Annotated in this window: 178 protein-coding genes and 2 pseudogenes (1 of these 180 cut by a window edge); 102 read left to right on the forward strand and 78 right to left on the reverse strand. The window is 64.3% G+C overall.

What is annotated here, in order from left to right; translation table 11 throughout:
• Window positions 1-446: the start of an outer membrane beta-barrel protein gene (locus tag G404_RS17600; RefSeq protein WP_051280002.1), read on the reverse strand. 754 nt of this gene lie to the left of the window's left edge; 446 of the gene's 1200 nt are visible here — the first part of the coding sequence; the start codon lies at window positions 444-446; the stop codon falls past the left edge of the window.
• Between the two features lie 283 nt (window positions 447-729).
• On the opposite strand from G404_RS17600, the gene G404_RS0100625 reads away from it, so the two are divergent.
• Window positions 730-1212, forward strand: coding sequence for a hypothetical protein (locus G404_RS0100625; RefSeq protein ID WP_156906141.1), 483 nt, complete (start codon window positions 730-732; stop codon window positions 1210-1212).
• Here G404_RS0100625 and G404_RS0100630 read toward each other — a convergent pair.
• The 11 genes from G404_RS0100630 to G404_RS0100680 all read right to left on the reverse strand — a co-directional run bounded on the left by G404_RS0100630 (window position 1155) and on the right by G404_RS0100680 (window position 14108).
• A complete protein-coding gene (locus tag G404_RS0100630; RefSeq protein WP_028639360.1) occupies window positions 1155-2435 on the reverse strand; it encodes a glycosyltransferase family 4 protein in 1281 nt (426 codons plus the stop codon). The genes G404_RS0100625 and G404_RS0100630 overlap by 58 nt on opposite strands.
• The gene (locus G404_RS0100635; RefSeq protein ID WP_028639361.1) at window positions 2432-3649 is read right to left on the reverse strand and encodes a polysaccharide pyruvyl transferase family protein; all 1218 of its coding nucleotides are present in this window, start codon (window positions 3647-3649) and stop codon (window positions 2432-2434) included. Before G404_RS0100635 ends, G404_RS0100630 begins: the two co-directional genes overlap by 4 nt.
• A gap of 165 nt (window positions 3650-3814) precedes the next feature.
• On the reverse strand, window positions 3815-5245 hold the full coding sequence (locus G404_RS0100640) for an efflux transporter outer membrane subunit (protein WP_028639362.1): 1431 nt from the start codon (window positions 5243-5245) through the stop codon (window positions 3815-3817).
• The gene (locus tag G404_RS0100645; RefSeq protein WP_028639363.1) at window positions 5242-8400 is read right to left on the reverse strand and encodes an efflux RND transporter permease subunit; all 3159 of its coding nucleotides are present in this window, start codon (window positions 8398-8400) and stop codon (window positions 5242-5244) included. The genes G404_RS0100640 and G404_RS0100645 overlap by 4 nt, the downstream gene beginning before the upstream one ends.
• 6 nt (window positions 8401-8406) lie before the next feature.
• Window positions 8407-9558: an efflux RND transporter periplasmic adaptor subunit gene (locus G404_RS0100650; protein WP_245584324.1), complete on the reverse strand. Its 1152-nt coding sequence runs from the start codon at window positions 9556-9558 to the stop codon at window positions 8407-8409.
• A gap of 140 nt (window positions 9559-9698) precedes the next feature.
• Window positions 9699-10373 carry a murein L,D-transpeptidase catalytic domain family protein gene (locus G404_RS0100655; protein WP_028639365.1) on the reverse strand — a complete coding sequence of 225 codons (675 nt, stop codon included), beginning with the start codon at window positions 10371-10373 and terminating at the stop codon, window positions 9699-9701.
• Between the two features lie 154 nt (window positions 10374-10527).
• Complete coding sequence (locus tag G404_RS0100660; protein WP_028639366.1) at window positions 10528-11700, reverse strand: glycosyltransferase; 1173 nt, start codon at window positions 11698-11700, stop codon at window positions 10528-10530.
• The gene (locus G404_RS0100665) at window positions 11697-12227 is read right to left on the reverse strand and encodes a DUF2141 domain-containing protein (protein ID WP_036519827.1); all 531 of its coding nucleotides are present in this window, start codon (window positions 12225-12227) and stop codon (window positions 11697-11699) included. Before G404_RS0100665 ends, G404_RS0100660 begins: the two co-directional genes overlap by 4 nt.
• Window positions 12224-13144, reverse strand: coding sequence for a hypothetical protein (locus tag G404_RS0100670; RefSeq protein WP_028639368.1), 921 nt, complete (start codon window positions 13142-13144; stop codon window positions 12224-12226). Before G404_RS0100670 ends, G404_RS0100665 begins: the two co-directional genes overlap by 4 nt.
• Complete coding sequence (locus tag G404_RS0100675) at window positions 13144-13323, reverse strand: hypothetical protein (RefSeq protein ID WP_028639369.1); 180 nt, start codon at window positions 13321-13323, stop codon at window positions 13144-13146. The genes G404_RS0100670 and G404_RS0100675 overlap by 1 nt, the downstream gene beginning before the upstream one ends.
• The gene (locus G404_RS0100680; RefSeq protein ID WP_425411611.1) at window positions 13320-14108 is read right to left on the reverse strand and encodes a DUF2334 domain-containing protein; all 789 of its coding nucleotides are present in this window, start codon (window positions 14106-14108) and stop codon (window positions 13320-13322) included. Before G404_RS0100680 ends, G404_RS0100675 begins: the two co-directional genes overlap by 4 nt.
• Window positions 14109-14314: 206 nt before the next feature.
• Between G404_RS0100680 and G404_RS17605 the strand changes: the two genes are divergently transcribed.
• A complete protein-coding gene (locus G404_RS17605) occupies window positions 14315-15037 on the forward strand; it encodes an RBBP9/YdeN family alpha/beta hydrolase (protein WP_245584325.1) in 723 nt (240 codons plus the stop codon).
• On the opposite strand, the gene glgX is transcribed toward G404_RS17605, so the two are convergent.
• The 7 genes from glgX to G404_RS0100720 form a co-directional block, all read right to left on the reverse strand.
• Window positions 14994-16787, reverse strand: a complete 1794-nt coding sequence (gene glgX / locus G404_RS0100690; RefSeq protein ID WP_028639371.1) for a glycogen debranching protein GlgX — start codon at window positions 16785-16787, stop codon at window positions 14994-14996. The genes G404_RS17605 and glgX overlap by 44 nt on opposite strands.
• Window positions 16784-18412 (reverse strand): alpha-D-glucose phosphate-specific phosphoglucomutase, encoded by a 1629-nt coding sequence (locus G404_RS0100695; protein WP_028639372.1) that lies wholly within the window; start codon window positions 18410-18412, stop codon window positions 16784-16786. Before G404_RS0100695 ends, glgX begins: the two co-directional genes overlap by 4 nt.
• On the reverse strand, window positions 18409-19857 hold the full coding sequence (gene glgA / locus G404_RS0100700; RefSeq protein ID WP_028639373.1) for a glycogen synthase GlgA: 1449 nt from the start codon (window positions 19855-19857) through the stop codon (window positions 18409-18411). The genes G404_RS0100695 and glgA overlap by 4 nt, the downstream gene beginning before the upstream one ends.
• A gap of 34 nt (window positions 19858-19891) precedes the next feature.
• The gene (gene glgC / locus G404_RS0100705) at window positions 19892-21163 is read right to left on the reverse strand and encodes a glucose-1-phosphate adenylyltransferase (RefSeq protein WP_028639374.1); all 1272 of its coding nucleotides are present in this window, start codon (window positions 21161-21163) and stop codon (window positions 19892-19894) included.
• 19 nt (window positions 21164-21182) lie between these two features.
• Window positions 21183-23342, reverse strand: a complete 2160-nt coding sequence (glgB, locus tag G404_RS0100710; protein WP_028639375.1) for a 1,4-alpha-glucan branching protein GlgB — start codon at window positions 23340-23342, stop codon at window positions 21183-21185.
• A 29-nt stretch (window positions 23343-23371) separates the two neighbouring features.
• The gene (locus G404_RS0100715; protein ID WP_028639376.1) at window positions 23372-25795 is read right to left on the reverse strand and encodes a glycogen/starch/alpha-glucan phosphorylase; all 2424 of its coding nucleotides are present in this window, start codon (window positions 25793-25795) and stop codon (window positions 23372-23374) included.
• Window positions 25796-26023: 228 nt separating this feature from the next.
• The gene (locus G404_RS0100720) at window positions 26024-28012 is read right to left on the reverse strand and encodes a TonB-dependent receptor (protein ID WP_028639377.1); all 1989 of its coding nucleotides are present in this window, start codon (window positions 28010-28012) and stop codon (window positions 26024-26026) included.
• Window positions 28013-28253: 241 nt separating this feature from the next.
• Here G404_RS0100720 and G404_RS0100725 point away from each other — a divergent pair, with 241 nt between their 5' ends.
• The 3 genes from G404_RS0100725 to G404_RS0100735 all read left to right on the forward strand — a co-directional run bounded on the left by G404_RS0100725 (window position 28254) and on the right by G404_RS0100735 (window position 31297).
• Entirely contained in the window at window positions 28254-28457 is a 204-nt protein-coding gene (locus tag G404_RS0100725) for a hypothetical protein (RefSeq protein WP_028639378.1), read from the forward strand.
• A gap of 318 nt (window positions 28458-28775) precedes the next feature.
• Window positions 28776-30362 (forward strand): ATP-binding response regulator, encoded by a 1587-nt coding sequence (locus tag G404_RS17610; RefSeq protein ID WP_084600911.1) that lies wholly within the window; start codon window positions 28776-28778, stop codon window positions 30360-30362.
• A 2-nt stretch (window positions 30363-30364) separates the two neighbouring features.
• Complete coding sequence (locus G404_RS0100735) at window positions 30365-31297, forward strand: response regulator transcription factor (RefSeq protein WP_028639379.1); 933 nt, start codon at window positions 30365-30367, stop codon at window positions 31295-31297.
• 32 nt (window positions 31298-31329) lie between these two features.
• Here the strand turns inward: G404_RS0100735 and G404_RS0100740 are convergent, their stop codons facing one another.
• On the reverse strand, window positions 31330-31839 hold the full coding sequence (locus tag G404_RS0100740; RefSeq protein WP_028639380.1) for a Rid family hydrolase: 510 nt from the start codon (window positions 31837-31839) through the stop codon (window positions 31330-31332).
• A 297-nt stretch (window positions 31840-32136) separates the two neighbouring features.
• Here G404_RS0100740 and G404_RS0100745 point away from each other — a divergent pair, with 297 nt between their 5' ends.
• From G404_RS0100745 to G404_RS0100760, 4 genes are all read left to right on the forward strand, one after another.
• Complete coding sequence (locus G404_RS0100745) at window positions 32137-32583, forward strand: c-type cytochrome (protein ID WP_036519835.1); 447 nt, start codon at window positions 32137-32139, stop codon at window positions 32581-32583.
• A gap of 27 nt (window positions 32584-32610) precedes the next feature.
• Complete coding sequence (locus tag G404_RS0100750) at window positions 32611-34215, forward strand: flavin monoamine oxidase family protein (protein ID WP_245584326.1); 1605 nt, start codon at window positions 32611-32613, stop codon at window positions 34213-34215.
• An 85-nt stretch (window positions 34216-34300) separates the two neighbouring features.
• Window positions 34301-35341: an NADPH:quinone oxidoreductase family protein gene (locus tag G404_RS17615; protein ID WP_245584337.1), complete on the forward strand. Its 1041-nt coding sequence runs from the start codon at window positions 34301-34303 to the stop codon at window positions 35339-35341.
• A 403-nt stretch (window positions 35342-35744) separates the two neighbouring features.
• Complete coding sequence (locus tag G404_RS0100760) at window positions 35745-37169, forward strand: M20/M25/M40 family metallo-hydrolase (RefSeq protein ID WP_342663682.1); 1425 nt, start codon at window positions 35745-35747, stop codon at window positions 37167-37169.
• 39 nt (window positions 37170-37208) lie between these two features.
• On the opposite strand, the gene G404_RS0100765 is transcribed toward G404_RS0100760, so the two are convergent.
• Together G404_RS0100765 and G404_RS0100770 are read right to left on the reverse strand one after the other, a co-directional pair.
• Entirely contained in the window at window positions 37209-37871 is a 663-nt protein-coding gene (locus tag G404_RS0100765; RefSeq protein ID WP_028639384.1) for a nitroreductase, read from the reverse strand.
• Window positions 37872-37950: 79 nt separating this feature from the next.
• Window positions 37951-38556 (reverse strand): TetR family transcriptional regulator C-terminal domain-containing protein, encoded by a 606-nt coding sequence (locus tag G404_RS0100770; RefSeq protein WP_028639385.1) that lies wholly within the window; start codon window positions 38554-38556, stop codon window positions 37951-37953.
• Window positions 38557-38616: 60 nt separating this feature from the next.
• Here G404_RS0100770 and G404_RS0100775 point away from each other — a divergent pair, with 60 nt between their 5' ends.
• Window positions 38617-39798 (forward strand): aromatic ring-hydroxylating oxygenase subunit alpha, encoded by a 1182-nt coding sequence (locus tag G404_RS0100775; protein ID WP_028639386.1) that lies wholly within the window; start codon window positions 38617-38619, stop codon window positions 39796-39798.
• 46 nt (window positions 39799-39844) lie between these two features.
• Entirely contained in the window at window positions 39845-41461 is a 1617-nt protein-coding gene (locus G404_RS0100780) for a phytoene desaturase family protein (protein ID WP_028639387.1), read from the forward strand.
• Between the two features lie 3 nt (window positions 41462-41464).
• Here the strand turns inward: G404_RS0100780 and G404_RS0100785 are convergent, their stop codons facing one another.
• The 4 genes from G404_RS0100785 to G404_RS0100800 are packed head-to-tail and all read right to left on the reverse strand — an operon-like array spanning window position 41465 to window position 45325.
• Window positions 41465-42769, reverse strand: a complete 1305-nt coding sequence (locus G404_RS0100785) for an amino acid permease (RefSeq protein WP_028639388.1) — start codon at window positions 42767-42769, stop codon at window positions 41465-41467.
• 58 nt (window positions 42770-42827) lie between these two features.
• Window positions 42828-43838 carry a DUF1176 domain-containing protein gene (locus tag G404_RS17620; protein WP_051280003.1) on the reverse strand — a complete coding sequence of 337 codons (1011 nt, stop codon included), beginning with the start codon at window positions 43836-43838 and terminating at the stop codon, window positions 42828-42830.
• A gap of 12 nt (window positions 43839-43850) precedes the next feature.
• The gene (locus tag G404_RS0100795; RefSeq protein ID WP_028639389.1) at window positions 43851-44639 is read right to left on the reverse strand and encodes a glycosyltransferase family 2 protein; all 789 of its coding nucleotides are present in this window, start codon (window positions 44637-44639) and stop codon (window positions 43851-43853) included.
• A gap of 14 nt (window positions 44640-44653) precedes the next feature.
• Window positions 44654-45325: a response regulator transcription factor gene (locus G404_RS0100800; protein WP_028639390.1), complete on the reverse strand. Its 672-nt coding sequence runs from the start codon at window positions 45323-45325 to the stop codon at window positions 44654-44656.
• 174 nt (window positions 45326-45499) lie between these two features.
• On the opposite strand from G404_RS0100800, the gene G404_RS0100805 reads away from it, so the two are divergent.
• Window positions 45500-46225, forward strand: coding sequence for an MIP/aquaporin family protein (locus tag G404_RS0100805; protein ID WP_028639391.1), 726 nt, complete (start codon window positions 45500-45502; stop codon window positions 46223-46225).
• An 85-nt stretch (window positions 46226-46310) separates the two neighbouring features.
• Here the strand turns inward: G404_RS0100805 and G404_RS0100810 are convergent, their stop codons facing one another.
• From G404_RS0100810 to G404_RS0100835, 6 genes are all read right to left on the reverse strand, one after another.
• Entirely contained in the window at window positions 46311-46565 is a 255-nt protein-coding gene (locus G404_RS0100810; protein ID WP_028639392.1) for an ATP synthase F1 subunit epsilon, read from the reverse strand.
• Between the two features lie 51 nt (window positions 46566-46616).
• On the reverse strand, window positions 46617-48062 hold the full coding sequence (gene atpD / locus G404_RS0100815; protein ID WP_028639393.1) for a F0F1 ATP synthase subunit beta: 1446 nt from the start codon (window positions 48060-48062) through the stop codon (window positions 46617-46619).
• Window positions 48063-48160: 98 nt separating this feature from the next.
• Complete coding sequence (locus tag G404_RS0100820) at window positions 48161-49033, reverse strand: F0F1 ATP synthase subunit gamma (RefSeq protein ID WP_028639394.1); 873 nt, start codon at window positions 49031-49033, stop codon at window positions 48161-48163.
• A 98-nt stretch (window positions 49034-49131) separates the two neighbouring features.
• Window positions 49132-50661, reverse strand: coding sequence for a F0F1 ATP synthase subunit alpha (gene atpA / locus G404_RS0100825; RefSeq protein ID WP_028639395.1), 1530 nt, complete (start codon window positions 50659-50661; stop codon window positions 49132-49134).
• Window positions 50662-50697: 36 nt separating this feature from the next.
• A complete protein-coding gene (locus G404_RS0100830) occupies window positions 50698-51252 on the reverse strand; it encodes a F0F1 ATP synthase subunit delta (protein ID WP_028639396.1) in 555 nt (184 codons plus the stop codon).
• A 203-nt stretch (window positions 51253-51455) separates the two neighbouring features.
• On the reverse strand, window positions 51456-53051 hold the full coding sequence (locus G404_RS0100835) for a S1C family serine protease (RefSeq protein WP_051280004.1): 1596 nt from the start codon (window positions 53049-53051) through the stop codon (window positions 51456-51458).
• 107 nt (window positions 53052-53158) lie between these two features.
• Here G404_RS0100835 and G404_RS0100840 point away from each other — a divergent pair, with 107 nt between their 5' ends.
• The 7 genes from G404_RS0100840 (at window position 53159) to G404_RS0100870 (ending at window position 57748) form a co-directional block, all read left to right on the forward strand.
• Window positions 53159-54199, forward strand: a complete 1041-nt coding sequence (locus G404_RS0100840) for a bifunctional transcriptional activator/DNA repair enzyme AdaA (protein ID WP_028639398.1) — start codon at window positions 53159-53161, stop codon at window positions 54197-54199.
• Window positions 54196-55140 carry a DMT family transporter gene (locus G404_RS0100845; protein WP_028639399.1) on the forward strand — a complete coding sequence of 315 codons (945 nt, stop codon included), beginning with the start codon at window positions 54196-54198 and terminating at the stop codon, window positions 55138-55140. The genes G404_RS0100840 and G404_RS0100845 overlap by 4 nt, the downstream gene beginning before the upstream one ends.
• 55 nt (window positions 55141-55195) lie before the next feature.
• Window positions 55196-55420, forward strand: a complete 225-nt coding sequence (locus G404_RS0100850) for a hypothetical protein (protein ID WP_028639400.1) — start codon at window positions 55196-55198, stop codon at window positions 55418-55420.
• A gap of 149 nt (window positions 55421-55569) precedes the next feature.
• A complete protein-coding gene (locus G404_RS0100855) occupies window positions 55570-55863 on the forward strand; it encodes a hypothetical protein (protein WP_028639401.1) in 294 nt (97 codons plus the stop codon).
• Between the two features lie 4 nt (window positions 55864-55867).
• The gene (locus G404_RS0100860) at window positions 55868-56089 is read left to right on the forward strand and encodes a helix-turn-helix transcriptional regulator (protein ID WP_028639402.1); all 222 of its coding nucleotides are present in this window, start codon (window positions 55868-55870) and stop codon (window positions 56087-56089) included.
• Between the two features lie 64 nt (window positions 56090-56153).
• Window positions 56154-56825 (forward strand): hypothetical protein, encoded by a 672-nt coding sequence (locus G404_RS17625; RefSeq protein ID WP_051280005.1) that lies wholly within the window; start codon window positions 56154-56156, stop codon window positions 56823-56825.
• A 32-nt stretch (window positions 56826-56857) separates the two neighbouring features.
• A complete protein-coding gene (locus G404_RS0100870; RefSeq protein ID WP_036519922.1) occupies window positions 56858-57748 on the forward strand; it encodes a TraB/GumN family protein in 891 nt (296 codons plus the stop codon).
• A gap of 9 nt (window positions 57749-57757) precedes the next feature.
• Here G404_RS0100870 and G404_RS0100875 read toward each other — a convergent pair whose 3' ends face one another.
• From G404_RS0100875 to G404_RS0100895, 5 genes are read right to left on the reverse strand one after another with little or no spacing between them, the layout of a single operon-like run.
• The gene (locus tag G404_RS0100875; RefSeq protein WP_028639404.1) at window positions 57758-59290 is read right to left on the reverse strand and encodes a cryptochrome/photolyase family protein; all 1533 of its coding nucleotides are present in this window, start codon (window positions 59288-59290) and stop codon (window positions 57758-57760) included.
• A 50-nt stretch (window positions 59291-59340) separates the two neighbouring features.
• A complete protein-coding gene (locus tag G404_RS0100880; protein ID WP_028639405.1) occupies window positions 59341-60528 on the reverse strand; it encodes a serine hydrolase domain-containing protein in 1188 nt (395 codons plus the stop codon).
• Window positions 60529-60562: 34 nt separating this feature from the next.
• Complete coding sequence (locus G404_RS0100885; RefSeq protein WP_028639406.1) at window positions 60563-62668, reverse strand: prolyl oligopeptidase family serine peptidase; 2106 nt, start codon at window positions 62666-62668, stop codon at window positions 60563-60565.
• Window positions 62669-62721: 53 nt separating this feature from the next.
• On the reverse strand, window positions 62722-63126 hold the full coding sequence (locus tag G404_RS0100890) for a DUF4174 domain-containing protein (protein WP_051280006.1): 405 nt from the start codon (window positions 63124-63126) through the stop codon (window positions 62722-62724).
• Complete coding sequence (locus tag G404_RS0100895; RefSeq protein WP_028639408.1) at window positions 63123-65312, reverse strand: primosomal protein N'; 2190 nt, start codon at window positions 65310-65312, stop codon at window positions 63123-63125. Before G404_RS0100895 ends, G404_RS0100890 begins: the two co-directional genes overlap by 4 nt.
• Before the next feature lie 104 nt (window positions 65313-65416).
• Here G404_RS0100895 and G404_RS0100900 point away from each other — a divergent pair, with 104 nt between their 5' ends.
• The 7 genes from G404_RS0100900 (at window position 65417) to G404_RS0100930 (ending at window position 72737) form a co-directional block, all read left to right on the forward strand.
• On the forward strand, window positions 65417-66037 hold the full coding sequence (locus G404_RS0100900; protein WP_245584338.1) for a DUF4197 family protein: 621 nt from the start codon (window positions 65417-65419) through the stop codon (window positions 66035-66037).
• 79 nt (window positions 66038-66116) lie between these two features.
• The gene (fsa, locus tag G404_RS0100905) at window positions 66117-66770 is read left to right on the forward strand and encodes a fructose-6-phosphate aldolase (RefSeq protein ID WP_028639410.1); all 654 of its coding nucleotides are present in this window, start codon (window positions 66117-66119) and stop codon (window positions 66768-66770) included.
• A gap of 31 nt (window positions 66771-66801) precedes the next feature.
• Complete coding sequence (gene cobT / locus G404_RS0100910) at window positions 66802-68616, forward strand: cobaltochelatase subunit CobT (protein ID WP_028639411.1); 1815 nt, start codon at window positions 66802-66804, stop codon at window positions 68614-68616.
• A 66-nt stretch (window positions 68617-68682) separates the two neighbouring features.
• Window positions 68683-69465, forward strand: a complete 783-nt coding sequence (locus G404_RS0100915) for an SIMPL domain-containing protein (protein WP_169719664.1) — start codon at window positions 68683-68685, stop codon at window positions 69463-69465.
• A gap of 88 nt (window positions 69466-69553) precedes the next feature.
• A complete protein-coding gene (locus G404_RS0100920; protein WP_245584327.1) occupies window positions 69554-70210 on the forward strand; it encodes a nitroreductase in 657 nt (218 codons plus the stop codon).
• An 86-nt stretch (window positions 70211-70296) separates the two neighbouring features.
• On the forward strand, window positions 70297-71784 hold the full coding sequence (gene cysS / locus G404_RS17630; protein WP_051280007.1) for a cysteine--tRNA ligase: 1488 nt from the start codon (window positions 70297-70299) through the stop codon (window positions 71782-71784).
• Window positions 71781-72737, forward strand: coding sequence for a D-2-hydroxyacid dehydrogenase (locus G404_RS0100930; RefSeq protein ID WP_028639414.1), 957 nt, complete (start codon window positions 71781-71783; stop codon window positions 72735-72737). The genes cysS and G404_RS0100930 overlap by 4 nt, the downstream gene beginning before the upstream one ends.
• On the opposite strand, the gene G404_RS19710 is transcribed toward G404_RS0100930, so the two are convergent.
• Complete coding sequence (locus G404_RS19710) at window positions 72731-73126, reverse strand: hypothetical protein (protein WP_156906143.1); 396 nt, start codon at window positions 73124-73126, stop codon at window positions 72731-72733. The two genes, G404_RS0100930 and G404_RS19710, sit on opposite strands and share 7 nt — an antisense overlap.
• A 253-nt stretch (window positions 73127-73379) precedes the next feature.
• Here G404_RS19710 and G404_RS0100940 point away from each other — a divergent pair, with 253 nt between their 5' ends.
• The gene (locus tag G404_RS0100940; RefSeq protein ID WP_028639415.1) at window positions 73380-74054 is read left to right on the forward strand and encodes a S24 family peptidase; all 675 of its coding nucleotides are present in this window, start codon (window positions 73380-73382) and stop codon (window positions 74052-74054) included.
• 40 nt (window positions 74055-74094) lie between these two features.
• Entirely contained in the window at window positions 74095-74769 is a 675-nt protein-coding gene (locus G404_RS0100945) for an MBL fold metallo-hydrolase (RefSeq protein ID WP_028639416.1), read from the forward strand.
• 35 nt (window positions 74770-74804) lie between these two features.
• Here G404_RS0100945 and G404_RS0100950 read toward each other — a convergent pair whose 3' ends face one another.
• Window positions 74805-75194 (reverse strand): MAPEG family protein, encoded by a 390-nt coding sequence (locus G404_RS0100950; RefSeq protein ID WP_028639417.1) that lies wholly within the window; start codon window positions 75192-75194, stop codon window positions 74805-74807.
• Window positions 75195-75454: 260 nt separating this feature from the next.
• Between G404_RS0100950 and rpmF the strand changes: the two genes are divergently transcribed.
• The 5 genes from rpmF to G404_RS17640 all read left to right on the forward strand — a co-directional run bounded on the left by rpmF (window position 75455) and on the right by G404_RS17640 (window position 78860).
• Window positions 75455-75634 carry a 50S ribosomal protein L32 gene (rpmF, locus tag G404_RS19990; protein WP_084600913.1) on the forward strand — a complete coding sequence of 60 codons (180 nt, stop codon included), beginning with the start codon at window positions 75455-75457 and terminating at the stop codon, window positions 75632-75634.
• A 160-nt stretch (window positions 75635-75794) separates the two neighbouring features.
• On the forward strand, window positions 75795-76886 hold the full coding sequence (gene plsX, locus G404_RS0100955) for a phosphate acyltransferase PlsX (RefSeq protein WP_028639418.1): 1092 nt from the start codon (window positions 75795-75797) through the stop codon (window positions 76884-76886).
• Window positions 76883-77869, forward strand: a complete 987-nt coding sequence (locus tag G404_RS0100960) for a beta-ketoacyl-ACP synthase III (RefSeq protein ID WP_036519841.1) — start codon at window positions 76883-76885, stop codon at window positions 77867-77869. The genes plsX and G404_RS0100960 overlap by 4 nt, the downstream gene beginning before the upstream one ends.
• A gap of 132 nt (window positions 77870-78001) precedes the next feature.
• Entirely contained in the window at window positions 78002-78301 is a 300-nt protein-coding gene (locus G404_RS0100965; protein ID WP_028639420.1) for an integration host factor subunit alpha, read from the forward strand.
• A 10-nt stretch (window positions 78302-78311) separates the two neighbouring features.
• Entirely contained in the window at window positions 78312-78860 is a 549-nt protein-coding gene (locus G404_RS17640; protein ID WP_084600915.1) for a MerR family transcriptional regulator, read from the forward strand.
• A 44-nt stretch (window positions 78861-78904) separates the two neighbouring features.
• Here the strand turns inward: G404_RS17640 and G404_RS0100975 are convergent, their stop codons facing one another.
• Window positions 78905-79450: a SixA phosphatase family protein gene (locus G404_RS0100975; protein ID WP_028639421.1), complete on the reverse strand. Its 546-nt coding sequence runs from the start codon at window positions 79448-79450 to the stop codon at window positions 78905-78907.
• Window positions 79447-82218 (reverse strand): ATP-dependent DNA helicase, encoded by a 2772-nt coding sequence (locus tag G404_RS0100980; RefSeq protein ID WP_028639422.1) that lies wholly within the window; start codon window positions 82216-82218, stop codon window positions 79447-79449. Before G404_RS0100980 ends, G404_RS0100975 begins: the two co-directional genes overlap by 4 nt.
• A 188-nt stretch (window positions 82219-82406) precedes the next feature.
• Between G404_RS0100980 and G404_RS0100985 the strand changes: the two genes are divergently transcribed.
• The 8 genes from G404_RS0100985 (at window position 82407) to G404_RS0101020 (ending at window position 91657) form a co-directional block, all read left to right on the forward strand.
• On the forward strand, window positions 82407-83309 hold the full coding sequence (locus G404_RS0100985) for a flagellin N-terminal helical domain-containing protein (RefSeq protein ID WP_028639423.1): 903 nt from the start codon (window positions 82407-82409) through the stop codon (window positions 83307-83309).
• A 100-nt stretch (window positions 83310-83409) separates the two neighbouring features.
• Window positions 83410-83982 carry a phosphoribosyltransferase gene (locus tag G404_RS0100990; protein ID WP_028639424.1) on the forward strand — a complete coding sequence of 191 codons (573 nt, stop codon included), beginning with the start codon at window positions 83410-83412 and terminating at the stop codon, window positions 83980-83982.
• A 268-nt stretch (window positions 83983-84250) separates the two neighbouring features.
• Window positions 84251-85066 (forward strand): class I SAM-dependent methyltransferase, encoded by an 816-nt coding sequence (locus tag G404_RS0100995; RefSeq protein WP_169719665.1) that lies wholly within the window; start codon window positions 84251-84253, stop codon window positions 85064-85066.
• A 6-nt stretch (window positions 85067-85072) separates the two neighbouring features.
• The gene (locus tag G404_RS0101000) at window positions 85073-85309 is read left to right on the forward strand and encodes an acyl carrier protein (protein ID WP_169719666.1); all 237 of its coding nucleotides are present in this window, start codon (window positions 85073-85075) and stop codon (window positions 85307-85309) included.
• Window positions 85310-85330: 21 nt separating this feature from the next.
• Window positions 85331-87238 carry an HAD-IIIC family phosphatase gene (locus G404_RS17645; RefSeq protein ID WP_084600916.1) on the forward strand — a complete coding sequence of 636 codons (1908 nt, stop codon included), beginning with the start codon at window positions 85331-85333 and terminating at the stop codon, window positions 87236-87238.
• Window positions 87235-88797 (forward strand): MBOAT family O-acyltransferase, encoded by a 1563-nt coding sequence (locus tag G404_RS0101010; RefSeq protein ID WP_028639427.1) that lies wholly within the window; start codon window positions 87235-87237, stop codon window positions 88795-88797. Before G404_RS17645 ends, G404_RS0101010 begins: the two co-directional genes overlap by 4 nt.
• 19 nt (window positions 88798-88816) lie before the next feature.
• Window positions 88817-89965 (forward strand): hypothetical protein, encoded by a 1149-nt coding sequence (locus tag G404_RS0101015; RefSeq protein ID WP_211230708.1) that lies wholly within the window; start codon window positions 88817-88819, stop codon window positions 89963-89965.
• Between the two features lie 48 nt (window positions 89966-90013).
• A complete protein-coding gene (locus tag G404_RS0101020) occupies window positions 90014-91657 on the forward strand; it encodes a lysine--tRNA ligase (protein WP_036519844.1) in 1644 nt (547 codons plus the stop codon).
• Here the strand turns inward: G404_RS0101020 and G404_RS17650 are convergent.
• Both G404_RS17650 and G404_RS0101030 read right to left on the reverse strand, forming a co-directional pair.
• On the reverse strand, window positions 91603-93564 hold the full coding sequence (locus tag G404_RS17650; protein ID WP_245584328.1) for a DUF885 domain-containing protein: 1962 nt from the start codon (window positions 93562-93564) through the stop codon (window positions 91603-91605). The genes G404_RS0101020 and G404_RS17650 overlap by 55 nt on opposite strands.
• Window positions 93565-93566: 2 nt before the next feature.
• Complete coding sequence (locus tag G404_RS0101030) at window positions 93567-94244, reverse strand: 2OG-Fe(II) oxygenase (RefSeq protein WP_028639430.1); 678 nt, start codon at window positions 94242-94244, stop codon at window positions 93567-93569.
• A 348-nt stretch (window positions 94245-94592) separates the two neighbouring features.
• On the opposite strand from G404_RS0101030, the gene G404_RS0101035 reads away from it, so the two are divergent.
• On the forward strand, window positions 94593-94922 hold the full coding sequence (locus tag G404_RS0101035) for a helix-turn-helix domain-containing protein (RefSeq protein WP_245584329.1): 330 nt from the start codon (window positions 94593-94595) through the stop codon (window positions 94920-94922).
• A gap of 21 nt (window positions 94923-94943) precedes the next feature.
• Here G404_RS0101035 and G404_RS19995 read toward each other — a convergent pair whose 3' ends face one another.
• Window positions 94944-95615: an RcnB family protein gene (locus G404_RS19995; protein WP_245584330.1), complete on the reverse strand. Its 672-nt coding sequence runs from the start codon at window positions 95613-95615 to the stop codon at window positions 94944-94946.
• A gap of 143 nt (window positions 95616-95758) precedes the next feature.
• Here G404_RS19995 and G404_RS0101045 point away from each other — a divergent pair, with 143 nt between their 5' ends.
• Window positions 95759-96358 (forward strand): PNPOx family protein, encoded by a 600-nt coding sequence (locus G404_RS0101045; RefSeq protein WP_028639432.1) that lies wholly within the window; start codon window positions 95759-95761, stop codon window positions 96356-96358.
• Window positions 96359-96364: 6 nt separating this feature from the next.
• On the opposite strand, the gene ettA is transcribed toward G404_RS0101045, so the two are convergent.
• The 3 genes from ettA to G404_RS0101060 all read right to left on the reverse strand — a co-directional run bounded on the left by ettA (window position 96365) and on the right by G404_RS0101060 (window position 100265).
• A complete protein-coding gene (gene ettA / locus G404_RS0101050) occupies window positions 96365-98044 on the reverse strand; it encodes an energy-dependent translational throttle protein EttA (protein ID WP_028639433.1) in 1680 nt (559 codons plus the stop codon).
• A 42-nt stretch (window positions 98045-98086) separates the two neighbouring features.
• On the reverse strand, window positions 98087-98902 hold the full coding sequence (locus G404_RS0101055) for a dienelactone hydrolase family protein (protein WP_028639434.1): 816 nt from the start codon (window positions 98900-98902) through the stop codon (window positions 98087-98089).
• Window positions 98903-99017: 115 nt separating this feature from the next.
• On the reverse strand, window positions 99018-100265 hold the full coding sequence (locus G404_RS0101060; RefSeq protein ID WP_028639435.1) for an acetyl-CoA C-acetyltransferase: 1248 nt from the start codon (window positions 100263-100265) through the stop codon (window positions 99018-99020).
• 92 nt (window positions 100266-100357) lie between these two features.
• Here G404_RS0101060 and G404_RS0101065 point away from each other — a divergent pair, with 92 nt between their 5' ends.
• From G404_RS0101065 to trxB, 3 genes are all read left to right on the forward strand, one after another.
• Complete coding sequence (locus G404_RS0101065; RefSeq protein ID WP_028639436.1) at window positions 100358-101563, forward strand: M20 metallopeptidase family protein; 1206 nt, start codon at window positions 100358-100360, stop codon at window positions 101561-101563.
• A gap of 6 nt (window positions 101564-101569) precedes the next feature.
• Window positions 101570-102370 (forward strand): tyrosine-protein phosphatase, encoded by an 801-nt coding sequence (locus tag G404_RS0101070; protein WP_245584331.1) that lies wholly within the window; start codon window positions 101570-101572, stop codon window positions 102368-102370.
• A 106-nt stretch (window positions 102371-102476) separates the two neighbouring features.
• Complete coding sequence (gene trxB / locus G404_RS0101075; RefSeq protein WP_028639438.1) at window positions 102477-103442, forward strand: thioredoxin-disulfide reductase; 966 nt, start codon at window positions 102477-102479, stop codon at window positions 103440-103442.
• A gap of 19 nt (window positions 103443-103461) precedes the next feature.
• On the opposite strand, the gene G404_RS0101080 is transcribed toward trxB, so the two are convergent.
• From G404_RS0101080 to G404_RS17660, 4 genes are read right to left on the reverse strand one after another with little or no spacing between them, the layout of a single operon-like run.
• Window positions 103462-104262 carry a hydrolase 1, exosortase A system-associated gene (locus G404_RS0101080; protein ID WP_028639439.1) on the reverse strand — a complete coding sequence of 267 codons (801 nt, stop codon included), beginning with the start codon at window positions 104260-104262 and terminating at the stop codon, window positions 103462-103464.
• Window positions 104259-104918 (reverse strand): alpha/beta hydrolase family protein, encoded by a 660-nt coding sequence (locus G404_RS0101085; RefSeq protein ID WP_028639440.1) that lies wholly within the window; start codon window positions 104916-104918, stop codon window positions 104259-104261. Before G404_RS0101085 ends, G404_RS0101080 begins: the two co-directional genes overlap by 4 nt.
• On the reverse strand, window positions 104915-105175 hold the full coding sequence (locus tag G404_RS0101090; protein WP_028639441.1) for an acyl carrier protein: 261 nt from the start codon (window positions 105173-105175) through the stop codon (window positions 104915-104917). Before G404_RS0101090 ends, G404_RS0101085 begins: the two co-directional genes overlap by 4 nt.
• Window positions 105172-106191, reverse strand: coding sequence for a GNAT family N-acetyltransferase (locus G404_RS17660; RefSeq protein WP_036519848.1), 1020 nt, complete (start codon window positions 106189-106191; stop codon window positions 105172-105174). The genes G404_RS0101090 and G404_RS17660 overlap by 4 nt, the downstream gene beginning before the upstream one ends.
• Window position 106192: 1 nt before the next feature.
• Between G404_RS17660 and G404_RS0101100 the strand changes: the two genes are divergently transcribed.
• From G404_RS0101100 to G404_RS20805, 13 genes are all read left to right on the forward strand, one after another.
• The gene (locus G404_RS0101100; protein ID WP_425411612.1) at window positions 106193-107737 is read left to right on the forward strand and encodes an acyl-CoA ligase (AMP-forming), exosortase A system-associated; all 1545 of its coding nucleotides are present in this window, start codon (window positions 106193-106195) and stop codon (window positions 107735-107737) included.
• Window positions 107734-108978, forward strand: a complete 1245-nt coding sequence (locus G404_RS0101105) for a pyridoxal-dependent decarboxylase, exosortase A system-associated (protein WP_028639443.1) — start codon at window positions 107734-107736, stop codon at window positions 108976-108978. Before G404_RS0101100 ends, G404_RS0101105 begins: the two co-directional genes overlap by 4 nt.
• A gap of 242 nt (window positions 108979-109220) precedes the next feature.
• Window positions 109221-109835, forward strand: a complete 615-nt coding sequence (locus G404_RS0101110; RefSeq protein WP_028639444.1) for an XrtA/PEP-CTERM system exopolysaccharide export protein — start codon at window positions 109221-109223, stop codon at window positions 109833-109835.
• Between the two features lie 16 nt (window positions 109836-109851).
• Entirely contained in the window at window positions 109852-111375 is a 1524-nt protein-coding gene (locus tag G404_RS0101115; RefSeq protein ID WP_028639445.1) for an XrtA system polysaccharide chain length determinant, read from the forward strand.
• A gap of 19 nt (window positions 111376-111394) precedes the next feature.
• Window positions 111395-112420: a P-loop NTPase family protein gene (locus G404_RS0101120; protein ID WP_028639446.1), complete on the forward strand. Its 1026-nt coding sequence runs from the start codon at window positions 111395-111397 to the stop codon at window positions 112418-112420.
• Window positions 112421-112426: 6 nt separating this feature from the next.
• Window positions 112427-114199: a hypothetical protein gene (locus G404_RS0101125; protein ID WP_028639447.1), complete on the forward strand. Its 1773-nt coding sequence runs from the start codon at window positions 112427-112429 to the stop codon at window positions 114197-114199.
• Window positions 114200-114212: 13 nt separating this feature from the next.
• On the forward strand, window positions 114213-115406 hold the full coding sequence (locus tag G404_RS0101130) for an XrtA/PEP-CTERM system-associated ATPase (protein WP_028639448.1): 1194 nt from the start codon (window positions 114213-114215) through the stop codon (window positions 115404-115406).
• Between the two features lie 11 nt (window positions 115407-115417).
• Window positions 115418-116284 carry an XrtA system polysaccharide deacetylase gene (locus G404_RS0101135; protein ID WP_028639449.1) on the forward strand — a complete coding sequence of 289 codons (867 nt, stop codon included), beginning with the start codon at window positions 115418-115420 and terminating at the stop codon, window positions 116282-116284.
• Entirely contained in the window at window positions 116281-117336 is a 1056-nt protein-coding gene (locus tag G404_RS0101140) for a FemAB family XrtA/PEP-CTERM system-associated protein (protein WP_028639450.1), read from the forward strand. Before G404_RS0101135 ends, G404_RS0101140 begins: the two co-directional genes overlap by 4 nt.
• Before the next feature lie 6 nt (window positions 117337-117342).
• A complete protein-coding gene (locus tag G404_RS0101145) occupies window positions 117343-118575 on the forward strand; it encodes a TIGR03087 family PEP-CTERM/XrtA system glycosyltransferase (RefSeq protein WP_028639451.1) in 1233 nt (410 codons plus the stop codon).
• Window positions 118565-120133: an exosortase A gene (xrtA, locus tag G404_RS0101150; RefSeq protein WP_028639452.1), complete on the forward strand. Its 1569-nt coding sequence runs from the start codon at window positions 118565-118567 to the stop codon at window positions 120131-120133. The genes G404_RS0101145 and xrtA overlap by 11 nt, the downstream gene beginning before the upstream one ends.
• Window positions 120134-120138: 5 nt before the next feature.
• On the forward strand, window positions 120139-122034 hold the full coding sequence (locus G404_RS0101155; RefSeq protein ID WP_028639453.1) for an XrtA/PEP-CTERM system amidotransferase: 1896 nt from the start codon (window positions 120139-120141) through the stop codon (window positions 122032-122034).
• Window positions 122035-122179: 145 nt separating this feature from the next.
• Window positions 122180-124429, forward strand: coding sequence for an EAL domain-containing protein (locus G404_RS20805; RefSeq protein ID WP_245584332.1), 2250 nt, complete (start codon window positions 122180-122182; stop codon window positions 124427-124429).
• A gap of 340 nt (window positions 124430-124769) precedes the next feature.
• On the opposite strand, the gene zapE is transcribed toward G404_RS20805, so the two are convergent.
• The 5 genes from zapE to G404_RS0101185 all read right to left on the reverse strand — a co-directional run bounded on the left by zapE (window position 124770) and on the right by G404_RS0101185 (window position 131043).
• A complete protein-coding gene (gene zapE, locus G404_RS0101165) occupies window positions 124770-125897 on the reverse strand; it encodes a cell division protein ZapE (RefSeq protein WP_028639455.1) in 1128 nt (375 codons plus the stop codon).
• Window positions 125898-126368, reverse strand: a complete 471-nt coding sequence (locus tag G404_RS0101170) for a PaaI family thioesterase (RefSeq protein ID WP_028639456.1) — start codon at window positions 126366-126368, stop codon at window positions 125898-125900.
• 22 nt (window positions 126369-126390) lie between these two features.
• Window positions 126391-127173 carry a succinate dehydrogenase iron-sulfur subunit gene (locus tag G404_RS0101175; protein WP_028639457.1) on the reverse strand — a complete coding sequence of 261 codons (783 nt, stop codon included), beginning with the start codon at window positions 127171-127173 and terminating at the stop codon, window positions 126391-126393.
• 218 nt (window positions 127174-127391) lie between these two features.
• Window positions 127392-128195, reverse strand: coding sequence for a carbon-nitrogen hydrolase family protein (locus G404_RS0101180; RefSeq protein WP_028639458.1), 804 nt, complete (start codon window positions 128193-128195; stop codon window positions 127392-127394).
• 58 nt (window positions 128196-128253) lie between these two features.
• Window positions 128254-131043, reverse strand: a complete 2790-nt coding sequence (locus G404_RS0101185; protein WP_028639459.1) for an Rne/Rng family ribonuclease — start codon at window positions 131041-131043, stop codon at window positions 128254-128256.
• A 712-nt stretch (window positions 131044-131755) separates the two neighbouring features.
• Here G404_RS0101185 and G404_RS0101195 point away from each other — a divergent pair.
• The 5 genes from G404_RS0101195 (at window position 131756) to G404_RS0101215 (ending at window position 138742) form a co-directional block, all read left to right on the forward strand.
• Window positions 131756-132703, forward strand: a complete 948-nt coding sequence (locus G404_RS0101195; protein ID WP_028639460.1) for an N-acetylmuramoyl-L-alanine amidase family protein — start codon at window positions 131756-131758, stop codon at window positions 132701-132703.
• A 74-nt stretch (window positions 132704-132777) separates the two neighbouring features.
• Window positions 132778-135312, forward strand: a complete 2535-nt coding sequence (locus G404_RS0101200) for a penicillin-binding protein 1A (protein WP_028639461.1) — start codon at window positions 132778-132780, stop codon at window positions 135310-135312.
• A gap of 66 nt (window positions 135313-135378) precedes the next feature.
• Window positions 135379-135930 carry a peroxiredoxin gene (locus G404_RS0101205; RefSeq protein ID WP_028639462.1) on the forward strand — a complete coding sequence of 184 codons (552 nt, stop codon included), beginning with the start codon at window positions 135379-135381 and terminating at the stop codon, window positions 135928-135930.
• A gap of 89 nt (window positions 135931-136019) precedes the next feature.
• Window positions 136020-137147, forward strand: a complete 1128-nt coding sequence (gene prfB / locus G404_RS0101210) for a peptide chain release factor 2 (RefSeq protein ID WP_028639463.1) — start codon at window positions 136020-136022, stop codon at window positions 137145-137147.
• Window positions 137148-137332: 185 nt separating this feature from the next.
• Complete coding sequence (locus G404_RS0101215) at window positions 137333-138742, forward strand: NAD(P)H-dependent flavin oxidoreductase (RefSeq protein ID WP_028639464.1); 1410 nt, start codon at window positions 137333-137335, stop codon at window positions 138740-138742.
• Here G404_RS0101215 and G404_RS0101220 read toward each other — a convergent pair.
• The gene (locus G404_RS0101220; RefSeq protein WP_028639465.1) at window positions 138739-140046 is read right to left on the reverse strand and encodes an ammonium transporter; all 1308 of its coding nucleotides are present in this window, start codon (window positions 140044-140046) and stop codon (window positions 138739-138741) included. The two genes, G404_RS0101215 and G404_RS0101220, sit on opposite strands and share 4 nt — an antisense overlap.
• 36 nt (window positions 140047-140082) lie before the next feature.
• On the reverse strand, window positions 140083-141108 hold the full coding sequence (locus G404_RS0101225; protein ID WP_051280012.1) for a 2-hydroxyacid dehydrogenase: 1026 nt from the start codon (window positions 141106-141108) through the stop codon (window positions 140083-140085).
• 114 nt (window positions 141109-141222) lie between these two features.
• On the opposite strand from G404_RS0101225, the gene G404_RS0101230 reads away from it, so the two are divergent.
• Window positions 141223-141729 carry an SH3 domain-containing protein gene (locus G404_RS0101230; RefSeq protein ID WP_245584333.1) on the forward strand — a complete coding sequence of 169 codons (507 nt, stop codon included), beginning with the start codon at window positions 141223-141225 and terminating at the stop codon, window positions 141727-141729.
• 40 nt (window positions 141730-141769) lie between these two features.
• Here the strand turns inward: G404_RS0101230 and G404_RS0101235 are convergent, their stop codons facing one another.
• A complete protein-coding gene (locus G404_RS0101235) occupies window positions 141770-142966 on the reverse strand; it encodes an acetyl-CoA C-acyltransferase (RefSeq protein ID WP_028639468.1) in 1197 nt (398 codons plus the stop codon).
• 323 nt (window positions 142967-143289) lie between these two features.
• Here G404_RS0101235 and G404_RS0101240 point away from each other — a divergent pair, with 323 nt between their 5' ends.
• The 21 genes and pseudogenes from G404_RS0101240 to G404_RS0101340 all read left to right on the forward strand — a co-directional run bounded on the left by G404_RS0101240 (window position 143290) and on the right by G404_RS0101340 (window position 162156).
• Window positions 143290-143691, forward strand: coding sequence for an NADH-quinone oxidoreductase subunit A (locus tag G404_RS0101240; RefSeq protein ID WP_051280013.1), 402 nt, complete (start codon window positions 143290-143292; stop codon window positions 143689-143691).
• Window positions 143692-143696: 5 nt separating this feature from the next.
• Window positions 143697-144254: a NuoB/complex I 20 kDa subunit family protein gene (locus G404_RS0101245; RefSeq protein ID WP_245584334.1), complete on the forward strand. Its 558-nt coding sequence runs from the start codon at window positions 143697-143699 to the stop codon at window positions 144252-144254.
• Between the two features lie 17 nt (window positions 144255-144271).
• Window positions 144272-144886, forward strand: a pseudogene (locus G404_RS0101250) (NADH-quinone oxidoreductase subunit C); the annotation flags it as partial.
• A gap of 11 nt (window positions 144887-144897) precedes the next feature.
• Window positions 144898-146109 carry an NADH-quinone oxidoreductase subunit D gene (locus tag G404_RS0101255; protein ID WP_028639472.1) on the forward strand — a complete coding sequence of 404 codons (1212 nt, stop codon included), beginning with the start codon at window positions 144898-144900 and terminating at the stop codon, window positions 146107-146109.
• Window positions 146106-146300 (forward strand): hypothetical protein, encoded by a 195-nt coding sequence (locus G404_RS0101260; protein WP_028639473.1) that lies wholly within the window; start codon window positions 146106-146108, stop codon window positions 146298-146300. The genes G404_RS0101255 and G404_RS0101260 overlap by 4 nt, the downstream gene beginning before the upstream one ends.
• Before the next feature lie 30 nt (window positions 146301-146330).
• Entirely contained in the window at window positions 146331-146999 is a 669-nt protein-coding gene (locus tag G404_RS0101265) for a complex I 24 kDa subunit family protein (RefSeq protein ID WP_028639474.1), read from the forward strand.
• Between the two features lie 3 nt (window positions 147000-147002).
• Complete coding sequence (nuoF, locus tag G404_RS0101270; RefSeq protein WP_028639475.1) at window positions 147003-148295, forward strand: NADH-quinone oxidoreductase subunit NuoF; 1293 nt, start codon at window positions 147003-147005, stop codon at window positions 148293-148295.
• Window positions 148292-148567, forward strand: coding sequence for a hypothetical protein (locus G404_RS0101275; protein WP_028639476.1), 276 nt, complete (start codon window positions 148292-148294; stop codon window positions 148565-148567). Before nuoF ends, G404_RS0101275 begins: the two co-directional genes overlap by 4 nt.
• Window positions 148567-150573, forward strand: coding sequence for an NADH-quinone oxidoreductase subunit NuoG (gene nuoG / locus G404_RS0101280; protein ID WP_028639477.1), 2007 nt, complete (start codon window positions 148567-148569; stop codon window positions 150571-150573). Before G404_RS0101275 ends, nuoG begins: the two co-directional genes overlap by 1 nt.
• Entirely contained in the window at window positions 150570-151616 is a 1047-nt protein-coding gene (gene nuoH / locus G404_RS0101285) for an NADH-quinone oxidoreductase subunit NuoH (protein ID WP_028639478.1), read from the forward strand. The genes nuoG and nuoH overlap by 4 nt, the downstream gene beginning before the upstream one ends.
• Window positions 151613-152098 carry an NADH-quinone oxidoreductase subunit NuoI gene (nuoI, locus tag G404_RS0101290; RefSeq protein ID WP_028639479.1) on the forward strand — a complete coding sequence of 162 codons (486 nt, stop codon included), beginning with the start codon at window positions 151613-151615 and terminating at the stop codon, window positions 152096-152098. Before nuoH ends, nuoI begins: the two co-directional genes overlap by 4 nt.
• A gap of 12 nt (window positions 152099-152110) precedes the next feature.
• Window positions 152111-152728 (forward strand): NADH-quinone oxidoreductase subunit J, encoded by a 618-nt coding sequence (locus G404_RS0101295; protein WP_028639480.1) that lies wholly within the window; start codon window positions 152111-152113, stop codon window positions 152726-152728.
• A gap of 46 nt (window positions 152729-152774) precedes the next feature.
• A complete protein-coding gene (nuoK, locus tag G404_RS0101300) occupies window positions 152775-153080 on the forward strand; it encodes an NADH-quinone oxidoreductase subunit NuoK (protein WP_028639481.1) in 306 nt (101 codons plus the stop codon).
• A gap of 10 nt (window positions 153081-153090) precedes the next feature.
• Window positions 153091-155121, forward strand: a complete 2031-nt coding sequence (gene nuoL, locus G404_RS0101305) for an NADH-quinone oxidoreductase subunit L (RefSeq protein ID WP_028639482.1) — start codon at window positions 153091-153093, stop codon at window positions 155119-155121.
• Window positions 155118-156665, forward strand: coding sequence for an NADH-quinone oxidoreductase subunit M (locus G404_RS0101310; protein ID WP_028639483.1), 1548 nt, complete (start codon window positions 155118-155120; stop codon window positions 156663-156665). The genes nuoL and G404_RS0101310 overlap by 4 nt, the downstream gene beginning before the upstream one ends.
• Window positions 156665-158131 carry an NADH-quinone oxidoreductase subunit NuoN gene (nuoN, locus tag G404_RS0101315; protein WP_028639484.1) on the forward strand — a complete coding sequence of 489 codons (1467 nt, stop codon included), beginning with the start codon at window positions 156665-156667 and terminating at the stop codon, window positions 158129-158131. Before G404_RS0101310 ends, nuoN begins: the two co-directional genes overlap by 1 nt.
• A gap of 6 nt (window positions 158132-158137) precedes the next feature.
• Complete coding sequence (locus G404_RS0101320; protein ID WP_028639485.1) at window positions 158138-158854, forward strand: biotin--[acetyl-CoA-carboxylase] ligase; 717 nt, start codon at window positions 158138-158140, stop codon at window positions 158852-158854.
• Complete coding sequence (locus G404_RS0101325) at window positions 158854-159633, forward strand: type III pantothenate kinase (protein WP_028639486.1); 780 nt, start codon at window positions 158854-158856, stop codon at window positions 159631-159633. Before G404_RS0101320 ends, G404_RS0101325 begins: the two co-directional genes overlap by 1 nt.
• A 48-nt stretch (window positions 159634-159681) precedes the next feature.
• Window positions 159682-161334, forward strand: a complete 1653-nt coding sequence (locus tag G404_RS0101330) for a ribonuclease J (protein ID WP_028639487.1) — start codon at window positions 159682-159684, stop codon at window positions 161332-161334.
• Window positions 161335-161355: 21 nt separating this feature from the next.
• Window positions 161356-161634 carry a DUF1467 family protein gene (locus G404_RS0101335; RefSeq protein WP_028639488.1) on the forward strand — a complete coding sequence of 93 codons (279 nt, stop codon included), beginning with the start codon at window positions 161356-161358 and terminating at the stop codon, window positions 161632-161634.
• 54 nt (window positions 161635-161688) lie between these two features.
• A complete protein-coding gene (locus G404_RS0101340; protein WP_028639489.1) occupies window positions 161689-162156 on the forward strand; it encodes a hypothetical protein in 468 nt (155 codons plus the stop codon).
• A 78-nt stretch (window positions 162157-162234) separates the two neighbouring features.
• Here G404_RS0101340 and rpsD read toward each other — a convergent pair whose 3' ends face one another.
• From rpsD to rpiB, 5 genes are all read right to left on the reverse strand, one after another.
• Entirely contained in the window at window positions 162235-162846 is a 612-nt protein-coding gene (gene rpsD / locus G404_RS0101345) for a 30S ribosomal protein S4 (RefSeq protein WP_028639490.1), read from the reverse strand.
• A 267-nt stretch (window positions 162847-163113) separates the two neighbouring features.
• On the reverse strand, window positions 163114-163836 hold the full coding sequence (locus G404_RS0101350) for an RNA methyltransferase (protein ID WP_028639491.1): 723 nt from the start codon (window positions 163834-163836) through the stop codon (window positions 163114-163116).
• Window positions 163833-164321 carry a transcriptional regulator NrdR gene (nrdR, locus tag G404_RS0101355; protein ID WP_028639492.1) on the reverse strand — a complete coding sequence of 163 codons (489 nt, stop codon included), beginning with the start codon at window positions 164319-164321 and terminating at the stop codon, window positions 163833-163835. The genes G404_RS0101350 and nrdR overlap by 4 nt, the downstream gene beginning before the upstream one ends.
• Window positions 164321-165634, reverse strand: a complete 1314-nt coding sequence (glyA, locus tag G404_RS0101360; RefSeq protein ID WP_028639493.1) for a serine hydroxymethyltransferase — start codon at window positions 165632-165634, stop codon at window positions 164321-164323. The genes nrdR and glyA overlap by 1 nt, the downstream gene beginning before the upstream one ends.
• 22 nt (window positions 165635-165656) lie before the next feature.
• Window positions 165657-166094: a ribose 5-phosphate isomerase B gene (gene rpiB / locus G404_RS0101365; RefSeq protein WP_028639494.1), complete on the reverse strand. Its 438-nt coding sequence runs from the start codon at window positions 166092-166094 to the stop codon at window positions 165657-165659.
• A 155-nt stretch (window positions 166095-166249) separates the two neighbouring features.
• Between rpiB and G404_RS0101370 the strand changes: the two genes are divergently transcribed.
• Window positions 166250-167989 (forward strand): M20/M25/M40 family metallo-hydrolase, encoded by a 1740-nt coding sequence (locus G404_RS0101370; protein WP_028639495.1) that lies wholly within the window; start codon window positions 166250-166252, stop codon window positions 167987-167989.
• A 183-nt stretch (window positions 167990-168172) separates the two neighbouring features.
• Here the strand turns inward: G404_RS0101370 and rpoD are convergent, their stop codons facing one another.
• From rpoD to G404_RS0101385, 3 genes are all read right to left on the reverse strand, one after another.
• Window positions 168173-170179, reverse strand: a complete 2007-nt coding sequence (gene rpoD, locus G404_RS0101375; protein WP_028639496.1) for an RNA polymerase sigma factor RpoD — start codon at window positions 170177-170179, stop codon at window positions 168173-168175.
• Between the two features lie 73 nt (window positions 170180-170252).
• Window positions 170253-172142 (reverse strand): DNA primase, encoded by a 1890-nt coding sequence (gene dnaG, locus G404_RS0101380; RefSeq protein WP_028639497.1) that lies wholly within the window; start codon window positions 172140-172142, stop codon window positions 170253-170255.
• Window positions 172139-172597 carry a GatB/YqeY domain-containing protein gene (locus G404_RS0101385; RefSeq protein ID WP_028639498.1) on the reverse strand — a complete coding sequence of 153 codons (459 nt, stop codon included), beginning with the start codon at window positions 172595-172597 and terminating at the stop codon, window positions 172139-172141. The genes dnaG and G404_RS0101385 overlap by 4 nt, the downstream gene beginning before the upstream one ends.
• 156 nt (window positions 172598-172753) lie before the next feature.
• Here G404_RS0101385 and carA point away from each other — a divergent pair, with 156 nt between their 5' ends.
• From carA to greA, 3 genes are all read left to right on the forward strand, one after another.
• The gene (carA, locus tag G404_RS0101390; RefSeq protein ID WP_028639499.1) at window positions 172754-173923 is read left to right on the forward strand and encodes a glutamine-hydrolyzing carbamoyl-phosphate synthase small subunit; all 1170 of its coding nucleotides are present in this window, start codon (window positions 172754-172756) and stop codon (window positions 173921-173923) included.
• Window positions 173924-173989: 66 nt separating this feature from the next.
• Window positions 173990-177304 carry a carbamoyl-phosphate synthase large subunit gene (gene carB, locus G404_RS0101395; RefSeq protein WP_028639500.1) on the forward strand — a complete coding sequence of 1105 codons (3315 nt, stop codon included), beginning with the start codon at window positions 173990-173992 and terminating at the stop codon, window positions 177302-177304.
• Window positions 177305-177437: 133 nt separating this feature from the next.
• On the forward strand, window positions 177438-177911 hold the full coding sequence (gene greA / locus G404_RS0101400) for a transcription elongation factor GreA (RefSeq protein ID WP_028639501.1): 474 nt from the start codon (window positions 177438-177440) through the stop codon (window positions 177909-177911).
• A 68-nt stretch (window positions 177912-177979) separates the two neighbouring features.
• Here greA and G404_RS0101405 read toward each other — a convergent pair whose 3' ends face one another.
• From G404_RS0101405 to G404_RS17675, 5 genes are all read right to left on the reverse strand, one after another.
• On the reverse strand, window positions 177980-178201 hold the full coding sequence (locus G404_RS0101405) for a DUF4170 domain-containing protein (RefSeq protein ID WP_028639502.1): 222 nt from the start codon (window positions 178199-178201) through the stop codon (window positions 177980-177982).
• A 113-nt stretch (window positions 178202-178314) separates the two neighbouring features.
• Window positions 178315-178794 carry a hypothetical protein gene (locus tag G404_RS0101410; RefSeq protein WP_028639503.1) on the reverse strand — a complete coding sequence of 160 codons (480 nt, stop codon included), beginning with the start codon at window positions 178792-178794 and terminating at the stop codon, window positions 178315-178317.
• Between the two features lies 1 nt (window position 178795).
• Window positions 178796-179143, reverse strand: coding sequence for a hypothetical protein (locus tag G404_RS17665; protein ID WP_051280014.1), 348 nt, complete (start codon window positions 179141-179143; stop codon window positions 178796-178798).
• Window positions 179140-179520 carry a phage holin family protein gene (locus tag G404_RS17670; protein WP_036519973.1) on the reverse strand — a complete coding sequence of 127 codons (381 nt, stop codon included), beginning with the start codon at window positions 179518-179520 and terminating at the stop codon, window positions 179140-179142. Before G404_RS17670 ends, G404_RS17665 begins: the two co-directional genes overlap by 4 nt.
• 19 nt (window positions 179521-179539) lie before the next feature.
• Window positions 179540-180097: a hypothetical protein gene (locus G404_RS17675; protein WP_036519856.1), complete on the reverse strand. Its 558-nt coding sequence runs from the start codon at window positions 180095-180097 to the stop codon at window positions 179540-179542.
• Window positions 180098-180354: 257 nt separating this feature from the next.
• On the opposite strand from G404_RS17675, the gene eno reads away from it, so the two are divergent.
• From eno to G404_RS0101440, 3 genes are all read left to right on the forward strand, one after another.
• Window positions 180355-181641 carry a phosphopyruvate hydratase gene (gene eno, locus G404_RS0101430; protein WP_028639504.1) on the forward strand — a complete coding sequence of 429 codons (1287 nt, stop codon included), beginning with the start codon at window positions 180355-180357 and terminating at the stop codon, window positions 181639-181641.
• A gap of 131 nt (window positions 181642-181772) precedes the next feature.
• Window positions 181773-181970, forward strand: coding sequence for a hypothetical protein (locus G404_RS0101435; protein ID WP_028639505.1), 198 nt, complete (start codon window positions 181773-181775; stop codon window positions 181968-181970).
• Between the two features lie 15 nt (window positions 181971-181985).
• Window positions 181986-182297: a hypothetical protein gene (locus G404_RS0101440; protein WP_156906145.1), complete on the forward strand. Its 312-nt coding sequence runs from the start codon at window positions 181986-181988 to the stop codon at window positions 182295-182297.
• Here the strand turns inward: G404_RS0101440 and G404_RS17680 are convergent, their stop codons facing one another.
• Window positions 182298-184379, reverse strand: a complete 2082-nt coding sequence (locus G404_RS17680) for a discoidin domain-containing protein (RefSeq protein ID WP_036519859.1) — start codon at window positions 184377-184379, stop codon at window positions 182298-182300.
• A 265-nt stretch (window positions 184380-184644) separates the two neighbouring features.
• Between G404_RS17680 and G404_RS17685 the strand changes: the two genes are divergently transcribed.
• Window positions 184645-187290, forward strand: coding sequence for a DUF3857 domain-containing protein (locus G404_RS17685; RefSeq protein ID WP_245584335.1), 2646 nt, complete (start codon window positions 184645-184647; stop codon window positions 187288-187290).
• On the opposite strand, the gene G404_RS0101455 is transcribed toward G404_RS17685, so the two are convergent.
• Complete coding sequence (locus tag G404_RS0101455) at window positions 187287-188117, reverse strand: DUF6454 family protein (RefSeq protein ID WP_028639507.1); 831 nt, start codon at window positions 188115-188117, stop codon at window positions 187287-187289. The genes G404_RS17685 and G404_RS0101455 overlap by 4 nt on opposite strands.
• 173 nt (window positions 188118-188290) lie before the next feature.
• Between G404_RS0101455 and G404_RS0101460 the strand changes: the two genes are divergently transcribed.
• The 5 genes from G404_RS0101460 to G404_RS0101480 all read left to right on the forward strand — a co-directional run bounded on the left by G404_RS0101460 (window position 188291) and on the right by G404_RS0101480 (window position 193363).
• Entirely contained in the window at window positions 188291-189937 is a 1647-nt protein-coding gene (locus G404_RS0101460; RefSeq protein WP_028639508.1) for a choline dehydrogenase, read from the forward strand.
• A 95-nt stretch (window positions 189938-190032) separates the two neighbouring features.
• Window positions 190033-191136, forward strand: a complete 1104-nt coding sequence (locus G404_RS0101465) for a phosphotransferase (protein WP_028639509.1) — start codon at window positions 190033-190035, stop codon at window positions 191134-191136.
• 43 nt (window positions 191137-191179) lie between these two features.
• Entirely contained in the window at window positions 191180-192271 is a 1092-nt protein-coding gene (locus G404_RS0101470) for an Rv3169 family protein (RefSeq protein ID WP_028639510.1), read from the forward strand.
• Entirely contained in the window at window positions 192264-192845 is a 582-nt protein-coding gene (locus G404_RS0101475; RefSeq protein ID WP_036519861.1) for a DUF1214 domain-containing protein, read from the forward strand. The genes G404_RS0101470 and G404_RS0101475 overlap by 8 nt, the downstream gene beginning before the upstream one ends.
• Window positions 192842-193363 carry a DUF1254 domain-containing protein gene (locus tag G404_RS0101480; protein WP_028639512.1) on the forward strand — a complete coding sequence of 174 codons (522 nt, stop codon included), beginning with the start codon at window positions 192842-192844 and terminating at the stop codon, window positions 193361-193363. The genes G404_RS0101475 and G404_RS0101480 overlap by 4 nt, the downstream gene beginning before the upstream one ends.
• Window positions 193364-193394: 31 nt before the next feature.
• On the opposite strand, the gene ribH is transcribed toward G404_RS0101480, so the two are convergent.
• The gene (gene ribH / locus G404_RS0101485) at window positions 193395-193814 is read right to left on the reverse strand and encodes a 6,7-dimethyl-8-ribityllumazine synthase (RefSeq protein WP_028639513.1); all 420 of its coding nucleotides are present in this window, start codon (window positions 193812-193814) and stop codon (window positions 193395-193397) included.
• A gap of 6 nt (window positions 193815-193820) precedes the next feature.
• Window positions 193821-195092 (reverse strand): 3,4-dihydroxy-2-butanone-4-phosphate synthase, encoded by a 1272-nt coding sequence (ribB, locus tag G404_RS0101490; protein WP_028639514.1) that lies wholly within the window; start codon window positions 195090-195092, stop codon window positions 193821-193823.
• Window positions 195093-195382: 290 nt separating this feature from the next.
• Between ribB and G404_RS0101495 the strand changes: the two genes are divergently transcribed.
• On the forward strand, window positions 195383-198286 hold the full coding sequence (locus tag G404_RS0101495) for a TonB-dependent receptor domain-containing protein (protein WP_036519977.1): 2904 nt from the start codon (window positions 195383-195385) through the stop codon (window positions 198284-198286).
• 85 nt (window positions 198287-198371) lie between these two features.
• Here G404_RS0101495 and G404_RS0101500 read toward each other — a convergent pair whose 3' ends face one another.
• The gene (locus tag G404_RS0101500) at window positions 198372-199202 is read right to left on the reverse strand and encodes a class I SAM-dependent methyltransferase (RefSeq protein WP_028639516.1); all 831 of its coding nucleotides are present in this window, start codon (window positions 199200-199202) and stop codon (window positions 198372-198374) included.
• Between the two features lie 83 nt (window positions 199203-199285).
• Window positions 199286-200167 carry a fatty acid desaturase family protein gene (locus tag G404_RS0101505; protein WP_028639517.1) on the reverse strand — a complete coding sequence of 294 codons (882 nt, stop codon included), beginning with the start codon at window positions 200165-200167 and terminating at the stop codon, window positions 199286-199288.
• Between G404_RS0101505 and G404_RS20580 the strand changes: the two genes are divergently transcribed.
• The gene (locus G404_RS20580) at window positions 200166-200447 is read left to right on the forward strand and encodes a hypothetical protein (protein WP_169719667.1); all 282 of its coding nucleotides are present in this window, start codon (window positions 200166-200168) and stop codon (window positions 200445-200447) included. The genes G404_RS0101505 and G404_RS20580 overlap by 2 nt on opposite strands.
• 284 nt (window positions 200448-200731) lie before the next feature.
• Window positions 200732-200915: pseudogene (locus G404_RS0101515) on the forward strand (IS256 family transposase); the annotation flags it as partial.

Genomic DNA, 200915 nt, shown 5'->3' on the forward strand with positions numbered 1-200915 from the left:
GTGATCTGGCCATAGCCAACCGGCCTTGTCCCGAACAGCGTATCGCCGGTGGTGCCGCGCTGTTCGATATTGCTGGCAAACTGCAGGCGGGTGGCGACGGTCGTGTCCCGGCCCAGTTCGAACCGGCCGCGGCCAGCCACCGACCAGGTTACCACGTCTTCGCTGGCATGATGGGCATAGCGTTCGATATCGGCCTGCGACTGAAATTCCAGATCGCTGCGGCTTCCTTGCGATTTGGCTGCAATTGCGGGGCGCATCGCCAGGACTTCGTCGGCCGCTTTGATGTCGCTGCGGGCATAGATATTGTCGTTCCACGATGCTTCGGCACCCAGGGTCGCAAACACCAGAAACGTTCCAACCGGCACGCCCTGCTGGTCATATTCGGGCCGGACGCGTGATCCGGCAGTGTCGGCCTCCATCCGGGTATCGACCACCTGCTGTGCCATGGCCGCGACCGGAATGGTGCACAGGGCAATCGCCGGACCCAGCCATGGTGCCGTCCTTGATGTCACACCGCGCGCGCAAGCCATAAACCACTGCCTCCACCCCATGCCCGTCGGGAAGGCCTGTCAGCTATCATCCAAAGGCGCGGCTGTGCGGTCAGATAGCCCCGTATCCGAGGTATTACTCAGGGGGTTTCGCGTGGTTTTAATACGCAAGAATACGTGGCAACGCCGGTTAACCAGCGCGGGCAAGTTTTTCTTCGCGCGATCGCGCCACCAATCGCGCATGCGTCGCCAGGACAAGACCAGAGCTCGGCAAAACCTTGACCGCTGGGCGATCACCCCGGGAACCCTTGTGCTGGGTGCACGGATGGCGGTGCCCGCCATCGGCGCGTTGGCGGCCGGCAGCTTTCTGCGCGGACTGCTGGACGAGACCCAGGCGGTGCAAATTGCGCTGGCGCTGGGATTGCTGGTGCTGATCGCGGCACCGCGCCAACGCGGGGTGGAACTGCTGGGCATGGTGGCAATCTGGATGACCGTCTGCGAATTCCTTGCCGCCAGCCGCACCGGGCACTTTGCGCTGTGGCGCTGGGCGATGGTGCTGGCCAGCCTGGCGCTGATCCTGATGGCCATACGCGTGGCGCAGCTGCGCGCACGCGCGCGGATCAATCCGTGGCGGCCGCTGCACGAGCGCGGCGTTGACGATGGCGATCACCCTCCGGCGGCGCGCGCCGTCATCGAGGGAAGGGCCCGACCGATCGCGCGCTGATCCAGCCGTGCGCCATAGATCGCCAATAGCCGCTCAAGCCAGGCCTGCGCGGTCATGGCCAGCGACGGTGCATGGGAAAAGGCAGCCCGGCTCATCGCGGCAAGACGCCCATCATCGGCGCACAGATCGCGCAAGATCGCTGCAAAGGCCGTGATATCGCGCGGTTCGACAGTGGCCCCGGCACCGATCGCGGCCACGTCGCCGGCCAGCAGTGCGCCCGGGGGCATGACCACGGGCAGGCCGCTGGCCAGGGCCTCTATCGCAACCAGGCCGAATGGTTCGGGGTAGCGGCTGGGCATGACCAGCAACCGCGCGGCCCGTGCCAGCCGGCCGATCGCGGCGGGGGCCAAGCGCCCTGCGAAATGCGCCTCGGGGTATTGGGTGCGAAGGTCAGCCGCAAGCGAACCCTCGCCGACAATCCGGATGGGCACGCCGGCCATGCGCGCCGCCGCCAATGCCAGATCGACGCCCTTGGTTGCCTCGATCCGGCCGACGAACAGCACTTCGCGATTGCGTTCGGCGGCAATCCGCGTCGTGCTCCATGGCGCAACCGGATTGGGCACGACAGCGATTGCATCGGGCGCAATTCCGCCCCGTTCCAGCAAAGGCCGCATCGCCGGGTGAATAGCCAGAACGAGCGGACACGCATTCAACGGCATCGCGGCGCGCTGGATCGCGGCACGGCCCAGCCGCCATAGTTTGTGCAGCCGTCCGCGCCGGTCGCACCCCGACAGGCAACAGGCAATGCCCAGCGGCACATGCGGGCAAGGGGTGCCGCTGGCGAAATCGGCAAAGGCCCCGTTGGGACAGACCAGAAAGAAATCGTGCGCCGAAATCACCAGCCGCGCGCGCACCGGGACCAGTGCGCCAAGGACGGCTGGCGACAGGATTTGCGACCAGCCATGCAGGTGATAGACGGTGCCCGGCGTATCATGGGCGATCACCGCCTGCCGGATCATGCGATGCGCGGCAGGGTTCCACCATCCGGCGGCAGCAGCTGCGATCGAGCCCCGTGCCAGCAAGCGATCCTGCCCCAACCCGATCATGGCCACGCCCGGATGGCCCAGGCCGGCAGCAGGCGGGGCGTCGCCCGAAACGAACGTGACGCACAGACCCAGTTGCGCAAAGCCCAGCGCCGACTGTATCGCCAGCGCGCTGGCGCCGCCCAGCGGCCGGGACAGGTCGTTGATCACGACAATGCGTTCGGGCCGGGTCGCGGTCATGGCCGGCGCGCCGCCACCGTCGCACCGATTTGCGCAGCAAGCCGCCCGATATCGGCGCGGGTGGCAACGATCAGCCGGTCCAGTGCCGCCCGATCGACCCCGATGGCAATTGCCTTGGCGGTCAACGCGATCAGGGCGGGTGGACCGAGATCGGCGCAATCGGCAATAAACGCCTCGCGCCCGGCCAATGCGAAAAAGCTTTCCAGTTTTACATCCCATTTCAACCCGATGGCCGGAATCGCAAAGGCATGCGCGGTGATGCAGGCGTGCATGCGATGCGCGATGATCACATCGCAGCGGGTGATAAAGCCGATCAGGTCCTGGGGTGCGGCAAAGGCCGGGGCGATCGAGACCGCGTGCGCCAGGCCATCATGCGCCAATGCGGTGCACCATTGCGCACCATGATGCGCCAGAAAGGCACGGTCTTCGGGGCTGCCATTGGTGAACAGCACGACTTTCATCCCGGCCCGGGCCAGGGCGCCAGCCGCATCACGATACCATGCGCACAGATCGATCAGGGGTGGCGCGCCGCTGGCGTGATAGCGCACGGCCAATGGCGACGTGATGCAAAGGCCGACCCGTGTGCCGTCATGGGTGTGCGGTGTCGCGTCGAAATGGCGGCCCGCCAGCAACCCGGGATCGCCGGCAAGCCCCGCCGGCGGCAGGCCATGGGGTTCGAGCAGATCGCGCCACGCCTGTTGCGACCGGGTGTCGCGCACTGTCGCGCTGAACAGCGGTGCGGCGCGCAACGCACGCACAAACAGATGCTGTCCGGCGCGCGACCATTTGCGATTGACCCCCACGGCATGGACCGCCAGCGGCAGGCCCGCACGCGCCACTTCGCCCAGCGCGCCTGCCAGTTTCATCGGAAAATTCAGATCGGTATCGGTCAGCAGATTGCCGCCGCCCACCACCACCGCATCCACGTCCGCCAGCCTGTCGCGTACATGGCGGCGCAGGCGAAACCGCACCAGCAGCGCCAGCGCAACCCGCACCGCGCGGCGCCGGGCCCACCGCGGCAAGGCTTCCAGCAGCGCGATCACCCGCCCACGCCGACTGGGGCCATGGCCGCGAAAATGCCGCCGCCCGGCCAGATCGATCGACACCACTTCGGCACCCGGCAAGGCCACGGCCAGTTCGCGCTCGAGGCATTCGCACAGCAATCCGTCACCCAGATTGGGGCTGAATTTGACATTGAGCAGCGCGATTTTCATCGCCTGCGCTCCGTGCCCCGGGTGAACAGCCGTGGTTCGCAGCGCAGCAGCGGGGACTTCGGTCTGGCCATGGCACCATGCTGTGCCATCGCATTGCCCGGCGGCAAGCAGGGATAGCGCCGCTTCGGCCCGGTTATGGAGGTATGGCCCGGACCGGAGGGGCGGCTACGGTTTCAGGCCGCCGCCCAGCACTTCATACAGCGTGACCATGTTGGTGGCGCGCTCCAGCCGCGTGGCCACCAGCGACTGGCGCGCCGCATACGCGGTGCGCGCCGCATCGAGCGCCACCAGCCAGGTATCGACCCCGGTGCGATAGCGCGCGTCCGAGATTGCGGCGGCCTGTTCGGCTGCGACCAGATTGGCCTCTTGCGCGGCCATCTGTTCATCGATGGTACCGCGCCGGGCAAGCGCATTGGCCACATCGCTGAACGCGCCTTGCACGGCCTTTTCATAGATCGCCACGGCCGCGACCGTGCGCGCGCGTGCGGCGGCAAGGTTGCCGGCCCGGGCCCCGCCATCGAACAGCGTCTGCGTCGCGCTGCCCGACAACCCCCAGTTGAACGCGCCCGCCTGGTCGAACAACCCGCCCAGCGATCCACTGGCCAGACCGAGCAGCCCGGTCAGCGAAATCGTCGGAAAAAGTGCGGCACGCGCCGCGCCGATATTGGCATTGGCGGCGCGCAGCTGATGTTCGGCCGACAGCACATCAGGGCGGCGCAGCAGCACCGCGGAATCGAGCCCGACCGGCAACTGCGACAGCACCGCATCGCCGTTGCCCAGCGTGGTGGGCAGGTCGGCGGCGGCAACCGGTGCCCCCACCAGCAATTGCAGGGCATTGGTCGCCTGCGCCAGCGTGGTCTGATACGCGGCCACGTCGGACCGGGCGCTGGCCTGCAGGGTTTGCGCCTGCGCCACTTCAAGCGTGGTGCCAATGCCTTGTTGTTCGCGGCTGCGCGCCAGTGCCAGCGTCTGTTCGCGGCTTTGCAGCGTGCTGCGCGCCACGGTCAGCGCATCGGCCTGTGCGCCGACGGTCAGCCAGGCACTGGCGACTTGCGCAACCAGCGTGGTCTGTGCAGCCTTACGGCCTTCTTCGCTGGCCAGCCACGTTTCCAGTGCCGCCTGGCTCAGGCTGCGCACGCGGCCCCACAGATCCAGCTCGAATGCGGAGGTACCGCCCGACACACCAACGGCGTCGGCGGTGGCGCCTCCGGTGGAACTGCCATAGCCGTTGACATAGCCATTCGATCCGACCGAGCCATGATACCGGCTGATCGCGGGGGTAACGGCCACGGTCGGCAGCCGGGCGGCATTGGCCACGCGGAATTGCGCCCGGGCAACCGCAACATTGGCGATGGTCGCGCGCAAGTCGCGATTTTGGGCAAGCGCGGTGGCGATGACGCGTTGCAGCCGCGCATCGGGAAAGAATTCGTGCCAGCCGATCGCATCGATTGCGCCATCGCCCGTTGGCAGGGCGGGATAAGCGCCGCCCTGGGGCAGCGCCACCGGCACCGGCGCGACAGGGCGCCGATAGGCCGGTGTCATGCTGCACCCGGCCAGCAGCAGCGCGGACAGGCCGAGCATTGCGCTGCGGATCATGCCGGTTGCTCCACTGCGGCGCGCGGCTTTGGTTTGCGCGCAAACCGGGTTTTTACCACGATAAAGAACATCGGGACGAAGAACACCGCCAGCACGGTTGCCGAAATCATCCCGCCCAGCACCGCGGTGCCGATCGCCTGACGGCCGTTGGCACCCGCGCCGCTGGCCAGCACCAGCGGGATCACGCCCGCGACAAAGGCCACGCTGGTCATCACGATCGGGCGAAACCGCAGGCGTGCGGCCTCGAGCGCGGCGGCCATCGGGGTCAGGCCCCGGCCCAATGCGGATTCGGCAAATTCGACGATGAGGATCGCGTTCTTGGCGGAAAGGCCGATCGTGGTCAGCAGCGCGACCTGAAAGAAGATGTCGTTGGCAAGCCCGCGCAGCGTCGCCGCGGTGACCGCGCCGATAATCCCCAGCGGAATGACCAGCATCACCGATACCGGGACGGTCCAGCTTTCGTACAAGGCCGCCAGGCACAGAAAGATGAACAGGATCGATGCCGCAAACAGCGCCGGGGCCTGATCGGCGGCGACCTGCTGCTGATAAGAAAGACCGCTCCACGCCAGCGTGAACCCGCCGCCCAGTTGATCGGCCAGGCGGGTGATCTCGGTCATTGCCGCACCCGAGGTCACCCCGGGGCCCCCGGTGCCGACGATCTGCTGGGCGGGCAGTCCGTTGAACCGGCGCAACAGGTTTGATCCTGCAGTCCAGTGCGGCTGCGCCAGCGAGGCAAAGGGCACCATATCGCCATTCGCGCCGCGCACGTACCACTGGCCGATGGCTTCGGGTGTCATCCGGAACGCGGCATCGCCCTGCACATAGACGCGCTTGACGCGGCCGCGATCAAGGAAATCGCCGACATAGCTGCCGCCCCAGGCGCTCGACAGCGTGGCGTTGACGTCTTCGGGGTTGACCTGCAACGCGGTAATTGCGGCATCGTTCATGTCGACACGCAATTGCGGCGTGTCTTCCAGCCCGCCAAAGCGGATCTGCGACAGTTTCGGATCGGCATTGGCACGCGCCATCAGATCCTGACGCGCCGTACCAAGTGCCTGGACACCCTGGCCGCCGGCGTCCTGCAACCACATTTCAAACCCGGCCGACGTGCCCAGACCGCGCACCGCGGGTGGGGTCAGCACCACCGCCTGACCCTGATACAGCTCGCGTAAATGCGCGTTGAGCCGCTGGGCTATGGCGGCCGCGCTGTTGACGCCGCCGCCGCGTTCATCCCACGAACGCAACGCCATCCACCCCTGCGCCACGTTCTGGGCATTGCCGGCGGCCTGGTTGCGACCCAGACCCAGGAACACATGGGCAATGTTCTGCCCTTCGGTCTGGCGGATATACCGGGTAACATCTTCGGCAAAGCGGCGGGTCTGATCGATCGTCGTGCCGGCGGGCATGGTGATCGCATAGCTCAGGTTGCCCTGATCCTCTTCGGGCAGGAACCCGGTCTGCATGTGGGTATCGAGCACCAGGCTGATTGCGGCGATCCCGGCAAACACCGCAAGCCAGGGCAGGGGCCGCAAGACAAAGCGCGCCAGCCGGGTTTGAAAGGCACGCGCCGTGGCATCATAACCGCGGTTGAAGCGCGCAAAAAACCGGCGCCCGCGGCTGTCTTCGGCCGCCTGCGGGTCGCCCATCGCGCCATCGCCGTGATGCAGCAGCGTGGCGGCAAGCGCGGGGGTCAGGATCAGTGCCACCAGCACCGACAGGCCCATCGCCGATACGATGGTGATCGAAAACTGCCGATAGATCGTGCCGGTCGATCCGCCGAAGAACGCCATCGGCACGAACACCGCGGCCAGCACCAGCGTAATGCCGATCAGCGCTGGCGTGATTTCGGTCATCGACTGGATCGTCGCCTCGCGCGCGGGCAGGTTTTCTTCGCGCATCACGCGTTCGACATTTTCCACCACGACAATGGCATCATCGACCAGCAGGCCGATCGCCAGCACCAGCCCGAACATGGTCAGCGTGTTGATGGTATAGCCCACCGCCGCCAGTATGCCGAACGTGCCGAGCAAGACCACGGGTACCGCGATCGCCGGGATCAGCGTGGCGCGCCAGTTCTGCAGGAACACGAACATCACGATCACCACCAGGACGATCGCTTCGAGCAGGGTCTTGACCACTTCGATGATCGAAATCCGCACGAACACGCTGCTGTCGCGCGGATAGGTAATGCCATAGCCCGGGGGCAGATCGCGCGACAGATCGGCGATTTTCTGTTTGACCGCCAGCGCCGTGGTCATCGCATTGCCGCCAGACGCCAGGCTGATGCCCAGACCCACCGCCGGAAACCCGTCAAGCTGGTTGAGCGAGGTATAGCTTTCCTGCCCCAGTTCGACCCGCGCCACGTCCTTCAGCAACACGCGCGATCCATCGAGCTGGGTCTTGAGCACGACGGCGTTGAATTCATCGACCGTGGTCAGGCGCGATCGCGAGGTGATCGTGGCGTTCAGCCGTTGCGCGCCGGGCGAGGGCAACATGCCGACTTCGCCCGCCGAAATCTGCGCGTTTTGCGCAGTCAGAGCGGTAATGACATCCTGCGGCATCAATTTGACGGCCGCCAGCTTTACCGGATCGAGCCAGATGCGCATCGCATATTGCGTGCCCCACACGTCGGCCGAACCCACGCCGTTGATACGCGAAACCGGGTCGGCGATATGCGTCGCCACATAGTCGGCAACATCGCCGATGCTGCTTTTGCCGGTGGAATCATACAACGATGCCATCAGCAGGATATCGGCCTGCGCCTTGTTGATCTGCAGCCCCTGCGCCTGCACTTGCGCGGGCAGACGGCTGGTTGCCTTGGACAGCACGTTCTGCATCTGCACTTGCGCGGTGTCGGGGTTGATCCCCTTGTTGAAAGTCGCGGTGATCGATGACGAGCCGTTGCTGCTGCTCGAGGTGAAATAGATCAGCCCGTCGACGCCCTTGAGCTGCTGTTCGAGGATCTGGGTCACGGTGTTTTCCACCGTGCGGGCGTCGGCACCCGGATAGCTGGCGTTGACGCTGATCGTGGGCGGGGCGATGTCGGGAAACTGTTCCACCCCCATGCTGACAATCGCGATGCCGCCGCCGATCATCACCAGGATGGCCAGCACCCAGGCAAATATCGGCCGATCGACAAAATAGCGCGACAGCATTGCCGGTTATCCGCCGATGGCAGCGGCGCTGGCGGGCACCACTTTGACATGGGTACCGGGGCGTGCGGTCAATTGACCTTCGACCACGATGCGATCGCCCTGTTTCAGCCCGGCGGTGACCAGCCAGTTGGCGCCGAACGTGGCGGCGGTGGTGACCGTGCGCGGCTCGATCACGTCGCCCCGGCCCACCACTAGCACCAGCGGATTGCCGCGCTGGTCGCGCGTGACCGCGGCCTGCGGCACCAGGATGCCGTCATGCACCAGGCCTTGCGCCAGTTGCGCCTTGACGAACAGGCCGGGCAACAGATCGCCGCGGGGATTGGGCACGGTGACGCGCAGGGTAACCGTTCCGGTCGCTTCGTTGACGTCGATATCGGCAAAATCGAGCTGGCCCGGGCTGGGCCAGCGGCTGCCATCGGACAGCACGATGCGCACCGGGGCGGATCCGGTGCTGGCCAGCGTGCCGGCTTGCAGCGCGTGGCGCAGCGCGATGAAATCGGCGCTCGATTGCTGGATGTTGATCCAGATCGGGTCAAGCCGCTGGATCTTGGCCAGGGCGTTGGTCTGTCCGGCGGTCACCAGCGCGCCGCGCGTAATGGTCGACTGGCCGATCCGGCCGCTGATCGGGGCGGTGATCCGCGTGAAATCCAGGTTGATCCGTGCCGCGTCCAGTGTGGCGCGGGCTGCGGCCACCTGTGCGCGCGACTGGGCATAGGCGGCGTCGGCATCGGCCGCATCCTGTTTGCTGATCCCGCCGCCGCTGGCCAGCGTGCGATAGCGTTCGGCCTTCAGACGATTGGCATCGACCACTGCCTCGGCATTGGCCAACGCCGCGCGCGCCTGTTGCGCGATGGCGGCAAAGGGGCGGGCATCGATCTGGTACAGCGCCTGTCCCTTTTGCACCTGGCTGCCTTCGGCAAGCAGGCGCTGGGTGACGATGCCCGTCACTTGCGGGCGCACTTCGGCCACTTCCGAAGCCTGCGTGCGGCCGGTCAATTCGGTCATCAGCGGCACCGCGCGGGTCTGTGCGGTGATCACGCCCACCACCGGCGGCGGCGGAGGTGGTGCAGGCTGGCTGGTGCATCCGGCCAGAAGTGCCGCGGCGATGCCCACCGTCAGCGGGTGGATCGCGCGTGCAAAAAGGATCGAGCGGCGCAAAGTCAGGCTTTCGGAAAAAAAACAGGGGGCCCGGCCCCCCGGGGCGTACGCGCGGATCGATAGTCACCGAAGACGCGCGGTGCCAGTGCTTTCTTGTTCCAATGTGTGCAACAGCCTTGCCCACGCAAGACAGACCCGCCTCAGCGCGCGGCGAACAGCAGCCGGCCTGGCCCCAGATGATCGAGCACCGTGGCGATCTCGTTCAACCCCACTGCGAAACAGCCCTGGCTGCGCCCGATGCGGCCATAAGAATTGACAAAAGCATGATCGACGTAGCTGGCGGCGTGGATCACGATGCCGCGCACTTCGGCCTGGTCATTTTCGGGATCGAGCCCGATCAACCGGCGCGATCGGCCATGATGGCCAAAATAGGTGTCTCCGATCACGAAGCTGCCGTTGCACGACGCTTCGGAGCCCAACCGGTTGGAAAAGCGCTGGGCCCAGCCCAGATTTTCAGGGTCCGACCCGCGCCCGTGCGCCACAAGATGGCTCGACACGACGCGTCCGCCGACCAGATCGACAATATGCAGCCGGGCCGAACGCGAAGGCGCGGAAAAATCGACCAGCCCGATCACGCCCGGGTCGGTGATGCGCGCCGCATGGGCATCGCGCGCAGCCAGCGCACGCGACAGCAGGTCGGGGGCACGATCGCCCGCGGCAGGATCGGTCAGCGTGGTTTCCGGGGGCAGGACGCGGTTGATCGGCGACCAGTCGGTCGCTCCGGGCAGGATCGCGGCAAATGCGCCGCGCGGCAACAAGGCGGAGGCTGCGGTTCCGGCGATGGCGCCCAGAAACCCGCGTCTGCCGGATATCATCGTGGCTGACCCCGTGGTGATCGTATGGCCGGCACCCATTCGCGCCAGCGTTGAGCCGGGCCCGTACCATCACGTAGCGCGCCTGTGCCAGACCGGACCGCCACCCTTGCGATGAAACGTGCAGTCGACGCTGCAAGGCGTTGAATTGTGGTGATCAGGCGGCCTGCGCACTGGGCGCTATCAGGGCTTCGTACATCGCGAACAGTTCTCGGAAATGATCATCCATCGTGCGCGGATCGGGCACGTCGGTGCCAGGCCCTGCCACCCCGGTTTCGCGACCCAGGCAATACTGCGCGATCGCATCAGCCGCGGCGGCCGGATCGCCAGAGCGGTAGATCCACCCGCCAGAGGCGCGCGCCTGGTCGGCGGCGCCGCCTTCGTCGGGCGTGATCAGCGGCAATCCGCTGGCGCGTGCTTCGGCTGCAACCATGCAGAAGGTTTCTGCCTCGCAACCGTGGAGCAGAGCATCGGCGCTGGCCATGACGCGGGCCAGCTCTGCGCGCCCGTTGATCGGTGCCAGAATGCGCACGTGCGGGTTGCCGCCGATGCGCCGTTCGATGTTTTTCAAATCGCGCCCCTGGCCGACCAGCACCAGCCCGACTTCGTGCCGATGGCCCGCCACGGTCACCGCATCGATCAGCATGGGCCAGCGTTTTTCGGGCGAAAACCGTCCCACCCCGATCAGCAGCGTGGCGGTTTCGGGCAGTTCACACAGTTCGAGCAGCCCTTTGCGCAGATCGGCATCGCGCAGATGCGGCGCAAACACCCCGGGATCGACCCCCATGGGATTGGTCACCACGCGCTTCAGGCCGCCTGCGGTCAATCGCTCGGTCAGGCTGGGGCTGGCCGAGACGATCATGTCGTAGACGCTGTCCAGACGCAGCAGATGGCGCCAGTACCGGTCGAACAGTCCGTTGATGGTGTCACGCGTCGCCAGCGGATCGAACCAGCGATAGGCATAGGCCGACAAGGGATCGGCGTGCATGATCAGCGCGCGCGGCGCCTTGCCCGGCCACTCGGCAATGATACTGGCGCTGCGCCACGGCGACGATGCCTCGACAAAGTCGGGCTGTTCGCGATCGAGCGCGGCATAAAGAGCCGGCACGTCGCTGAAATAGCGGTAATTGAAATCGAGCGGGAACACCGTGGATTTCAGCCAGACGATGCGTGCGCCAGGTCCGCGTTCCTCAACCTCGTCGCGCACGCCTGGCGCAATGACCACGACTTCGTGGCCCAGCGCAGCCCCGGCCTTCAGCTTGCGATCGATATAAGTCCGCACCCCGCCGCCCTTGGGCGCGTAAAAGGCACAGACATCGACGAGCTTCACTGGACCCCCGCCAGCGGTCCGAACGACAGGATACCGGTGCGATAATTCATCACCACGCGCACCGGCGTCACCCCCGGTCCGACCGTGATGGCCACACTGCTGGCGCTCGGCTGCGACAGGCCCAGATGCGGGTTGCGCGAAAATCCGATGCCGTCGCGCTGGTAATTGAAATGGTGGTTGGAATCGCGATCGTGCAGAACCATCACCCCGACGCGTCCGGGGCCAGGCAGGCGCACGCAGATATGGGGCACGGCTTCGCCCGGTACCGGCCCTTCGATCCGGCGAAAGGTCTTTCCGGCCATCACCAGCTTGTTGTCGTCCTGCAGCCAGTCACCGTCGACGCCGGGATAAACCTCGACCTTCAGCTTGCCCACGTGGTCTTTCAGCCCGACCACCTCGATCATCAGCGCGGGGCCGGTTTCGCCAGGACGGCACTGCGCGTCTGCCGTCCCGAGCGAGGGGCTTGACGGGATAAAGGCCGCGGTCAGCAGCGGCAGGACAGCTGCCAGCAGCAGCGGACGGATCATGCGTTGCGTTCCCTTTGCGCCAGGTCGAGCAGCAACATTGCGATATAGACCACGATATGGATCGCGGTGATGAACAAGGCGATAACCGTGATCATGTTGTTGGTCTGATTGGCCGATCCGCCCAACAGCGCCAAAGCCCCGGCAAAGGCAATTTCCTGGTTGGGGATCAGCGGCAGACGGGTGACCAGCAGACGTCCGGTCGACAGCATCAACCAAGACGACAGCGGCACAGCCGGCAACATCATGCTCCACAACACGGCGGTCAGCACGGTGTTGGTGACCAGGCGGATCATATGCACCACGAGCACAAAGATCAGATCGTTGCGTGGCAGGCTGAGCAGACGATTGCGGAAAATCGTGATCGCCAACCCGATCACCAGCATCACGAAGATCGAACCGTAAAGTTCGCGCTGGTTGAAGCCAAAGGCATAGTGGTTGAAATAGGGCCACGCCACCGCCAGCATGATCAGGGTCATGGCATAGCCGGCCATGGCCGACAGAATTGCCACATCCTTTACCGCGCCGAACGGCGATCCCTCCATTTTGACATGGCGGCGTGCCCAGTCATAAAAATAGACTTCGCCGACATAGCTGAGCAGGATCTGGTTGCCGATCATCTTCTTGACCAGCGGGAAGATGCCTTCAACCGGGATCTTCCACAGTTTGCGGAAGATCACCCAGTCGCCAAATGGCCCGCTGAGGTAATTGATCGCCAGCACCAGCCAGATCCACGGCGTTGCCTGAAAAATGGTCAGCAGCTTGTGCCAGTCAAGCGCGCGGATCTGCCACAGCGCTCCGGCAAGAATGCCGGCCGATATCGCCGGGCCGACAAAGCCGCTCAGCCTGCGCCAGGTCGAAACCGGGTTCGACCGGGGCACCGCAGCCGGCATCGAATCGGCGGGGGCTGGCTCGTTCATCAACACTTGTCCTGCGCCATGGCGACACATGCGCCGCCAAGGCCTGCGCCGCCGGCCAGGGCAATTGCGCCGCAAACGTGCTGGGTGGGAAAAAGGTCGTTCACGCCAAGGCGTTTAGGCAGCTTGGAGGCGCTGGTCCAGTCGCCTTGCACAAGAACTGCATCCGGGACCGCGCTCATGCCAGCAATCCGGCATAACGCGATGGCGCATGCGTGTCGGCAAAGCGCGCCAGCGTGGCATCGATCGATGCCAGCAGGTCGGGCACGGTCACGTCGCCCGGGTGCACCGCCACGCGCAGCGTGGGCATCACCGGCAGCGCGCGGCGCGCCAGTCCTGCAAACCACAGCGACGACCGGATGCGGCCCGGGCTGCGGTTGGCCCAGGTCACCACCGGTCCGCGCGCCAGCACTTTGCCCGACAGCGGCGACCACACTTTCATGTGATCTTCGGCCAGGGCAAACCCCAGGTCGTCCAATGCGGCCAGCGCGCCGGGCCCATAAAGCCAGGCCGGGGCGATAAACCCCGCAACCGGCTGACCCAGGATATCTTCCAGCAGGGCCTTGCCATCGCGCATGCGGGCGGCTGCGGCATCGCGGGTCAGATTAAGGAATTCACCTTCGCCTGCGGTCATATGCTTGCCCTTGATGCCGGCAAGCCCGCGCGTGGCAGGGGTTTCGTCGCGATGGCACCAGCCGTGCAGGAACATTTCGATGCCTTGCCCGGCCCATTGGCGCAGCCGGGCGTGAAATGCAGCATTGCCCGCAATCGGCGCCTCGCGCCAGTGATCGGGGATGACCAGCATGGCGAAATTGGCATGGCCGAGCCGACGTTCCAGCCGTTCGGCCAGCGCATCGATGGCGCCTTCGGAACGCGGCGAGACATCGTGGATCGACACCAGCAGACGGCGCGTCGAAGCCTGCGCGCGCGGCATGCGTCCGGTGGGGGAAGGAAGGGGTGCGTTCATCGTCGGCGGTCCGGTCGGGGGACTGTCGCAACGCATCCCACTTTGCAATGAAAATCGTGAGCCGGGGGCACCGCTCGGGCTGGCTTGGTGCCAGGCCCATCCATCGCATCGCGCTTGTCTACTGCAAAAGTTGAGATACCCTGTTCAGGTGGTGCGGGCCTTGCCCCCGAGTCGTTGCCACAGGTTCGCGGCCCGCCTTGCGGAAGGTGAACTTTGCGCTTTTCCTGATGAAAGGCATTGCCATGACCAGCCCGAACCGCGTCGAAGTGCCCGGCCACCCGCATACGGACGATGCGCCCGATGTCCTGATCATTCCGGGGCTGCACAACAGTGGGGCCGGGCATTGGCAGACGATATGGGAACAGCAGCTGCCGCGTGCGCGCCGGGTCGATCTCGGGCTGTGGGATGATCCGCATCGCAACACCTGGGTGGGCAAGCTGGCGCTGGCAATCGGTCGCGCCGAACGGCCGGTGGTATTGGTGGCGCATTCGCTGGGTTGCCATGTCGTAACCTGGTGGGCCGAATACGAGGCGGCGTTCAACGCCACGGTGCGCGCAGCCGAACTGTCGAACGTGGTCGGTGCGTTGCTGGTTGCACCGCCCGATGTGGACGAAAATCCGGTGGACCGCCGGTTTACCCGGTTTGCCCCGCTGCCGACCACGATCCTGCCGTTTCCTGCAATCGTGGTATCCAGCCGCGATGATCCTTATGCCACGCCCGGACAGGTGCGACGGATCGCACGGGCCTGGGGCGCGCAATGTGTCGATGCCGGCGCGATCGGGCATGTCAATGCACGATCGGGCATCGGCGAATGGTCATTCGGGCTCGATCTTCTGCGTCAGCTGGCCCCTGCGGCCGTGCCGGCGCGGTCCGACCCGGTGCCGATCACTCCGCCGGTGTCGGTGTTTCCGTGGGCATCACCAGGCTGACCCGCGTTGCGCCACGGTCAACGATAAATCCCGCGCCGTCGGGCGCTGTCCAGACAAAGGCTTCGCGATTGTGCCAGTCCGGCGCGGTCATCGCCTGGCCTGATAGTGTCAGCCACTGGCCGTCCTCGGGAAACTGCACGCGCGCGGGATGGTGGCGGGCGCGCCACGCGGACAACCGCGCGACATGGTCTTCCAACGCAACATCGCGCGTTGCCCAGTCGATCCAGGTCAAGGCGTTGTCCTGCGCATAGGCGTTGTTGTTGCCGGCCTGGCTGCGGCCGAATTCATCGCCCGCGGTCAGCATGATCGTGCCGACAGACGCAAACAGCGTGGCCAGCATCGCGCGGGCCAAGCAATCGCGCCGCGCGCCGATCGCCGGGTCATCGCTTGGCCCTTCTGCGCCGTTGTTCCAGCTGAAATTCTCGCCATGGCCATCGCGATTGTCTTCGCCATTGGCGTGGTTGTGGCGCGCGTCATAGGCCAGCGTGTCGGCCAGCGTGAACCCGTCATGCGCCGCCAGGAAATTGACCGAACGGCAGGGGCCCTGGCCGAACACGTCTGCCGATCCGGCAATACGCGTCGCCAGCAGGCCGATCCCGGCATCGCCGCGCCAGAACCGTCGCACATCGTCGCGCCAGCGATCGTTCCATTCCAGCCACGCTTCAGGAAACCGCCCCAGTTGGTAGCCGCCCGGCCCGATATCCCACGGTTCGGCAATCAGGATGCGGTCGCACAGCAGCGGATCGGCGGCGATTTCGGCAAAAATCGGCGCGTCGGCGTCAAACCCGGGGCCGCGCGCCAGGATCGTCGCCAGATCGAAACGAAACCCGTCGACCCCGGCATGCCGCACGAAATGGCGCAACGCATCCAGCACCAGCGAACGCAGCGCGGGGTTGGCAAAGTCGAGCGTGTTGCCGCACCCGGTGTCGTTGATCAGCGTGCCGTCGCCGGCATGGGCATAGGCGGCATTGTCCAGCCCGCGCAACGCCAGAACCCCGCCGTGCGCATCACTTTCGCCGGTGTGGTTGAACACCAGATCGAGGATCACCCCGATCCCGGCGGCGCGCAACGCCGCCACCGTAGCCGCCAGTTCGGCCACCCCGCCAGGGCACAGCCGCGGATCGAGCGCCATCGGTACCACCGGGTTGTACCCCCAGGCGTTGCTCAGGCCCAATGGCGGCAGGTGGCGTTCATCGATCCACGCGACGATCGGCATCAGTTCGACCGCACCCACACCCAGCTTGTGTAGGTGCGCGATCACGGCCGGATGCGCCAGCGCCGCCACCGTGCCGCGCTGCGGTTCGGGCACGTCGGGATGGCGCAGGGTCAGCCCGCGCACATTGACCTCGTAGATCAGCCCGCCGGGGATGAACACGGGTGGGGCAGGGGGCACGACGGGCAGGGCACCGGGCACCACCGCACGCGGCACCAGATGCGCGGTATCCACGCCGAATTGTGCCAGCGCCGGGGCCTGCCCGAACGGGCGGTCGAGTTCGATCGCGTGCGGATCGACCAGCAGCTTGGCGGGATCGAACCACTGCCCGCCAGCCGGGTCCCACGCTCCGTCTGCGCGAAAGCCATAGCGCGCGCCTGCAAAGTCGCCCGGTAGCACGACAGTCCAGTCATCGCCATCGCGTGTCATCGCCACGCGGCTTTCGCCCGTGTCGTCAAACAGGCACAGCCACACGGCGGTGGCGCGGGGGCTGCGTACCAGGAACCGGGTCGATCCCGGTCCCGCGCATGCCGTCATGTGATCACGCTGGGCTGCGTGCGGCCGGTGTGCCGGACAATGCCTGCCAGGCCTTCGGCTGCGGCGACCAGATCGGCCAGCATGTCTGCGGTTTCGCGGTCAAGATCGCCCGACGCGGGTTCATAGCGTTCGAGATAGACCCGCAACGTCGCCCCTTCGGTACCGGTGCCCGACAGGCGGAACACGATACGCGATCCCCCTTCGAACAGCACGCGCAACCCCTGGTTGGCGCTGGTCGACTGATCGACCGGATCGTCGTAGGAAAAACTGTCGGCCGCAGCCACCGTCAAGGGGCCGAATGCCTTGCCCGGCAATGCGGGCAGGCTGGCGGTCAGTTCGGCGATCAGCGCATCGGCGCCAGCGTTCGCAAGCGCCTCGTAATCATGCCGCGCGTAATAGTTGCGGCCATAGGTTGCCCAATGTTCGCGGGCCAGCGCATCGACGCTGATCCGCCGCACCGCGAGGATATTGAGCCACAACAGCACCGCCCACAGCCCGTCCTTTTCGCGGACATGGTCCGATCCGGTGCCGGCGCTTTCTTCACCGCAGAGTGTCGCCATCCCGGCATCGAGCAGATTGCCGAAGAATTTCCAGCCGGTCGGGGTCTCGTACGCGGGAATGCCCAGCCGTTCGGCCACGCGGTCGGCGGCGGCGCTTGTCGGCATCGACCGGGCGATGCCTTTCAGGCCCGCGGCATAGCCCGGCGCAAGGTGCGCATTGGCCGCCAGCATCGCCAGACTGTCCGACGGGGTGATGAACCGTCCGCGCCCGACGATCAGGTTGCGATCGCCATCGCCATCGCTGGCCGCGCCGATCACCGGCGCATCGGGCGCAAACATCGTATCGAACAGCACTTTGGCATGGACCATGTTGGGATCGGGGTGATGCCCGCCGAAATCTTCGAGCGGCACGCCGTTTTTCACGGTGCCGGGGCGAAACCCCAAACGGCGTTCCAGAATTTCATGCGCATAAGGCCCGGTCACTGCGTGCATGGCGTCAAACGACATCGTCAGGCCTTCGGCCACCACGGTGCGGATTGCGGCAAAATCGAACAGCGTTTCCATCAGGTCGGCATAGTCGGCCACCGGGTCGATCACGCTGACGGTCAGGCCGCCCACTGTGGTTTCGCCCAGGCTGTCGAGATCGACATCGCCGGCGTCGACCGTCAGCCAGCGATCGATCGAGGTGGTGCGCGCGTAAATCGCCTCGGTCACGCCTTCGGGCGCGGGTCCGCCGTTGGCGATGTTGTACTTGATCCCGAAATCCTCGTCGGGGCCACCGGGGTTGTGGCTGGCCGAAAGCACCAGGCCGCCGCTTGCGCGATATTTGCGGATAACGTGGCTGGCGGCCGGGGTCGACAGGATACCACCCCGGCCGACAAGCACGCGCGCATAGCCATTGGCGGCTGCCATCCGGATTGCCGTCTGGATCACCGTGCGGTTGTGGTAGCGCCCGTCGCCGCCGATCACCAGCGTGGCGCCTGTGCCGCGTTCCACCACGTCGAACACCGACTGGATGAAATTTTCGGCGTAACCGGGCTGCGCGAACACTTTGACCTTTTTGCGCAGGCCCGAGGTGCCGGGCTTTTGCCCGGCGAACGGCGTGGTGGGAACGGTGATGATCATCGGACCTCCAGAAGCGACGCATAGAGGTCGGCATAGGCCTTGCCGCTGCGACCCCAGGAAAAATCGGCTTTCATCCCCGCGCGCTGGATGGCCTGCCACACCGGCGGCTGGCGATGCAGCGCCACGGTGCGATCGATCGCTTCGGACAGGGCATCAGGCGTAACGGCATTGAACTGGACGCCCGTGGCAACGCCGGCATTGCGCGCGGCCAGATTGGCATCAATCACCGTGTCGGCCAGCCCCCCGGTGCGCGCCACCACCGGCACGCAGCCATAGGCCAGGCCATACAACTGCGTTAGCCCGCACGGTTCGAAGCGGCTGGGCACCAGGATTGCATCGCCACCGCCCTGCATGCGGTGGGACAGCGCCTCGTCATAGCCGATGCGCACACCGATTTTGCCTGGATGGCGCACCGCGGCGGCGGCAAATCCGGCCTCCAGCGCCTTGTCGCCGGACCCCAGCACGGCCAGCCGCGCGCCGCTGGCCACCAGATGGTCGATCACGTCAAGCAGGACGTCCATGCCCTTTTGCCAGGTCAGTCGGCTGATCACCACAAACAGCGGGCCGTGTCCGGGTTCCAGACCGAATTCCGCCCCGAGCGCGGCGCGGTTCAGCGCGCGGCGGCCCAGCGTGCGCGCGCTGAACATGGCCGGCAGGTGAGGATCGGTTGCCGGATCCCAGTCGTGGGTGTCGATGCCGTTGACGATGCCATGCACCTGGCCCTGGCGCGCACGGATCAGCCCATCCAGCCCCATGCCGAATTCGGGGGTGCGGATTTCGCGCGCATAGGTCGGGCTGACCGTGGTGATCGCCCCGGCTGCTTCGAGGCCGGCCTTCAGAAAACCGACACCGCCGTGATATTCGACGCCGTCGATCGACCATGCCGCATCGGGCAGGCCCAGCGTGGCAAACAGCGCGCGCGGGAAATGGCCCTGAAATGCCATGTTGTGAATGGTCATGACCGAAGGCGGGGCCTTGCCGACAGGGGCATAGCGCAGGAATGCGCCGGTCAGCCCGGCCTGCCAGTCATGCGCATGGGCAATGTCGAAGGCATGCCCGCGCACGGCGCCGCTGGCGATATCGGCGGCGGCACGGGCAAAGGCGGCAAAACGCAGACCATTGTCGGCCCAGTCGCGCCCGGTGGCATCGCCATAAGGGCCGCCGTCGCGCAGGAACAGGGTGGGAGCGTCGACCACCAGCAGCGGATGCCCGCCGATGGTTCCCGAGATCAGCCGCGCGGGTTCGCCCAACAGCTGTGGCCAGGTATGCACCGCCCTGGATTTGGTCAGCCCGGCCATGACCGCGCGGTACCCGGGCAGCAGCGTGGTCATGGCCACATCGTGTTGCGCCACGGCTTGCGGCAAGGCGCCCACGACATCGGCCAGGCCCCCGGTCTTGATCAGCGGCACGGCTTCGGACGCGATCGACAACACTGTGATCGTCATGCTGTCAGGCCCCTTGCACTTGCAACACTTTGCATCAACTTTCGGCGGCAAGCTTTTGAATCATCGCCTTTGTAATCAGGCATACGCCGTTTTCGGTGCGGCGGAACCGTTTGGCATCCAGTTCCGGGTCCTGCCCGACGATCAGGCCTTCGGGGATGCGCACGCCTGAATCAAGGATCACCCGTTTCAGCTGCGCGCCGCGCCCGATGTTGCAATAGGGCAGGATCACGCCTTCTTCGACCGATGACCACGATCCCATCTTGACCCCGGTGAACAACAGGCTGCGCCGGGCGATCGCGCCCGACACGATGCAGTCCTGGCTGATCAACGAGGATATGGCCATGCCGCGCCGTCCTTCCAGGTCGTGGACGAACTTGGCCGGGGCGGCAACGACCTGGTCGGTCCAGATCGGCCAGTCACGGTCATACATGTTGAGCTTGGGCACGGTGTCGGTCAGATCGAGATTGGCTTCGAAATAGGCGTCCAGCGTGCCCACATCGCGCCAGTATTCCTCGATCTCGTCGGCCGCGCGGATGCAGCTGTCGGTGAATTTGTGCGCCACCGCTTTGCCGTGCATTACGATATACGGGATGATGTCGTTGCCGAAATCGCGGCTCGATCCCGGGGTGATCGCATCGCGGCGCAGCTGTTCGAACAGGAACCGGGTTTCGAACACATAGATGCCCATCGATGCCAGGCTGTGTTCGGGATCGCCCGGGATGGTCGGCGGATCGGCGGGCTTCTCGACAAAGGCGGTGATCCGGCTTTCGGTATCGACCGCCATCACGCCAAAACCGGTTGCCTCGGCCTGCTTTACCACCAGGCAGCCGATCGTCACATCCGCACCCGAATTGACGTGCTGTTGCAGCATCAGTTCGTAATCCATCTTGTAGATGTGATCGCCTGCCAGGATGACCATGTATTTGGGCGCATGGCTTTCGATGATGTCGATGTTCTGGAACACCGCGTCGGCGGTGCCTTCATACCACATCTGTTCCGACACGCGCTGCGATGCGGGCAGGATGTCAAAGCTTTCGTTGCGTTCGGGGCGCATGAAATTCCACGCCCGGTTCATGTGGCGGATCAGCGAATGCGCCTTGTACTGGGTGGCGACGCCGATGCGACGGATGCCCGAATTCAACGCGTTGGACAGGGCAAAATCGATGATCCGGCTGACACCACCGAAATAAACGGCAGGCTTGGCGCGGTTGTCGGTCAATTCTTTCAGCCGGCTGCCGCGGCCACCGGCCAGCACATAGGCCATGGCATCACGCGCCAGCGGTTGTCCTTGCGTCCTGTCCCTCATTGCCTCGCCTCCCTCTCTCTCATGCCTTTCCGGCATATTCGAACATCAGTGTCGCCAGCGGCGGCAGCACCACCAGTGCCGCGCCGTCGTGCGCCGTGATCGCGCCCATGTTGCCCTGGCCAGATCCGCCGTAGTGCGCCGCATCGCTGTTCAGCACTTCGTGCCATACGCCGTCGTGCGGCAGCGGCAGGCGGTAATGGCCGTGGACCACTGGGGTAAAATTGCTGATCACCGCCACCGGGTTGGCGCCCGGCGCCTTGCGCAGCCAGGCAAACACGCTGGCCGCGGCATCGTCGACCACCAGCCATGCAAACCCTTCGCCCTCGCAATCGCGCGCATGCAGCGCAGGCAGCCGGCGATAGGCATGGTTCAGATCGCGCACCCAGGCCTGCATGCCCGCGTGCGGGGCGTGGGCCAGCAGGCCCCAATCGAGCTCGCGCGCTTCGCTCCATTCGCGCGATTGCGCAAATTCCTGCCCCATGAACAGCAGCTTTTTGCCCGGATAGCCCCACATCAGGCCATAATAGGCGCGCAGATTGGCAAATTTCTGCCATTCGTCGCCGCTCATCTTGTTCAGCAGCGATCCCTTGCCGTGGACCACTTCGTCATGGCTCAGCGGCAGGACAAAGTTTTCGGCAAACGCATAGACCAGGCCAAACGTGATCTCGTCGTGGTGATAGCGCCGGTGCACCGCATCGCGCGCCATGTATTGCAGCGTGTCGTGCATGAAGCCCATGTTCCATTTGAACCCGAAGCCCAGCCCGTTTTCATGCGCCGGCCGGCACACACCCGGCCATGACGTGCTTTCTTCGGCAATCGTCATCACGCCGTCCTGCCGGCCATAGACCGCGCGGTTCATGCCTTGCAGGAAATGCACCGCTTCCCAGTTTTCGCGGCCGCCGTCGGCGTTGGGAATCCATTCGCCGGCTTTGCGCGAATAGTCGCGATACAGCATCGAGGCGACCGCATCGACGCGCAAGCCATCGACATGGTAGACCTCGGCCCAGAACAGCGCGTTGTTGATCAGGAACGATTCCACCTCGCGCCGCCCGAAATTGTAGATCGCGGTGTTCCAGTCGGGGTGGAAACCCTGGCGCGGGTCGGCATGTTCATACAGGCTGGTGCCATCGAACCGGGCCAGGCCATGGGCATCGGTGGGGAAATGCGCAGGCACCCAGTCGATCAGCACGCCGATCCCGGCGCGATGCGCCCCGTCGACAAACCGCGCAAAGCCATCGGGCCCGCCAAACCGCGCGGTAGGGGCATAGAGCCCGGTCGTCTGATAGCCCCAGCTCGGGTCATAAGGATGTTCGCTGACCGGCATGAATTCGATATGGGTAAAACCCAGATCGACGACATAGGCGATCAATTGGTCAGCCAGTTCATCCCAGGTCGGAAATTCGCGGTCTGGCGGGCGGCGCCACGAGCCCGGATGCACTTCGTAGATCGAAATCGGCTGGCGCCGTGCATCGACTTGCGCCCAATGCGCGCGGTGACCGGCATCGCCCCATTCGGGCTTGCCCGGCTGTGCCACGATCGAGGCGGTGGCGGGGCGCAGTTCCGAAGCAAAGGCAAACGGATCGGCTTTCAGCGGCTGAACCGTGCCATCAGGTCCGGTAATCCGGTATTTGTAGGCGCGGCCCAGACCGATGTCGGGAAGAAAGATTTCCCAGATGCCGGTGTCTGCCCTGCGGCGCATCGGGTGGCGTCGACCATCCCAATCGTTGAAATCGCCAACCACTGAAACGCGCTGGGCATTGGGTGCCCAGACCGCAAAGTGAACGCCCGTTGCCCCTTCATGATCAATGACATGCGCGCCCATCTTGTCAAACAGACGGAAGTGGGTGCCTTCGCCGATCAGGAAATCGTCGGTCGGCCCCAGCACCGGTCCGAACGAATAGGGATCGGTGATCCACCATTCGTGCCCGTCATGGGTGCAGCGATACCGCAAAGGTTGGCGCTGTGCTGCGATCGCGCCTTCGAACAGGCCGCGCGGGTCGATCTGGTGCAACGTGCCCAGTGCCGTCCCGGCCAGGCTGAACGCCTCTGCCGTGGTGGCGCCCGGCAGGATCGCGCGGGCAAAACCGCCGCCCGGCCCCTGGTGAAGGCCCAACACCGAAAACGGATCGGCGTGGCTCCCTTCGAACAGGGCTGCGATGGCGGACGGTGGCGGTTGCATGGCGTTGGTTTCCTCTCCCTTCCGGTACCCTAGACCCCCCAGATGTCTTTGGCATATTCGCGGATGGTGCGATCGGATGAAAACCATCCGACATTGGCAATGTTGCGGATCGCGCTGACCCGCCACGCGGTCTGATCGGTCCAGCGGGTGTCGATGGCGCGCTGGGCGGCATGATAAGCGTCGAAATCGGCCGCCACCATGAACCAGTCGCTGTCGTACAATCCGCCCATCAGCCCGGCATAACGGCCCGGATCGTCGGGGCTGAACACCCCGCTGGCGATCGCTTCGATCGCCTGGCGCAATTCGCGCGACCCCTCGATCACTTCGCGCGGGTTATAGCCATTGGCGCGCTTTTGCGCGACTTCGTCGGCGGTCAGGCCAAAGATCGCGATATTGTCATCGCCGACATGGTCCTTGATCTCGATATTGGCGCCATCGAGCGTGCCGATCGTCAGCGCGCCGTTCAGCGCGAATTTCATGTTGCCGGTGCCCGAAGCCTCCATCCCCGCGGTCGAGATCTGTTCCGACAGATCGGCCGCAGGGATCAGGCGTTCGGCCAGCGACACATTGTAATTGGGTACGAACACGACTTTCAGCAGCCCGCCGACCGACGGGTCGGAATTGATGCGGCGCGCGATGTCGTTGGCCAGTTTGATGATCAGCTTGGCATTGTGATAGCTTGGCGCAGCCTTGCCGCCAAAAATCTTGACCCTGGGTACCCAGTCGCGTTCGGGATGGCTGCGGATCTGGTCATACAGTGCGACCGTCTCGATCAGGTTGAGCAATTGCCGCTTGTATTCGTGGATGCGCTTGATGTGCACATCGAACAGCGCGTCGGGATCGACCCGCACCCCGGTCAATTGCTTGATCTGGGTGGCCAGCGCGACTTTGTTTGCGCGTTTGACTTCGGCGATGCGTTCGCCAAGTGCGGCGTCGGTGGCAAACGCGTTGAGATCGGTCAGCTTCAGCGCGTCGTCAAGGAATGCATCGCCGATTGCATCGCGGATCACGCTGACCAGGCCCGGATTGCATTTCAAAAGCCAGCGGCGCGGGGTTACGCCATTGGTCTTGTTGTTGATGCGCGTCGGGTACAGCGCGTGCAGATCGGCAAACACCGTGCTTTTCATCAGTTCGGTGTGCAGTGCAGCCACGCCATTGACGCTGTGCGCGCCGACAAAGGCCAGGTTGGCCATGCGCACGCGGCGTTCGCCATGTTCGTCAATCAGGCTGATGGCGGCGATCTGGTCATCGCCCAATCCGGCGCGGCGCGCTTCGCGCAAGACCCGGCTGTTGATGGCATAGATGATCTGCATGTGCCGCGGCAGCAGCCGTTCGAACAGCGGCAGCGGCCAGGATTCGAGCGCTTCGGGCAGGAGGGTGTGATTGGTATAGCCAATCGTCTTGCGCGTCAGATCCCAGGCTTCGTTGAATTCCAGGCCGTGCACATCTACCAGCAGACGCATCAGTTCGGCCACCGCCACCGAAGGGTGCGTGTCGTTGAGCTGGATCGCGGCCTTGTCGGGCAGGCTGCGCACATCGCCATGAAACTGGACATGGCGGCGCACGATGTCCTGGATCGAGGCCGAGGTGAAGAAAAACTCCTGGCGCAGGCGCAATTCCTGGCCTGCGGGGGTGTTGTCGGCGGGGTACAGCACGCGCACCAGCGATTCGGCACGCGTTTCCTCGACCAGCGCGCCGACATGATCGCCTGCGTTGAACGCATCGAGCCGGATCGGATCGAGCGCGCGCGCGGTCCACAGCCGCAGCGTGTTGACGCAGGCCCCGCGCCAGCCGACCACCGGGGTGTCATAGGCGCTGGCTTCCACCTGTTCGGCGGGCTGCCATTCAACTGCTTCGCCGCGATCGACCACTTCGCCGCCAAAACCCACGCGATAGGCGCTTTCACGCCGGGGAAATTCCCACGGGTTGCCGTGGCTCAGCCAGGTTTCGGGCAATTCGACCTGCCAGCCATCGTCGATGCGCTGGCGGAACATGCCGTTCTTGTAGCGAATGCCATAGCCGTAGGCAGGGATGCCGAGGCTGGCCAGGCTTTCCATGAAACACGCGGCCAGCCGTCCAAGTCCGCCGTTGCCCAAGGCGGCATCAGGTTCCAGATCTTCGATCGCGGCCAGGTCGAAGCCGTGTTCGCGCAAGGCCTTTTCCATTTCCCGGGTCAGGCCCAGATTGGTCAGCGCGTCGCGCAACAGGCGCCCGATCAGGAATTCCAGGCTGAGGTAATAGACCCGCTTGGCCCCGGTGTCGTACGTTTCGCGCGTGGATTCCATCCACACGTCGATGATCGCATCGCGCAGCGTATAGACCGTGGCGGTATACCAATCGTGCGGCTTGGCCGCGCGTTCGTCCTTGCCCACCCGGTGGCGCAGCACATCGACAATATGCACATCGATTTCAGCAGCTTTCGAGCCGGGGCTCATCGGGATATCAAGGCTCATCGAACGACTGCTCCTGGGTGCAAACTGGGCCGGCCGGTGGTGCACATGGCGGCCACTGGCGCGACGGGTGTTCATGGCATCTATGCGGCAATCCGTGTCATCGTTCATGGCGTCCGGGCGACAACGGCCGCGGACGCGTGCGCGCCGCTTGCCCTTTGCCCGCAGCGACAGGTATCACCGTGACAATCGGTTGCAACAATGCATTCGTATCGCACATTCGTATGACCGTCAGCGCAGCGCCACCCGCACCCCCGCCCACACCGTGCGCGGCGGCCCGATGTCGACCGTTCCACCCGAATTGCGTGTAACCACCGTGACATTGGTCAGATTTTCGCCGCGCAGCACCGCACTGAACGGTCCGGCGATCGGCGCTGTGGCAAACGCGCCAAGCGTCGTGGCGGCGGGCAGGGCGGCGGTTGCCAGGCTGTCCTCGAACGCCACGCCGACATGCCGAACGGTTACGCCCAGCGTGGTTCCCGACCGCGGTGTCCAGGTCAGATTGGCGCTGGCCGACAGGCGCGGCGTCTGCGGCGGACGCAGTCCGTCATAGGCCTGGCCGGGGGCTTCCATCCGGGCGATTGTCCAGGCCAGCGATCCGCTGAACGCCAGGGTATGCCAATGCGCATCTGCCGCAGCTTCGGTGCCATTGGCATGGATCGCGGGCACGTTTTGCCGGATCTGGGTGGTCGGGGTCAGCGTGATGTTGGCAATCGCGTTGTCGACTTTGTTGTCAAACGCGGTCAACGACAGTTTGAACGCCCTGGCCGGATGCCAGTCAAATCCGGCCTCGATCCCGCGCAGCGTTTCGTTGGTCAGCGCGGGGTTGGCCTGCGTGGTCACCGGAAACACGGTGAACGCGCGATAGAGTTCGTTGAGCGTGGGCTGGCGCATGCCGCTATAGGCCGATGCGCGCAGGTCTATGGTCGCTGCGGCCCGCACCAGCGCGCCCGCGCGGAACGACCCGGTCCAGCCCGCACGTGTCGGATAGGCAGTGTCGGTCAGTGTGGCGCCGGACAGCGCCGTCGTGGCGATTTCGCCGCCGCGGATCACCCAGCGGTCGGCGCGGGCCCCGGCGGTCAATTGGACCGGGCCAAGCGTTGCGGCGTGTTCGCCATAAAGCCCGATGTCGTCGTTGGTGCCGCCTTCGCGGCGATGGCTGGCAAGCGCGCCGCGGGTATAGAGATCCTCGTCCTCATACCCGGTCACCTCGCGGGCATCGACGCCCAGCCGCAGCGCCTGGCCATGGCCCACGGGCGGGCGCACCTCGATCTTGCCCCCCACGCCGCTCGATGGCGTGTCGCGCTGGTTGTCGACCGGCAGATAGGTGCTGGAACTGAGCGTCAGGCTGTTGAAATTGCGCAACTGGCCATAGACCAGCGCGTCAAATTGCCACGCCCCGCGCCCGATCAGGCGCAGCGAGGCATCTTCGCCGCTGATCCCGGTATTGGCCCCTGCAAAGCGCAAGGTCTGCGCATCGCCAAAGGCGGCAATGCGCCCCTGCAGTTCCACATCGGGCGCCAGTTGTGCAACCGCGCGCGTGGCCAGCGACCAGCTTTCGTAGCGCGCCCTGGCGCTGGCGCTGACGCGTTGGCCGAGGGGTGTGGTCCAGAACCCGGGGCCGCGATCCCACTGGCCCGACACCACCGCAAAGCCGTTGCCCAGGCGCGGCGCGATTCCGGCAGTCACGCTGGTGTCGCCGCGATCGTCAACCATGGCTGTGCCGTCGGCCAAGCCGCGCTCGTCGGGCCCGGCGCTGGTCATGTCGATCGTTCCGGCCACCGCGCCTGCGCCGAATGCGCCGCTGCCGCCGCCGTGGATCACGCGGATCGTGCCGATATCGCCCGGATTGAGCGCAGTCAGCGGTATCGAACCAAAAAACGGATCGGCCTGCGGCACGCCGTCTGTCAGCACCAGCGTGCGGCTGGCGGCATTGCCGCCCAGCGCACGCAAGGTAAACCCGTCTGCCGACGGGTTGGCCGACCGGCTGTCCGAGCGGCGAAACAGCTGCAACCCCGCCACATCGCCCAGCGCATCCTCGATCCGCCCCGATGGCACCTGATCGATCCGCGCCCGATCGATCGTCGACACATCATAGGCCGACGCGGTGGGCAGATCGCGCAGGGGTTGGCCGGTCACCACGATCGGTGCAGCATCGGCGGGCTGATCCGGAGCCGCTGCGGGCAGGGCAGCGGCGGCAAAAAGCAGAAAGGCGGGCATGGTTCAGGGCATTTCCATAGACGAAAGCGCGGTCACGCACGCCCTAGCCCTTGGCAGGTGGCAAGTCACCCTGCGTCAATGGTGCACAAAGACCGCAAAAGCGACGCCCCGTATCTGCGCGATCCGGCGCAAGTCCGCCGTTTTAACCGTTAATCATGCGATCCGGCATGGGTCAAAATGCGTATAGCTCATATTGCAATGCGTCATAATCTTGTCGGGCAACTGACCGAGATGAGGGACCATGCGCATTCAAAAACTGATCCATGTAGAGCCTATGGTTGTCGCCAAAATGCGCTCGATCATCCACTGCCAAAAGCCTGAAGTCATCCAAAGTCATTTTGGCATCGGGCTCAACACCTGGGTAAAGCTGCGCGAAGGCAAGGCGATCCGTCATTCGGTTGCCCAGCGCCTGTTGCAGCGCCTGCAGCGCGACGCGGTGATCTGACCTGCCGGGTCGGAATATCGGGCGACGTGTCACGCAAGATGACGATCGACAGGGCAATCGACGCAGAGCGGCGGGCGGCGGGGCCGTGTCATGTTGCGGGCGCACACGCTGATCGCCCCGGTGCCGATAAGGGTTGAAGCGCGACAGTTTGCAGTGCAAACAAACACTGCAATCGCGCGGGTGGTGCAGATCCGGCCCGTGGTTGCGCGGGGTCAGACAGAAAACCATGCATCAGTCCAGTACCGGGTGTGCGGCCGGACATGGCCACGCACCACTACGGAATAGCTGCAGGCCCGGTTTGCCAGGGGCATCCCGGCGATGAACCGCGACCGATCCGCGACCGAACCCGCACATCGCACAGGCACAGGTCTGGGGCTGGCATTGGTGGGTGCCGGGCTGATCGGTTCGGCACTGGCGCTGGTCCGCCGCGGCCGCATGGCCTTGCCCCCCGCTGCGCCGCCCTTGCCACAACCTTCGGCGGGTTATGACCTGCTGCAACGCGAACGCGATGCGGCAGAGGCGGCAAATGTGGCCAAGAGCCGTTATCTTGCCAATGTCAGCCACGAAATCCGGTCGCCGTTGAATGCGATCTACGGCTATGCGCAATTGCTTGAACGCGGCGCCAATATCGACACGGTCGAAGCGGCCCGCGTGATCCGGCGCAGCGCCGAACATCTGACCGACCTGGTCGAAGGCCTGCTTGACATCTCGCTTGTCGAAAACGGCGTGACGCGGGTGTCGACCGATACCGTGCGGCTGCCCGCGTTCATCGACCAGGTCGATCGCATGTTTCGCCCGGCGGCGGCGGCCAAAGGGCTGGCCTTTCGCACCGAAATTGCCGGCCATCTGCCCGATTATGTCCGTACCGATCAGAAACGCCTGCGCCAGGCGCTGATCAACCTGATCGCCAATGCCATCAAGTATACGCAATCGGGCGAAGTGGTGCTGGCGGTGCGCTATGCGTCGCAAATCGCGGTGTTCGAAGTGCGCGACACAGGGCCGGGAATCCCGCCCGAGGCGCACGAACGGATCTTTGCCCCGTTTGACCGCGGTGTTGAAGGCGAACGCGGCGGGGGCATCGGGCTGGGTCTGCCGATTACCCGCGCGATCATCCAGATCCTGGGGGGCGAACTGGAACTGGAAAGCACGCCGGGCAAAGGATCGTGCTTTCGCGTGCGCGTCATGCTGGGGCAGGTGGTCGGGCACCGCGATGGGCCGGGCGAGGCACCGGGGGCACCGCGCCGGATTGCCACCGGCTATGTCGGGCCGCAGCGTTCGGTGCTGGCGGCCGACGACGATCCGCGCCAGCTGGCATTTGTGCGGCAGGTGCTGGGTGATCTGGGGTTTGACGTGGTGGCCGCGCCCGATGGTGAAACCGCGCTGGCAATGGCGCGCGCGCGCCAGTTCGACCTGGCGCTGCTCGATATTGCCATGCCCGGCTGGACCGGCTGGGAAACCGCAGCGGCGCTGCGCAAACTGGGCGGAAATGCCATGCGCATTGTCATGCTGTCGGCCAATGCGCACGAACGCCACGGCCCCGCCGGCGCCACCGACAACGCCGCGCACGACCGGTTTCTGGTCAAGCCGGTCGATATCGACACGCTGGCCGACACGATCGGCGATCTGCTCGATCTGACCTGGACGTTTGCGACCGACCCGCCGCCGGCAGAGCCTGTCGCGGCCGACACGCCCGCGACCCAGCCCGCAGACTTGCCCGAAACGGCGCGGGTTCACATCGATCGCCTGCGCGAACGGGTGCAGATTGGCCATGTGCGCGGGATCGAGGCGGAAATTCGCGCGCTCGAATCGTCGGTCGGGGCCGATCATGCGCTTGTGGCCAGGCTTTATGGCTGCCTCGATCGTTTCGATCTTTCAGGGCTCGCCCGAATACTGGAAAAGGCCTGACCATGAACGATGTCCCTTTTCACCGCGATTCGGTGCTGGTGGTCGATGATCAGCCGGAATCGCTGCGCATGCTGACCGATACGCTGGAAAGCAGCGGCATTTCAGTGCTGGTGGCGACATCGGGGCAGGGCGCGCTGGATCTGATGGGGCATATCGTGCCCGATCTGGTGCTGATGGATGCGGTCATGCCCGGTATGGACGGGTTTGAGGCGACCGCACGGATCAAGGCCAATCCGGCCACGCGGCATGTGCCGGTGATCTTCATGACCGGCCTGACCGAAAGCGAACACGTGATCGAGGGGTTCGAGGTCGGCGGGGTCGATTATGTGCGCAAACCGGTCAACGTGCACGAATTGCTGGCGCGGGTGCGGGTGCATCTGGGCCATGCGCGTGCGGTGCAGGTCAGCACGATCGGACTGGATGCAACCGGCCGGATGATGCTGGCCACCGATCTGGCCGGGCGTTTCCTGTGGTGTTCACCGCTGGCCGAAAGCGTGATCGCGCGTCTTCAGCCGGGCTGGAACAGCCAAAGCGGTCAGTTGCCCGACCCGGTGCGCCAAACCATCGAACGCCTGTTGCAACGGCGTGATACGCCCGGCACCACCTTGCGCATCGACTGGCGCGAAGATGCCGGCGACTATGCGCTCGAACTCGTGCTGATTGCGCAGTACCGCGAAAACGAAGTGCTGATCCGGCTCAACCAGTTCGATCCCGAAGGCGATGCGGCCAAGTTGCAGACGCGTCTGGGACTGACCGAACGCGAGGCCGAGGTTTTGCTGTGGATCAGCTATGGCAAATCGAATGCCGATATCAGCGAAGTGCTGGCGATCTCGCCGCGCACCGTGCAGAAACATCTGGAGCGGATCTACGAAAAGCTGGGCGTGGAAACCCGCGCAGCGGCTGCGGCCATCGCGATCCGTTCGGCAGAGACCTGAATCCTCCCCGTTGCCGGGGAGGATGCGGCCGATCACTTCTTCTTGGCAGCGATCGCTTCGATTTCGATCAGATAATAGGGTCCGGCAAGTGCTGCCACCTGAAACGCCGAACGTGCGACCGTGGTCGGATTGTCGGTGGTGTTGAAGAACTGCTTGAAACCTTCGTTGGCGCCGGCGAAATCCATCTTGCCGGTCTTGGGGTCGGCCGCGACAAACAGCGTCAGCTTGACCAGGTCGGCCATCGTGTAGCCCTTGCTTTCCAGGATCGCCTTGATCTTGGTCAGCGTGCTGATCGTCTGCGTCTTGGTATCGCCCAGGTCGTCAAACGAGGTGGCCATGGTCTTTTTGGGATCAATCGGCGAGGCAAGCTGGCCCGACAGATAGAACAGATCGGTGCCGGCCTTGACCTCGGCACCTTGAAGAATCAACCCGAAGCCGGGGTTCGGGTACTTGACCACTTGCGCCATTGCGGGTGCGGCGCACAGCAGCGCGCCGGTCACGGCTGTCGTGGCCAGGGTGCGGATCAGGGACTTTGCAGACATGGTTCATCCTTCTCTTTGCTGTTGCGCCGTTCGGGCACTGTAAGGCGAAAACGCCCAAACGCCATTGCCCCGGCTGCGCAATCGCGCATGCGGCATGCGCGTTTGCCGTCGCCGCGGGGCAAAGCACAAGCCACGCCGATTGCTGTTACGCTGAACAGCGTATGGGCAAGCATGCGAACCATGCAGCAGGGGTGTCCTCAGGTAATCTTGACAGGCAGGGTCATGCGGCTTTCACTGCATACGACGGGTCCTGATTGTCTTGACCCGAACCTTCGAACAGGAACGGTCAAAGCGGTGATGAAACTGAAAGGCGGCTTCGTGGCATTGGCGGCCACGGCTCTGGTTGCGGCGGCCACGCTGTCCGATCCGGGCTATGCGCAGGATCACGGTGCGGCCGGCGGCAGTGACACGGCCATTTCCGACAGCGGCAAGGACGTGTTCGAACAGATCTGCGCCGCCTGCCACATGCCCGATGCCAAGGGCGGGGGCGAGGCGGGCGCGCGTGTGCCTGCGCTGGCGGGCAACAAAAACCTGAAGAACAAGGATTACCCGATCATCCTGCTGCTGAAAGGGCGGGGCGGCATGCCGTGGTTTACCGATATCCTGACCAAGCAGCAGATCGCTGCAGTGATCACGTACGTCCGCGGCCATTTCAACGATTACAAGGACCCGGTGACAGTGGCGGACATCGATCGCATCGGTTCGACCAATCCCCCGGTGCCCGATTGCAATTGCGGCCACTGATCCATTCCGTGCCAAGAAGGACCCCCCATGACCGATCCCGTGATGTCTGATTTTCTGGTGCCGCCAACCCGCCGCCAATTGTTGACGATGATCGGCAAAGTGGGTGGAGCCTCGGCGCTGTATCAGGCGATGACGGTGTTTGGTCATGCCGCCGAAAGCCAGTTCACCGGGCCGCCCAAGCTGTCGGGGGCCAAGCCCGGCGCAAGCGTGCTGGTGCTGGGCGCGGGTCTGGCCGGCATGCTGGCGGCCTATGAATTGACCAAGGCCGGATACAAAGTGCAGATCCTGGAGTTTCAGGGCCGCACCGGCGGGCGCAACTATACCGTGCGCGGCGGCGACACGATCACCGAGCTGGGTTCGACCCAGACCGTCGACTATGCGCCGGGCAATTATCTCAATCCCGGACCGTGGCGCATTCCGTATCACCACCGCACGGTGCTGCATTACTGCAAGGAACTGGGGGTCGAGCTTGAACACTTTGCCCAGCTCAACCACAACGCCTTTGTGCACAACAGCCACGCCTATGGCGGCAAGCCGCAGCGTTATCGCGACCTTTATGTCGATTACAAAGGCCATGTCGCCGAATTGCTGGGCAAATCGCTCAACGCCGGCGCGCTCGACACCACGGTAACCGCCGAGGACAAGGCCAAATTGCTTGAGGCGATGAAGGAATGGGGCGTGCTCGACAAGAGCATGGCCTATACCAAGAGCATGAAGGTCGGTGACCAGCGCGGCTGGGAACGGCCGCCCGGCGGCGGCGTCAACGGCGCACCGATCCCGGGCGAAGTCGGCACGCTGTCCGACACGCTGTCGACCAAAGTGTGGCAGCAGATCGGTTTCTACACCGAGCATGTGATGCAGACGACGATGTTCCAGCCCAAGGGCGGGATGGATCATATCGGCAAGGCGTTTACCGCAAAAGTCGGCAATCTGGTGCGCCCCAACACCCGCGTGACCAAAGTGGCGCAGGATGGATCGGGGGTCACCGCCTCGTGGACCGACACCAGGACCGGAACCCTTGGCGAAACGCGGGCCGACTGGCTGGTCTGCACGATCCCGGCGACCATTCTGGGTCAGCTCGATTTCCAGGTGTCGGACGCCAAAAAGGCGGCGATCCGCGCGTTGCCCTATGGCAATTCGGTCAAGATCGGGCTGGAGATGAAACGCCGTTTCTGGGAAACCGATTATGCGATCTATGGCGGCCATTCGTTCACCGATCAGGATATCGGGCTGATTTCCTATCCCACCGGCAACTGGTTCGGTGATGGCCCTGCGGTGATCCTGGGCGCGTATCCGTTTGGCATCGGGGCCTATCGCCTGGCGGGCATGACGCCCGAAAGGCGCATTGCCGCAGCACTCGATCAGGGATCGGTGTTCCACCCGGGCGAATACAAAAGCGAATTCCGTTCGGGTGCTACGGTCGCGTGGAACCGCATGCCGTGGATCCTGGGCTGCTGCGCCACCTGGACCGAGGAAAGCCGCGCCGCGCATTACCAGGATCTGGTGTCGATGGAGGGGCGCATCGTTCTGGCGGGCGAACATTGCTCGTATTACGGCTGCTGGCAGGAAGGCGCGCTGCTGTCGTCGCTCGATGCGATCAGCCGTCTGCACCAGCGCGCGTCGGCTGCCTGATTGTTCCGCCTCGGGGGGCTTGGCACCCCCCTTGGCCATGGCCTAGGTTCGCCCGCACACAAACTGCGGAGCGAAACTGGTGACCATGACGATGCGTGCGCTTGCGGTGCAGGCACTCAGCGATGATCTGTCCGGGCTGGCGCTGGTCGAGATGCCGGTGCCACAGCCTGATGCCGATCAGGCGCTGGTGCGGATCGAAGCTGCGGCGCTTGGCTTTCCTGACCTGTTGATGACCCAGGGTCTCTACCAGGCCAGGCCGGCCGTGCCGTTCGTGCCGGGCATGGAGAGCGCGGGCGTGATCGAAGCGCTGGGCGAGGGCGCGCGCGCGGCCGGCTGGCAGGTGGGTGACCGGGTGATCTGCGGCAGCACGACCGGGGGCGTGGCGCAGTACGGCTGCTTTGCCGCTGACAGCTTGCAGCCATTGCCTGACGGCCTGTCCTTTGCGCAAGCGGCGTCGTTGCGCGTCGCCTATCTGACCGCATGGGTGGGCTTGCACCGCATCGGGCGCGCGCAACCCGGCGAATGGCTGGTCGTGCACGGCGCGGCCGGCGGGGTCGGGCTGGCGGCGGTCGATCTGGCGCGCGAGCTTGGCCTGCATACGATTGCCGTGGCGTCAAGCCACGCCAAGCTTGACGCGATAAGGGCGCTTTATCCGGTCGATCATGGCCTGGTCGGACCGACGGGCGTGCGTTCCGCAGTGCTTGACCTGACCGGGGGGCGCGGCGCCGATCTGGTCTATGATCCGGTGGGTGGCGATGTGTTTGACGAGGCCTGCCGCTATACCGCGTTTGGCGGGCGCCTGCTGGTGGTGGGCTTTGCCGGTGGTCGCATCGCCACGGTCGGGTCCAACATTCCGCTGATCAAGGGGTTTTCGATCCACGGCGTGCGCGCCGGCGAATATGGGCGCCGCTTTCCCGATCGCGGCCGCGAAAACCTTGCGGCGATCCACACCATGGCGGCACAGGGGCGTATCCGGCCACAGGTTCACGCGGCGGTGCCGCTGGATCACTGGCGCGAAGCCTTTGCCGGGATGCAGAACCGCCAGGTGATTGGCCGCACCGTCATCCTGCCGCATGCGCGCGCACCGCAGACAAAAAAAGAGCCACTCGAAAGTGGCTCTGAATAGTTTGGGAGAGGATGCCTGAAAGGCGATTTTGATATGCGTGCACGGGCCGTTTTACGCAAGTGCGAAACAGGCAATTGCAATTGCGAAAAACGCAATTGTTCAATTTGGCGTGACGGAACTGACACAAATGTCAGGTTTGGTTTCAGGTAAAATGCATATATAACAATCAACTCATAGCTATGCATAAACCGCGCGGTCCGGCTGATACATGCGCGCTGCGCAATCCCCCATTTGGGCAATCCATTGCCGGTGGCGGCTTGACCGCGCCGCACCAGGCACTGGTTGACCACGTCAAACGGGATCAATCGGCCTGGAATCTGCGAATCAACCCGCCATCGCAAAGGTGGTTGCCATGCCGCGTGGCACAGGGCAGCAAGCACCGCACAAGGAGCTGATCCACGCCATGACCAAAATGACCCTGACCCTGCTTGCCTCTGCCGCGATCATCGGCACCGGTCTGTCCACCCCTGCGGCTGCGCGCGCTGTTGCCGCACCCGTGCCGACCGCCGCCGAAGAGGCTGCCGTGCTCGATCTGGCCATGAAGGAAATCGCCATACGTTCGGTGCGGGGCGAGGCCAATCGTACCCCCGAAGTCGCAGCATTGGTGCGCGACAGGCTGATTGCGGCGGGCTGGGCACCCGGTGATGTGGTGATCACCCGGCGCGGCGAGACGGCAACGCTTGTTGCCACCTGGGCCGGCACCGATCGCGCGCTCAAGCCGCTGGTGCTGTCGGGCCACATGGATGTGGTCGAGGCCAAGCGCGCCGATTGGCAGCGTGATCCGTTTGGCCCGGTCGTGGACAACGGCGTGCTGTTCGGGCGCGGTGCCACCGACATGAAATTCGACGGAGCCCTGCTGGTTTCGGCGGTGATCGATTTGCGCGCGCATGGCTATCACCCGCGCCGCGGCATCGTCATCGCGTTTTCGGGCGATGAAGAAACCGTCATGGCGACCAGCGATGCACTGGCGCACGAACTGAAGAACGCCGATCTGGTGATCAATGCCGATGGCGGTGGCGGCACGTTTGCCGACGGAACCGACACGCCGCTGTACTGGCTGTGGGACGGCAACGAAAAGGCCTATGCCGATTACCAGCTCGAGGTGACCAACCCCGGCGGACACAGTTCCGAACCGCGCCCCGACAATGCCATCGTGCAATTGGCCCAGGCGCTGGTCAAAGTCGGTGCCTATCAGTTTCCGGCCGAACAGAACGAATTGACCAAGCCCTGGTTCGAACGCGCTGCCGCATTCGAGGCCGATCCGGCCAAGGCCGCGGCGATGCGCGCCTTTGCCGCCAATCCGCATGATGCGGCTGCGGCCGCGATCGTGCGCGCCGATCCCGATCTGGTGGGTCGCGCGGGCACGACGTGCGTTGCCACGCTGCTGTCGGGTGGCCATGCCGAAAATGCCCTGCCGCAGCGCGCGCGCGCCAATATCAATTGCCGCATCTTTCCCGGCCACAGCCGTGAAGCGATCATGGCCGAACTGAAGACGGTGATCGCATCCGACGTGGTCAAGATCACCGACGTGACCGATGGATCGATCACCCCGCCGGTCACCCCGTTGCGCGCCGATTATGTGGTGGCCGCCGAAAAGGCGATCCGTGCGGCCTGGGGCAAGGATATTGCCGTGATCCCCAACCAGGCGTCGGGTGGATCGGATTCGATGTTCTATCGCGCACTGGGCGTGCCGGCCTACAACGCCAGCCCGGTGTTTACACGGCGCGACGAACGTTTCAGCCACGGGCTGAACGAGCGCGTGCGGCTGGTCAATATCAAGCCTGCACTGACGTTCTATTTCAACCTGATCCCCGATCTGACGAAATAAACGACAAGCCCCGCCCGGATGGGCGGGGCTTTACGCCGATCAGTCAAACCCGATGAACTTTACCTGCTGGTCCAGCGGCACGCGTTCGCGCTTGAAATGGTTGACCGGGGCGTCATCGTCGCGCCAACCGATGGCCAGGCCGCAGAACAGCATGGTGTCGGCCGACAGGCCCAGGTGCGCCTTGATCGTACGGCCATAGTTGCCCATGTATTCCTGCGGGCAGCTGTCCAGCCCTTCGCCGCGCAGCAACAGCATGATCGTCTGCAACCACATGCCGACATCCGACCACTGCGGTTCCTTCATGAACTTGGGGAAATGGCACAGCAGCAGCACCGGCGCGCCGAACGAGACCAGATTGGCCTGCATGAAATCGGTGCGCGCAGCCTTGTCCGCGCGTTCGATTTGCAGCGCGCCATACATCGCGGCACCCACCGCCTGAAGCCGGGCCTGGTATTCGGGATAGGCACCGGGTGCGGCCCAGTTGTATTCCAGCGGATCGTCAGCCTTGGCCGCCAGCAGCACATCCTGCAGCGCCTTGAGCGGCGCACCGGTCAGCACCACGGCCTCCCACGGCTGATAGTTGCAGCCCGACGGCGTCATGCGCGCCTGGTCGAGCACGCGTTCGATCGTTGCCAATGGCACGGGCGTGTCCAGAAATTCGCGCACCGAACGGCGCGTGGCAACAGCTTCGGCAATATTCATGGTCTCTCCGATTATGCGTGACGGCTATCGTCGCGGTCACTGATATGATGGTTGCTGAACATTGCAATGGTCTGACACGTCAGGCCCGGCGGGTCAGCAATGCATCGATGTGCGCGCGCGCGATGACGCCGGCCTCGGTTCCGGTAAAACAACCCGGTGACAGGCACAGTTCCAGCCACAGCCCGTCAACCAGCGCGGTTACCGAAATCGCTGCCAGCCGCAGGTGATCGCAGCGCACGCCGCACGCCGCCAGCAGCTCGGTCAGCCGTGCGCGATAGGCTGCATATTGATCGTCATGCTGGCGCGCGATGTCGGGCCGCGCGGTTACCAGGCTCCAGAACGCGATCCACGTCGCCAGCAGCGCGCGGTCGGCAATGGGCGGGGCAAAACTGGCGGTGACAAACGCATCGAGCCGCGCGCGGGGATCGGACCCGGCGGCGTCCACGGCTTGCGCCATCGCTGCCGCCACGGTCTGATCGACATGATCATAGGTCGCGCTGATCAGGGCATCGATCCCGGCGAAATAGTGCGTGATCAGGCCGGGCGAAATGCCTGCCTCGCGTGCGATCACGCGCACGCTGGTGCCGGCTGCGCCTTCGCGTGCCAGCACGCGGGTGCAGGCCGCAATCAGGCCCTGGCGGCGCACATCGGGTTCGGCGCGGCGGGGGAAGGGGTTTGCGGTCACTTGCCTATCCCGCAGATTGTTGTACGATCGTTCAACAAGCTTTCGTTTCCGAGGATTTCCATGGCCGATCTTGGCACCCCTGTTCAGGACATTGCGTCGCAAGCCGCAGACCCCGACGCGGATTGGAGCCTGCCCGGCTGGATCTACACCGATCCCGAATTCCACCAACTGGAAATTGAACGCATTATCCGCCCGTCGTGGCAGATCGTGTGCCATCACAGCGATCTGGCCCAGCCGGGCCAGTGGCGCAGCCTGGACATCATCGGCGAAAGCGTGATCGTGGTGCGCGGCGAAGACGGCACGATCCGGGCCTTTGCCAATGTCTGCCGGCATCGTGCGATGCGGCTGGTCGAGGGCACGGCGGGGTGCGCGCGAAAGCTGGTCTGCCCATATCACGCCTGGACTTATGAAACCGACGGTCGGCTGACCGGGGTGCCGATGAAATCGGACTATCCGACGCTGCAACTCGATCAGCACGGGCTGGCGCGCGTCGATCTGGAACTGTGGCACGGGTTCGTGTTCGTGCGGCTGGCCGATGCCGGATTTCCCTCGGTCGCCGAGATGATGGCCCCCTGCGAGGCGGAAATCGCGCCCTATCGGTTTGCCGACTTGCGCTGCATCGCCGATCTGCGCGTGCGCCCGCGCGCGCTCAACTGGAAAAACCTGGGCGACAACTATTCCGACAATCTGCACATTCCGGTGGCGCATGATGGCCTGACGCGGCTGTTTGGCAAAAGCTACGAAATCGGCGCGGCGCCGTGGGTTGACCGGCTGAAAGGCGATCTGGTCGACCGGCCGTCGTCGAATCCGTCCGAACGGTTTTACCAGACCCACCTGCCGCACGTGCCGCATTTGCCCCAGGTGGCGCAGCGACGCTGGCTCTATTACAAGCTGTGGCCGAACATGGCGTTCGATATCTATGCCGACCAGATCGATTTCATGCAGTGGATCCCGACCGGGCCGACCACCTGTGTCCTGCGCGAGATGGCCTATGCCTTGCCCGATGACCGCCGCGCGATGACACTGGCGCGCTATGCCAACGGGCGGATCAACCGCGTGGTCAACCGCGAAGACACCTGGTTGATCGAACGCGTCCAGCAGGGCATGGCCAGCCGGACCTATGGTGCCGGCCCGATCGGGCGCAGCGAAGTTTGCCTGCGCAGCTTTGCCCGCAAGATCCGCATGCTGATCCCCGAGGCACGCCTGCACCACGCTCCGCCTGCGGGCTGGAGCCAGACCTGATCCCTTTTGCACCGCGCAAGCGACTGACTGACATTTGGAGAGATTGATGACCAACCGTTATGACGCCATCATTATCGGCGGTGGCCACAACGGCCTGACGTGTGCGTTTTATCTGGCCAAGGCAGGGATGCGGGTGCGCGTGCTGGAACGCCGCCACGTGGTCGGCGGCGCGGCGGTAACCGAAGAGTTTCACCCCGGTTTTCGCAATTCGACCGCCAGCTATACCGTCAGCCTGCTGCGCCCGCAGGTGATCGCCGACATGAAGCTGCACGAACGCGGCTATCGCGTGATCGAGCGCACCATTTCCAATTTCTTCCCCTTTCCCGATACCTACATGACGCTGGGCGGCGGCGCCGAACGCACCATGGCGCAGTTTGCGCGCTTTTCGCAAAAGGATGCCGCAGCCTATCCGCGCTATGACGCGGCGCTGGAAAAGGTTGCGCAAGTGTTGCGCGATCTGGCGCTGCAAACCCCGCCCAATGCCGGCGGCGGGTTTGGTGCATTGGCGGCAGCGGCCAGGCAGGGCTGGCCGCTGGCCAAAATGGATATCGCCACGCAGCGCGATCTGCTGGACATTTTCACCAAGTCGGCGCGCGATTTCCTGGATGGCTGGTTCGAGGACGACCACGTCAAATCGGCGTTTGCGTTCGATGCGGTGGTGGGCAATTTTGCCGGGGTGTCGACGCCGGGTTCGGCCTATGTGCTGTTGCACCACGTGTTCGGCGAAGTGAATGGCAAGATGGGCGCCTGGGGCCACGCGGTGGGCGGCATGGGTGCGATCACGCAGGCGATGGCAGCGGCCTGCGCCGAATATGGCGTCGAGATCAGCCTTGAATCACCGGTCGACAAAGTGCTGGTCAACAATGGCAAGGCCCAAGGCGTCAAACTGGTCGGCGGCGAGGAGCTCTATGCCCCGATCGTCGCGGCCAATGTCGGCCCGGCGATGCTGTATCGCCAGATGGTCGATGCAAGCGATCTGGACGAGGATTTCAATCGCCGGATCAAGGGTTTCAAGACCGGATCGGGCACGTTCCGGATGAATGTGGCGCTGTCCGAACTGCCCGATTTCACGGTGTTGCCGGGCAAAGCCAAAGCCGAACATCACACCGCCGGCATCATCATCGCGCCGGGCCTTGATTACATGGACCAGGCGTTTGACGATGCCAGGACCCATGGCTGGTCAAAGCAGCCGATTGTGGAGATCAAGATCCCGTCAACCGTCGATGACAGCCTGGCGCCAGCGGGCGCGCATGTCGCCAGCCTGTTCTGCCAGCAGTTTGCGCCCGAACTGCCCAACGGGCAAAGCTGGGACGATGTGCGCGAAGACGTGGCCGACCTGATCATCAACACGATCGATGCCCATGCCCCCAATTTCAAGGCCAGCGTGATCGCACGGCAGATCCATTCGCCGCTCGATCTGGAACGCAAATTCGGCCTGATCGGCGGCGATATCTTTCATGGCAACATGGGGCTGGATCAGCTGTGGTCGGCGCGCCCGGTGCTGGGCCACGGCGATTACCGTTCGCCGATCAAAGGCCTGTACATGTGCGGATCGGGCACCCACCCGGGCGGTGGCGTGACCGGCGCGCCGGGCCACAACGCCGCGCACGAAATCATCCGCGATCGCGGCCTTTTGTGGAAGGCGCTGCACCGCGCACGGTAACGGTCATGCCGGGGCGGCGGTCCGTCGCTGCCCCAGCCGCACCACGCCATAGATCGGCAATCCGCAAGCCAGCAGACCCGCGCCATAGGCCATCGCCTCAAGCCCCAGGCCCCAGGTGGCCCACGCCGAAAAGGCCGCGCCGAACAGCGCAACCGGGATCATCAGCCGCTCGCCCGGCAGCAGGCGGATCGCGGCCAACATGGTCATCGCGTAGGTCAGCATGCCCGCCGCCAGGCTGACCGAGGCGATGAACTGGAACAGGTCGCCCATCCCGCGCCCGAAATTCAGCAGCGTGACCGCGCTCAGCAGCAGGCTTGACACCACATGCCCGCGCGCCGGGGTGCCCGCGCGGTTTTCCTTGGCGAACCACAGCGGAAACACCCCGCCGCGCGCCATCGCCCAGGGCATTTCGCCCTGCAGCAGGATAAAGCCGTTCAGCGCGCCAAACGCGCTGATCGCGGCAAACACCGCCACCACCCCGCCGACCGCGCCGCCGAATTGCCGCGCCAGAAACGCGGCGACCGGCGCGGGTGAGGCGGCAGCGGCAGCGATCGGCATATAGCCCTGAAATGCCGCCGAAATGCCCAGGAATATAAGGCCGGCCAGCACCGTGCCGACCATTGTCGCCATCGGCACCACCTGTGTGGCGTTGTCGACCTTGTCGGCGGGCACGGTGGCGGATTCGATCCCCAGAAACGCCCAGAAACACAGGCCCGCTGCCGCTGCGATATTGCCGCCGTTGATCGGCACGGGGGTCTGCGCGATCATCGGCGCGCCCGACAGCCACAGCCACAGCGCCAGCCCGATCACTGCAAACAGCGGTACCGATTTGATCAGCGTGGTCGCCACCGCCCAGTCGCCCGCGCCGCGTACACCGCGAATGTTGATCAGCGTCAGCACCCACACACAGCCCACCGCCATCACCGCGGGCAGGCCGGGCACCCGTCCGATCGCAGGAATCACCCCCGACAGCGCGCTGACCACCGCAACCGCCAGCGCACCATTGCCTGCCCACAGCAGAACCCAATAACTCCACGCAGTGATGAACCCGGCAAATGGCCCGAACGCTGCCTGGACATAGCCGTAAGGGCCGCCCGCCATCGGTGTCTTGGCGCCCAGCCGGGCAAACACCAGCGCCATCGCCAGCGCAGCTGCGCTGGTAATGACCCACCCGATCAACTGGTTTGCGCCCAACGGTGCCAGCGTTGCCGGCAGCAGATAGACGCCCGATCCGATCAGATTGCCCAGCACCAGCGCCAGCGCCATCCACGGCCCCAGCCCGCGCGGCCTATCCGGTACCTGCGTCAATGGCGTCACTCCCCCACAAAGCGGTCAGATTAGCACCGGTTTGGCGGGCGTCACGCGGTTAGTTGGCTTTGCGCGCAGTCCACACGGTGATGTAATCGATCGATCCGCGACATTCGCCCATGACATTCTGATCGATCAGGCGAAACCGTGTGCCGTCCCAGGCATAGGTTTGCGAAACGCCGCAATCGCCGATGCCGCGGCCTTTTTCATAGCTCGACAAAGTGCGGGTCTTGGCATCCCAGCCGCCATTGGTCAGGTCGGGATCATTGCCTTCACCCATGCCGGGATATGTGTCGAACCTGGCGATATGCGGCGGCCCTGCTTCATCGAGCACATAAACGCTGGTGAACAGGTTGTAGGCACCATTGCCGCAAGGGTGATCGATCAGCACCAGGCTGTGCGTTGCATCCAGCCGATGCGCCTCGGGCCGGACCGGCCCGCCATACTCACACCGCGCGTTGTCATCGCCGATCAGGCGGGCGGCCTGCGCCACGGTGATCGTACGCGGTGGCTTTGCCGAGGGCGGCGGCGTCATGATCAGCGGCGCAGGCGGGGGCGGGGGCACCGCGCTGTCAGGTTTGGGTCCGGTGGCCTTGAGCGCGCCGATCGTGCCCATGCGTCTTTGCTGGTCGTCGATATACAGCAGCGCTGCGGCAAGCCCGGACAACGAGGTATCGCTGACGTGCGCACCGTCGGCCTTGTACAGCGCGGCACGTCGGCCATTGGCAAACGCGTTCAAAAGCGTCCGTGACAGGGCAATTTGTGCCCCATCATTGGCCTGCGCCGTAAAATGCGTTGCGGCCACGCCATCGATGCGCAGTTCAAACCGCGTGCCGGGGGCCGATTTGTCGGGCAGCGGGATGTCGAGCATGGCGGGGGCATTGGGTGCGCCATCGCGGTTGATCACCAGCATCAGTGCGCCGTCTTCGCCGATGTCGGCGCCATCGGACATCAACGCATTGGCCTGGCAGCTGCGCACGTTGTCGCAGCCGACGATCCAGTCCTTGAAGGTGTGCAACGCCCCGGGCTGCGGGGTGGCGACAACGGCCGCCAGGGCAAGCAGGATCATGGGCGGCGTTCCTTATTCCCAGCTGCGGTTGCGCAGCGCCTCGCTCAGCATTTTTCTGCGTGCAAATTTACCGGCGAGGTGGCGGTAGAAAAACCACGGCATCATGCGCGCCGGCAACAGGCCATAGGCAATCTTTTCCCACGCATTCCAGCTGACTGCGGTGGAATTGGTGCGGCGGGTGGACGGGAAACAATAGTGCCGCGCGTCATAGACCGAAGGGCCCTTGTCCATCATGCGCACCATGATCTCGTGATCTTCAAGCACGTAAGGCCAGATCGCGCTGTCAAACGCGCCCGCGGCGCGAAACGGATCCAGCCGCCACGATTGCGCATACGTCCCGGCATGGCATTTTTTGGGCAACACCCGGCTGGCGAACAGCACGCGCTGCAGCCGCTTGCGCCCCAGGGCGTGGTCGGGGGTTGCATAAAGGTCGATTGCCATCACGCTGGTTGCGGCGGGATTGGCATCGAACAGCGCCAGGCACTGCGACACATAATGCGGCGGATACATCGTGTCGGCGTTCAGAAATCCGATGAATTCGCCCTGTGCCAGCGCAATGCCGCGCATCAGCGCGGGGACGACGCCGGGCGTGTCTTCTTCGACATGGGCGAAATCGATGTCGCTTGCCGCCAGAAAGGCTTCGACCAGCGCAGGCGAGGCGTCGGTCGACCGGTTGTTGACAATGATCAGCCGGAAATCGCGCGTGTCTTGCGCCGCGATCGCCTCAAGCGTGGGCGTGATAAAGTCCTGCTCGTTGTAATAGGGCAGGACCAGCGCAATGCGCTTTGGCGATAACGACACGAGGTTCCTTCGACTTACGGCTTGTCCAGCACGTAGCCGAGCGAGCGTACCGTGCGCAAGGGATAGCCTGCGCCTGCATCGCGCAGCGCGCGCCGCAGCCGGCTGACCCAGGCATCGACCGTGCGCTCGTCTATCGGCTGGCCCTGTTTGCCCAGCGCCGCGATCAGTTGCGCGCGTGAAAAAACCTGTCCGGGCTGTTCCATGAGATAGCGCAACAAACGCAGTTCGTTGGGCATCAGCGCCAGGCAGACCTCTTTCCACCGCGCCTGCAGCGCCGACAGGTCCAGGCTCAGATCGCCCAGCCGCAGCGTGCGCGTCGGCACGTCGCTGTCGCCCAGTTGCACCGACAGCACGCGGTCGAGGACGGTCGACCGGTCGATCGGCCCGATCAGGTAATCATCGGCCCCGGCACGCAGCGCGCGACGCTTGGCCTCAGCCTCGTCATCTTCCAGCACCATGGTCACATGCGCGGCCTCGGTCTGGGGATTGTGGCGCAGACGCCGGCACAGTTCCAGGCCCGACAGATCGGGCAGCACCCAGTCCACAAAGGCCCAAGGCTTGCCATCGAGCAGCGGCAGCGGCGCATCGCCCTGCCACTTGTGAAACACCACGCGCAGATCGCCGTGCGAAAAACTGTCGTTGCCGCCGTTCAAAGGGCCGGTCACCAGGATGTCAATCTGCCGCATCGGGTCCTGTCTTGTAGTTGCGCAAAAACTGCGATGTGCCGCAGGTCTTCCATGTCGCGGAAATATGACCGGTGCATGACGATCAATGCAGCCTTGCAATGTTGGGCCACTGCGGCTTTGTTTGCACCAAAGGGCGACAACCGGAATGGCTGCGTCGGTGGGGAAGGGGATGCGATGCACGGGGCGGTTTTCGGTGAATTTCTGGGAACGACGGTTTTGCTGCTGTTCGGCAACGGGGTCGTGGCCAATTGTGTGCTCGATCGATCGAAGGGCAAGGACGGCGGATGGATGGTGATCGCCACCGCCTGGGGCTTTGCCGTGTTCTGCGGCATTGTCACCAGCCTGGCGGTGGGGGGCGTTGCACACCTCAACCCGGCGGTGACGCTGGCCAGTGCGATCGTGTCTGGCGATTACACCCATGTCATGCCCTATATCGCAGCCCAGCTGGCAGGCGCGCTGGTGTCGGCCGTGCTGGTCTGGCTGGCCTATCTGCCGCACTGGGCAGGCAGCGATCCTGACAGCAAGCTGGCGGTGTTCTGCACGCAGCCGGCAATCCGCGCGCCCGCGGCCAATTTCACCAGCGAAGTGATCGGCACCGTGGTGCTGGTTGTTGTCGGCATGGGCCTTGCGTCAAGGGGTTTTGCCGCGGCCGGCCTGGCGCCGGGCATGGGCCCGTTTTTCTGGGGCATTCTGGTCTGGGCGATCGGCCTGTCGCTGGGCGGACAGACCGGGTATGCGATCAACCCGGCGCGTGATCTGGGCCCGCGCATCGCGCATGCGATCCTGCCGATCCCGGGCAAGCGCGATAGCGACTGGGGTTACGCCTGGGTTCCGGTGGTTGCCCCGATGGTCGGCGCGGCGCTGGGGGCGGCGATCGTGCTGGCAACCGGGATCGCCTGACGCGGCGCGTGCAATCGGGCGCAATAAAAAAGGGGCGGTCATCTGGCGACCGCCCCTTTTCTTAATTGGTGATGTGTCCGACGGTTCAGCCGACGTGTTCGGCCAGAACGGTCAGGCCCCGGGCGCTGACTTCGGCAAAGCCGCCCTTGACGGTGAATTCTTCCGGAGCGCCGCCGGGCGTACGCCACACGCGGATCACGCCGTCCTTTACCGTTGTCGTGAACGGCGCGTGGCCTTCCAGCACGCCGAATTCGCCTTCGGTGCCGGGCACCACGACCTGGTAGACGTTTTCCGACAGGACCAGCCGGGCAGGGGTGACGAGTTCAAACAGCAGCGACATGGTCAATTCCCGGGTGTGCCCGCCCCCGTGACAGGGGCGGTGCAGGTCTTATCAGGCTTCGGCAGCCAGCTTCTTGGCCTTTTCGACCGCTTCCTCGATGCCGCCCACCATGTAGAACGCGGCTTCGGGAAGGTGATCGTATTCGCCGTCGACCACCGCTTTGAACGATTTGACAGTGTCTTCCAACTGGACGAACTTGCCGGGAATGCCGGTGAACACTTCGGCCACGTGGAACGGCTGCGACAGGAAACGCTGGATCTTGCGCGCGCGGAACACGGTCGTCTTGTCCTCTTCGGACAGTTCGTCCATCCCCAGGATGGCGATGATGTCCTGCAGCGACTTGTACTTCTGCAAGGTTTCCTGAACGCGGCGCGCCGTCGCGTAATGTTCGTCACCGACGATGCGCGGTTCGAGCACGCGGCTGGTCGAATCGAGCGGATCGACCGCAGGATAGATCCCCAGTTCCGAGATCGCGCGGTTCAGCGTGGTGGTTGCGTCAAGGTGCGCGAACGATGCAGCCGGTGCAGGGTCGGTCAAATCGTCGGCCGGCACGTAGATTGCCTGGACCGAGGTGATCGAACCCTTGGTGGTCGAGGTGATGCGTTCCTGCAGCTGGCCCATGTCGGTGGCCAGCGTCGGCTGATAGCCCACCGCCGAAGGAATACGGCCAAGCAGCGCCGACACTTCCGAACCCGCCTGGGTAAAGCGGAAGATGTTGTCGACGAAGAACAGCACGTCCTGGCCTTCGACGTCGCGGAAATATTCCGCCATGGTCAGGCCCGACAGCGCCACGCGTGCACGCGCGCCCGGCGGTTCGTTCATCTGGCCGAACACCAGCGCCACTTTCGACCCTTCGGAGGTGGCATGGCCGTCGGCGTCCTTGGCGATGACGCCAGCGTCGAGGAATTCGTGGTACAGGTCGTTGCCTTCGCGGGTGCGTTCACCCACGCCGGCAAACACCGAAACCCCGCCATGGCCTTTGGCGATGTTGTTGATCAGTTCCTGGATCAGCACGGTCTTGCCCACGCCGGCGCCGCCGAACAGGCCGATCTTGCCGCCGCGCGCATATGGCGCCAGCAGGTCGATGACCTTGATCCCGGTGACCAGGATCGCCGATTCGGTCGACTGGTCGATGAAATCGGGGGCCTTGGCATGGATCGGCGCAAACATGTCCGAACCGACCGGACCCATTTCGTCGATCGGTTCGCCGATCACGTTCAGGATGCGGCCCAGCGTCTTGGGGCCAACGGGCACGGTGATCTGCGCACCGGTGCTGGTAACCGTCTGGCCACGGGTCAGGCCGTCGGTCGAATCCATCGCGATCGTGCGCACGGTGCCTTCGCCCAGATGCTGTGCCACTTCGAGCACAAGGCGGTTGCCGTTGTTGTCGGTTTCAAGCGCGGTCAGGATCGCGGGCAGTTCGCCGTCAAATGCCACGTCAACGACGGCGCCGATGACCTGGGCAATTTTGCCGGTAGAGGAGAGCACGGTGGCCATGGATGTTTCCTTGGTTTCTTGTCAGGTTTACAGCGCTTCCGCGCCAGCATGTTTCTGTTTTTGCTACAGCGCTTCCGCGCCAGGATTTCGTGTTTTTGCTACAGCGCTTCCGCGCCAGCAATAATTTCGATCAACTCGGTCGTGATCGCGGCCTGGCGGCTGCGGTTGTACTGGATGGTCAGCTTCTTGATCAGTTCGCCGGCGTTGCGCGTGGCGTTGTCCATCGCGGTCATCGAGGCGCCCTGTTCGCTCGCCACGTTTTCCAGCAGCGCGCCAAAGATCTGGTTGCGCAGATACCGCGGCAGAAGCTCGGCCAGGATGGTTTCCTCATCGGGTTCGTATTCGACCACGGCGCCATCGGTTACCGCGACGGTGGGGGTGGGCACGGGCACGATCTGCTGTTCGGTCGGTTCCTGCACCAGCGCGCTTTTGAACTTGCCGTAGAACAGGTGCGCCACATCGAACTTGCCCGCGTCATACAACGCCAGCACTTCGGCGGCGATGGCTTCGGCCTCGGCATAGCCGGGTTCGCGCACGCCGGTGGTGTCGAACGTGTCGAGGATCGCCTTGGGAAAATCGCGGCGCAGCGGCGCGCGACCCTTGCGGCCGACCAGATAGAACAGCACCGTCTTGCCCTCGGCGGCAAGATCGCGCGCCTTCAGCTTGGCGGCCTTGACGATATTGGCGTTGAACGCGCCGCACAGCCCGCGATCGGAATTGGCGACCACCAGCAGATGCACCTGGTCGCGGCCGGTGCCGGCCAGCAGGCGGGGCGATGCCTCGCTCAGCGTGACACGGCTGGCCAGGCTTCCGACGACACTGGCCAGGCGCAGTGCATAGGGGCGCGCGGCTTCGGCCGCGGCCTGTGCCTTGCGCAGCTTGGCTGCGGCGACCATCTGCTTGGCCTTGGTGATCTTCTGGGTCGATTTGACCGAGTTGATCCGACCTTTAAGTTCCTTGAGCGAGGCCACTCGTCGGCTCCCTTGTCACCGTCGCGGTTCCCGCAAAGGAACCCGGCGGCATGAATTGCATGCCGTTGCCGGCCCCTTGGCGGGACCGGCACCAGCGATCAGGCAAACTGCTTGGCGAACGTGTCGAGCGCGGCCTTGACCTTGGCCTTGACCGCGTCGCCCAGATCCTTGGTGTTGCGGATCTCGGCCAGCACATCTTCGTGATTGGCATGCAGAAAGCTCAGCAGTTCGGCTTCGTACTCGGTTACGTCCTTGACCGGGATCGTATCGAGATAGCCGTTGGTGCCGGCAAAGATCACCACGGTCTGTTCTTCGAACGACAGCGGCGAAAACTGCGGCTGCTTGAGCAGCTCGGTCAGACGCGAACCACGGTTGAGCAGCTTTTGCGTCGATGCGTCGAGATCCGAGCCAAACTGCGCAAAGGCCGCCATTTCGCGGTACTGCGCCAGTTCCAGCTTGATCGAGCCCGACACCTTCTTCATCGCCTTGGTCTGCGCGGCCGAGCCGACGCGGCTGACCGACAGGCCGACGTTGATCGCCGGGCGGATGCCCTGGAAAAACAGGCCGGTTTCAAGGAAGATCTGGCCGTCGGTGATCGAGATCACGTTGGTCGGAATATAGGCCGACACGTCGCCCGCCTGGGTTTCGATGATCGGCAGCGCGGTCAGCGAACCGGCGCCGTTGTCATCGTTCATCTTGGCCGCGCGTTCCAGCAGACGGCTGTGCAGATAGAATACGTCGCCCGGATAGGCTTCGCGGCCCGGAGGACGACGCAGCAGCAGCGACATCTGGCGATAGGCGACCGCCTGCTTGGACAGATCGTCATACACGATCACCGCATGCATGCCGTTGTCGCGGAAGAATTCGCCCATGGTGCAGCCGGTGTAGGGCGCCAGATACTGCAGCGGGGCCGGTTCCGACGCGGTTGCGGCAACCACGATGGTGTATTCCAGCGCGCCCGATTCTTCGAGCTGGCGCACGATCTGCGCCACGGTCGAACGCTTTTGCCCGATCGCGACATAGATGCAGTACAGCTTTTTCGATTCATCATCGCCGGCGTTGGCCGACTTCTGGTTGATGAATGTGTCGATCGCCACGGCGGTCTTGCCGGTCTGGCGATCGCCGATGATCAGTTCGCGCTGGCCACGGCCGATCGGCACCAGGGCGTCGATCGCCTTGAGCCCGGTCTGCACCGGTTCGTGCACCGACTTGCGCGGGATGATCCCCGGCGCCTTGATTTCGACGCGGCGACGCTCGGTGGATTCGATCGGGCCCTTGCCATCGATCGGGTTGCCCAGCGCATCGACAACGCGGCCCAGCAGGCCCTTGCCGATGGGCACGTCGACGATCGTGCCGGTGCGGCGAACGATGTCGCCTTCCTTGATTTCGGTGTCGGTGCCGAAAATCACGACGCCGACATTGTCGGCTTCGAGGTTGAGGGCCATGCCCTTGATGCCATTGGCGAATTCGACCATTTCACCCGCCTGGACCTGGTCCAGGCCGTGAATGCGGGCGATGCCGTCGCCGACCGACAGCACACTGCCGACTTCCGAGACTTGCGCCTCGGTGCCGAAGCTGGCGATCTGGTCCTTGATGACCCGGGAGATTTCAGCAGCGCGGATTTCCATGTTCTGCCTTTCTGACAGGAGACTTTGGCGGGCCGATCAGGCCTTCACAGCCTGGGCAAGCGAATTGAGACGGGTGCGGATCGAACCATCGATCATCTGGCTGCCGATCTGGACAACCAGGCCGCCAAGCAGGGCGGGATCGATGTGGGTGCGAAGGGTAACGGCGCGGCCTTCACGCTGCGCCAGGCGGGCCGACAGCGCGGCAAGCTGGCTGTCGCCAAGCGGGTGCGCGGTGGTGACATCGGCGGTGATTTCGCCGCGCGCATCGGCGGCAATCGCGGCAAAGGCACGGATCACATCGGCCAGGCTGTTCAGCCGGCGGTTTTCGGCGAGCACGCCCAGGAAATTTGCCGTCAGCGGATCGAGCGACAGCACGTCACCCACCGCCTTGATCGCGCGGGTTGCCGCATCGCGCGACACTTTGGGGTCATGCAACAGCTGCGCAAGGTCAGCCGATTCGCCGATCGCAGCCGACACGCGGTCAAGATCGCCCTCGATGGTCGCGACCGCGCCGCGTTCGTCAGCCAGGGCATACAATGCCGAGGCGTAACGCCCTGCCAAGCTGGCCGTAATCCCGCCGGAAATCCCCACGCGCCTGTGTCCCCTTCATCGGATGAGCCGTGCGAGCCGCTTCGCCGCCGCAAATGCGGCTGCTTTGGTTCGCAGTCGGGGCGCGCCTAGCAACCTCGGGGGGTTATGACAAGATAGCAGATTGCAAGGCTTGGCAACGAGACCGGCGCAATCGCGTCGGCAGCGTGCAGACGTATGCATTTTTGTGCCTTGGCCAGGGCATGTCAGCGCGCGGGCTGACAGGTGTAGCGCATGCGTTCGTTGGGCTCGACCGGCAGCAACGCCTTGATCGCCGCCTGCGCCGCACCCAGCTGGCGCGCCAGATCGGGGTTGGCGCCGCACGTCGGGTAGGAAATCTTGCTCCGTTCGGCACGCGCGCGGTTCATGTCGTCGATACCCATCAGGAACCGTTCGACGGTATAGCTGTGCGTATCGGGATCGTAATGCGTGACCGCGATCGTGTCCTCACCATTGGGCACGAGAATCCGCGACCAGCCGTCCTGCGCCAGGCCATACTGGGTCTTGCCATTGACACAGCCACCCGGCGTCCATTGCAGCGGCACATCGTTGATATCCGACACGGTGACGCGGCTGCGCTGCGGATCGAGCACGCAGATCAGCTTGACCGGTGCGGCGGCCGACAATGCGCCGGCATTGCCGCCGGTGCTGGCATCGTCTGCGGGAATGCCGCTGGCCTGCGCCTCGGCCATGCGATCCTTGGCGCGGTCTTCGATGGCGCCAAGCGATGGGCGCAAAATCCACGCAAACCCGGCGCCGATCACCAGCAGCGCGACCACGGCCATGCCGATGCGCATCGCGGGCACTTTGCCGCGCTGCCATTGCAGAAAGGTGAACGTGGCCGCGCCGATGGCGATGACCAGCAGCAGCGCGGTCGCGGCCAGGCCATTGTCGCGTTCGGCCAGAACATCGAGCTCGGCATCGTGGCGCGCCTTGTCAAGCGCGCGTTCCTTGGCCGCGCCGCGGGCGGCGGTCTGCGCTGCCTCGCGCGCCTTGTCATCGGCGGCGCGGGTGGCATCGGCGCGATCGAGATCGGCGATCGAGGTGCAGGGCAGGCTGGCCAGATGCGGCACGACATGCGCATCTTTCAGAAACGGCTGCAATTCGCGCATCGAGATCGCGAAGAAGAACGATGAATCGGTGCCGTTGTGGCTGATCGTGCCAAAGCTGTTGATGCCCAGAACCCGCCCGCAGGTGTCCATCAGCGGTCCGCCCGAATTGCCCGCGCCGAGTTGCGCGGTGTGCAGGATCGTATCGAACTGGCGCGCCGACCGCCCGGCCGAAACCTGGCCATAAGTCTTTACCGTGTCCTGCGGGGTGACCATGTCGCCCACATTCAGCCCCTGCGCCGCATCGACATTGCCGGGATACCCCACCGCGGCGACCTGCATGCCATCGGGCACCGCACCCGGAAACAACGTCAGCGGCGGCAGCGTGGCATGATTGCCCAGTTGCAACAGCGCCAGATCGTTGGCCTGCGAATAGGCGACGATATGCGCGGGATAGCTGTCGCGGCCCTGGCTGGGGATGACCCCGATCACCACATTGCCATCGTTGTGCGCGTCTTCGACCACGTGGGCATTGGTCACGATCAGATCGGGTGCCACCGCAAAGCCCGAACCATGGCCCAGCATGCTGACCCCGGTCCAGCCGTTGCGCACCAGCACCACGCGCACGACGCCGCGGCTGGCGGCGGCAATGTCGGCCGGATCGGCCAGCGCGGGCCGGATCAGCCCCGGCAAGGCCAGCACGCAAAACAGCAACACAAGGAAGGGGCGGCAGACAGGATGACGAAACAGCATGATCGCGTACTTGCCCGGCTTGTGATTTGATCGCAAGGCGCGGGATGCATTGTCCTGGTTATCGGCACAAAAGGGCGTCGATGATCAACCACACGAAGGATCCGGCAATGGCAGGGACGCCCATCACGCCCGGTGATGATACGGCATGGAACGCGGTGCTGACGCGCGACCGCAGCTTTGACGGGCGCTTTGTCACAGGCGTTCTATCCACCGGAATCTATTGCCGGCCATCGTGCGCCGCGCGCCATCCGCGGCGCGACAACGTGCGTTTTTTTGCCGACGGCATGGCTGCGCGCGCGGCCGGGCTGCGCGCCTGCCTGCGCTGCAGGCCCGACGATCTGGCCCGCGATGAAACCGCCATATTGGAGGCGATTGCGTTGATCCGCGATGCGCAAGGCCTGCCTGCGCTGGCCGATCTTGCGGCCGCAACCGGGTATAGCGCGGCCCATTTTCAGCGTCTGTTCGTCCGCCACACCGGGCTTTCGCCGGCCGCCTATGCGCGTGCCCTGCGCGCCGAACGGATGGCTGAAACGCTGAGCGGGGCAAACAGCGTGACCGAGGCCATTTATGATGCCGGTTTTTCGGGGCCGTCGCGGTTTTATGCCGATGCCGACCGTCTGGGCATGGCGCCTTCGGCGTGGATCGATGGCGGGCGTGGAGCGGTGATTCGCTGGGCGGTGGTGCCGACCTCACTCGGTCCGATGCTGGTTGCAGCGACCGACAAGGGGGTGTGCCGGCTGTCGTTTGCCGAAGACGGCGCGGCGCTGGCCGCGCGGTTTCCAAATGCCGTGCTGGTCGAAGGCGGCGGCGAATTTGCAGATCTGCTGGGGCAGGTCATCGCCGCAGTCGAAACCCCCGGGACCAGCGATCATATTCCGATCGATGTGCGCGGCACTGCGTTTCAAGAGGCGGTGTGGCGCGGGCTGCGCGCGATCCCTGCGGGTGAAACGCGCAGCTATGGCGATATCGCCGCCGCCATCGGCCACCCCGGCGCGGTGCGCGCAGCGGGCAGCGCCAATGGCGCAAACCCTGTCGCGGTGCTGATCCCGTGCCACCGGGTCATCCGCAGCGACGGCAGCCTGGGCGGGTATGCCTATGGGCCCGCCATAAAACGCGAACTGCTGGCGCGCGAAGGGCACGGGGCATGACCGGGCGGCCAGCGGCGCCGGCGATGCAGGCCGGAACCTGGGTCCTGTTGCTGATCCTGGCGGTGCTTTGGGGCAGTTCGTTCCTGTTTTTCAAGATCCTGGTGGCGGTGCTGCCGCCGCTGACCGTGGTGCTGGCGCGGGTGGGCATTGCCGCGCTGCTGCTCAATCTATGGATCGTGTTGCGCGGGGGAACCATGCCGACCGGTTGGCGCGTGTGGCGACAGTTCATCTGCATGGGGGTGCTGAACAATGTCATTCCGTTCACGCTGTTCGTCTATGCCGAGCAGGCGATTTCAAGCGGTCTTGCCGCCATTCTCAATGCGACGACACCGCTGTTCACCGTGCTGGTGGCGAATGGCCTGACGCGCGATGAAAAATTGACGCAGGCGCGGTTCGCAGGCGTCGTCGCGGGGTTTTGCGGGGTGGCGGTGCTGATCGGACCACAGGCGCTGACAGGCATCGGGCAGACATCGCTGGTCAACCAGCTGGCCTGCCTGGCCGCGGCACTCAGCTATGCGCTGGCGGCGATCTATGGGCGGCGGTTTCGCGGCATTGAACCGATCAAGGTGGCCACGGGGCAGGTTTCGGGCAGCACGATCGTGCTGATCCCGCTGGTGGCGATGATCGATCGACCGTGGCAGCTGGGCTTGCCCGGCGCCGGGACCTGGGCGGCGATGATCGCGATCGCGCTGCTGTGCACCGCCTTTGCCTATATCCTGTTCTTCCGCATTCTGGCGCAGGCCGGTGCCGGCAATGTGGCGCTGGTCACGCTGGTGTTGCCGTTTGCCGCGATGGTGCTGGGGGCCGTGTTCCTGGGTGAAGCGGTGCCGTCGCGCGCGATCGGCGGCCTGGCGTTGATCGGGCTGGGTTTTGCGTTGATCGACGGACGCGCGACACGCATGGTGGGGCAATGGTTCAAGCCCCGGGCCAGTGCAGGCTAGCCTGGCATCGCACCGCCCCCGCGTGTGCGGACGCAAGCGAACAGGAGATATTACGATGGTCAGAAAGACCCTGATTGCAGCAACTGCGCTGCTGTGTGCCGCAGCCCCCGCCACAGGCTTTGCCAAAGGCTGCGTGCGCGGAGCGGTCGTCGGTGCGGTGGCCGGTCACTATGTCGGCAAGGGCCATGCGCTGGCAGGCGCCGCCGCCGGCTGTATCGTTGCGCGCCACCATTACGCCGAAAAGGCCCGCGAACAGCGCGCCGCGCGTCCGCATCACTGATAAGCCCGCAAGATCTGCAAGGGGCGCTTTCGCGATCCTGTTTGACAGGATTTCCCGACTTTATGTCAGGGCTGCTTGACACGAATCGGCGTGTCAGGTATGCCTGACTAAATGGAAGGTCTTTCGTTCGCGAGAGGAGAAGGTCGGTCATGACTGACAGCTATTTCATAACGCTTTTCGCAGGAATTTCGGCAGCCATCGGCGCAGGCGGCGTCCTGATGGGCGCCGTATCGCAGGACGATCAGCGCCGCCTGCGCCTTCACCGGATCGGCACCTGCGGCCTGACGCTTTGCGGCGCGGTGCTGATGTTGGGTGCGATCGTCGGTTGGCAGGGGACCGATGCGATGGTTTGGGGGCTGTTGCTGATCGTGTTTGGCACGGGCACGCAACCGGCGCCTTTGCCCAAGGCACAGCCGGCCGCGCGGGCAACACCTGCTCCATAATCTGATGCACAACCGGTTGCGTGTGCTGCGCGCAGAGCGCGAATGGAGCCAGGCCGACCTGGGCGAGCGGCTTGGCGTGTCGCGCCAGGCGATCAACGCCATCGAAACCGGCAAACATATTCCCAGCTTGCCGCTGGTGTTCCGGATTTCCGACCTTTTCGAACAACCGATCGAGGCGATCTTTCGCCCTGACGATCGGCCTTATCCCGGCAGCGGGAAATTCTGAGGCAGCGCCAGACAAGACCACCAATCCGACAGCATGCACCAAGCGTTACCGGGCAGGAGACAGCATGATGCAAGACGGGCACAGCGAAGATGGGGCGCGGCGGATGCGGACCGTCGCGATCATGGCCGTGGCGGGCCTGGGTGCCGGCTTTCCCGCCGGATGGATCATCGGCCGACTGTTGAAGATGCACAAGGTGCACGCTTTGCCCTGGTCAGACGAAGCTGCGCTGACCATTGCCGTCACGTTCCTGGTGTGTGGCCTGGTCATCCTGGGGCTTTCACTGGGCCAGCGCGGGCGGGCGATCCTGGCCAATCCCGGTGCGCCCGATTTCGCCGCCATCATCAGGCCGGCCCAGGTGATGTTCTTTCGCTTGCAGGCGGGCGTGCTGATCCTGGCAGGGGGAATGCTTGCGCTGCCGGTGCTGGTGGCGCTGATCGACGACGGAGCACCGGCTGCCGACGGCACGCCGCTGATGGCCGCTGTGCTGGCCGGCTTTGCGCTGCAGACCTGGCTCAACGTGATGATCTGGCGACGCGCCGATGAAGTGTTTCGCCGGGTGATCGCCGAATCCGGCGCGGCCAGTTTCTGGCTGCTGCAGGGGGCTTTTTTCCTGTGGGCCTGTGGCGTGAAGCTGCAGGTTTTGCCTGAAATTTCGTCATGGGGTGCGGTCAGCATCCTGATGGGGGTCTATCTGATTTTGTCGACCGTGGTGGCATACCGGCGTGGTCTTGGTTGAGGCCAAAGCCCGTTTTCAGACAGGAGATCATGATGGTTTTTGCGATGATCCGGCGTATCGCGCGCGCCGCAACACTGGCGCTGGCACTGGTTCTGGGGCTTGGCCTTGGCGCACAGGTGCAGGCAGAACCGGCGCTGTGGAAAGTGCAGGGGCCAAAGGCCACGATCTATCTGTTCGGCACCGTCCATGTGCTCAAGCCTGACGTGGTCTGGCGCTCGCCCAGGATCGATGCCGCGATCAAGGCAGCCGATGCGCTGTGGCTGGAAATTCCCGATTCCGATGACCAGGCCGCGATGCAGGGTCTGATCATGAAATACGGCGTCGATGCCGCGCATCCGCTGTCAACCAAGATCGATGCCGCGACCCGTGCCCAGTTCAATGCGTTTCTGGCGCCGCTGGGCGTGCCCGCCGCGCAGCTCGACTCCTTGCGGCCATGGGTTGCGGGCATTGCGGTCAGCACTTTGCCGCTGATCAAGGCGGGATACGATCCCAAGAGCGGGGTCGAACACGTGGTAAAGGCGCAGATGCAGGCCGCCGGCAAGCCGGTGCAGGGGTTTGAAACCGCCGAACAGCAGATTCGCTACCTGGCCGATGTGCCGCCCGAGACCGAACTGGAATTCTTCAAGTCATCGCTGTCCGAGGGCGAAAAGGCGCTGCCGATGATCAACGATCTGGTGGCCGCGTGGAATTCAGGTGACGAGGCCAAGCTGGAATCGCTGCTCAACGGCGAAATGCGCGACAAGTATCCCGATCTTTACAAGCGGCTGATTGTCGAGCGCAATCTGCGCTTTGCCGACAAGATTGCCGAATTGTCGCGGGGGCCGGGCGTGCTGTTCGTGGCCGTCGGCGCGGGGCATCTGGTGGGCGCCGACAGCGTTCAGGCCGATCTGGCGAAGCTGGGGATCAAGGCTGAACGGCTCTAGACCGCGTGATCAATCGAGCGTGGCCAGAAAAGCCTCGGCACTGGTCACGTATTCCGCCCGTTTGTCATCGCTCATCCGGCGCCACGTGGCATAAGGTTGCGCCAGACGCGGATTGCGCGACAGGCGTTCGGTGTTGCGATCGAGGAAATGCCAGTACAGCGCGTTGAACGGGCAGGCGTCGGGTCCGGTTTTCAGCTTCACGTTGTACTGGCAGCCTTTGCAGTAATCGCTCATCCGCGAAATATAGGCGCCGCTAGCCGCATAGGGCTTTGACGCCAGGCGTCCGCCATCGGCGTGCAGTGCCATCCCCGCCACATTGGGCAATTCGACCCATTCATAGGCATCGGCATAGACCGCCAGGAACCATGCCGCGACCTGTTGCGGATCCAGCCCGGCAATCAGCGCGAAATTGCCCATGATCATCAACCGCTGGATGTGGTGCGCATAGGCATTGTCGCGCGTGGCGCGCACCGTCTGCGCGATGCAGCGCATCCGGGTTTCCCCGGTCCACCAGAAATCGGGCAGATCGCGCGTTGCATCCAGCGCATTGGCTGTGGCCAGATCGGGCATCATCAGCCAGTACATGCCCCGGATATATTCGCGCCAGCCGATCACCTGCCGCACAAACCCTTCGGCGGCGGCCAAGGGTGCGTCGCCGCGGCGATAGGCGGCCTCAACCTTGCGGCACACCTCGACCGGATCGAGCAACCCCAGGTTAAGCGCGGGCGCAACCAGCGCGTGAAACATCGTGTCATGGTCGGCCAGCATGGCATCCTGCCAGCGCCCGAAATCCGCCAGCCGCGTGGCGATGAAATGATCGAGCAGACGCATGGCGTCGGCACGCGTGACCGGCCAGCCGAACCGCTCAAGGCTGCCGAAATGGTTGCCGAACCGGCTGCGCACCAGCGCAATCACGTCCTGGGTTACCGCATCGGGCGCAAAGTGCAGCGGTGCAGGCGGGGTCAGGCCGGCTTCGGGGCCGGAGCGGTTGTCGGCGTCAAAGTTCCAGCGTCCGCCCTCGGGCTGATCGCCCTGCATCAGCAGGCCGGTCTGGCGCCGCATATCGCGATAGAACCATTCCATGCGCAATTCGCGCCGCCCCTGCGCCCAGGCCATGAAGTCGGGCAAGGCGCAGACGAAGCGGGTGTCGGGCATGACCCGCACCGGAACGCCCAGCACACCGGCCCAGCCATCGAACATCTGGCGCACCCGCCATTCGCCCGGTTCGGTCACCTCCACGCCGCGCGCGCCGTGGCGCTGCACCGCGCGCTGCACTTCGCCGGTGAACGACCCGGTGTTGTCGGGATCGTCAAGCGCGACATAATCGACCTGCCACCCCTGCGCGCGCAGATCTTCGGCAAAATGGCGCATGGCCGACAGGATCAGCGCGATCTTGGCCTGATGGTGGCGCACATAGGTCGTCTCGTCCGCCACTTCCATCATCAGCACGACGGTATCGTTGCGGCTGCGATCGGCCAGGCTGGACAAGGCGGGCGACAATTGATCGCCAAGGACGGGGACAAGGACGGGGCCGGTTTTCATGCTGTTCCATCGCGCCGTGGCGCGCGATGGGCAACCTGTCTTTCGTGCCGTTATTGCCCGGCGTCGATCAGCGCCTGAATGCGGTGCTCGAACGCTTCGCGCGCCGGTTCTTCGGGCCCGGCATCGGCGCGGGCGTAATCGGCGTTGGACGCGATCACCAGATGGCGCCGCGGATCGATGAAGATGCTCTGGCCGAAGATACCGCGCGCCGCAAACGTACCATCGGCAAAGGTCCACCATTGGAAACCGTAGCCGTGGCCAGGCTCACCGATATTTTGCTGCCTGGCGGTGGCTTGCGCAAACCAGTCGGCCGGAACGATTGCCTGGCCATTGGCGACACCCTTGTTCAGCACCAGCAGGCCCATGCGCGCAAAATCGCGCGTGCGCGCCTGCAGGCAGCACCCGGCAATTTCGTGCCCGGTCTTGTCGAGCAGCCAGGTTGCTTCGCCTTCCATCCCGGCGGGCTGCCAGATCTTTTCCGACAGGTATTGCGCCAGCGGCTTGTGCACGGCCGACGATACCAGCACACCGATCAGATTGGTTTCGCCGGTGCTGTAATGCCACACCGTGCCGGCCGGGTGCGCGCGCGGCAGCTTGCGCATATAGCTGACCGTGGCATCGACCCCGGGATCGGGCTGCGCCGGGTTGAACCGCGAAACGTCGGAATTGGGGTCTTCGTAATCCTCGTTCCAGCGCACGCCTGACGTCATCGTCAGAAGCTGGCGGATCGACACATCGTCATAGGCCGAACCGCGCAGATCGGGGATATACCGGCTGACTTTGTCGTTCAGGCTGTGGATCGCGCCATCGGCAATCGCCGCGCCGACCAGCGTCGAGGTGAATGATTTGGCCACCGAAAAGCTGGTCCAGCGACCGGTGGGGCCAAAGCCCAGGCCATAACGTTCCAGCCGGACTTTGCCGTCCTGCACGATCACCAGCCCGGCGGCATGCTGCTGTTCCATGAACTGGTCGATGCCTGGTACCACCAGCGGCTTGCCCGCGGGCAACGGCAGCGGATGGGTCGAGGCGGGTATCCTTGCCGCCCGCGCCAGCACCGGCAGGCGGTCCATCGCGCGGAATGCGGCGTCGCGCGTCGGGCGCGACCAGGCCAGCACATCGGCATTGGTGGGCAGATGCGCAAGCAGTCCGCGCGTTTCGGCATCCTGGCTGGCATACCAGCCCGCACCTGCCAGCACCACTGCCAAGGGCAGGCCCAGGACCCATGGTCTGCGCTTCACGCCGTTTGCCCCCATTGCGACCCATGGCCGGATATTATTGATCGAACAGCTTCTTGCGCAAGTAGGTCATGGTCAGCGCGGTCACTTTGGCCGATTGCTTGATATCGGCGCCCGAGCCGTGCCCGCCTTCGGTGTTTTCATAGAAGTAAAACGGCAGGTGGTATTCCTCCATCCGTGCGGCGAATTTGCGCGCATGCTGGGGCCCAACCCGGTCATCCTTGGTCGTGGTGAAAATGAACGGCTCGGGATAAACGGTATCCGGCTTGAGCGCCTGATAGGGCGATGTCTTCTGCCAGAACGCCATGACCGCAGGGTCTGCATTCACATCGCCATATTCGCCCTGCCACGAGGCACCGGCTGCAATCTTGGCAATGCGGATCATGTCGAGCAGCGGGACCTGGATCACCACCGCGTTCCACAATTCGGGGTGCTGGGTGAATTGCACCCCCATCAGCAGCCCGCCGTTTGATCCGCCCTCGATCCCCAGCCGGCGCGCAGAGGTGATCTTGCGCGCGATCAGATCGCGCGCCACGCTGGCGAAATCGTCGTAGATGATCTGGCGTTTGGCCCCAAGGCCCGCATCGTGCCATTTGGGGCCGAATTCACCGCCGCCGCGGATGTTGGCCAGCACATAGGCACCGCCCTGTTCCAGCCACAGCTTGCCGATCGCGGCCGAATAACCCGGGGTTTCGCTGACCCCGAAACCGCCATAGGCATAAAGCAGCGTCGGCGTGGTCCCGTCGTAGGCGATGTCTTTGCGATGGACCACAAAATAGGGGACGCGGGTGCCATCGCTCGACACCGCCGACAATTGTTCCACCACATCGCGCGAAGCGTCGAACTTGGCCGGCAGCGCCTTGATTGCCTCGGCGCGGGCCTGCCCGGCATCAAGCAGCATAAGCGTCGACGGCGTCAAAAATCCCGAGGCCGTGGCAAATGCCTGATCCGAGGTCAGGCTGGTCGATCCCAGCGCAATGTTCAGATCCGGCGCCAGCGGCAGCCGGGTGCGGGTCCAGCGGCCTTCGCCAGCCGGGGCATAACTCCAGGCGACGCTGCGCACATTGTCGAGCGTGTTGACCAGCAGGCGATCGCGTGTTGCGGCAAGGCCGTCCAACGCCTCGGTCGGTCCCGGGGCCCAGATCAGCACGGGGGCTTTGACATCGCCGGTGGCAACGCGCGCCAGCGGCAATGACACCAGCGCCCCGGCACCATAGGCTGGCCCGGCAGCAGGCCAGGCTTCGTCCAGCTGCACCACCACGTTGCCGGAAACCAGCGCGGAAATTGTGGATTTCAGCGGCAGCGCCAGCCGTTTTGGCCCGGTCGGCGCAATCACCCAGGTTTCCTGGTGAAACGTGTCGAGCGGGCGTTCGACCAGTTCCAGCCGGTGGCCCTGGCCATCGACCGCAACCACCGGGCTGACGCCGTAACCGCCGTCATCCTTGGTGCCGCGATAGACTTCAACCGCCTGCGCCAGCGCCTGCCCGCGCGCCAGCCGCTTGACGATATAGGGGTATCCCGACGATGTCAGATCGCCCGCAGACCATTCGGTGGCGATCAGCAGGTGATCGGCGTCTTCCCAGGCCACGCGATGCTTGCCACGCGGCAAATGAAACCCGTTCGCCACAAATTGTCCGGTCGACAGGTCGAATTCGCGCAATTCCTCGGCATCTTCGCCGCCGTCGGAAAGCCCCACCAGGCACAGCCGCTGATCGGGCTCCAGGCAGTTCAATCCGCGATAGACCCAGGATTTGCCTTCCGTTTTGCCCAGCGCGTCGAAATCCAGCACCGTTGTCCAGTGCGGGTCGGCCAGGCGATAATCGTCAAGCGTGGTCTTGCGCAGCACGCCGCGCAGATGCTGCGCATCGGTCCAGAAATTGTAGATCTGGCCATTCAGCTGCTGCGGCGCGGGGATGCGGTCCTTGGCGCCGGCCAGCGCGAGCGCCTGCGCATAGATCGCGGCATAGCGCGGATCGGCAGTCAACGCGGCCTCGGTGGTGGCGTTGTGCGCAGCGACCCAGGCGGTGGCGCGTGGGGACGCAACGTCTTCCAGCCAAAGGTACGGATCGGCAGGGGTGGATTGCGCCAATGCGAGGGCCGGCGCGCTTGCCGCCAAAATCGCGGCGAAACCTGAAATTTTCATTGCACCCCCGTAAGGTAAGGAGGGTTTCAGCGTAACCCTGCGCCGTTGGCCCGTCAACGACCCCCGGCCCGGCGCATCGGCATGGCATCGATGATCTGCTGCAGCCGCCGCGCCGTCACCGGATGACGGGTGCGCAGCGCGACATGGCCGTCCTTGCCGATCAGCAGCACCTGAAACACTCGCAGGTTCAGGCTGAAACGCTGGCGCAGCGCGCGCGCACCGTCGGCTGCGCCCGTCACCCGCGCGCCGGCCAAATCAACCACCGTAATGTCGCGCGCATCGGCCCGTGACCCCCAGTGCACAATCGCGGCCCGTTGCCGCGCTGCGTCCGCATTGTCGGCCGGCGCGGCGATCAGCACGATCCGCCGGTGCCAGCGCAGCGCATCGATCGTCGGGCTGGCCGCATGGGCCGCGCCATGCAGGGCCAGCGCGGCGACAAGGGCAAGCCTGCGGCTCATACGAAACTGTACGGATCGATATCGACTGCCACGCGCACGCCAGGGGGAAATTTCAGCGTGCCCAACCAGTCGCGCAGCACGCTTTGCAGATCGCTTGACCGCCGTGCGATGATCAGCAGGCGATAGCGATATCGGCCGCGCAACAATGCCAGCGGCGCGGGTGCGGGGCCCAGGATGGCCACGCCCTCCAGATTGGGCCGGGTGCCGCCGATGGCGCGCGCCGCCTCTTTTGCTTCGGCTTCGTCCTCGCTTGACACGATGATCGCGGCCCAGCGACCAAACGGCGGCGCACCCGCATCGCGCCGCGCCTCGGTCTCGGCGGCATAGAACGCATCGCGGTCGCCACTGGCCAGTGCGGCAATCACCGCGGCGTCGGGGTGGCGTGTCTGCAGCAGGACTTCGCCCGGCTTTTCACCGCGTCCGGCGCGACCCGACACTTGCGCGATCTGCTGATACGTGCGCTCGGCCGCGCGCAGATCGCCGCCTTCCAGGCCCATGTCGGCATCGATGACGCCGACCAGCGTCAGATCGGGAAAATGAAACCCCTTGGTCACCAGTTGGGTGCCGACGATCACATCGACCCCGCCACCCGAGACCAGTTCGACGAATTGCGCGGCCTTGTCCGGGCTGTTGAGCGTGTCCGACGTGGCCACAAACACCCGTGCCTCGGGCAGGATCTGCGCCAGTTCGTCGGCGATGCGTTCCACACCCGGGCCACAGGCAACCATGCAATCGGGCTCGTTGCATTCGGGGCACGCCGCCGGCGGGGGCACTTCATGCCCGCAATGGTGGCACGCCAGCCGCTGCGACAGGCGGTGTTCGACCAGCCAGGCCGAACAGTTGGGGCAGCAAAAGCGATAGCCACAGCCGCGGCACAGCGTCAGCGGGGCATAGCCGCGGCGGTTGAGAAACAGCAGGCTCTGTTCGCCGCGTTCGGCGCGTTCTTTCAGGGCCTTGACCAGCGGCGGGGCGATCCAGGTGCCACGTTCGGGCTGTTCGGTCCGCAGATCGACAATGCGGATATCGGGCATCAGCGCGCCGCCAAACCGGTCGGGCAGGATCAGCCGTTCATACCGCCCGGCATCGGCCATCGCCAGGCTTTCGAGCGCGGGCGTCGCGCTGGCCAACACGACCGGGATGGCTTCGAACCGGGCGCGCATCACCGCCACGTCGCGCGCGTTGTAGCGCACGCCATCGTCCTGTTTGAACGCGATCTCGTGCGCTTCGTCGACCACGATCATGCCCAGATCGGCAAACGGCAGGAACAGCGCCGATCGTGCGCCTACCACCACTTTGGCCCCGCCCAGCGCAACCTGGCGCCAGGCGCGCCGCCGTTCCGAGGCCTTCAGGCCCGAATGCCAGGCCACCGGGGCGGCGCCAAAGCGCGCCTCGAACCGGGCGAGAAAGTTCTGCGTCAGCGCGATTTCGGGCAGCAGCACCAGCACCTGGCGGCCGATCGCCAGCGCGGCGGCAATCGCCTCGGCATAGACTTCTGTCTTGCCCGACCCGGTTACCCCGTCGAGCAGAAACGGCGCAAAGTGGCGTGCGCGTACCGCATCGATGATCCGGTCGGCGGCCGCCTGCTGCCCCGGGTTCAGATCGGGCACGGCATGATCAGGATCGGGCAACGGATAGGCGCGATCGCTGTCGACCCGCACCGCTTCGAGCAGGCCTGCGGTCACCATGCCGCGCAGCACCGCATCGGACACGCCGGCAAATGCGGCCAGTTCGCGAATCGTCGCCTGTTCGCCGGCCAGGCGTTCCAGTGCTTGCGCGCGCTGCGGGGTCAGGCGGCCCGGTTCGGCGCCGGTCAGGCGATATTCGGTAATCGTTCCGCCGCCCTGCAATGCAGCGTTGCTCGACAACGCCATGCGCGCGACCGAGGCCATCGGCGACAGGTAATAATCGGCGGTCCATTCGATCAGCCGCCGCAACGGGGCGGGCACCGGCGGCACCGGCAGCACCTGCAACAGCGGGCGCAGCCTGGCCAGCGGATAGTCATCGCCGGGCAAGCGCCCGTCATCCCACACGATGCCGACGATCTGGCGCGGACCAAGCGGCGCCAGCACCACGCTGCCCGGTTGGACCTGCGCCCCTGCGGGCACGCGATAATCGAGCACTTCAAGCCCGGGATTGAACACCAGACAGCGACAACGGCTAGCAGAAGAGGTCTTGGCGGCGTTCATGTTTGGCGGGATATAGGCGGCTGCGCGGGGCGCGGCCAGCCCCGCACCGACGGAGGTGGTTGATGAATTGTCTGCGGGCATCGCGGCGTGCCGTCGTGGGGGGTATGGCAGCGCTGCTGGCGTCGTGCGCGACACTGCCGCCGTTGAGCGTCGATGAAGCGGTGCGCCGGTTGCTGCGCCGGGCAACTCTGCGCGCGCTGGCGCGGCTGGAGCAGCCGGGCGGGGCCTGGGACACATTCGTCGCCGGGCTGGACCTGGATTCAGGGTTGGGGCCTGCGGGGATCGTGCTGAAGCGCGCATTGATGTCGGCCGAATTTCGCCGGCGGCTGGATCAGTGGCTGCGCCCTGTGGCAGACCGTGCGGTGCACGCCGCCGCCCCGCGCCTGGCCGCAGCGATCCGGACGCTGGGCATTGCCAATGCGCGCGCGGTCCTGGCCGGTGGCCCGCGGGCCGCCACGCAACTGCTGCGCAGCGACATGGGCCCGGCCGTGATCGAGGCCATGTTTCCCGAATTCAAAGACGCGCTGCACAGGCTGGACGACCCGGTACTGGGCCCGGCGATCCGGCTGCTGGCAGAGCTTGGCGTGGAGACCCTGGCGCGCAAGCTGGCCCATCATGCCGACGATGCGGTGTGGGGCGCAATCGGCGATGAAGAAGCCGCGATCCGCGCGGACCCTGCTGCGGGCGGGGATCCGCAACTGGCGGGCATGCTGGCGCAGCGGTAAATGGCGCACAGGGGGTTTGCCCCGGGTCGCGCAATGCCTATAGGGCGGGCAAATCCCCAGATATCAGGACGCCCATGCTATGAAATTTTTCGTCGACACCGCCGATACCGCCGAAATCGCCGATCTGGCTGCCACCGGGCTGCTTGATGGCGTGACGACCAACCCCACGCTGATCGCCAAGGCCGGCCGCGACTTTCTGGAAGTGACCGCCGAGATCTGCAAACTGACCGACGGGCCGGTCAGCGCCGAAGTGGTTGCGCTGGATCACGCCGGCATGCTGCGCGAGGCCGAAATTCTGCGCAAGATCGCCGACAACGTCTGCATCAAGGTGCCGCTGACGATCGACGGGCTGAAGACGTGCAAGGCGCTGACCGGCGAAGGCACGATGGTCAATGTCACGCTGTGCTTTTCGGCGGCGCAGGCGCTGCTTGCGGCCAAGGCCGGGGCCACCTTTGTTTCGCCGTTTGTCGGCCGTCACGATGACAACGGCTTTGACGGCATGGCGTTGATCGATGATATCCGCCTGATCTACGACAACTACGACTATCGCACGCAGATCCTGGTCGCGTCGATCCGCCACGGCATCCACGTGCTTGAATCCGCGCGTATCGGCGCCGATGTGATCACCGCGCCGCCGGCGGTGATCAAGGGCCTGTTCCGCCATGTCCTGACCGAAAAGGGCATCGAAGGGTTTCTTGCGGATTGGGCCAAGACGGGGCAGAGCATTGGCTGAGCCAAGCCCGATCCAAGGATGAACCACTCCTTTGCGTGACACGTCGCCCCTCGATCAGTTTCGCGCCGTGCTGGCCGGCGCGGCGCGGGCGCTTGCCGAAGAGCCCGAGATCGAAGTTGCCTGGACGGCCGATGCCGCCGGGCAGTCGGGCACCGCGCTGCGCGTGCCGATGCCACCGCGCGCATTGCCTGCGGTGCAGGTGGCAGAGGCGCGCGGCGCGGCCGATTCGATGGCGCTGAAACTGCGTCTGCACAATGCCGCGCTGCACCAGGCGCGTGCGCCGGGCGAACCGGTGGCGCGCGCGGTTTATGATGCAATCGAACAGGTGCGGTACGAGGCGCAAGGGTCCGATGGCTATGCCGGGATTCGCGGCAATATCGCCGCGGCGACCGACCAGCGCCTGTTGAGCGATCCGATCGCGCGCGCAGCCCGCGCCGAAGACGTGCCGCTGCAGACCGCGGTGTCGCTGCTGCTGCGCGAGGCGCTGACCGGCGAGCCGGTGCCCGAAAGCGCGCGGCTGGGCACCGACATGGTGCGCAGCTGGGTTTCCGCAAAGGCCGGCGATGATTTTTCGGCGCTGGCCGCGGTGATTGGGGATCAGAAGGCATTTCAGCAGCTTGCGCTCGATATGCTGGGCCATCTGGAGCTGACGCTGCCGACCGATGCCCCACCCTCGGACACCGAGGACAACGAGGGCGAGGATCAGGACGACGGCGAAGATCAGCCCGACGAAAGCCCCGATTCGGCCGACCAGTCGCCCAGCGAAATGGCCGGCGAGACCAGCGAAGGCGGCGAGGACGGCGACCAGGAACAGGACCCCAACGAGATCGAGGACAGCGCCGATGCCGATATCGCCGACGATGGCGATGAAGGCATGCTGCCCACCCGGCCCAACCGGCCGTGGACAGATCTGCCCGACGGCTTTGACTACAAGGCCTATACCGAAAGCTATGACGAGGTCATTGCCGCCACCGATCTGTGCGACGAGGAAGAGCTGACACGCCTGCGCGCCTATCTCGATGCGCAGATGAAGGGCTTGCAATCGGTTGTCACGCGGCTGGCCAACCGGTTGCAGCGCCGGCTGATGGCGCAGCAGAACCGGTCGTGGGATTTCGACCAGGAAGAGGGCATTGTCGACGCGGCGCGGCTGGCGCGCGTGGTGATCAGCCCGGGGCATTCGCTGTCCTACAAGATCGAACGCGATGTCGAATTCAAGGACACCGTGGTCACGCTGCTGATCGACAATTCGGGTTCGATGCGCGGCCGGCCGATCTCGATTGCGGCGATCAGCGCCGATATTCTGGCACGCACGCTCGAACGCTGCGGGGTCAAGACCGAAGTGCTGGGCTTTACCACCCGCGCGTGGAAGGGCGGCCAGTCGCGCGAATCATGGCTGGTCAGCGGAAAGCCGGCAAACCCCGGCCGGCTTAACGATCTGCGCCACATCGTTTACAAAAAGGCCGATGAACCCTGGCGCCGCGCGCGCAAGAACCTGGGCCTGATGATGCGCGAAGGCCTGTTGAAGGAAAACATCGACGGCGAAGCCTTGCTGTGGGCGCACACCCGCCTGCTGGCCCGCCCCGAAGACCGCCGCATCCTGATGGTCATTTCCGACGGTGCGCCGGTTGATGATTCGACGCTGTCGGTCAACAGCGCGGGCTATCTCGAGCAGCACCTGCGCAAAGTGATCGACTGGATCGAAAAGCAGTCGCCGGTGCAGCTTGTGGCGATCGGCATCGGCCACGATGTCACGCGCTATTACCGCCGCGCGGTGACGATCATGGATGTCGAACAATTGGGCGGGACGATTGTCGAACAACTGGCGGATCTGTTCGACGACGATTGACGCCGGTATCGCGACCGCTACGAAGAGATGTCTTCGACGGGTGGGGTGCAAGTTATGAAAATGCGCGTGGTTCTGCCGTTGGCGGCGATTTGCCTGGCCCATCCTGCCGAGGCCGCGCCGCTTTTGGCCAACGAAACCGAATTGCATATCGAGACGCACGGCGAGGTTAAGGCAATTTCGGCCACGCTGTCGCAGACGGTGCATGTTGCCAAACGGGGCAAGGACTATTGCGACAAAGAGGTTGCGGAGAAAGTGGCCGAGGTCAAAGCCCAGCTGCGCACGGCCGGCTTGCCCGATGCCGCGATTGCGGTTGTCGCGCAGCCCTGCACCGACACGGGCAAGATCGATGTCCGGTTCAACAGCTTTGATCCCGATGCGATGGTCCTGCCCAATCTTCCGCAAACCACCGATCCCGAGGAACTGGCGCGGCGCGCCGATGCGAAACGGCGCGCGGCATTGCCCTTGTACCATTCGCAGGTCACCGTGACTGCGCGGGTTGACGATATGAACACCATGGGTGCGGTTGCGGTGGCGTTCAACATGCCGTTTGGCAACGGTTCGGGTGCTACGCGCGTGTTTCAATACGCAAAGCCGTATGAACTGGACCGCATGGCCTATGTCGATGCACTGGCCAAGGCACGCGCCAGTGCCGACACGATCGCGCTGGCGATGGGCGCGCATGTGGTGCGGATTGCGCGGGTTTCCAACCACGCCGCGCCGCTGGCGCTGGACGAAGCGGTCAAATTTTTTGCCAACATGGCCCAGCAGCCCGGCCGGGGATTGCCCTCGGTCATCGAGGGCACTTACATCGTGTCGCTGGCGGTCGATTACGTGGTCAGTCCGAACTGAACCGGTGGTGCCGCGATGATGCCCGCATCCGGACGGTCGGGCAGAAAGGCGATTGATCGTGTCTGCATCCCGGTCTGTCTCTGATGCCGTGGCCAGCCGGCGGTCGATCCGGCGTTTCCTGCCCGAGCCGGTCGACCCGGCGGTGCTGCGCGGCGTGCTGAAAATGGCCCAAAATGCGCCCTCGGGCGGCAATGTACAGCCGTGGCATGCGCATGTGCTGACCGGCGAACCGCTGGCCCGGCTGTTCGATGCGGTGGCCGCGGTGCTGCCGCAGGGGCGTGCCGCGCATGCGCCCGAATATGCGGTCTATCCGCCCGAACTGTCGGGGCGTTATGCCGAACGGCGGTCGGGCGTGGGTGAGGCAATGTATGCAGCGCTGAACATCGCGCGCGAGGACAAGATCGGCCGGCTGGTGCAATTTGCCGCCAATTTCCGCGCGTTCGAGGCGCCGGTGCTGATGCTGGTGCACATGCCGCGCACGATGGGCCCGCCGCAATGGTCGGACACCGGCATGTGGCTGCAGACGGTGATGCTGCTGCTGCGCGAGGCGGGGCTTGATTCGTGCGCCCAGGAAGCCTGGGCGATATACCAGCGACAGATCCGTGCGGTGGTGCCGATCCCCGATGATCACGTGTTTTTCTGCGGGCTGGCAATCGGGCATCGCGATGCCGAAGCGCCGATCAACCGGTTTGCGGTGGCGCGCGCACCGCTCGACGAGGTGGTCACCTGGGTGGGATTTGCCTGACCGCGCAACACGAACGGGCGCGTGACCATCGGCCGGGCGTCGGGTGCACCTTGACGCCCCCGACAGGTCCGGGGCAAGGCCGCACCATGACCGATCACAGCCCCCTTGTCCTGTTCAACAGCCTGACCCGCCAGCCAGAGCCGTTCGTGCCCGTTCATGCCGGAGAGGCGCGGGTCTACAGCTGCGGCCCGACCGTCTACAACTATCCCCATATCGGCAACATGCGCGCCTATGTCTTTGCCGACGTGCTGGGGCGCACGCTGTCGTATAAGGGCTATGCGCTGACGCATGTCATCAATATTACCGATGTCGGCCACCTGACCGACGATGCCGACGCGGGCCAGGACAAGATGGAGGCCGCTGCCGCCGCGCGTGCGCAATCGATCTGGGACATCGCGCGCCATTATACGCAGGCCTATTGGGACGATATCGCCGCGCTGAACATCCGAACGCCCGCGCATTGGTCGATCGCCACCGAGTATGTGCCGCAGATGATCGCCTTTGCCCAAACGATCGCGGCCAGGCACTGCTACGAACTGCCCAGCGGGCTCTATTTCGATATCGCCTCGGTCGCCGATTACGGATTGCTGGCGCGCGCGCATACTGAAGAGGGCGCGGGCCGCATCGACGAGGTCGAGGGCAAGCGCCACGCGGCCGACTTTGCCATATGGCGCAAGACGCCCGCGGGCGAAACGCGGCAGATGGAATGGGATTCGCCGTGGGGCCGGGGCGCGCCCGGATGGCATCTGGAGTGTTCGGTGATGTCGGGCGCGCTGCTCGGGTTTCCGTTCGATATCCACACCGGCGGGATCGACCATCGCGAAATCCACCATCCCAACGAAATTGCGCAAAATCAGGCGTTTTGCTGCACCGGGGGGCTGGCCGATCCCGCCAGTTCGGGCGCGCGGGTGTGGATGCACAACAATTTCCTGGTCGATCGCACCGGCAAGATGTCGAAAAGTTCGGGCGAATTCCTGCGTCTGCCGTTGCTGATCGATCGCGGCTATCACCCGCTGGCCTATCGCCTGATGTGCCTGCAGGCACATTACCGCAGCGAACTGGAATTTTCGTGGGACGGCCTTGGCGCAAGCCTGACGCGGCTGAAACGGCTGGTCATGGCGGTGGCGCAATTGCGCGATCGCGCCGGGCAGGGGGCGGATCAGCCTGGCCCGCGCTTTGCCGAGGCGTTGGCGCGGTTTGACGCGGCCATCAGCGATGATCTGAACACCCCGGTCGCGCTGACCGTGCTCGATGAGGTGGTGGCGATGAAAAAGGTCGATCCCGCGGAAAAGCTGGCCGCGATCGGTGTGATCGACGCGGTGCTGGGGCTGGGCCTGCTGACGCTGAACCGGATCGATCTGCGGCTGCGGCCCAAGGCGGCAACGATTGACGAAGCAGCGATCGCCACAGTGCTCGACGCGCGCCGTGCCGCGCGCGCCGACAAGGATTTTGCCCGGTCCGACGCGCTTCGCGACGACCTGTCAGCCGCGGGCGTCGAGGTCATGGATGGCGATCCGCTGGGCTGGGACTGGCGCCCAACCGCGGCAACACCCGCAACAGGAGCAACCGCATGATCGAAACAGGCAACAAGACCGTCGTCGTGGTCAATGCCATGGTGGCTCCGCTGCTGGCCGGACGCGTGCCTGAATGGGTCGATTTGCGCGCCTTTTCCAGCACCGAGGAATTGCATGAACTGGCTCCGCAGGCCGAAATCGGCTGGTTTGACCTGTACAAGGTGGCCGCGATGGCCGGTGCGATCGGTGCGGCAACGCGGTTGCGTTGGCTCAACTCGATCTATGCCGGGGTCGACAGCTTTCCGCTCGACGTGCTGGCCGCGCGCGGCGTGACGCTGACCAACGGCACAGGGATCAATGCGATCACGATCGCCGAATACGTGGTGATGGGCATGCTGACGATGGCCAAGGGCTATGCCGAGGTCGTGCGCGCGCAGGATCGGCAGGAATGGCTGATCGATTCGCCCGGCAAACAGGAATTGTGCGGCAGCCGCGCGCTGATCCTGGGCGCGGGCGAGATCGGCGGGCGCGTGGCGCGCATGCTGGAAGCGTTCGAGGTCGAGATTGCCACGGTGCGCCGCCGTCCGGCACCAGGCTGCATCGGGCCGCAGGAATGGCGCGCGCGGCTGGCTGAATTTGACTGGGTCATCATCGCCGTGCCCGCCACCGCCGATACCGCAGGCCTGATCGGGGCTGCGGAAATCGCCGCAATGAAGCCGGGGGCGGCGCTGGTCAATGTGGCGCGCGGCAGCGTGATCGATCAGGATGCGCTGATCGCCGCGCTGAATTCGGGGCATCTGGGCGGGGCGTTCCTCGATGTCTGCACGCCCGAACCGCTGCCACCGGGGCACGCGTTGTGGACCACGCGCAACGCCCATGTCACGATGCATCTGTCGGGCCGCGCGCAAAGCCGGATGTTTGCGCGTGCGGCCGACCGGTTTCTGACCAATCTCGATCGCTGGCATCGCGGCGAACCGGTGGCGCCGCAAGTTGACCTGACCGCAGGTTATTGATCGAGCAACAGCGCGCTGACCTCGACCTCGGCTGAGGGGTGGGGCAGCACGGTGTGGTGGAACCGGGTCACGGTGATCTCGGCGATCAGCGCGCCCTGAACCGCGATCGCGTCATCGCCGATTGCGATGGTCAGGGCCTCGGCCGCGTGCACGGCGTCGTTGCCGTCGAACCGCAGCACGAACGTATGGCGCGATCCGCTGAACGTGGCGCTTGACCATTGTGTTTCGCCGTGGCGCACCAGCCGCGCCAGCGGCCCGGCGCAATCGAACAGCGCCTGGGCCAGGCGTTGACCCGAGGTGATCCGTGGGCGGTGGCCGGCGTGGCGGGCAGGTGGGCGGGTGTTTTCGGTGTTGCGCCACATCGTCGAGTTCCGATCTGCAATGTTCATGAAATGTTCCACCTGTGATTGCCGGGTGGCCTGGCATCTGCGCCACTGGTCCCAAAAGGTTGGATCGCGCGGGCCGACGATCGCAGGCACAGGCCGGCCCATGCCGAACGCGAACGCGCACATGCGAAATTGGCGGAGCCGCTGCCACATCGGGGTATCCTTTCGATTCGGTCTAAGATTTTTCCTATATTGACGTGATATTTCTTGTGGTCTAGGATAAATCCTTCGAATTTGGGGTAAGGATATGCCAACCATGCCGATCGCCGGCACCGCCGATGCTGATGCCCGCGCGCGCCTGATGGAGCTGGCGCGGGGGCGGGGGGTCAGCCTGTCCGCGCTGTCGGCGCTGATCGGGCGCAACGCCGCCTATTTGCAGCAATTCGTGCGCAAGGGATCACCGCGCAAGCTTGAGGAAAACGATCGCCGCACGCTGGCGATGTTTTTCGGGGTCGATGAAGCGCAGCTGGGGGCGCCCGAGGCGGCGGGTGGGGCGGGCCCTGCGGCGCACGCGCCCGCAACGCGCAATCCCTGGGTGGATATTCCCCGGCTGGCGCTGGGCGCGTCGGCGGGTCCGGGCGCGCTGGCGGGCGATGAACAGGCGCAAGACCGGTTGCGCTTCAGCCAGCGCTGGCTGCGCACGCTGGGGCTCGATCCGGCGCACCTTTCGGTGATCGAGGTGGCGGGCGACTCGATGGAGCCGACCTTGCGCGATGGTGATGAGATTCTGGTCGACCGGTCGATCGGACCGTGGCGTGATGGCATCCATGTGGTGCGGATCGATGATGTGCTGCTGGTAAAACGGTTGGAACAGGGTGCGGCAGGCACAGTCCGCGTGATCAGCGACAACCCCGCCTATGCCAATACCGACCGCGCGCGCCAGGACGTGGTGGTGGTGGGCAGGGTGGTGTGGAAAGGCGGCCGGATCTGAAAGGGTTGCGCTTCGTGCATTGGCGCATCATCTTGACCGCATGACCGAACCGCAGACACCATCCGTACCGCCGCTCAAAGTGGCGATCATTCCCGTCACCCCCTTGCAACAGAATTGCACGCTGGTGTGGTGCACCAAAACCATGCGCGGCGCGTTTATCGATGCCGGCGGCGATCTGGCGCTGTTGCGACAGGCCATCGCCAAGACCGGGGTGACGATTGAAAAGCTGCTGGTGACCCACGGCCATATCGACCATTGCGGCAGCACCGGCATCTTTGCCCGCGAACTGGGTGTGCCGATCGAAGGCCCGGAAGAGGCGGACCGGTTCTGGATCGCGCGGCTGAACGACGATGGCCGCAAATACGGCATCGATGGAGAAGTGTTCGAACCCACCCGATGGCTGCACGATGGCGATACCGTCACGATCGGCGATTGTGTGCTCGACGTGGTGCATTGCCCGGGGCACACGCCGGGGCACGTGGTGTTTTTCCACGCCCCGTCGCGCTTTGCCATCGTGGGAGATGTGCTGTTCCAGGGTTCGATCGGGCGGACCGATTTCCCGCTGGGCAATCATCAGCAATTGCTCGATTCGATCACCCAGAAGCTGTGGCCGCTCGGCAACGATGTGACCTTTGTGCCCGGCCATGGTCCGGTCAGTACCTTTGGCCAGGAACGCCAGACCAATTCCTACGTCAGCGATTATATCCTGTCGTAAAAATCCCCCCCCGTTTTGCGGGGGAGGGGACTTGATCACATGTCGATCGCGATGGTGGCCGCCCAGATGGCCAGCCCCAGCAGGCTGAGCATGGTCACCATCGTGCCGATCATCCGGCCGATGCGCAGCGGGCCGCCGTCCATGCCCACGCCATGCGCGACGCGCGCGACGACAAAGGCCCCGGCAACCCCGGCCAGCCACAGGTTGCCCGGCCGCGCAGCCTCGATCAGCGCGATCAGGATCAGCACGATCGGCGCGTTTTCGATGAAATTGGCCTGCGCGCGCATGCGCCGGATCAGGTCTTCGTCACCGCCGTCGCCGACGCTGATCTTCTTGGCGCTGCGTACCGCGCCGATGCGGATCGACAACCATACGTTGAGTGCGGCGGCGGCTGCGGCCGATGCCAGGCTGATGGGCAGATACATCCTCTTGCGTGCTCCCGTAATCGCCGGGCTGTTTCCCGGCTTCATGCGGTGGCTAGCCCAGCGTGGCTTGCAAATCATCCGAAATTGCGTATAGGCCCCCCTTCGCCCGCGATCGGCACGGTCTATCGGCGCTTCCTGTGACCAGACATGGTTCATGCAATGTGTTGCATGCGATCGGTCATCGGGGGGTTGTCTGGTGGTCCGTTTGTGCCTATCGCGCCCGTGACATAGACTTTAGTTGATCAGGAACAGGTGCCGAGATGGCCGTCCCCAAGCGAAAAACCTCGCCGTCGCGTCGCGGCATGCGTCGTAGCCACGATGCGCTGACGCCCCATGCATTCCACGAATGCTCGAATTGCGGCGAATTGAAGCGTCCGCACTGCTTGTGCAACGCGTGTGGCCACTACAACGGTCGCGAAGTGATCGCGGTCGGCAGCTGAGACAGGCTTTGCGTTCCGGGCCGATTGTCGGTCCGGCGCGCAGGACTGGCTTGCCACACCACTGAAGATCGGCGCGGTTCGCCCGCGCACCGGCATCCGAATCGGCCCCGCGGGGCAGACGGCCGGACAAAACAAGCACGCAAGAGGAGACCGTCACACCATGAGCTTGCCGCGTATCGCCGTTGACGCGATGGGCGGTGACGAAGGTGTGTCTGTCATGGTTGCAGGCGCTGCACGGGCTGCGGCGCGCAATCCCAATCTCACCTTCCTGATGGTCGGCGATGAAACCCGCGTCGCCCAGGCGATTGCGGGCCATTCGGGCCTGGCCGAACGCTGCATCGTGCGCCATGCCGCCGATGTGGTGTCGGGCGATGAAAAGCCGACCCAGGCGCTGCGCCGCGCGCGCACCACGTCGATGGGGCTGGCAATCGATGCGGTCAAACAGGGCGAGGCGGGTGCTGCGGTCAGCGCGGGCAATACCGGCGCGCTGATGGCCATGGCCAAGCTGGCATTGCGCACATTGCCCGGGATCGATCGGCCCGCGCTGGCCGCATTGGTGCCGACATTGGGCAAACATGATCTGGTCATGCTTGACCTGGGTGCCAACACCTCGTGCGATGCGCGCAATCTGGTGCAATTTGCGATCATGGGCGCGGCGTATGCGCGGATCGTCAATGGCCTGCCCAGTCCGCGCGTGCGCCTGCTCAATATCGGCAGCGAAGACAACAAGGGCACCGACGATCTGCGCGATGCCGCCGCGCAGCTGAAAGAGGTCGATGGCGCGCTGGCGTTCACCTTTGATGGCTTCATCGAGGCCGACAAGCTGAACCGCGGCGATGTCGACGTGGTCGTAACAGACGGATTTTCTGGCAATATCGCGCTGAAAGCGATGGAAGGTGCGGCGCGCTTTGTCGGCGATCTGCTGCAGCGCAGTTTCCGCAGTTCGCTGCGGTCAAAATTCGGTTTCCTGATTTCGCGCCCGGCCACCAACCTGTTGCGCAGCCACCTTGATCCCAACAACCACAACGGCGCGCTGTTTGTCGGACTGAACGGTATCGTCGTCAAAAGCCACGGCAGCGCTTCGCCGCTGGGCGTGGCGCACGCGATCGAGATCACTGCGCGCCTGCTGGAGGAAAATCTGACCACGCGGATTGCCGCCGACCTTGTCAATGTCGGCACCGACACGATCAGCCACCCGGTGCGCAGCACCCCGCGCAGCGCCGACAGCGTTGCGCCGGAGCAGAACGCATGACCACGACCGTGCGCCGCTCGGTGCTGCGTGGCAGCGGTTCGGCCTTGCCCGAACGCTGCGTCACCAACGCCGAAATGACCACGATGGTCGATACCACCGACGAATGGATCGTCGAACGCACCGGCATTCGCGCGCGCCATATCGCGGGCGAGGGCGAAACCACCGGTTCGCTGGCAACACTGGCCGCGCGCCGCGCGCTTGATGCGGCAGGTATCGATGCGTCATCGATCGATTGCATCATTCTGGCCACCGCGACGCCCGATCAGACCTTTCCGGCCACTGCGACGATTGTGCAGAACAATCTGGGCTGCCGCGGGGGGATCGCGTTCGATGTGGCGGCGGTCTGTTCGGGATTTCTGTACGCGCTGACCACCGCCGATGCGCTGCTGCGTGGCGGCAATGCGCGGCGTGCGCTGGTGATCGGTGCGGAAACCTTCAGCCGCATTCTCGATTGGGACGATCGCACCACCTGCGTCCTGTTTGGCGATGGCGCCGGCGCGGTCGTGCTCGAAGCGGTGGACGTCGATCCTGCCGATCCGGCTGCACCGGGTATCATCGCCAGCCGGTTGCACGCCGACGGCGCCTATAACGAGCTGCTGTATGTCGACGGCGGTCCGTCGACCACGCAGACCGTGGGCAAGCTGCGCATGAAGGGCCGCGAAGTGTTCCGCCATGCGGTGGTCAACCTGGCCAGCGTGCTGGAAGAGGTGCTGGCCGAGGCCGGACTGACCTCGGCCCAGATCGACTGGGTGGTGCCGCATCAGGCCAATCTGCGCATTCTGGACGCGACCGCGCGCAAGCTGTCGTTGCCTCCGGAAAAGGTGGTTGTGACAGTCGATCACCATGCCAACACCAGCGCCGCCTCGGTGCCGCTGGCCTATGACGAGGCGGTGCGCGACGGGCGAATCAAGCCCGGTGACCTGGTCATGTTCGAAGCGATGGGCGGCGGCTTTACGTGGGGTGCCGCGCTCGCGCGCGTCTGAAAACGGATCAAAACCCCGCCAAACCTTGTCCGAATCGCTTCGTAACGCGCCGCTAACGCATTGCGTCGCCCTGAAAACCCGTTATCTTGGGCAATGGGTAATGGGAAATTGTTGCAACTGGGGGAATAACGGATGCGCTCTGTTGGCACTTTGACGCGGGCCGATCTCGCGGAAAGCATCAATCGTCGCGTCGGCCTGTCGCGCGCGGAATCATTGACTATGGTGGAATCCATACTCGATCATCTGTGCGACGCGTTGGCCGAGGGCGAAAATGTCAAGATTTCGGGTTTCGGCACGTTTCTGTTGCGCGACAAGGCCGAACGTATCGGTCGCAATCCCAAAACCGGGGTCGAAGTGCCGATCACGCCGCGCCGCGTCCTGACCTTTCGCGCCAGCCAGATGCTGAAGGACCGCATTTGCGCAGGCGATTGAGCCCTTTGCGATGAGTGTTGCCGTGCCCGTTGGCCAGCGTACATCCCGGTCATCGAATGCTGCCCCAGCCAGGTCTGCGCCAAAGCGGCAGTCACGCAAGGGTCCTGCGGCGGCGGCACCCGACGATCTGTTTTGCGACGGCAAGGAAGCGGGAGCGCTGCGCACCATTGGCGAAGTGGCGCGAGCGCTGGGTCTGCGCCAGCATGTGCTGCGTTACTGGGAAGAGCAGTTTGCGATGCTGCGCCCGCTGACCCGCGCGGGCGGGCGGCGCTATTACCGACCCGAAGACATTGCCCTGCTGATCGATATCGACCGCCTGTTGCACCGCGAAGGCTATACCATCCGCGGGGCGCTGCAGGCGTTGACCAAGCCGGCCACACGCCGCAAGGCTGCCGGCGGCGACGCGCCTGAGGTTGATAGCCAAAGCAGCGAAGCGCAGGCCGGCAATCCGGATTTTGGCCCGGCGCCCGAGGCGGCGCTGGTGCTGGCGCTTGGCGTGCTGCGCCAGCATCTGGAATCGATCCGCGACCGTCTGGCGCGTGAACTGGTGCAGGCCTAGCGCGTTCTTCCGGCCATCCCGGCCAGCTTGGCGCGAGGCGCGACCTAATCGAGCAATTCGGGCCCCAGCGCGGGATCGAGATCCCGTGGGCGGGTCAGCACCGACAACCGCGCGCAGCCGTGATCGATATCGGCCCAGCGATCGATCGCGCATTCCAGCACGGCAAAGGTTGCGGTCGGGAATTTCTGTTCCACCGCAGCGCGCAACGGGCTGCTGCCATCTTCGGGCACCAGGTCGAAGATCAGGTCTTCCAGGCCCGGATTGTGCCCGACCATCAGCACGCTGGCCGGATCGCCGTCGATTTCGCGCAACAGATCGATCAGCGTGGCTGAACTCGCAAGATATACCCGCCGGTCCCAGTCGATCGGAAACGAACGGCCCCAGGCCTTGCTCGCGATTTCGATGGTCTGCGCCACGCGCACCGCGGGCGAGGCGATGATCCGGTCAAACCGCCAGCACCCTTCGCGCACATGCCGTCCCATGGCGATCGCACCGCGTTTTCCGCGTGCGTTGATCGGCCGGTCGAAATCGCGCGCGCGCGCATCCGACCAGTCGGATTTGGCGTGGCGAAACAGGGCAAGTGTCTTCACGCGGGGGTTCCGGAAATTGTCGGCGCGATCGCGGCGGCAGGTCCACAAACACTGCTGGCGATGCTTTGTAAAGCGACATCGAGGGTGACCCGGCGCACCGGCGTTCCCGCCGGAAAGGCCGCGATCAGGCGCGATGGAAACGCCGCCGACAGCACCACGAAACAGCCCCGATCCTGCCCCGAACGGATCAGCCGGCCAAACGCCTGCGCCAGCCGCGCGCGGATGATCGCGTCATCGTGCGCCTGGCCGCCGCCGGCCAGGCGCCGCGCGCGGTGCAGGATCGACGGCTTGGGCCAGGGCACCTGTTCCATCACCACCAGCCGCAGCGATTCGCCTGGCACATCGACCCCGTCGCGCAAGGCATCGGTGCCGATCAGCGAGGCGCGGCGGTCATCGCGAAAGATATCGACCAGCGTGCCGGTGTCGATCGGATCGACATGCTGTGCATAAAGCGGCAGCCCGGTGCGCGCGAGCCGGTCGACGATCCGGCCATGGACCGCGCGCATCCGCCGGATCGCGGTGAACAATCCCAGCGCGCCGCCGCCCGACGCCTCGATCAGTTGGGCATAGGCCGCAGCCAGCGCGCCGATATCGCCGCGCGGCACGTCGGTTACGATCAGCACTTGCGCCTGGGTTGCGTAATCGAACGGGCTGTCGACTGCAAACAGGCGTGGATTGACACCCAGGTAACCCACCCCGCTGCGCGCAATCGCCGATTCCCAATCGGGCTGCGCGCCGGCGTCGGTGCTGCGCCGGTCGCACAGTGTCGCACTGGTCATCAGTACGCCGTGCGCCGGGGCAAGCACGGTTGCGGCAAATGGCTTCATCGGGTCAAGATAACGGCGGTGCAGGCCCACATCCCATTCGCGCCCTTCAGAGCGTTCCACCGCCAGCCAGTCGACAAAATCGGGGTCGGCCGTCCCGCCCAGACGCGCCAGCAGCGCAATCCATCCCGACAGCAGATCGCTGCGCCACTGGATCGACCCGCGCGCACCTTCGATCCGCGCGCGGGCTGCGCCGTCCAGCCAATCGGGCGGATCGGTCAGGATCGCTTCGAGCCGCGCGCCCAGCTTGACCAGCGGCTGGCGCAGCGCTTCGAGTGCATCCTCTGCCTGTCCGGCCACGGTGATATAGGCGCCGTCAAGACCGGCCGCCTCGGTTTCAAGGCCATAGCCCGCTTCCTGACCGCCGCTTTCGTCGCGGGCGTGGACCATTGCGCGGGTCGCGGCCAGCAAGGCTTCGACCGGGCCCCACGGCGCGCCTTCGCCGATACGCGCCAGCCAGCCATCGCCGGGCAGGGCCTCGGCCGCTTCGCGCGCGCGGGTGATGGCGCGCGCGCCTTCCTCGTCATAGCTTGCCACATCGGCCAGCCGCGCGGCCAGCCCGCGGCGGCGCCCGCGCACTTTGCCCTCGGGCCCGATGACCCAGCGGCGCAATTCGATGGTTTCCGCCCCGGTCAGCGCAGCGGCAAAGGTCGCATCGGCGGCATCGAACACATGGTGGCCTTCATCGAGCACGATGCGCGTGGGCTGGCTGCCGGTTTCGCGGCCGCGTGCGGCGTTGATCATCACCAGCGCGTGGTTGGCGATCACCAGATCGGCCTCGGCCGAGGCGCGGGTGGCGCGTTCGATGAAGCATTTGCGATAATGCGGGCAGGCGGCATAAATGCATTCACCGCGCTGGTCGGTCAGCGCGGTGATCCCGCGGCGGCGAAACAGCGTGCCCAGCCAGCCGGGAAGATCGCCACCGACCATATCGCCGTCCTGGCTATAGCTTGCCCAGCGCGCGATCAGCTGTGCAAGGATCGCCGGGCGGCCCTGAAATCCCCCTTGCAGCGCGTCTTCAAGATTGAGCAGGCAAAGATAGTTTTCGCGGCCCTTGCGCACGACCACGGTCTGGCGCTGGCCTTGCGCGCGGTCGGCAAAGGCGCGCCGGCTTTCGCGGCGCAACTGGCGTTGCAGCGCCTTGGTATACGTCGAAACCCAGACCGTACCGCCGGTCAGCGTGCTCCACAGGCTGGCCGGCGCGAGATAGCCCAGTGTCTTGCCGGTGCCGGTGCCCGCCTGTGCCAGCACCACATGCGGCACCCGCGCGGCCCCGCGCGGGGCAAAGGCATGGCCCGCCTCGCGCGCAAATTCGCGCTGGGCGGGGCGCACTTCGGCATCGGCCCCGGCAATCGAGGCAAGCCGTGTGGCAATGGCATCGTCGTCCAGCACCACTTGCGCAGGCTGGGGCCGGGGTGCGGCCTCTTCCCATTCGGGCAGGCGCGCAAACAGCCAGCGTTCGCCACGTTCGGGGCGCTGGATCGATTGGCCAAGCAGCGCGGCCCAGGGCCAGTGCAGCCGCGCCAGCGTTTGCAACTGGGTCCAGGCGCCTTCGCGCATTTGCCAGTCGGCACGCGCGGTTTCGGCAATCAGCGCCGCAGCCGCCAGCCGCAAAAACGACGGCACCGCGGCATCGCCTGCCGGCTCGTTCAGATCGAGCGCATGGGCCAGGCCCCGCGGGGTCGGCACCATGAACCGCGCCGGAAACACAAAGGCAAACAGTTCCAGCAGATCAAGCCCCAACAGATCGGGATAGCCCAACCGGCTGGCCACCAGCGGCGCGCCGAGCACAATCAGCGGAGTGTCGGCCGCCGCGACGATCGCTTCGCCCTTGCTGATCTCGCGCGCGCCGTTGCCGCGGCCATCGTCGATCCAGCATCCGCCATGGCTGGCATGCAGTGCCGGCAGGGTCAGCGGCAAGAGCGCGGGGGCGGGCGAATCCATGCGCCTCGTGTGGCGGTCGCGAACAAGAATGTAAACGCAACCGTGCCACGGTTCCGGTATTCGCGGCCGAGGCGGCTTAATTCTGCGCGCACGCTGCCGTTCTACGCTATCGGGAACCATCCGGACCGGGTGGCACAGCCCTTGCTCACCCGGTCCGGATGGTCCCGCCCATAGTGGAGAATGGGATCATGACCGTAATCAACACCAACATTGCGGCCACGCAGGCCGCCAATGCCTCGAATTCAGCCTCGATGATGACCGCGCAGTCGATGCAGCGGCTGTCGACGGGGCTGCGCATCAACAGCGCAGCCGACGATGCCGCCGGCCTTGCCATCAGCAACACCATGACATCGCAGATCGATGGCATGCAGCAGGCGGTCAGCAATGCCAATGACGGCATTTCGCTGGCCCAGACCGCGGGCGGCGCGCTGACCGAAGTGACCAACATGCTGCAACGCATCCGCGAACTGGCGGTGCAGTCGTTGTCGGGCACCTATCAGGCGTCGGACCGCACATCGATGCAGTCCGAAGTGTCGAACCTGACCCAGCAGATTTCGGGAATTTTGACGACGTCTGCCTTCAACGGGGTGAATGTCTTTGCCATCACATCGGGCGCGCCTGCATCGGATGGGTCGCAGAATGTGACCACGACGATCCAGACGGGTGCGAACAACGGCGAAAATGTCGTGATTCAAAGCCCTGCATTCAACGGATCGGAACTGTTCGGCACCAATGGCGGCGTGGGGCAGACCAGTTTCAACGGCGCCAGCGGCACGGTGCAGGCGATGGATGTGTCAAGCCAGGCAACGTCGGCGACGACGATCACCAATGTCGATGCAATCGTTACCGAAGTGAACGCGACTCAGGCGGCGCTGGGGGCCGCACAGAATCGTCTGTCGTCGGCAGTCAACAATCTGAACACCAATGTCACCAATCTGTCCTCGGCACGCAGCCGCATCCAGGACACCGATTATTCGGCCGAAACGACCAAACTGGCAAAATCCCAGATCCTGTCGCAGGCCTCGACCGCGATGATTGCGCAGGCCAATCAAAGCCAGCAGAACGTGCTGTCGTTGCTGAAGGGTGGTTGAACCGGGCGGTTGGTCCTTCTCCAGCTTGCGGCGGGGTCATGCACGGCATGGCCCCGTTTGCGGTGTTTACGTTGGCGTCTGCTGCGCATAGAGGCAGGCCATGGGAAACATTGCTGCTGCTGTCGAAAAAACCTGGCTTACTGCCGATCGTCTGCTCGAAGATTCGTTTCGGCTGGGCAACGCGATTGTCGATTCCGGGTTCCGCCCGACGCATATCGTCGGGATCTGGCGCGGCGGGGCGCCGGTCGGCATCGCGGTCCAGGAATTGCTTGAATATCGCGGGGTGGAAACCGATCACATTGCCATCCGCACCAAATCCTATTCGGGCATCGACCGGCAGAACGCCGAAGTGCAGGTCTATTCGCTGGGTTATCTGATCGACACGCTGTCGCCCGAACACCGGCTGGTGATCGTGGACGATGTGTTCGATTCGGGCCGTTCGGTGGCGGCGATCTTGCGCGAGCTGCAAACGCGGTGTCGCTACAACACTCCGCGCGAAATCCGCATCGCCACGGTCTACTGGAAACCCGGCCGCAACCAGACCGAACTGCGCCCCGATTACTATGTCCACGAAACCGACGAATGGCTGGTCTTCCCCCACGAAATCTGCGGCCTGACCGAGGCCGAAATCCTGGCGCACAAACCGCAGGCAAGCCTGATCCTGCGCGATTGATTGCAGGGCGCGATCAGACGGGTGTGCTTGCTATCCAAGGGGCGATTTGCCATCATCACGATAACGACAATCAATCGAGATGGTGATGGCGTCGGATATCGTACAGGACGATGATCAAAAGCCGAACCCCAACGCCGATTATCTGGCTGATCTGGCGCCATTTGCGTCGCTGCACACACTTGCTGCACGGATCGTGGCGATATGGCCCGAACATCATGCTTACCTTGCCGCTCGATTTCATGACTTTGACACTGCGTTCGAAGCCCGCATGGACGAAGTCGCGCGTTTGGCACTGATCGACATCGGCGGCCGGCTTGACCTGTATGTTTCCGATTACCGCTGGATGTGCGAAGCCTTCATTGCTGAAGAGTTCCATTTTCGCCGCAACAGGACCTACCGGCTCAAGACTTTCGCCGAGGCCGAGCGCGAGGTCTATGCTCGTCCCGAAGTGATGGAGCGTTATGTGCGCGGCATCCTGATTTCGCAGCTGGTATGGGAACCGCATGCGCGGGCGTTTGATATGTTTCGCAATGCCTTTCTGGGTGCGGCGCAAGCAGGCAGTGATTACCTTGAAATCGGGCCCGGGCATGGCCTGTTTGTTTATTTCGCTGCGCATTGCCGCGCGATTGCGTCGATCGAGGCGTGGGACGTTTCGCAATCGAGCATCGCTGAAACTCGTAACGCACTTGCACGGCTTGGCGTGACGCGCGATGTGCGGATCGAACTGTGCGACGTGGTGCAGGCGCCACCGCGCCACGAGGCGTTTGATCTGGCGGTCATCAGTGAAGTGCTGGAACATCTCGAACAGCCCGATCTGGCGCTGCGCAGTTTGCATGCGGCGCTGCGGCCGGGCGGTCGCATCTTTGTCAATGCACCCGTCAACAGCCCCGCGCCCGATCACATTTATCTGTGGCAATCGCCCGACGAATTTGTATCGTTTTTCGAACAGCAGGGTTTCGATGTGGAATATGCCCGCTTCTTTCCTGTCACGGGGGCGTCCTTGGGCACTGCGCTGCGTAAACGCCTGAGTATTTCGTGTGTGCTGCTTGGCCGTAAACGCGACGCTGATTTGACGGAGATCTGAATGCCGGTGCAATCTGTCCTGGAAACGATCACGCAAATCGTCCGCGAAGAGCTTGAGGACGACGCGATTGTTCTGACCCCGCAAACGCGCGCGCGCGATGTGCCTGGCTGGGACAGTCTGGCGCATGTGCGCATCGTCGTTGCGATCGAGGACGCCTTCGACACCGAATTTGAAACAAGCGCGGTAACCGGACTGCGCAACGTCGGTGATCTGGTTGATCTGGTCGACGCTGCGATCGGATAACCGGAACAGGGGGATCCACACATGACGATGGATCTCCTGGCAATGCCATGGCTGCCTGCGCCCGGAGAGGATTGGCGATCCCGGGCAAAGCAGGTGGACACCAGCAACAAGCCCGGCGCGGCGGCGCGGGAACTGGCGGGACATGCGCTGGATGCCGCGCATTCGCGCCTGCTGTCACGCCGGATTGCGCGTGCCATGCAATCCGGCAGGCCCCTCGACCCTTTGACCCGGTTGCGCCTGGCGGTGTTGAGTTCTGCAACTTTCGATTTCATTGCGGATGCGCTGCCTGCGGCAGGCGCACGTCACGGGCTGGCGATCGATCTGCATATTGCCCCGGCCGATACGATCGAGGCCTGTGCGTTCGATCCTGGCTCTGATACTTATGCCCATTGCCCCGATGCCGTGCTGGTGCTGGTCGATCACCGTTGGCTTGGGCTGGCATCCCCACGGCTTGGATTGTCTCCTGCGGCGGGTGTGGACGCGGCGGTAGCGCGCTTGCGCGGTGTAATCGGTGCCTTGCAGCGGGGGCAAATCAACCTGATAGTCGTGCCAACCGTTGCCATTCCGCCATTGGGGCTGTTCGGCAGTTTCGATGCCTGCCAGGCTGGATCGGTGCGCGCACAGATACTTGCGTTCAATGCGCGGATGGTCGAACTTGCCCGCGATGTCGGTGCGGTCGTGCTCGACGTGGCAGCGCTGTCTGAACAGGTCGGCACCGCGCGCTGGTTCCATGCACCTTCATACAACTTGTACAAGCTGCCGTTCCTGCCCGCAGCGGTGCCTTTGTTTGCAGATTGGGTTGCCCGGCTTTTGAGTGCAGCACAAGGCAAGGCGCGCAAATGCCTGGTGCTCGATCTTGACAATACCTGCTGGGGTGGGGTGATCGGCGATGACGGGATCGAGGGCATCCGCATCGGCCCGGGCAGCGCCGAGGGGGAAAGTTTTGCCGCTGTCCAGCAGGCAGCGCTTGACCTGAAAGCGCGCGGCGTGATCCTGGCGGTGTCGTCGAAAAACGACGATGCCACTGCGCGGGCACCCTTTCGCGATCATCCCGACATGCTGCTGCGCGAGACAGATATCGCCGTGTTTCAAGCCAATTGGGATGACAAGCCTGCCAATTTGCGTGCGATTGCCGATGCGCTGGCGATCGGCCTGGATGCGCTGGTGCTGCTCGATGACAATGCGGCCGAACGCGCGCAGGTGCGCAGCATGCTGCCGATGGTGGCGGTGCCGGAATTGCCAAACGACGCAGCCTATTATCCGACACTGCTCCTTGCGGCGGGTTATTTCGAGGCGGTCGGCTTTTCGGACGAGGACAGTCTGCGAAGCGCAAGCTATCACGCCAATGCGCAGCGCGTCGCGATTGGTGCTGCAACCGGCGATACCGGCGAATTTCTGGCCGCGCTGGGCATGATTATCGGCCATGCCCGGTTCGATCCGATCGGCCGGCCCCGCATCGCGCAACTGGTCAACAAATCGAACCAATTCAATCTGACCACGCGTCGCTATTCCGAAGGCGCGATTGCCGCGATCGAGGCAGAACCCGCAACCTATACGCAGCAGACACGATTGTCCGACCAGTTCGGCAATTTTGGCGTGATCGGCGTAATCATCGCACGGCTCGATACAGCGGGCGACTGGATGATCGACACCTGGCTGATGAGCTGTCGCGTGCTGGGCCGCCGCGTAGAAAACGCGATGCTGGCAGAACTTGTGCGGCAGGCGCGTGCGCGCGGCATAGCCCGGATACATGCGCAATATTTGCCCACAGCCAAGAACGGAATGGTGCGCGATCACTATGACAAGCTGGGTTTTGCGCGGACGGCCCAGGATCAAGATGGTGCGCAGTCGTATGTGCTGAACGTGATCGAATACAACGTGTCCGATCTGCCGTTTCACCATCAGCCCGGGGCGGATGTGCAGGCATGAACTTTGTCGATCCGGCCTTTTTCCTGCTGTTTCTGCCGATCGCATTGCTGATCTTTTATGCCGCCGGCCGGTTGGGCGGCGGGCAGCTTGCAGCGATGGCCTATGGCTTGGCCTCGGTCGTGTTCTGCGTGCCGTTCGGCTGGCGCTTTGTGGCAGTGACGCTGGGCAGCATGCTGATCAATGGCGTGATCTGCGGCGCACTGGTGTCCGACCGGCCCGGTCCGTCGCAGCGCCGCTGGTTGTTGCGGCTGGGGGTCACGTCCAATCTGTTGATGCTCGGCCTGTTCAAATACATTCCGGCATTCACGACCATTCGGCCGATCGGCGCGGTTGCCCCGATCCTGCTGGCATGGGTCCCGATCACGATCAGTTTCATGACGTTTCAGCGGCTGGTTCTGCTGGTCGATTGTTACCGCCGCGATCCGCCGGCGGTGGCCATGATACGAAAGGGGCGCGGTGGCGCGGTGTGGTTTGTTGCCTTTACAATGGGCTTTGCCAACCTGTTGATCGGGCCGATCGCTTTTGCCAGAGAAATCGCACCGCAACTGTTGTCGCGGCGGTTTGGCAGGGTCCGCCTGATCGACATCGAGGTCGGTCTGACGCTGCTGACGATCGGCCTGTTCAAAAAACTGGTGATTGCAGACACGCTGGGCACTGACATGGTTGATCCGGTGTTCAAGGCCATTGCCAGCCATCATGCGGTGCTGGGGATCGATGCCTGCGTGGCGATCCCGGCCTATTACGCACAGCTCTATTTCGACTTTTCGGGCTATTCGGACATGGCGCTGGGCGTGGCACGCATGTTCGGCCTGCGTCTGCCGTTCAATTTCAATTCGCCGTTGCGCGCCACCGGCATCGCCGATTTCTATCGCCGCTGGCACATCACGCTGACCCGAATCGTTGCCCGGTTCCTGTTTCAGGCATTATCGCTGCGGGGCGCGCGGCTGGCGCGGCGGCGCAAGTGGAAAGGCGTGCGGCGCAGCCTGTTCGAGCTCTGGCTGCCACTGACGATCAACTTTCTGGTGATCGGTCTGTGGCATGGTGCGGCGTGGACGTTCGCGCTGTTTGGGCTTGTTCATGGCACTTGGTACACCATCGAAACCGAGGTGCGCAGCTGGCCGTCTTTCCGTAATTGGAGCCGCCGTTCGAGCGATCGTCTGCGCACCGCGCTTGGCCAGATGGTGACGCTGATACCGCTGGCATTGACGTTTGCCCTGTTTCGCAGCGGCACATTGGGCGATTACCGCCGCCTGCTGATGGCCGCGTGGCACCGGCTGCCTGTGTCCGCGGCCCCGCCGAACACCCAAGTGGTTCATTCCGGGCAATGGGCCGAACTGGCAGCGGCGTTTGCAATAATCTGGCTGCTGCCCAATGCGATGGAATTGTTGTCGCGCTATCGCCCCGGAATTGTCACATTCGCCGTGCCGTCGCACACGCCACGCTGGCTGGCCTTGCGCTGGCGGCCCAATTGGCTGTGGGGCGTGTTTGTTGCTCTCTTGATGGTGTGCGTGCTCAGGATGTGCGGCTATTCCACGCCGTTTGTCTATGGTGGATTTTGATATGGGGGTGATCGCCTCCTTGCGCCGTATGCTTTATGGCGCGCCAGCCCAGGGGCCGGGGCATTGGCGGTGGACGCGCCGCCTGTTTCTGCCGTTTGCGCTGGCACCGTTCATCGCCGGGCTCGGCGGTCTGATCCTGATCGATTATATCGTTGATCCCTATGCAATCCATCCCTGGGGGCTGACCCCGCGACTGGCCGATGATCATCAGTATCCCGATGCGGAATGGCCGCTGTTGCTCAAGGCGGCAACGCGGCAGGACCATCGGCTGGTGCTGATCGGTGCATCCACTCTGGCCGGGGCGTCGTCGCAGGACATGGCCGACGCGTTCGGCGCCGATACCCGCCCGGTCAATCTGGCCTATCCGTTGGCGCATCCTGGCGATACCCGGTTGGTGGTCGACGAGGTCGCAAAAATGCCGCACCTTGAACGCGTGCTGTTTGTCATGGACCTTTCGCTGATGGTCGATCTGAACGAACGCGGCGAGCCGGCAAGACGGCGCGAACGGGTGTTTTCAAGCGACTGGGCGCATGCCGGTGATTTTCGTTGGGATACGCTGGTGGGATCGTGGCATCGCCTGGTTGATGGCGTGTATGACAGGCCCAAATGGAAATCGCTGCAGCAGCCACAATTTTTGACTGCCTATCCGCCGATGACGCAGCGTCCCGCCATGATGGCGCTGCTGCACCAGACCGTTTCTCGCAACCGCGATCACGTGCTGGGGCACGGTTTTGACATAAATTGCCGCGAGTATCCGTTTCTGGATGCGGTGCTGATTCCCGCGCTCGCGAAATTCCGGGCGCGCGGTGTGGCGGTTGATCTGGTGTTCCCGCCGTACCCCTATGGCTATTATTATCACTTGATCGCAAAGCAGCGATCCGAACGTTTGACTGATCGATCGACTTATCCCGGCCTTATGGAATTCAAGCGTTGCGTGGTCGATATTGCCGATCGTTTCGGACCCGCCGTTACGGTGCACGCGATGGACAACGATCAGACTATCGCGGGCCAAATCGACAATTATTTCGATTTTGCACATCTTGCCCGTCCCCAGGCCTATCGCGCGGTAATCGAGCATGTCGCGCGCCGCGACAGCGTGCTGACGCGCAGCAATTTCGATGCGTTCGATCGTCAATTGCGTGCACATATCCTTTCGTATCGGATGTAGTGCATCCAGCCTTGCCAAACCGGGCATAATCGCGAAAGGGCTGGGGTTATGACCGATACCATCCAGACCGTGCCCGCCGTGACCGATGATGCGATCCATGCGGCCGCCCAAGTGTCAAAATCATGGCCGTTTGACGAGGCGCGCAAGCTGGTCAAACGCTTTTCCGGCGGCAAGCGCGGGGCCGACGGCGCGCTGGTGCCGGTGTTGTTCGAAACCGGCTATGGCCCGTCGGGCCTGCCGCATATCGGCACCTTTCAGGAAGTGTTGCGCACCACGCTGGTGCGCCGCGCCTACGAGACGCTGACCGGGGGGCATCCCACCCGGCTGGTGGCGTTTTCCGACGACATGGACGGGTTGCGCAAAGTGCCTGACAATGTGCCCAACAAAGCGGTGCTGTCGGCCAATCTGGGCAAGCCGTTGTCGCGCATTCCCGATCCGTTTGGCACGCATGACAGCTTTGCCGCGCACAACAATGCGCGGCTGTGCGAATTTCTCGATCGGTTCGATTTCGATTACGAATTTGTCTCGAGCGCCGATCGCTACAATTCGGGCGCGTTCGATGCGGCCCTCATCAATGTGCTGCGCCATTACGAGGCGATCCAAGCGATCATGCTGCCGACCTTGCGTGAAGAACGCCGCCTGACCTATTCACCGGTGCTGCCGGTTTCGCCCGCCACCGGTGTCGTGCTGCAAGTGCCGATCGAGGTGGTCGACGCCGATCGCGGGATCGTGCGGTTCACCGACAGCGACGGTGCTGTGGTGGAACACAGCATCCTGGGCGGGCAGGCCAAGTTGCAATGGAAAGTCGACTGGGCCATGCGCTGGGTTGCGCTGGGCGTCGATTACGAGATGTTCGGCAAGGATCTGACCGACAGCGGCACGCAGTCGGGCCGCATTGCGCAAGTGCTGGGCGGGCGCCGGCCCGAAGGCCTGATCTACGAACTGTTCCTTGACGAAAAGGGCGAAAAGATCTCGAAGTCGAAGGGCAACGGCCTGACGATCGAGCAATGGCTGGATTACGGCAGCGAGGAATCGCTTGGCTTGTACCTGTTCCGCGAACCCAAGAGCGCCAAGTCGCTGCATGTCGGGATTATCCCGCGCGCGGTCGACGAATACTGGCAGTTTCGCGAAAAGCTGGCGACGCAGCCGGTGGAACAGCAACTGGGCAATCCGGTGTGGCACCTGCTGCGCACCAATGGCTACCACGGCGGTGCGGGCGACACGCTGCCGGTGACATATGGCCTGCTGCTGAATCTGGTGGGCGTGCTGGGTGCGGGCGCCAGCCGCGATCAGGTGTGGTCGTATCTGCGCAACTATGTCGCCAATGCCGATCCGGCCGCGCATCCTGCGCTTGACGGCCTGGTCACTCGGGCGCTGGCCTATAACCGCGATCTGATCGCACCGACCTTGCAGCGCCGTGCGCCCGCGCCCAACGAGGCGGCGGCCTTGGCGGCACTTGACGCGGCACTGGCGCAGATGTCCGCCGACGACGGGGCCGAGGCCTTCCAGACCGTGGTTTATGAAGTGGGCAAGGATACCGCGTTCGGTTTTGAATCGCTGCGCGACTGGTTCAAGGCGCTGTACGAAACGCTGCTGGGATCATCGCAGGGTCCGCGCATGGGCAGCTTCATCGCGCTTTATGGCCTGGCCAACACCCGCGCGCTGATTGCCGAAGCGTTGGCGTCGGTCTGATCCGCGATCCACTGGTGGATCTTGGCCTCCAGCACCGACAGCGGCAATGCGCCGCTGTTGAGCACCTGGTCGTGGAATGCGCGGATGTCGAATTGCGGGCCCAGCGCCGCGCGCGCTTCGTCGCGCAGCCGCAGGATGGTCATCGCGCCCACTTTGTAGGCCAGGGCCTGGCCCGGATTGGCGATATAGCGGTCAACTTCGGCGGCGGCGTCGATCCTGCCTATGCCTGAATTGTCGAGCATATAGGCAATCGCCTGATCGCGGGTCCATCCACGCGTGTGCAGCCCGGTGTCGACCACCAGCCGCATTGCGCGCAGCATTTCATCGTCCAGCGTGCCCCAGTGCTGCATCGGTTCGCGGTACAGCCCCATGTCATAGCCCAGCGTTTCGGCATACAGCGCCCAGCCTTCGACATAGGCCGCGTTGCCGCCAAAGCGCTGGAAATCGGGCAGCGCTTCATTTTCCTGCGCCAGGCTGATCTGGAAATGGTGCCCGGGGGCCCCCTCGTGCAGGTACAAGGTGGTCAGCCCGGTCATGAAGCGGTGCTGCCAGTCGAAGGTGTTGTACCAGAAGATCCCCGGCCGGGTGCCGTCGGGCATGCCCTCGCTATAGCTGCCGCCCGCCTCGAACCTGTCGCGGTAGGCAGGATAGGGCTGGATCGTCAGCGGGGTCTTGGGCACGTGCAGGAAATAGTGCGGCGCCAGCCGCGCCACCTTTTCGCCGACCGCGCGAAAACCCCGGCCCAGATCTTCGGCGCGTGACGGATGGAAACGCGGATCGGTGCGGATCACCTCAAAGAACGTGTGCAGGGGCACGGCAAAGCCCAGTTCGGTTTCGACCGCTGCCATGTCCTGCTTGATGCGCGCCACTTCGCCAAGGCCGGTCTGGTGCACCGCCTCGGGGTCGAGATCGAGCGTGGTCTGCTGGTGCACCAGCAGGTGATACAGCGCGGTGCCGCCGGGAATGGCCGACAGGCCGACCGAATCGCGCGCTGCAGGCAGGTATTCGTGCGCCAGAAAGGCGCGCAGCCTGGCATAGGCCGGATAGACCTTGTCGGTGGTTGCCGCCAGAAACGCGCGTTCCATCCGGTGTCGCGCAGCAGGCGTCGCCTTGCGCGGCAGGTGGCGCAACGGTGCCATGAACAACGATCGGGCTGGCGGCTGGGCCAGGATCGCGTCAATCTGGGCGATCATGTCGGTTACTGTCAGGCGCGGCTCGGTCACCCCGCTGGCCATGCCCTCGCGAAACCGGTTGATCGCATTGTCGAACATCACCGGCAAAGTGCGTTCCAGTTCCAGCCGCGCCTCGATATCGGCCATCGTGCGCAGCGACCCGCCTTCGCTGGTGGCGGCCATTTCGGGAAATTCGACCGGAAAACCCATGAAATGGTTGAACGGCTGCACACCAAGCAAGGCCTGCGCGGCGGGGGCCAGCATGGCGCGCTGACCGTACAGGGTCTGGCGGAACACGTCGTAGGACAGGCGGTGCGCGGTATCCAGCGCCCCCCGGTCGATCCGTGCCAGCTGGATCAACGAATGCTCGGTTGCATCGCGCTGTCGTACGATCAGCGCCGGCGTGAATGCCAAGACCAGCATTTCGTGCGGCACCGCCTCGCCCCGCGCGAGCGCACCCACCGGATCGAGCGCCTGCTGCGCACGGCTGTCTTCGGCAAACAGGCGGTCAAGGCGTTCGGCCACCGGGCCGGCTTCACTGCCCGTTGCGGGCGGAGCGGCCACCGTCTGGCCATGCGTCGACGCGGGCGTGGCCACACGCGCCGCGGCGGGCGGGATATCGAGTTTGGCCACCGCCACGACCGGCATGGGCGCCGCCAGGTGCGCCAGCGGCGCAGGCTCGGCGCAAGCCGACAGCATCATGGCGGGGATAACGCCAAAAAGCGCGCGTCCCATCGTCAGCACCATGGGCGTGCCCGGTACCATTTGGTCAAAACGTATTTCACCCCGCCGATGACCGGGGTGCCGGCATGGAGCGTACGCGGATTGGGCCGGCCATCGGGCAACATGTTGTTCCAGATCAGCAGCACACCGGCCTTGGGCGGGATCGACAGGCCGATTTTGGGAAAATCGGTCGCGCCGCCGTCCTCGACCGGATTGAGATAGCCCATGGCTGTCCAGCTGCGTTGTCCGCCGCGATTGCGCTCCAGGTCCCAATAGGCGTGCTTGGCCACAAAATAGTCGAAATGGTGCTTGAACTGCTGCCCCTGGGTATACCGCTGGCCCTGCAACGTCTCGCCAAGCGCGTGCTCCATTCCCAGCAGCGCATCGATCCGGTGTTCAAGCTGGCGAATGAACGGATCATCGCGGTCGACATCGCCGGTATAACTGGTGCGGCCACCGTCGCTGTTGTCGTTGTAGGTGGGTGACGGGCGGGCGACGGCATCGATGATCGCGATCAGGCGTTCGCAATCGCGCGCCGACAGAAAATCGTTAACGGCGTACAATTCAACATCATCCACCGGCAGGCGATAGGCGGCCGGATCTGCATCCAGACGCGCGCGTACGGCATCGCCAATACGCGACAGCTCGGCGCGGTCGGGATCGCTGCGTGAAGACCTGAATGAAAAAACCATGTCTACCCAAGTTCATGGCGGATGCCATTGCGAACGGCAAGGGGGGCGGCGGCGCTGTGGCAAGCGATGTCCGCCATTGTACAAAAATGGTCCGATTAGTCCATTCTGGATAAATCTCATTGCAAAAAAACGAAAAATCTCGTGAAAACCTGGTTAATGCGGGTAACCCGGGAAGTATCCGGACCGAAGCGGGGCGCTTGATCGGTGGTAAGGTCGTCTTGGCCAATTGGCCAATGAGGCAGCACTATCATTCGATTTGATGTTTCTGTGCTTTGGGTAAGGCAATTGACCGCCCGTTTGACGGAGACGACAGACTTGGACGTCCGTGTTGAGAGTGAAAGTCGGTACTTGCGCCGGGCAAAATCGGTTTACAGTGCACGTCGTCGGCGCGATGCGGCGGCGGGTATCGGCGGCCTGTTTGGCGAGCCGGCGTGGGATATCCTGCTGGATGTCTATATTGCCCAGAAAAGCCGTCGCGAAATCCAGGTGTCGAGCGTGTGCATCGAAGCCGGAGTCCCGTCGACCACGATCCTGCGCTGGCTGACCCGGCTGGAGCTCGAAGGCCTGATTTATCGCGCGTCTGACAATGTTGACGGGCGCAGGCGCTATGTCCGGTTGACCGACGCAGGCACGGCGCTGATGACGCGCGTGCTCGACACGATCAACATCGGCGATTGATCCACGCCGCCTGGCCCCCGATCACCAGAACACGTTGGTGGCCACATCGACCACTTCACCGGTGTCGATATCGACCAGCAGGCAATCGTTGTAATAGCGGACCCAGCGATAGGTCCCCCAGGGCGGGGGCAGGTGATAGACCGCGGGATCGGTGATCCAGTATTGTTCGCGCCAGAATTCGGCCGCGAGCAAGGCACCGACCTCAAGCCGGGCATAGGCATAGTCACCACTGGGCGGATAATAGTACCCGATGCGAAACGTATCGCGGTGCAGCGCGCGCCAGCCCGCCCAATCGTACCGACGGTCCGATCGCCAGCCGGTGTTCCAGCCCGCTGCGCGCCCCGCCGGGGCGTAGCCGGATGCTCCGGTGCGCGGTGCGGGCCGGACCGCAGCATACCCCTGTACCTTGGCCGCCAGGTGATCAGCAGGGCGCGCGGCCTGTCCGGCCACGTGCGGTGGTGCCGCATGGGGCCCGGCCAGTATGCGGGGCCGGGCCGGTTCGCGCGCCGCTGCGGGCACCGTCGGCGGGTGTGGGGCGCCGGTCGATGGATGGCTGACTGCGGGGGTGGCATGACCGCCCTGGCGTGCGGCGCGATGGTCCGGTTCGTGGGCGATCGACGCGGCGGACGCGCTCAACAGTGCAAGGCATGCCATGCCCTGCGTGATGGTGCGGGTACGGTCGGGCTGCGCCATGGCCATTCTCCTGTCCGCAATACGTGGCGCTGTGTGTCGGGCACGGCGATTCGCATTGCGCCGCAAACAATGCCGTAACAAGCGTGCACAAATTCTGAAGGTTTGGGCTATGGCCCGCGTCAGCTTGGCCCGTGGGATAGTGCATGAATCCGATCGATCAATATCCGCAGCTTGACGCCCTGTTTGCCGATGCCATCGCGCGGCTGGACCACGCGGTGCGCGATCGCAATGCCGTCATGCACGCCCCGGTGGTGGTCACCGCCGACGGCGATGCGCGGATCATGGTGCTGCGCGCAGCGGATGCCGATCTGGCAGCCTTGCGCTTTCACACCGATGGGCGATCACCCAAAGTGGCGACGATTGCCGCCGATGCGCGCCTGACGGTGCTGGCCTACGACCCGGCGGCGCGTGTGCAATTGCGCATCGCGGGCACGGCCCGGGTGGAAAGCGCCGGCCCTGTGGCCGATGCGGCATGGGCCGCAGCCTCGCCGCTCAGCCGGCGGTGCTATCTGGCCGAGGCGGGCCCTGGCGCGGTGCTGGATACCGCAGGCTCTGCCCTGCCGCCGGATGTTCGCAACCATCGCCCCACCCTTGCGCAAAGCGAAGCGGGGCGGGGGCACTTTGCGGTGATCATGCTGCGCGCCGAACGGCTCGACTGGCTGCAACTGGGGCGCGATGGCGGCACGCGCGCTCAATTCGTGCGCGCCACAGATGGCTGGCAGGGGGCCTGGATCGCCCCCTGATTGCCGTCAGCGCGACAGTTTTTTATAGGCCAGTGGCGTCGGACGATCGGCGGCATCGCCCAGGCGGCGACGCTTGTCCTCTTCATAGGCGGCAAAGTTGCCTTCGAACCATTCGACATGGCTGTTGCCTTCGAACGCCAGGATATGCGTCGCCAGGCGATCGAGGAAGAACCGGTCGTGGCTGATGACCACCGCGCAACCGGCAAAGTTTTCGATCGCTTCTTCAAGCGCGCCCAGTGTTTCGACGTCGAGATCGTTGGTCGGTTCGTCAAGCAGCAGCACATTGCCGCCGGTTTTCAGCATCTTGGCCATGTGTACGCGATTGCGTTCACCGCCCGACAGCTTGCCGACGTTCTTTTGCTGATCGGCGCCCTTGAAATTGAACGCGCCGACATAGGCCCGGGTCGAGGTGTCGAACCCGTTGACCTTCATGTAGTCATGCCCGCCCGAGATTTCTTCCCACACGTTCTTCGACGGGTCCAGCGCATCGCGGCTCTGGTCGACAAAGCCCAGGCGCACGGTCGAACCGATGTCGATGCTGCCTTCATCGGGCTGTTCCTGCCCGGTGATCAGCTTGAACAGCGTGGACTTGCCCGCGCCGTTGGGGCCGATCACCCCGACAATGCCGCCCGGTGGCAACAGGAACGACACGTCTTCGAACAGCAGCTTGTCGCCAAAGGCCTTGGTCAGGCCCTTGGCCTCGATCACTTTGCCGCCCAGGCGCTCGGGCACCTGGATGACGATCTGCGCCTTGCCCGGGCTGCGGTTGTTCTGGCTGGCGACCAGTTCCTCGAACTTCTTGATACGCGATTTGGACTTGGTCTGGCGGCCCTTGGTCCCGGCGCGGATCCATTCGAGTTCGTCGTTGATCGCTTTTTGCCGGCCGGTCGCCTCGCGGTCTTCCTGTTCCAGACGCTTCGACTTCTTTTCCAGATAGGTCGAATAATTGCCTTCGTAGGGGAAATATTTGCCGCGGTCGATTTCGAGAATCCAGCCGACCACGTTGTCGAGGAAATAGCGGTCGTGGGTGATCATCAGCACCGCGCCGGCATATTCCTTCAGATGGTTTTCCAGCCATTCGACCGATTCGGCGTCAAGGTGGTTGGTCGGTTCGTCGAGCAGCAGGATCGACGGCTTCTGGATCAGCAGACGCGTCAGCGCGATGCGGCGGCGTTCCCCGCCCGACAGGTTTTCCACCGACCAGTCCGACGGCGGGCAGCGCAGTGCCTCCATCGCGATTTCCAGCTGGTTATCCAGTGTCCAGCCATCGACCGCGTCGATCTTGCCCTGCAGATCGCCCATCTCGTCCATCAGCGCGTCGAAATCGACGTCTTCCGGCGGGTCGGCCATCAGGTTGGAGATTTCGTTGAAACGATCGACCAGGTCGGCCACTTCGCGCGCGCCGTCCTTGACGTTTTCCAGCACGGTCTTGGTCGGATCGAGCTGCGGTTCCTGCGCCAGATAGCCCACGGTGATATATTCACCCGGCCAGGCTTCGCCGGTGTAATCCTTGTCGATGCCCGCCATGATCTTCATCAGGGTCGACTTGCCCGCGCCGTTGGGGCCGACAATGCCGATCTTGGCACCCTGATAAAACTGCAGGTTGATGTCGTTGAGCACCGGCTTGGGGGCGCCGGGGAAAGTCTTCGTCATGTTCTTCATGACGTAGGCGTACTGGGCGGCCATGGTCGTCCTTCGGGAATGCGCGTGAAATGGTTGTCGCGCGCTCTACCCGTGCGGCGCGACGCCTGCAAGCGGGGCGGTGGCATCACGGAAAAAACCAATCACTTCGGCCTCTACCGAACGGGTCGTGCTGCCCGGCTGATCGATCACGTGCCAGGTCAGCACCGAATGCGGCGGCATCGCGGTGTGCGGATTGGCATCGGCATCGTCCAGATCGATCGCGCGAAACCGATCGCCAAAGCGGTCCTTGAGCATGGCAAACCGCGCATCGGGCACCAGCGAGTCGGATTTGAACCGCAGGCCCAGCATCGACAGGTCTTCGGCCTCGAACCGCGCCTTGGCACAAGCAAGCTCGGCCTCGGTTGCATCGATCATCGCCGCGCCCTTCTTGCCCAGCGGCAGCGATGGCTGCGACAGCACCGGGGCGACGACCGAAGGTTCGGTCATCATGGCCAGCGCAAACCCGCCGGTAAAGCACATTCCCACAGCGCCCACGCCGCGCCCGCCGCATTCGGCGTGGGCATGACGCGCCAGTGCGCGCAGCCAGTCGACTATCGGGCTCGATTTGCCATTGGCCCAGCCGTTGAATTCGCGCCGCACGCACAAAGTCCAGATTGCCTGCGCCATGGTATAGCGTTTGCTGGGAACACGCCCGTCTTCGCCAAACAGGCTGGGGCAAAACACGGTCATCCCGGCATCGGCCACCCGATCGGCAAAACGCAGCACCAGCGGATGCAGATTGGGCATCTCGTGCATGATGATGACGGCTGGTCCGCGGCCCTTGCGCCAGACTTTGCGCGTGTAGGGGCCGTCGGTAAAATCGAAGGGGGTGTATTCGGCGAAGCTTTGCGCGTTTTGCATACCCTGTTCCCCGCCAATATCCGATCCGAAACCGCGAAGCGCAATCACCGCGAAGGTGGGGGGAGGGCCACGCCACGCGGGCCCGGCTGCCCCCCCCGTCCGGGTAAGATCGCGATCAGATGCGCTCGATGATGATCGCCGGCGCCATGCCGCCGGCCGCGCACATCGTCACCAGGCCATAGCGGCCACCGGTGCGTTCCAGTTCGTCGAGCACGGTGCCGATCAGGATCGAGCCGGTGGCGCCGATCGGGTGGCCCAGCGCCATCGCACCGCCGTTGACGTTGACCTTGGTGCGATCGAGATCGAGGTCGCGGATGAACTTTTCGGCAACGACGGCAAACGCTTCGTTGATTTCCCACAAGTCGATGTCTGCAACCGTAAGCCCGGCCTTGGCCAGAACCTTTTTCGCCGCGGGCACCGGGGCGTTGAGCATCAAGGTGGGATCATCGCCCTGGTTGGCATAGGCCACGACGCGCGCGCGCGGTTTCAGCCCGTGCTTTTCGGCATAGGCAGGGCTGGTGATCAGCAGCGCGGCCGCGCCATCGACCACGCCCGACGAATTGCCCGCATGGTGCACGCCCTTCCAGTTCAGATCGGGATAGCGGCGCTTGATCTGCTGACGGAAGGTGGTGCCGCCCAGATCGAAATCGGCAATTCCGTCAAAGCTGGCCTTGAGCGAGGCCAGGCCTTCGAGCGTGGTTTCGGGGCGCGGGAATTCCTCGTGATCGAGCGCCACGCTGCCGTCTTCGTTCAGCACCGGCACCAGCGATTTGGCAAAGCGGCCCTCGGCAATCGCCACTGCGGCGCGTTGCTGGCTGACCAGCGCCAGCGTGTCGAGCGCTTCGCGGGGGATGCCTTCGCGCGCGGCAATCGCATCGCCGCACACGCCCTGGTGCGATTGCGGGTGGATCGCGTCGAGCGCGGCATTGCCCGAACCCATGCCCAGCGGCTTGATCCCGGCATTGGCCTGTTCGGCGCCGTGCATCGCGGTAAAGCTCATCATTTCGGTGCCGCCTGCGATCACGCAGTCTTCCATGCCCGACATCACGCTGGCGGTGGCCAGGTTGACCGAGGTGATCCCGCCGCCGCAGAACCGGTCAAGCGTGGTGCCGCTGGCCGAAATGTCATAGCCTGCGGCCAGCGCCGCCATCCGGCCCAGATCGCCGGCCTGTTTGCCGTACTGCGACGAGGTCGACCAGATCACGTCATCGACCGTGCTGGTGTCGAGGTGATTGCGATCCTTCAACGCCTTGAGCACGGTGGCGGCCAGGTGCTGCGGGTGGAGGTGCGACAGCGCGCCCTTGCCGGGCTTGCCGACGCCGCGCGGGGTGCGAACAGCATCGATGATATAGGCTTCGGCCATGACAGATCCTCTTCCAAGTATTTAACCGAACGATTAAAGGCTTTGCGGATCGGGTGCAAGCGTTAAGGTGCCGGGTGAAGGAGATCCCCCCGATGCTGCACACCGCGATACTCGACAGCGCGCGCGGCTTTGCCGACCAGATCGTCGCACTGCGCCGCGCGATCCATGCCGAACCCGAACTTGGTCTCGACAACCCGCGCACGCGCGACAAACTGCGCGCCGCGCTGGCGCATCTGCCGCTGGAATGGCGCGAAGGTCCGTCGACATCGGGCCTGGTGGCGCGGCTGGCGGGCACCGGACCAGCCACGGGCCCCTTGCGCCGCGTGCTGCTGCGCGGGGATACCGATGCGCTGCCGATGGACGAAGAAACCGGACTGCCCTTTGCCAGCACCGTGGCAGGCGCGATGCATTCGTGCGGGCACGACACGCATGCCGCGATGCTGGCGGGCGCGGCGCACGTGCTGTGCGCGCGCCGCGATCGCTTTGCGGGCGAGGTGGTGTTCATGTTTCAGCCGGGGGAAGAGGGGTTTCACGGCGCGCGCCATATGATCGAGGATGGCCTGCTCGATCCCTTGCCCGACGCCGCGTTTGCGCTGCACATCATGCCAGACAGCCCGCACGGGCGGGTGGCGGGGCGTGCGGGCGCGCTGCTGGCCTCGGCGGACCGGTTCGAGATCGTGGTCGAGGGGCGCGGCGGCCATGCCTCGATGCCGCATCAGACGCGCGATCCGATGCCGATCGCGTGCGAGATCGTCGGTGCGATCCAGACCATGGTTACCCGGCGTTTTCCGGTGGCCGATCCGGTCGTGGTCACTGTCACCGAAATCCATGCTGGCACGGCGCACAACATCATTCCCGACCGTGCCGCGATGCGCGGCACCTTGCGCACGCTGTCGCCCGCCAACCGGGCGGCGCTGCACAACGATCTGACCACCCTGGCGCAGGGCATTGCCGCCGCGCATGGCCTGAGCGCGAGCGTGGCGATCCACCCGGGCTTTCCCGTCACCGTGTGCGATGCGCGCGCGGTTGATCTGGGCCAGGCGGTGGCGGGCGAACTGGGCGCGCCGGTGCAGTTCCACCGCCTGTCGCACCCGATCATGGGTGCCGAAGATTTTGCCTATGTGCTGGAAAAAGTGCCTGGCGCGATGTTTTTTCTGGGCGTTGCCGCACCCGATGCCGACCTGCACACGTGCAGCGGCATCCATTCGCCGCGCATGATGGTGGACGAGGCGGCGCTGCCGCTGGGCACCGCGCTGCTGGCGGGGTGTGCGATGCGTTTTCTGGCGCAGGGTTTTTAAACCGTCATGGAACACGACCAAAGCGCGATGATGGACAACGATCGCGTGCTGCATTTCGAAGGCATCCACAATTTCCGCGATTACGGAGGCTATCACGCGCGGGCCGGGCGGTTGGCGCGCGGGCGGCTGTGGCGGTCGGGCCAGCATGCCGGCGCCACCGCTGCCGATCTGGCGCGGGTGCGCGATCTGGGTATTGCCACCGTGATCGATCTGCGCGGTGACAGCGAACGCGCGGCGTATCCGTGTCTGCGCCACGCCGATTTTGCCGGCGAGGTGCTGTTCGAACCGGGCGAGACCGCCAGCATGCAGGGCCAGGCCGCGCATGCCGAGGCGGCGGACCGCATCCGCACCCCGGCAGATGCGCGCGACCGCATGATCCGGCTGTATCAGGGCATGCCGTTTCGCGGGGTGCTGACCGCGACATTTGCGCTGTATGGTCGGGCGCTGGCCACGCAGGCAACGCCCAGCCTGCTGCATTGCCTGGCGGGCAAGGATCGCACCGGGCTGGGTGCGGCGCTGGTCCACCATCTGTTGGGGGTGCACCACGACGATCTGATGGCGGATTATCTGTTGACCAACACTGCCGGCAATATCGAGGCGCGGATCGCCTCGCAAAGCCACAGCCTTGCCGACATGGGCCTGTCGGACGCGGCGATGCGCGTGGTTCTGGGGGTAGAGGCGGTCTATCTCGACACGGCCTTTGCCGCGATCCGCGATCGCCACGGCAGCGTCGAGGCCTATGCGCACGAGGTGCTGGGCATCGGTCCTGCCCGGATTGCCGCGATGGAAGCCCGCCTGGTCGATTGACTCCGCGCCGCGCGGGCTTATTTCGGCGTCCTTTGATGGGCGGTTCCCCGTCGGGAACGCCGACAGCCTGCCTTGCGCAAAGCGCAAGCCGGGGACGGAGAACATGATGGCGACGACACACAAGACCCGCATGCTGATCGTCGGATCGGGCCCGGCCGGCCTGACCGCGGCCATTTATGGCGCGCGTGCGGGGATGGAGCCGATCGTGGTGCAGGGTCTGCAGCCGGGCGGACAATTGACCATCACCACCGACGTCGAAAACTATCCCGGGTTTCGCGATGTGATCCAGGGGCCGTGGCTGATGCAGGAAATGCAGGCCCAGGCCGAACATGTCGGCACGCGCATGCTGTGGGACACGATTACCGAGATCAATCTTGATGGATCACCGTTCCGCGCCATCGGCGACAGCGGCGATATCTATGAAGGCGATTGCCTGGTCATTGCCACCGGCGCGCAGGCGCGCTGGCTGGGCGTGCCGGGCGAAGCCGAACTGGGCGGCAAGGGTGTATCGGCCTGCGCCACGTGCGACGGGTTCTTCTACCGCGGGCGCAAGGTTGTGGTGATCGGCGGCGGCAACACCGCGGTTGAAGAGGCGCTGTACCTGACCAACCACGCCAGCGAAGTCGTGCTGATCCACCGCCGCGATGCTCTGCGCGCCGAAAAGATCCTGCAGGACCGCCTATATGCCCACCCCAAAGTCAGCATTTTGTGGAACAAGGCGGTCGATCGTTTCGTCGGCGGTGAAAAGGGCCTGATCGCGGTGGCGTTGCGCGATACGGTGACCGGTGAAACCAGCGAAGTGCCGACCGATGGTGCGTTTGTGGCCATCGGCCATGCGCCGGCGACCGGCTTGTTCAAGGACAAGCTGGAGCTTGATGACGCCGGCTATATCGTGGTCGAACCGGGCACGCCCAAGACCGCTATCCCCGGCGTGTTTGCCTGTGGCGACGTGATGGATCACACTTATCGTCAGGCGGTAACGGCGGCAGGCACCGGCTGTATGGCGGCGCTTGATGCCGAACGGTTTTTGGCCACGCGCGATTTTGTCGTGGCGCAAGATGCGTCCTGGTAACGGGAAACACTATGAGGTTTCAGTGCCTTGATGCGGTTTGTTCCAGCAGGCACTGAAACAGCCACGCGCGGCTTTCTGCATCATCGGTAAAGCTGTGGCTGCGGCCTCGATGGCGCTGTACGCGGGCGTCGGGGCCCGGCCAGACCTTGTCAAACCGGGCACCGACGCGGTCGCCCTCGGCCAGGAGTATGGTGGCCGGGCCGGCGAACCGGGCCAGGTCTTCGTGCAAGACATCGGCCAGCGCCGATCCTGGTTCGTCCTTGCGGGTTGCGCGGCCCAGGCCCCGCATCAGGCCGCGCAGATCGACCCTGCCGGTTATCAGTCGCAGCACCGCGCGCGGATCGGCCAGCTTTGCCAGATAGCGTTGCCGCAGCGCCTGCGGGCTATGGACGTAGCCCGTGTCGTCATCAAAAGTCCACGGATTGGCCAGAACCAGCCCGTCCAGCCCCGGCAGATCTGCTGCATGCAGCATCAGCGCGCTGGCCGCATCGCACAGGCCATACGCCACGACCCGGCGCATGCCCGGCAAGGCCGCCCGAAACGAACCCAGTGCCGCGGCAATATCATCGCGCGATCCGCGCCAGCCGTGGTTTTCGCCTTCGCTGTCGCCGACCCCGCGCCGGTCAAACCGGAACACCGGTACGCCTGCCTGTTCGGCCAGCATCGCGGCCAGCGCGGCATGGCCGCCAAATGCGCCGGCGCGGATTTCGGAGCCGCCCGATACGATCAGCAGGCCGGTCTGGCCATGCGCTGCCGCGCAATCGAGCATGCCGTAAAGCTTTGCCCCGCCGCAGGGAAAGGCGACCACGCGCCGGGTCATGCCGCGATCTCTGCCGCGATCAGCGTGGCCAGCCGTTCGGCTTGTGCGGGATCGTCGCCGGGTTCGGCGCGCAGCCACAGTGGCGCGCCGCCCAGTTCGCCCAGGCGGATTTCGCGCTGGCCCTCGTCGAGCGGGCGCGCGCTGTCGAGCCCGGCGATCAGTGCGGGGCTGCAGTCATAGCCTGCCAATTCGATCCCGTCGCTGCGCGCCAGTTCAAGCAGGTTGGCGCTGTCTTCGTGGCGTCCGGCTTCGCGCGCAGCGATCAGGCGCGCGCGCAACAACTGGCGCAGCAGCGTGCTGCCCGAAACCGGATCGACCACCCAACCGGGCAGGACATTGGGAAACACCAGCGCCCCGCCGCGCAGCGCCAGCACGTGCGTGCTGTCGAAATGGCGTGCGGCACGCGCCATCGCGGTGCGCCAGGCGTGCAGGCTTTGCGCGGCGAAGGGCTGCTGGCTTTCGTTGGTGCCGGGCAGATCGGGCATGACGCTGTCGATGCCACGCAGATCGAGCGCGCGCATCGTGCCGTTCAGCCAGCGCCGGGTGCGGTTCATCTCGGCAAACAGCGGCGGCACGATCAGCAGCCGGAACCGCCGCCCGCGATCGATCGCAACGGCAAATTCATCACCACCGGGGCAGGGCCACTGGACGATCAAGCCGGCCGTTTCCCGTGCACCAGTGCAAGCAGGCTGGCATAATCGGCCAGCGTATCGCCGGTCAGTTCGGCATCATCGAAGACCACCGCGAAGCGGTCTTCGATGGCGCCGAACAGCGTGGCGATCGCCATCGAATCGAGTTCGGGCAGTGCACCCAGCAACGCGCTTTCGGGGGTCAGTGCGGCCAGTCGCGCGGCATTCAGCCCCAGCACATCGCCCAGCACGGCACGCAAAGCTGCATCGCAATCATCGCTCATCGCGCTGTCCTAACAGCGCGCGCGCGTCGGGCAAGGCGCAAGGCCCGTTTCGCCAGCAATTTTCCCAGCGCGGGCCAGTGGCGGACCGCGCGCGGATGATACGCTTCCAGCCTTTGGTGCACCTCGGACAGCTCCATCCAGTCGCGTTTGTAGTGATCATCGCCGGTGCCAAAGTCGATCAGGTCGACCCGGTCTTCGTCGAAAGCCATCGCAAACAGCGCGTGCGTCAGCACCGTGCCCGGCGAATGCGCCGCGGCGTCAGGATCGTGCGCCAACTTGTGAATGAACGCCGTATGGCCCTCGATCGTCCACAATTGCGCCGCGACCGGCCGATTGCCGATCGTGGCAAGCCCCAGCCGCAATCGCCCCGCGGCGCCCTCTGTTTCGGCAAAACGGCGCAGGAACGCGGGCGATCCTTCTGCCGGTTTCCAGCTTTTGGCATAGATCGCCTGATATGCGGCCCAGTCGTCAGCGTCGAAATCGCGCGCGATCCGGATCGTCAGCCTGGCGCGTTTGCGCCGCACGGTTTCGCGCAGCCGCCCCGGGCGCGTGGCCCACCAGGTGGCAAAATCGCGGCCGGCAGGCAGCAGCACATGATTGACATGATGGGGTGACAGCTCGCCGATCCAGCCGGCGGACTGTGTTGCATGCAGCATCAGCGCGGCCTCGCGCCGCGGCAACGGTGCATAGTGCAAGGCGCCTGCAGGCGACAGGTTGCGCAACAGCGCGGGCAACAGGCGTTCGCCCCCATGCGCAAAACGCGGCCGCGCGACGAAGCTGTACCAATTGGCCAGCGCGGTCAGGCCACGATAGGTTTCACACAGCGGCAATGCAGCGATCGCATCGCCGTCGCGCGCCACCGCAATGAAACAGCGCGCAGGTGCCAGGCATTCGCGCGCCATCTGTTGCAACCAGCCGAGGCGGTCGAACGGCGTCACCCCGGGGCCCGGCGCCAACAGCGTGGCCAGCAAGGGGTCGGCTTGCGCTTCGTTAACGTCGGCGTGATAGATATGCATCGTGACCGTGACTGCCGTTCCCTTGCCCGATCCGGTGCCTTGCCCGCTCGATCATCTGCCGCTGCATGCGCCGGATGATGCGCCGGCTTTGGTGCTGGGCGACAGGGTCATGGACTATGCCGGGTTAAATCGGCGTATAGGCCAGTTAGGTGCGTGGCTGGCAAGATCGCTGTCCGCTGGAGATCGGGTGGCATGCTGGTTGCCAAAGGGCGAACTGGCGTGCCTGCTGCCGCTGGCCACAGCGCGTGCAGGGCTGGTGCATGTGCCGATCAACCCCGTGCTCAAACGCGCGCAAGTGGCGCATATCCTGGCCGACAGCGGCGCCCGCCTGGTGATTGCCAATGCGGCGCGGTTGCACAGTCTAGAGGCCGGCGATTGTGCGGCGGCGGAGGCTTTTGTCGATACCGACGTCATTGCGGTGCTGGATGCCGAGGCGGCGCTGCCGCCATCGTCGGCACCGGTCGATGCGACAGTGGCCCTGCTTTACACCAGCGGATCGACCGGGCGGCCCAAGGGGGTCATGCTCAGCCATGCCAATCTGTGGCTGGGCGCGGTCAGCGTGGCGCATTATCTGGGGCTGTCCGCGCGGGACCGGGTGCTGGCGGTGCTGCCGCTGGCGTTCGATTACGGGCAGAACCAGCTGTTGTCGGCGTGGTTTGCCGGGGCCTGCGTGGTGCCGCACGATTATCTTTTGCCGCGCGATGTGCTGCGCGCGGTCGCCCGCCACAAGATCACCACGCTGGCCGGCGTACCGCCGCTATGGCGTCAGCTGGCAGTGCTCGACTGGCCGGCCGAGGCCGTGGCAAGCGTGAAGCGGCTGACCAACAGCGGCGGCGCGCTGGATGAAACATTGGTGCATCGGCTGCGCAGTCTGGTGCCCGCGGCACGGATCCACGCGATGTACGGCCTGACCGAGGCGTTCCGGTCGACCAGTCTCGATCCCGCGCTGATCGATGCGCATCCGACCGCGATCGGCACCGCCATTCCCTTTGCCGAGGTGCTGGTGGTGCGCGACGACGGTGCGCCCACAGGGCCGGACGAAGAGGGCGAGCTGGTCCACGCCGGACCTTTGGTGGCGCAAGGCTATTGGCGCGATCCGGCGCGCACGGCCGAACGATTTCGTCCCGCGCCGGCGTTTTCGCAAAGCGGTGGTATCGCCGTCTGGTCGGGCGACCGGGTGCGCCGCGATGGCAAGGGGCTGCTGTATTTTGTCGGACGGCGCGATGCGATGATCAAGACCGCCGGCACCCGCATCAGCCCGCAGGAAATCGAGGAGGCGGCGCTGGCCAGCGGGCTGGTCGCAGACGCGGTCGCGCTGGGTTTGCCCGATGCAACGCTGGGCCAGGCGATCCATCTGGTGGCCAGTGCGGCGGGCACAGCCGACAGCGCGGCGCTGCTGGCGGCGCTGGCACAAACCTTGCCCGGTTTCATGGTGCCGCGGACGGTCCACTGGCGCGATGCACTGCCGGTCAATGCCAATGGCAAAGTCGACCGTGCGGGCCTTTACGCTGAATTATCGACTTGGGCCGATAAGGCTGGGCCATGACCCTGATGTCCAAGCCGATGGGCCCGATACCTCCGGGCTTTGCCACGATCGACGGCGAACTGGCGATTGCCGGGGTGCGTGCGCGCGACTGGGTGGCGCGCGCGGGCGGCGCGCCGCTGTTTGTCTATGACGCCGGCCTGATCGCGCAGCGGATGGCATCGTTTCGGGCCGCGCTGCCTGGGATCGGGCTGCATTATGCAGTAAAGGCCAATCCGCTGGCGCCGCTGCTGGCCTTCATGGCGGATCGCGTCGATGGCTTTGACATTGCCTCGGGCGGCGAACTGGCTGCGCTGCAGGCGGTGGGCGTCGATGGGGCGCTTATCGGATTTGCAGGCCCGGGCAAGCGTGACGCCGATATCGCGGCCGCAATTGCCGGCGGCGTGACGCTGCATATCGAATCACCGCACGAGGCCGATCGCGCGCTTGAGGCGGGCGCGCGCGCCGGGATCGCGCCGCGTCTGGCCATTCGCGTCAATCCCGATTTTCAACTCGCCGGCGCCGGTATGCGCATGGGCGGCGGCGCGCGCCCGTTTGGCGTCGATGCCGAGGCGGTGCCGGCGCTGGCGCGCAGGCTGGTGGCTGCGGGCGCAGATTGGCGCGGGTTTCATGTCTATGCCGGCAGCCAGTCGCTCGATGCTGCCGCCATTGTGGCAAGCCAGGTGGCGACGCTCGAGCTCGTGGCCCGGCTGGGTGAAGCCGCCGGGGTACTCGTGCCGCGTTGCAACCTGGGCGGCGGATTTGGTATTCCCTATCATGCCGGGCAGACATCGCTGGACCTTGACGCGGTCGGCGCGGGTTTGGCGCAGGCGCTGGCAACACGCGCGCCCATCCTGGCCGACACGCGCTTTGTCGTGGAACTTGGCCGCTGGCTGGTGGGCGAGGCAGGCGTCTATCTGGCGCCCGTGATCGAGCGCAAGCACAGCCGGGGCGAAACGTTTCTGGTGATCGATGGCGGGCTGCATCACCAGCTGGCTGCCAGTGGCAATTTCGGCAGCGTGATCCGCCGCAATTATCCGCTGGCCATCGCCACCCGCATCGCTGCCCCGGCGGACGAGGTGGCGCATGTGGTGGGGTGCCTGTGCACGCCGCTGGATCGCATGGGCGATGCGTTGGCCTTGCCCCGCGCCGAGGCGGGTGATCTGGTCGCGCTGTTCTGCGCCGGAGCCTATGGCGCCAGCGCCAGCCCGGCCGCCTTTCTGGGCCATGGGCCGGCGCGCGAGATACTGGTGGGCGCGGGTTAAGCCACCGGTCACGCAGTGTCCCGTCGCGGGACGAAGCGGTCAAGCCGATCAGCACTAACGGTATGTTTACCCTTAATGGCCATATCGATGCGTGAATTTGCACGCCGTTTGTCCCCCCGGGGGACAACCGGGTCGTCTGCGGGGACGGCCGTCGGATCGTGCACCGCTTTGTTGAAGGATGGTTCATGCCCAAGGACACGCCGCCTGCTTTCCTCGACCGTCGGGTCAGCCGGCGTGCGGTCATGGCGTTTACCGGGCTGGCGGTTGCCGGGCTGTCGGGCTGTGCCGGTGGCGGCGGCGCACAACTGCCCTCGGCCAGCTTTGTCTCGTTGCAGGAGGGCCCGGGCGAAGATTACATCATCGGCCCGCTCGATGAACTGACCATCTTTGTCTGGCGCAATCCGGAACTGGGCGCGCAAGTGCAGGTGCGGCCCGACGGGCGCATCACCACGCCGCTGATCACCGACATGCCGGCGGTGGGCAAGACGCCCTCGATGCTGGCCGAAGATATCAAGCTGCAGCTGTCGCAATTCATCCAGGAACCGATCGTTTCGGTGATCGTCAACAAGTTTTCGGGCACTTACAGCCAGCAGGTGCGCGTGGTTGGCGCCACGGCCAAGCCGACGTCGCTGTCGTATCGCGCCAACATGACTTTGCTCGATGCGATGATCGCGGTCGGGGGTCTGTCGGAATTTGCCGCGGGCAACCGCGCGCGGCTGATCCGGTTCGACAAGCAGTCGGGCAAGCAGAAGGAATATGGCCTGCGTATCAATGATCTGCTGCGCAAGGGCGATACGCGCGCCAATGTCATGCTGATGCCGGGCGATGTGATCATCATCCCCGAAAGCGCGTTCTGAGCGGCGGGCACGGCAGATGGGTGGACTTGTCGATCAGATCAGGGCCGGGCTCTATACGGTGTGGAACCGGCGCTGGATCGCGCTGGGGGTGGCCTGGGTGGTGTGCCTGGCCGGATGGCTGGCCGTGGGGACGATTCCCAACAAATATGAATCGCATGCACGCATCTTTGTGCGGATCGACGATGTGCTGTCGGACCAGATCGGGCTGGGCGCCGATCGTCACCGCGATGTCGACCGCGTGCGCCAGACACTGACCAGCGCAGTCAATCTGGAAAAGGTCGTGCGCGCCACCCGGCTTGGTGAAAAGGTGACCAGCGAAAAGCAGATGGAGGCGGCCGTGGCCGCCCTCGCCAGCGTGGTCAAAGTCAGCAACAGCCAGGAAAACCTGTTCGAGATCGCCGCCACGTCGGGCAACAGCGGTTTGAGCGACGGCGAAAATGCCAAGCTGGCGCAGGATATCGCCCAGAAGATGATCGACATCTTCCGCGAAGAAAACCTGTCGGGCGGGCGCGGCGAGATGAGCGACACGCTGGCGTTCATGGACCAGCAGCTGGCCGACCGGCAGAAAGACCTCGAAGCCGCCGAGCAGAAGCGCCAGGCGTTCGAAGCCAAGAATGCCGGGATGATGCCCGGCACCGGCGCGGTCAGCGCGCGGCTGGAAGGGGCCAGGTCAGAACTGCGCGGTGTGGAGTCCGATCTGATGGCGGCGCAAAGCGCGGTCGCCTCGATCAACGGGCAGATGGCCGGAACGCCGCCGACGATCACCGTGCCGGGCGTCAGCGGCGGCGCGCGGGGCGCGCTGGCGCAGGCGCAGTCCGATCTGGCAGCGATGCACGCGCGCGGCCTGACCGACAGCCACCCCGATGTGATCGCGCAAAAGGCGCAGATCGCGCAACTGTCGCGCGCGGCAGCCAGCGAAGGCGGCAAAGGCGGCGGTGGCACGCCCAATCCGGCCTATGCCTCGCTGCAATCGATCAAGGCCGACCGGCAGGCCAGCATGATGGCGCTGCAATCGCGCAAGGCCGCGCTGCAGCAGGACATCGCGCAATTGACCACCCAGCAATACAGCGAACCCGCGGTTGCCGCCGAAGCGTCGCGCATCAACCGCGATTACGAAGTGCTGAAGGAACAATACGACAAGCTGCTGCGCGATCGCGAAGCGCTGCGGCTGCGCGGGCAAGTCGAAAACGAACACAATGCGGTGAAATTCGAAGTGATCGATCCGCCCACCAGCCCGCGCGAGCCTGCCGCGCCAAACCGGCCGCTCTTGCTGATCGGCGTGCTGGTTGCCGGGCTTGCTGCCGGGGCAGGCGGTGCTTTTGCGCTGGGCCAGATGCGCGGAACCTTTGCCACCACCGCCGATCTCGAACGCGCGATCGGGCTGCCGGTGCTGGGTGCGGTCACGCTGGCGCTGACCCACACCGCGGTGACCGAACGGCAGCGTCAGCTCAAATGGTTTGGCGGCGGCATTGCCGGTCTGGCTTTGGTGCTGGTCGGGTTGCTGGCGCTGGAATTCTTCAAACGCCGGTTGGTGGCATGAGCGGACGGAGCACGCACCGATGACCGATCAACGCCCCTTTCCGCCCACCGGCCCCGACGGTGCGCCCCCCCGCAAGGCCAGGCGCGCCTCGCTGATCGAGCGCGCCGGCGGCAGCGATGACTGGCACCGCGTGGTCGCGCCAGCCGCAACCGCGCCACTGTCGGAACCCGCGGCATCGCGCGCCGTGGCGCCTGTGGCTCCATTTGCCGCGCCGGCGTTCGATCCGGCCGGGCTGCCCGCGACGGCACCGTTGCGCGATGGCCCGGTGGCCGCGCGGCTGGACGCGTCGCCGGCCCCCCAGGTGTTTCGCGGCACGTTTCATATCATCGATCGCACGCATCTGCGCGACCAGGGGCTGATCGAGCCCGAAGGTCCGGTGACCGCGCTGCTCGAAGAATTTCGCATCATCAAGCGGCAACTGCTGCTGACCGCAGCCGAAAGCCGCCAGGCCGAAGACGGGGTACGCGCCGAGCGCATTCTGGTCTGTTCGGCGCTGCCGGGCGAAGGCAAGACTTTCTGCTCGGTCAATCTGGCGCTGTCGATGGCGGCAGAAAAAGACACCGAGGTGCTGCTGGTCGATGCCGATTTTGCCAAGCCTTCGGTGCTGTCGACGCTGGGTCTGCCGGGCGGGCCCGGGCTGCTCGATGCGCTGGCCGATCCGCGGATCGCGGTCGAGGATTGCATTCTGGGCACCGATATTCCCGGGCTGTTCGTGCTGCCGGCGGGACACGCCAGCGGCAACGATACCGAATTGCTGGCCTCTGCCCGCACGGTCCAGGTGCTCGACCGGCTGACCGCCAACACACCCGGCCGGATCGTCATTTTCGACAGTTCGCCGGTGCTGGCGGCCTCGCCTGCCAGCGCGCTGGCGCTGCATGTCGGGCAGGCGGTGGTGGTGGTGCGCGCCGACATGACCAGCGATGCGGCGCTGCGTGACGCGGTCGGGCTGTTGTCGGGCTGTGACGATATCAAGCTGTTGCTCAATGCTGCGCATTTTTCGCCCAGCGGTCGCCGTTTCGGCACGTATTACGGGTACAAGGAGTAAGGCCGCATGAAGGGGGTTTGGCATATCGCCGCCAGCGCGCTTGCGCTGATCGCACCCTGGGGCTCCGGGACCGCTGCGCTTGCCCAAAGCGCAACGGGCGGCGCGCCGCTGCGTTATGCCAATCCCGATGCGGGCGACGATACCACCACTGCGCCCGATGGTGCCGATGTTTCAACGGGCGGCAACGGCGCGCAGACGCCTTATGCACCCGCAGGCGGGACCGGCAGCGGGGGCAAGCCGCGCAAGCACACGCGCATCGTGCCCTATCTCGAAATCGACCAGACGGTGTACGACCAGAGCGCACCACAACAGCAGGTGTTGACTTATACCACGCTGGCGGCCGGTGCCGACATGCAGTTTTCCGGTCACCGCACCACCGGCGTTGCCAATATCCGGTACGAGCATCATTTTTCCGAAACGCCGGGCGTTGGCAGCTCCAACACCGTATCGGGCATTGCCCGCACTTCGACCGAGATCGTGCCACGCACGCTGACCTTCGATTTCGGCGGGCTGGCAACGCACACCTCGATCGGACCGCAGGGCAGCACTGTGCTGAACCCAGCCTACAACACCGGATCGATCTATCAGATCTGGTCGCTGTATGGCGGCCCGTCGCTGTCGACCCATGCCGGCATCCTGGGGATCAAGGCCTCGTACAATCTGGGCTACAACGAAATCGACCAGATCCGCTCCTATGTGCCTTCGGGCCAGACCGCGCCGGTCGATCTGTTTGGCCATTCGCTGACCCAGCAGGGCACGGCCTGGGTCGGGGTGCGGCCGGGCGAGGTGCTGCCCTTTGGCATTGCCCTGACCGGAGCCTACCTGCGCGAAGACATGTCGACGCTTGACCAGCGCCTGATCGATGACCGGATCGGCGTGCAGATTACGCAGCCGATTTCGCGCACGGCCGCGGTTGTCGGCGATGTCGGTTACGAAAAGTTGCAGGTTTCGCAGCGCAACGCCGTGCTTGACGGCAATGGCAACGCCGTGCTGACCAGCAGCGGACAATATGTCACCGACCGCAGCCAACCCCGCAAACTGGCCTATCAGACCGAAGGGCTGACCTGGGATGTCGGCGTGGTCTGGCGGCCCAGCCGGCGCACGTATGCATCGGCCTTTGTCGGCCAGCGGTATGACAGCACGACCTATTACGGCACGCTGGCTTATGCCCCCAGCAGCCGTCAGACGCTTAATGTTTCGGTGTTTGACGGGATCTACGGCTTTGGTTCGGGGCTGATGACCACGCTGCAGCAATTGCCAACCGACTTTACCGTCGCCGGCGATCCGTTCAGCGGCAATGTCGGCAACTGTTTCATCGGCAGCACCGGCGGCAGCTGCATCGGCGGGGCACTGGGTTCGGCACGCGCACTGGTGTTCCACGCGCACGGCGCCAATGCCACCTATGGGGTGACGCTGGGCCAGCTGACGTTCAATGTGGGCGGTGGCTACATGGCGCGGCGGTTCCTGACCGCACCGGGCACCGTGTTGTCGGTCTACAACGGAGAGCTTGACCAGACCTGGTATGCCTCTGCCGGGCTTTCGGGCCGTATCGACCGGCAGACCCATTTCTACATCAATTCGTTCGCATCGCTGTATCGCACCGACCAGGTGGCGGCTGGCGATGTCGGTGATTGGGGGGTAAATGGGCTGATCACGCACCATCTGACCGATCATCTGATCGGTACCGCAGCGATCGAAGTGCTGGGCGTCAACCAGCAGATTTCGCCAGACCAGTTCGAATTGATGGGGCAGCTCGGGCTGCGTTACAATTTCCGCTAGGAACAACAGGCCTATGTATGATCAGTTTTATGGGTTCACCGGCCGTCCGTTCCAGCTGGCGCCGGATCCCGATTTCTATTTCGAAAGCCTGACCCATCGCAAAGCCTTGTCCTATCTGGGCTATGGCCTGTCGCAGGGCGAAGGTTTCATCGTGATCACCGGCGAAGTCGGTGCGGGCAAATCGACGCTGGCGGCGCATATGGTCGCCTCGATCGACCGCGCGCGGCTGACCGTCGGGCAGATCGTGACAAGCCGGCTTGATGCCGACGAGCTGGTGCGGCTGGCCTGCCAGGCATTTGGCGTAATGACCCCGGAAGGGCGGCCGCGCGACAAGGCCGCGGCCTTGAGCGCGCTTGAACTGTTCCTGCAGGACGAGGCGCGTGCCGGACGGCGTTGCCTGCTGATCGTCGACGAGGCGCAGAACCTGTCGATCCACGCGCTGGAAGAGCTGCGCATGCTGTCGAATTTCCAGCTTGGCGCGCATCCGCTGTTGCAGACGCTGCTGCTGGGTCAGCCCGAATTCCGCATCGTGCTGAACGAGCCCGGGCTGGAACAGTTGCGTCAGCGCGTTATCGCCACGCACCATCTTGATGCCATGGAGCCCGATGAAGTGGGCCCCTATGTCGAACACCGGTTGAGCCATGTCGGCTGGACCGGCCGACCCGCGTTCGCACCCGGGGTCTATGCGCGCCTTGCGCAAGCCAGCGGCTGCGTGCCGCGCCGGATCAACCAGCTGGCCAATCGGCTGCTGCTGCTTGGCGAAGTCGAACAGGCCGAACGGTTCGATTGCGACATGCTGGACGAGGTCATCGCCGATCTGGCTGGCGATACCGAGGATGGCCTGCCGCAAAAACCTGAGTCGGCCGATTTCATCCATCCCGAACCGGCCAGGCCGGCCGCAACCCCGGTGCCCGCCGCCGACCAGGCGGCAATTCTGGCGGAGCTGGCGCGCGAATTGACCAAGCGCGACGAACAGATCGCCGAATTGCAACAGGCGGTCATGGAACTGGCCGAAATGCGCGGCGGACCAGCCACCACCGCGTCCGAGCCCGATCTGGAACCGCTGCTGGCCGGCATAGTCGACCTGACCCGGCGGATTGAAACGCTCGAAACCCGCACCACCGATCAGAACGAGGCGATCCGCCATGTGCTGACCATGCTGATCGAATGGCTGGAAGCCGAAAATGCGCATGTGCGCGCCGCCTGAGCGAGGCTGCAATGGAGGGCAACCGGCCAGTGCCGATCAACGGTCTTTCGGTCGATGTTGAAGACTGGTTCCAGGTCGGTGCGTTTGAAAACGTGATCGACCGGGGCAGCTGGGACACGCTGGAGTTGCGCGTTGAGCGCAATTGCGACGCCATTCTGGCGTTGTTTGACGAAGCCGGGGTCAAAGGCACCTTTTTCACGCTGGGCTGGGTGGCGCAGCGTTGCCCGGCGATGATACGCCGTATCGCGCAAGCAGGCCATGAAGTGGCCAGCCACGGATGGGACCACGCACGGGTATTCACCTTCGACCGCGCCGGATTTGCCGACGATCTGGCACGCGCCCGGTCGGTGCTTCAGGATATTACCGGGCAAGCCGTAACCGGTTATCGCGCACCCAGCTTTTCGATCGATGCCCGTACTCCCTGGGCGCATGCCGTCCTGGCCGAGGCCGGTTATTGCTATTCATCGAGCGTCGCACCGATTGTGCACGACCATTATGGCTGGCGCGAAGCGCCGCGTTTTGCTTTTCGCCCGGTGGCAGGCGCCGACTTCATCGAAATTCCCGTGACCACGGCCGAATGGGCCGGGCGACGCATGGCGGCGGGCGGTGGCGGCTTTTTTCGGCTTTTTCCTTATGCCGTGTCGCATTGGGCGCTGACCCGGGTCAACCGGCACGATGCGCGCCCTGCGCTGACCTATTTCCACCCCTGGGAAATCGATCCCGATCAGCCGCGCGTGGCGCAGGCGCCATTGCGGTCGCGGCTGCGTCATTACAGCCGGCTGGGTGCGATGCCGGACAAGCTGCGCCGACTGCTGCGCGATTTTGCGTGGGGCCGGATGGATGCGCTGGCCGCGGCTGAGGCGGCGCGCATGTCATGACGATGCACCGCCTGCGCACACGCGTGCGCGTGGCCACGGCTGACGATGCGGCGCGGATTGCGGCGTTTGTCGGGCGGGCCGATGATGCCACGCCGTTCCACCGGCCCGAATGGATGGGCGCGGTAACACGCGCCTGCGGGCATGAAGCGCATGTCTTGCTGGCCGAAGCGGGCGAAGCAATTGCCGCGATCCTGCCCTTGCATGCGGTGCATTCACCGCTGTTCGGACGCGCGCTGGTGTCGGCGGGTTTTGCCGTCGATGGCGGGGTCATCGGTGATCCGGCGCATGGTGCGGCGCTGGCCGAAGCGGCGACGACGCTGGCGGTGCGGCTGTCGTGCCCGACGGTTGAATTGCGCGGCGGGCCTTTGCCCGATGCGCCCGGCTGGCATGCCCGGACCGACAGCCACGCCGGGTTTGTCGCCAGCCTGGCCGGCGAAGACGAGGCGCAGCTGAACGCGATCCCGCGCAAACAACGCGCCGAAGTGCGCAAGGGGCTGAGCCGCGACATGCAGGTACGGGTCGGGCGCGATCGCAGTGACCGCGCGATGCATTACGCGGTCTATGCGCAGTCGGTGCGCAATCTGGGTACCCCGGTCTTTCCGCGCGCGCTGTTCGATGCAGTGCTCGACGGCTTTGGCGATGATGCCGATATCCTGACCGTGCTGGACCGGGACACGCCCGTTGCCTCGGTGCTCAGCCTGTATCATCGCGGCGCGGTCATGCCGTACTGGGGTGGGGGTGTTCATGCCGCGCGCGCGCTGCGCGCGAACGATGTCATGTATTACCGGTTGATGTGCCATGCGCGCGCGCGCGGTTGCGACCGTTTCGATTTCGGCCGGTCAAAGACCGACAGCGGCGCCTTTCATTTCAAACGCAACTGGGGCTTTGTGCCGCAGCCGCTGGCCTATGCGCACTGGACGGCCGATGGGCTGGCGCCGCGCGATGTCAATCCGCTAAGCCCGCGGTACCGCGCGCAGATCGCGGTGTGGCGCAAATTGCCGCTGGCGATTGCCAATCGCCTGGGGCCGCTGATCTCCAGCGGTCTGGCCTGACCTGCCATGGCCCGCCTGCCTGACCCGCACGAGGTTCTGTTTCTGGCGCATCGCGCCCCCTGGCCACCCGATCGCGGCGACCGCATCCGGTCGTGGCATCTGTTGCGCGCGCTTGCAGCGCAGGCACGGGTGCATTGCGGTTGCCTGGTCGAAGGCGCGGTCGAGCCGGGCCAGGCCGAGGCGATCGCGGCCATCACCGCCAGCCATTGTCTGGCCCGGCGTCCGTCCTCGTTGGGCTGGGCCGGCATATCGGCGCTGGTCACGGGGCGCCCGGTCAGTGTTTCAGCCTTTGCTTCGGCACACCTGGCGCGCTGGGTGCGCCAGACGCTGCTTGAACGGCCGATCGGCACGATCTTCGTGTTTTCGGGGCAGATGGCGCAATACGTGCCCGACACTTTCGCGGGCCGGGTGGTGATGGATTTCGTCGATGTCGATTCGGCCAAATTCGATGCCTATGCCGCGCAAACGCGGTTCTGGCCGTTGCGCGCGATCCATGCGCGCGAGGCACGCGTGCTGTCGGTGTTTGAACAGCGTATGGCGCATCGCGCCGACCTGTCATTGCTGGTTACCGGCGAAGAACGCGATCTGTTTGTTGCGCGTATGACCAATCCCGCAGGCGCCATGGTCGAGGCGCTGCACAACGGCATCGACGCAGATTATTTTGCGCCCCAGGCGGTTGTGCCCGAACCGGCCCTGGCGCGGGGCGGCCCCGCCATCGTGTTCACCGGACAAATGGACTATGCCCCCAACGTGGCTGCGGTACAGCTGTTTGCACAATCGGTCATGCCGGTGATCCGCGATCGCCATCCTGATGCAGCGTTTGTGATCGTGGGCCGCGCCCCCACGGCCGAGGTCCGCGCGCTCGACGGCGTGGCGGGGACGCGGGTCACCGGCGCTGTGCTCGATGTGCGCCCGTGGCTGGCCGCCGCGGACTGCGTGGTCGTGCCCCTGCAGATTGCGCGCGGGGTGCAGAACAAGGTGCTCGAGGCGATGGCGATGGCGCGGCCGATCGTGCTGACCCGTGCTGCGGCAACCGGAATTTGCGGGGCTGATGGCGTGCACTTTGCCGTGGCCGACGGCGTAGCTGCGCTGGCGTCGCGGGTGTTGGCGCTGCTCGACGACAGGGCCACCGCGCGCGCGATGGGTGCCGCGGCGCGTGCGCTGGTGTGCGAACAGGCGGGGTGGGATCAGGTGCTGGCGCCATTGCCGGCCATGATGGGTTGGGCCGATGCAGCGTGACGCGATGATTGCCGATCACGCCATGGCGCCAGGCTTGCCGGTGTACTGGCGGCGCGCTTTGATGCACCTGTTGCTCGCCTGGTGCGGCCTGATCGTGCTGTTCGCGCCCGACTGGCGCGCCATGGCGCTGCAATGGTGGGGCAGTTCGACCTACAATCATATCCTGCTGGTACCGCCGATCCTGGGCTGGCTGGTGGCGCAGCGCCGGCACGAGCTGGTGCAATTGCGACCCGTGCCGTGGTGGCCGGCGCTGGTGGCGTTTGCGGGCGCAGCGTTCCTGTGGTTGCTGGGCGATTTTGCCGGGCTGGCGGTGGCGCGGCAATTGGCGGTAGTGATCATGGCGCAGGCGTCACTGGCCGCGATCATGGGGCCGCAGGTCGTGGCGGGATTGCTGTTTCCGCTGTGCTATATGCTGTTTCTCGTGCCGATGGGGGATGAAATGATCCCCTTTCTGCAAACGCTGACCGCGCGTTTGACGATGGCGTTTCTAAGGTTGGCGCAGGTCCCGGCGACCAATGCTGGCGTGTTCATCACCACGCCTGCGGGGTATTTCGAAGTGGCCGAGGCGTGTTCGGGGGTCAAGTTCCTGATTGCCATGATCGCCTATGGCGCGCTGGTGGCCAATGTCTGTTTTCTGCGCTGGCGCCGTCGTGCCGCGTTCATGGCGGTGTCGGTGATCGTACCCGTGCTGGCCAATGGTTTGCGCGCGTTCGGCACGATCTGGATCGCCGGCTGGTACGGCCTCAGCTTCGCCAGCAGTTTTGACCATGTGTTCTATGGCTGGGTGTTCTTTGCGGTGGTCATGGCGCTGTCCATGGCAGTCGGCTGGCGGTTTTTCGATCGGCGGGTGGATCTGCCGATGATCGATCCACTGGCGATTGCCGCCGACCCACGCCTGAGTTGGCTGTCCACCTTGCAGGCATCACCGCGGATGATCCTGGCGGTGATGCTGGCGCTGGTGCTGGGCTTTCTGGGGTGGAGCCGGGCGGCGGACCTGTTGTCGGCGCCGCTGCCGCAGCGGCTGCCCGAACCACAGGTTACCGGATGGATACTGACCGGGGCCGAAGATCGCACGCCGTGGGTGCCGCTGCATGGCGGGTCGGACGGGCATCTGCGGCTGCGCTATCGCAATGCCGCCGGCGATACCGTCGATGTGGCGCTGGCGATCTATGCCAACCAGGGCGACGGGCGGGCGGCGGGCGGGTTTGGCCAGGGCGCATTGCCGTTGGGCGGGCGCTGGTCGTGGGAACGCGCCGCGCAGCCGGTGGGCGTTGCGAAAAGCGATCTGATCCAGGTGCCGGGCGATGGTCCCGATCCCGAACGGCGGCTGTGCCTGACCTGGTACCGTAGCGGATCCCTTCTTACCGGCAGCAATCTGGCGCTGCGGTTGCATGCGATGACCGATCATCTGCTGCTGCGGCGCGAAGTGACGGCCGTCCTGATCGTGTCGGCCTCAAACCGGCTCAATCGCGACCCGGCGGCTGCGGTCGGCGCGTTTCTGGCGGCCGCCGGTCCGCTTGACCGGTGGCTTGATCACGCCATTTCAAGGCAGGACTGACACCCATGTGCGGCATCGCGGGAATCTTCGATCCTCGGGCCGATGCGCCGGTCGATCCTGCGCGGATCGCTGCGATGCTGGCCGCTGCGCCGCACCGTGGCCCTGACGGGCGCGGCACCTGGACCGCACCGGGGATCGGGCTTGGCCATTTGCGGCTGGCGATCATCGATCTGGCCGGATCGCCACAGCCCATGGCATCGAGCGATGGCCAGGTCATGCTGGTGTTCAACGGCGAGATCTACAATTTCCGCGAATTGCGCCGCGAATTGCAAAACCTTGGCGCCGTGTTCCACACCGATGGCGACAGCGAGGTGATCATCGCCGCGTGGCAACGCTGGGGCGTCGATTGCCTGGCGCGGCTGCACGGCATGTTTGCCTTTGCGCTGTATGACCTTCGGCAACGCAGCCTGTTTCTGGCGCGCGACCGGCTGGGTGTGAAACCGTTGTTCATGGCCACGCTGGCCGACGGCACCACGATTTTCGGGTCCGAGCTGAAGCAGCTGCTGGCGCATTCCGGCCTGCCACGCGACATCGATCCGCTGGCGATCGAGGATTACATGGCCTGGGGCTATGTGCCCGAGGGGCGATCGATCCTGCGCGGTGTGGAAAAGCTGGCGGCCGGGCATTATCGCCTGTTGCGTCACACCGCGGCCCCTGCCGCATCGGTGCAATGGTGGGATGTCAGCTTTGCCGACCGCGCCTGTGGATCGGCCGATGCGCTGGGCGAAGAATTGCTGCATCATCTGCACGAAGCCGTAACCTCGCGCATGGCGGCAGACGTGCCGCTGGGGGCATTTCTGTCGGGCGGGGTCGACAGTTCCGCGGTGGTCGCGATCATGGCCGGGGCGAGTGCCGATCGGGTGAAAACCTGTTCGATCGGGTTCGATGTCGCCGCACTCGACGAAACCGCCTATGCCGATCGCATTGCTGCGCACTATCACACCGAACATTACCGCCGCACCGTGCGGTCGGACGATTTTGCGCAAGTGGGCCGGTTGGCCGCGATGTTCGACGAACCGTTTGCCGACGCCTCGGCATTGCCGACCTGGCGGGTGTGCCAACTGGCGCGTGACCATGTAACGGTGGCCTTGTCGGGCGATGGCGCGGACGAAGCGTTTGCCGGATATCGCCGCCTGACGTTTCACCATCGCGAAGATCAGGTGCGGTCGCGTTTGCCCGCTGTGGTGCGGCACGCGATGTTGGGCCCGCTTGGCGCGGTATGGCCCGCGCTGGGGTGGGCGCCGCGCCCCTTGCGCGCCAAGGGCACGCTGCAAAGCCTGGCGCTCGACAGCGACGCTGCGTATGCGCGGACGCTGTCGATGACCCGCAGCGAAGCGCGCGACGCGTTATATTCGCCCGCATTCCGCCGGGTGCGCGGCGATTATCGTGCCGAAACCGCGATGATCGACGTGATGCGCGGCGCGCCCGCGCGCAGTGCGCTCGATCGGGCGCAATATGCCGATCTGAAATGCTACTTGCCGGGCGACATCCTGACCAAGGTCGATCGCGCCAGCATGGCGGTCAGTCTTGAGGCGCGCGAACCGTTGCTTGATCATCGGCTGATCGAATTTGCCGCGCGCCTGCCCGAGGACCTGCGGGTCAGGGGCAGTACCGGAAAATGGCTGATGAAGCAGGTCTTGCGCCCCAGCCTGCCCGAAGACGTGCTGTTCCGCCCCAAGATGGGCTTTGTCACGCCGATTGCAACCTGGTTTCGCGGCCCCCTGGCGGCACAGGCGCGCGCCATTGCCGATGGCGGTGCGCTGGCCGAAACCGGCTGGTTTGATCCCGCGCGGATCGCGGGTCTGGTGGAAAGCCATATTGCTGGCCGCGCCGATACCAGCCGTACGCTGTGGCAATTGCTGATGCTGGAACACAGCCTGTCACGCCTGATCGGGCCCTGATTTCGGGGCGGGGGGCAGCCAATAACTTTAGTTATGTATTGACAAGCAGCAAAGGTTTGCATGGTTCATATATCGTAACCAAGGTAACAGGATGTCAACCAATTCGGACTAATCCAGTCATGATATCCCATGGCGCCAAGGACAGATGCGTAAACATTTGCGATCTCCGCTGATCATTGCTTTGCTGGCCGCACTGGCCGGTTGGGCATTGCAGGCTGCGGATCCGTTGGGGCATACCTACTGGAACGTTGTCTACAAGCTTTGGCACGATCCGGCGCCGTCATCGATTGTCGTGGTAACCGGGGTTGATGCCAACGAACTTGGTGTTGCCGGCGAAGCCCGTCTGCTCGACATCGTGCGGCAGGCAAAACCGTCGCGAATGTTTCTTGATTTCAAGCTGCAGGGTGATTCTGCCAGTGCGGGTGACGATGCCTTGCGCGCGGCGATTGCGCGGCTCAGCCGCGATACGGCCTTTGTCGTTCGATCGAACAAAAATGACCGGTTTGATGCGGCATCGTTCAACATGCCCGATCCCGGGCTGATCGGGCACCGCCCGGTGGTGCTGTCGGCCTGGTCGGTGAATTTCCTGTTTTTCGCCGAATCCAGCCCCAATGCGATTGTTCTGGGCGGCGTGCGCTATCCTGTGCTGGCAACCGTGCTTGCCGGGGGCAGGGGCGGGCTGGGTGGAACTTTTTATCCCGACTTTGCGGTTGATCCGCAGGCCATCCCGACCATTCCGGCGCGCCGCCTGTTGGACGGCCATGCGCCGCTTGGCCTGCTGACGGGCAAACAGGTGATTGTTGCGGGTTCCGCGCAAGGCACCGGTGCCGCCTATTTCGGGCACCAGGTCCCCAGTCCCTATGCGCTTGACGTGGCCGGCGCGGCATCGCTGGAACGCCCTTTTCCGATCAGCCTGACGGCCTTGCCACTGCTGGGTCTGGCCGGATTGCTGCTGTGGTGGGCGGGCCGGTCGCAACGCCCTTTGCGCAACCGGATCTATTTCGCGACGGTTGCGGCTGTGCTGGTCCTGCCGATCGGCCTGCGCATGCTGGGCATCGTCTGCTATCCGGATTCGGCGCTGTTTGCGCTGATTGTATTTAGCGGCATGCGGCTGTGGCAAGAACGTACCCGCAAAATCCAGCAGACCAGTGCGTCCGGCCTGCCCAATATGCTGGCGTTGTCGAACAATGCCTTGCCCGTGGGTTGCGACGTGGTGGTGGCAGCGGTCGCACGGTACGAAGAAATCATGGCCACGCTGCCGATCGAACTGCACGGTGAATGTGCGATCCAGATTGCCCGGCGGATCGGGGCGGGGTCGGGTGCGACCGACATCTACCATTCCGATGGCGGCCACTTTGCCTGGACCGAAGAGGCGCGCCCGCTCGACATGCAGCTGAGCCACCTCGAAGGGTTGCGTGCGCTGTTTGCCGCGCCGTTGCAGATTGGCCCCAACACGTTTGATATCAACATCCATTTCGGATTAGATCGCAACGAGGGCGTTGAAAGCGCCACGCGGGTCAATTCCGCGCTGGCCAGCGCCAACGAGGCGCTGACCAACGGTCGCGCGATCGAACTGTTCGAGGCGCATCGCCTGGCCGAGGCGCCGTGGGAACTGTCGCTGCATGCGCGCATCGACGAAGGCCTGCGCAATGGCGACATCTGGCTGGCCTATCAGGCGCAGTGGGATCTGGCGACCAACCGGATCTGCGGAGCAGAGGCGCTGATCCGCTGGAATCATCCAACACGCGGGCCGATCGCGCCCAATGCCTTTATCCTTCAGGCCGAACGCGCCGGGCGGATCGACGCGCTGACCTATTGGGTGCTCGATCAGGCCGCGGCGGCCGCGCGCACCATCAATGCCAAGGGACCGCGGTTCCAGATGAGCGTGAACCTGTCGGGGCAAATGGTCGACAAGCCCGATCTGGTGCGCACTTTTGGCGAAATCGTCGCCCGGCGTGCGGTAGATCCCGGGCTGATCACGGTGGAAGTGACCGAGACGAGCAGTCTGGGCAACCGCACCGCGGCAGTCCACAATCTGACGCAGTTGCGCCAACTGGGCTTTCGCCTGTCGATCGACGATTTCGGGACGGGCGAGGCGAGCCTGGCCTATCTTGCCGATCTGCCCAGCGACGAGCTGAAGCTTGACCGTCGGTTCGTGGCGCGGATCGTGGATAGCGATCGCGAACGCGCCATCGTTGCCAGCACGATCGGCTTGGCCCACGCGCTGGGTCAGACAGTGGTGGCCGAAGGTATCGAGGATGCCGCGACGCTGGCGTTGCTGCGCAGCATGGGTTGCGATCATGCACAGGGGTTCTTCCTGGGGCGACCAAAGCCCTTTGCCGTATTCGAGCGCGAATACGACGGTGGCGGGCTGCGCCAGTTTGGTTATGTTTAGATCTTGTTAACCATTTGAAGCAGTGATATTTACCGTTCTCCACCGTGGATGGAGGACAAAACTATGTGGAAGTTTCTTTGGGGCTGAGCCCGAACTGACTTCGTTGAATCGAAGTCTACACTTGGCGGAAATCTGCGGTTCTCTGATAGATTGAGCCAAGTGCCGCACTAAGCGGAATTCTTGAAGCCCGTGCCAAGCACGGGCTTCATTTTTTTGTTTCGCTTTCGAATCGCGGTTAACGAGTCGAAACGTTTTGCTCGCTTCGGACCATGATTTAGTTGCGTTGTGCCATTTTGGGATCGTGTTCTGCCCCAGCGGGCAGGGGGCCCGGCAATGTCAGTCAGTCTTCGCCGTGGCCCAGCGCAAGATAGTCCTGCGACTGCATTTCCATCAGCCGGCTGACCGTGCGATCAAAGGCAAAACGGCCTTCCTCGTCCCCTCCGCCATCGCGCTGGTACAAATCTTCGGGATTGGCCGCCGCGGTTGCGATCAGCTTGACCTTGTGTTCGTACAGAGCGTCGATCAGCGTGATCAAACGCATCGTCTCGTTGCGCCGCTCGGGTCCAAGCTGCGGGATCGCGACCAGGATCACCGTGTGATACTTGCGCGCGATCGCCAGATAGTCAGACGCGCCGCGCGCTTCCACACACAGCCGCTTGAAACTGAACACCGCCACGCCCTTCAGGCTTTTGGGCACATGCAGCGTGCGGCCAACCCCGACATCAAGCTCGGCCGAAGGGACATTGGCGCTGTCTTCGGGCGAAAAGTCGGTCAGGCGGAAAAACGCTTCGCGCACTTCGGCCGTTGCCGCATCGCCGATCGGCGTGTGCCAGGTGCCCAGGCCCTGCATGCGATGCATCCGGTAATCGGTCGGGCCGTTCAGGCCCAGCACATCCAGCGTTTCGCCGATCAGCGCGATAAACGGCAGGAAATGTTCGCGGTTCAACCCGTTCTTGTACAAATCCGCAGGCGCACGGTTTGACGTGGTGACAATCACCACGCCATGCCGTTCGATCAGCGCGGTGAACAGCCGGCTCATGATCATGGCGTCGGCGCTGTTGTTCACGACCATTTCGTCGAACGCCAGGACGTGCGCGGTGGCGGCAATCGCCGCGGCCACGGGCGCGATCGGATCGCCGGCTTCCTTCTTGCGCTCTTCGTGCAGGCGGGCATGCACATCCAGCATGAATTCGTGGAAATGTGCGCGACGCTTGGCGACAAGCGCCAGATTGTCGTGGAACAGGTCCATCAGCATCGATTTGCCGCGGCCCACGCTGCCCCACAGATACACACCGCGGGGCGCCGCCACTTTGCGCCCCAGCAGCCGGCCCAGCAGGCCCGTCGCGCCGGCCGGTTGTTCCAGTTCCTGTTGCAACTGGTCCAGCCGCGCGGCGGCGGCGGCCTGTTCGGGATCGGGATGCAATTCGCCGCCGGCGACGAGTTGCCGGTACCGTTCAAGCACCCGCATTCATCGCCCCGATGGTTTGCGCACAGTGCCGTTGTAGGCGGCAACCAGGTGGCCGTCCTGTTCGATCGTGCCACGAACGAACACCAGCCTTCGGGTTTCGCGCAGCACTTCGCTGATTGCATCAAGCGGCTGGCCGATCCGCCCCGCGCCGATGAACTGTGTCGACAGATCGAGCGTGACCGATCCGGCCGCATCGGCGCCCAGGATCAGGCGGATGCCCGAAAACAGCGAAATGTCGATCAGCGCCAGTGTTACCCCGCCGTGCACGGCATCGAGCAGGTTGCTGTGTCGCCGTCCGGGAAACATGCGCAGACGCACCGCCGGCTTGCCGCCGGGCAGCGGTTCTTCGCGCACCAGCAACCGCCCCATCACTTGGGCGTTGAAGCGGGTCTGGTCGGTCAGGTCCCACGAATACCAGCCGGGATGATCCGCGGCCGGTTCGTGGACAAAGCCAATTTCGGTGCTGTTCACGGCGGTGCGGCAATCTGCGCGATCAGATCGCGCGTTCGGCCTGCATCTTCTTGATTTCGCCGATCGCGCGTGCCGGTGACAGCCCCTTGGGGCAGACATTGGCGCAATTCATGATCGTGTGGCAGCGATAAAGACGGAACGGATCTTCCAGTTCGTCAAGCCGTTCACCGGTCATTTCGTCGCGGCTGTCGGCCAGCCAGCGATAGGCCTGAAGCAAAATCGCCGGGCCCAGGAACTTGTCCGAATTCCACCAGTAGCTGGGGCACGAGGTCGAGCAGCAGGCGCACAGGATGCATTCGTACAGCCCGTCCAGCTTTTCGCGCTGTTCGGGGCTTTGCAGCCGCTCTTTGCCCGAGGGTGTGGGCGAAACGGTCTGAAGCCACGGACGGATCGAGGCATATTGCGCATAGAAATGGGTGAAATCGGGCACCAGGTCCTTGATCACTTCCATATGGGGCAGCGGCGTGATCCGCACTTCGCCCTTCAGGTCTTCGATCGCGGTGGTGCAGGCCAGGCCATTGCGGCCGTTGATGTTCATGGCGCACGACCCGCAGATGCCTTCGCGGCACGACCGGCGGAATGTCAGGCTGGGGTCCTGGTCCGACTTCATCTTGATCAGCGCGTCGAGCACCATCGGACCGCACTGGTCGAGATCGATCTCGAACGTGTCATAGCGCGGGTTCTGCCCGCTGTCGGGGTCATAGCGATAGACCTTGAACTTCCGCACCCGGACCTGGGTAGCCGCCGCGTGATGGCGCGACTTGCCCGTTACCGTGGAATTCTTCGGAAGACTGAAAGTCGCCATGACCAAACCCTTGTTCGACGCGGCGCCTGGGGCCCACCCCGACAGGGGCGGTCGGTGGCACACGCACCATCCGATAAACCAGCATTCGCGTGTGCGAAAAACCCGGCCAAGCCGGTCGTGTTCTCGCGCCTGCGAACGTTCGAATCGTCCTTAGCGCAACCAACGCAAGGGGCAAGTGCCTGATCGTGTGATCGGGCATTGTCCCTTCGCGGGATCGACTAAAGGCTGGGCGCAGCCCAGCGGATTTCGCGCAGATAGGGGGTGTCATCGCGCGCCGCAGCCATTGCCGCCGGATCGAGCGTGGCAAACAGCAGCGCGTCGTCATGTTCGGCGCGCGCGCGGACTATGCCGTCGGGCCCGACAATCGCCGACTTGCCATCAAAGCGATAGCCATGTTCGCTGCCCGACCGGTTGGCGAAGGCCAGCCACACCCCGTTTTCCAGGGCACGCACCCGTATTACCGCCTCGGCGACCAGCGGAAATTCCTGGCCGCAGGCGGTTGGCGCCAGCACCAGATCGGCGCCGCGCCGCGCCAGATCGCGCACGGTTTCGGGAAATTCGGTGTCATAACAGATCGAAAATCCGATCCGCCAGCCGCGAAAGCGCGCGATGTCGCTGGGCGTGTCGCCTGCAGCAAACAGCGTGCGCTCGTAATCGCCCCAAAGATTGACCTTGCGATAGGACAGCAGAGCCGACCCATCTGCATCGAACAGGCGCACGGAGTTGTAACGCATGCTGCCGTGCAGTTCGGGATATCCCAGTGCAATGGCCAGCCCATGGGTTTGCGCCAGCGCGGCAATCCGTGTCTGCCACGGGCCATCGGCAGACTCGCTGGCGCCGATCACGGCGTCGGCATCAAAATAACCGCTGGTCCACAGTTCGGGCAGCACCAGCAGATCGACCTGGGCCAGCGCCCCGCTGTCGAGCAGCACCGACAGCCGTTCGACCATGGCATCGGCCTGGCCGCACAGGCCGGGTTGCTGCCACAGGGCAATGCGTAGTGGGGACGTTGGCGCGGTCATCGTTCAGACGCTGCCCCCGTTGTCTGACCCAAAGGTGCGACAACGGGGGCAAACCGCATCATTCGCCGAACGTGCGCTGCCACCAGCCGCGCCGTGGTGAGGCCGAGGCGTCGGCTTCGGCCGCAGCCGTTGCGGGCTGCGCTTCGGGTTCCACATCCGCTTGCGGCGCTGTTTCCACAGGGGTTTCGACCACCGTTTCGGCATCCGCCTTCTTGCGCCGCGTGCGCTTGGGCTTTGCCGGTGCTTCCTCGGCGGTTTCGACCGGGGCTGGTGCCGCTTCGGGCACAAGCTCGGCCGCCGTTTCGACCACGGCTTCGGCATCGGCCTTCTTGCGACGGCTGCGCTTGGGCTTGGCCGGTTCGTCCTGCGCGACCGCGGCCGGTTCTGCCGGGGCCTCAACCTCGGCTGCAACCGGGGCAGGGGCCTCGGCTGCGGCTTCGACCTCGGCTTCGGTCACCCCTTTCTTGCGACGGCTGCGCTTAGGCTTGGCCGGGGCTTCGGCTTCGGCCACCGGTTCGTCCGGGGTGGCAACCGGTGCAGCGTCCTCGGCCGCCTGGGCATCGCCATCGGACCCGCCTTCGGCTTCACCTGCTTCGTCGGACGCGTTTTCACCGGCAGGCGAACCATCGCGGTTGCGACGCCGGCGATTGCGGCGACGGCGCTTGCGCCGGCCTTCGCTCGTGGCGCCATCGCCGGTTTCTTCGCCGGCCGCACCGGTGCCTTCATCGTCGGCGGAGGCGTCGTCGTCACCTTCGCCATCATCGTCGTTGGCGGCGTGCTCGTTTGTGCCTTCGCCGCCTTCCGCACGGTCGCGGTTGCGGCCACGCCGACGGCGGCGGCGTTTGCGGCGGCTGCCATCGCCTTCGCTGTCTGCGTCGCGCGGTTCGCGGGGTTGGCGCGGCTCACGCGGTTCGGCGGCGTCTTCTTCGACGTCGTCCTCGAATTCTTCCTCGTCCTCGATCGGATCGTCGTCGACAAGATCAACGATCGGTTCGAAACGCGGGGTGAATTCGGGACGCGGCCCGCGCGAGGCAACGCGCATCTTGGCGCCCTCGTTCTCGCCCTCGGGGATCACTTCGACCGTCACGCCATAACGCGCTTCGATCTCGGCCAGATCACCACGCTTGGCGTTGAGCACGTAGATCGCCGCTTCCTGGCTGGCATAAAGCGTGATGACGTTGCCCTTGCCCTTGGCGGCTTCGTCCTCGATCATCCGCAGCGCCGACAGCCCCGCCGACGAGGCGGTGCGGACTAGGCCCGAACCATCACAATGCGGGCAGCCGCGGGTGGTCGCTTCAAGCACGCCGGTGCGCAGCCGCTGACGGCTCATTTCCATCAGGCCAAAGCCCGAAATGCGGCCAACCTGGATGCGTGCGCGATCGTCCTTGAGCGCGTCCTTCATCGCCTTTTCGACTTTGCGGACGTTTGATCCGTATTCCATGTCGATAAAGTCGATGACGACCAGCCCGGCCATGTCGCGCAGGCGCAACTGGCGCGCGATTTCGCGCGCGGCTTCGAGGTTGGTCGACACCGCGGTCGCCTCGATCCCGTGTTCCTTGGTCGAACGGCCCGAGTTGATGTCGATCGACACCAGCGCCTCGGTCGGGTTGATCACCAGATAGCCGCCGCTGCGCAGCTGCACCACCGGATCATACATCGCGGTCAGCTGGTCTTCGGCGCCAAACCGCTGGAACAGCGGCACGGGATCGGCATATGGCCGCACCCGCTTGGCATGGCTGGGCATCAGCAGTTTCATGAAGTCCTTGGCGGCGCGGTAGCCCGCTTCGCCTTCGACGATCACTTCTTCGATATCGCGGTTGTAGATGTCGCGGATCGCGCGTTTGACCAGATCGCTGTCCGAATGGATCAGCGCAGGGGCAACCGATTTGATTGTGTTTTCGCGGATTTCATCCCACAGGCGCGCCAGATAATCGAAATCGCGCTTGATCTCGGTCTTGGTGCGCTGCAGCCCGGCGGTGCGCACGATGCAGCTCATCGTCTTGGGCAGAGCAAGCTCGCCGATGATCGATTTCAGCCGCTTGCGGTCGGATGCCGAATTGATCTTGCGGCTGATCCCGCCACCATGGCTGGAATTGGGCATCAGCACGCAATACCGCCCGGCCAGGCTGAGGTAGGTGGTCAGCGCCGCGCCCTTGTTGCCGCGTTCTTCCTTGACCACCTGGACCAGCAGCACCTGGCGGCGCTGGATCACATCCTGGATCTTGTAGCGGCGGCGCAGTGCCAGACGGCGTGCGCGCAGTTCGTCGGCTTCCTTGGCCTGGCCACGGCTTTGGCGACGACGGCCACGGCCCCGGCGTTGTCCGCCTTCGTCGCCGTTTTCTCCGTTTTCGCTCTGGTCGGCGCCGTCGCCTGTGTCGTCGGCTTCGTGGTCGAACTCGTTGTCGATCACGCCGCCTTCGATCGTGGCGACCTGATGCTTGTCGCCATTGTCGACTTCGGTAACGCCGTCGTCGAAGCCGTCGCCGGTTTCGAAACCGCCATCGCCATAATCGTCGTCATCATCCTCGTCGGCGGCGCGCAGCGCGGCCTCTTCCTCGGCGTGACGGGCTTCTTCGGCCAGCAGCGCTTCGCGATCCTCTTTGGGGATCTGATAATAGTCGGGATGGATTTCGCTGAAGGCCAGAAAACCGTGACGATTGCCGCCGAAATCGACAAAGGCAGCCTGCAACGAGGGTTCGACCCTGGTTACCTTGGCGAGATAGATGTTGCCCTTGATCTGCTTGTGATCGGCAGATTCGAAATCGAATTCTTCAATCCGGTTGCCCTTGAGCACCGCCACCCGGGTTTCTTCCTGGTGGCGCGCATCGATAAGCATGCGCGTTGTCATCAAATAATCTCCAGCCGCGCGGCCGCGGGACGAATCCCGGGATCTGGGCGCGGTAAATTGCTGAGGCGCGACCGTTCGTGCGGAACATCATTGTTCCGGCGGGTCGGATCGCGAATGCGGGTTTGCCGGTTCGCAGCACGGGGCTTTGGCCCTGTTGCTCGCCGCCCGGCGGCGGTTTGTTTGCATCTGCCGAAAGGACGTTGCGCGGCGACAGGCGCGCACGACCGAAGGTGTCACACGGCGCATGGCCTTGTGGATTTATCCCGAACGCCCAACCGCGAAGGGCCCCCGTGGGGCCATTCTTCAGGTCGGAAAATCGGCTCGTCATTTCGGCATCAACCTCTGGCGTGGACAGGCGGAACGACAATCCGAACGGCCTGTTTCACGCATATTCAACCGGTTCGTCCTGCCAACGGCCTTCTCTCGCCCTGCTGCCCTTGAAGCGCCGTGTCGGGGTCGCTCATCGGGGCAAAAGCACGGCTGGTGCCGGTGCTGGCATTCTCCGGTACTCGGCGTGCTAGCACCGCAATTGCAAAGCAGCAATTAAAACCCGCTTGGCGGTTCAACCTGAATGGCACCCTTTTTCAAAAGTGCATGCGCGCCCGGCACCGACCGCGGTGCAAAGCGCGCGGTGCATTGCAACCCCGCCGTGCTTGCCGCAAAGGAGTGGCGGGCAATGGCCCGGGGAAGGCGACCAAGGGTTTTGAGCGAAATGGGGCTGGCGCAGCGAAACATCGGGCGGGATGGCCGCGCGCAGCGGCATCGACGCCGCCTGGCCATCGCGGCGATCGTGGCGGTGTTTGTCGCGCCCCTGTTGGTGCTCGCGGTGTGGATGCAGCATGTGGTCGGCGCGCGCACCGGCATTCCGGGCTATGTCGTGCGGGTCGCGCTGCCCGATGGTGCGATGCCGATCGGGTTGCCCCCCATCGAGGGACCGGCCGATGCCAGCCGGCCGCTGGTGGTGATCGATGCCGGCCACGGCGGGCATGACCCGGGCGCCAGCGGTGCCGGTGGCGAGCGCGAAAAGCGGCTGACTCTGGCGCTTGCACTGGCGGTGCGCGACGCGCTGATTGCCGATGGCCGCGTCCGCGTCGCGTTGACGCGGTCGGATGACCGGTTTCTGGTTTTGCAGGAACGCGCCGGCATCGCGCGCCGGCTGCATGCCGATCTGTTCCTTTCGATCCACGCCGATGCGGTGGAAAGCGGGGCAGGCGACGCATCGGGGGCAACGCTTTACACGTTGTCGGACAAGGGCTCGGACGCAATTGCCGATGCGGTGGCGGTGCGCGAAAACCGCGTCGACACGGTCAACGGCGTAGGCCTGGGCGGCGCCGACAATGCCGTGTCGCAATTTCTGGTCGATCTGTCGCAACAGCGCATGCGCGCGGCTTCGCAGGCCTTTGCCACGCTGATCCGGCGCGAAGGGCAGGGCCGGATCCGGTTCCGCGACGTGCCCGTGCAACAGGCGGCATTTGTCGTGCTGAAATCGCTCGATGTGCCATCGGTCCTGCTCGAAGCCGGTTATGTCAGCAGCCCGGACGATGTGGAGAACATGCGGTCGCGGCCGTGGCGCGACGGGTTTGGACGCGCGGTTGCCCATGCCATCGAAATCGATCTGGCCGACCAGGCTGCCGGCACAAGTGCCACGGCGGGCCTGTAAGTTTTGCCCCGGCGCGGCGAAATGCAAAAAACCGGTTCCCGTTTAATTGTGTCTTGCTTTAAAGCCCCCTGACGATGGCCACCGACACACCGCCCGAAGACCCTGTACCGCAGGACCCGAACCCCTCCGGCCCGGTCGCATGGCGTATCCGTCGCTATGCCTCGGGCTGGCCGGTGCGCATCTGGCGCGCGATCACCATGCGGCGCTGGGCGCGCCGCCTGGCGATTGTCCTGCTGATCCTGGTGTTGATGTATGGCGCGCTGTGGGTGTTTGTCATCCGCACGCTGCCCAGCGCCGACAAATTGCTGACCTATCAGCCGCCCCTGCCGACAATGGTGCGCGGCGCCGATGGCGAAATCGTGTCGTCCTATGCGCGCGAACGGCGCGTGCAACTGCGGTATGTCGATTTTCCGCAGCCGCTGATCGGCGCATTTCTGTCGGCCGAAGACAAATCGTTCTTTTCGCATCATGGCGTCGATGTCACCGGCCTGGCAGGCGCGGTGGTCGACTATGCCACCAAGTACGGCACCGGATCGCGCGCGCGGGGTGGATCGACCATTACCCAGCAGGTGGCCAAGAACCTTCTGATAGGCAACGAATATTCCGTGACGCGCAAGCTCAAGGAAATGCTTCTGGCGATGCGCATCGAATCGGTGCTGACCAAGCAGCAGATCCTTGAACTGTACCTCAACGAAATCCCGCTCGGCCGGCAAAGCTTTGGCGTCCAGGCCGCTTCGCGCGCCTATTTCGACAAGGATGTGGGCGATCTGAAACTGCACGAGGCGGCGTTCCTGGCCATTCTGCCCAAGGCGCCGGAAACCTATGGCCGCGCCAAATTTGCCGACAAGGCGATGGCGCGACGCAACTGGGTGCTCGATCAGATGGTCAAGAACGGCTATGTCGGCCGCGCCGAGGCCGACAGCGAAAAGGCACAACCGCTGGGCCTGGTCCAGCGCCGACCCGACAATTATACCAGCGATGCGGGCTATTTCCTTGAAGAAGTGCGCCGTCAACTTATCGATAAATTCGGCGAAAACGCCGACGACGGGACCAACAGCGTCTATGCCGGCGGGCTGTGGGTGCGCACTTCGCTCGACACCAGATTGCAGAGCGCGGCGCAGGATGCGCTGCGCGCCGGGCTGCTGCGCTATGCGGCAGGCCATGGCTGGCACGGGCCGATCGCCACGGTTGATCCGGCACACTGGCAGGGCGAACTGATCGGCAGCAACATTTCGATCCGCTATCTCGACTGGCGCGTGGGCGTGATCATCGAACGGTCGGGTTCTGCCGGGCAGATCGGCTTTGCCGACGGCCAGACCGGCCGGGTGTTCGGACTTGCCGATGCGATCAAGCCCGGCGATGTGGTGGCGGTTGCACCCAACGGTGCCGACTGGGCGTTGCGCATCCTGCCCGAAGTGTCGGGCGGGATGGTGGTGCAGGACCCCGAAAACGGCCGCGTGCTGGCAATGCAGGGCGGCTTTGACGCGCATCTGGGATCGTTCAACCGCGCCACGCAGGCCAATCGCCAGCCGGGTTCGGCGATCAAGCCGTTCGTCTATGCCACCGCGCTCGACAACGGCATGACCCCGGCGTCGATCGTGCTGGACGGTACGTTCTGCGTTTATCAGGGTGCGGCACTCGGGCAGAAATGCTTCAAGAATTTTGGTGATGAAGGCGCCGGCGGCAGCCACACGATGCGCTGGGGGCTGGAACAGTCGCGCAACCTGATGACCGTGCGGATTGCCAACGATGTCGGCATGCAAAAGGTCGTGCGCACGATCAAGTCGGTCGGCATCGGCGATTATCAGCCGTACCTGGCGATGGCGCTGGGCGCTGGCGACACCACGGTGGCGCGCCTGGTCAACGCCTATGGCGCGCTGGCCGATCATGGCCGCCTGCACGACCAGACGCTGGTCGATTTCGTGCAGGACCGCAACGGCAAGGTGATCTGGCGGTCCGACAAGCGCGCTTGCGATACCTGCAACATGGCGCAGTGGGATGGCAAGGCGATGCCCCGGTTCAAGCCGACCGGGCGTCAGGCGCTGGATGCGCGCACCGCCTATCAGGTGGTGCACATGCTTGAAGGCGTGATTGTGCGGGGCACCGCGGCCAGCTTGCGCGATCTGAATTTGCCGCTGTTCGGCAAGACCGGGACAACCACCGGCCCCACCAACGTATGGTTTGTCGGCGGCAGCCCGCGGATCATCGCGGGGATCTATCTGGGCTATGACCAGCCGCGCAGCCTTGGCGGCTATGCCCAGGGCGGGCGTATTGCCGCGCCGGTGTTCAGGCAGTTTGTCCAGGCCACGCGCGACCAGTGGCACCAGATCCCGTTCATCGCGCCCGAAGGCGTGCGCCTGGCCAAGATCGACCGCGTTTCGGGCAAGCATGTGTTCGAAGGCACACCGGCCGATCGCGATCCCAAAGCCGCGATCATCTGGGAGGCGTTCAAGCCCGACAGCGAGCCGCGCCGCACCAGCCGCGATTTGCAGGTTTCAACGCGCGAAGCCGTGCTTGAAGCGCTGCGCAAGGCCTATGCCGCGCGTTACGGCGCACCCGCCGCCGAACCCGACGCCGGCGAAGGTGACGACGCGGGGGTGACCGAATGATCCTGCCCCACAGGGCAGATCGTCTCTGCGCTTGAGACACCGCGCAAGTGTGATAGGCTGCGCCGCATGACCAAGCATCGCCTTGCCGCGGCCGCTGCCGCGCTTTCGCTCGCACTCGTTCCTCTGGCCGCGCATGCGGACCTTGCCGTGGGCACGGTGGCGCCCGATTTCACCACGCAGGGCGCGTTGGCGGGCAAGGAATTGCCTGTTTCGCTCAAGGCCTTGCTCGGCAAGGGCGCGGTGGTGCTGTATTTCTATCCCAAGGCGTTTACGCCCGGTTGCACATTGGAAGCGCATGCCTTTGCCGAAGCGACCGACGAATTTGCCAAGGCCGGCGCCACCGTGGTCGGCATGTCGAATGACAACATCGATTCGCTGAAGAAATTTTCGACGCTCGATTGCCGCGACAAGTTCACCGTGGCCGCGGCCTCGCCTGCCGTGATCAAGGCCTATGACGTGCCGTTGGTCAATGGCGGCAAGGACACCGGCCTGGCCAACCGCACCAGCTATGTCATCACGCCGGATGGCAAGATCGTGTTTGCGCATACCGACATGGATTGGCACAGCCATGTCGAACAGACGCTCGCGATCGTGCAAAAGCTGAACCACGAGCATTAACCCACCCGCATAACCGGCTTTACAAGCTGCGCCGCTTCGCTAAGCGGCGCAGCTTGTCCCAGTGTTGACCGAGTGGAGTAGAAACCGTCATGCGTGCCGAAGGGCAGGCCCATATCGACCGCATCGAAAGCGCGCTGGCGCTGGTCCGCAAGTTTCTCGATTGGGATCGTGCGGTGCGGCGGCTGGACGAACTGAACGCGCGGGTCGAGGATCCGAAGCTGTGGGATGACCCAAAGCAGGCCGAGGCAGTGATGCGCGAGCGTCGCCGGCTGGAATCCTCGATCGGCACCGTCAACCAGATCGGCCAGGAAATGGCCGATGCGATCGAATTCATCGAGCTTGGCGAAGCCGAAGGCGATGATGCAATCATCGACGAGGGGCTGCAAACGCTCAGCCAGCTGGCCGCGCGCGCCGATGCCGACAAAGTCCAGGCCTTGCTGGCGGGCGAGGCCGATGCCAACAATGCCTTCCTCGAAGTCCACGCAGGCGCCGGCGGCACCGAAAGCCAGGACTGGGCCGAAATGTTGCAGCGGATGTACACCCGTTGGGGCGAACGCCATGGCTACAAAGTCGAACTGGTCGATTATCACGCGGGCGAAGCCGCCGGGATCAAAAGCGCAACGCTGCTGATCAAGGGCGAAAATGCCTATGGCTATGCCAAAACCGAAAGCGGTGTGCATCGGCTGGTGCGGATCAGCCCTTATGACAGCTCTGCCAGGCGGCACACCTCGTTCAGCTCGATCTGGGTCTATCCCGAAATCGATGACAACATCGATATCGAAATCAACCCTGCCGACCTGAAGATGGACACCTATCGCGCCTCGGGCGCAGGCGGGCAGCACGTCAACACCACCGACTCGGCGGTGCGCATCACCCACATTCCGTCGGGCATCATCGTCGCCAGCCAGCAGGATCGCAGCCAGCACAAGAACCGTGCCACCGCGATGGGCATGTTGCGCGCCCGCCTGTACGAGGCGGAACTGGCGCGGCGCGAAGCCACCGCCAGCGGTGAATATGCCGCCAAGACCGAAATCGGCTGGGGCCACCAGATCCGCAGCTATGTCCTGCAGCCGTACCAGCAGGTCAAGGATCTGCGCACCGGGGTGGTTTCGACCAATCCGGGTGAAGTGCTCGACGGTGCGCTCGATCCGTTCATGGCCGCGGCCCTGTCGCAACGCGTGTCGGGCGAAAAGGTCACCGTGTCCGACGACGATTGACCGGACCGCAGCGGCAGGCCGATTTTGTCACGACACCGGCAAAATGCTTCCGCTTTGAAACGATTGCGCTTAATCTGCGCGCCGCTGCCGGGCCTGAGGGGGACCGGCGGTGACGGGTTGTAGGATTGTTGGGCGGCAGATGCGGATCACAAGGGTCGTGCTGCCGTCGGGGTTGAAAGAGTGATATGTCAGTTTTCAAAGGATTGAAGCCCATTGTCTATGGTGGGCGCGAAGTCTGGCCATTGGTTGAGGGGGGCAAGGGGGTTGCCGCCACCAACCACATGAGCTCGGGCGCATGGGCGGCTGCGGGCGGGATCGGCACGGTCAGCGCGGTCAACGCCGACAGCTATGATCCGCAGGGCAAGATTGTTCCGCAGCTCTATCCCCAGTTGACCCGGCGCGAACGCCACGAACAGCTGATCCGCTATGCCATCGATGGCGCAGTCGAACAGGTGCACCGCGCGTACGACATTTCGGGCGGCCAGGGCGCGATCAATATCAACGTGCTGTGGGAAATGGGCGGCGCACAGGCGGTGCTCGAAGGCGTGCTGGAAAAGACCCGCGGCATGGTCACAGGTGTCACCTGTGGTGCGGGTATGCCGTACAAGCTGTCGGAAATCGCGGCACGGTTCAATGTCAGCTATCTGCCGATCGTATCGTCGGGCCGCGCGTTTCGCGCGCTGTGGAAACGTGCCTACCACAAGGTGGCGCACCTGATGGCAGCGGTGGTCTACGAAGACCCGTGGCTGGCCGGCGGGCACAATGGGCTGTCGAACGCCGAAGACCCGCGCAAACCCGAAGACCCCTATCCGCGTGTCAAAGCGCTGCGCGACACGATGCGCGCCGAAGGCGTGCCGGACGATGTGCCGATCGTGATGGCGGGCGGGGTGTGGTTCCTGCGCGAATGGAACAACTGGATCGACAATCCCGAACTGGGCACGATCGCGTTCCAGTTCGGCACGCGTCCGCTGCTGACCGAGGAAAGCCCGATCCCGCAGGGGTGGAAGGATCATCTGCGCACGCTCGATCCGGGCGATGTGCTGCTGCACCGGTTTTCGCCGACGGGTTTCTATTCGTCGGCGGTGCGCAATCCGTTTTTGCGCAGCCTGGAAGATCGCAGCGCGCGGCAGGTGCCTTATTCAAAGGTTTCGGCCGGCGAACACACCGTGCAGCTGGATGTTGGCGTGCGCGGCAAGAATTTCTGGGTCACGCCCGCCGATCTCGATCGCGCTCGGCAATGGGCGGCGCAGGGTTATGTCCATGCGCTGCGCACGCCCGATGACACGGTGGTGTTTGTCGGTGCCGAAGAACGCGACATGATCCGCACCGACCAGGCCGATTGCATGGGTTGTCTGTCGCACTGCGGGTTTTCGTCGTGGAAGGACCATGACGATTATTCGACCGGGCGGCTGGCTGATCCGCGCAGCTTCTGTATTCAGAAGACGCTGCAGGATATCGCGCATGGGGGCGATATCGATCAAAACCTGATGTTTGCCGGGCACGCTGCCTATCGCTTCAAACAGGACCCGTTCTACTCGAACAACTTTACCCCGACGGTAAAGCAGCTGGTCGATCGTATCCTGACCGGCGACTAGGCTTCGCCGGGTTCGATGCCGTGGCTGGCCTGGTCCAGCCCACGCGCTTCATCAGCCTCGGTCACGCGCATCGGCACGACCATTGCCACCATCAGCGCGGCAATCGCCGTGCCGATTGCGCTCCACGCCAGGACAACGCCCGCGGCAACAGCCTGGGCAACGATCTGGCGCACCAGCCCCATGCCGGGGGCATAGCCTGCACCCCCCAGCGTGCCGGCGATCAGCGGGGCGGCAAGCATTGCGCCCGACAGTCCGGCCACGCCGTGCACCGACACCAGATCGACCGCATCGTCGATCGTGCCTGCACGGATCAACCGCGCGGCAACCCGTGCCGCCACAGCGCCCGCCAGTCCGGCAACCATGGCCATGCCCGGTGCGCAGGCGCTGGCCGCCGCGGCGGCCGCGATCAGCCCCGACAGTGCGCCGCGCGCCAGCGACAGCGGCTGCACTTTGCCAAGTGTCATGGCGTCGATCAGCAACCACGACAGCGCGCCTGCAGCCGCTGCGACCTGCAGATTGACCAGTGTGCTGCCCGCATCATCGCTGGCGGCAAGCGTTGCGCCCGCGGTCAATGCCAGCAGCGCGATCCACACCATGCCGCTGCCGGCCAGCGACAGCGCGGGGGCGTGGCCTTGTCCACGCAGACCCTGGGCCCACGGTGCCCTGCGCCCCATCAGCAGCGTGATCACCAGCGCCGAAATCCCGACGCAGGCATGCACGTTCAGCGCCCCGCCGAAATCGATCGCACCCAGCCGCGATGCCAGCCAGCCATCCCCTGCAAGCCAGTGGGTGATCGGGGCATAGACCAGGATCGACCACAGTCCGGCAAACGGCACGATCCAGGCGATATTGCCACGTTCGGCCCAGGCGCCGGTCAGCAGCGTGGCGGCAAGCACTACAAAGCCCAGTTGCAGCCACACGAACGCCACTTCGGGTACCGCGCTGTTGCCCCGCACATTGGCCAGATCGATCAGCATCCAGGCATTGCCGCTGCCCAGCCAGCCATTGGTGACGGCACCGAACGCCAGCGTATAGCCAACCACGATCCACAGCAGCGAAACCACCGCCACGATCGCCCCGATCTGGGTGCCCAATGCGGCAAAGGCCCGCGCGCGCAACGCGCCGCCATGGTGCAGCACCACGCCGGGCAGGATCATTGCAAAGGCCAGCAGCGCTGCACCGAGCACAAAGGCGGTATCGCCGCTGTCCACCGCATCGGCGGCGTCAGCCTGGGCATGGGCCACAATCGGCATGCCGAGAAGGGCAAGCAGGGCCAGCGTCTTGAGCACGGGTTTTACCATCATGGCGCCCCTCATGCCCCAGACATGCTTAACACTCCGCTAGCGCCACCCCTCAAGCACCTGATCGGGCGGTCTGTGCCCATCGACCCAGAAACGGATGTTGGCGATCACCTTTTCGCCCGAGGCGATGCGGCCTTCGACCGTGGCACTGCCCATGTGCGGCAGGATCGCGACATTGTGATGATCGCGCAGCCGCTGATCGACCAGTGGTTCGTGTTCGAATACATCGAGCCCGGCACCGCCCAGGTGGCCAGACACCAGCGCTGCGATCATCGCCTCTTCCTCGACGATGGTGCCGCGCGCAGTGTTGATGATCACTGCGCCGGGCTTCATCAGGGCGATCCGCCGCGCATCGATCAGATGGCGCGTTTCGGGGGTGGCAGGGCAATGCAGCGTCAGGATGTCGGTTTCGCGCAGCATCGCGTCAAGATCGGGGGCGAACCGCGCACCCAGCATCGTTTCCAGTGCCTGCGGCACGCGATGGCGACTGTGATAGACCACCTGCAGCCCGAATGCGCGCGCACGATGCGCCACGGCCTGGCCGATGCGGCCCATGCCGACGATCCCCAGTACGCGGCCGCCGATACGCTGACCCAGCAACGTCGAAGGCGCCCAGCCGGTCCATTGTCCGTTGCGCAAAACGCGCCCGCCATAGTTCAGCCGGCGCGTAACCGACAGCATCAGCGCCAGCGTCATGTCGGCGGTGTCATCGGTAAACACGCCCGGGGTGTTGGTGACCATGATCTTGCGCGCGCGCGACGCGGCGATGTCGATATGGTCGACGCCCGCGCCGAAATTGGCGATCAGTCGCAGCCGGGGCGGGGATGCGGCAATCAGCGCGGCATCGATCGTGTCGGTGACGGTTGGCACCAGCACATCGGCATCGGCCATCGCCGCGGCCAGTTCTTCGCGGGTCATCGCATGATCGTCGATGCTGGGCACCAGATCGAACAATTCGGCCATGCGTGCCTCGGTCTGGGGCAGCAGGCGGCGCGTGACAATCACGCGCGGCTTTCCAGCCACGCGGCGAGTCTGGGCAGGGGTGTTGGGCGGAGGCACGGGCATGGTGCTATCGCTATGCCGCAGGGGCCGCAGGGGTCAAGAGGCGCTGCACATGTCCACGCTAAGGGTATCCCCTGTGTCTTGCCCTTCGCCACCGATCCTGTATCGCAAGGGATGATGTCGAAGCGCCAGCTGTATGCCTTTGCCCACGCGCGGGCGACCGTCCTCGTGCTGTTTGCCCTGCTTGTGGCGGGCTTTCCCGGCATGGTGCGGGCGGCCGGGTCCGATGCGCCGCCCTATTGGGTTGCGTTGCGCGCCAGCCAGAGCAACATGCGCGTGGGTCCGGGCCGCGATTACCGGATCAACTGGACGTACATGCGCGCCGGCATGCCGATGAAGGTCTTGCGCGAAATGGAGGGCTGGGTGCTGCTTGAGGACCCTGACGGCGCGCGCGGCTGGATGCTGATGCAGTTTGTATCGCGCAAGGCGCACAACGCCATGGTGCGCGGGCAAGTTACCGACATTCGCGAAAGCCGCGATGGCAGCGGCCGCGTGCTGTGGCGTGCAGAGCCGGGCGTAATCGCCCGGCTGGGCGATTGTTATACCGGCTGGTGCAAGGTCGATATCGACGGGCGCCAGGGCTATATGCCGCAATCCGCGCTGTGGGGCGCGGACAAGCCCTGAATTCCCTATCCTGCCCCCGTCGGGGAAGGATTGCCAATGGCTAGATGATTTCAACCGCCACTGCGGTGGCTTCACCGCCGCCGATGCACAGGCTCGCCACGCCCCGGGTCAGTCCGCGATCCTGCAAGGCACCGATCAGCGTGGTGATGATGCGCGCGCCCGAGGCGCCGATCGGGTGGCCCAGCGCGGTGGCGCCGCCGTTGACGTTGATCTTGTCGTGCGCAATGCCAAGGTCGTGCATCGCAAACATCGCGACGCAGGCAAACGCCTCGTTCACTTCGAACAGGTCGACATCGCCGATCGACCAGCCGGCGCGGTCCAGCACTTTGGTGATTGCGCCGACCGGGGCCGTCGTAAAATCCTTGGGCGCTTGCGCATGCGCCGCCAGCGCCACGACGCGTGCCACAGGGGCCAGGCCCTCGGCCGCGGCCACCGACTGGCGTGTCAGCACGAGTGCGGCGGCGCCGTCGGAAATCGATGAGGATGTTGCCGCGGTGATCGTGCCGTCCTTGGCAAACGCCGGCTTGAGCGTGGGTATCTTGTCCACTTTGGCCTTGCCCGGGGCTTCGTCGGTGTCGACCACGGTTTCGCCGCTGCGTGATTTGACCGTGACGGGCGCGATTTCGGCGACAAACCGGCCTTGCGCGATCGCGCTTTGCGCACGGCGCAGCGATTCGATGGTATAGGCGTCCTGCGCCTCGCGCGTCAGCTGGTACGCATCGGCGGTGTCTTGCGCAAATGTGCCCATCGCACGGCCCGGCTCATAGGCGTCTTCCAGCCCGTCAAGGAACATGTGGTCATACGCGGTGTCGTGGCCGATGCGCGCGCCCGACCGGTGCTTTTTCAGCAGGTAGGGCGCGTTGGTCATCGATTCCATGCCCCCCGCGATGGCATAGTCGATCGATCCCGAAGCCAGCGCTTCTGCCCCCATGATCAGTGTCTGCATGCCCGAACCGCAGACCTTGTTGACGGTCGTTGCCTGAACCGACGTCGGCAGGCCGGCCTTGATCGCGGCCTGGCGGGCAGGGGCCTGGCCCAGACCGGCAGGCAGGACGCAGCCCATATAGATGCGTTCGAACCTGTCGCCCGCCACGCCCGACCGTTCGACGGCCGCCTTTACCGCAGCAGCACCCAGTTCGGTTGCCGAAACATCGGCCAGAGCGCCCTGCATCGCGCCCATCGGGGTGCGGGCAAAGGACAGGATGACCACCGGATCGGCGGCGGAAAACTGGGCCATGACGATGCTTCCTCTGTGCGTTGCGGCGACGGTATCTGCGTGTTCGGTCGGCTATGTAGTGCTGCGTCGCACCATTTGCAATTCGACCCTTGCAGGTGTCGCGGCCGGCGCAGGCGGCGACGATGGCCTGTGGACGTCGGCAGGGTCATCCTTTTTCGTTGTAAAAAATGGAAATTTTATGATTTTCCGGGATGATGCCTGCCCAAAAAGGTTGGGCAAGGCGGGCAAATATGCATTCCCTCCCACTTGCGCGGCGGGAAAGGCGGGACTAGGGGCCGGGCTCGCACTCCAAAAGGCGAGTCAGCCCGCTTCAGGAACCATTGATGCTCGATCATTCCACGCTCGACCAAACGTCCTTTCTGGCCGGGTATCTGCCGATCCTGCTGTTTCTGGGCATCGCGCTGGCGCTGTCGGCGGCGTTCGTGTTCCTGCCGATGGGGGCGTCGCGCCTGACCGGTACGCACAACCCCGATCCGGAAAAGCTGTCGGAGTATGAATGCGGCTTTCCCGCGTTCGAAGACCCGCGCAGCCAGTTTGACGTGCGGTTCTATCTCGTCGCGATCCTGTTCATCATTTTCGACCTCGAGGCCGCGTTCCTGTTTCCCTGGGCGGTCAGCCTGAAGCAGACACAGTGGACCGGCTGGTCGACGATGATGCTGTTCCTGGGCGAACTGGTGATCGGCTTTATCTATGCCTGGAAAAAAGGCGCGCTGGACTGGGAATGAGCACAATGTCGATCTCTTCAGGACCTTCGTCTCCTCTTGTCGCCGGCACCACCGGCCTGACCGCGCCCGACGCTTCGTTTTTCGACAGCCTCAATGCCGAAGTGTCGGACAAGGGGTTTCTGGTCACCAACACCGAAGAACTGTTCCAGTGGGCCCGTACCGGATCGCTGTGGTGGATGACCTTTGGCCTGGCGTGCTGCGCGGTCGAGATGATCCACGTGAACATGCCGCGCTATGACATGGAACGGTTTGGCGTTGCGCCGCGCGCATCGCCGCGCCAGTCCGACGTGATGATCGTGGCGGGCACCTTGTGCAACAAGATGGCGCCGGCGTTGCGCAAGGTCTATGACCAGATGTCGGACCCGAAATACGTGATCTCGATGGGCAGCTGCGCCAACGGCGGTGGGTATTACCACTACAGTTATTCGGTGGTGCGCGGGTGCGATCGCATCGTGCCGGTCGACATCTATGTGCCCGGTTGCCCGCCGACTGCCGAAGCGCTGTTGTACGGCGTGATGCAGTTGCAGCGCAAGATCCGCCGCGCCGGCACGCTGGAACGGTAAGGGAAGGGCGCAAGGCCATGGCAAAAGTGCTTCATTCCGCTCCGCGTTATGCCTCGTTCGACGGGGTGATCGATGCCCTGACCGCGCGTCTGGGCGATGCCCTGATCGCCATCCGCGAGGAATATGGCGAACTGGTGCTGAATGTCGCGCGCGACAGCGTCGAAGCCACGCTGCGCACGCTGCGCGATGACGAGGCGTTCCAGCAGCTGATGGACATTGCCGGTGTCGATTATCCCGACCGGGCCGAACGGTTTGACGTGGTCTATTGCCTGCTGTCGGTCACGCGCAACCTGCGCCTGATTGTCAAAGTGGCGACCGACGAGGCGACGCCTGTGCCGACGGTGACCACTTTGTGGCCCAACGCCGGCTGGTACGAACGCGAAGTCTACGACATGTTCGGCGTGCTGTTTGCGGGCAACACCGACTTGCGCCGGATCCTGACCGATTATGGTTTTCAGGGACATCCGTTCCGCAAGGATTTCCCGCTGACCGGCTATGTCGAGCTGCGCTATTCCGAAGAGGACAAGCGCGTGGTCTATGAACCGGTGCGGCTGGCGCAGGATCTGCGTCAGTTCGATTACGCCAGCCCGTGGGAAGGGGCGCATTACGTGCTGCCCGGCGATGAAAAGGCGGGAGAAAAAACATGAGCTTCAGCCTGGAGCATTCGCCGACCACCGGCGATGAGGTCATCAGCAACTACACCATCAACTTTGGTCCGCAGCACCCTGCGGCGCACGGCGTGCTGCGCATGGTGATGGAGCTTGACGGTGAAATCATCGAACGCATCGATCCGCATGTCGGCCTGCTGCATCGCGGCACCGAAAAGCTGATCGAGCACAAGACCTATCTGCAGGCGCTGCCCTATTTTGACCGGCTGGATTACTGTTCGCCGCTGGCGATGGAATATTCCTATGTGCTGGCGATCGAAAAGCTGCTGAATATCGAAGTGCCGATCCGCGCGCAGTATCTGCGCGTGCTGTTTGCCGAACTGACCCGCATCTGCAACCACATGCTCAACCTTGGCAGCCATGTCATGGACGTCGGTGCGATGACGCCGAACCTGTGGCTGTTCGAGATCCGCGAAGACTGCCTGGTGTTTTTCGAACGTGCCTCGGGCGCGCGCATGCATTCGGCCTGGTTCCGCCCCGGCGGCGTGCATCAGGATGTGCCGCTCAAGCTGTTGACCGACATCGGCGACTGGCTCGACACGCGGCTGCCGCGGCTGTTTGACGACGCGATGAGCCTGGTGGTCGACAACCGCATCTTCAAGCAGCGCAATGTCGATATCGCCCTGGTGTCCAAGGAAGACGCGTTGGCCTGGGGCTTTTCCGGCCCGATGATCCGTGGCGCCGGCATTCCCTGGGATCTGCGCAAGTCGCAGCCGTATGACGTGTATGACCGGATGGAATTCGACATTCCGGTGGGCACCAATTCGGATTGCTATGACCGGTTCATGGTGCGCGTCGAAGAAGTGCGCCAGTCGGCCCGGATCATGAAGCAGTGCCTGGCCGAAATGCCCGAAGGCCCGATTGCATCGAACGATCGCAAGGTGGTGCCGCCCAAGCGCGGCGAGATGAAAAGCTCGATGGAATCGCTGATCCATCACTTCAAGCTTTATACCGAAGGGTTTCACGTGCCCGCCGGTGAAGTCTATGTTGCCACCGAAAGTCCCAAGGGTGAATTCGGCGTCTATCTGGTCAGCGACGGCAGCAGCAAGCCGTACCGTTGCAAGATCCGGCCGACCGCGTTTTCGCACCTGCAGGCGATGGATTTCATGTGCAAGGGGCACATGCTGCCCGATGCCACCGCCATCCTTGGTGCAATCGACGTGGTGTTCGGGGAGTGTGATCGGTGACCGAAACCATCCTGCGGCACGTGTCGATCGTGGCCTGCCTGGCAGGACTGGCGACCGCGGCGGTGTTTTTCCTGGCCACCTGGCGCGGTACGCCCACGCCGCAGTGGATGCCGATGCTGGTGGCCATGGTTGGCGGATACGAACTGGTCCAATGGGGCCAAAGCCTGTGGCTCAAGCGGGCGAGACATTGAACATGACATTTTTCAAGGACATTGCCTGAGATGGCCGATCGTCATCCCGAACCCGATACGCCTGCGCTGCGTGCGCGCTGGGGCCAGTTCGACTGGACCCCGGCCAATGCGGCCAAGGCAACGGAGATCGTCGCGCGCTATCCCGCCGGGCGTCAGCGCAGTGCGGTGATGCCGCTGCTCGATCTGGCACAGCGCCAGGTCGGCGCAGAGGAACGCACGCAAGGCTGGCTGCCGCTGCCGGTGATCGAATTCATCGGCCGATATCTCGACATGCCGGTGATGCGCGTGCTCGAAGTCGCAACGTTCTATACGATGTACAACATCGCGCCGGTGGGCCGGTTCCACGTGCAGGTCTGCGGCACCACGCCGTGCATGCTGCGCGGGTCGGACGACATCATGGCGGCGTGCAAGGCCAAAGGCCTGAAAAAGGGCCACACCACACCCGACGGCCTGTTCACGCTGACCGAAGTCGAATGCATGGGCAACTGTGCTTCGGCGCCGATGGTGCAGATCAACGACGACAATTACGAAGATCTGACCGCCGACAGCGTGACGCATATCCTGGACGAGCTTGCCGCCGGACGCCAGCCCAAGACGGGCACGCAATTGCCCGGGCGGCATACGGTAGAGCCGCTGGGCGCGCCGACTTCGCTGAGCGCGATGGTCGGCGAAAACCACGATTATCGCGGGGAATGGTAAGCCATGGCACTGCTTGATCGCGATCGCATCTTCACCAATGTCTATGGCTATCAGCCGTGGAATCTGTCCGCGGCGCGCGCGCGCGGCGATTGGGACAACACCAAGGCGCTGCTCGAACGCGGGCGCGATGCGATCATTCAGGAGATGAAGGATTCGGGTCTGCGCGGCCGTGGCGGCGCGGGTTTCCCGACCGGCATGAAATGGTCGTTCATGCCCAAGGAATCGAAGGATGGTCGTCCCAGTTTCCTTGTCATCAACGCCGATGAATCCGAACCCGGTTCGTGCAAGGACCGCGAAATCATCCGCCATGATCCGCACAAGCTGATCGAAGGCGCGCTGGTTGCAGGGTTCGCGATGGGTGCGCGCGCGGCCTATATCTATATCCGCGGCGAATATATCCGCGAAGCCGAAACACTGTTTGCCGCGGTGGCCGAAGCCTATGATGCGGGTCTGGTCGGGCGCAACGCGTGTGGTTCGGGCTATGACTTCGATGTGTTCGTGCATCGCGGCGCAGGCGCGTACATCTGCGGCGAAGAAACCGCGATGATCGAAAGCCTGGAGGGCAAAAAGGGCCAGCCCCGGCTCAAGCCGCCGTTTCCGGCAGGCGCAGGCCTTTACGGGTGCCCGACCACGGTCAACAATGTCGAATCGATCGCGGTGGCACCGACCATCCTGCGGCGCGGCGCCGCATGGTTTTCATCGTTTGGGCGCGACAACAACAAGGGCACCAAGCTGTTCCAGATCTCTGGGCACGTGAACACGCCCTGCGTGGTCGAGGAAGAGATGTCGATCCCGTTCCGCGAACTGATCGAACGGCATTGCGGCGGCATTCGCGGCGGGTGGGACAATCTGTTGGCGGTGATCCCCGGCGGATCGTCGGTGCCGCTGGTGCCGGCGGCCGAAATCCTTGACGCGCCGATGGATTTTGACGGACTGCGCGCGCTGGGGTCGGGGCTGGGCACGGCGGCGGTGATCGTGATGGACAAATCCACCGACATTGTGCGCGCGATTGCCCGCCTGTCGTACTTCTACAAGCACGAAAGCTGCGGCCAGTGCACTCCGTGCCGCGAAGGCACCGGCTGGATGTGGCGCGTGATGGAACGCCTGCGCACGGGCGATGCCGACGTGTCGGAAATCGACATGCTGCAACAGGTGACCAAGCAGGTTGAAGGCCACACCATCTGTGCGTTGGGCGATGCCGCGGCCTGGCCGATCCAGGGTCTGATCCGCCATTTCCGTCCCGAGATCGAACGCCGCATCGCCGAAAACGGTGCGCTGCGGGAGGCGGCGGAATGAGTGATTCTGTGATCTACAAGGAGCACGAGTTCAAGGTGGGTCCTCGAAAAGGGATCTGTGAGCGTCGTGTTCCATATCGTTATACCGACGGCTACTTCAGGGTGTACAATCCAGATAGTACCCTGAAATACAACACCGACGCCAACGCCACTAAGGTTGCCACTCTCGTCGAGGTCGCTCGGTATGTCGGCCAAGGTTACGGACTTCGGATGACCGGCCCGCATACTCCTTCGCCAAGCCTCTGCACCAAAGATATTGTGGTGGAAGTATAATGCCCAAGCTTAAAGTAGACGGCGTCGAAATCGAAGTTCCGGCCGGGGCCACCGTGCTCCAGGCGTGCGAGCTGGCGGGCAAGGAAATCCCGCGGTTCTGTTATCACGAGCGGCTGTCGATTGCCGGCAATTGCCGCATGTGTCTGGTCGAGGTCAAACCCGGACCGCCCAAGCCGCAGGCCAGTTGCGCTTTGCCCGCCGCCGAAGGGCAGGACATCCGCACCGACAGCGAAATGGTCAAGAAGGCGCGCGAAGGGGTGATGGAGTTCCTGCTCATCAACCACCCGCTCGATTGCCCGATCTGTGACCAGGGCGGCGAATGCGATCTGCAGGACCAGTCGGTGGCCTATGGCCGCGGCGGTTCGCGCTATCACGAGGAAAAGCGCGCGGTCACGCAAAAGACCATGGGTCCGCTGATCAAGACGATCATGACCCGCTGCATCCACTGCACCCGCTGCGTGCGGTTCAGCGAGGAAGTGGCCGGGGTCGATGAAATCGGCGCGTTGTATCGCGGCGAGGGCATGCAGATCACCACCTACCTCGAACAGGCGGCCAAGCACGAACTGTCGGCCAATGTGATCGACTTGTGCCCGGTCGGCGCGCTGACCAGCCGGCCCTATGCGTTTGAAGCGCGGCCGTGGGAATTGAAGAAGACGCTTGGTATCGATGTGTCCGACGCGGTCGGGGCCAATATCCGCATCGATTCGCGCGGTCGGGAAGTGATGCGCGTGCTGCCGCGCGTGAACGACGATGTGAACGAGGAATGGCTGGCCGATCGCGGTCGCTATCTGGTTGATGGCCTGACCCGTCGTCGGCTCGACAAGCCATGGCTGCGCGTCGATGGCAAGCTGCAGGCGGCGGGCTGGGCCGAAGCGCTGGCCGCGATCGGCACGATCAACCCCGGGTCTTCGGTGGCGGTGATTGCCGGTGATCTGGTCGACGCCGAAACGATGTTCGCGGCCAAATCACTGGCGCGCGCGCTGGGGTCGTCCATGCTCGAAGGGCGCCAGACCGGGCTGGCCTACGACACATCGAACCTTGCCGCGGTGGCGTTCAACACGACACTGGCCGGGATCGAGGATGCCGACGCCATCCTGATCTATGGCAGCCATGTGCGCGACGAAGCGCCGCTGCTAAACCCGCGTATCCGCAAGGCCGTGCGCAAGGGGGCCAAGGCCTATATCATCGGCCCCGCATGGGAACCGACCTATGCCGCGACCCACCTTGGCGACGATGCCGGCGTGATCGACGGCCTGCCCGAAGCGGTCGCCTCGGTGTTCGCCAATGCGGCGCGCCCGGCAATCATCATCGGCGGCGGCGCTCTGGCCAAAGGCGGGCTGTCCTCGGGCCTGGCCTTTGCCGAACGTTTCAATCTGGTGCGCGAAGGCTGGAACGGCTTCAACGTGCTGCACTTTGCCGCGGCGCGCATGGCCGGGCTGATGCTGGGCTATGCGCAAAAAGGCGGGATCGGCGATATTGTCGCGGCTGCGCCCAAGCTGGTGATTTCGCTTGGTGCCGATGAAGTCGACTGGACCAGGTTCGCCGGATCGATGATCGTGCATATCGGCCATCACGGTGACAAGGCCGCGCATGCGGCCGACGTGATCCTGCCGGGGGCCGCGTTCACCGAAAAGGACGGCACTTACGTCAACACCGAGGGCCGCGTGCAATATGGCGAAAAAGCCGTCTTTGCGCCGGGCGATGCGCGTGAAGACTGGACGATCCTGCGCGCAATGGCCGATGCGTTGGGCGTTGCGGTCGGGTTCGACAGTTTTGCCGAACTGCGCGCCGCGATGATTGCCGAAGTGCCGGCATTTGGCGTTGAAGGCCTGGCCGATTATGGCGCGCTGCCGGCTGCCGCCGCAGAGGCCGGGGCCTCGGGCGTGATCGGCTATCCGGTCAAGGATCGTTATCTGACCAATGCCATCAGCCGGGCCAGCCCGACGCTGCAGCGCTGCTCGGCAGAACTGATCCACGGCGATATCCAGGCGGAGGCAGCGGAATGACCCCGTTTTTTGTCGCACGCGGCCTGCCGTTCGGCTGGGCCTGGGGCCTGTCGACCGTTCTGGAAATTCTGCTGATCGCGTTTCCGGTGATGCTGGCGGTGGCGATCGTAATCTATTTCGATCGCAAGATCTGGGCGGCCATGGCGCTGCGCAAGGGCCCCAACGTGGTCGGACCCTTTGGCATCCTGCAGTCGTTTGCCGACGGCCTGAAAGTGTTCCTGCAGGAAACGATCATTCCGGCGGCGGCGAACAAGGCGCTGTTCCTGATCGCGCCGATCATCACCTTTACCGTGGCACTGCTCGCCTGGGCGGTGCTGCCGTTCGCCAAGGGCGTGATGCTGGCCGATATCAACGTCGGCCTGCTGTACATCCTCGCGATCTCGTCGCTTGGGGTTTACGGCATCGTCATCGCCGGCTGGGCGTCGAATTCGAAATATCCGTTCTTTTCGGCGATGCGCGCGTCGGCGCAGATGATCAGCTATGAAGTCTCGATCGGCTTTATCCTGATCTGCGTCGTGCTGTGGGCGGGCAGTTTCAACCTGGGCGCGATTGTCGAGGCGCAGCGCGGCTTTGGCTTCGGGTTCATCAACGGATTCTGGTGCAGCCCGCTGCTGTTCCCGGTCTGGGTGATGTTCCTGATCAGCTCGATGGCCGAAACCCAGCGCGCGCCGTTCGACCTGACCGAGGCCGAAAGCGAACTGGTTGCCGGGTATCAGACCGAATATTCCTCGATGGCCTTCGCGCTGTACTGGCTGGGCGAATATGCCAATGTCCTGCTGATGTGTGCGCTCAACGCCACGCTGTTCTGGGGCGGCTATCTGCCCCCGGTCAATTGGTGGCCGTTGTATTATATCCCCGGCCTGGTCTGGCTGATGGTGAAGATCCTGTTCGGGTTCTTCGTGTTCAGCTGGGTCAAGGCAACCGTGCCGCGCTATCGCTATGACCAGCTGATGCGTCTGGGCTGGAAGATCTTTCTGCCGCTGTCGCTGCTGTTCGTGTTCCTGATCAGCGGGTACCTCATGCTTACCGGACATTTCGCATGACCGTCGCGCACATCATCAAAAGCTTTACGCTGTGGGAATTCATCAAGGCGCACTGGCTGACCTTGAAGTATTTCTTCAAGCCCAAGGCGACGATCAACTATCCTTACGAAAAAAGCCCGATTTCCCCGCGGTTTCGCGGCGAACACGTGCTGCGCCGCTATGCCAATGGCGAAGAACGCTGCATCGCGTGCAAGCTGTGCGAAGCGGTGTGCCCGGCACAGGCGATCACCATCGAGTCCGAACCGCGCGACGATGGCAGCCGCCGCACCACGCGCTACGACATCGACATGACCAAGTGCATCTTCTGCGGTTTCTGCCAGGAAGCGTGCCCTGTCGATGCGGTCGTCGAAGGACCCAATTTCGAATATGCCACCGAAACCCGCGAGGAGCTGCTTTATGACAAGGCCAAGCTGCTTGCCAACGGCGACAAGTGGGAGCGCGCGATCGCTGCCAATCTCGAAGCCGATGCGCCGTACCGGTAAAAGGACCACTCCATGATCCAGGCGATTGCCTTTTACCTGTTCGCGTCGATGATGATCCTGTCGGGCGTGTTCACGATTTTTGCGCGCAACCCGGTGCATTCGGTGCTGTGGCTGATCTGCGCGTTTTTCAACGCCGCCGGGCTGATGGTGCTGGTCGGCGCCGAATTCATCGCGATGCTGCTGGTCATCGTCTATGTCGGTGCGGTTGCGGTGCTGTTCCTGTTTGTCGTGATGATGCTCGACATCGACTTTGCCGAGCTGCGCGCCGGGTTCATCCGCAATGCGCCGCTTGGGCTGGTGCTGGCGGTGGTGCTGTTTGCCGAACTGTTCGTGGGCATTCTGGTGCGCAGCGCCGGCGATCTGCATATCGGCAAGGCCGTGACCGCATCGGCCACCCCTGCGGGCCTGTCGAACACCGCGGCGATCGGTGCTTTGCTCTATACGCGCTATCTGTTCGAATTCGAAGCGGCCGGCATGATCCTGCTGGTCGCGATGATCGGCGCGATCGTGCTGACGCATCGGGAACGCGGCGATACGCGCGGCCAGAACGTGTCGAAGCAGGTGGCGCGCCGCCCCGAAGACGCGACCGTCAATGTCAGACCCGAAGTGGGCAAGGGGGTCCAGCTGTGATCCTTCGACAAGCTCAGGCTGAGCGGATTTGCAGGGAGCTGCGCTCGTGATTGGTATTGGCCACTATGTCGCCGTCAGTGCGGTGATGTTCGTGCTGGGCGTGCTCGGCATCTTTCTCAACCGCAAGAACGTGATCATCATCCTGATGGCGATCGAACTGATCCTGTTGTCGGTCAATCTTAACCTTGTCGCGTTTTCGGCCTATCTGCATGACCTGGCCGGGCAGATTTTCGCGATGTTTGTGCTGACCGTGGCCGCTGGCGAAGCGGCGATCGGGCTGGCGATCCTGGTCATCTATTTCCGCGGCCGGGGCACGATCGCGGTCGACGATGTCAACCGGATGAAGGGCTGAAAGCAAACCGATGTCACCCATCCTGATCATCGTCTTCGCCCCGCTTGTCGCGGCGATCATCGCCGGGCTTGGCAACAAGCGGCTGGGAATGGTGCCTGCCAAGGCGCTGACCACCGCCGCGCTGTTCCTGTCATGCGGCCTGTCGTGGCCGATTTTCCTGTCGTTCCTGGGCGGTCATGCCGAAACGACCGTGACCCCGGTGCTGAACTGGGTCGCCTCGGGCGATCTGAATTTTGCCTGGGCCTTGCAGGTTGATACGCTGACCGCGGTCATGCTGGTGGTTGTCACCAGCGTGTCGGCGCTCGTGCACCTCTATTCGTGGGGCTACATGAGCGAAGAGGCCGATCAGCCGCGCTTTTTCGCCTATCTGTCGCTGTTTACCTTTGCCATGCTGATGCTGGTGACCGCCAACAACCTGGTGCAGATGTTCTTCGGCTGGGAAGGGGTGGGGCTTGCTTCGTACCTGCTGATCGGGTTCTGGTTCCGCAAACCCAGCGCCAACGCCGCCGCGATGAAGGCCTTTGTGGTCAACCGCGTGGGTGACCTTGGTTTCATGCTGGGCATTTTCGGCGTGTTCCTGGTGTTCGGCACCGTGTCGATCCCGCAGATCCTGCACGATGCGCCGGGCCTGGCGGGTTCGACCATCGGTTTCCTTGGCTATCGGTTTGATACCGCGACGGTGCTGTGCATCCTGCTGTTTATCGGCGCGATGGGCAAATCGGCGCAATTGGGCCTGCACACCTGGCTGCCCGACGCGATGGAAGGCCCGACCCCGGTGTCGGCGCTGATCCACGCGGCCACGATGGTGACCGCGGGCGTGTTCATGGTGTGCCGCCTGTCGCCGCTGTTCGAACAGAGCCAGACCGCGCTGCATTTCGTGACGATCATCGGCGCGCTGACCTGCTTCTTTGCGGCAACTGTCGGCACCACGCAGACCGATATCAAGCGCGTGATCGCCTATTCGACCTGTTCGCAGCTGGGCTATATGTTCTTTGCCGCAGGCGTCGGCGCCTATGGCGCGGCGATGTTCCACTTGTTCACGCACGCCTTTTTCAAGGCGCTGCTGTTCCTGGGCGCGGGCAGCGTGATCCACGCCATGCACCACGAACAGGACATGCGGTACTTTGGCGGGCTGTGGAAAAAGATCCCGCTGACCTTTGCCGCGATGATGGCGGGCACGCTGGCGATTACGGGCGTTGGCATCGACGATGTGTTCGGCTTTGCCGGGTTCTATTCCAAGGATGCGATCCTCGAAGCCGCTTTTGCCAAGGGCACCGAACTGGGCATGTTTGCCTTTGCGCTGGGCATCTTTGCTGCGCTGCTGACCAGTTTCTACAGCTGGCGGCTGGTTTACCTGACGTTCTTCGGCACCCCGCGCTGGGCGCAATCCGAACATATCCAGCATGCCGTGCACGATGCGCATGACCATCACGACCACCATCACGATGACCATGCGCACGCCCCGGCCCACGATGGCACGGCGGGCTATCACCCGCATGAAAGCCCGCTGAACATGCTGGTGCCGCTGGGCGTTCTGGCGCTGGGCGCGGTGTTTGCCGGTTTCGTGTTTGCCCCTGCGTTCCTCAGCGAAGGCGCGGGCGAATTCTGGAAGGGCGCGCTGGTATTCGATGAAACGCTGCTGCACGCGATGCATCACGTGCCCGAATGGGTAAAGCTGGCCCCGGCCGCGGTGATGCTGACCGGTCTGCTGATCGCGACTTACGCCTATCTGATCAATCCGGCGTTCCCGGCGGCCTGTGTCCGCCGCTTCGGGTTTCTCTACCGGTTCCTGCTCAACAAGTGGTACTTTGACGAGCTGTACGACGCGGTGTTCGTCCGGCCCGCGATGGCGCTGGGCCGGTTCTTCTGGAAACAGATCGACGTCGGGCTGATCGACCGTTTTGGCCCCAATGGCGCGGCCTGGGTCGTGTCGCTTGCCAGCCGCGGGGCCGTGCGGCTCCAGTCCGGATACCTTTACAGCTATGCGCTGGTCATGCTCGTCGGCCTTGTCGGCGCGATCAGCTGGGTGATTGCACGATGAGCCATTTTCCGATCCTTTCGCTCATGCTGCTGGTGCCGTTGATCGGCGCCGTGATCAGCCTGCTGTCCGGGCGCGACACCGCGCGCAAGGTGGCCTTGCTGGCCACGCTGGTCGATCTGGCGCTCGGCGTCGTGCTGTGGCTGCAGTACGACATCGGCGGGGCGCAGTGGCAATTTCAGGAACATGCCGCGCTGTTTGCCGGTTTCGAATGGAAACTGGGCATCGATGGCATTGCGCTGCTGCTGATCGCGCTGACGGTGTTCCTGATGCCGATCTGCATCGGCGCAAGCTGGAATTCGATCGAGAAGCGTGCCGGCGAATATTATGCGGCGTTCCTGCTGATGGAAACGCTGATGATCGGCGTGTTCACCGCGCAGGACCTGTTTCTGTTCTACATCATGTTCGAAGCCGGCCTGATCCCGATGTATCTGATCATCGGCATCTGGGGCGGGGCGGAACGGATCTATGCCAGCTACAAGTTCTTTCTCTACACGCTGCTCGGGTCGGTGCTGATGCTGATCGCGATGTTCTGGATGGTGAACGAGGCGGGCACCACCGACATCCCGACGCTGATGCAGTACGATTTCCCGGCGCATGCGCAGACCTGGCTGTTCCTGGCGTTCTTTGCCAGCTTTGCGGTGAAAATGCCGATGTGGCCGGTGCACACCTGGCTGCCCGATGCCCACGTGCAGGCGCCCACCGCCGGCTCGGTCATCCTGGCAGGCGTGCTGCTGAAAATGGGTGGCTATGGCTTCATCCGGTTTTCACTGCCGATGTTTCCGATCGCATCGGCGTATTTTGCGCCGATGGTATGGACGTTGTCGATCGCGGCAGTGGTGATCACCTCGCTGATCGCGCTGGTCCAGACCGACATGAAAAAGCTGATTGCCTATTCGTCGGTGGCGCACATGGCGATCGTGACGGTCGGGCTGTTCGCGTTCAACCGCCAGGGGCTCGAAGGCTCGGTCGTGGTCATGCTGTCGCACGGCATCGTTTCGGGCGCGCTGTTTCTGGCGGTCGGGGTAATCTACGATCGGCTGCACACGCGTGAAATCGTGCGCTATGGCGGTCTTGCCATCAACATGCCCTATTACGCGCTGTTTTTCCTGCTGTTCACGATGGCCTCGATCGGTCTGCCGGGCACCAGCGGGTTTGTCGGCGAATTCCTGTCGTTGATGGGGATTTACAAAAATTCGACGTGGATCGCTTTGATCTCGACCACCGGCATCATTCTGGGTGCGGCCTATATGCTGTATCTGTATCGCCGGGTCGTGTTCGGCGAACAGAAGAACGCCGATGCTGCGGCCATGCTCGATCTTGATGCGCGCGAATGGCTGATGATGGTGCCGCTGGCGGCTTCGGTGCTGTGGATGGGGATTTACCCGGAATCGTTTATGGCGCCGATGCGCAAGGATATCGGGGTGCTGGAGGCGCGGGTCGCGATTGCCAGGCCCAAGGGAGATGCTGACGTGAAGTTTGGGGGTAAGACGCCCGCTGTCGGTGTGGCAACATTGGGTTCGGCGCAGCTGAAGGGGGCGAAGTAATGGATTTCATCCACTCGCTCGTCGCGGTTTCTGCCGAGGAACTGATCAGCACTGCGGTGCTGGTGTTGCTGCTGGTGGCGGCATGGGGCGGTGACAAGGCGTCTCGCGCAATCTCGATCGCGGCTTTTGCCGTGCTGGTCGGTGCGGCTGCGCTGGCGCTGCCGGTGCTGTGTACGGGCCAATCGGGTGCGGCAACGCTGGCCTTTGGCGGACATGTCAAGCTGGATGCCTTTGCCGCCTTTGCCAAGTTGCTGATCTATGTCGGCGCGGGTGTCGCCCTGGTGATTGCGCCGGCCTATTTTGACCGGTTCAAGGCGATGCGCGCCGAATTTCCGCTGCTGGTGCTGCTGGCGGCGCTCGGCATGGGGATCATGGTTTCGGCCAACGATCTGCTGACGCTGTATATCGGCCTCGAACTCAACAGCCTGGCCGCTTATGTGCTGGCCGCGTTCCTGCGCGCCGACGGCCGCTCGGCAGAAGCGGGGCTGAAGTATTTCGTGCTGGGGTCGCTTGCCTCGGGCATCCTGCTTTATGGCATCAGCCTGACGTATGGTTTTACCGGCACCACTTCGTTTGACGGCATCCGCGTGGCGCTGGGCAGCGGTGCGCTGTCGATCGGTGCCACCTTCGGGCTGGTGTTTGTCATGGCCGGTCTGGCGTTCAAGATCAGCGCCGCGCCGTTCCACATGTGGACGCCCGATGTCTATGAAGGTGCGCCTGCGCCGGTCACCGCGTTCTTTGCGACTGCGCCAAAAGTGGCTGCATTGGCGCTGTTGATGCGCGTCACGCTCGATGCTTTTGGCGGACAGCCGGGCGCGTGGCAGCAGATCGTGATCATGGCCGCCCTGCTGTCGATCGTGATCGGCGCGCTCGGCGCGATCGGGCAGGACAACATCAAGCGTCTGCTGGCCTATTCCTCGATCAACAATGTCGGCTTCATGCTGATCGGCCTGGCCGCCGGAACGGTGGCAGGTGCGCAGGCGATGCTGGTTTACCTGGTGATCTATGTGGTCAGTTCGGTGGCGGCGTTTGTCGTGGTGCTGGAATTGCGCGATGAAGCGGGCAATCCGGTCGAATCGATTGCGGCGCTGGGCGGATTGTCGCGCACGCGTCCGGGGCTTGCCGCGGTGCTGGCGATCGTGATGTTCAGCCTGGCGGGCATCCCGCCGCTGTTCGGGTTCTGGGCCAAGTTCGTGGTGTTTCAGGCCGCGGTCCAGGCGCATCTGGTGGTTCTGGCCGCGATCGGTATTGCCGCCTCGGTGATCGGTGCGTTTTACTACCTCAAGGTCGTCAAGGTGCTCTATTTCGACGATGCCACCGACACGGTTCGGGGCACGCCCGACACCGCCAACACCGTGCTGCTGTTCGGCTCGGCGGTATTCCTGTCGCCGCTGGGCTATTTGCTGACGCTCGATCTTGGCCGCTTTGCGGGCAAGGCGGCGTCGGCGCTGTTGCACTTTGCCTGACCCCACTTGATCGAAACCGTCGCCGAAATCGCCTCGACCAACAGCGCGCTGCTTGCGCGGCTGGGCGGGGGTGAGGCCACGGGCGAGGGCCACTGGCTGATCGCCGACCGGCAAGTGGCTGGGCGTGGCCGCGCCGGGCGCGTGTGGAGCGATGGTCATGGCAATTTCATGGGGTCGACGGTTGCACAAGTCATGCCCGGCGACCCGCCCGCACCGACGTTGGCGCTGGTTGCAGGCGTCGCCTTGCACCGCGCGTTGGTGGCAAGTGTGGGGGCAATACCCGGCCTGCTGCTGAAATGGCCCAACGATGTGCTGGTGTCGGGCGCCAAGCTGGCGGGGGTCCTGCTGGAACGCCACGGCGATGCGGTCGTGGTCGGCATCGGTGTGAATCTTGCACACGCGCCCGATCTGCCCGACCGGCCGACGTGTGCGCTGTCGGCGTTGGGCCATGGCGTTGAACGCGATGCCTTTGCGCGGGCGCTGGACCACGAGTGGAGCGGGGCGCTGGGGCTGTGGCACGCCCATGGCTGGCCCGCCCTGCGCGAGGAATGGCTGACCCGTGCGCATCCGCGCGGAACCTTGCTGGCAACGCATGACCGCGATGTGGGCATGATCGTCGGCGCATTTGCCGGGCTTGAGCCCGAAGGCGCCGTACGTATCCGCTTGGCGGATGGCACCACGCGTGCGATTCACGCAGGCGATGTGGATATGGTGAGGGACTGATGCTGCTGGCGGTGGATGTGGGGAACACCAATGTGGTGTTTGCGCTGATCGACGGGGCCACGATCGTGGGCCGTTGGCGGATCGCGACCGATCCGCGCCGCACCGCCGACGAATACGCGGTGTGGTTGCTGCAACTGCTGCATTTGCAGGGATTTGCCCCCGACATCGTCGAACGCGTGATCGTGTCGAACGTGGTGCCGCGCGCGCTGCACAACATCCAGGTCCTGTCCGACAAGTATTTCCATTGCACCGCGATGATCGCCGGCGAACCGCCGGTCGAATGGGGCCTGCGCATCGATATCGATCAGCCACGCTCGTTGGGGGCGGATCGGGCGGTCAATGCGATCGCGGCGCATGCGCGATTTCCCGGCGATCTGGTGGTGGTCGATTTCGGCACCGCGACCACGTTTGACGTGATCGACGGCGAAGGCACCTACAAGGGCGGAATTATTGCGCCCGGAATCAACCTGTCACTGGAAGCACTGGTCAACGCGGCCGCCCGCCTGCCGCGCATCGCGATCGAGGCGCCGCGGGACAATGGCAGCGTCATCGGCCGCAATACCGAGGATGCCATGCATATCGGGGTGTTCTGGGGTTATGTCGCGATGATGGAGGGGCTGATTGCACGGCTGCGGGTCGAGATCGGCCGCCCGGTCAAAGTGATCGCCACCGGCGGCCTGGCCGTGTTGTTTGATCAGCACACGACGATTTTCGACCATGTCGAGACCGACCTCACCCTGGACGGGCTTGCGCTGCTGGCAGAACGGGTCCAGCGATGATTTTTGCGATGGTGAATCGCCTCCTTTATTTGAGAATCAGGAATTTACGTGAAGCCTGGTAAGGAATTGCTGTTCTGCGCGCTCGGTGGCTCGGGCGAAATCGGAATGAACGTCAACCTTTATGGTTGTGACGGCAAATGGTTGATGGTCGATCTGGGGATGACCTTTGCCGACCCGTGGTACCCTGGTGTCGATCTGGTGTTTGCCGATCTGGAATTTATCGAGGAACGGTCGAAAGACCTGCTCGGGATCGTGCTGACCCATGCGCACGAGGATCATATCGGCGCGGTGCCCTATTTCGCCGCCGATCTGGGCGTGCCGCTGTATGCCACGCCGTTTACCGCGCGCCTGGTGCATGAAAAGCTGGTTGAGGCGGGGATCGACAAAGAGGTCGAACTGCGCGTGATCCAGAACGACGGATCGCTGACGCTGGGGCCCTTTGCCATTCGTTATGTGCCGCTGGCGCATTCGATCGCCGAAGGCAACGCGCTGGTCATCGACACGCCCTATGGCCGGGTGTTCCACACCGGTGACTGGAAACTGGATGACGCGCCGCAGATCGGCGAACCGGCGACGCCGGCGGAACTGACCGCAATCGGCGATGCGGGCGTTCTGGCGCTGGTGTGCGATTCGACCAATGTTTTCAATCCGCGCGCCTCGGGCTCCGAAGGCGCGGTGCGCGACGGCCTGTTGGAGACGGTGGCCGGGCTCAAGGGGCGCCGCGTGGTCGTGACCACCTTTGCCTCGAACGTCGCGCGGTTGCAGACGCTGGCCTGGGTTGCCGGGCAGACCGGGCGGCGGCTGGTCGTGGCCGGGCGTTCGCTCGACCGGATCATCGGCGCGGCCAAGGCCAGCGGATATCTGCAGGATTTCCCCGATTGCGTACCGATGGACCGGGCGATGGACCTGCCGCGCGGCGAAGTGCTGGTCATGGCCACGGGCGGCCAGGGCGAAGCGCGCGCGGCGCTGGCGCGGATCGCGGGGGATTCGCATCCGGTCAAGCTTGAATCGGGTGACGCAGTGGTGTTTTCCAGCCGCCAGATTCCCGGCAACGAACTGGCCATCGGGCGCATCCAGAATACGCTGGCGGGCAGGGGCGTGCGCCTGATCACCGACAAGCAGTCGATGATCCATGTCTCGGGCCATCCCGGCCGTCCCGAACTGATCGAATTGTACAAGTGGATCCGCCCGGAAATCCTGGTGCCGGTGCACGGCGAAGTGCGGCATATGGACGAACAGGCCCGGCTGGGTCTGTCCGAAGGCATTCCCCGTGCGATCCTGCAAAAGAACGGCGATCTGATCCGGCTTGCGCCCAATGGCCCGCACAAGCTGCGCGAAGTGCGTGCAGGCCGCCTGGTGCTCGATGGCGATATCATTGCACCGGCCGACGGCGAGGCCATGGGCGCGCGGCGCAAGCTGGCGCAGACCGGGCTGATCACCGTGGCGCTTGCGGTCAGCACCGAAGGCAAGCAGGCCTCGGGCATCGATATCGCAACGATCGGCATTCCGCTCGAAGAAGACATGGATGCCTTCATCGCCGAGGCGCAGATCGATGTGGCCAAGGCGCTGACCGTGCTCAAGGGGGATCGCCGGCGTAACCGCGATGCCATTGCCGATGCAGTCCGTCTGGCCATGAAAAAATGCGCGCATCGCTGGATCGGTAAAAAGCCGGCGGTGCAGGTCATGCTGCGTACGCACTGACCTGAAACAGGAGATACGGGTTTGCGCTGGACGTCTATCCTGGCGATCTACACGCTGTTCTGGACGCTTGCGGCGTTTCTGGTGATGCCGTTCGGCATTCGCACGCACGACGAACTGGGGCTGGAAAAGGTTGCCGGGCAGGCGCACAGCGCGCCCGCCAATCTGAGCGCCAGGCGCATCGTACGCCGCGCCACGGTGTTGGCGACGGTTGCGTTCATCGTGTACTATCAAAACTATGTGCACCGCTGGATCACGATCGAGGATATCGATATCTCGTCGTGGCTGGGCCTGGTGAAGTGATCCGCGCGGGGTTTGTTTACACACGTTGACCCGCGTGGCAGGATCGCCACGGTCATGTCCATGCACACAGCAGCCACTTATATCCGGCGCGAAACCGCAATCAGCATCGTGATCAACATGGCGCTGACCGCGCTGTTCTTTGGTGTGGTGTTCGGCTTGGTCCGCCCGGTGCCGGTCTGGGGGCCGGGGTGTTACGTGTTCGATTTCCTGCCGCAGGGTTTCATGATCGGGCTGATGGCCACCTTGGTACCCGGTGCCCTGGCGATCCGCGCGCGGCGCGCGGGCAAAGTGGCGCGCTGGCCGGTGGCACCGCCGCTGCCGCGCGGCCTGTGGGCGCGCGCGTTGGTGCTGGCGTCATGCGGTGCGGCGGCGGGCGTGGCGATCGCCGCCGGTGTTTTGTGGCTCGCCGGGCTGGACCAGCTGCCCGTGGTGTGGGCGCTGTGCGCGAAGCTTGCCTTTGCTGCAATTCTGGCAGCGCTGGTTACGCCGCTTGCGCTGAAAGCGGTTCTGGCCGCGGCCTGATCGCCAGACCCGGTTCGCGATACAAAAAAAGGCGGGGTTGCCCCCGCCTTTTTTGTGTCTGGCAATGTGCCCGAACGATCAGCGCGAATAGAATTCGACGACCAGGTTCGGTTCCATCTTCACCGGATAAGGCACTTCGTCCAGCGTGGGCACGCGCACAAAGGTCGCCTTGTCGGCTTCGGCCGAGACGTAGTCGGGAATGTCACGCTCGGCCAGGGCCTGCGCCTCGGCGATCAGCGCCATTTCCTTGGCCTTGTTGCCCAGGCTGATCACGTCGCCGGGGCGGATACGACGGCTGGCAATGTTGCAGCGCACGCCGTTGACGCGGATGTGGCCGTGGCTGACGACCTGGCGTGCCGAAAAGATGGTCGGCGCAAACTTGGCGCGATAGACCACCATGTCCAGACGCTGTTCCAGCAGGCCGATCAGGTTCTGGCCGGTATCGCCCTTCAGGCGCGAAGCTTCCTGATAGGTGGCCTTGAACTGCTTTTCGGTGACGTCGCCGTAATAGCCCTTCAGCTTCTGCTTGGCACGCAGCTGGATGCCGAAATCCGACACTTTGCTCTTGCGGCGCTGGCCGTGCTGACCGGGGCCATAGCTGCGGCGGTTAACCGAAGACTTGGGACGGCCCCAGATGTTTTCGCCCATGCGGCGGTCAATTTTGTACTTCGATGTCTTACGCTTCGACACGCAAGGTTCCTTTCATTTGCTTTCAGGGCGCTGGCACGATTGCCGGCAGCCCTGCCGAGACCCGGGTTCGCACCATGACGCCCAAAATGCGCCATGCGGCCGCCGCTTCACCGGATGTGCGGGGCCAATCGGACCTTTGTCCGGCAAGCCTGGGCTGCCGGGGTTCGCGTGGAAGGTGGCGCATGACCAGACATCGCCGGCGATGTCAAGTCCTGCTGCGAGGGGGGTCGGCAAGACGATGCGACATGACGCGCAGCGACTGCGTGATCACCGGATCCGGCGGTGATGCGCCAGCGTGGTCAGGATGCCGCGGATGGTGCGCACTTCGAGATGGTTCCACGCGGCCTTGGTAAACATCGTGCGCAAAGTGCGGCGCGTGATCTGGCTGCGGATTTCGGGTTCGAAATAGCCCAGCGGTTCCAGCATGCCGGTCAGCTGGTCGAACATGCCGTCAAATTCCGCCTGGGAGGCAGGGGGCAGCAGGTCTTCGAGCGGAGGCTGGGCGAGATCTGCATGCTTTGACCATTCATAGGCGCACAGGATCACCGCCTGCGCCAGGTTCAGCGATGCGAATTCGGGATTGATGGGCACGGTGATGATCGTGCGCGCAATCGCCACATCGTCGGTATCAAGGCCCGACCGTTCGGGCCCGAACACGATCGCGCTTTGTGCGGGCGCGCGCACGATTTCGCCCGCCGCCGCTTCGGGCGTGATGACCGGCTTGGTCACCCCGCGCTTGCGCACCGTGGTGGCATAGACATGTGCGCAATCGGCGACGGCATCGGCCAGCGTGTCATAGACTTGGGCACGTTCCAGCACCACGTCCGCACCGGCGGCGGCAGGGCCCGCCGACGGATTGGGCCACCCGTCGCGCGGTGCGACGAGCCGCAGGCGGGTCAGTCCGAAATTCAGCATCGCGCGCGCCGCCTTGCCGATGTTTTCACCCAGCTGCGGACGCACCAGCACGATGATCGGATCGGGCACGATCATGTCCGGCCGGTCCCGCGCGTCGGTTCGGGTTGTGCAACCTCGCGCACGGTGCTGGCAAATTCCTCGAAATCGCGCGCCTCGGTAAAATCGCGATAGACGCTGGCAAAGCGGATATAGGCCACGCTGTCGACCTGGCGCAGCCCGTCCATCACCATTTCGCCGATCTGGCGCGAAGTCACTTCGTTTTCGCCCATGACCTCGATCTGGCGCTGGATCCCGGTGATCAGCTGATCAAGCCGTTCCTGCTCGATCGGCCGTTTGCGGCAGGCCAGGCGCACCGATTGTTCGATCTTGTCCCGATCGAACAGTTCGCGCCGGTCGCCCGATTTGATCACCATGATCTCGCGCAGTTGCACGCGTTCAAACGTGGTGAACCGCGCGCCGCACCCTTCGCATTGCCGACGCCGGCGGATCGAGGTGTTGTCCTCGCTCGGCCGGCTGTCTTTTACCTGGCTGTTGTCATGCGCGCAGAACGGGCAACGCATTACATTTCCGGATAGATCGGGTAGGCCGCGCAAAGATCGGCAACACGATCGCGCACACGCTGTTCGACCTGGCCATCGCCCTCATCGCCATTGCGCGCCAGACCTTCGACGACCTCGGCGATCAATTGTCCGACGATGCGGAATTCGTCTTCGCGAAACCCGCGGGTGGTTGCCGCCGGCGTGCCCAGGCGGATGCCCGAGGTGACAAAGGGCGACCGCTTGTCGAAAGGCACGCCATTCTTGTTGCAGGTCAGCCAGGCGCGATCGAGGCCCTTTTCCGCGGACTTGCCGGTCACGTCCTTGGGCGACAGGTCGGCCAGCATCAGGTGGTTGTCGGTGCCGCCCGATACGATGGCAATGCCATGATCCTGCAGGCTGGCGGCCAGCGCCTTGGCATTGGCAACCACCTGGTGGGCATAGGCCTTGAATTCGGGGCGCAGCGCTTCGCCAAAAGCCACCGCCTTGGCTGCGATGGTGTGGACCATCGGGCCGCCCTGCAGGCCGGGGAACACCGCCATGTTGAACTTCTTGGCCAGCGCTTCGTCGTTGGTCAGGATAATGCCTGAACGCGGGCCGCGCAGCGACTTGTGCGTGGTCGAGGTGACGACATGGGCATGCTGCATCGGCGAGGAATGCGCGCCGCCCGCAACGAGCCCCGAAATGTGCGACATGTCGACCAGCAGGTATGCGCCCACTTCGTCGGCAATTGCGCGGAACGCCGCCCAATCCCATTCGCGCGAATAGGCGGTGCCGCCCGCAATGATCAGCTTGGGCTTGTGCTCACGCGCCAGCGCGGCGACGTTGTCCATGTCGATGCGGTGATCGTCGGCACGCACGCCATAAGGGATGGGGTGGAACCACTTGCCGCTCATGTTGACGGGCGAACCGTGCGTCAGGTGGCCGCCCGAATTGAGATCGAGGCCCATGAAGCTGTCGCCCGGCTGCAGCAGCGCCAGGAACACCGCCTGGTTCATCTGGCTGCCCGAATTGGGCTGCACATTGGCGAAATCGCAGCCGAACAGCGCCTTGGCACGTTCAATCGCCAGGTTTTCGACCACGTCGGCATATTCGCAGCCGCCGTAATAGCGCTTGCCCGGATAGCCTTCGGCATATTTGTTGGTGAAGATCGATCCGGTCGCTTCGAGCACGGCCAGGCTGGTCACGTTTTCCGACGCGATCAGTTCGATCTTGGTCTGCTGACGGTGCAGTTCGTGGCGGATCGCCGAAAAGATCTCGGGATCGGCGCTTTCCAGATGTTCGACGAAGAATCCCGCTTTGCGGATGTCCGGCGCGGTCGTGGTGGCTGCGGTCATCGGGTGGGCTCCTTATGGCAGATCAGAGGGTGGGGTGGGAAAGTTTGGCCACGCGGCCTTCGTGGCGGCCGCCGGCAAAGGTCGCAGTCAGAAATGCCTCGAGGCACGCCTTGGCCTGATCGACGCCGATCAGCCGCGCGCCCATGGCAATCACGTTGGCATCGTTGTGTTCGCGCGCCAGCGTCGCCGAATAGGGGTCGGACACCAGCGCTGCGCGACAGGCCGCATCACGGTTGACCGCAATCGAAATGCCGATGCCCGATCCGCACAGCGCGACGCCGCGTTCAACGTCACCCGTCGCGATCGCCCGGGCCAGCGTATAACCGAAATCGGGGTAATCCACCCGCGCGTCGCTGAACGGCCCCAGGTCAACCACATCGTGGCCCCATTCGGCCAGGGCTTCGGCAAGTTCGGCCTTGAGCGCGAACGCGGCGTGATCGGAAGCGATGGCAATGCGCAACGGTGGGGGACCTGACTGTCGATTGACGGGATTCGGTGTTTCGCGCCCATAAGGCCATCTGCGCTTGGGCACCACATAATTTGCCTTTATGGTCTGTGCACGACGCGTCACCGGCAAGGGGGTGCGGCGCCATCGGTTGTTTCGGGGGATATTGCATGATCGGTCGGTACTGGCCTGCATTCACGGCGCTGATCCTGGCACTGGTGCTGACCCTGGTGGGCACGACCACACCCTGGCCTGCCGGAACAGGCGCTGCTGCCGATACGTTTTCTGCAGCACGCGCGATGGCCGATGTGCGGGTGATCGCAACCGAACCGCACCCCGCGGGGTCGGCTGCCGATGCGCGGCTGCGCGATTATCTTGCCACGCGGCTTGCCCACCTGGGCATGACCGTGCGGGCCGATGCATTTGCCGCCGATCCCGCGCACATCGCGCGGTTCATCAGCTGGGGCAGCCCTGCCGATCGCCCGCACACGCTGGTCAATCTGGTGGCGGTGCTGCCCGGTCGCAATCGCGCATTGCCCGCGGTGGCGCTGATGGCGCATCATGACAGCGTGTCCGGATCGCCCGGTGCCGCCGATGATGGCGCAGGGGTCGCGGCGATTTTGGAAACCGTGCGGGCGCTGGCCGCCGATCCGGGCCGCCAGCGTGATCTGATCGTGATCTTTACCGATGGTGAGGAAATCGGGCTGGACGGCGCGCGCCATGTCTTTCGCGGCGCGCCGCCACCCCCTGATCCATTGCGCGATCATATCGGCGCGGTGATCAATCTTGAGGCGCGCGGCGGGGGTGGACGGGCCATGTTGTTCCAGACCGCCAATGCCAATGGCGAAGCAGTCGCGCTGGCCACGCGGGTGGTGCACCATCCTGCGGGATCGTCGCTTGCCGTGTTTCTCTATCGCGTGCTGCCCAATGACACCGATCTGACCATGGCGCAGCCGTGGATGGGCGAACACGGGGTGCAGGCGTTCAACTATGCCTTTATCGGGCGGCCCGGTCTGTACCATTCGCCCAAGGCCACCGCCGACCGGCTGGACCAAGGCGCGTTGCAGGACATGGGCGGGCAGGTGCTCGATCTGACGCGCGCGCTGGTCACCGCGCCCGGTCTGCCGCGGCCCGCGCCCGATCTGGTTTTTTTCGATGTGTTCGGCTTTGCGTTGGTGACTTTTCCCCTGTGGACGGGGTGGATCATGCTGGCGCTGTCGGCACTGGCGATTGGCGCGGTGGGGGCCCAGCACGGGCGCGGTCGTGGCCATTTGCGCGCGGCGCTGGGCGGGGCGGGGCGGATGCTGGGCCTGGCCGGGCTGACCGCGCTGCTGGTGATGGGCGCCAATCTGGTGTCGTTTCATGTCGGTGGGCCGAACTATTACGACCGGTTGGCAGCCACGCCCTGGCTTGAGGCGATGGCGACGGCCAGCGCGCTGGCAGCGTTTTTCATCGTGGTGGGCCGCTGGCGTCCGGGGCGCGCTGCGCTGGCCGGCGCGTTCGTGCCGCTGTGGCTGGCGGCTCTCGTGATGCAGGTGCTGGCGCCGGTGGCGGCGTATGTGCTGATTTTGCCGGTGCTGCTGGCGGCGGTCTGCGCGCTGATCCCGGCGGGTCGCTGGACCACGCCGCTCGCCGTCCTGATCGCGGGCGTGGTGATGGGGTACCAGTTCATGCTGGGCCATGAAATGCTGCAGGCCGTCGGCAGCGATCTGCCGCTGGTGGTGACCCTGCCGCTGGTGCTGGCCACGCTCGCGATCCTGCCGCTGTGGCAGCCGCTGTCGCGCAAAGGTCGGCGCGGGGCGGTGTTTGTGTTTGCCATGGTGGCGCTGGTGCTGTCACTCGCGATCCGTGCTGCACCGATCTCCGACACGATCCCGCCCTACAGCAGAACGACCAGACCGGTGTCGTAAACCGACGATCGTGCAACAAGCCCGTTCGTGCCGAGCACAGGGGCATTTTTTGAACCGATCGAAGACATGGCGCGATCGCGGCCGGAGCTATCGGCAACCCGCGGCCGCCCCCCAAAAACAACAACGCGCCGATGTTGCCATCGGCGCGTTGCATGATCTTGCAAGTATCGAGCCCCCGGCGCGTTACTGATCCAGGAACGAGCGCATCTTGCGGCTGCGGCTGGGGTGCTTCAGCTTGCGCAGCGCCTTGGCCTCGATCTGGCGGATGCGTTCGCGCGTGACCGAGAACTGCTGGCCCACTTCCTCCAGCGTATGGTCGGTGTTCATGCCGATGCCGAACCGCATGCGCAGCACGCGTTCTTCGCGCGGGGTAAGGCTTGCCAGCACGCGCGTGACGGTTTCCTTCAGGTTGGACTGGATTGCGGCATCCACGGGGATGATCGCGTTCTTGTCCTCGATGAAATCGCCCAGGTGCGAATCTTCTTCGTCGCCGATCGGCGTTTCCAGGCTGATCGGCTCCTTGGCGATTTTCATCACCTTGCGCACCTTTTCGAGCGGCATCGACAGCCGTTCGGCCATTTCCTCGGGCGTGGGCTCACGCCCTTGCTCGTGCAGGAACTGGCGGCTGGTGCGCACCAGCTTGTTGATCGTTTCGATCATGTGCACCGGAATACGGATGGTGCGCGCCTGATCGGCGATCGAACGCGTAATCGCCTGGCGGATCCACCATGTCGCATACGTCGAAAACTTGTAGCCGCGGCGGTATTCGAATTTGTCGACCGCCTTCATCAGCCCGATGTTGCCTTCCTGGATAAGGTCCAGGAACTGCAACCCGCGGTTGGTATACTTCTTGGCGATCGAGATGACGAGGCGCAGGTTGGCCTCGACCATTTCCTTCTTGGCGATGCGCGCTTCGCGCTCGCCCTTTTGCACCATGTTGACGATGCGGCGGAATTCGCCCAGCGACATGCCGGTGGCGGCAGCGATATCCGAAATTTCGATGCGGATCCGTTCGACGCCAGCGCCTTCGATGGTGGCAAACGCGGACCATTTCTTGTCGCGGTTGGCGACGCTGGGCAGCCAGGCTTCGTCAAGTTCGCGCCCGACATAGCTGTCGAGGAAGTCCTTGCGCGGCACTTTGTGGCGTTCGGCCAGGCGCAGCATCTGCCCGCCAAGCGTGGTCAGCCGGCGGTTGAACGCATAAAGATTGTCGACCAGGTATTCGATCTTGGTCGCGTGGAACTGCACCGATTCCACCAGCGCGGTCAGCTCTTCGCGCATCCGGTGATACGACGTTTCCTTGGCGGCGGGAAAATCGATGCCCAGGCTCAACGCTTCAAGCCGCTGTGCCTGCATCGTTTCGAACGCACGGAATGCCTCGGTGATTTCGGCAAACTTTTCCAGCGCGGCAGGCTTGAGCTGCGCCTCCATCTGGGCGAGCGAAAGGGTGTTGTCCTCTTCGTCTTCTTCTTCCTGCCGGGGGGCGCGGCGTTCGCGCAGTTCGTCGTCCTCGTCCTCTTCGGCGGCTTCCTCGACGGGTTCTTCTTCTTCCTTGAAGGTGGGTCCGGCGGTCGCTTCGGTGATTTCGCCGTCGCCTTCCTCGCCGTCTTCCGACAGGTTTTCGGGCGCGGGCTCTTTCGACAGCATCGCGTCGAGATCAAGGATTTCGCGCAGCTGCATTTCGCCGGCGTTCAGCGCTTCAGACCACTGGATGATCGCGTGGAAGGTGATCGGGCTTTCGCACAGGCCCAGAATCATCGTGTCGCGGCCGGCTTCGATCCGCTTGGCGATGGCGATTTCGCCTTCGCGGCTAAGCAGTTCGACCGCGCCCATTTCGCGCAAGTACATGCGCACCGGATCATCGGTGCGTTCGATGGTTTCCTTGCGCTTTTCGACGACCGGGCGGTCGTCCATGCCGACATCGGCCTCTTCGACCTCTTCGGCTTCGCGCTCTTCGGGATCGACCGCGTCTTCATCGCTTTCGACGATGTTGACGCCCATCTCCGAGATCGCGGCCATGATGTCCTCGATCTGTTCGGACGACATCTGATCCTGGGGCAGGGCCTCGTTCAATTCATCGTAGGTGATGATGCCGCGCCGCTTGGCCCGCGCAATCAGCTTCTTGACCGAAGCGTCGTTGAGGTCGATCAGCGGAGCATCGCCGCTGTCGGTCTTGTCATTCGATGCCATTGAACCCCGATACCGTTTGTTCGAGCCACGCCAGATTTTTCGCGCAGCGCCTTCGTTTCAGGCGCCGCTATAATTATAACGCAGCACGAGCACGACCCATTTGCCCCAACCGTGCGCGCAATGCCAGCTTTCGTTGCACCAGCCGCTGCTGTTCGGCAAAACTCTGTTCGGTCAGCTCGTGCTGGGTCTTTGCATTCGCTTCTGCCAATGCCAATTCAACCAGCGGTAATTCCACGATAATCTCGATGGATTCGGCAATTCCCGAAGGATCGCCCCGCGCAATGAATTCGTACGGCATCCCGGCAAGATCGTCTGAGGTCGGCACAATCAGACCCCGAGAGCCCAATTTGGTGACGAGATCCGACATTTCAAGACCGGGTCCGTCCTCATCGGCACCATGCTGATCGCCCAGTTCGAGCAGCGAATCGAGCAGGCCGTCGGCGGTAAGGTCCGATGGTGCGATTCGCGCCATCTGTTCGCCGTGGCGGCGGATCAGCCGCGGATCGGCGATCAGGCCCAGCAGCACCGCCGCCAGCAGCGGGCGCAAGGTTATCATGACCTGTCCGACCTTTTGCATCTGGGTCAGGCTTTCGGGCGGCAACGGCGGCTCTGGCGGCATCCAGCGGCCGTTCGGCCCCTTGGTCCCGCGCCGCTGCGGGGTAAAGGCGGGTCGCTGCGGCGCTGCGGGGTCGCGTTGGGGATAGGCCAGCGCGCCAAACCGGTCGAGCAGATCGCGGCGATAGAGCGCGCGGATGTCGGGGTGCTGGATTGTCTCGGTGGCTTCGACCAGGCGCTGTTTCAGTCCGGCCTTGTCTTCGGGCGTGGTCAGTGGTGCAGCATCGCGTTCGGTCTGCCACAGCGCCTCGATCAACGACACGCCCTGGGCCAGCATCGCCTCCATCGCCGCGGGGCCTTGCGTCTTGACCACGTCGTCGGGGTCCATGCCGGCGGGCAGAGTGACGATCGACAGGCTGTGCCCCGGTTTCAGCAGCGGCAGCGCACGGGTCAGCGCGCGGCGTGCCGCCCGCTGCCCGGCGGCATCGCCGTCGAAACACAACACCGGGCACGGCACCACCTGCCACAGCCGCGCGATCTGGTCTTCGGTCAGCGCCGTGCCCAGCGGTGCGACCGCTTCGGCAATTCCGGCATTGGCCAGCGCGACCACGTCCATATAGCCTTCGACCACGACCATCCGCCCCGATCCGCGTGCGGGCGGTGCCGCGCGGTGCAGGTTGTACAGCGTGCGGCCTTTGTCGAACAACGGCGTGTCGGGTGAATTGAGGTATTTGGGTGCGTCGGATTTTTCGGCGGTCAGGATGCGCCCGCCAAACGCGATCACCCGTCCGCGCGTGTCATGGATGGGCAGCATCAGCCGCCCGCGGAACCGGTCATAGGGATCGCGGCCCTCGACCGAAATCAGCAGGCCCGCCTCGATCAGCTGCTCGACGCCGAATTCACCCAGCGCCGATTTGAGCGCGCCGCGCGAATCGGGGGCAAAGCCAAACCCGAACGTTTCGATCACGCCCCGCGAAAACCCGCGCGTGGCAAGATAGGTGCGCGCGGCCTGGCCACCATCGCCCGCCAGATTGCGCACAAAGAAGTCCTGCGCCGCCGCCATTGTATCGTGCAGGGTCTTGGCCGCTTCGGCACGTTTGGCTGCGCGCGGATCGGGTGCCGGCACCTCCATCCCGGCCAGCACCGCCAATTCCTTGACCGCGTCCATGAACGGCAGGCCCTGGTGTTCGGTCATCCAGCGAATCGCATCGCCGTGCGCACCGCAGCCAAAGCAGTGATAGAACCCCTTGTCGTCGTTGATCGTGAAACTGGGGCTTTTCTCGTTGTGAAACGGACAGCACGCCTTGAATTCGCGCCCCGCCTTGGTCACGCGCACAGTGCGCCCGATCAGCCCCGACAGGCTGGTCCGGGCGCGCAGTTCATCCAGCCACTGCGGGGTCAGGCTCATCCGTTCGCCAGCGCGGCTTTCACCAGCGCACTGGCGGCACCCATGTCGATTTCGGTGCCATGGCGCGCTTTCAACGGGCCAAGCACTTTGCCCATGTCCTTGGGGCCGGCCGCACCGGTTTCGGCGATGATCGCCGCGATCGCCGCCTTGACCGCGTCGTCGGTCATCCGTGCGGGCAGGAACTCCTCGATCACGGCCAGTTCGCTGCGTTCGATATCGGCCAGTTCCTGCCTGTCGCCCTGTTCGTACAATGTGATCGATTCGCGGCGCTGCTTGACCATTTTTTGCAGCACATCAACCACCAGCACATCGTCGTCGGGCTGGGTCGCGGCGGTGCGCAATTCGATGTCGCGGTCTTTCACTTTGGCCAGAATCAACCGCACGGCGGCCAGGCGCGGCTTGTCGCCGGCCTTCATCGCGGAAATCTGGGCGGCCTTGATGGTGTCGCGGATCATGATCGAAGGGTTCCTGAAAATGCGTGTCAAACGCCTGTCACCACCCCTTAAGCGAAGAATCTGGTGACGGCTAGGTTGACGCTGCCGTCCGATGCGCCTAGCGGGCGAACCTTAGCAACATCGCCATAAACCCTGACCAACGGAGCGCCCCAGACCATGGCCGACCCCGCATTTTCGCACGCGCCCAAACCAGATGGCGCGACGGGTTGCCTTGTTCTTGCCGATGGGTCGGTTGCCTGGGGCCGTGGCTTTGGCGCGGTGGGCAACGCGGTGGGCGAAGTCTGCTTCAACACCGCTATGACCGGGTATCAGGAAGTGATGACCGACCCCAGCTATGCCGGGCAGATCGTGACCTTCACGTTTCCCCACATCGGCAATGTCGGCACCAACAGCGAAGACAATGAAAGCCACGGCGTCGCCGGCGCGGTGGCCTGCATCGTGCGTGAAGATGTAACCGCACCGGCCAATTTCCGCAGCCAGGGTACGTTTGGCCACTGGCTGGAACTTCACGGCAAAATCGGCCTTGCTGGCATCGATACGCGGGCGTTGACCCGCCGGATCCGGTTGCTGGGCGCGCCCAATGCGGTGATCGCGCATGCGCCGGACGGCGTGTTCGATATCGAGGCGCTGCTTGATCGCGCACGCGCCTGGCCGGGCCTTGAAGGCATGGATCTGGCGCGCAAGGTCAGCCGCGAAGGGCACGAAGCCTGGTCGGGTTCGATCTGGCATCTGGGCAAGGGCTATACCCTGCCCACCGGCACTGGCCGCCCGCATGTGGTGGCGATCGATTACGGTGCAAAGGACAATATCTTTCGCAACCTTGTGGCCGCAGGCGCCGACGTGACCGTGGTGCCCGCCGAAACATCGCTCGATGCGGTCATGGCGTTGAAGCCTGCCGGCGTGTTCCTGTCGAACGGACCGGGCGATCCGGCGGCGACCGGCGCCTATGCGGTGCCGGTGATCAAGGGGCTGCTGGACGCCGATGTGCCGGTGTTCGGGATTTGCCTTGGCCACCAGATGCTGGCGCTGGCCACCGGCGCGCAGACCATCAAGATGCACCAGGGCCACCGCGGCGCAAACCATCCGGTCAAGCGGCTTGGCGACAATGTGGTCGAAATCACCAGCATGAACCACGGCTTTGCGGTCGATGCGGCAACGCTGCCCGCAGGCGTGGTCGAAACCCACGTGTCGCTGTTCGACGGATCGAATTGCGGCATCGAACTGACCGCCAAACGCGCGTTCAGCGTGCAATATCACCCCGAAGCAAGCCCCGGGCCGCAGGACAGTCTTTACCTGTTCGAAAAATTTGTGGGCGGATTGGGCTAAGCTTTGGCTTGCCTGTCATCCGCCTGCGCATATTCCCTTCCTTCCAGTCTGGCAGCATAACCCACCATGCCCAAACGCACTGACATCTCCTCGATCCTGATCATCGGCGCCGGTCCGATCGTTATCGGCCAGGCCTGCGAATTCGATTATTCGGGGACGCAGGCGGTCAAGGCGCTGAAGGAAGAGGGCTATCGCATTGTCCTCGTCAATTCGAACCCGGCCACGATCATGACCGATCCGGAAATGGCCGACGCCACCTATGTAGAGCCGATCACGCCCGAGATCGTCGCCAAGATCATCGCCAAGGAACGGCCCGATGCGCTGTTGCCGACGATGGGCGGGCAAACCGCGCTCAACACCGCGCTGGCGCTGTTCCGCGACGGCACGCTGGAAAAATATGGCGTGACCATGATCGGCGCCGATGCCGAAGCGATCGACAAGGCCGAAGACCGCCTGAAATTCCGCAACGCGATGGACAAGATCGGGCTCGAATCCGCCCGGTCGGGTGTGGCGCATACGGTCGACGAAGCGCTGGCCGTGCTGGAAGAAACCGGGCTGCCTTCGATCATCCGCCCGTCGTTCACGCTGGGCGGCACCGGTGGCGGGATCGCCTACAACAAGGATGAATTCATCCGCATCGTCCGCGGCGGTCTGGAAGCATCGCCCACCACCGAAGTGCTGATCGAGGAATCGCTGCTCGGGTGGAAAGAATACGAGATGGAGGTCGTGCGCGACGCACACGACAACTGCATCATCATCTGTTCGATCGAAAACGTCGATCCGATGGGCGTGCACACCGGCGATTCGATCACGGTCGCGCCCGCGCTGACGCTGACCGACAAGGAATACCAGATCATGCGCAGCGCATCGATTGCGGTGCTGCGCGAAATCGGAGTCGAGACCGGCGGATCGAATGTGCAGTTTGCGGTCAATCCCAAGGATGGCCGCCTGATTGTGATCGAGATGAACCCGCGCGTGTCGCGTTCATCGGCGCTGGCGTCAAAGGCCACCGGATTTCCCATTGCCAAAGTCGCCGCCAAGCTGGCGGTCGGCTATACGCTGGATGAAATCACCAACGATATCACCGGGGCGACGCCGGCCAGTTTCGAACCGACGATCGATTACGTCGTGACCAAGATCCCGCGGTTCGCCTTCGAAAAGTTCAAGGGGTCCGAACCGCTGTTGTCGACCGCGATGAAATCGGTCGGCGAAGTCATGGCGATCGGCCGCAATTTCAAGGAATCGGTGCAAAAGGCGCTGCGCGGCCTGGAAACCGGGCTCGACGGCTTCAATCGGGTGGAAGATCTGGAAGGCGCCAGCCGCGACCAGATCAACGCCGCGTTGTCGTTGGCCACGCCCGACCGCCTTCTGGTGATCGGGCAGGCGTTCCGCGAAGGCTTCAGCGTGGAAGACGTCCACGCCGTGACCAAATACGAACCGTGGTTCCTGCGCCAGATCGCCGAAATCATCGCCGAAGAAGCGACAGTCGTGGCCAATGGCCTGCCGCGCGATGCCGCCGGCCTGCGCCGCCTGAAGGCGATGGGCTTTTCCGACAGCCGGCTGGCCAAGCTGGCGGTGCGATCGGTGGCGATGGCGGGCAATGCCAACATGGCGCGCGCCGGGCTGCTGCACGATGTGGTCGAAGCGATGGCGGGCGCCACCAGCGAAGCCGAAGTGCGCGATCTGCGCCACCGGCTGGGCGTGCGCCCGGTGTTCAAGCGCATCGACAGCTGCGCCGCCGAATTCGAGGCGGTGACGCCCTATATGTATTCAACCTATGAAGGTGGTCTGTTCGCCGAACCCGAAAACGAAGCCGCGCCCAGCGCTGCGCGCAAGATCGTGATCCTGGGCGGCGGACCGAACCGCATCGGGCAGGGGATCGAATTCGACTATTGCTGCTGCCACGCCTGTTTCGCGCTCGATGCTGCCGGGTTCGAGACGATCATGATCAACTGCAATCCCGAAACGGTGTCGACCGATCCCGACACATCGGACCGGCTCTATTTCGAGCCGCTGACCGCCGAAGACGTTCTCGAAATCCTTGATGTCGAACGCTCGAACGGCACGCTGGTGGGCGTGATCGTGCAGTTTGGCGGGCAGACCCCGCTGAAACTTGCGCAGGCGCTGCAGGATGCGGGCATCCCGATCCTGGGCACATCGCCCGATTCGATCGACCTTGCCGAAGATCGCGAACGCTTTTCCGATCTGGTGGAACAGCTTGGCCTGCTGCAGCCGGCCAACGGCATGGCGCGCAGTCGCGACGAAGCGGTCGCGGTGGCGGCGCGCATCGGATATCCGGTGCTGATCCGGCCGAGCTATGTGCTGGGCGGGCGCGCGATGGAAATCGTCGACAGCCAGGCGCAGCTTGACGATTACATCGCCACTGCGGTCAAAGTGTCGGGCGACAGCCCGGTGCTGATCGACCAGTATCTGCGCGATGCGATCGAATGCGATGTCGATGCGCTGGCCGATGGCGACCAGGTGGTGATTGCGGGCGTGCTGCAACATATTGAAGAGGCGGGCATCCATTCGGGCGACAGCGCCTGCACCCTGCCGCCCTATAACCTGCCCGATGCGATCATCGCCGAAATGGAGCGCCAGGCGGTGCTGCTTGCCAACGGACTGACCGTGCGCGGGCTGATGAACATCCAGTTCGCGGTCAAGGACGGGTTGGTCTATCTGATCGAAGTGAACCCGCGCGCCAGCCGCACGGTGCCGTTTGTGGCCAAGGCGATCGGCCAGCCGATTGCCAAATATGCCGCGCGGATCATGGCGGGCGAAAAACTGGCGGACCTGCCGCCGATCCGCCGCGACATCGGCTATATGGCGGTCAAGGAGGCGGTTTTCCCGTTTGCGCGGTTCCCCGGCGTCGATCCCGCGCTGTCGCCCGAAATGAAATCGACCGGCGAAGTCATGGGTATTGACGCCAATTTTCCGGTGGCCTTTGCCAAATCGCAGCTGGGGGCGGGCACCGGTCTGCCCGACGGCGGCAAGCTGTTCGTTTCGGTCAAGGACAGCGACAAGCCGGTGATCGTGCCTGCGGTCCGTACGCTGGTGGCGCTCGGCTTCGATGTGGTCGCCACCGGCGGCACCGCGTCCTATCTGGAACAGCAGGGCATTCCGGTCGAACGCGTCAACAAAGTGGCCGAAGGTCGGCCGCATGTTGTCGATCATATCATCGACGGCGAAATCACCCTGATTTTCAACACGACCGAGGGCTGGCAAAGCCACAAGGATTCGCAATCGATCCGGCGTTCGGCGCTGAACGGCAAAGTGTGCTATTTCACCACGGCTGCGGCTTCGCTGGCGGCGGCGCAGGCGATCGAGGCTTTGCGCAGCGCCGAACTTGATGTCCGGTCGTTGCAGGACTATTATAAATAGCCTTGCACAGGTACCTCCTGCACAAGCAGTTGTCTCGTCCGGGTCCCGCAAGGTCCCGGCAGGGCAGATTTTTCCCTCGATGATACCCCGTTTCGGGGTTCACTCATCGCAGATCGGTTGAAAAGGAATACGGATGGCGACTGAAAAGCTGCCGATGCTTCAGGAAGGCTATGACAAGCTGTTTTCGGAGCTGAAAGCGCTGCGCGAGGAACGCCCCAGGGTCGTTGACGCGATCGAAGAGGCGCGCGCGCATGGCGATCTTTCGGAAAATGCCGAATATCACGCCGCAAAAGAGCGTCAGGGCCAGATCGAAGCGACGATTGCCGATCTTGAGGACAAGCTGAGCCGCGCCAACATCATCGATCCGACCACGCTGTCGGGTGATCGCATCGTGTTCGGCGCAACCGTGACGCTGCTCGATGATGCGGACAAGCCGGTGCGGTACCAGATCGTCGGTCTGGCCGAAGCCGATGCCAAACGCGGCCGGATCAGCTACAATTCGCCGCTGGGCAAAGCCCTGATCGGGCGTCGCGTGGAAGACGAGATCGAAGTGACGGTGCCTGCGGGCGACCGGTTCTATGTGGTGGAAAAAATCGAATTCATCTGAACCGGCTTTGCCCAGCGCATATCAAAAAAGCCCCGCATCCCTCTGGATGCGGGGCTTTTTTGTGCGCTTCAACCTTCTGAAAGGTCGGGTTCGAGCAGCCGGTGCATGTGCACGATGACATACCGCATTTCGGCATCGTCGACGGTGCGTTGCGCCGACGAACGCCAGGCCTCTTCCGCCGACGCATAGTCGGGATAGACGCCGACCAGGTCAATCGCCTTCAGATCGACAAATTCAAGGCCCTGCGGGTCCTTGACCCGACCGCCCATCACCAGGTGAAGCTTTTGCATGGGATACTTTCCGTAGGGGAACGAGGAACTCAGTGCCCCTGACAAATGCGCCCATGCAATTCAAGTCCGTTGAACCTCTTTGTTGATGCGATCGCGCGATCGGCGTGCGGCGATCAGTCGCGCCGTTTCAGGCGCTGGATGGCGGTTTCGCCGGCCTCGCGCAGTGCGCCAAGCGCCACTTCAGCCAGGTTGCCAAGCTTGCGCGTCGCTTCTGCGCCATTTTCGCCAAGGTGGCCGAACTGTTCGACAATCCGGTCTTCGATATGGCCCACGCCGGTCTTGCCCGCGCTGGCCGCGCTGGTGGCATAGGCAAGGGCAAGCTCTGCGCCGATCGCAGCCAGCCGGGCGATCCGTTCCGCCGCGGCATTGCCGACCGCCTCGGCGCGGCCGACGTCAGCGGAGGCGCTGCGCCGCATTGGTCGCGCCAGCACGCCTGCAAGCAGCGCGCCCAGCACGATGCCGCCGGCAACGCTGGCAACGGGATGATCATGGATGAATTCACGGGCCTTGGTCGACGCATTCGCGGCCAATTCGCCGCTGCGTTCGCGCGCTTCTTCAAGCCGCTCGGCCAGCGTGGTTTCGGTATCGGTCACGTCAGTTTCTCCTTGGTCGTTGGATGATCCTGCGGGCATGCGGGACCAGCCAGCGTTTTGCCGTCACCCCACCGTAACGCGCGAACCTTCCCAGCGGTTCCCTTGCGAACCAGCCGATCAGCGCCGTCACGGTCAACGCCAGCACCGCGGGATTGTCCCGCGCGAGCGCAACCGCGCTGTCCGCCGTATCGGCAAGACCGGACACGACCTTTTGGCGCAATCGTTCACCCAGCGGCCGTGCCGCAAGGTCTGACCGGATCGTGGCAATATCGTTGCGCACCAGTTCGCGCGCCACGTCGCGCAGATTGCGCGCCGCCACAAGTGCCGCTTCGTCGCTGGCGGTGGTCATGTCCGGTCTCCACCGCCAGTGCCGGTCAGCAGGCGCACCATGCGCCTGACCCGGCGCAGTGCGATACGCGCAGAGACGATCGCAAACAATGCCAGGCCAGCCGCCACCGCACCCATCGCAGCCCATGCGCCGATCAACGGAGCCAGCGCGAGCAGCAGCCCGACAACCAGCGCCATCAGCGTGAAAAACGCCAGGAACAGCGCCAGCACGATCAGCATTGCGATCGTCTTGGTCTGCGCCAACGCATAGGCCACGGCCTTGCGCCAAAACGCCGTCTCTGCCTCGATCAGCAGCGCTGCATCCTTGGCCAGTGCAGAGGCAAACTGCGCCAGCGAAGGAGGCTCGGTCGGTTCGTCAGGCCGCTGGTTTTCGTCCATGAAAGGGCGCCCGGGCTGATCAGGCGTCACGTTCGCCCGAACGGCTGAACAGGCGGGCAAGCAGGAAACCGGTAACTGCGGCAAGGCCGAGCGCGGTCGCCGGGCTTTTGCGGACAAAGGCAGCCACGTCCTGGGTCAGGTCCGCGATATCTTTGGCAGCCAGCTTTTCTGCCGATGTTTCAAGCGCGCCAGCGGCGTTGCGGGCATAATCGCCGTATTGCACGCCCAGCTTTTCGTCGATGACCGGTGCCGTATCGCCGATTGCCCGGCCGACCGAGGCAATCGCTTCACTGGTCTTGTCCTTGCCCACGCGCACCGCATCCAGGCTTTTGTCGCGCGCCTGCTTGGCCAGCGCTCCGGCCTGTTCGGTCAGCTCGTTCGCCGTGGAGCCTGCCTTTTCGCGCGCCGCAGCCGCGATTTCGGCGGCGTTGCTGCGCAAATCCTGCGCGTTGGCCTTGGCATCGTCGATCGCACGCGCAAACCGCGATTTGATCGCTTCGGCTTCCTCGACACCCGCAGCAACGGTCGAGTGCGCGGTTTCGGTGTCCGTTTCGGGGTGGGAGTTCGTGTCTTCCATGGCTCAATTCCTTTTTGCGGGTACCTGACGACGCAACGCCTGCACGAAGGCGCGAATGGACTATATGCACGTTATTAGCGGAAGGTCCCTCGGTTTGCTTTCAAAAATTCGATTTCGTGACACCTCGCAGGTGCACACGGGTGCTTGCCTGACTTTGGCGCAGCCGATAGGAGCCCGCCTCAGATGCCCTGCCGGATGATACCCCGGCGCCTGCTGCACCGTCGCAACGCCGACAGCCCTGTTTGAAAGGCCCCACCATGACCGCGATCATCGATATTCACGCGCGCGAAATCCTCGACAGCCGTGGCAACCCGACCGTTGAAGTCGATGTGCTGCTGGAAGACGGCTCGTTCGGCCGCGCTGCGGTGCCCTCGGGCGCTTCGACCGGCGCGCACGAGGCGGTCGAACTGCGCGATGGCGACAAGGCGCGGTATCTGGGCAAGGGTGTGTTGAAGGCCGTTCACGCGGTGAACAGCGAAATTGCCGAGGCGATTGTCGGCGTCGATGCCGAAGACCAGCGCGAGATCGATCTGGCAATGATCGAACTCGACGGCACCGAAAACAAGGCGCGGCTGGGCGCCAACGCCATTCTCGGCACCAGCCTGGCGGTGGCCAAGGCGGCGGCAGATGCGCGCGGCCTGCCGCTGTACAGCTATGTCGGCGGGGTTTCGGCGCATGTCCTGCCGGTGCCGATGATGAATATCATCAATGGCGGCGAACACGCCGACAACCCAATCGATTTCCAGGAATTCATGATCCTGCCGATCGGCGCGCCCAGCCTGGCCGAAGCGGTGCGCTGGGGTTCGGAAGTGTTCCACACGCTGAAAAAGGGCCTGCACGACAAGGGCCTGGCCACTGCAGTGGGCGACGAGGGCGGCTTTGCCCCCAATCTGTCGAGCACGCGCGATGCGCTGGATTTCATCCTGGCGTCGGTGGAACAGGCCGGCTTCAAGCCGGGCGTGGATATCGCTTTGGGGCTTGATTGCGCCGCCACAGAATTCTTCCGCGACGGCAAGTATGAAATCCGCGGCGAGGGCCTTTCGCTGACGTCAGAAGCCTTTGCCGACTATCTGGCGGCGTTGACCGAAACCTATCCGATCGTGTCGATCGAAGACGGCATGGGTGAAGACGATTTTGCCGGCTGGGCTGCGCTGACAGGCAAGATCGGGCACAAAGTGCAGCTGGTCGGTGACGATGTGTTCGTAACCAATCCGCGGCGTCTGACCATGGGCATCGAACAGGGCCTGGCCAATTCGCTGCTGGTCAAGGTCAACCAGATCGGCACGCTGACCGAAACGCTGGAAGCCGTCAGCATTGCCCAGCGCGCCGGGTATACCGCGGTCATGTCGCACCGTTCGGGCGAAACCGAGGATTCGACCATTGCCGACCTGGCGGTCGCCACCAATTGCGGCCAGATCAAGACCGGCAGCCTGGCGCGCAGCGACCGGCTGGCCAAGTACAACCAGCTGATCCGCATCGAAGAAGAACTCGGCATGTCGGCGCATTACGCCGGGCGCGGCGCGTTTGGCCGGATCAGGGTCTGATCGGCACGCCGATGCCGCCAGCGGGGGCGGGCCGAATGGCCCGGCCCCCGTGTGGGGCCGCACTGCACTTGCGCGGGCTCACGCACCATGGCACCCTTTTGCATCCGGGCACCCAAGCGAAAGGCACTTCGATGGATCGTCAACGTATCGGCCTGTTGCTGACGAGCAGCGCGCTGGTGATGTATGCGGTGCTGTTGCCGTTGCTGCGGGTGGGACAGCCGATCACATTTGCCGCGCATTTTGTCGCCGGTGCGATGCTGGGGCTGGGCGCCACGATGATCGTTGCGGGGCGGATCGCCCGGCGCCGCGCTGCGCGGTGTCGGGGCTGATCGATGGGTCGCAATATGCTGCGGCAACGGCCGCTGTTCGGGGTCGCGGTCGGCGCCGGCCTGGCAACGGCGGCATTTCTGACGGTGCATTTCCTGCCGTTCGGGCCGCAGGACAAGCGGTTTCTTGAAATCCGCGTGGTGCCCGGCGGGGCTGCGCAGCAGGGTGCGATTGCCGCGGCAGGCCGGTGCCGGGCGCAGTTCACCGCGCTTATGCCCGATCACGCGTTCATCGTGCGTATCCCGCTCAAATCGCTAGACGCCGATGATTTCATCTGCCTGACCGACCAGCTGGGCACCATTGCGCACCAGGCGGTGATTGCGCGCTGATCAACCCGGTCCGAACTGCACAACGGTGATCGAATAGGGCGGCAGGGGCAGCGGGCCACGCGGCCAGGCGAACCGGCGGGGCGGATCATCGCGCACCGGGTGGCTGTTTTCACCCGCGGCCAGCCAGGTGTATTGGCTGGCGTCGTATTGCACCACGTTCCACGGGCCCTGCGGCGCGCGGCCACCCAGATCGATCCGGATCGGCCAGCTGCGCGTGCGGTCGCGATTGACCAGCAACACTGCCCAGCGATGATCGGGCCGCTGCACGGGCCAGGCCACGACCGCCCGTTCACCCGCGCCCCCCGGCAGATCGACCGACGCGCGATAGATCCGATGCGCCCCGCTGCCGGGCAGGACCCAGTCGTGCGAAAGCATCGACAGGCCATGGAAGGCAGGCGTGGCCCAGCTGGCCTGGTGCCGCGCATCGGCGCCAAACAGCATCAGTTCGCCATAACCGGTGCATTTTTCGCCCGGTTCGTACAGGCGATCGGGTCCATAGCCGAGCAGATAGGCTGCATGCCCGCCGGCGGCGAGAAAGTGGGCCACAAAGTCGACGTCGAACAGCGCGCCGGGCATTTCCACTTCGGCCTGTCCGGAAAACGCCGATATCCCGTATTCGGTCACGATCCTGGGCACGGTGGCGGGCACGCCATCGTCGCGCAGGCGGGCCATCGCGCCGTCAAGCCGTGCATTCGCCCCGCGCAGCTTGTCCTCCATCGTGCCGCACAGGCTGTCATAGGGGTAGTGTTCCATGCTGAAGAAATCGAACGGCGCCTGGCGCCCGGGGGTGCGGATCGTTTTCAGAAAGCGGCGCGTGAACGAATGGTCGGCGGTGTCGTCGGCCCAGCTGTCGGCCACCGCGTCCTGCAGGTTGGGCCCGCCGATCCCGATCGCGGGATCGACCGCCTTCAACGCCAGTGCAAATTGCCGGTACAGCGCCCCAAAGTCTTCGGCGCTGACGTTCTGTCCGTCGGGTTCTTCGCCCATTTCGATCCGCGTGACGGGGTAATGGCGGCGGCGCAAAAAGCGCAAGGCGGCGGCCGCGTTTTCGGGGGTGTCGTACAGCACGCCGGCGGGCACGATCATCGGCAGGCCGTTGGTCACGCCGCTGCGAAAAATACGGTCAAAACCGGGTTGTTCGGCATCGGCATCGCGGTCCGACGCCCGGTGCCACGGATCGGTTGACGATACGGTGATCTGCGTCTGGTCGCTGCCTGTGCGCGCGTGGCGCATCGCGTCGACAAAACGGCCGTGCGCATCGATCGTGCCCAGGCCCAATTCGGCCATGGCATAGCCCATCGCATCGCGCGGATCGTGCGCACCCGGCGGGGCGGTATGCGATGATGTTTCCAGCAGGATGCGGACCAGGCGCGCGCGGATCGGCCGATCCGCCAGCCGCAGCAGCGCGGTGCCGCCGTGGCCATCGATAATGTCCCCATGCGGAAAATCGCGCCAGTGCTGAAATTCGTCGTAGGGATCGTCACCGGTCCAGTATTGCACGCGATAGACGCGGGCAAAGGGCGCAGCCCACTGGATGCGCGCTGCCGAAATGGGGGTGGGGTCGGCGAACATTGCCACCACCCATTGGGGCCGTTCGGCGGCGCCGGTCTTGGCCGCATCGAGCCAGGGATTGGATTTCCAGAATGTGGTCGTGTCGCCATCGTCGATCCGCGAATAGCCGTCGTCCTGCGCCTGATCGACCGAATCGCCGCGCCGGGGCAGGGCATAGCCCCAGCCGCGCAGGACCGGGCGCACCGGGTTGTCGCTGCTCGTCCAATAGCCCTGGTGATGCGCGGGGTCGCTCCACGATCCTTCTTCGCCCCAGTGCCAGGCATCGATGCCCAGTTCGGTGCGCAGGCTGTAACTGATCGGCCGCAGCCCGCTGCGCCCCATCGCCGCGATATTGTGCGGGGTGTACAGATCGTCGTTTTGACCTTCGGGTAATCCATCCACCGCAGCACCCAGCGCCTGATCGGGCACAAATGTCGCCACCGGCCCCGATTGCGTGTCGATCCGCACGGTTGCGGTGACCGGATCGCTGCGGTGTGACGGGTGCGCGGTGCAGGCGGCCGCAAAGATCATCAGCCAGCAAAAAACCAGTCCTGCCCGCAATTGCGTTCTCCGATTGGCCCCCCGCGTGGGTCATAGCGGTACACGGCGCGCAGCCCAAGCCCGTGCGTCCCCCCTTTTCGCGTGATCCACCCTTTGGCTGCACTTGCCTCGGGCCGCTGCGGCGCTATCGTCGGGGTCCTGGCAATCGCGGGATTGCTGCCTGTTTGATGGAGCCACGATGCGCCGCAATGCGTTGAAGTCTGTCCTTGCGAGTGTCTGGGTCATGGGTGCGGCAATGCCGGCATGTGCAGCCGACCAGCCGCCCGTTGCGCCGGTGCCCGACTGGGTCAAACCGGTGGCCTATCGCGATGTGGCCGGCGGTGATGACCAGGCGCCGGTGCGCATCCTGGCCAGCGATCTTCAGTTGCATTTTCTGCCTGGCGACACGCGCAAATTCGTCCATGTCGCGCTCAAGATCGGCACGCCCGAGGGGTTGAGCGCGGGCAACCTGTCGTTTTCATGGAGCCCCGACACATCGTCGCTGATCGTGCACAAGATCCTGATCCATCGTGGCGACCAGGTGATCGACGTGCTGGCCTCGGGCCAGACCTTTACCGTGGTGCGGCGCGAACAGAACCTCGACATGGCCACGCTCGACGGTGTGCTGACCGCCAATCTTCAGCCCGAGGGTCTGCAGGTGGGCGATGTGGTCGAATATTTCTACACGCTGGCGTTTCACGATCCGGTGCTGAAGGGGCATGTTGAAGACTATTCGGGCAACTGGAACGGACTGCCGCTGGCCCGCGCGCATTTCCGCGCGATCTGGCCGGCCGGCATGCCGATGCGCTGGCGCGTGGCAGGCACCCTGCCGGCATTGAAACCGCAGCGGGTCGGGTCGGACATGGTGGCCGAACTGACGATCGATGATTTGAAGCCGGTGATCCCCCCGCGTGAAGCGCCGGTGCGGTATCGCATCGGACGCGTGATCGAAATGACCGACTATGCCGGTTGGCGCGATATCAGCCGCCTGATGGCGCCGCTTTATGTCACGGCTTCGCAACTGCCCGCGACCGGACCGTTGCACGACGAACTCGAAAAGATCCGCAGCACGCCGGGTGACGCCAAGACACGCGCCGAGGCCGCGTTGAAGCTGGTGCAGGACCGGGTGCGCTATGTCGCGCTGGAAATGGGCACTGGCGGGTATGTGCCCAGCGACGCCACCACCACCTGGGCGCGCCGCTTTGGCGATTGCAAGGCCAAGACAGCGCTGCTGCTGGGTCTGTTGCACGCCATGGGAATCGAGGCGGTGCCGGTGGCGGTGCAGACCGCGGCAGGCGACGGCATGGATGCGCGGCTGCCGATCCTGCACCTGTTCGACCACGTGCTGGTGCGCGCCACCATCGATGGCCAGACGTACTGGATGGATGGCACGCGCACGGGCCGGCACCTGCTGAAGGTCACCGAAGTGCCGCAGTTCGGCTGGGGCCTGCCGCTGACCGAAGGCACCACCGCACTGGTGCGGATGATGCCGCCGCCCTTTGCCGATCCGGTCGAGGTGCTGACGGTAAAGGTCGACGCCTCTGCCGGGATTTCCGCACCCGCGGCGACCGAAGCCGAATTGCTGTTGAAGGGCGATATGGGCGCCGCCACCAATTCGTCGCTTGCCGCGATGAGCGCAGAGGCGCGGCACGAGGCGCTCAACAGGTTCTGGAAGGGGCGGCTGGGGCAGGTCGAAGTTACATCATCGGCAACCAATTACGATTATGCGGCCGAAGTGTTGCGTGTGACGATGACGGGCACGCTGCGAATGGAATGGCCGCAAAACGAATATCGTGTCGAACTGGCCGATTTTCCGTTCGGCAAGATTGATTTCAGCCGCACGCCGGGCCCCGATGCGGATGCGCCTTATACGGTGGGATATCCGATCTTTCGGCGCACGGTCGAAACGATCACTCTGCCCAAGGATGGCGGTGCGTTCCGCATCGGCACCGACATGGATCTGGACGAGACCATTGGCGGCTATGTGCTGCACCGCCATGCCGAACTGACCAATGGCGTGTTCACCATCGAAAAGTCCGAGCGCAGCCTGGGGCCCGAATTTCCCGCGAGCGAGGCCAAATCGGCCGAAGCGCGGCTGCACGCCTTGGCGCAGAAGCAGCCGCTGCTGCATATGCCGATGGCCTATCAATCGACCGCGGGCGATCTGGCCGCGGCAAAGGCCGATGTGCCGACAACTGCGGCACAATATATCAACCGCGCGGTGGTCTATCTGAAAAAAAACCTGACCACCGAGGCGCTGGCCGACCTCAATCGGGCGCTCGAACTCGATCCGTCGGATCCCTTTGCGCTGGCCGATCGCGCGTTGATCAAGGTGCAGTTGCACGATTATGCCGGTGCGCGCGCAGATCTGGCCCGGACCGAGGCGATCAAACCCAATTTCGCAATGAATTTCAAGATCCGGGGCGAACTGGCGCTGGCCGACAACAATCTGGCGGTGGCAGTGCCCGCCTATGAGCAGGCGCTGGCGCTTGATCCCGACGATGCGTTCCTGCTGTCGCGGCTGTCGATCGGCGAATATCGACTGCAGCATTACGCCAAGGCGCTCGATTATTTCGACAAGCTGGCAAAATTTACCCCCGAGGCACCGGGCACGCGTTATCTGCGGATGGATATTCTGGAAAAACTGGGCCGCGATGCAGATCTGATCCCGTTATACACCGCCCAGATCGAAAAGGCGCCCAACAGTGCGTTTCTGCTGAAAAAGCGCGCTGCGGCCTATCTGCGCCTGGGCAAGAAGGATCTGGCGGCGAAGGATACCGCGGCTGCGGACGAGGCGACCAGGCATGCGCCTCCGGTTGTTGTCGTGCCGCCGCCGGTACCTGGCAGACCTGTCGTGACGGTGCCGCCGCCGCAGGTGGTCGTCGTACCGCCGCCCGCCTAACGCAGCGACGTCACCGGACCGATGGTGTCATCCAGCTGAAAATGGAACAGCCGGCGGTGCCGGTTTTCAGGCAGGACGTAAAGATCGCGCCCCTGCAGCGTCATGCCTTCGCCGGTATAGAGCTGGGCATGGCCGAACGGCGTGCCATGGCCCGCCGATCCGGTGTGCAACGTGCGCACCAGCTTCATCGAGGGATAGTCGATCCAGTCGATCGTGCCACCGTGGCGGTTGACATAACCACCCGCCACCAGTTGGCCGTCGATGAACTTCATGTCCTGATACCGTGTGGGAAAGGGGTTGGTCACGACGCGCACTGTGCTGTCGTGGTCAAGGTCGATCAGGTACAGCCGCTTGCTGTCCCAGTTGCCGGCCACCAGCGTGTTGTCTGTGGCGGCAACGCAGCCAAGATGATCGGCGACTGCGATCTTGCGCCGGATCTGCATGCTGTCGATATCGATCTCTTCGAGCACAGCGCTGCTTTTGGACCGGTATTCGGCCACCGCGACCCAGATCGAATGGCTGGCGATCGACAGGCCGCCGGGGTGAAAGCGCGGGCCATCGGTCAGTTCCAGCCGCCGCACAAACTGCCCGGTCACCCGGTCGAATTCGTGGAGATAGCCGCGCTGGTGCCTGCCATCGACCGACGTGACCCAGATATGGCGGCTGTCCATATCGACACCCTGCACATGGAACAGCTGGCCATGCAGGTTCAGCGCGCCCAGCAGTTGTGCGTGCTCGATCCCGCCGGTGGTATCGTGGCGGGCTTCGGCCCGCACGCCGGCAAGCGCCATGGCCATCATACCCAGCCGGATCGCCTTGCGGAGCATTGGTGTGCCTTGCCTTTCAAGCCCTGCGGACACCGCGTACATAGCAGGGCCAGGTTACAGGGCAAGGTCAGGTGGACTACGTCGGCAAAGGCACCTGCGGATCGCACTTGAACCGCGCCGCATTCCTATTGATAAGGATGTCAGTAACGAAAAAAACCAGGACCCGGACAGGCATGCCAGACACCCGTTTCGACTATATCGTCATTGGCGCGGGCAGTGCCGGGTCGGTGCTGGCCGCCCGGCTAAGCGACAATCCCGCCACCCGCGTCCTGCTGGTCGAGGCGGGCGGCCGCAACACGTCGATGCTGGTGCGCATGCCTGCAGGCGTGGGCACGCTGATCAAACAGAAAAGCCGGCACAACTGGGGATTCTGGACCCAGCCCGAACCGCATATGGACGGCCGCCGGCTATGGCAACCGCGTGGCAAAGGGCTGGGCGGATCGTCCGCGATCAACGGCATGGTCTATATCCGGGGCCACCCGCGCGATTATGACCAGTGGCGCCAGATGGGACTCGATGGCTGGTCCTATGCCGAAACGCTGCCCTATTTCAAACGCGCCGAAAACTTTGCCGATGGGCCATCGCCGTTTCACGGTGCGGGCGGGCCGCTGTCGGTGACCTGGGGTGAACGCACCGATCATCCGCTGTATCGCGCCAGTCTCGAGGCGGGCCAACAGGCGGGGCACCGTCTGACCGAGGATTTCAACGGGTTCGATCAGGAAGGGTTCGGCCGCTATCAATTGACCATCGCCGATGGACAACGCCAAAGCGCTGCGCGCGCCTACTTGGCGCCAATTGCCGGGCGGGCCAACCTGACGATCGTGACCGGCGCGCGCACGCATCGCGTGATCATCGAAGGCGGCCGTGCCACCGGCATCGAATACAGTCTGGGGCAGGGCAAACCGGCCGCGGTGGCGCATGCCGGGCGCGAAGTGCTGGTCTGTGCCGGCGCGTTCCAGTCGCCGCAGATCCTGATGCTGTCGGGGATCGGCGATCCTGACGCCTTGACTGCGCAAGGCATCGCGCCGGTGCACCCGCGCCCGGGGGTGGGGGGCAATCTGCAGGACCATCTTGACGTATCGCTGAACTGGACGGTGTCGCAACCGATCACCTTGTACCACGAAACCAAGGGGTTGAAGCAGCTCAAGGTCGGCTTGCAATACCTGCTGACCGGCACCGGCCCGGGGCGCCAGAACGGGCTGGAAACCGGCGCGTTTCTCAAATCGCGGGTCGATCTCGACCGGCCCGATCTGCAGATCCATTTCGTGCTGGCGATCATGCAGGATCATGCCAAGGTCCGCCCGACGCAGGACGGTTTTACCATGCATGTCTGTCAGTTGCGGCCAGAAAGCAGGGGCAGGGTGTCACTCGTATCAGCCGACCCCTATGCCGACCCTGCCATCGTGATGAATTTCCTGTCCACCGAGGAAGACCGCCGCGCGGTGCGCGAAGGGGTCCGTATGGTGCGCGATGTCGTCGCCCAGCCCGCCTTTGCGGCCTTTGGCGCAAAGGAAATCATGCCCGGACCGGCCGTGGCCGACGATGCCGCGATCGACGCCTTTGTGCGCGCCAGGGGCGAGACGATCTATCACCCCGTTGGTACCTGCCGCATGGGGCAGGCGGATGATCCGCTGGCCGTGGTCGACAAGGATTGCCGCGTGATCGGTCTGCAGGGCCTGCGCGTGGTCGATGCCTCGGTCATCCCGACGCTGATCGGGGGCAACACCAATGCACCGACCATCATGATTGCCGAAAAGATCGCCGACGCGATCATGGGCCGCGTGCCGCTGCCGCCCGAGGAGGTGACCGTCGCAGCCTGAGCAGCGGCAAGCTGTGCGTCTTAATCGCGCAGTTAAAATCACTTCACAACATTGGCCCGATGTGTCAGCCTCTTGCACCGGAGAGGATAAAACCGATGGCACAGTTCCCGACCGCGGCGGCCGAGGTTTCGCCCGGCTGGCTTGAGACGCGCTTGCGCGCGGCGGGCGCGATGGGCGCCGGGCATGTGGTGGCGGCCTCGTTCGTGCCCATCGGCACCGGGCAGGTGGGCGATACCGCGCGGTTTTCGCTGACGTATGACCGGGCGGGTGCGGGGCCGCAGACCATTGCTGCCAAGTTTGCCTCGGCCGATGGCACCAGCCGTTCTACCGCGGCGATGTTCGGCCTTTATGCCAAAGAGGTGCATTTCTATCGCGAACTGGCGCCGCGCATCGATGTGCGCACGCCGCACGTCTATGCCAGCGAACTGAGCCCCGATGGCGCGACATTTGTCCTGCTGTTCGAGGATCTGGGCCCGGCACACGGCGGCAACCAGCTGGCCGGGTGCAGCCTTGACCAGGCGCGCCACGCGGTGATCCAGGCCGCAGCGCTGCATGCCCCGACCTGGGGGATGGACGAACTGGGGTGCGCGGCATGGCTGCAACCGGTGCCCGGGCTGGTCGATCGGATCAGCGCGCTCTATCCGCAGGCGCACGCGATATTCCGCGAACGGTATGACGGGGTACTGCCCCGCGCGCTGATGGCGGTGTGCGATGCGCTGTGTGAAAATGCGGCCGGGTACTATCGGCGCGAACCCGCGTTGCGCGCGGTATGTCACGGCGATTTCCGACTGGACAACATGCTGTTCGACGCATGCGGCGGGGTTGATCCGATTGCCGTGGTCGACTGGCAGACCGCCGCATGGGACTGCCCGATCAAGGACCTGGCCTATTTCCTGGGCTGCGGCACCGGCAGCACGCTGCGCCGCGCGCACGAGCATGATCTGATCGCGCTGTATTGTGCCGAGATGACCCGGCGCGGCGTGCCGCTGACCCCCGGGGAGATCTGGAACCGTTATCGCCTGGGTGCGCTCCACGGCGTGTCAACCGCGGTGTTCAGCAGCGCGTTTGTCGTCAGAACCGACCGTGGCGATGCCAATTTCCTGTCGATGGCACGCGGCGCCTGCGAACTGGCGCTCGATCACGACAGCATCGGTGCGCTTGAGCAGCTTTTGCACCATTCGCAAGCGCGCCAGATTTGAAGACGGCACTGTCTTCCCCATCGCGACAGCCGGAGAGCCGACCATGCTGACCAAAGGCGACGATTTCCCCCTGCATCAGACGCCCGAACCGATCGCCTATGCCGGCACCGACCGCAATTTCTACGACCGCTATTTCTTCAATGGGTATGCCCCCGACGGCAGCGGGTTTTTCGCGGTGGCGTTCGGTGTCTATCCGCATCTCAATGTCGCCGATGCGCATTTTACCGTGATCCGCGACGGCGTGGAGCATTGCCTGCACGCCAGCCGCGAGCTGCACATGGAGCGCATGGAGCTGCGCGTAGGGCCGATTGCGATCGACGTGGTCGAGCCTTTGCGCCGGCTGACCGTGCGGGTCGACGGCAACGGGATTTCGGCCGAAATCCATTTCACCGGCCGTGCCTTTCCGATCGAAGAACCGCGCTTTACCTATCGCATCGGCCCGCGCACCTACATGGATTACACCCGGATGACCCAGAACGGGCACTATTCGGGGTGGATCGAGGTCGATGGACAGCGCCACACGCTGCATCCCGGCACGATCGGCACACGCGACCGTTCGTGGGGCGTGCGCCCGGTCGGCGAAGCGGATGCGCAGCCGCACGGGCACGGCGTGGTGCAAAGCTTTTTCTGGCAATGGACCCCGATCAACCTGCCGCGGCGATCGGTGTTTTTCCATCTGAATGCCGATCGCGACGGATCGCCCTGGAACACGCGCGCGGTGATCGCGCCGGACGGCGCCGGACATGCCGACGTGTTCGAAACACCCTCGGCGCGATTGTCCGCACCGCTGGTGGCGGGCACACGCTGGCCCGAACGCGGCACGCTGATCATCGCCGCACCCGAAGGCCCGCTGACGCTGGAGATCGAGCCGCTGGTGCGGTTCCAGATGCGCGGGCTGGGCTATGTCACGCAGAAATGGAATCACGGGCTTTACCATGGGCCGCTGGCGGTAGAACGCGAAGATATCGATCTGGCCGCGATTGACCCGATGGCGCCGACTATGGAAAACCTGCACGTGCAGATTGTGTCGCGCGTGACCACCAGCGCGGGCGAAGTGGGCACCGGGGTGTTCGAACAGCTGATCATCGGGCCCTATCAACCGCTGGGGCTGAAGGACTATTTCGACCATGGCTAGATGGCACTTTGCCGCCGTGATCGCCGCCGGGCTGATGGCAGGATCGGGGTCGGCATTGGCGTGGATGCGCCACGGCCTGGCGCCGGTGGGTCAGGGCTGGACGGGCAGCGCGGTTGCCGGATCGGTCGATGCCGATCCGTGGACCCGTGCGCGGGTGGCGCTGTCGGGCCTGCTCGCGCTTGATCGCAGCCAGGCGATCTATTTTGTGCGCACGGTGGATGACGCAGGCCGCCCGCTGGACCAGGCCTGTCGCTATCGCGTTTCGGGCGGCGCGCTGCCGGGGCGCTGGTGGTCGGTCACGGTCTATGCGGCCGACAACTATTTGCCGCGCAATGACGATGGCGCGCTGTCGGTCGATGCCACGCGGCTGCACCCCGACGCCACCGGCCACTGGCAGGCCCTTGCAGCCAGCCATCGCCCGCCCGCCGGGGCGTGGGTGTCAACGCGCAACGCGGGGCATTTTGATCTGACCCTGCGGCTTTACAATCCGACGCCTGGTGCGCAGGCTGATGTCTCCACGATCACGCTGCCCGGCGTCGCACGGATCGATTGCGATCGAGGCGTCGGCGGATGAGGCGCCCGGGCCAACTGGCGCTGTGTTGTGCAGCCGCCATCGCGATCGGGCATATCGCCACGGTGATCGCCGCGCCGCGCGCGATCATGCACGTGGCCATGCGGCGACTTTCGGAACAGGGCCGGGTGATCAACGCGTTCCGGTTTTCCCCGCGGGTCGATGCCCATGCGCGTTGGGTGGTGCGTCCATCGCCGGACCTGGCTTATGCCAGCTGTGTCTATGACCTGTCGCACGGGGCCATCGTGGTGCGTGCCGCACCGGCTGCCGATCATGGCTATGTTTCGGTCTCGGTGTTTGCGGCCAACACCGACATGATTGCGGTGTTCGATACGCTGGCGCAGCCCCGGGGCATCGGGTTTGCGCTTGCCTTGCCGGGGCAGACAGTGCCCGCAGGGTTATCGGTGGTGCGTGCAACAACCGCGCGCGGGATCATTCTTGACCGGCGCCTGGCACCCGATGCCGCGCGCTTTGCCGCCGCTGATGCGGCGCGCAGGGCGGACCGCTGCGCGCCGATCTGACCGGCCCGCAGCGGCACAGGGCCCGGGCCGATCAGGCGAAGCGTTCCTTCAGCGCCAGCAGCGCCAGCGCCGCCTTGGCCGCTTCGCCGCCCTTGTCCTTTTGCGCAGGGTCGGCGCGAACCTGCGCCTGGGCTTCGTTTTCGACAGTCAGGATGCCGTTGCCGATGGCCAGCCCGTCGATGGTCAGCGCCATGATCCCGCGCGCGCTTTCGCCCGCGACGATTTCGAAATGATAGGTCTCGCCACGAATGACCACGCCGATCGCGACATAGCCGTCATACGCGCCGCTCTGGTCGGCCAAGGCGATCGCGGCGGGGATTTCCAGCGCACCCGGCACGGTGATCACCTCGGCCTTGTGGCCGGCGGCCTCGATCGCAGCCTTGGCCCCCTCGATCAGCTGGTCATTGAGGTGGTCGTAAAAACGGGCTTCGACAATCAGGAATTTAGCCACGGTCGTTTACTCCACGCTGATCGACTGTTCGCCGACGATGTTCAGGCCATAGCCTTCGATGGCAATGACATTGCGGTGCGAATTGGTCAGCAGCACCATGTCGTGCACGCCCAGGTCGGCCAGGATCTGTGCGCCGATGCCATAGCTGCGCAAATCCATGTCCATCCCGCCTTTGCCGCTGACTTCTGCGACAAGCTGTGCCGGGTCCGACGGCATCAACAGCACGATCACCCCCGAACCGGCTTCGCCGATGGCGCCCATCGCGCGTTGCAGCACGCGTTTGCGCGGGCCGGGTTGGCCCAGCACATCGGACAGCACCGATATCGCATGCACCCGCACCAGCGTCGGCTGTTCGGCCGAAACCGCGCCCTTTTGCAGCACCAGATGCACCGATCCATCGACTTTGTTGCGATAGGTGCGGATGGTCCAGTCACCGCCATAGTCCGACTGGAACGGCGCGACCGAGGTGCATTCGACCAGATTGTCGTGGCGGCGGCGATATTCGATCAGATCGCGGATCGTGCCGATTTTCAGCCCGTGGCGGCGCGCAAACGGCACCAGGTCGTCCATCCGCGCCATCGTGCCGTCTTCGCGCATGATTTCGCAGATCACGCCCGACGGGTTCAGCCCGGCCAGCCGCGAAATGTCCACTGCCGCCTCGGTGTGCCCGGCGCGCACCAGCGTGCCGCCATCGCGTGCGATCAGCGGAAAGACGTGGCCCGGGGTCACGATGTCGTCGCGCGTCTTGGCCGCATCGATGGCGACTGCCACGGTGCGCGCGCGGTCGCCCGCGGAAATGCCGGTGGTCACGCCTTCTAGCGCTTCGATCGATACGGTGAACGCGGTTTCGTGGCGCGTGCCGTTGTTGCGGCTCATCAGTTCCAGACCCAGCTGTTCGCAGCGCGGGCGGGTCAGCGTCAGGCAGATCAGCCCGCGGCCATGGGTGGCCATGAAATTGATTGCATCGGGCGTGGCCATCTGCGCCGGAATCACCAGATCGCCTTCGTTTTCGCGATCCTCATCGTCGACCAGGATGAACATGCGGCCATTGCGCGCCTCATCGATGATCTCTTCGATCGGGACCAGCGCCGGGGTATCGTCGCTGTCGCTCAGCACGTGTTCAAGCTTGGCCAGCGTGTCGGCGGTCGGGTTCCAGCCCGGCAGCGTTACGTCGCGCAAGGTGTTGGCGTGGAGGCCGGCGGCGCGCGCCAGGCCCGCGCGCGACATGCCACCATCGGTGACGAGTCGGCGGATGCGATCAATGAGGTCAGCAGACATAGCTGCCGCCTATGACATCGCGATGTGCATTGCAAGATACGCCGCACATCAAAATGTGATTTGCCTATGCATGCAAAGCAGGCCTGTGCCGGTTCGACGCAGCAACGGTGGCACATTTGCGCGACCCTGCGGGCAGAATGACCGGGAATTTAAATAACCGGTTGACAAATAACCGGCCCCGATATGTCCTGTGCAGCGATAGCCCGCGCTTGAACGATGGGCATCGCATGAGAGAGAGGAAGGCTATGAGGGGCAAGCTTTGCCTGTTGGTTGGCGTATGCGCCGCCGCGTTGTCACAACCGGTTCTTGCGCAGAATGCCGCACCGGCCAAAACGCCGGATGCAAACGGGGTCCAGGAAATCATCGTTACCGCGCAGCGTCAGTCACAGCGCCTGCAGGATGTTCCGATCGCGGTCAGTGCGTTCAACGCCAACGCGCTGGAAAAGCAGCAGATCAAGACCACCAGTGACTTGCAACTGTCTTTGCCCAACGTCACCTTTACCAAGACCAATTTCACATCCTCCAGCTTTACCATTCGCGGCGTCGGCAATTTGTGCGTCGGCGAATCGTGCGAACCGTCGACCGCGATCCACCTCAACGATGCACCGCTGTCGCCGTCGACCCGCCTGTTCGAGGGCGAATTCTACGACCTGGCGCAGATCGAAGTGCTGCGCGGACCGCAGGGCACGCTGTTCGGCAAGAACGCGACCGGGGGCGTGGTCGATATCCGCACCGCGCCGCCGGTGCTGGGCAAGACCGAGCTTTCGGCCGATGTCGAATATGGCAATTACAATTCAATCAAGGTCAAGGGCATGGTCAACGTGCCGATTGGCCAGGACGTGGCCGTGCGCGCGGCGGGGTATTACCTGAAGCGCGATGGCTATACGACCAACCTCTATGACGGGTCGAAGATCGACGGGCGCGATGAATATGGCCTGCGCGGATCGCTGCGCTGGCAGCCCAGTTCGCGCACCACGTTCGACCTGGTCGGCCAGTATTACCATGAAAAAGACTCGCGCATGCGCGTGCAGAAACAGGAATGCCAGACCGATCCGACCGGGGTGCTCGGGTGCCTTGCCGGTCAACTTGGCAGCGGGGTTACCAACGCCAATTCGACCCTGGCCAATGTTCTGACCTCAAGGCAGTTCTTTGCGATCGAGGGCATCCCGCAATCGCTGGCGTTGGGCAGCGTCTATGGCCCCAACAGCTATGGCAATGCGGTCAACCCGACCGATCCGCATCAGGTCTATACCGGATTCGATCCGCGCTATTACGCGGTCGATGCCATCATGCAGGCCAGCCTGAAGCAGGAAATCGGCGATCAGTTCGACCTGCACCTGGCGGCAAACTACGAATACACCAACGTCGATTCGATGCAGGATTACAACAACCAGGTGCAGGACCGTTCGGTCATGCAGCCCGGCCTGAACGCGCTCTATGCGATTGCCAACAACCTTGCCGGCATTCCCGGACCGACGGGCGCGGCGCTGGCCCACTATCTGTCGCCGGTCGCCAATGCATTGCTGCCGCAGGGGCCGAACGGCCCGATCTGCACCTCTTTGCCCAATGCGTCGGGGACCGGGGTCTATGGCGGCAATGCGGTCTGTTCGAACGTGCCGTTGCAGTTCGACCGTTCCGATGAGGTCAGCCATGCGTGGTCGACCGAGGCGATCTTTACCTCGAAATTCAGCGGCCCGTTCAATTTCCTGCTCGGCGGAATCTATTCGCACTACAAGGTCAATTATAACGACTATTATGTGAACAGCTTCGGGCTGGATTATTTTGCCGGTGTTGCAGGAACGCTGGGCTCGCTTGGCGCCGGCGGCCCGCCAGCGTTTCTTGCCACGCCGTTCTATGACAACAACACCAATTATTTCCGGACAAATTCGTACGGGCTGTTTGGCGAAGCCTACTACAAGTTCAGTGACACGCTGAAGCTGACGGCCGGTCTGCGTTACAACAACGACCAGAAGCTGGTGTCTGCTCACACCTTCACGTTCAATCTGCCGACCGCGTTCGGTACCACCGATGACTCGGCGGCTTTGACCACTGCGGTGCCCAACGCCATTCAGCAGGGCACGTTCTCTGCGGTAACCGGCCGCGCGGTGCTCGATTGGCAGATTACCCCCAACAACCTGCTCTATGCCTCGTATTCGCGCGGCTACAAGGCGGGCGGGTTCAACCCCCCGCTGTCGGCTGCCGACGCGGGGATTACCGTTCCGACGACATTCCAGCCGGAATCGATCGATGCGTTCGAAATCGGGTCCAAGAACACCTTTGCCAATGGCAAGCTGATGCTGAACCTGACCGGGTTCTACTACAATTACAAGAACCTGCAGCTGTCGAGCATCATCGCGCGTACGTCGGTTGATGAAAACGTCAACGCGCATGTCTATGGGGTCGAGGCCGAAGCGGTCATCCGCCCGATCCGGCAGTTCACGGTCAACATTTCGGCCAGCTATCTGCACACCGAAGTGGCAGGCGATCAGTACTTCGCCAATCCGCGCGACTTTGGCGGTGGCCGTTCCGATGCGGTTATCATCAAGGACCTGACCAACGGTTCGAACTGCGCCGTGGCACCCAACACGGCGGGCAACGCGGCGGGCGCCAATGCCTTTGTCGACACGGTGAACACCGTCATCAATGGCGGCGGCATCCCCGGGGTGGCGGCAGGTGCGGGCTTGCAGGGCACGACACCGTTCCCGGCCGGTGGCGGCATTGCCTCAACCGGTGCCTATTCGATCTGCGCCGCGCTTCAGGGCGTTGCCGCAGCCGAAGGGCTGGCCTTCGATCCCAGGGGGATTTCGGTCTATACCTCGGGCATTCCGGTCGATATCAAGGGCAACCAGCTGCCGGGGGCGCCAAACTACAAGGTGACGATCGGGGCACAGTACGAAATCCCGCTCGATCGCCTGATGCTGACGCCGCGGGTGGACTTGCACTACACCGGGGAATCGACCGGCAGCATTTTCAATGGCCCGGTCAACGCGGTGCCCTCGTATATCCAGATCAATGCCCAGGTTCAGCTCGATGGGCCCGATCACAAGTGGTATCTGCGGGCTTTCGTCGAAAACCTGACCAACAACACCGCGATCACCGGCGAATATGTCACCGACCAGTCGTCGGGTCTGTTCACCAACGTGTTCTCGCTCGATCCGCGCCGCTATGGCATCGCGGCCGGGGTGAAGTTCTAAGGCAAGAGGTTTGGGGGGACCGGCTCCGCACTGCGGGGTCGGCCAAGGAGGGAGCGCCGAAGGCTGGACGCCTTCGGCGCTTTTTTCATGCCGGTTGGGCCAGGGTGATAAAGCCGTCCTGCCAGTCGAGTACGGTCAGATAGTTTTGCAGCCGGTTGCGTTCCATCCGCGCCAGCAGCATGTTGTCGTGCAGCGGCAGCACCGCGTCGGCCACCGCCTGCGCCCAGGGCGCGGATGCGTCAAACAGCACACCCAACCCGAACACCGCCGGAATGTGCGCATAGAGCAGGCGCCGCTGGTCGTGTTCGGCCTGGCGGCAGAAATCCTCGATCGCGGTCAACACACCATTGCGCGGACCGCCCGCCTGCAATGCCCAGGCAAATTGTCCGGCTCCGCGAAATCCGCGATTTTCGCGATAGCCGGGATCATCCAGTGTTATGCCGGCATCATGGCCAAACGGCTGGCGGAATTCGGGCGGAATGCGGTCGGGCGCGTAATACATGTCGCGCCGCGCACAGGGCCAGCCGACATCGTGCAGGATTGCCAACAACGGGCGCGCTTCATTTTGCGCCAGGCGGTCGGCTGCGGTCAGTTCGTGTAGCACGGTGTAATAATTGTGATCGCCATCGATCAGCCAGGCGTCGATCCCCGACATTTCGCCGATCACCTCAAGGCTGGGGCGGGGAATGTGGCGTATGTTTGGCTGACCTTTCGCCCAGTCGACGAATCCCGGCGCGGGCGCCGGATCGATGGCGATCAGCGTGCCATCGCGTCGCGCGCAGTAATCGGCCAACGGCTGGGTCATCCCGCCAAATTCGGCCCCGATTTCGACGATTGTCCCGGCATTGGCCAGGTCGAGCACCTCCAGGATCAGATCACCGAATTCGGCCATCGAATGAATCAGAAGTTCGCTCATGCTGTCGATATCCGTGTGCGCTGCGTCACACGGATCGGTAGGCTATCGTGGTTGGGAAATCGGTCGGTCGCGACCCCGGGGTTTTACCTAGCCCGCGTCGCGCGGCGCACCACGTCGGCATAGCCGTGCGAAATCGCGTCAAACCCCTGGTGAAAGCCGCGCGCGCGCAGCAGGCGGTGCATCTGTGCCAATCGATAGGGCGGCACACCGCCGGCAACATGGTGTTCCAGGTGCCAATTGACATGATTTGGCGCGATCAGCAGGCGTTCCCACCACCGCACCAGCGTGGTCGCGGTGTTCAGCCGCGGATCGGTCTGGCCGCGATCGACCACCACGCCATGTTCGCCGATCTGGCGCAGCCGCATCACCACCGGATAGACAAACAGCAGCGCCACCCACCACAAGCCATAGGCCCACGGTGCGCCCAACGCGGTCAACAGTCCCGCCAAGGCGATGTGAAAGCCCAGCCAAGGCCAATGCTGCGCCAGCCGGAACCGCCCCAGCGCCAGGCGCAAGTCGCGAAACCCGGTCTGCCCGCTCAGATCGCGCCAAAGCTTGCGCCGCAGCGATGCGGGCGACACCGGATAGGCCGCGACAAACCCGAGATCGGGATCGCGCGGGGTTCCGGCATGGCGATGATGCGCCAGATGATACGTGCGATAGGCAGCCAGCGAAATGTTCATCGGCCAACCCGCCAGCCATTGTCCCACCCGCTGGTTGGTGCGCACTTTGTGAAACAGCGCGTAATGCGCGCAGTCATGCACCAGAATGCCAAGCCCCAGTTGGCGCCCAGCGATCACCGCGATGGCAACGATGATGGTCAGCGGCCCAGGCCAGTGGAGGACCAACGCAAAGGCCGCGGCGATCAGCCCCCAGTTCACCGCAAAGGCCCACCAGGCGCGCAGGTCCGACCGGCGGTTCAGCGCGACGAGTTCTTCGCGCGAAAGATATTCGGATAATGCCATGATCCACTCCGTTGGTGCATCGAACACCAAACCGGGTGGCAAGTCAAAAGGCCCGCGGCGGCACCTGCCAACAGGTCCGCACCTGCTGCGGCACCGCGCGCGCTCAGTTCAGCCGTTTCCTGCGGGCAAGCACGGCCGAAATCGGGACTATCGTGGCCGGTTCGGTGCCATTGCGGGTGATCCAGTCATTGGCATGATCGCGCATTTTTTTCCGGCAGGCGGCTGCGGTTTCGTGATTGCCGTTGAGCACCGCCCAATCCATCCTGAGCACGAGCAATGACATTGCGCAGGCCGTTTCGATGATTTCGGGCGGACCTGCACACTGAACCAGGTTGTCGATGGTGGCATGCAACGATCCGCGCAGGCCCTGTGGGCGAGGGTGCTGATCCAACGCGGACAGCAATTCGGGGTCGCGTCCCGGTACGTGGTGTAGGTTGTGAGGGTAGCGCTGCTGGCCGGACGCGCGCTTTCGATATTGCGCTGTAGCGTCCGGCCAGCAGCGCGGGTGGTCACCGTGATTTTCGGATAGGTTTGGGTTGCGAAGCTCTAACCTGGAGAACCACGATGACCGATTCCCTGATGCACTTGCGCGCGCTTGTCGAGAAGGCCCCCGACGCGGATATTTTGCGCGACATGATCTCGTTTGCCGCCGGTCGGCTGATGGAGATGGAGGTTGGCGGGCTGACAGGCGCTGGTCACGGTGAGAAGTCCGCCGACCGGCTTGTCCAGCGCAACGGCTATCGCGAAC

It is taken from the genome of Novosphingobium acidiphilum DSM 19966, from assembly GCF_000429005.1.
Lineage (GTDB): Bacteria > Pseudomonadota > Alphaproteobacteria > Sphingomonadales > Sphingomonadaceae > Novosphingobium > Novosphingobium acidiphilum.

Excerpts from the sequence above, each read along its gene's own strand:
- G404_RS0101200 (WP_028639461.1), top strand. The coding sequence starts at position 132,778 with ATGGCCACCGACACACCGCCCGAAGACCCTGTACCGCAGGACCCGAAC.
- G404_RS0101120 (WP_028639446.1), top strand. The coding sequence starts at position 111,395 with ATGACCGATCAACGCCCCTTTCCGCCCACCGGCCCCGACGGTGCGCCC.
- G404_RS19995 (WP_245584330.1), bottom strand. The coding sequence starts at position 95,615 with ATGGCGCAGCCCGACCGTACCCGCACCATCACGCAGGGCATGGCATGC.
- nrdR (WP_028639492.1), bottom strand. The coding sequence starts at position 164,321 with ATGCGTTGCCCGTTCTGCGCGCATGACAACAGCCAGGTAAAAGACAGC.
- G404_RS0101070 (WP_245584331.1), top strand. The coding sequence starts at position 101,570 with ATGGAACACGACCAAAGCGCGATGATGGACAACGATCGCGTGCTGCAT.
- G404_RS17670 (WP_036519973.1), bottom strand. The coding sequence starts at position 179,520 with ATGGACGAAAACCAGCGGCCTGACGAACCGACCGAGCCTCCTTCGCTG.
- fsa (WP_028639410.1), top strand. The coding sequence starts at position 66,117 with ATGAAATTTTTCGTCGACACCGCCGATACCGCCGAAATCGCCGATCTG.
- glyA (WP_028639493.1), bottom strand. The coding sequence starts at position 165,634 with ATGACCGCAGCCACCACGACCGCGCCGGACATCCGCAAAGCGGGATTC.
- G404_RS0100980 (WP_028639422.1), bottom strand. The coding sequence starts at position 82,218 with ATGGATTCGCCCGCCCCCGCGCTCTTGCCGCTGACCCTGCCGGCACTG.
- G404_RS0100670 (WP_028639368.1), bottom strand. The coding sequence starts at position 13,144 with ATGAACGAGCCAGCCCCCGCCGATTCGATGCCGGCTGCGGTGCCCCGG.
- G404_RS0101110 (WP_028639444.1), top strand. The coding sequence starts at position 109,221 with ATGGCGTTTACCGGGCTGGCGGTTGCCGGGCTGTCGGGCTGTGCCGGT.
- G404_RS0101350 (WP_028639491.1), bottom strand. The coding sequence starts at position 163,836 with ATGATCGTGCCCGATCCGATCATCGTGCTGGTGCGTCCGCAGCTGGGT.
- G404_RS0101465 (WP_028639509.1), top strand. The coding sequence starts at position 190,033 with ATGGCACAGTTCCCGACCGCGGCGGCCGAGGTTTCGCCCGGCTGGCTT.
- G404_RS0100930 (WP_028639414.1), top strand. The coding sequence starts at position 71,781 with ATGATCGAAACAGGCAACAAGACCGTCGTCGTGGTCAATGCCATGGTG.
- atpA (WP_028639395.1), bottom strand. The coding sequence starts at position 50,661 with ATGGAAATCCGCGCTGCTGAAATCTCCCGGGTCATCAAGGACCAGATC.
- trxB (WP_028639438.1), top strand. The coding sequence starts at position 102,477 with ATGGCGACGACACACAAGACCCGCATGCTGATCGTCGGATCGGGCCCG.
- G404_RS0101105 (WP_028639443.1), top strand. The coding sequence starts at position 107,734 with ATGACCCTGATGTCCAAGCCGATGGGCCCGATACCTCCGGGCTTTGCC.
- G404_RS0101435 (WP_028639505.1), top strand. The coding sequence starts at position 181,773 with ATGGATCGTCAACGTATCGGCCTGTTGCTGACGAGCAGCGCGCTGGTG.
- G404_RS0100715 (WP_028639376.1), bottom strand. The coding sequence starts at position 25,795 with ATGAGCCTTGATATCCCGATGAGCCCCGGCTCGAAAGCTGCTGAAATC.
- G404_RS0100885 (WP_028639406.1), bottom strand. The coding sequence starts at position 62,668 with ATGAAAATTTCAGGTTTCGCCGCGATTTTGGCGGCAAGCGCGCCGGCC.
- nuoF (WP_028639475.1), top strand. The coding sequence starts at position 147,003 with ATGGCACTGCTTGATCGCGATCGCATCTTCACCAATGTCTATGGCTAT.
- G404_RS17645 (WP_084600916.1), top strand. The coding sequence starts at position 85,331 with ATGACGATGGATCTCCTGGCAATGCCATGGCTGCCTGCGCCCGGAGAG.
- G404_RS0101140 (WP_028639450.1), top strand. The coding sequence starts at position 116,281 with ATGACGATGCACCGCCTGCGCACACGCGTGCGCGTGGCCACGGCTGAC.
- G404_RS0100845 (WP_028639399.1), top strand. The coding sequence starts at position 54,196 with ATGACCGGGCGGCCAGCGGCGCCGGCGATGCAGGCCGGAACCTGGGTC.
- G404_RS17680 (WP_036519859.1), bottom strand. The coding sequence starts at position 184,379 with ATGATCTTTGCGGCCGCCTGCACCGCGCACCCGTCACACCGCAGCGAT.
- nuoG (WP_028639477.1), top strand. The coding sequence starts at position 148,567 with ATGCCCAAGCTTAAAGTAGACGGCGTCGAAATCGAAGTTCCGGCCGGG.
- G404_RS0100735 (WP_028639379.1), top strand. The coding sequence starts at position 30,365 with ATGAACGATGTCCCTTTTCACCGCGATTCGGTGCTGGTGGTCGATGAT.
- G404_RS0100695 (WP_028639372.1), bottom strand. The coding sequence starts at position 18,412 with ATGATCATCACCGTTCCCACCACGCCGTTCGCCGGGCAAAAGCCCGGC.
- G404_RS0101125 (WP_028639447.1), top strand. The coding sequence starts at position 112,427 with ATGAAGGGGGTTTGGCATATCGCCGCCAGCGCGCTTGCGCTGATCGCA.
- G404_RS0100630 (WP_028639360.1), bottom strand. The coding sequence starts at position 2,435 with ATGACCGCGACCCGGCCCGAACGCATTGTCGTGATCAACGACCTGTCC.
- G404_RS0101370 (WP_028639495.1), top strand. The coding sequence starts at position 166,250 with ATGATCGGTCGGTACTGGCCTGCATTCACGGCGCTGATCCTGGCACTG.
- G404_RS0100675 (WP_028639369.1), bottom strand. The coding sequence starts at position 13,323 with ATGAGCGCGGTCCCGGATGCAGTTCTTGTGCAAGGCGACTGGACCAGC.
- G404_RS0101175 (WP_028639457.1), bottom strand. The coding sequence starts at position 127,173 with ATGGCGACTTTCAGTCTTCCGAAGAATTCCACGGTAACGGGCAAGTCG.
- rpmF (WP_084600913.1), top strand. The coding sequence starts at position 75,455 with ATGGCCGTCCCCAAGCGAAAAACCTCGCCGTCGCGTCGCGGCATGCGT.
- ettA (WP_028639433.1), bottom strand. The coding sequence starts at position 98,044 with ATGGCCGCCCAGTACGCCTACGTCATGAAGAACATGACGAAGACTTTC.
- G404_RS0100960 (WP_036519841.1), top strand. The coding sequence starts at position 76,883 with ATGACCACGACCGTGCGCCGCTCGGTGCTGCGTGGCAGCGGTTCGGCC.
- G404_RS0101045 (WP_028639432.1), top strand. The coding sequence starts at position 95,759 with ATGAATCCGATCGATCAATATCCGCAGCTTGACGCCCTGTTTGCCGAT.
- eno (WP_028639504.1), top strand. The coding sequence starts at position 180,355 with ATGACCGCGATCATCGATATTCACGCGCGCGAAATCCTCGACAGCCGT.
- G404_RS0101245 (WP_245584334.1), top strand. The coding sequence starts at position 143,697 with ATGTCGATCTCTTCAGGACCTTCGTCTCCTCTTGTCGCCGGCACCACC.
- G404_RS0101470 (WP_028639510.1), top strand. The coding sequence starts at position 191,180 with ATGCTGACCAAAGGCGACGATTTCCCCCTGCATCAGACGCCCGAACCG.
- glgX (WP_028639371.1), bottom strand. The coding sequence starts at position 16,787 with ATGACGGCATGCGCGGGACCGGGATCGACCCGGTTCCTGGTACGCAGC.
- G404_RS0100725 (WP_028639378.1), top strand. The coding sequence starts at position 28,254 with ATGCGCATTCAAAAACTGATCCATGTAGAGCCTATGGTTGTCGCCAAA.
- G404_RS0101060 (WP_028639435.1), bottom strand. The coding sequence starts at position 100,265 with ATGGCCGAAGCCTATATCATCGATGCTGTTCGCACCCCGCGCGGCGTC.
- G404_RS20580 (WP_169719667.1), top strand. The coding sequence starts at position 200,166 with ATGATCCACTCCGTTGGTGCATCGAACACCAAACCGGGTGGCAAGTCA.
- G404_RS0101440 (WP_156906145.1), top strand. The coding sequence starts at position 181,986 with ATGCTGCGGCAACGGCCGCTGTTCGGGGTCGCGGTCGGCGCCGGCCTG.
- prfB (WP_028639463.1), top strand. The coding sequence starts at position 136,020 with ATGCGTGCCGAAGGGCAGGCCCATATCGACCGCATCGAAAGCGCGCTG.
- greA (WP_028639501.1), top strand. The coding sequence starts at position 177,438 with ATGGCGACTGAAAAGCTGCCGATGCTTCAGGAAGGCTATGACAAGCTG.
- G404_RS0100665 (WP_036519827.1), bottom strand. The coding sequence starts at position 12,227 with ATGATCCGTCCGCTGCTGCTGGCAGCTGTCCTGCCGCTGCTGACCGCG.
- G404_RS0100780 (WP_028639387.1), top strand. The coding sequence starts at position 39,845 with ATGACCAACCGTTATGACGCCATCATTATCGGCGGTGGCCACAACGGC.
- G404_RS0101230 (WP_245584333.1), top strand. The coding sequence starts at position 141,223 with ATGTCGAAGCGCCAGCTGTATGCCTTTGCCCACGCGCGGGCGACCGTC.
- G404_RS0100870 (WP_036519922.1), top strand. The coding sequence starts at position 56,858 with ATGGTTTTTGCGATGATCCGGCGTATCGCGCGCGCCGCAACACTGGCG.
- nuoI (WP_028639479.1), top strand. The coding sequence starts at position 151,613 with ATGACCGTCGCGCACATCATCAAAAGCTTTACGCTGTGGGAATTCATC.
- plsX (WP_028639418.1), top strand. The coding sequence starts at position 75,795 with ATGAGCTTGCCGCGTATCGCCGTTGACGCGATGGGCGGTGACGAAGGT.
- G404_RS0100640 (WP_028639362.1), bottom strand. The coding sequence starts at position 5,245 with ATGATCCGCAGCGCAATGCTCGGCCTGTCCGCGCTGCTGCTGGCCGGG.
- ribB (WP_028639514.1), bottom strand. The coding sequence starts at position 195,092 with ATGTCTGCTGACCTCATTGATCGCATCCGCCGACTCGTCACCGATGGT.
- G404_RS17665 (WP_051280014.1), bottom strand. The coding sequence starts at position 179,143 with ATGACCACCGCCAGCGACGAAGCGGCACTTGTGGCGGCGCGCAATCTG.
- G404_RS0101195 (WP_028639460.1), top strand. The coding sequence starts at position 131,756 with ATGGGGCTGGCGCAGCGAAACATCGGGCGGGATGGCCGCGCGCAGCGG.
- G404_RS0100945 (WP_028639416.1), top strand. The coding sequence starts at position 74,095 with ATGACCGAACCGCAGACACCATCCGTACCGCCGCTCAAAGTGGCGATC.
- glgC (WP_028639374.1), bottom strand. The coding sequence starts at position 21,163 with ATGAGGGACAGGACGCAAGGACAACCGCTGGCGCGTGATGCCATGGCC.
- G404_RS0100995 (WP_169719665.1), top strand. The coding sequence starts at position 84,251 with ATGGACGAAGTCGCGCGTTTGGCACTGATCGACATCGGCGGCCGGCTT.
- G404_RS0101310 (WP_028639483.1), top strand. The coding sequence starts at position 155,118 with ATGAGCCATTTTCCGATCCTTTCGCTCATGCTGCTGGTGCCGTTGATC.
- xrtA (WP_028639452.1), top strand. The coding sequence starts at position 118,565 with ATGCAGCGTGACGCGATGATTGCCGATCACGCCATGGCGCCAGGCTTG.
- G404_RS0100895 (WP_028639408.1), bottom strand. The coding sequence starts at position 65,312 with ATGAACGCCGCCAAGACCTCTTCTGCTAGCCGTTGTCGCTGTCTGGTG.
- G404_RS19710 (WP_156906143.1), bottom strand. The coding sequence starts at position 73,126 with ATGAACATTGCAGATCGGAACTCGACGATGTGGCGCAACACCGAAAAC.
- G404_RS0100740 (WP_028639380.1), bottom strand. The coding sequence starts at position 31,839 with ATGTCTGCAAAGTCCCTGATCCGCACCCTGGCCACGACAGCCGTGACC.
- G404_RS0100850 (WP_028639400.1), top strand. The coding sequence starts at position 55,196 with ATGGTCAGAAAGACCCTGATTGCAGCAACTGCGCTGCTGTGTGCCGCA.
- cysS (WP_051280007.1), top strand. The coding sequence starts at position 70,297 with ATGACCGATCACAGCCCCCTTGTCCTGTTCAACAGCCTGACCCGCCAG.
- G404_RS0101480 (WP_028639512.1), top strand. The coding sequence starts at position 192,842 with ATGAGGCGCCCGGGCCAACTGGCGCTGTGTTGTGCAGCCGCCATCGCG.
- G404_RS0100775 (WP_028639386.1), top strand. The coding sequence starts at position 38,617 with ATGGCCGATCTTGGCACCCCTGTTCAGGACATTGCGTCGCAAGCCGCA.
- G404_RS0101405 (WP_028639502.1), bottom strand. The coding sequence starts at position 178,201 with ATGCAAAAGCTTCACCTGGTGATGGGCGGTCGGGTCAAGGACCCGCAG.
- G404_RS0101275 (WP_028639476.1), top strand. The coding sequence starts at position 148,292 with ATGAGTGATTCTGTGATCTACAAGGAGCACGAGTTCAAGGTGGGTCCT.
- G404_RS0101130 (WP_028639448.1), top strand. The coding sequence starts at position 114,213 with ATGTATGATCAGTTTTATGGGTTCACCGGCCGTCCGTTCCAGCTGGCG.
- G404_RS0100855 (WP_028639401.1), top strand. The coding sequence starts at position 55,570 with ATGACTGACAGCTATTTCATAACGCTTTTCGCAGGAATTTCGGCAGCC.
- G404_RS0101135 (WP_028639449.1), top strand. The coding sequence starts at position 115,418 with ATGGAGGGCAACCGGCCAGTGCCGATCAACGGTCTTTCGGTCGATGTT.
- G404_RS0101475 (WP_036519861.1), top strand. The coding sequence starts at position 192,264 with ATGGCTAGATGGCACTTTGCCGCCGTGATCGCCGCCGGGCTGATGGCA.
- G404_RS0101225 (WP_051280012.1), bottom strand. The coding sequence starts at position 141,108 with ATGCCCGTGCCTCCGCCCAACACCCCTGCCCAGACTCGCCGCGTGGCT.
- G404_RS0100645 (WP_028639363.1), bottom strand. The coding sequence starts at position 8,400 with ATGCTGTCGCGCTATTTTGTCGATCGGCCGATATTTGCCTGGGTGCTG.
- nuoN (WP_028639484.1), top strand. The coding sequence starts at position 156,665 with ATGGATTTCATCCACTCGCTCGTCGCGGTTTCTGCCGAGGAACTGATC.
- G404_RS17615 (WP_245584337.1), top strand. The coding sequence starts at position 34,301 with ATGACGATGCGTGCGCTTGCGGTGCAGGCACTCAGCGATGATCTGTCC.
- G404_RS17685 (WP_245584335.1), top strand. The coding sequence starts at position 184,645 with ATGCCGGCATGTGCAGCCGACCAGCCGCCCGTTGCGCCGGTGCCCGAC.
- glgA (WP_028639373.1), bottom strand. The coding sequence starts at position 19,857 with ATGACGATCACAGTGTTGTCGATCGCGTCCGAAGCCGTGCCGCTGATC.
- G404_RS0101265 (WP_028639474.1), top strand. The coding sequence starts at position 146,331 with ATGGCCGATCGTCATCCCGAACCCGATACGCCTGCGCTGCGTGCGCGC.
- G404_RS0101065 (WP_028639436.1), top strand. The coding sequence starts at position 100,358 with ATGCTGCACACCGCGATACTCGACAGCGCGCGCGGCTTTGCCGACCAG.
- G404_RS17660 (WP_036519848.1), bottom strand. The coding sequence starts at position 106,191 with ATGCATATCTATCACGCCGACGTTAACGAAGCGCAAGCCGACCCCTTG.
- G404_RS0101505 (WP_028639517.1), bottom strand. The coding sequence starts at position 200,167 with ATGGCATTATCCGAATATCTTTCGCGCGAAGAACTCGTCGCGCTGAAC.
- nuoL (WP_028639482.1), top strand. The coding sequence starts at position 153,091 with ATGTCACCCATCCTGATCATCGTCTTCGCCCCGCTTGTCGCGGCGATC.
- G404_RS0101460 (WP_028639508.1), top strand. The coding sequence starts at position 188,291 with ATGCCAGACACCCGTTTCGACTATATCGTCATTGGCGCGGGCAGTGCC.
- G404_RS0100990 (WP_028639424.1), top strand. The coding sequence starts at position 83,410 with ATGGGAAACATTGCTGCTGCTGTCGAAAAAACCTGGCTTACTGCCGAT.
- G404_RS0100940 (WP_028639415.1), top strand. The coding sequence starts at position 73,380 with ATGCCGATCGCCGGCACCGCCGATGCTGATGCCCGCGCGCGCCTGATG.
- G404_RS0101235 (WP_028639468.1), bottom strand. The coding sequence starts at position 142,966 with ATGGCCCAGTTTTCCGCCGCCGATCCGGTGGTCATCCTGTCCTTTGCC.
- G404_RS0101080 (WP_028639439.1), bottom strand. The coding sequence starts at position 104,262 with ATGACCCGGCGCGTGGTCGCCTTTCCCTGCGGCGGGGCAAAGCTTTAC.
- G404_RS17650 (WP_245584328.1), bottom strand. The coding sequence starts at position 93,564 with ATGGGACGCGCGCTTTTTGGCGTTATCCCCGCCATGATGCTGTCGGCT.
- G404_RS0101030 (WP_028639430.1), bottom strand. The coding sequence starts at position 94,244 with ATGGTTTTTTCATTCAGGTCTTCACGCAGCGATCCCGACCGCGCCGAG.
- G404_RS0101385 (WP_028639498.1), bottom strand. The coding sequence starts at position 172,597 with ATGATCCGCGACACCATCAAGGCCGCCCAGATTTCCGCGATGAAGGCC.
- G404_RS17640 (WP_084600915.1), top strand. The coding sequence starts at position 78,312 with ATGAGTGTTGCCGTGCCCGTTGGCCAGCGTACATCCCGGTCATCGAAT.
- G404_RS0100965 (WP_028639420.1), top strand. The coding sequence starts at position 78,002 with ATGCGCTCTGTTGGCACTTTGACGCGGGCCGATCTCGCGGAAAGCATC.
- G404_RS0100750 (WP_245584326.1), top strand. The coding sequence starts at position 32,611 with ATGACCGATCCCGTGATGTCTGATTTTCTGGTGCCGCCAACCCGCCGC.
- G404_RS0101115 (WP_028639445.1), top strand. The coding sequence starts at position 109,852 with ATGGGTGGACTTGTCGATCAGATCAGGGCCGGGCTCTATACGGTGTGG.
- G404_RS0101455 (WP_028639507.1), bottom strand. The coding sequence starts at position 188,117 with ATGCTCCGCAAGGCGATCCGGCTGGGTATGATGGCCATGGCGCTTGCC.
- carA (WP_028639499.1), top strand. The coding sequence starts at position 172,754 with ATGGCCGACCCCGCATTTTCGCACGCGCCCAAACCAGATGGCGCGACG.
- G404_RS0100890 (WP_051280006.1), bottom strand. The coding sequence starts at position 63,126 with ATGAGCCGCAGGCTTGCCCTTGTCGCCGCGCTGGCCCTGCATGGCGCG.
- G404_RS0101180 (WP_028639458.1), bottom strand. The coding sequence starts at position 128,195 with ATGACCGCGCCAACGTCCCCACTACGCATTGCCCTGTGGCAGCAACCC.
- rpoD (WP_028639496.1), bottom strand. The coding sequence starts at position 170,179 with ATGGCATCGAATGACAAGACCGACAGCGGCGATGCTCCGCTGATCGAC.
- G404_RS0101295 (WP_028639480.1), top strand. The coding sequence starts at position 152,111 with ATGATCCAGGCGATTGCCTTTTACCTGTTCGCGTCGATGATGATCCTG.
- nuoH (WP_028639478.1), top strand. The coding sequence starts at position 150,570 with ATGACCCCGTTTTTTGTCGCACGCGGCCTGCCGTTCGGCTGGGCCTGG.
- G404_RS0100800 (WP_028639390.1), bottom strand. The coding sequence starts at position 45,325 with ATGCGGCAGATTGACATCCTGGTGACCGGCCCTTTGAACGGCGGCAAC.
- G404_RS0101055 (WP_028639434.1), bottom strand. The coding sequence starts at position 98,902 with ATGCAAAACGCGCAAAGCTTCGCCGAATACACCCCCTTCGATTTTACC.
- G404_RS17610 (WP_084600911.1), top strand. The coding sequence starts at position 28,776 with ATGAACCGCGACCGATCCGCGACCGAACCCGCACATCGCACAGGCACA.
- G404_RS0101155 (WP_028639453.1), top strand. The coding sequence starts at position 120,139 with ATGTGCGGCATCGCGGGAATCTTCGATCCTCGGGCCGATGCGCCGGTC.
- G404_RS0100765 (WP_028639384.1), bottom strand. The coding sequence starts at position 37,871 with ATGAATATTGCCGAAGCTGTTGCCACGCGCCGTTCGGTGCGCGAATTT.
- atpD (WP_028639393.1), bottom strand. The coding sequence starts at position 48,062 with ATGGCCACCGTGCTCTCCTCTACCGGCAAAATTGCCCAGGTCATCGGC.
- G404_RS0100860 (WP_028639402.1), top strand. The coding sequence starts at position 55,868 with ATGCACAACCGGTTGCGTGTGCTGCGCGCAGAGCGCGAATGGAGCCAG.
- G404_RS0101020 (WP_036519844.1), top strand. The coding sequence starts at position 90,014 with ATGACCGATACCATCCAGACCGTGCCCGCCGTGACCGATGATGCGATC.
- G404_RS0101255 (WP_028639472.1), top strand. The coding sequence starts at position 144,898 with ATGAGCTTCAGCCTGGAGCATTCGCCGACCACCGGCGATGAGGTCATC.
- G404_RS0100655 (WP_028639365.1), bottom strand. The coding sequence starts at position 10,373 with ATGATATCCGGCAGACGCGGGTTTCTGGGCGCCATCGCCGGAACCGCA.
- G404_RS0100720 (WP_028639377.1), bottom strand. The coding sequence starts at position 28,012 with ATGCCCGCCTTTCTGCTTTTTGCCGCCGCTGCCCTGCCCGCAGCGGCT.
- G404_RS0100745 (WP_036519835.1), top strand. The coding sequence starts at position 32,137 with ATGAAACTGAAAGGCGGCTTCGTGGCATTGGCGGCCACGGCTCTGGTT.
- G404_RS0101325 (WP_028639486.1), top strand. The coding sequence starts at position 158,854 with ATGCTGCTGGCGGTGGATGTGGGGAACACCAATGTGGTGTTTGCGCTG.
- G404_RS0100835 (WP_051280004.1), bottom strand. The coding sequence starts at position 53,051 with ATGCTGTTTCGTCATCCTGTCTGCCGCCCCTTCCTTGTGTTGCTGTTT.
- G404_RS0100635 (WP_028639361.1), bottom strand. The coding sequence starts at position 3,649 with ATGAAAATCGCGCTGCTCAATGTCAAATTCAGCCCCAATCTGGGTGAC.
- G404_RS0101340 (WP_028639489.1), top strand. The coding sequence starts at position 161,689 with ATGTCCATGCACACAGCAGCCACTTATATCCGGCGCGAAACCGCAATC.
- dnaG (WP_028639497.1), bottom strand. The coding sequence starts at position 172,142 with ATGAGCCTGACCCCGCAGTGGCTGGATGAACTGCGCGCCCGGACCAGC.
- G404_RS0101090 (WP_028639441.1), bottom strand. The coding sequence starts at position 105,175 with ATGAGCGATGATTGCGATGCAGCTTTGCGTGCCGTGCTGGGCGATGTG.
- G404_RS0100840 (WP_028639398.1), top strand. The coding sequence starts at position 53,159 with ATGGCAGGGACGCCCATCACGCCCGGTGATGATACGGCATGGAACGCG.
- G404_RS0100805 (WP_028639391.1), top strand. The coding sequence starts at position 45,500 with ATGCACGGGGCGGTTTTCGGTGAATTTCTGGGAACGACGGTTTTGCTG.
- G404_RS0100625 (WP_156906141.1), top strand. The coding sequence starts at position 730 with ATGCGTCGCCAGGACAAGACCAGAGCTCGGCAAAACCTTGACCGCTGG.
- G404_RS0100900 (WP_245584338.1), top strand. The coding sequence starts at position 65,417 with ATGGCAGCGCTGCTGGCGTCGTGCGCGACACTGCCGCCGTTGAGCGTC.
- G404_RS0101205 (WP_028639462.1), top strand. The coding sequence starts at position 135,379 with ATGACCAAGCATCGCCTTGCCGCGGCCGCTGCCGCGCTTTCGCTCGCA.
- G404_RS0101145 (WP_028639451.1), top strand. The coding sequence starts at position 117,343 with ATGGCCCGCCTGCCTGACCCGCACGAGGTTCTGTTTCTGGCGCATCGC.
- G404_RS0101240 (WP_051280013.1), top strand. The coding sequence starts at position 143,290 with ATGCTCGATCATTCCACGCTCGACCAAACGTCCTTTCTGGCCGGGTAT.
- glgB (WP_028639375.1), bottom strand. The coding sequence starts at position 23,342 with ATGCAACCGCCACCGTCCGCCATCGCAGCCCTGTTCGAAGGGAGCCAC.
- G404_RS0101010 (WP_028639427.1), top strand. The coding sequence starts at position 87,235 with ATGAACTTTGTCGATCCGGCCTTTTTCCTGCTGTTTCTGCCGATCGCA.
- G404_RS0101185 (WP_028639459.1), bottom strand. The coding sequence starts at position 131,043 with ATGACAACGCGCATGCTTATCGATGCGCGCCACCAGGAAGAAACCCGG.
- G404_RS0100875 (WP_028639404.1), bottom strand. The coding sequence starts at position 59,290 with ATGAAAACCGGCCCCGTCCTTGTCCCCGTCCTTGGCGATCAATTGTCG.
- carB (WP_028639500.1), top strand. The coding sequence starts at position 173,990 with ATGCCCAAACGCACTGACATCTCCTCGATCCTGATCATCGGCGCCGGT.
- G404_RS17675 (WP_036519856.1), bottom strand. The coding sequence starts at position 180,097 with ATGGAAGACACGAACTCCCACCCCGAAACGGACACCGAAACCGCGCAC.
- G404_RS0100985 (WP_028639423.1), top strand. The coding sequence starts at position 82,407 with ATGACCGTAATCAACACCAACATTGCGGCCACGCAGGCCGCCAATGCC.
- G404_RS17625 (WP_051280005.1), top strand. The coding sequence starts at position 56,154 with ATGATGCAAGACGGGCACAGCGAAGATGGGGCGCGGCGGATGCGGACC.
- G404_RS0101215 (WP_028639464.1), top strand. The coding sequence starts at position 137,333 with ATGTCAGTTTTCAAAGGATTGAAGCCCATTGTCTATGGTGGGCGCGAA.
- G404_RS0101220 (WP_028639465.1), bottom strand. The coding sequence starts at position 140,046 with ATGATGGTAAAACCCGTGCTCAAGACGCTGGCCCTGCTTGCCCTTCTC.
- zapE (WP_028639455.1), bottom strand. The coding sequence starts at position 125,897 with ATGCGGGTGCTTGAACGGTACCGGCAACTCGTCGCCGGCGGCGAATTG.
- G404_RS17620 (WP_051280003.1), bottom strand. The coding sequence starts at position 43,838 with ATGATCCTGCTTGCCCTGGCGGCCGTTGTCGCCACCCCGCAGCCCGGG.
- G404_RS0100760 (WP_342663682.1), top strand. The coding sequence starts at position 35,745 with ATGACCAAAATGACCCTGACCCTGCTTGCCTCTGCCGCGATCATCGGC.
- G404_RS0101500 (WP_028639516.1), bottom strand. The coding sequence starts at position 199,202 with ATGAGCGAACTTCTGATTCATTCGATGGCCGAATTCGGTGATCTGATC.
- G404_RS20805 (WP_245584332.1), top strand. The coding sequence starts at position 122,180 with ATGCGTAAACATTTGCGATCTCCGCTGATCATTGCTTTGCTGGCCGCA.
- G404_RS0100950 (WP_028639417.1), bottom strand. The coding sequence starts at position 75,194 with ATGTATCTGCCCATCAGCCTGGCATCGGCCGCAGCCGCCGCCGCACTC.
- G404_RS0100680 (WP_425411611.1), bottom strand. The coding sequence starts at position 14,108 with ATGAACGCACCCCTTCCTTCCCCCACCGGACGCATGCCGCGCGCGCAG.
- G404_RS0100810 (WP_028639392.1), bottom strand. The coding sequence starts at position 46,565 with ATGTCGCTGCTGTTTGAACTCGTCACCCCTGCCCGGCTGGTCCTGTCG.